The organism is Marinomonas communis (assembly GCF_004363305.1).
GTDB classification, from domain to species: Bacteria; Pseudomonadota; Gammaproteobacteria; order Pseudomonadales; family Marinomonadaceae; genus Marinomonas; species Marinomonas communis.
In genome coordinates, this window is the sequence record NZ_SNZA01000004.1 from 1 (window position 1) to 230,686 (window position 230,686).

The window sequence follows — 230,686 nt, forward strand, 5'->3', positions numbered from 1 at the left end:
AGCCTGCCGCCAGCGTTCAATCTGAGCCATGATCAAACTCTTCAGTTTAAAAAAGCTTGCTCAAACTCATGAATCACGTCTGACTTTAACTATATCCTTCAATCCGAAGACTAAAGAACGTAAAGCGAATTGACATGGTCACTCATTCAAGACTTCAAAGTTTTTTGAGAAGTCTCCAGCGAGCGCCCACACAAATTATCTGACTATCTATTTTAAAGAGCGTTGACACATCCTCTTAACCATTAGGGTTAATCGCTTACCGTTTCCAGTTCGCTGTGCAGTCCGTGGTGGTCTGCCGTGTCAGTGGGTGCGTATAATACGCATCAGAATTTTCAGCGCAAGCTCTTTTTCAATTAATTTTAAAAAAGTTCTGTTTATGACGAAAAAAGCTCGAATCTGTTTATTTATCAACCAGAAACACGCACCAGTCGATCAATAAACAACCAAACCCTTTGCAATACAAACCGCCACCCAATAAAACCAAGGCACTGAAAGCAAAAAGCCCGCTACTTAGTTAAGTAGCGGGCTTTTGAATACCAATCTATATAGTTCGATTATAGGCCGTAAGACATTAATCGATTGTAACGTCGCTCTAGAAGCTCATCTGTAGAAAGCGCCTCTAAACGATCAAGCACTTCTAACACACCTTCTTTATAGCGTTCAGCCATAAGGTTGTGGTTAGTGTGCGCGCCGCCTAGCGGCTCTTCAAGAATAGTATCTACAAAACCAAGCTCTTTTAGACGATCAGCAGTAATGCCCATCGCTTTTGCTGCATCAGATGCACGCTCAGCACTCTTCCAAAGAATTGACGCACAGCCTTCTGGGGAAATTACTGAGTAAGTGCCGTATTGAAGCATCATCAGCTCATCGCAAACACCAATTGCTAATGCACCACCAGAACCACCTTCACCGATTACAGTTGAGATGATCGGCGTTTTAAGGCGAGACATTACCGCAAGGTTGTAAGCAATCGCTTCACTTTGGCCACGTTCTTCAGCACCAATACCAGGATACGCCCCAGGTGTGTCAATTAAAGTCACAATAGGCATGTTGAAACGTTCAGCAGTTTCCATTAAGCGTAACGCTTTACGATAGCCCTCTGGGCGAGGCATACCGAAGTTACGCAGAACTTTCTCTTTAACTTCACGACCTTTTTGGTGACCAATAACCATCACAGGACGACCATCAAGGCGTGCTACACCACCAACAATGGCACGATCATCCGCATAATGACGATCGCCGTGCATTTCTTCAAAGTCAGTAAATACGTGATTAATGTAATCCAGTGTGTATGGGCGTTTTGGATGACGCGCCAATTGAGAAACTTCCCACGCACCTAAGTTGCTGAATAGGCTTTGCGTCAGAGTAATCTTCTTCTCTTCAAGTCGGCTAATCTCTTCACTGATATTCAGATCATTATCGTTGCCAACAAGACGTAACTCTTCAATTTTTTGTTCGAGCTCAGCAATTGGCTGCTCAAAAGGTAAGTAATCTAGATTCATTTTTTACACGCTGCTATTAAGTTGCCTGATTATTCTACAGAAAGTTCTAGCTTCGAACATCCCATCGCGCCGTTCCATTGACGATACGCGAGTGTAAGAATGATAAAATGGCGCTAAGTATACACTAACTGCACCTTTTGTTTACCGTATTGTTTTTGAAGTTCATGAATTAATTCGTCATCCGGTCGAATTTTCCACTGTGACCCAAGCTTAACATCTCCAGTGGCTTGATTTGTCTCAAATCCAATCACCACATCGCAACCGTCACCTCGATAAGGCGCTATATGGCTAGCCAATGCATCGATGTTTTGTTGGGTGACTTCTTCTTCTAACCAATCAATACGTAGTGCTTCAACATAGCGAATGCGAGCAGTAGCCATATCGAGAACATTACGAGCAGATACTTTTTGTCCGCCACGGAATTCATCAATACTGATTTCCCCCTCGACCACTACTACTTGATCTTTCACCAAGTATTGCTTCACGTTCTCAAATGTATCAGAGAAAACCGCCACTTCGATTCGAGCGGAGCGATCGTCCAAGGTAATAAAAGCAATATTACCGCCACGCTTACTTTTAGTAATCCGCATTTCAACGATCAGGCCAGCCATCACTTGAGTTTCACGCTTAGGCTGTAAATCAACAATCCGCTGACGAGCAAAGCGGCGAATCTCTTTTTCGTAGTCGTCAATTGGGTGACCTGTTACATACAGGCCTAAGGTATCTTTCTCACCATCAAGACGCTTACGACCATGCCACTCAGGTACGATACCAATTTCATCGTATGCATTCTCAGTCGATTCCTCGACCGCAATACCAAACAAGTCCATCATCCCTGCGTCTTCATTCTTAGCATTTTGGTCTGCACGTTTAAGTGCCTCATCAATGCAGGCAAACAAAGTCGCACGATTTGGACCAACCGTATCAAAAGCACCAGAACGAACCAAAGCCTCCATGACACGCTTATTGACCTTACGACCAACACGTTCACAGAAATCAAATATATGCTTAAAGGGTCCTTCTTTACGCGCCTCAACAATGGCTTCAATCGGCCCCTCACCCACGCCTTTAATCGCACCCAGGCCATACACAATGGCGCCTTTTTGGTTAACCGCAAACTTGTAGACTGACTCATTAACATTCGGCAGATCAACGGTGAGGTTCATAGCACGACATTCTTCTACAAAAATAACGATCTTATCGGTATTCTGCATATCGGCTGACAGCACTGCAGCCATAAATGGTGCTGGATAGTGATGCTTCAGCCAAGCCGTTTGATAAGAAACTAAAGCGTACGCGGCAGAGTGGGATTTGTTGAAACCGTAACCCGCAAACTTCTCCATCAGATCGAAGATATTGCCCGATAGATCCTTATCAATATTATTCTTCGCAGCCCCCTCCATGAAAATCAAGCGCTGCTCTTGCATAACCTCAGGCTTTTTCTTACCCATGGCACGACGAAGCAAGTCGGCACCACCGAGAGAAAATTTTGCCAATACCTGAGCGATTTGCATTACCTGCTCTTGGTACAAGATGATACCGTAAGTCGGTTCCAGTACAGGAATAAGGTCTTCGTGTTGGTAATCTGGATGCGGGAAAGCAAGCTCTGCGCGACCGTGCTTACGGTTAATAAAGTCATCCACCATGCCTGAACCTAATGGGCCCGGACGATAAAGTGCAACCAAAGCGATGATATCCTCGAAACGCGACGGCAATAACTTCTTAATCAGCTCTTTCATACCACGGGATTCCAGCTGGAATACCGCTGTCGTCTCTGCTCGCTGAAGCAGGTCGTAGGTCGCTTTGTCTTCCAAATCAATCAGAGCAATATCAAGAGGCTCTTTACCCTCTCGCGCATGAATCTCATTAATGGTTTTTAGCGCCCAATCAACGACTGTGAGAGTTTTCAAACCCAAGAAGTCAAACTTTACTAGGCCAGCTTCCTCTACATCATTTTTATCATATTGCGTGACAAGACCCGTTCCATCTTCTTCACAATATAGCGGGGCAAAGTCCGTTAGCTTTGTTGGCGCTATTACTACACCACCTGCGTGTTTACCGAAGTTACGAACTGTACCTTCTAACGAGAACGCCATGTCCATTACTTCGGCAGCCGCCTCGTCACCTTCAATAAACTCAACCAAAGCAGGCTCAACTTCAAGCGCTTTTTTGAGAGTCATACCGATTTCAAATGGAATCAGTTTCGATAGCTTGTCACCTAAGCTATAGGATTTACCTTGTACTCGTGCCACATCACGCACTACCGCCTTAGCCGCCATCTGACCAAAAGTAATGATCTGAGATACAGCGTTACGACCGTAGCGACGAGCAACATAATCGATCACGCGGTCACGATTATCCATGCAGAAGTCGATATCGAAATCCGGCATGGAAACACGCTCAGGGTTCAAGAAACGTTCGAAAAGGAGGTCGTACTCAAGTGGATCGAGATCTGTGATTTTCAAGGCATAAGCCACTAATGAGCCCGCACCAGACCCCCGCCCAGGGCCCACAGGAATATCATTGTCTTTAGACCATTGAATAAAGTCCATTACGATCAAGAAATAACCTGGAAACCCCATCTGGTTAATAATATCAAGCTCGAAATTTAGACGATCAATGTATTCTTGGCGTCGGGTAAGTATGCGCTCCCCATATTTTTTAACGAGAATTCCAAAACGCTCTTCCAGCCCTTTATGTGATATTTCACGGAAGTATTCTTCCATGGTCATACCTTCAGGAACAGGGAAGTCCGGCAGGAAGTATTTTCCTAACAAGACATCAACGTTACAACGTTTGGCTATTTCAACAGTATTCTCAATCGCTTCCGGCAGATCAGAAAACAACTCTTCCATTTCTTCGGAAGACTTAAAGTACTGCTCTTCTGTGTATTTGTGTTCGCGACGAGGGTCTTCTAGAGTAACGCCATCGTATATGCAAACACGAGCCTCATGGGCCTCAAAATCCGCTCGATTGATAAAACGTACATCATTCGTCGCAACCACAGGACAATCAAATTCTGCTGCAATTGGAACAATTGCATGAATATAGTCCTCTTCGCCCGCTCTAAAGGTTCGAACAACCTCAGCGTAATAACGTCCTGGAAAAGTATCCATCCAACGTTTTAAGTAGTCTCGCGCCTCAGCCTCATGCCCTTTAGCCAATAACACACCCACATCACCATTCACACCACCGGAAAGAGCAATGACGTCTTCATTGTGCTCTGCCACCCACTCTCGTTTGATGATTGGTCGACCTTCTACTTGCCCCAGCTGATAACCCTTAGAGATGACTTCAATGATATTTTTATAGCCTTGGTTCGACATTGCCAAAAGCGTCATACGGGTACGCTGCTCAAGCAAGCCTTCGGCTTCTAAAATTATATCTGCACCACAGATTGGCTTAATGCCCTTGTCCATGGCGCCTTTATAGAAACGTACAAAGCCACACAAGTTATTCTCGTCCGACATTGCGACCGCTGGCATTTGCATCTTCTCAGCCTGAGACACCAAGCCTTTGACCTTTACTAGACCGTCAACTAGAGAGAACTCCGTATGGACCCTCAAGTGGATAAAGGAAGACATGACATTAACCTTCTATAATTCGTTTTACTGGACCGAAGCTTCGACGATGGATATCACACACACCATGCTCTTGGATAGCAGTTAAGTGCACCGCCGTTGGATATCCCTTGTGTTTTGCAAAGCCGTATTCAGGATATTGTTCATCTAAAGCAACGATTTCTCTGTCTCTTGTCACTTTAGCAAGGATTGAGGCTGCTGCGATTGCAGCATGTCGTGCATCACCTTTGACCACCGCTTCCGCTGGACAAGGCAATTCTTTAGGTATCCGGTTACCATCAATAAGTGCATGCTCAGCAGCAATAGGTAATGAATCAATTGCCCGCTTCATCGCCAACATACTAGCATGGAGAATATTAATCTCATCAATTTCAGCAACGGATGCACGAGCAACACTATACGCTAGTGCTTTGTTTTGAATTTCTACAAATAGGGCTTCACGCTTTTTTTCTGATAATTTTTTTGAATCGTTTAGCCCTGCAATAGGATTCTCTGGATCCAATATAACTGCTGCAGCGACGACATCACCTGCCAAAGGCCCTCGCCCAGCTTCGTCAGCACCCGCTACGAGTACACCCTCATATTGTAGGCTTACAAATGGTTCCAATTCAGGCATTCTGGATCTCCTGCGCTATTGCACTGGCCGCGGCTTCACCCGCATTCTTACGCAGCATTTCATGTAGATCCATAAAGGTATTTTCTATCTGCGGCTCTTCTTCAAAACGCTTCCACTCGTGCAATAAGGCCTTCGCTAACTTTTCAGGAGAAGCCTCATCCTGAATCAGCTCAGGCACCAGAGACTTTTTAGCAAGTAGGTTTGGTAAGGAAACATAGGGCACTTTAATCATACGCTTCATGATGGCATAGGTTAATTTTGTAAACCGATAGGCTACGACCATCGGGCGCTTAACCAACATCGCTTCTAAAGCGGCTGTACCAGACGCTAATAGAATGGCCTCACCCGCCGCCATCACATCACGAGACTGACCATCTACAATAGTAGCTTGTACATTTACATCGGCAAGAATCGCTTCAATCTGGGCTCGGCGCTCTGAGTTCGCAGCCGGAATAATAAATTGAGCCGTACTCACCTGCTGCTGTATGACCTTCATTGTTTCAGCAAAAACAGGCATTAATCGACTAACTTCTCCACCTCTAGACCCAGGTAAGACAGCAAACCAGTCGCCTGATATCGCAAGGCCTAATCGCTCACGAGCTTCTTCCTTATTACTATGAAAAGCCACTTCATCAGCCAAGGTATGCCCAACACATACAGCGGGTATGTTGTGTGTTTTATAAATATCTAATTCAAACGGGAAAAGAGTCAACATCAGGTCAACGGACTCTTTGATTTTAAAAATACGCTTTTGGCGCCAAGCCCATACCGAAGGACTAACATAATGAATCGTTTTGATGCCATTCGAACGTAGTTTACGAGCCAGAGGTAAATTAAAGTCAGGCGAGTCAATACCAATAAATGCGGTAACATCACATTCGAGACAGTGATTCAAAATCGTCTTTCGGATACCTAACAGCTCACGCAATCGCCCAAGCACTTCTACAAGTCCCATGACAGAAAGACGCTCCATAGGAAACAGGCTGTTAAATCCTTTTTCAATCATTAACGGCCCGCCAATCCCCTCAAAGACAGCATCAGGAAAGCGTGTTTTCAAATGCTCAATCAAGTTTGAGCCTAGGATATCTCCCGAGGCCTCACCCGCGACAATTACAAATCGGTTTTTCATAATTAATAGTTAACCTTCATAAAAAAACCCCGACAGAATCGGGGTTTCTTCGAAACTCAGCTTATTTGCTAGCGAACAATGCCTCGATTCGACTGGCGTATTGAGCGCACGAAATCAGCAACTTCTTGAACCTTTACAATATCGCTCGACTCAATCTCGCTTAATGCCTGCTCAAGTGGCATACCTTTAATGTAAACCATTTTATAGGCAGAACGCAGTGCTTTGATCACTTCTGCAGGCATACCACGTCGGCGCATTCCTTCGAAATTCATACCATGAGCTTTCGCTGGATCACCGGATACCATTACATAACGCGGTACATCTTTAGTTACCATGGATCCCATGCCACACATACTATACGAGTTCACTTGGCAGAACTGATGAATACCTGTGTAACCACCTAAAATAACAGAATCGCCCACTTTAACGTGGCCAGCCAAAGCAGCGTAATTCGCTAAAATATTGTTATCACCGACAACACAGTCGTGTCCGACATGAGTGCTTGCCATAAACAGATTACCGGAGCCAATTTTAGTGACACCTTGATCCTGAACCGTGCCTCGATGAATCGTGGCATTTTCACGGATCACATTGTCATCGCCAATGATAAGCTGAGTAGGCTCACCTTTATATTTTTTATCTTGGTTTGCTTCGCCAACGGAGGCAAACTGATAAATCTCATTAGCCTTGCCAATGGTTGTATGTCCATTCACAACAACATGAGACTTCAACACTGTACCTGCGCCAATTCGCACGTCTGGACCGACAATACAAAAAGGACCAATTTCAACATCACTGTCTAGTTCAGCTTTTGGATCAACTATCGCAGTTGGATGTATCAACACTTAAAGTTTCCTGTCTGCACAAAGAATTGTAGAAGAACAAACTAGCTCGCCTTCAACCGTTGCTTTTACTTCAAACTTCCAGATACCACGACGCTCGGTCAAAATCTTAGCCTCTAACTGAAGGCGGTCACCAGGCACAACTGGACGTTTAAAACGGGTGTTATCAGCACCAACAAAGTAATAAATAGAGCCATCTTGTGGTGTTTTATCCATGGTTTTAAAACCAAGAATACCGGCTGCTTGAGCCATCGCCTCAATAATTAAAACACCAGGCATTACTGGATGATCTGGGAAGTGCCCGTTAAAAAACGGTTCGTTTACCGTCACATTCTTGTACGCAACAATTGATTCACCACGTGTTAACTCGACAACACGATCCACAAGTAAGAATGGGTAACGGTGAGGTAGGTAACGGCGAATTTCATTCACATCCATCATTTATGCATTAACCTTTTGTTAAAAGCGTATTAACTTGTTTTTCCAATTTAGAAATATGGGCAGCCATACTTTCGATTCGTCGAAGACGAGCAGCAGATTTGCGCCACTTTTGAGTAGAATCAAGAGCTGTCCCAGAAGAGTAAGAGCCTGGGGTGTCAATTGAGCGAGTCACTAAACTCATCGCCGTAATATGCACATTATCAACTAATGTAATATGACCAGCCAAACCAACACCACCAGCGATTGTACAGTTTTTGCCAATCACTGTGCTTCCCGCGATCCCAACACAACCCGCAATCGCGCTATTATCACCGATTACGACGTTATGAGCAATTTGAACGAGATTATCTATTTTAACACCATTACCAATAATAGTGTCATCGATTGCCCCACAATCAATCGTTGTATTCGCACCGATTTCCACATCTTCACCAATACAAACACTTCCTAACTGATGAATCTTCACCCAAACGCCATCATTAGGAGCAAAACCAAAACCATCCGCACCAATAACTGCTCCGCTATGGACAATACATCGAGCTCCTAGACGTACCCCATCATACAAAGTGACGTTTGCAGCTAAACGAGTTTTCTCGCCAATCTGCACCTGTTCACCGATAACAGTCCCTGCACCAATGGTACACCCGTCAGCAATCTCAGCATGTGCCCCGATCGAAACATTCGGTGCGATAGTGACATTCATGCCAACTTTTGCATCACTATGAATAACAGCACTTGGGTGAATAACCTTCCCCCATCCCTGTCCAGGCGAAGCAAAAAGGGCGCTCACTTTAGCGAAGGCTAGATAAGGATTACGAACTACTATGGCGTTTCTAACTTGCTCAGCGTCTTGCACATTACGTATCAACACCGCTCCAGCTTCAGAGCACCCCAGCAAATTAGAAAATTTAGGGTTTGAAAGAAAACTCAACTGCTCCGCTGTGGCATGCTCTAAGCTACCCAATGCAGAAACGGTATACTCAGGATCACCAAATAGTTCGCCGCCTACCGCGGCGGCGATTTCAGAAAGGGTGTAACCCATTCACTACTTCTCTTTATTTAATTTTTCAATCAACTCAGCTGTAATATCAACCGATTCATTTGTGTAGATCGCTGCTTGTCGCGAAATCACAGCGTCCAACTTTTTCTCTTTAATCAACTCTTTCAGTGCTACCTCACCCTGAGGGGTCAATTGTTGAATAAGCTGCTGCTCCATCTGTTGCGCTTGTTGCTGCATTGCAGCCACCATTTGACGCAACTGAGCCTGTTTTTGGTTTACTTCAGCACGACGCTTTTTCAAATCTTCAGCGGAAAGCGTTAACTCATCACGCTTAAGAGATTCCACCATATCCTTTAGTGCTTTATTTTCTTGATCTAAACGTGCCTTCATTTGATCCACTTGCTGGCGTGGACCTTGGGCAGCCTCTTGGCCTGCCTTACTTTGTAGCAACGCCGCTCTGAAATCCAAAACAGCAACTTCAGACGCCATGGCTTGCGCACTAAAAAGGGCAACCAAGAAAAAAGAAATCATTTTATTCATAAAAAGTCCTTAACCATTAGAAGGTTGTACCAAGCTGGAATTGGAACACATCGGTGTCATCACCTTCTTTATCATTTAGTGTTTTAGCGATATTGAATGACAATGGCGCAATTGGTGTAATCCAAGTCCAGTTGAAACCAACACTGTATCGAATCTCACCGGCATCAAAGCCTTCTTCACAGCTGGTACTGCCTGAATAACAGTAGTCTGTAAACACGTTACCAGCATCTAAAAAGATCGATGTACGTACAGAGCTGTGATCCTCAACCATTGGCATTGGGAAAATCACTTCTGCAGTAGCTGCAACCAACATATTACCGCCTATAGAATCGGTTTCAGTGTCGTCACTGTAAGTGTTGCGTGGACCTAATGATGAAGCACTAAATCCTCGAACTGTGTAAACACCACCTGCATAATAGTTTTCAAAGAATGGTAAACGATCTGTATCACCATAACCGAAACCATAACCTGCTCGGCCCTTCAAATGAAATAGCCACAAATTATCGTCACTTAGATTCCAGTATGCTTGAGAAAGTGCACCAATTTTGGCATAGGTTTGATCACCGACTGGCGTAGCAACATCCAGAGTTACCCTATGACTAACCCCGCCCGTTGGCAAAAGACCACCAACGATATCATTATCAGTCCAAACAATATTCGCAATGACATCATCGAAAGAGTCACCATACTCATCTAAATACGCCTGGGTCTCCAAAGACGGGTTGGAGCCAAGGTCCACACCTGTGTTCTTAACAGTAACACCAAAACTTAAGCGCTGTGTATCTGTGATAGGGTAACCAAAGTTTACCGATGCACCAATTCTATCTAGATCGTAGTCTTCAACATCATCATCATCGTGATCACTTACTTGGTAAAACAAGCTATAGCCGCGGCTAACGCCATCAACAGTGAAGTATGGATTATCATAAGAAAGCGTGTAATCTTGAGTTTGGTTTGTTCGGCTCATATTAAACGCGAGCTTATTGCCAGACCCCATGAAATTGCGCTTCGAGACACCAAAGCCTAAAACAGTACCATCTGACTGAGAGTAACCAATACTTGCCTGAATACTTCCAGAAGGTTGCTCTTCCACCGACACATCAAGATCTACCTGATCGACGGTCCCCGGAACAGGGCGAGTTTTTAGATCCACTTTGGAGAAGAAGCCTAAACGTTCAATCGCTCGTTTCGATGATTGTATCTTAGTGTGAGTCGCTAACGTGCCTTCAAACTGAGTCATCTCACGTCGCAACACTTCATCTTTAGTTTCTGAGTTACCGCTAAAGTTGATACGACGCACATACACTTGTGGTCCTGGCGTAATATGGTAAGTCAGGTCCACTTTATGGCCTGGTAGCTTATTCGGAATAATATTTACATTCGTAAACAGGTAACCATCATCACCAAGCTCACTGGATACCGACTCCATGATTTCAGTAGTCTGTTTGCGCGAGAAAACATCACCTGCTTTTTGATCAATATGTTTCCAAATACGATCCTCTGAAATTGGCAATGAACCACTTAGAGAAACATCATTGATTGAGTACGGTAGCCCCTCATTGATATTCACGACCACGTATACTTCGCGCTTATCCGCCGAAACGCTAACTTGGTTTGAGATCAGCTCATAATCTAAGTAACCACGATCGAGATAAAAACTACGTAGCGTTTCCAAGTCACCTTGAATTTTCTGTTTTGAGTACTCATCCGCAGAACTAAATGGGTTAAAGTATCCCGTCTCAGCAGATTGGAACTTATCAGTTAGCTCCTCATCAGAAAAATTCTTATTGCCGACAATATTAATATGGACGATTTTCGCAGTAACACCTTCTTCGATATTAATATTGAGAGCAACACGATTTCGTGGAAGTGCTTCTACATCCATCTTAACCTGAGCACTATAGCGCCCAAGAGCGTAGTACTGACGCTGTAACTCTTGTTGGATTTGGTTTAAGGTTTCTGGCTTGTAAAGCTCACCTTCTTCTAAACCGGATAAGCGAAGACCTCTCTGAAGGTCTTCAGTAGAAATCATGTCGTTACCATCAATCTCTATTCGCCCTATCGTCGGACGCTCTACTACTTTAAAGATAACAACATCATCTTCTTCGAATACTTCAATGTCACTAAAGTACCCCGTCGCAAAAAGACTATTAACTGCCTCATGAACACGAGAAGAGTCGTATCCTTGTCCCTGCTGAAAACCGATGGTTTCGAATGCGCGCGCAGGTGACATTTGCAACAACCCATCAACACGCACATCCGCAACTGTCTTCGCATAACTTTGAGCACTACAAATCGCTAACACTGATGCTACAAAGACTTTCACATATACCTCTCTACAAGCGGGCAATATCATTAAATAGAGCAACGGCCATCATTGCGAACAGCAAAGATGCTCCGAAGCGGTAAGCAAGCCCTTGAATTCTCTCTGAAACAGGCTTGCGGCGCACAGCTTCTATACCAAAAAATAACAAATGCCCACCATCCAGCATTGGAATGGGCAACAAATTTAAGACACCAAGACTCACACTTAAGTAAGCCATAAACTTCAAAAACGACTGCAATCCTGATTCAGCCGAAGCACTAGCAACTTTCGCAATAGTAATAGGACCCGATAAGTTATCGAGAGATATCAAACCTTGCAACATTTTACCGATAGAAGACACGGTTAATGCAGTCATTTGCCAAGTTTGATGCACACCATAACCAAGTGAACCAAATACATCAAACTCCCTTTCTCTAATATCCGCATCACTCAGAACAGGGGGTTCAACGGCAAGCCCCGCCAAGCCGACTGCAACACCAGATACTTCTCTTGCTGCTGGTATTAATGTGAGTGTTTTTAACTCGCCATCGCGCAACACATCTACCATCAGCTTTGCATTTGGGCTTTTCTGAACCCAAACGACAAAACTCTGCCAATCAGAGACCGGCTCACCGTTAATCGTTTGTACCGTATCCCCTTTCAGAAAACCTGCTCTCTCTGCAGCGCCTCCAGCTACAACTTCAGCAATTGTCGGCACCACTTGAGGTCGCCAAGGCACAATACCAATTGCAGAGATCAGATTACTGGGTTCTTCTCCAACCAACCATCGCTCTAGGGTAAATCGGTCTTCTTCTTCGACGGTCGAACCAGGAGGAAGATAACGAACACTATAACTCCCACTTTGACCAATCAAGTCTGCTAACACTAAATTTACATCTTCCCATGAATGAGTCACCTTCCCATTCACTTGGGTGATCTCTGCCCCCACTTCGATATTGGTTTGCGCAATGGGCGAAGACGGTGTCAATACACCTACTTTTGGTGCAATAGTCTGAATCCCCAACCCTGCAACCAAAGCATAAATCGCGATTGCTAGAATGAAATTGGCAATAGGGCCAGCCGCAACGATCGCAATGCGTTGCCATACATTCTTATAATTGAATGCCTGATCTTTTAACGCTTCTGGCACATTACCTTCACGACCATCTAACATGCGCACATATCCACCCAGCGGAATCATCGCTAAAGTGAACTCTGTACCAGATTTTGCTGTGTACTTGTAAAGAGGTTTACCAAAGCCCACAGAGAAGCGTAGCACCTTAACACCACATAGACGTGCCACTATGTAATGACCAAACTCATGAAAAGTAATCAATACACCCAGTGCGACAATAATGGATAAGGCATTTTGAATCATGTTATGAAAACTCCGAAGCGATCAACTGTTGCGCAAGCACTCGAGACTGTTCATCCGCCTCAAACACTACTTCCAGATCATTGACAACTTTAATATCAGAGCGTTCAAGAACCTGCTGATTTAAGCGAGCGATATCAAGAAAAGAGAGCTGCCCTTTTAAGAAAGCTGCAACCGCCTCTTCGTTAGCCGCATTTAAACAGGCCATAGCTGTGCCACCTAAATACCATGCTTCACTAGCCAGCTTTAAATTTGGGAAACGCTCAAGGTCAGGCGCTTCAAAGTTAAGTTGAGATACCTGAAACAAATCAAGTGCCTCAACCCCAGTTTCAATGCGTGCAGGCCAAGTCATTCCATATGCTATCGGTATCTTCATATCTGGATTACCCATTTGAGCAATAACAGAGCCATCTTTGTAGGAAACCATGGAATGAATAATACTTTCAGGGTGAACAACCACTTGAACATCGGCAGGAGTCACATCAAACAACCAACACGCCTCAATAAGCTCCAAGCCTTTATTCATCAAGCTAGCCGAGTCTACTGAGATTTTTTGTCCCATTGACCAATTCGGATGCGCGCATGCCTGCGCAGGGGTTACCGTCTTCATTTGATCGTATGAGTACGTCCGAAACGGACCACCAGAAGCCGTCAGCAATACTTTGTCAACATCACGCTTCGTTACCCCAGAATCCGATTGCGGAAGACACTGATAGATCGCATTATGTTCACTATCAATAGGCATTAGGGTCACCTTGTGCTTGGTAACCTCATCCATAAACAAACGCCCTGCTGTCACCAAACTCTCTTTATTTGCAAGCAATACGCGTTTGCCTGCACGTATTCCCGCCAGAGTAGGACGAAGACCCGCAAAGCCCATGATCGCCGCCATTACCTGATCGCAATCATCGCTGGCAATACTCTCCATGGACTCACTGCCATATTCAAACTGGGTTGGTAAACCAGCACATAGAGATGCCAACTGATCACGTGCTGCCTTAGACCCCATCACCGCTCGCTTTGGCTGAAACTGATGACAAATCTCAGCCATACGCTCAACACTAGCGTTAGCAGCCACACTGACAAGTTCAAACTGATCGGGGTATTGAGCAATAACATCCAAAGTACTTCGACCTATGGAACCCGTTGCCCCAAGCAAACAAATCTTTTGCATTACACCCAACCTACAAAACTAAGCAGCAAAACATAAATTGGCGCTGCAGAAGTAAGACTATCAACGCGATCCATCACGCCACCATGCCCTGGGATCAATTGACTTGAGTCTTTCAAAGACTCATGTCGCTTAAACAAACTCTCTGTTAAGTCACCCAAAACAGAGGTTAAGACAGTTACTACTGCGATAACCGCAAGCAAGAACCATCCCCAAACCGAAAAGCCACTAAAGTAGGCAAAAAAAGCTATACCAACTTGAGTAACTACCAAGCCACCAAGCACGCCCTCCCAAGATTTACCTGGGGATACCTTCGGCGCTAATTTTCTTTTACCAAATGCTTTGCCTGAGAAATACGCACCTGAATCCGCCCCCCAGATCAGCCCCATAAGAACGAACAACCAAATCAAAAACTCGCTGGAATCTCTCAATACGACCATAGCCGACCACGTCGTAACAAGAACAATTAATCCGAAAACAATACGAGCAAAACGTGATTGCCACAGCTTTTCAGCCGGGTAGCGAATCACCCAAGAAAGCGCCATCAACCACAACACTGGCGCCAACCACAATAGCTCTCGCTGCAAATCAAAAATTGCGGCACCAAAACATAATGTTCCAACCAATCCAGCAAAGGCAACCCGGCCCAGCTGACGAGTAATGCCAGACAGGCGCGCCCACTCCCATCCAGCCAGCAACACAACCACACCTATCGCAATCTGAAAGCCTCCTGCTTCCAGCATAAAGACAGCGTAAATAAACAACAACGCCATCACGATGGCGCTAATAATTCGAGGTAAAAGCATAACGGCTATCGTCCACCATATCGACGCTGGCGTTGCTGGTACACCGCCAAGGCCTCTTCAAAATGATCACCAGTAAAGTCTGGCCATAGCACAGGCATAAAGACAAACTCGGCATATGCGAGCTGCCATAATAGAAAATTACTGACGCGCTCTTCGCCAGAAGTACGAATAATCAAATCCAGTTCGGGTAACCCTGCAAGGCACACATGCTGACCAAGAGTCTCTTCAGTCACTTGATCTGGTTCAATTTCACCAGCGGCAACCTGCTCTGCCATTTTTTTTGCTGCCTGAGCAATGTCCCAACGACCACCATAATTAGCAGCAATAGCCAGTACCATACCAGTATTTTGAGCCGTTACTTGCTCAACTCTTTCTATCTGATCCTGAAGCCCTTTGCTGAACCCACTTTTATCGCCAACTACTATCAACCTAATAGAATGCTCATTGAGTCGCTTAGTCTCTTTTTTTAGAGAGCGCATAAACAACCCCATCAAACCATCTACCTCAGCCTGAGGTCGTTTCCAGTTTTCACTGGAAAAAGCAAAAAGGGTGAGCACTTTCACGCCACATTTAGCTGCTGACTCCACGGTTTTACGGACAGCCAAAGCACCAGCTCTATGTCCGGCAATACTGGGTAAAAACTTCTTTTTTGCCCAACGGTTATTGCCATCCATGATAATGGCCACATGGGCAGGAAGGGATCGACCATCATTGGTCAATATTTGATTAGACATAGAACTACCTAGTCAGAAAAAAGGCAGGTGCAAGCACCTGCCTTTTTATTAAATTTCCATCAGATCTTTTTCTTTCGCAGACAAACGCTCTTCAATTTGAGCAATGTATTTATCTGTTACTTTTTGAACTTGATCTTGACCACGACGTTCATCGTCTTCGGAAATTTCTTTTTCTTTAACCAGGTCTTTAAGACTATTGTTTGCATCTCGACGGATATTACGAATTGCAATTCGGCCATTTTCCGCTTCAGACTTCGCTTGCTTAAAGTAGTTTCCGCGAGTCTCTTCGGTAAGCGCAGGGAGAGGGATACGAATCAGATTACCAGTTGTAGAAGGGTTTAAGCCTAGATCAGACTTAAGGATTGCCTTCTCAATCTCTGGCACCATGTTACCTTCCCAAGGAGAAATACCTAATGTGCGAGCATCTTCAACGGTAATGTTAGCCACTTGACTAAGAGGCGTTTCACTGCCGTAGTAGTTCACTTTAATAGGATCTAAAAGACTTGGATGCGCACGACCTGTACGAATTTTCTTAAAGGAGTTATCTACGGCTACAACCGCTTTTCCCATGCGCTCTTCCGCATCTTTTAAAATTTCGTTAATCATTATTTCCTCACTTAATAACGGTACCTTCGTCGCCACCTGTCATGATGTTAATCAGAGCACCTGGCTTGTTCATGTTAAACACTCGAACTGGCATTTGGTGGTCACGAGTTAGACAGATAGCTGTTAAATCCATGACACCTAACTGTTTTTCCAAAACTTCATCGTAGCTTAATGTAACATATTTCACTGCATTTTGATCCTTCATTGGATCAGCAGAATACACGCCATCGACTTTTGTCGCTTTTAAAACCACATCCGCGTCAATCTCAATACCACGCAAACACGCAGCAGAGTCAGTTGTAAAGAACGGATTACCTGTACCAGCAGAAAAAATCACTACATCACCATCTTTAAGATGACGCATCGCACGACGGCGATCGTAAGGCTCAACAATGCCCGTCATAGTGATTGCAGACATAACACGAGTAGAAATATTCGCTTGCTCTAATGCATCACGCATCGCCAATGCATTCATTACGGTCGCCAGCATCCCCATGTGATCACCTGTCACACGATCCATACCAGCTTGACTCAATGCCTGCCCGCGAAATAAATTGCCACCACCAATAACGATACCAACCTCTACACCGATACCGCGCAACTGACCGATCTCCAGTGCAATTCGACTCAACACTTTTGGATCAATACCAAAGGTTTCATCGCCTTGTAGCGCTTCGCCACTTAATTTCAACAAAATGCGTTTGTATTTTGAATTGGTTTCTTTAGGCATTTAAGACCTCCGGTAATGGTGAGAAGTAAATATTGAGGTTTCAAGCCACCCCAATAGGCTATTCATAAAAAGGGGCAGTCAAGCTGCCCCTTATCATACTCAAAACTTAATTTGGCAATTAGCCTTTAAGTTGAGCAGCAACCTCAGCAGCGAAGTCTGTTTCTTCAACTTCGATACCTTCACCAACTTCGATACGAACGAAAGAAGTAACTGTTGCACCAGCTTCTTTAGCTAGCTGACCAACTTTAACTTCTGGGTTCTTAACAAATGGCTGGTCATTTAGGCTGTTTTCAGCCAAGAATTTCTTAATACGACCACCGATCATCTTGTCAACGATCTCAGCAGGCTTACCAGCCATGTCTGGTTGAGCGCGGATGATCTCTTCTTCTTTAGCTAAAACTTCAGCAGGCATGTCTTCGCCACGAACAACACGTGGGTTAACAGCTGTAACGTGCATCGCAACGTCTTTAGCAAGTTCTTCGCTGCCACCTTCTAGTTGAACTAGAGAAGCAATTTGACCGTTGCTGTGTAGGTAACCAGCAACCAAACCACCTTCAACAACTACTGCGCGACGCGGAGTGATGTTTTCGCCAATCTTCTGTACAAGCGCTTCACGAGCTTCTAGCATTTCACCAGAAATCACAGCAGCCATGTCAGTTTCTTTTGAAGCAAAAACAGCATCAGCAACTTTGTTAGCGAAAGCTAGGAAGCCTTCGTCACGTGCTGCAAAGTCAGTTTCAGAGTTAACTTCAACCAATACACCGTAAGAGTTATCATCAGCAACTTTCATGATGATAGTACCTTCGGCAGCAGTACGACCAGCTTTCTTAGCTGCTTTCATACCACTTGATTTACGTAGCTCTTCGATAGCTACTTCGATGTCGCCACCAGCTGCAGTCAGAGCTTTTTTACACTCCATCATGCCTAGGCCAGTACGTTCACGTAGTTCTTTTACCATTGCTGCAGATACTGCGGCCATGTCAATTCCCCTTGTACGATAACAAAATTTAAAAAAAAGGAGAGAGTTCACTCTCTCCCTTTTATAAAAACAAACTCGTTAGAGCCGTCTATTACGCTTCAGTAGCTTCGCTTACTTCAACAAACTCGTCAGCACTACCAGCTGCTGCCGCACGACCTTCTAGAGATGCGTCAGCGAATGCAGAAACGTACAACTGAACTGCACGGATTGCGTCGTCGTTTGCAGGAATTACGTAATCAACACCATCTGGATCACTGTTAGTATCAACGATACCGATAACAGGAATACCTAGTTTGTTAGCTTCTTTAATCGCAATACGCTCGTGATCAACGTCAATTACGAAAAGAACATCAGGAAGACCACCCATGTCCTTGATACCGCCTAGAGAACGCTCTAGCTTTTCAAGTTCACGAGTACGCATTAGCGCTTCTTTCTTAGTTAGCTTTTCGAAAGTACCATCGTTTTGCTGACCTTCAAGATCACGTAGACGCTTGATAGAAGCGCGGATCGTTTTGTAGTTAGTCAACATACCACCTAACCAACGGTGGTTTACGTATGGCATACCAGCGCGAGACGCTTGCTCAGCAACTGTTTTAGATGCAGCGCGTTTAGTACCTACGAACAAAACTTTGTTTTTGTTCTCAGCCATTTTTTTAACTAGCTCAAGAGCTTCGTTAATAGCTGGCACAGTGTGCTCAAGGTTGATGATATGGATCTTGTTACGAGCACCAAAAATGAATGGCTTCATTTTTGGGTTCCAGTAACGAGTTTGGTGACCAAAGTGTGAACCAACCTGAAGTAGGTCGCGCATAGAAACTGTAGGCATTTTACTATCCTTTCTATTTTGGGTTAGATTATCTTGCCAACCATAACCACTCAGCCTTTTGAAATTTAAAGCAATTTCAGGCACCCCAGAGTCATTATTTTCTATCGGCGGCAAGGTCGTTAGATTATTTTCAATTATGCTTACATCTCCAAAGAAGCGTAAGCGGGCGTTTTATACCACAAAACCCGCCCCTGCAAAAGCAGTTAATCCGTTACACAACACCCATTGTTCAAGTTTTTTTCTTAAGTCAGGGCGAATAACCATTACAAAACATGTAGAATGTTGCCAATTTCAGACTAGTAAAGTTTTAAGACAGTTTTATTATGAGCAACGACATTTTACAAAAAGTTAAAGAACTCACTGAGAACGGACGCGTTGACGTCCCTCAATGGACACCTCTTACTGCAGCAACACGTTTCACAGACATAAACGATATTGAAGGGATGCGTGTTGCTGGCAAGTTAGCGGGTGAAGTGCTCACCATGCTTGAAGAATTCGTTGTCCCAGGCGTGACTACTGAAGAGCTTGATATCATCGCCCACAACTACATCGTGAGCGAACAAGGCGCCATCCCAGCCCCATTGAACTACCACGGCTTTCCGAAATCTTGCTGCACATCTGTCAATGATGTCATCTGCCACGGTATCCCAAACGACAAAGCATTAAAGAAAGGTGATGTCGTCAACATTGACATTACCATTATTAAAAACGGCTACTACGGCGACACCAGCAAGATGTTTTTCGTTGGCAATGTAGCGCCACATGCTGAGCGCCTTTGCAAAATCACCCAAGAAAGCCTCTACCTAGCCATCAAAATGGTTAAACCAGGCGCGCGCCTAGGTGACATCGGTGCAGCCATCGCTGACTTTGCCCACAAAAACCATTACTCGGTTGTTGAAGAGTACTGCGGTCATGGCATTGGTACGACATTCCATGGAGAACCTCAAGTCGCCCATTACGGCCGCCCTGGCACAGGCGTTATTCTTGAAGAAGGCATGACCTTTACCATCGAACCAATGATAAACGCAGGCAAAAAACAAGTTAAACACTCAGGTCCTGATAACTGGATTGCTAAAACGAAAGATGGGCGTCTATCTGCTCAATACGAGCACACACTGTTAGTTACCGCTGACGGAGTCGAAATACTTACTTTACGCCCAGACGATACCATCACTCTGTAACGCAAGTTTTCAAACTAAGAGGCCTGATATGGACTTCCCAGCTTTTCCAGATGCTCCACCTTTGTTTAGCGCAGATGAGAAAGAAACACTGGCATCCACACAAACCGATGCCAAACGCTTTCGTGAACTCATCAGCGAAAAGACAAAGGCATACAATGATCTTTTTCATGATCTGTACCCTATCGAAAAGCTAGTTAAGGGCCTATCAGGCCTTTACGACGAAGTCATGCGGGCCGCGTGGATGCGCTCAGGTCTTGATAAAATCCCATCCGTTGCAATGATTGCGGTAGGTGGCTATGGACGTAGTGAGCTCCACCCAAAATCAGATATTGACCTACTTATCTTATTAAAAGATGACTGCGTACCTCCTGCACAGGAAATAGAAGCGTTTATTACATTTCTATGGGACCTAAAACTGGATGTCGGTCATGCAGTTCGCACCATTACTGAGTGCGCAGAATTGGCTGCAAACGATATCACAGTCATCACTAATCTAATTGAATCTCGCACCCTGTTCGGCGACGAAGAGTTACTAGCAAATCTTAAATTAAAGGTTGATGTAAACCACATGTGGGATGGTCAGTCTTTTTATCGAGCGAAACTAGCCGAACAAAAAGAGCGTCACGCAAAGTATCAAAATACGGCATACAACCTAGAGCCTAACTTGAAAGAGTGTCCTGGCGGCCTTCGCGACATGCAAGTGATTGATTGGGTAGCAAAGCGACATCTGCACACCCATCGACTGAGCGCTCTAATTGACAAAAAATTCCTCTCTGAAGATGAGTATACGCAAATAAAAGGCGCTGTTTCCCATCTATGGCGTATACGCTGGGCATTGCATACGATTGTTGGTCGAAAAGAAGATCGCCTGCTTTTTGACCATCAGCGCACACTTGCTAAAGAGTTTGGTTTCGACGATGAAGACTTGAAACGTAATGTCGAACGTTTTATGCAAGGTTATTATCAAAGTGTTGCAGCAATTCAACAACTTAACGATTTACTGCTACAGCATTTCGAGGAATCCTTTCTTAGCCTTGAACCAAACCCGGCCATTGAAGTCATCAACGAGCGCTTTCAAGTAACTAATGGTCAACTTGAAATCCGTTCTGCGGACGTTTTCACGCAAACCCCATCTGCCATGCTAGAGATGTATAAGATCATGGGAGATCGAGGTGAGATTACAGGCATTCGCGCCAACACAATGCGCGCCCTACGCGACAACCTAGATATGGTTGATGAGTCCTATCGAGTTGATCCTGTTAACACCGCACTCTTCCTCGACATCATTGCCAGCCGCTACCGCATGACAACCGTCCTTCGCTCAATGAAGCACATTGGCTTATTAGGGCGATATTTACCTGAGTTTGGTGCAATCATAGGCCAAATGCAGCACGATTTATTCCACATCTACACCGTAGATGCTCACACGCTGCAATTGGTTGAGAATTTACGCCGCTTTCTTCTCCCAGAAAGTCGCTCAAATTTTCCGATCTCTTCTCAGGCAATCCGCCATATCGCCAAGGTAGAGCTACTGTATATTGCCGGACTCTACCACGACATTGCCAAAGGACGCGGTGGCGACCACTCCGAGCTTGGCTGCGTTGATGCCAGAGAGTTCTGTGAGCGCCACGGGTTAACCAAACCAGAAACTGAGCTTATTGAATGGCTGGTACGACACCACTTGTTAATGTCTGTCACCGCACAACGTAAGGACATCTCAGACCCAGAGGTGATCTGGGAGTTTGCCAGCATCGTTAAAAACCAAGAGCGCCTGGACTATCTGTTCCTGCTGACGGTAGCGGACATCAACGCGACCAACCCGACGATGTGGAACAGCTGGAGAGCATCATTAATGCGTCAGCTATACTTGGAGACTAAGCGCGCCTTACGTCGTGGCTTAGACTCTCCAATTGATGCAGATATGCAAAGTGACGAACATAAGCAACGTGCTTTAGAAATCCTAATTGAGCGCAATGCGGACATTATCGAAGCTGAAAAAATTTGGGATGACATCGAAGACGAGTACTTTATTCGTTCAAACGGTGATGAGATTGCCTGGAATACAGAAGCCATTTTACAGCACCGTCCAAGCACCAAACCATTGGTTGCCATTAGCCCCCTGGGTGGACGCAACTTCTCTGGCGCCAGCAAAGTCTTTATTTACACCCCTATTGCGAGCCACTTGTTTGCCGTGACTGCCGCTTTATTTGAGCAAATGGGACTAACCATCCTCGACGCGAAAATCAGCACCACATCAGATAATTACAGCCTTGACACATTTGTTGTCATGGAGAGTGCTGAATGCCATGACATTAATCTGCACCTTGATCATGAGCGTATAGAGCTCATGAAAAAGACACTGATTGAACAGCTGGACTCACCTTCACTATATGAGAGTGTTATCAAGCGTTTTACACCAAGACACTTAAAAATATTTAACGCCCCCTCGACAGTCCAGTTTGTTAGCCAGCCAGAAGAAGTATGGTCTGCATTAGAGGTCACAGCCCCAGACCGCCCTGGCCTGCTGGCACTCATAGGTCAATTCTTTATGGAGCACGATTTAATGCTACATAAAGCTAAAATTGCTACGCTGGGCGAGCGTGTCGAAGATACCTTCTACATCACTGAAGAGAATGGCGACTTGATCGCAGACAGCACACGAATGACACACATTTGTGATGCCCTAAAAAACAGTATTGACCGTTTTTCTCAAGCTACGGAACACTAAACTACATGAACCCCCTGATTCATTCTTTACATCCATATCCATTTCAGAAGCTTGCAGACCTGCTTGCTTCTGTCACTCCCAATGCTGACCTACCATTAATTAAGTTAACCATTGGTGAACCTCAACACGATGCCCCAAGCATCGTACTGGAAACCCTTAAAAATGCATTGGATGGTGTATCAAAGTACCCGCTGACGAAAGGGGAAAGCAGCCTTCGTGAAGCCATCTCCAATTGGGCCATCAAACGCTTCAACTTGCACGAGCTAAACGCAGATACGCAAGTACTGCCTGTAACCGGCACAAGGGAAGCACTGTTTGCCATTACTCAGGCCCTAGTCGGTGAGAAGCAAAGCCCTCTAGTGGTGAGTCCGAATCCGTTCTACCAAATTTATGAGGGTGCTGGAATTCTTGCTGGCGCTGAGCTGCATTACTTACCATGCGATGCAGAAAACCAATACAAAATCGACTATCAAGCTGTTTCTGACGACGTTTGGGCACGCTGCGAAGTCCTATTCGTATGCTCCCCTAACAACCCAGCAGGCTCAGTCACGACACTAGACGAATACCGCTTCCTACTTGAGAAGGCCAAGCAATTCAATTTTGCCATCATTGCCGATGAGTGTTACTCAGAGATTTATTTTGAAGAGAAACCACTTGGTCTACTGGACGCCTGCGTGCAACTTGGCAATGACGATTACGATAATTGCCTAATCTTCCAGTCCCTATCCAAGCGCTCAAACCTACCAGGACTTCGTTCAGGGTTTGTCGCTGGAGACGCAAAATTGCTTAAGCCATTTTTGCAATATCGTACTTACCATGGCTGCGCGATGCCTCTTCATCATCAAATGGCTTCCATCACAGCATGGAACGATGAGGAGCATGTTGCCAATAACCGCGAAATTTATGGCCGTAAATTTGATCAAGTATTAGAAATTCTCTCACCTGTCATGACGGTCGAGAAGCCAGAAGCTGGTTTTTATCTGTGGCCCAAACTGCCAATGAGCGATGAGGATTTCTGCATCAAACTTTATCAAGAAGAATCTGTTTTAGTTCTTCCTGGTAGTTACCTTGGTCGCGAAGTAAACGGCCAAAACCCTGGGCAAAACCATGTCCGCATGGCACTTGTCGCAGAAGAATCTGAATGCGTTGAAGCTGCTCAGCGCATTGCACGTTTTATGAAAAAACACCAAAACCTTTAATATCTATTTTTTAGGAGCACTTACTCTAATGAGCGACTCTACTTTTGCAATTGGCCTTGGTATTGGCACACAGAACAAAGAAGGTACTTGGTTAGAAGTTTTCTACCCATCGCCACTTGTTTCTCCAGAGCAAAGCATCATTGCTGCAGTGAAAGAAAGCACTAACTACGAAGGTGGCAACGCGACACTGGTACTAGACGAAAGCGATCTAAACCGTCTACACCTTGCTTTGCTTCAAGCTGGCCACATTGAATTAGCAGAACGTGCATCACGCCTTAAGCCTTCTGCACAACCAGTAGTTCTTTGTGTATTAGAAGCAGATGAAGCGCCAGCTAACCCTGCTGAAGTGTACTTGAAACTACAACTAATCTCTCATCGCCAAGTTCAACCGCACAACACAAAACTTGATGGCATGTTTGGCCTACTAGTGAACACTGCATGGACCAGCGAAGGTCCTATCGATGTCCGTGAACTGGCTGATCGTCAGCTAAGCGCTCGCATGGAAGGCCGTACTATCGAGGTATTCAGTGTAGACAAGTTCCCTAAAATGGCGAACTTCGTTGTACCTACAGGTGTTCGTATCGGTGATGCAGCTCGCATTCGCCTTGGTGCTCACCTGGGTGAAGGCACAACAGTTATGCACGAAGGCTTCGTAAACTTCAACGCAGGTACTCTAGGTACTAGCATGGTTGAAGGTCGTATTTCTGCGGGCGTTGTTGTGGGTAACGGATCTGACCTTGGCGGTGGCTGTTCAACAATGGGCACACTTTCTGGTGGCGGCAACATCGTGATCGCTGTGGGTGAAGAATGTCTAATTGGTGCAAACGCTGGTATCGGTATCGGTCTTGGCGATCGCTGTACTGTGGAATCAGGTTTATACATCACAGCAGGCTCTAAAGTTGCTGTCCTAGATGAAAACAATGAAGTAGTTTCTGTTGTCAAAGCTCGTGAGCTTTCTGGTCAGTCGGACCTTCTATTCCGTCGCAACTCAGAAACAGGTGCGATCGAATGTAAGACAAACAAAACAGCAATTGCACTAAACGAAGCTCTGCACGCACACAACTAATACCATTAGTTCATACCAATGCCGAAACCCTAACTAGGGCTTCGGCATTCTTTTGACTAAAGATTAGCGTGGCGAAGAATAGGAGAGGAACATGACCACTATTTACGGCATCAAAAACTGCGACACCATGAAAAAAGCATTTCGCTGGCTCGATGAACACAATATTGAGTACACTTTTCATGATTACCGCAAAGACGGTTTAGATCGTGAACTATTAGCTAGCTGGATCGAACAGCTCGGCTGGGAAGCGGTTGTAAATAAGCGTGGAACCACTTGGCGCAAGCTAACACCGGAAACGCAAGCTGCCATGAACGACCAAACGGCATTAGAAGTGCTACTTGAGCAACCCGCGATGATCAAGCGTCCATTGTTGGATCACGCGCAATCCCTTACACTGGGCTTTAAAGAAGACAGCTACAGCAATATCTTTGCTAAACAGTGATCAATCAGCAATAACGGGGCGGTAGGCTCCTTGAACAGATCCGCTTAATCTATCTGAGCGATATACAGGGTGTACGTTTGGCAAGACATAGGATGGTCGATCTGAGAGGATCATCGGAGCATAATATGTTTGTTGAGGTTGTGACGACGAGCCACTGAGTAATGCACAGCCAGTCATAAAATATGCCAGCAAGCCAACCAAGCTGAATTTCATTACATCATCCTTATCAATCTTTCACTAACTACTGGTAAGGTAACCAAACAGAACACAAAGGTAAAGAATGACGCAACTTTCACCGACACTTGAACTAGCTCTAGACTTAATTTCACGCCCTTCTGTTACACCAGAGGACGCAGGCTGCCAAGATCTAATGATCGAACGCCTAGAAAAAATTGGCTTCTCGGTCGAGCGCATGCCATTTGGCGATGTAAAAAACTTTTATGCCAAACGTGGCTCTGAAGGCCCTAATCTTTGTTTTGCTGGCCACACTGACGTGGTACCAACTGGTCCTGAATCAGAATGGAAAGTATCACCATTTAAACCAGAAATCATTGACGGCATGCTGTATGGTCGCGGCGCTGCTGACATGAAAGGCAGCCTTGCTGCCATGGTTACAGCGGTAGAAAACTTCGTTGCGGAGCACCCTGATCACAATGGCCAAATTTCCTTCCTGATTACCAGCGATGAAGAAGGCCCATTTGTTGATGGCACAACACGTGTTGTAGATGCACTCATGGCACGCGAAGAAAAAGTGGATTGGTGCATTGTTGGCGAACCTTCCAGCACCAAAACCCTTGGTGACATTATTAAAAATGGTCGCCGTGGCTCATTCAGTGGGGATCTAACAGTTTACGGCAAACAAGGCCATGTGGCTTACCCACACCTTGCAAAAAACCCCATACATTTAGCTGCACCAGCCTTAGCCGAGTTTGCCAGCACAAAATGGGATGATGGCAATGATTTCTTCCCACCGACCAGCTTTCAAGTCTCTAACATTCAAGCTGGTACAGGTGCAACCAACGTCGTACCGGGTAAGCTAAACGCTCAGTTCAACTTCCGCTTTTCCTCAGAACTCACCTTCGACGATTTAAAAGAAAGAGTTATAGACATTCTTGAGAAGCATGAGCTTGAATACGATATTGATTGGACTTACAACGGACTACCGTTCTTAACCAAACCAGGTGAGTTAGTGGACGCGATTGTAGACGCCGTTCAAAAAACGGTAGACATCACGCCAGAGCTTTCAACGTCTGGAGGCACATCAGATGGCCGCTTTATCGCAAAAATGGGTACACAAGTTGTAGAATTAGGTCCTATCAATGCAACCATTCACCAAATAAACGAATGTGTTGACGCAGAAAGTTTGAATCAACTTTCCCTAATTTATCAGCGCATTTTAACGAACTTGATGGCAAAATAGGCCCATCGTGAGCAAAGCAACCTCCTTCTTTCACTCTCTAGCTATGAGGCTTGGAAAAAACCCTAAGCTAGCGCTTATTAAGCTGATTCAAGGAGGCTTGTTGTTTGCATTCGGTGTTCTCATGATTTTCGTCGCTAATAATCTCGTAGTGGACTCCATTCAACGTGAAATCATCGCCCTAGTCGGGCTGACATTAGCTGCCGCTGGTGTACTTTGGTCATTGGTTGGCTATCTATCCATGAGTGTTTTACGCATCTATCACATGTTAAATAAGAAGGATTAATCCGATGCAGCCTGATATCGAAATCTATCTGCTGTCCTGCCCAACGGAACAAATCATACGTTGGCTGGAACAAGACTTCTCTGTCAATGAGGTGCGTACTTCTAGTGACGCTTCCATCAAAGTAACACTTACCTTTAATGGAAATACAATTCCGGTCACAATTCTTGAAAAAGCAGCAGGAAAGCGCTTCACCTCAGTATGGTTTGATTCAGATCAGACCCCTTGGGAGAGTGACATGGATTGTGCAAGGCATGCCTTTGAAAAATTGAATTGTGAAGTGCGATGCAACTACCAAGGATGGCAGGAAGATAACCAAGACGATCCAGATCTTTGGTGGCGAATCAACGACAATGGGGAAGGTCCTTACATTTGGCGCTAACCCAGTCTCGTAACACATCCAGAATAAGAGAAGTTATATGCAAATTAATATGCTGAAAGGCAAACTCCACATGGCATCCGTCACTCAAGCCGAACTATGGTACGACGGCTCATGCGCAATCGACAGCGACCTAGTCAAACTGGCTGGTCTGCGCGAATTTGAAAAGATTGACATCTATAATGTTGATAACGGCGAACGCTTTCATACCTACGTCATACTAGCAGAAGCAGGCTCAGGTACAATTTCTATGAATGGTGCTGCTGCTCGTCGAGTACAAGTTGGTGATCGAGTCATTATCGCAGCCTATGCTCAAATGGATGAAGCAGAAGCAAACAACTTTAAACCAAAACTAGTCTACTGCAACAAAGACAATACGGTTGAGCGAACAGCGAATACGATCCCTGTTCAAGTTGACTAATCACCAACTATTTCAGAAACGAAAAAGGTCGCACGAAGCGACCTTTTTTATTGGGTATATAAAGCACTAAGCTTTACTTAGCTGCAGCCAGTGCTGCTTCGTAATCAGGCTCTTGAGCTGTTTCAGGAACTTGCTCTGTGTAAACCACTTCACCTTGCTCATTGATAACAACTACAGAACGAGAAAGCAAACCTGTCAAAGGGCCTGTTGTAAACTCAACACCATAATCTTTACCGAACGTAGAGCGGAAGCTTGAACCCGACTCAACGTTATCTAAGCCCTCTGCACCACAAAAACGCGCAGCAGCGAATGGAAGGTCAGCAGAAACACATAGCACTACCGTGTTCTCCAGACTTGATAGCGCCTCGTTGAACTTACGAACAGACGTTGCACAAACACCGGTATCGACAGATGGAAAAATATTAAGTACAAGTTTCTTGCCTGCGAAATCCGACAATGAAGTAGCGGATAAATCTGTTTTAACTAGCTCAAAAGATGGAGCTTTCGAGCCTACTGCTGGTAGTTCACCAATTGTTTCTAGTGGGTTACCTTGTAAAGTTACCGTTGCCATAATGTCCTCTCATAATAAGATGCGGTTTACTGCATCATGAATTTAGCTTTTAACAATTGAAACGTTTTCTGCTTGTTTGCCTTTTTCGCCTTCAGTAACAGTAAAGCGAACTTTTTGACCTTCAATCAGGAATCGACGTCCGCGTCCACGAATAGCGCGATAATGTACAAACACATCATCACCGTTGTCCATCGTAAGGAAACCAAAACCCTTTGATGAATTAAACCACTTAACCGTACCTAATTCACGATCATCATTTTCTTCCTCACTTTCTACATCATTAGAGGAAGTTTCTTTGACGTTCACATTAGACAAAACAGCGCCTAAGTAGACTGTTACAAAAGTAACTAAGAAATATACTAGGTAATACTCACCTATTTCGGCTTTGACTAAAGGCGCAATAACCAAAGGTGTGACAAGAGCAAAAATAAGACTGACTAATAAAACACGTATTGATAAAAACATGGTAGTTCCTTGAATATGTTTACTGATTTTTTGTTATAAATTCCTAAATGAATACAAGCCTAGTGTAACTGGGTTCCCCTTATCCATTCCAGTGAGAATTCGACCATCAAAGAACGTCGTCAACCATTGAAATCTTAAGGAATCGCCACAATAAACAACATTAACTAAGCGTATTTACGTCAGCAAAAAGCACGCCAAATCACTTAACTCTAATGCCTTATAGCTTAAGCATGGCATAGATATTAAGTACTTAGCACATTAGAAGACTACCATATAGCAGCCACCTATGAATACCTCAGACTTGTTAAACCGGATTGACGAACTTGAAATTAAAAGCCAATTTCAAGAAGAGACCATCGATCAATTGAATCATGCACTCACTCATCAACAACAGGATATTTTACTCCTGAAAGAGCAAGTCAGATTGCTTGCCAAACGCCTAGAAGATCAGCGCCAGAATACTGATTCAGGCATCAGTAACACCATAGAAAAGCCGCCTCACTACTAACAATACTAGTCAGTAACATGATCCAAAGAGCGCTTAACATACACATCAAAGCGACCAGACTTGCCATCAATACGATAAGAAGGCTCTTGGTCGCTCAGGTATGGAGCGCCTTTCGGACGCTTAACCACAACTCGATAGCGTGCCAAATGCATGGCTTGAGGCAATAACGCATCCGCATCCTCATCGTGCCCTACTAGATCCCTAAAGAATGCCATTTCTTTTTTCACTGCCGCTGAAGATTTATCATTGTGAGGGAACATTGGATCTAAATACACTACATCTACGCATTCAGCATCAGAGACATCAAAAATAGTGCCTTTCGCGAGTCGCATTCTTGCCATTATGTCGGCAATATCTGCGACCATATTGGCTCGTTCGATACCGTCATGCAAAAGTGCCCGAACAAACCCAACACGCTCAAATAATGTTACATCACAACCAAGGGAAGCCAACACAAATGCATCCCTACCAAGTCCTGCAGTGGCATCAAAGATACTTAGATTATTTCGCTTTGTGAGCCCACAAGCTTTAGCAATATCCTGACCTTTACCACCACCAAACTTTCGTCGATGGTCTACCGCTCCACTTGCTAATTCCACCGCTACAGGCTTCGGAGCCGCTTTACCCGTTTTAGCAATCGCAAGGGCATCGTCTTGGTGTATTAATAGATAATCGTAACTTGTTATAAACTTGAGTTCACTTGAGATCCGATAAGTTGGTAATTGAAGTTGTTCTGCTAACGCGCGAACATGGGTGTCTGCATTACGGTAGGCTACCGCAAGGGTACTAGGCGTAAACATCGATACCTATTAATTGATGACGTGGGTTGCTGGGAGATAACGCTTCGGTTGATTGATAAGCATTGATGGCTTGCTGTGCAAAAGCGCTCAAGCTATCCACTTTAAAAAAGTTAGCAGATTCTGCTCTGTTGGCACGCTCGAAGCTTTGCATGGTACTTGGCTCGGTTATGGATGATTGGCTACTACTTTCTTGTTCAACGACCGCAGGCACCTTAGAACGAGATGTATAATTTACTCCACTTTGAGGAATAGCTGGAAAGTTGCCGCCAATTTTCATTTGTTAACCCATATTAACCAAGAAAATTAAAAAACCACCTAAAACCAATCGATACAACATGAAAGGTAAAAAACCGACCTTATTCAACCACTTTAAGAATAGATGTATACAGGCAAAAGCGCTAACACCTGATAATACGATACCCCACAACATTGAATGCCAGTCAACGTTTACAAGCTTGTATACTGTAACAAGCTCAAAAATCTTTAAAGAGCCTGCAGCAAGAATGATCGGTATAGAAAGTAGAAATGAAAATCTTGCTGCTGCATCCCGGGTAAATCCCATAAAACGAGCAGCAGTCATCGTCACTCCGGATCGCGATGTGCCAGGTATCAAAGCCATCGCCTGAGCAATACCAATTACAACAACGCTAGGAAGCCTTAATTCATTGAGCTTCTTGGAACTTGAAAAGTACCTATCTGACAACCAAAGTAATACACCAAAAACTATCGTAGTAAAGGCAATTACATTAATAGTACGAAGGTTGTCTTCAATATAATGATTAAAAACTAGCCCGAACAAAACCGCTGGAATAGTCGCAATTATGACCCACCACCCTAGACGGCTGTTATCACTTTTTTCTCCTGTTCTCAATGAGTGGCACCAACCACTGAGAATAGAAAAAATATCACGCCAAAAGTAGCCAATAACTGCCACAAGAGTCCCCACATGTACCGCTACATCAAACGCTAAGCCTTGATCAGGCCACCCCAGAACTTGAGACGGTAGAATCAAATGCGCTGAACTCGACACAGGAAGAAATTCAGTAACCCCTTGAATCAGGGCAAGAAACACAATGTGATACCACAGCAACTTATCGTTTCCCTATGCGTGCTGGTTGTTTTTCCCAAGTAATTTCATCACGTAAGTAAACAGGCAAAGCCTGCTCCGCTGTCACCACTCGTCCTTGCGCGAAATCATAAGCAGCAAGTTCTGCAATGCATGCAGCACGTGGTGCGATGTCAACCAACACTTCCTTTACAGGCGTTGGCAGCACTTCGTTTAGGCGCTCTTGATATAACCAACCAGAACCAACGCCTTGGTATGCCTGCTCAATCGCAGTTAAGTTGTCTGGAGCAATCACACGTTCAGCAAACGTTTCTTGAGCCACCCAAAAGTCATTTTGTTTCTCAATATGATAACCACCAACATAGATTTCGCCCATTCGCGCATCTAATGCTGCTAGCCAGTCATCATGATAAGTGGATTTATGTGCTTCAAGTGCCATCGCAGCCAAAGTAGAAACTGGCACGACAGGCAAATCTGCGCCATAGGCAAGACCCTGTACGACACCAGCACTGATACGCAAACCGGTAAAAGAACCAGGACCACGACCAAATGCAATAGCGTCCAGCTGAGACAGTGTTAAGCCAGCTTGTGACAACAGCTGATCCACCATAGGTAGGATCAAATCATTATGTTGACGTGGAGCCATGCGGAAATCTTCCAGCACAGCACCATTTTGAATCAACGCCACGGAACAAGCTGGCGTTGAAGTATCCAAAGCAAGAATTGCGCTCATTACGAGATTAAGCCTTAAGTGCTGCTAGCAAACCTTGTTTGATTTCGTTTAGATCGCCAACACCGTTCACTTTTACGAACTTAGGTGCTGTTGCGGCATCTTCTTGTTGCCAAGCTTGGTAGTAGCCAATCAAAGGTGCTGTTTGATCGTGGTAGATAGACAAACGCTTACGTACTGTCTCTTCTGTGTCATCAGCACGTTGAATCAGATCTTCACCTGTTTCGTCGTCTTTGCCTTCCACTTTAGGTGGGTTGTAAACCACGTGGTAAGTACGACCTGATGCTTCATGAACACGACGGCCACTCATACGCTGAACGATCTCTTCATCCGCAACATCGATTTCAACAACATAGTCAATCGCAACGCCTGCTTCTTTCAATGCATCTGCTTGAGGAATTGTGCGTGGGAAACCATCAAATAGCGCGCCGTTTTCACAGTCTGCTTCTTGAAGACGCTCTTTCACTAGGCCAATAATGATGTCATCAGATACAAGCTGACCTGCATCCATTACGGCTTTTGCTTTCAAGCCAAGCTCAGTACCTGCTTTTACTGCTGCACGAAGCATGTCGCCAGTTGAAATTTGTGGAATACCAAACTCTTCAGTAATGAACTGAGCCTGAGTGCCCTTACCTGCGCCTGGCGCTCCTAACAAAATAACTCGCATAATATATCTCCAATAGTCTGCGTAAAGTCGGCACGGCGAGTAATAAACCAAGGCTATTTATAGCACTGGCAAGCGTAAAAACAGAAAGCGACCTCTCACGCAATTACCCGCTAATTATAATTTTGAGGTCGCTAGAATACCGAAGCCTACACAAAATTTGCAAACGAACTTGTCGTTTTGTGGTTTTAAGGCAGGCTATATTACGTATTTTTGATATTTTTTCCAGTTAGCCCGTATTTTGCATGCCACTGGCAATGCCTGCCATCGTGATCATCAATGCCTTATTGACCGCTGCATTTTCATCATCGAGTCGACTACGGTGCAATAATTCAGCTTGTAGATAATGTAATGGGTCAATATAAGGGTTGCGAACATCAATGGATTGGCGAATCGTTTTGTTATCTTCGATCAGACGCTCCTGCTGCTTCACTTGCTTGACCAGCTCTCTAACTTGAGAAAGTTTACGACGCAACAAATACCCTAAGCCTCGAAGCTCCTCTGGCACCAACCGTTTCTCGTAGTACTCAGCGATATCTGGTTCCGCTTTAGCTAGCACCATATCTAACATATCCAGATAAGCACCAAAGAATGGCCACTGCTTGTGCATTTCACGCAATCGGTCTAAGTTCCCAGAATCAACACTTTGTTGTAGTGCGCTCTCAGCGCCAAGCCATGCAGGTAGCATCAAGCGGATTTGCATCCAAGCAAATATCCAGGGAATCGCCCTCAAGCTTTCAACGCCACCGTCTGAGCGACGTCGTGCAGGTCGAGAGCCAAGTGGCAACTTCGCTAGCTCTTGCTCTGGAGTAATGGTACGAAAATACGGTACAAAATCCTCATGACCTCGAACGATGGAACGGTATTGATTCATTCCTTCTTCCGCCATTTCATCCATCAAAGCTCGCCACTCTTCCTTCGGTGCTTGCGCTGGAATTAAAGAGGCTTCCATCACAGCGGAACAATAAAGCTCCAGTGAACGCACAGCAATATCCGGAATACCAAATTTAAAGCGGATCATTTCCCCTTGTTCGGTCACTCTAATGGCACCTTGTACAGAACCTGGCGGCTGAGAAAGAATGGCAACATGAGCTGGGCCACCACCTCGTCCCACTGTACCTCCACGGCCATGGAACAACGTTAATCTCACACCGTGTTTTTTACACAGACGCGTCAGTGCTTCTTGTGCGCGATACTGCCCCCAAGTCGCCGCTATCTGACCCGCATCTTTCGCCGAGTCTGAGTAGCCAATCATGACTTCTTGATGACCCGCGATGTAAGACTTATACCACGGCATTGAGAATAGCTGCTCAATGACTGGTTCTGCATTATCTAAGTCTGCCAAGGTTTCAAACAAAGGTACGATGCGCATATTGAAGCGCACTCCAGACTCTTTCAGTAATAAGGCAACAGCGAGAACATCTGAAGGCGCGCTGGCCATGGAAATGACATAAGAGCCAAATGAATTCTGGTAACCACTGGCGATGGTTCGAAATGTTGATAGGACCTCTTCAACCATTGGCTCAGGCGACCACTCATATGGCAACAAAGGACGTTTTGAATTTAATTCCGCCAACAGAAAGGCTTGTCTCGACGCTTCATCCCACTCAGCGTAATCACCTAAGCCGTAAAAACGCGTGATCGCCGATAATGCTTCAATATGTTTCGACGCATCTTGACGAACATCCAAACGAACCAGTGTCATACCAAAGGTGGCAACACGACGAATTAAGTCCAATACCGAACCATTCGCGATCACCTTCATGCCGCAGTCCAATAGCGACTGATAACAGAGCATCAAATCCGCCATCAATTCAGTGTTATCGAGCAGCACACCTTGATCTGAGACGGATTGCCTCTCTAAACGGGCTCGAGCCCATGCTTTTGTGGCTTCCATTTTTCGTTCAAGACTGCGGATCACTTCGCGATAAGGTTGCGTACTATCTCCAACTCGTTCACGTAACGCGGCATTGCATTCTGTCATCGAGAACTCTGCTCGAAGCTCTACTAAGTCCTTCAGATATAAGTCGGCCGCCATCCAACGCGCTAGCAGTACAACTTCTTCTGTGACTTGATGGGTAACGTTCGGGTTGCCGTCGCGATCTCCCCCCATCCACGTGGCAAAACGTATAGGCGCCAAATCCAAAGGCAAACGCTCTTCAGCAGTGTATTGTTTAAATTGCTCGTCTAAGTGACGGAAGAACATCGGCACCGCTTGCCACAAAGATTGCTCTATGACTGCAAATCCCCATTTAGCCTCGTCCACAGGCGTCGGTCGTTGATCACGAATCTCGTCCGTATGCCATGCTTGAGTAATGATTTCATTCAATCGACGCACATGCTTTTCTTGCTCAAGCGGAAGAATATTGTCTTTATCAAGCGCTTCGAGTTCGTTAGAGATGTTGTCGTATTTTCGAATTAAAGAACGACGCACCACTTCAGTGGGATGCGCTGTTAAAACAAGGTCGATTGCTTGATCTCGCAACGCCTCGACCATTTGATCAGCGGTAAAGTTTTGCTCTTTGAGACGTAGTAAAAGATCCCCTACAGGGTTCTTGTATATTCCTTTACTTTCATTAGAGCGACGACGATGGACGCGGTGATACTGCTCTGCAATATTAGATAGGTTTAAAAACTGGTTAAACGCACGGGCGACTGGAACAATGTCACCATCATCAAGCGCTTCTAACGCTTGGATTAAGGCACTGGAATCGCCACTTTGACGACCGTCTTTAGATAGACGGCGAATGGTTTCTACCGTCTCTAAAAAGTCTTCCCCTAAATGATTGCTCATGGTTTCCCCTAAGCAATCCCCTAACAAACGCACGTTTTCTCGTAATGAAGCCTGACGATCAGTCACCATACGTCTCCTTATAATGTGTGCACTCGATGAACGAGCTTGGCGCTATAAACCAGAGGCTTTAGCGTCATCCCATAATTGATCCAACTCTTTTAAAGTACAGTCAGTCAAGCAAACCTCTCGTTCGCGTAACTGGTTTTCGATGTAAGCAAAGCGGCGGCGAAATTTCACATTGGTTTGCATTAAGGCCTGCTCTGGTGCGATAGACAGATGGCGTGCCAGATTTGACACGGCAAACAGCACATCACCAAGCTCAGCCTCGGCTTCAGCCTTAGAAAGATGCTGGATAGCCTCTTCTAATTCATCTAATTCTTCTCGTATTTTATTGAAGACTGGTGCAGTATCAGACCAATCAAAACCCACTGTGGCTGCTTTTTTCTGCAACTTCACTGCTTGGGTCAACACTGGCACACTGTTCGATACGCTGTCCAATAAACCTTGATGATGCTCGCCCTTCGCCTGCTTTTCTTGTGCTTTGATAACTTGCCACTGCGCATTAATTTCCTCTTCGGTTAAGCGATTAGGGCTCGCATAACTGTCGAATGTACCATCAGGAAAGACATGGGGATGTCGTCGAAGCATTTTCTCCACGATCGTTTGAATCACATCAGAGAAGTTAAAGGCATTTTCTTCGCTGGCCATCTGGGCATGAAAAACCACCTGAAACAAAAGATCACCTAATTCATCTTTCAGATCATCCCGATTGCCACGAACAATCGCGTCCATTACCTCATAAGCTTCTTCCAAGGTATACGGCGCAATCGTGGCAAAGCTTTGTTTCTGATCCCAAGGACAACCATATTGCTTGTCACGCAACATGGTCATCAACGCTAATAAGTCGTTTAAGGTGTATTTCAATTATCTCGCTCCCTAAAGACATCTAATACGTTAGGCAACTGGTTAATCCGGTGAAGTAGACGAGACAGAGAACTGATTTCGCTAACCTCAATAGTAAAACGTATTGACGCAGTGTGATCAGCTTTTGCCGAGATTGTATTCATGGACAAAAGGTTTACTTTTTCATTCGCTAACAACGACGTGATGTCGTTTAAAAGGCCGGTACGATCATAAGCCTGAACTCGAATATTAACTGGATACAGGTTGTCGACTTCCTCGCCCCAGCTCACCTGGACCATACGCTCTGGTTCTTCCAGCTGTAATTGCGCCGCGTTAATACAATCTTGGCGGTGGATAGAAACACCACGACCTTGAGTGATATAGCCAATAATGTCGTCACCAGGAATAGGAGAGCAACACTTCGCCATTTGCGTGAGCAATTTGCCTACACCTTGAATCTGTATGTCATTATCCGAGGTTTTATGACGGCTCTTTTTAAGACGAATGGGTCGTGCAACAGGTTCACCGTCTAAGCCATGAATATCATCAATGACTCGTAACACACGGGACAGCTGAATATCACCAGCACCCAGGGACACATATACATCGTCACCATTTGAAAAGTTAAAGCGCTCGGCGATCGTAGAGAAATCTAACTTGTTTTCTTCAATTCCTAAGCGTTTCAGCTGCTTGTCTAATACCGTACGACCCGCCTCTAGGTTCTTCTCACGATCCTCTCTTCTGAACCAACTTTGAATCTTGGCACGAGCACGGTTGGTATTGACGTAGCCTAGGGTCGGGTGCAACCAGTCACGGCTTGGGCCACCGTCTTTGGTGGTGAGGATCTCAACCTTATCGCCAGTTTTAAGGTGCGTCACCAAAGAAATGATCTTGCCATTTACTTTGGCGCCTCGGCAACGATGCCCAATTTCCGTGTGCACTCGGTAAGCAAAATCTACTGGTGTTGCATTGACAGGCAAGTCGACTACATGGCCGTCAGGCGTGAACACATAGATTCGGTCCTGCTCAATGTCATTCATGACCTGCTCACTCAGTGACTCTAAGTCACCTTGCACTTCGTGGAAGTCCAAGATCGTACGCAACCACTGTAACTTCTCTTCGTAACTTGAGCTGTTGGAACTCAGGTCAGTCCCTTTGTACTTCCAGTGAGCACAGACGCCTAACTCAGCATCTTCATGCATTTTATGAGTTCGGATTTGGATCTCTAAGACACGCCCCTGCGGTCCCACTACGGCAGTATGCAAGGACTGATAGCCATTTGATTTAGGGTTACTAATATAATCATCAAATTCTTGTGGGATAGGCTTCCAGAGGTTATGAACAATGCCAAGCACGCCATAACATTGCATTGGTTCGTCAACCAAAATGCGAACCGCTCGAACATCATACACCTCATCAAAAGCAATGTTCTTACGGCGCATTTTACGCCAAATACTGTAAATGTGTTTTGCGCGCCCCATCACATCGGCATGAATATCAATCGCTTCCATACGTTCTTTCAACACAGAAATCACATCATCGATGAACTGTTGACGGTCCAGGCGCTTTTCATCCAATAGCTTGGCAATACGTTTATATTCACTTGGGTACAAATATCGGAAGGAGAGATCTTCAAGCTCCCACTTAATGTGGCCAATTCCTAATCGGTGTGACAGTGGTGCATAAACGCTTTGTACTTCAAGGGCTACCGCCTCTTTACGTTCATCACTTTGATGCTTGGCTTCTTTAATGGCACACGCACGCTCTGCTAGTTTAATCAGCACAACACGCACATCATCAATGATGGAAACCAGCATTTTACGTAAAGACTCTAGCTGATTTTCATGACTTCCTAATACTTCAGCAGTCGAATCTTTGGACAAGTTCTTAGAAACCTCGCCCATACGAATAACGCCTTCGATCAAAGACGCGACTTTACGACCAAACATGTCACTGACTTTTGACAAAACCAATTGGTCTTCACGAACCACGCGATACAAAGCAGCCGCTAATAGAGAGTCTTGATCGGCACGAAATCCCGCTAAGATTTCCACCATTTCGAGGCCTGCCCGAAAAGTACTCGCTTGCGGCCCCCAATAAGAAGGTCTACCCGACGCTGCTTCTGCCTGCCTAGCTAACTCGCAGGCCATCCTTAATGGCACTCGACTTGCTTCATCTATCTTGTCAGCAAACTGAGACATCCAAGCATCAATATCCACCGAGCCGTCAGCTAATACAGGGTGATCCTTTCTTACTGTAACCATCTTAACTACCCTTCTGGTACATCTTACTTCTGCAACAACATCATTGCTTCTACGTGTGAAGTCTGTGGGAACATATCCATCATACAGACATTCATGACACGATATCCATTTTCAACCAAATACTGCGCATCCCTTGCTAACGTAGAAGCATTGCAAGAAACATACAAGATTTGCTTTGGCTTAAGCCTTACCAAGGTCGGTAAGAACTCCAAAGCACCCGCTCGTGGTGGATCTAACAACGCTTTCGTTATTTTGGCTTTTTTTAAGTGATTCGGTGGCGGCAATGTTAAGTCCGCAGCCAGAAAGCTAGTATTACCCAACCCAGCCGCCGCGGCGTTCGCCTGCCCCATTTCCACCATACTCTCAATCGCTTCAACAGCAAGCACTTGTCCCGCTCTTTTGCCTAATGGAAGAGAAAAGTTTCCAGCGCCACAGAATAGGTCAAGCACAACATCATCCTGCGTTACATTGAGCCACGCCATTGCTTGCTCAACCATCGCATCATTGATTTGCGCATTCACTTGGATAAAGTCTTGTGGGTGAAAGTTCACTTTTAACCCATCAACTAAATAATGACGCGGCGCATCCACTTGCACTTTGGATTGGTCTGGCAACTGCCAATACACCTCTATGCCATTGGAGTTTGCCCATTCCACAAGTTGCGCTTTATCTGCTTCAGGAACATCTCGGGTTTGGCGCAGCACACAAGCTACGCCTGCATTATCCAGCAAAAGCTCAACATGACCAAGCTTAGCAACCAGAGAGCCTTGCAATATGTAAGACCTCAGATCCGCATAGGCTTTCTGTAGCGCTGGCACCAAAACCTGGCACTGCTCAATATCAACAATGGCATTAGAGGCCTTGGCTCGAAAGCCCATGCTCACTTGCTGATTTTTGGCAAACACCGAAAGACGAGCCCGACGTCGATAGCCAAACTCTTCGCCTTGTAACCTTGTGATTTGCTCTGGCAGTTCTAATTTGCGGAACTGATTACGTAACCATTCTGTTTTTAAATCACGCTGAGCGTCTATATCCATATGTTGCAGTTGGCAGCCACCGCATTGCTCAAAGTGTTTACAGCTAGGCGTTCTTCTGGAAGGACTGGTATGAATACGTTTCAAGGTGGTTGCTTGATTAAACTGGCGACCTTCTTTGGTAAGTCGTGCTTCCACTTGCTCACCAGTCATCGCACCTTCAACGAAGGTTACTTTACCTTGATCCCTAACCACGCCATGACCTTCATGGGTCATGCTTTCGATGGTAAAGGTTCGAATAGGAGAAGAGATAGGCTTGCCCTGATGCGCTTTAGGGCGGCGATTCGATCGGTTTTTCAAGATAACATCTCTATTCATGGTATAGAGCTCAAATAATACCTTATCTGAGCAATCCGACCTAGGGCAAGCAAACAAATAGAACTAGTTGAACACGCCGGTAGATAAGTATCGATCACCACGATCACAAATGATCACTACAATCGTTGCACCTTCAACCTGTTCCGACAAAGCTAAGGCAGCACTGACAGCACCACCAGAGGAAACCCCACAAAAGACCCCCTCCTCTTTGGCTAGGCGACGCATAACAACTTCCGCATCCTGTTGATCAACATCCATCACTCGATCTACACGAGAAGCATCGAAGATAGTGGGCAAATATTCTTGGGGCCAACGGCGTATACCAGGAATACTGCTCCCTTCAGAAGGTTGTAAACCGATGATTTCGACCCCTGGATTCTGCTCTTTCAAAAAACGAGAAATCCCCATAATAGTCCCCGTCGTCCCCATAGAGCTTACAAAATGAGTCACCTGCCCCTGTGTTTGCTGCCAAATTTCAGGTCCGGTTGATACATAGTGGGCGCTAGGGTTATCTTGGTTACCAAATTGATTGAGCACCTTTCCTTTGCCTGCAGCTTGCATCTCTTGCGCAAGATCGCGAGCGCGCTCCATACCTTCCTCTTTACTTACCAGATGAAGGATGGCGCCATACGCCGTCATCGCTGACTTTCTTTCTTGGCTCATGTTATCAGGCATAATCAGGTGCATTTCGTAACCTTTAATGGCGGCAGCCATTGCTAACGCGATCCCTGTATTACCACTAGTGGCTTCAATTAAACTGTCCCCAGGCTGTATATCGCCACGAGCTTCAGCCTGAGCAATCATGTTCAGAGCCGGACGATCTTTAACGGAGCCAGCTGGATTCTGCCCCTCTAGTTTCAATAATATTGTATTACTAGGGTTAGGATTGATACGCTGCAATTTAACAATCGGCGTATTGCCTATAATAGATTCAATAGTTGGGTATTCGATCATAAAGCTCAGGCACTTGAGATATTATATAAATTAATGGTTTACGCTTTTTTACCAGATCGTATTAGAATGCACATCAGATAGATAATAAAATACAAACTAGTTATAAATTTAAGCCATATTGTTGCACTAGGAGTGACAGACTATGCATAAACCTCTTTTACTTAGCGTAATGCTCGCAGCCGTAACTCTTTCGGGCTGTGACATGTTTGGTGGTCCTGCTGCGGACATCCCTGATGCTGAACTGCGTAAGAAATGGCGCGAGTGTAAAACCATCAGCAACCCATCACGTACTAAGGTTCTAGCATGTGAAAACTATGAGCGCGAATGCGAGCGCCGTAAAGGCAAAGGTAACATAGCTTGCTACTAAAGTTCTTGTAGAGAAATAGGAAATGAAAAATGCTCAATTCCGTTAGCTCACCTCTGCAAGCGTCTTTGTGGAAAGCCATTTTTCTTCCTGTACTGTTTGTTATTGGCATTACTTGCTTACTAATTTATCTAAGTGAAATCATAGATAGAAGGCATCAATTCGAGCATCTTAGCCAGTACCAAACCGAACAAATTGCTGATGCCAGTGAATATGCGCTTTTATTTAACGATCGCAATTTAATTCGCAATAATATACAAAGCCTGCTTCGTCAGACAGATATTGTTGGTGTTACCTACTTCAACAATCAAGGCAATATCATTGATAATGTTGGCCTTCCTCCTGACCTATCGCTGCCATTACCTACACTCGCCTCTCACCATTACACTCAGGCGAGTGACTACTACCTCTCAACAGCGCCGATTTATTATTCGAACACCAATCAGTCCAATAATTTCAATGACACACCTTTCAGCGAACCAAATAGCACCATTTTAGCGGATGCTATTGGCTTATCTACCCCACCTAAAAAAGAGCTACTCGGCTGGATTCAAGTCAGTTCAAGCACCCAACGACTGCAGCTTGAGAACATCAAAATAGCCGTCGCCAGCATTGGCTATTTTACCGTTTTATCGTTGCTTTCTGTTATAGCCTGCTGGTACTACACAAAACGCCTTGCCACTCCTTGGCTAACCATTTCAGAACGACTGCATCTAATTCAAAAAGGCGAGTTTGAAAAGGCTGACAGTCTTGACTTACCAGAGCATATGCAAGCAACAAATAGCGCCCTAGAACATATCACTGAGCGATTAAGAAACTATCGAACAGAACTAGAAAACGAAATCAATCAAATCACAAAAGAAACTCGTGAAAACGCCATTCTGCTTGAGGAAAAAAGCGCTCAACTGCACATAGCTAACCGTGAGGCAATGGAGTCCAATCGCCTAAAGACACAGTTTTTAGCCAATATTTCTCATGAAGTTCGAACACCTCTAAATGCAATCCTAGGTTATACAAACCTACTAAAAAAAGATGAGCTACATCCTCAGCAAAAGGGCTATGTGGAAACCATTGCTCAGTCAACTAATGATTTGCTAACCACCATCGGCAACATACTGGATTTCTCTAAAATCGAAGCTGGAAAAACTGTTGTACTTGAATCTGAGGATTTCAGCCTAAAAGATACTATAGACGATGTCCTACATTCACTGTCGTCTACTCTGACGAGCGACACAAAAGATATCGACCTCATCCCAAACTTCTCTGAAGAACTGCCAGACTGGGTCAAAGGTGATAAGACTCGACTTAGGCAAATCCTGAATAACTTAGTTGGCAATGCTATCAAGTTTACACAACAGGGCACTATCCGGGTAAACGTACAATGCAAAGCAATAACGCAGCATGAACTAGAAATTCATGTAGAAGTCGTTGACACCGGCTGCGGCATTGCCAACGACAAACTAGGACAACTCTTTAAGCCATTTTCCCAAGTAGACTCGAGCCATACACGTAGTTATGCTGGGACAGGTTTAGGTCTAGTGATCACAAAAAAACTCATCGAGCAAATGGGCGGCAGCATTAGCGTAAACAGTGAACTAGGCCGAGGCTCTAATTTTTTCTTCCATATAAAACTAGAACCTTCTTTAAAGAAAACCGAGACTCTCCCCCTTTTGGAAGAGAGATGGCTGGTTCTAGAACCTAATACGCGTTATCGAAGTCACCTCGAAAGCCTGTTCGCTCAGATTGCTCCTCACTCAGCCTTTAGCAGTACTGTGGAACAATTTATGGCGGAGCTACATGATCATGAATCAGAATACTTCGGCGTGATTCTGTCTATTGGAGATGACCAAGAGTCTGCCAAAGATGCAGCGGAATTAGCTAAGTACGTCTCAACACGCTTTGCACTGCCTTACTTCATTTTATGCAAGCCGCTGAGCTATCTTGCCCAATATGCTCAGCGTTTTGATCTAGAAAATGACATCATTCAAAAGCCTGTATCGAAAGCTTCACTGTACACGGCGCTTAGTAACCAAACAGAGCAAACACTACAAACCAAACCTTCTCAGCACCATGAAACGAGCCCTGACTATAATCATCTAAAGGGGTTACATGTGCTTGCCGTAGATGACACCCCAATTAACTTACAACTACTAGGCCATTGGCTAGACCCCCATGCCATACAACTGAGTTTGGCCTACTCAGGTGCCGAAGCTATTAAGATGGCTGAGCAGAACACTTATGATCTGATCCTAATGGACATTCAAATGCCCGAAATGGACGGCATGCAGACCACTCAACAACTTCGCAAACAGGCTGGCTATGAAGAGACTCCGATTATCGCTTTGACAGCACACGCACTTGCTGAAGAACAGCAATCTATTTTAGCCAGCGGCATGAATGCATACCTAACCAAGCCAATCAATGAAGAGACACTACTGAACACCTTAACAAAATGGTGTGCTACAAAGGTTAACTTGAGCCAACAAGTGGATGAGCAGTTAGCGGAAGTATTTGATGTAAACAAAGCATTAAACATGGCAGGAAACCGCCCACAAGCAGCCAAAGACCTCTTTGAAATGCTTATGCAGTCTCTACATGAAGACCAGCGCCTCTTGAACCACCACTTTGCTAATCAAGATTTAGAAAAGCTAATTGCCACAGTGCACCGCATCCATGGTGCAAGTAAGTACTCTGGAACGATTGAGTTAACTAAACACGCCAACTTTCTAGAAACCCACCTAAAAGAATTAGGATTTGATGAGGTAGAAGAGGTGTTTGAGGATTTTATGGCAGCGCTAGAGCGCCTTAAAAACCTACAATCTCTTATTCCTTGGCCTCAAGCGTCACAAACGCCAGAGCAAAATCTCGCTCATCCGACAGACTAAGGTGCCAGTTAGCGTCAAACTCCAGCCTCTGACTGATGGCCGCATCGACTTCTAGAGTCGGCTTTCCACTTGCAAGGTTTACAACTGTGAAATGCTGAAAGCTAACCCCTGAGCCAATCCCTGTTCCCAAGGCTTTTACTGCAGCCTCTTTTGCTGCAAAACGCTTAGCAACAAACGATGCGTGCTTCTCAGGATTGAGCTGATCGAGCTGTTGGCGCTCATGGGGGGTTAAGATACGGTTGATGAAACGCTCTCCCGTGCGCTCAATTGAGTTCGCAATTCTATTGATCTCAACAATATCCGTTCCAATACCTTTAATCATGTAACGTAACTAGACCTTATCCGAAAGTTTGAAAATAGGCACCTGCCATAAACGCTCGCCATCATAGGGACTTGCAGGCAGAAGAGATCGTGATTTTAATGGTTTTTCACCAAGCGCTAAATCCAGCCATGCCCGATGTAGCTCCTTGGCTAGAGTCAGTACGTATTTATTGTTCCAACTCCCGCTGGCATAAGCCATCGCTGCAGCGCCGTCCAGAAACACAATTGGCTTTACCTTAGGCTGTTCACCATAGTAGGGGCGAAGACCAAACTTATGATGCAATTGATAAAGCTGATTTGGCTCCAACACCTCACCTCGACTGGTGGCGGCCATATTCACTTGCACCCCAAGCTCCTCGAACAGTCCAAGCTCAAAGCGCCTTAACAAGGGTGCAATCGGCACATCCCCACCTAAATGGGAAATCAGCCATTGGTATAAAATAAACAGTGGTTCAAACGGCAAATTCACGGGCAACAATCGTTCAATCAACTCATGCACATAGAAAGCACTGTACAAAGCAGTGCCTGTAAGTTGTATCGATGCCCCAAGCGCCTCGGCAGAGCGAATCGTTTTCAATTCCGAACGACCAGATAACTCAAATTCTAGCAACAAAAAAGACCCGGGGGATACCCGAGCCTCTTTCGTTTTTTTACGCCATACCCCTCGTATTAAGCCCGCTTCACGAGTCAAAATGTCCACTAAGACTTTGTCATCTTGAAAGGGACGAGTATGTATTACGTAGCCTTGAACGCGCACGAATTAATCGTCTTGATAACCTAAACTGGCCAACGCTCGCTCATCATCAGACCAGCCAGAACGCACCTTAACCCATAAATTCAACATTACCTTCTGCTGGAACAAGTTCTCCATATCAATGCGAGATTCTTTTCCGATCAGTTTAATCTTGGCACCTTTATCACCAATGATGATGCGTTTTTGGCCGTCACGTTCGACTAAGATCAAAGCACTGATGTGAATAGTGCTACCTTCAAAAACAAACTCTTCGATTTGCACAGCAACTTCATAAGGCACTTCTTGGCCCAGCTGACGCGTAATCTTCTCACGCACAATTTCAGCAGCCAAAAAGCGCGAGCTACGATTGGTGATTTGATCTTCAGGGTAATACTGGACACCTTCAGGGATGTAGCTTTCAACTAGCGCTTCTAAACGGTCTAAGTTCTTATTACGCAACGCAGAGATCGGTACAATCTGTGAGAAATCCATTTTCTCTGAAAGTGACATCATGCGTGGTAGCAACTCATCCTTCTCTTCCAGTTTATCGACCTTATTTACCACCAAAACTACAGGACACTCTGCATGACGAACCTTTGCTAACACATTATCGTCTTCTTCGGTCCAACGCTCCGCATCGATCACAAACAGGACTACATCAACATCTTTTAGCGCTTGGTTAGCCGTTCGGTTCATATAACGGTTGATGGCTTTATCTTGCCCTTTATGCAGCCCAGGTGTGTCCACATAAATGGTTTGCATATGACCTTTGGTTTGCACACCTAAGATTTGATCGCGTGTCGTTTGCGGCTTACGCGATGTAATAGACAGTTTTTGACCAAGAATGTGGTTCATTAACGTTGATTTACCAACGTTAGGTCGACCAACAATGGCAACAAAGCCACAATGGGTAATTTCTTGGTAATCTTCTTCGTGATGCATTTAGTTTTTTTCCAACTGTTTAAGTGCTTTGGCAGCAGCATTTTGCTCGGCAATTCTCCGGCTACTCCCTTTGCCTTCGATTGGCGCATCGAATAATTCAATTTGGCAGTGTACAAAAAATGTCTGAGCATGCGGTTCACCAACGATATCCACCACTTCATATTGGGGAAGCGAATGCTTACGTGCTTGCAGAAACTCTTGCAGTCGCGTCTTAGCGTCTTTCGTTACCACTTTTAGAGACGTCGCATTTAAACGCTCTTTGTACCACTCCAGAATATGCTGTCGGCAAACATCCATACCTGCATCGAGGTAAATCGCTCCGATGATCCCTTCAACAGCATCAGCCAGAATAGAATCACGACGAAACCCACCGCTTTTAAGCTCACCAGCCCCAAGCTTAAGGAAATCCCCCAATTGGAATTCACGAGCTAACTCGGCCAAGGTGTCACCTTTCACAAGGGACGCGCGCAGTCGACTTAACTCGCCTTCTTTCGCTTTAGGAAAACGGTGAAACAAGTCCTCAGCGATCACATAATTTAAGATCGAATCGCCTAAAAACTCCAATCGTTCGTTGTTTTTTCCACCATAACTACGGTGTGTCAACGCTAACTCAAGCAACCCAAGGTCGGCGAAGAAGTACCCTATACGCCGACACAATTTGTCATAAAGAGAGCTCAAAATTTCTCCAAAATATTATTCAATTAAACCGTTATTCTTAAAGCTCGGGAGACTAAAGAACTCATCCCAATGCAGCCATACATAGAATGCTCGGCCTTTTAAGTTTTCTTCCGGAACAAAGCCCCAGACTCGGCTATCCGCACTATTATCGCGGTTATCGCCCATCACAAAATATTGACCTTCAGGTACCACCCAATCCCCTTCAAGAGGGTTACGTCGGTAACTTTTGTAAACTTCATGTGATACACCATCTAACTCTTCTTGAAATACCGCTACTGGTTCACGGCTTGGATTTAGAGAAACAGGTAGCTCAGCCAATAGCGACTCATCCATCAACTCCCCATTAATCATAAGTCGCTTGTTATGGTAGCTAATAACATCACCAGGCAAACCAATCATGCGTTTAATATAGTTCAAACTTGGGTTTTCAGGGTATTTAAAGACAACGACATCCCCACGCTTAGGCTCCGTCGTCGGGATTATGGTCGAGTTCAAAACTGGGAGACGAATGCCATAATCCATTTTATTCACTAAAATGAAGTCACCAATCTCAAGAGTCGGCAACATAGATCCAGATGGAATCTGAAACGGCTCCGCAACAAATGAACGCAAACCAAAGATTACTGCGATGATAACGAAGTAAGATTTGACCTCTAGCAACCATTTCGGCGTATCTGCAAGATTCTGCTTAACGTTTTTATCAAGGGCTGCTACTGCCTCTGGCGCCATTTGCGACAAAATGAATTTACGCTTTGGCGCATAAACCAATCTATCCACTAACCAAGCCGCTAGGGTAATCAAAAAGGCAATCGCTAGGATTAACTCGAAATCAAAATCCATACTTACTCTCCAAGTAAAAGAGCCGCACTGGATGCGGCCCTATCTTTCCGGCTTAGCTATCGACTTTAAGTACAGCTAAGAATGCACTTTGAGGCACTTCGACGTTACCGACTTGCTTCATGCGCTTTTTACCTTCTTTCTGCTTCTGCAGCAGTTTCTTCTTACGACTCACGTCACCACCGTAACATTTCGCTGTTACGTTTTTACGCAATGCTTTTACGGTAGTACGAGCAATCACTTTGGCACCCACGGCACCTTGGATAGCCACATCAAACATCTGACGCGGAATCAGGTCTTTCATCTTCTCACACAATGCACGACCTTTGGTTTGCACGTTGTCACGGTGCATGATCAGAGCCAACGCATCCACTCGCTCACTGTTGATCAAGATATCCAAGCGAACCAATGGCGCGGCTTCAAAGTGATGGAAAGAGTAATCCAACGAAGCAAAACCGCGGCTACAAGACTTAAGACGATCGAAGAAGTCCAATACCACCTCATTCATCGGCAAGTGGTAACGAAGCTGAACTTGGCTACCAACGTATTGCATGTCTTTTTGGATACCACGTTTCTCAACACACAGAGAAATGACGTTACCAAGGTAATCCTGCGGCACAAGAATATTTGCCTCTACGATTGGCTCACGCATTTCACGAACCGTACCTGGGTCTGGCATCTTCGATGGGCTATCAACGTTGATCACATCACCGCTATTTAGTTCCACTTCGTAAACTACCGTTGGCGCTGTGGTAATCAGATCAAGGTCGTATTCACGTTCCAAACGCTCTTGGATGATTTCCATGTGAAGCATCCCTAGGAAACCACAACGGAAACCAAAACCAAGGGCGTCAGATGTTTCTGGCTCGAAGAATAACGAAGCATCGTTAAGCGTTAGTTTATCTAACGCTTCACGGAAATCTTCGTAGTCATCAGAGCTCACTGGGAATAACCCTGCGTAAACCTGTGGTTTTACTTTTTGGAAACCAGATAACTGCGGCACATCAGGGGTTGCGATGTGCGTAATCGTGTCACCCACCGGCGCACCGTGGATATCTTTGATACCCGCAATGACATAACCTACTTCACCCGCCTTTAAGACACCGGTTTCTTTGCGCTTAGGCGTAAAGATACCAATGTTATCTACTGGGTAGGTTTGCTTAGTCGACTTGATGAAAATCTTATCTTTCTTGCGAAGTGTGCCCTGTTTAATACGCACTAGAGAGACAACGCCTAGGTAGTTGTCAAACCAAGAGTCGATGATCAATGCTTGTAAAGGCGCTTCAGTATCGCCCTCTGGTGGTGGGATCGTAGCAACAAGACGCTCTAGCACATCTTCTACACCCAAACCTGTTTTCGCTGAACAAGTCACCGCATCCGTGGCATCAATACCAATGATTTCTTCGATTTCTGCTGCAACACGAGTTGGCTCAGCTTGAGGTAAGTCGATTTTGTTCAAAACCGGCATAACCTCAAGGCCCTGTTCGATCGCTGTATAACAGTTCGCTACGGACTGAGCTTCCACACCCTGCGCGGCGTCAACTACCAACAATGCACCTTCACAAGCCGCAAGAGAACGTGACACTTCGTAAGAGAAGTCTACGTGTCCAGGTGTATCGATGAAGTTAAGTTGGTAGGTATTACCGTCCTCGGAATGGAAATCAAGCGTCACACTTTGTGCTTTGATAGTGATACCGCGCTCACGCTCGATATCCATCGAATCCAACACTTGGTTGGCCATTTCACGCTCAGACAGACCTTCACATTTTTGAATAAAACGGTCCGCCAAGGTCGACTTACCATGGTCAATGTGCGCGATAATACTAAAATTTCGGATGTGCTTAAGATTGTTCGACACTATAAACTCACACTTAAAAAGCGATTTGATATTAAGTAACTGTTGATAAGTCCACTACGGGGCAGGCAGAGCTCAAGTCTGATTCAGCGCTCAAACCAAGTAATAAATGACTTATAAACAGAACCTCAGGGTAAAATATGGCGCGCATTCTACCGAAATTAGGGGATAGACTCCATTTATTTCCGTTGTCGCGCACCATATCCTCGATTTTTACGTTAGGGCAACACAATCCCACGCTGCTTTAGAACACGTTCAACCGTATCGACAGTTGCTTGTGTATGGGCATCAATTTCTAGGTTGACCAAATCACCAGACTGCAGAATACCAAACGTCGTCAAACGCAAGGTTTCAGGAATCAGGGATACTTCGATCCAATCATCACCAATGGCACTGATAGTTAAGCTTGCTCCATTGAGTCCTACGTAGCCTTTATCAAACAAGTAACGTCGAGCGTCAACGTCAGGGTTTTCAAGGTCCACAGCAAAACGAATATGAAAACTTTCATCGATGCGTTCAATATGACGCACTGTCACCGTCGTCATAATGTGACCAGACATAACATGACCACCTACCTCATCGCCCATTCTAGCTGCTCGCTCGAAGTTGACTTTAACGCCCGGCTTTAAGCGACCAATATTGGTCAGATTTAAAGTCGTATCAATGACATCAAACGTTAAGATATCCCCTTCTATTTTCGCAACAGTCAGACATACACCGTTAATCGCAACACTTGCACCCAGTTGCTGCTGCAGCATCATACCTTGAGGAAACTTCACTTCTAGAATGAGGTTTCGACCATTCTCTTGACAGGAAACAACTTCCGCCATACCTTGGACTATGCCAGTAAACATTTTCGGTCCTCTATCTGTTCTTTAATTAGGTTGTAGACATGCTACAACAGCGTTCGGCTTGAGGATTGAAGAATTAATATACTAAACCGCCTCAACGCCTATATATCAAGGCATTGAGAGAGTTATCACACCACCTCTACATGGGTTATCCACAAGCATCGGGGATAAGCCTCTTTTTCATGCGACATATAGTAGACAAGTTTATGCGTCCACAAGCGTTGTTCTTCAAGTTTATATTGGTCTCTGTTTTAGTTGTAGCTAAAGCTCAGGCTACGACCAGTACTTATCAACCTTTCATGTGGCAAGTGCAAAATCAAGGCGCGACAGTTTATTTAGTAGGATCTATTCACGCCCTGACACCCGACTTCTACCCTTTGCCAGCAGCTTACGAAAAAGCCTTCCAAAGCGCCGATCGATTAGCCGTTGAATTAGACCCAGAACAACTGGATCCCAACCAATCTGCCCGCTTAGTTCAATCAAAAATGTGGCTACCAAAAGGTGTCACCATCGACCGCTACCTAGATGACAAAAGACTGACTGCATTACAACAATTCGCGAAAGCCAACCAGTCTGACTACGAACGCATGTTACATATAAGACCTTGGATGCTAGTGGAGCAGTTGACCCAAGTTCAACTGAAAGATTCAGACTATCAAGCCGAGTACGGCATTGATCTACACTTTTTGAAACTAGCAAAGCAGAAGGGACTTCCTGTTTTGGAGATAGAAACCCTTTCTCAACAAATCAGTGCAATTGCAGATACGCCATTTCAAGCACAGCTTACCATGCTAGAAACCAGCCTAGATCAAATGGACGATGAAGATTACATGGCTAAAATGACCGAGTATTGGCGTCAGGCTGATCCAGATGGTCTATATCAATTTGTCTATCAAGACGTACTCGACAACCCAAAACTAAAGCCCATGATGGAAGCCCTGCTTGACCATCGCAATCAACGCATGGCGGATGTTATCAGTATATACCTTGGGCAATCACCTAACCGCTCTCAAACAACCTTTGTTGTAGTCGGTGCTTTACACCTAAGCGGCCCGAAAAGCATCATCAAAGAGCTTGAGCAAAAAGGCTTTTACCCAAGGCCAATGTTTCAAGACAAAAACCTACAAAAACAATAAAAGCCCTATCAAAGAGCTTTTATTAGAAAACGGCTGATATAAAACAATGGATCAAGCGCTAGTAGTGTGCTCCAGCTTGTCAACCATTTCTTGGGTAACCAAAACAATCCCATCATCATTTCGATAGAAACGCTTTGCATCCGCAACAGGATCTTCACCGATAATAGTATTAGGCGGAATTTTCGTATCAGAGTCCACAACAACGTTCGTCAGCTGGCAATGTCTGCCAATATCGCATCGTGGCAAAATGACGCACTTTTTAACATGAGAATACGAGTTCACTCGGACATTATTAAACAAAATAGATTGCTCAACCGTTGAGCCTGAGACAATGCAACCAGCCGACACAACCGAATTTAAAGCCGTACCAATACGCTCTTCATAGTTGTAGTTAAATTTCGCCGCAGGGCGCTGATAATGCGTCGTACGAATAGGCCAAGACTCATCGTATAAGTCTAATTCTGGTACCAGTTTGGTTAAGTCCATATTGGACTCCCAGTACGCAGTCAAAGTCCCCACATCACGCCAATAAGGTTTATCGGGGTAACTATCATTAGGGATACAACTGTTAGCAAAATGGTGGGCTTTTATCTTTGAGCGCCCAACAAACATAGGAATAAGGTCTTTACCAAAGTCATGACTTGAATCACAATCTTGTGCATCGTTCATGAGGTTTTCTCTCAAGAACTTCGTGCTAAAAATGTAGATCCCCATGCTCGCAAGAGAGACGTTTGGATTGCCGGGCATGGTCGGTGGATTGGAAGGCTTTTCTTCGAAGGCAATGATATTATCATTTTCATCGACATGCATTATGCCAAATTGGTCCGCTTCTTTGACCGGTACTTCAATGCAAGCCACCGTCACATCCGCTTGATTTTCAATGTGTTCCTTGAGCATCACACTGTAATCCTGACGGTAAACGTGGTCACCCGCTAAAATTAATATGTACTCGCTGTTTAGCTCATCGATCATTTTAAAATTCTGATAGACAGCATCAGCCGTACCACGATACCAGTCTTCTCCTGTTTGCTGTTGTGCAGGCCATAACTCTATGAATTCATTGAAATCAGAGCGCAAAAAGTTCCAGCCGCGCTGAACATGTTGATTCAAAGTGTGAGATCGGTATTGCGTGAGGACCGCAATTTTTCTCATCCCTGAGTTGATGCAATTGGAAAGCGGAAAATCGATTATTTTATACTTACCAGCAATAGGAACAGCTGGCTTCGAACGGTGGTTAGTGAGATGTTTCAGTCGTGACCCCCGACCTCCCGCTAAAATAAGCGAGAGAGTACTCATACGCGCGGCATTCAAATCCATATATCACCCTTACTTTTTTTATCCAAGCCTCACACTATATTAGGCATTTATTAGGTATACTCTGGTCATATTACTAAATCAATACGAAAACTAAATTATGAAAGTCCTATTTGCTTCATCTGAGATTCACCCTTTAATTAAAACTGGCGGACTTGCAGATGTTGCAGGTGCACTTCCAATTGCTTTAAGAGCAAAAAACATCGATGTTAAGCTGATCATGCCAGCTTACAGTGGCATTTTAGAAAAGTTACCACCTGTACAAAGCCGCCGCAATTTAGGCAACCCATTTTCGGTTGGTGATTTAATTCTTTTAGAAACCCATTTACCAGATAGCGACACTCCTATTTATCTCGTTCAATGCCAAAGCTTATTTGAGCGTGAAGGAGGCCCCTACCTCGACTCTCACGGCAACGATTTTGCTGATAATGACATCCGCTTTGCTGCATTCTCTTGGGTGTGCGCGATGATCACTCAGTATGGACACTTGATCGACTGGCAACCTGACATTCTGCACTTGAACGATTGGCAAACAGGTTTTGCTGCAGCCTACCTTGCTGCTTGGCGCCTAGAACACCCTCCTGTCGTAACCACCGTCCATAACCTTCGCTACAACGGCAGCTTTCCGATTGAACAGTTTGATCGTGTTCGACTGCCACATGATTTATTGAACCTACATGGTATGGAGTTTTATGGGCGCTACTCTGCCTTGAAAGCCGGCCTCGTATATGCCGACGCCATCACAACAGTCAGTCCGACTTATGCCAATGAAATCCTAACTCCTACTTATGGCGATGGCTTAGATGGCACACTTAAAGCAGTTCGACACAAACTCTTCGGCGTGTTAAATGGCGTGGATTATAACGAATGGTCTCCTAGCATTGATCCATACATTCATACTCACTATGACCTTCACAGCATTGACCAAAAGCTTTACAACAAACTAGCGCTGCAACGTGAAAACGGCCTTCCTGAGAGCCCTGAGGCTCCGGTATTTGGCGTGGTAAGCCGTCTAACCGAGCAAAAAGGATTAGACCTCATTCCCGATGCTATTGAGTCTGCTCTAGAAAAGGGTGCAATGTTCATTTTGCTTGGTTCTGGTGACAAAGTACTAGAACAACAGTATTTAGCTTTACAAGAACGATACCCTGATCAAGTCAGCATAAGAATTGGCTACGATGAAGCCTATTCTCATCGACTCCAGGCTGGTATCGACATGCTGTTGATTCCGTCTCGATTTGAACCCTGCGGACTCACCCAGCTGTACGCTTTAAAATATGGAACCCTGCCAATTGTTCGCAGCACCGGCGGACTTGCTGACACTGTATTTGAGGAAGGCCAGCATGCGAATGGGTTTGTATTTCAACATGCCAACACCGAAGATTTGAAATCTGCTATTGAACGCTCACTAGTCGCTTTCAATGACCTTGAAGGATGGCGCATTAAACAGATTCAAGCCATGTCACAAGATCATAGCTGGGATCGCGCCACAGCGACTTGGATTAACCTATACCAATCGCTATTAAACGCCTAAAATGAAAAAGGCCGCTATACGGATAGCGGCCTTAAAACATGATCTAAATAATCGAAAATCACTTAAAGTTTGCTTGGTCCTTCGCGCCACTCCGTTAGTGCATCCATCAGCACATCCTGAGGTACACTTTCATCGACTAACTCACGCAGTGCAATGGCTATCTTGCTCTTCAATTCAGGCGTATTGCATGGAGATTCTTTAGAGATAGTTAAAAATAACCCTTCACTGCTAATGGCTGGCTCAACCGCCGATACAACATTCTCAAGTCCCATTTTTTGAACATAGGCAGCGCCAGGGTTTTTCTCGTACAGCACAAAGTCCGCACGACCTGCTCCTAGCATTGACAAGGCTTGCTCTAGGCTAGCCACGGTTAACAAATTCAAATTCTGCTTGGCATAAGCATCGAACTCTTGACCAAAGCTATTATTAATGACGGTGACTCCCCAGCGCCCCTTTAAATCCGGCCAAGAACTGTAGTGAAATTTTGCCACTGCTGACTGCCACACAACGCTTTTTGTAAACATCATGGCAGGAGAAAAATACTCCATATAATCTGCGCGCTCAGAGGTATAAAAAGCCCCTGCCATCAAATCAACTCGACCACTTCGCACTTCTTGCTGGGAGCGAGACCAAGGCCCAACATAAACCGTCTCAATAGGTATCTGTATTTTCTTACTTAACTCGGACATGAGATTGGCCACAGCGCCATGTAGCAATGAGCTATTCTCCACCTGCCAGAGAAAAGGTGGGTATTCAGGATTACCGGTTGCCCTAAGGGAAGTGCAACTTGCGCTATCTTCCGTTGCGGCGAAAGCATGAGAGCCAAACAGAGCTCCTAACACCAACGCTGGTGCCAAACTTTTTGTTATAGTGCCTTTTATAGTTAAAAATCGAGTCATTGTAAGCACTTCACTACTTCGCTAGTCATTTTAAAGCTACGCCACCACTCTTCTAAAGCGTGGCGCAATGCACACAGAAAACCATATATATCAGCGAATTACAAATCTGAATTCGATCCAAGTGTTCAACTTTAAAATGGCCAGATACATGAAGTGCTCGATCTAGGCTGAGTCCCCTCTATAAATGCCAGCTCAACTTTTTCATCACATCGGTCTGCTGCGATTTCAAACTCATCTTTTGTTACTTGGTAGTAAGCCGCACCAGAAGGCAATGCTTTAGGCAATGACTGCTGCGGAAGGGCTTTAGCGAAATCAATCCAAACCCATTGCGCCCCGGAGCTGCCAGTAATATTCATTGGGGCATTATCGTCTTGCCCAAGCCATACGGTACTTAAATAATCCCCCGTAATAGCGACAAACCAACTATCCCTCTGGTCATTCGTCGTTCCCGTTTTGGCCGCGAATCGAAGCCCCGGAAGCTGAGCTTGAGCGGCCCTCGCTGTGCCAATTTCAGGGGACTTAGTCATCCCAGCTAAAGTGACCGCCAAAGCTTCTTTGGTAAACGGAACAGAGCTGGATTGATCAAAACGCTTCAGCACCTTACCACTTTGGTCCATCACAGATAAAACCACCCCTAACTCCGCGCTTTGGCCTGTTGAGGCTAACGGTTGATACAGTCTTGCCACCTCAAATGGGGATAGCTCTAGTGAACCTAGCGCAACAGACGGATACATGGTAAATGGCCTTTTCACACCTAAGTCTTTAAGTGTTTGCGCCACTCGGTCAAAGCCAAGCTGACTCGCTAGATCAATCGTTGCCAAGTTGTAGGATTTGGCCAACGCTTCATACATAGGCACTTCACCATGACTTGTGCGGCTGTAGTTTTGCGGCTGCCATAAAGTGCTCCCTACCTTGAACTGCTGCGGTGCATCCTCCAATCGATCCCACCATGTGAAGCGACCTGTTGCAATCGCCGTTAAATATATTGAAGGCTTCACCAATGAGCCAATGGGTCGAACCGCTCCCAAAGCGCGATTAAAGCCGCTGTAGAGTTTATCGGAAGACCCTACCACCGCACGAACCTGCCCCGACAAGCGATCCGTCACCACCATTGCCCCTTGTAGGCCACGTAGCTCGGTCTTCTGCTGTTCTAAAGCACTAACGCGTCCTTGCATGGCTGCCAGCGCATTTTTTTGTGCTCGAATATCAAGGCCGGTATAAATTTTTAAATTCTCAGTCGCCAACGCTGAAGCGTCAAAATCTCGCTCTAACTGCATGGACACCAAATCCAAGTAGTCACCAAAGACCGAACGGCGTTTGCCTTCTTTGGTCACTCGCAATGGCAGCTGTTTTAGCGCGTTTGCATTGCCTTGCGTTAATCGTCCTTGTTCATACAACAAATCAAGCACCACATTTCGTCGCTGCTTAGCTCTTTCGGGATGTCGACGTGGATTATAAATCGAAGGACCTTTCACCATTCCCACTAGCAATGCTTGCTCAGCAAGGTTTAGCTCTCCTAGCGGTCGCCCATAAAAATACTCACTGGCTGCGGCAAAGCCGTGCAATGCACTACTGCCCTCTTGAGCCAAATACACCTCATTAATGTAAGCAGTGATGATGTCTTCTTTGCTATAACGGTACTCAAGTAGCAACGCCATAAATACTTCTGTAATTTTTCTGGAATAGGTCCTGTCTGACGTCAGAAACATATTCTTGATCAACTGTTGCGTTAGCGTTGAACCGCCTTGACGCCGACTCCCAGAGCTCAGGTTGACCCAGGCCGCCCGCGCAATACCGGTAAAAGAGATGCCAAAATGAGAAAAAAACTCTCGGTCTTCAGTAATGGTCAAAATATCAATCAGACTTTTCGGGATCTCTTCAAACACCAGTATGTCCCGGTTTTCAGTGTTACCGCCGTACAAGTAACCGACCTTTTGCGGCTCAAGTGTGGCGGTACGATAGCGTTTACCTGAAACATCTTGAATCTGTAGTGTGCCATTAGCAAAGGAGAATATACGCCTTGAGGCTGGGTGATACCCCGTATGGTCCATATAATCACGAAGATGAGCGCTGACCTTGGTTTGACTTCTAGCTGCCCAACCTATTTTCTGGCTGTTCTTTCCGAAGCGATAACCATAATCCATCAATACTTGTTCAAGATCTTGTTTGCGCCACGGGGCTCCGTCTAACAACACCAGCGGAGCACTGTACACTTCAGAAGGTACTTGCCATTTCTGCCCTTCAAAGCGCGCCACAACTTGTTTATCTAACCACCAAATCCAAACGGCGAAAGGGATACTCGCTAATATCACTAGTAGCAATAGCCATTTACTCAACCGCTTTAGAAACGAGGGCTTTTTCCCTTTGTTTTTACGTTGAGTAGAGGCGCTTTTGGAAGTTTTTGAGGAGGCTTTTTTAGTCATAGGGCGGAGTATAAAGAGCATCAACGCTATCAGCAATTCAAGGAGACTAACCTATGACTTTATTTTCAAAATCGATACACTTTAACGTTATAAATATGAAAAAGGGCTACCACTTTGTGGAAATTAAGTCAGTTACAGTCGGATACCATCAATGCGCTTAAAGATCACGAATGCATTGCCATGGAGGTAGCCTCTCAGAAACTGGTTGTATTTAACCTTCATGGCCAACGGTTTGCCTTTCGCAACCGCTGCCCGCATCAAAACAAGAAACTACTCACTGATCAGTCGCATTGTTTTGATGAAACCTTTTCTCTCGTTGAATGTCCATTACATGGCGCACAGTTTTTGCCTTCATCTGGCGCCTGTGTTTCAGGACCATGCTTGGGCCACAAACTCGAACGATACCAATTTATTTGGCAAGACGATGATCTCTTTTTATCAAGGTCAGAGCATTAAGAGTCCTTTAAACGCTCCGATTCAACACACTTAATAGACAAAACAATAAATAGAACCATGGCAAAATTTGAACGCGATATACAAACAGCATTAATTGGTATCATTTCCGGCTTAAAGCATGCGATGAGATATGCGATGAACGACAGCGACATTCCCCTGTCGCCTTTGTATTTTATTATTCTCAAGATGATTCATGATTGCCCTAACTGCACACCCATGCTCATTGCTCATCGCTGTGGACGAGATAAAGGGCAAGTCACTCGTTTGGTCAAAGAGCTAGAGTCGCAGTCCATGGTAGAACGATTCCCAAACCCCGAAGACAAACGCAGCTTTTTCCTTCGTTTAACAGAACAAGGCAAAACCTGCTTTGGAACGTTAGAACGTTATGATATCGATGCATTAGAAGCCATGACTCATGGCTTAACTGACGAGCAACTTCAGCACTTCTTAGACATTGCTAACATTATGAGTGAGAACTTAAGCCTATACCAAAAATCTACTCACTGATCTCAGAGGCCAATTGATCGAGAAAAGTTCGCATAAATTGGGAGCGGCGCTGCGCCTCTTTACGGCCGCTAAAAGTTTGAAACGAACTGTCTAAACTCAAAAGCTTTTTGTAAAAGTGATCGACTGTATAAAGAAGATCATTCGGCTCACGCTCTCGGCAAAATGGATCCAATGCTTCGTAGAGACTACGGTCAAGCCGTCCACCCACCATCATACATCTAGCGATCCCGATCGCACCGAGAGCATCCAAGCGATCAGCATCTTGTACCACCTTTGCTTCAAGCGTTCGAGGGGTAACTTGTGCACTATAGCTGTGGGTAACAATGGCGTGTTGAATGGCACAAATATCAGCGCTATCAAACCCCAGCCTTTTTAGGAACGGCTCTGCTTTTGTTGCTGAGTCAAACGATGCTTGCGCTCTTTTAGGGTCATCCTTTGGATAATTGACCAGGTCGTGTAGCCATGCAGCCGCCGCAACAATGAGAACATCCGCCCCTTCTTGTAACGCAAGCTTTTTGCTCTGATGCACCACTCGCCCCAGATGTTCCAGATCATGAGCGCTATCCTGTTCCATCTCATCAACTAAATAGACTTTGCAGGCCTGTTCTAACGTATCAAGGGTTAACATTATACGGTCTCAGTGTTGGCTTCGATCCATTGATCATACCATTGCGGCACTTGCTCTGCAGGCATTGGTCGAGAAATATAATACCCTTGACCAAGCTCGCAGCCTAAATGAATCAGTTGCTCCATGTGCTCATATGTCTCTACCCCTTCTGCAATCACATCTAAAGAAAAAGCCTCTGCAAAGCCTATTACTCCTTTAATGATGGCTAAATCGCTCTTATCTTCTAGCATATCTCTGACAAAGCCATGATCGATCTTCAGCACATCAACCGGCAACTCTTTCAAATGACTCAAAGTTGAGTACCCCGTACCAAAATCATCCAGCGACACACGAATGCCCAGTATTTTACAAGCCTCAATCACAGCAGACACTTTAGCTAGATCTTCAATGGCACTGGTTTCTAAAATCTCCAGCTCTAGTCGCATCACGGTTTCTTTCGGGAATTGCTTCAACAGTGCGCGCAATTCAGGAATAAAAGACGCCTGCTGTAATTGATAACCCGCAATATTTACACTAACGCATGGGCAAATGTCTAATGAGCCCCAAGCCTGCATCTGTTCTAATGCCGTTTGGATAACCCAGAAACCTACTTTTAATTCGAGCGCCTGATTTGTCATGGCTGGCAGAAACGCAGCGGGAGGCAATACCCCTTGGTCGGGATGTAGCCAACGTATTAATGCTTCATAACCGATCACTTCTCGAGTGCGCATATTCACTTTCGGCTGATAGTACAAACGAAATTGATCTTGGTCGAAAGCAGTTTGCAGTTCATCATAGAAGCGGTGCTGCTCAACTAAAATATCTTCTTGGCTTAAATCGAAAGCTTTAAGTCGATTTCGACCGCTTATTTTCGCCTGGTACATAGCCTGATCTGCCTGTCGAATCAGTTGATCAGCCTCTACTACGCGCTTTTGCGGATAATACGTCACACCAATACTGGCACTTATATGAAGCGTTACACCAGATACTTTAAAAGGTTCTGCTAAAGCGACCAAGAGAGCCTCCAGTCGAGAGTCGACTTCTATTCGCTCACCTGAAATGGGGAGAATTAGGACAAACTCATCACCTCCAAATCTTGCTACAACAGAATCCTCACTTAAGGTTGCCTTCATGCGTTGAGCAACACTGACTAGCAGCAGGTCTCCCGTCTCATGACCAAACGTATCGTTCACTTCCTTAAAGCCATCTAAGTCCAAGAAAGAAAGCGCAAAGTGCGTTCCATAAACTGACGCATTTTGGATTTTAATATCCAATGTATTGGTTAAGTTAGTTCGATTAGGCAACCCAGTTAATGCATCAAAATAAGCAATATGTTCTAACTGCTCTTCATTGCGCTTTTGACGGGTAATGTCTGAAAATAAAGAAATGTAATGACTAACCTCTCCCTCTGAATCATTAACAGCAACGACCGTCAAATTCTGAGCATAGATATTACCGTCTTTTCTTCTATTCCATATCTCCCCTTCCCAAAAACCAGCAGTCAGGATTTGCTCCCACATCTGTTGGTAAAATTCTTTACTCTGTCGACCAGAGTTCAGAATTCGAGGATTTTGGCCCAATATTTCCGCTCGCGAATAACCAGTAATACGAGAAAAAGCTGCATTAACGTCTAAAATGCTGCCATGAGGATTGGTAATCGCAATCCCCTCTCGTGCGTTAGCGAACACACTTGCCCAAAGCTCAAGCTGCTCCTCACTCAAGTGTCGATCTGTTATATCTGAATGCGCGCCCACCAGCAGGGTTACCTCATCGTCTTCATTGCGTATTGCTTGAAGGCGATCTTCAACCCAAACCCAGTGGTCACCGCAAGCAAGTCGATAGGTAAGGACTAAGGTGTCACGATAATGGCTATGCTGCCATTGTTGAAATAACTTAAGAGTTTCCTCCAAGTCTTCTGGGTGAACTGATGACTTCCACCAGTTCGGGGTGTTTTTCACCTCTTCAGCACTTTTATGATAGAGCTGAAAACAATTACTGCTGACAAATGTAGGTCGATAGTGCTCTGGGTCAAGAGAGTAGATCACTGCTGGACTACTTCCCAGCAACTCGTCCAGCTGCTGATGGCTTTTACTAAGTAACGCTTGAGCTTCTTTCTCTTGGCTAACTAAGACAGTTAAGTGCCGATTTTTACGATATGTGTTTAACGACAAATACACTAATGCACAAACAGCAGCGGTTACTAAACCGAAATACCAAATATATTGAGAGAATACTCGCCACCAACTTAATGGCGCTTCATCATAAGGCGGGATATCAAGTGCTTTTAAAACTTCTTCAACGGGCATGTAACTCAATGGAGGAGCAAATCCGTGCACCCCATATTGATAGGAACTTTCGCCACCGACTTTTAATGCCAACAACGCTGATGCAACAGAGCGCGTCACTTCTGAAGAAATCTTTGCGTTTGCAACAAACACCCACTCTGGATAAAGTCGGGTTGAGACCCTAAACGGATAGCCAGCTAGATGCTGCGCATTCAGTATCTGCACATCACCCGCTTGCAACCGATTTTGTTTAACTAACCTTTCGATCACTCCGGTTCGAACAAAGCCAATTTCTTGCTCTCCAGATACAACTGATTCGACAACTGCTTCTGGTGACTCATACACCGATACCTTTTCTGGTGTAGGTTTAAGGTAACCCAATGCTTCAAGCTCAAAGACTTGAGCAATATAGTTCTCTAAATAGTGGGGGGAACTGACAGCAACATTATATTTGTAGATATCTTTCAGTGGGATAGTTGGCAGGCCCTGTTGCATCAGAAGCACTCCTCCCATCAAATTTGTTGTCAAAGAACCGTTCCCGCGGCTTAACGTTCCAAGAGTCCCGCCAACCACGCCAAGGCTACGAAGGGTTAAGAAGCTAACAGGGTCCAGCAAAAAGAAATCAAAGTTTTGATAAGCTCCCTTTTTTGTCAAATTTTCTGAATCAAGTACAGTTAGCTTGAACTCATAATCGTCAAGTTGCTCAGACATTTCATTTAAGATGGATTGATACAATACAACCGTATTCACATCAGGGTTGTACGAAAGTATTGCAAGAGAAAGGCTAGTTTTATCCGCAAAAGAATAGGATGAAAAACAAATACAAATTGCACATACGAATCTAACGAACATTCCTTGGTCACCCAATCATTAGGTTTTGCACTCTTATTTTTGCTCTGACTTAAATATACATCATAAACAATCTTATCATTCACATTTCGAAGATCTAGCCAGCCTCTTGTTGCAGTGTAGCTGCTCATTATTGATAAAACACTGAAGTAAGAAATTATTCTTCTTTCAACAGCATAGCTGCCAAATATGCTATATTTCACTTTGGCTTTATAGAGATGGATCGCAATCGTAAGTTACTTTGAGTACGACCTTAAAGATTATTTTAAGGTATAGAGACTTAAATCAAATATCTACTTAGACTTTTATTTGTCCTCAAATATACAGCTGCCTAAACCATTTTAACTTGATACATTTATGTTAAACCCGTTCTGACAACGAGCACATTTGTCTTTAGTGATGTATGGAGTCTCTTTAAATGCTGGATCTGCGGATTAAAAAACATCGCCCCTTGCTGGTTTCCGTTGGCATTTTTATCACGATATTTTGTGCTTGCCTCTATTTCATTAGCCTCTCCAACACAAACTTTAAGCAAAACCAGCGCTTATTGTTAAGTGGCATGGCACGCTCTCAAGCCGCTGAAATAGAGCGAAATTTAAGCTTATCATTAACGTCTACGCAGATCTTGGCGCATCAAATCAGTATTGATTATGAGAAAGTCAATCATTTCGAAAGTTATGCACAGACCATCATGCAATCCTTTGAAGGTATTAGCAGCATTCAACTGGCACCAGAAGGCATTATTCGTTACATCTACCCTCTTCAAGGCAATGAATCTGCTCTTGGGCTAGATATTCTAAATCATCCTAAATATGGCGAAGCGGCACAACTCGCTATCGCAGAAAGAAGAATGATCGTCATTGGTCCCGTGAAGCTAGTTCAAGGCGATATCGCTGTAATCAGTAGAACCCCCATTTTCACCAAGACATCGAATGGCAATGAGCAATTCTGGGGATTTGCATCCGCATTAATCATGCTAACCCCTCTACTCGAGAAGACTGGCATTCATCAGCTGGAAGAAGAAGGCTATACAATCCAAATTCAGCGCCGTCATACGGACTCAAAACAAACTTTCGACTTTTATCAATCTCCCACTGAACTGGACAAAAATGCTGCAGTCGAAGCAGATATAACCTTGCCTACAGGTGCTTGGACTCTCACTCTCTCTCATAACATCACTAGCGTTCTTCATACAAGAACTCTGAATATGTTATTCGTGGCCTTATTGCTTAGCAGCATATGCTCATTAAGCCTATACAACATCTTAATTCGCCCAATTCGACTCCAGAAAGAGGTCAATGCAAAAACGCTTGAACTAAAAGAGTTAGCTTTCAGAGACCCACTAACAGGCCTCCCGAATCGACGTTTCCTAAACGATCATTTTCCGAACATCATCAAAGAAATTGTGGCCAATAAATCCTTAGGGGCATTTATCTATTTTGACCTAGACAACTTTAAATCCATCAATGACACCATAGGGCACGATGTCGGAGATCAGATGCTAGCCTCCATAGCCGATCGTCTAGAGCGCAATAAAGATCATGATGATATCGTTCTACGTCTTGGTGGCGACGAGTTCGCCATCATCGTTCCAAGTCTTGTCTCTCATGAAGAGCTGAAAAGAAAAGCCGAGGCCATTTTGCATAACACGCAACAGAGCCTTAGCATTCGTCATCGGGATTTTAAACAAAGCACTTCACTGGGTATTACCCTTATTCCTGATCACGGCACCCAAGTACTTGAATTAATGCAATACGCGGATGTGGCGTTATATGAAGCCAAACGTCGAGGAAAGAATCAGTATGTGATTTTCGATGACTCCATGCACAAACAGTCGGTTGACACTCACAATGAAGAAATGGCTTTAGCCAGAGCATTAGAGCGAGATGAGCTCGTTCTCCACTTTCAACCACAGTTTGACCTAAGCCTAAATAAGATAGTGGGTGCAGAGGCACTCGTCCGCTGGAAGCACCCAGATAAAGGTCTCGTATACCCAGATAGTTTTATCCCATTAGCGGAACAATCTGGACAGATTTTGGCACTCGGCAATCGAGTCATTGAAAAGAGTTTCGAATATTTAGCGTATCGGGAAGCTCTTGGACTTTATCCAATCCTACTTCATATTAACCTGTCCTCTCTACAACTAAACGACCCCAATTTAGTGCCCTTTGTTAAAAGCATGGTACAAACGTACAACATACCTGGTCACTACATTGGTTTTGAAATCACTGAGACAACATTACTTACAGATATTAATCACGCCAAAGAGACCCTAGAGGAGTTAAAGTCCCTGGGCATCTGTATTGCTATTGATGATTTTGGAACAGGCTTCTCTTCATTGGGACAACTGAAGAACCTTCCCGTTGATTTGCTAAAAATTGATCGTAGTTTTGTGTGGGATTTAGAACGTGATAAAGATGATCGTATGATTGTTGAAGCTATCATTGCAATGGCTCATAAGCTAGACATCATGGTGATTGCGGAAGGTGTGGAAAGCAATGCTCAACTGAACATGTTAAGGGAGTTTCATTGTGATTTGGGCCAAGGCTATTTTATCAGCCGCCCGATTCCTCAAGAGCAATTTAATGACTTCCCAGAATCCATCACTCTCAATGACTTATTGGACGCCTAACAATACCTTTTTCGGCAGACAAAAAAGCCAGCTTCATGAAGCTGGCTTTTTTAAAGAGCAACCGACAGTTTTTAAGATGCTAAGCAAATAGCTCGACCGTGGTTGTGAGACTCTACAAGCTCTTTGTGCAAGCTTCGAATCGCCACTTCGTAGTCTTCTTCATCGACAACAAACTGCATATCTACTTGGCGCATTGACTGGTGCATAGCAATGACGTTGATATTCTGCTCTGAAATCGCTTTTACCGCACTAGCCAACATACCTGTTGTCTTCATATCAGAGCCAATTGCAGAGACGATGGCAACTTTGCGCTGTGTAATCTCGGCTTCTGGGAACTCTTCGCCTAGCACGCGAATCACACGTTTTAAGGTTTTTAAGTTCGCCGCAAGATAGTGTGTAATGCTGTTAGCGTTAATGTCTTTGGCAATGATATGCGCGCCTAATTGGTTTAGGATCTTCAAAACTCCCATATCAAAGGAGTCAATTTCACCCGCCATCTCTTGGTCGAATAGCTCAACAGCATATACACCACGGCTGCCAGCAATGATTTCAACACATGGTGCATCTGATACATAGTCACCTGTGATGAGCGTGCCGCTGTGCTCGGGTTCAAAAGTATTCTTTACGCGCAACGCAATTCGACTTTGGCGAAGGCCTTTAGCTGCTTTCGGGTGAATCGCTTCCATGCCCAAATTAGCAAGCTGATCGGCAACATCATAATTAGTTCGACCAATTGGTACCGCTTTGTCTTCTCCAACTAAACGAGGATCCGCACTACTTAAGTGGAACTCTTTATGAATGATGGCTTCACGAGACTGAGTTAAAACCGCGATACGACTAAATGTCATCTCAGAATAACCACGATCAAACGTTGTCATTAGACCTGTTTCACTGTGAGCATAGCCTGTTGCTATTGGCAGTTGCGTCGCTAGATCAATATCCTTGAACGATTCCACAATACGTTCATCTAGAGACATATGAGTGCTTGCATTCCAGCCTGTTAAGTCAACAAAAACAGCATTGACGCCGTCACGTTGTAGCAAGCTCGCCATGTTCCATGCACTGTGCGCCTCACCTAAGCTAGCCAACATTTCACGAACTGTTGCAAGGTGTTCGCCGATCGCAAAATGACCATGGGAACAAAGGCGACTGAGGTCTTCGAGGGCTTCTTGAGCCTGGTCAAGACGAGCACTTAAAAATGTATTCGCTTCATCCAGCAGTTCGCTCTCACCAAATAGATCACGGTTGATTCCCAACATGGTTTTGCGAACTTCATCAAAGGCTTCGCGCCAGCCATTTTGATTACGATCTTTGGCAAAGTGAGCATAAATACCCGCATCACCGGTTTTCTTATGTTCAAGCAGCTTATCGGTAATACCACCGTAAGCTGATACCACGAAAATTCGCTGATACAGGTCTTCTGTGCCTGCTGGTTTAAAAATTATATTATCTCTTACCGAACGGTAGTCACTCATGGACGTTCCGCCGATTTTATCAACTGTATGTAGTCCCATTTTCTTTCCGAATTTCTTGTAGGGGTAAGGGAACCTCAACCTATTTGTGAGCGCCGCGCGTAGTGTGTCATAAGGAAGCTCAAATATTAAGCATGAATTACACAAATCTTAATTAAATATGACTGTTTCAAGGGGCTTTATACTATCCCTAGCGGAAATGTATTCTGGTCGAGTTTCTGTACTCGAAAATGGCTCAACAACACGGTTGCTAAGACCATTAAATACGAAAAATAGGTTGGATCTTGGATAAGGCGTAATATTGCCATTGGAACCGTGCATAGTATTGCAATCGAACAGGGTAATTCGACCTAATGGTCCAGTCGCTGTTTCAATGCCGCCTTCCCTTACCATCTGAGTTAATGACTGTTCATCAGGTACTCCGAACTCTTGTTTTTTTAGGGAGAATAGGTAGTGATTTTTAGGTGTTGCGCCAACACATGAAACATATCGCTTATGAGACCCTGGAATTAACATAAGTGGTCCATTTTGAGACTCATTCTTAGTCAATGCGATCGACATACTGAGTGCTCTCATCCGTGGCATCCCATCTTCTGTATGCCATGTCTCAAAGTCAGAGTGCCAATAGAATTCTTTACCACTGAATCCTGGTTTATAATTAAGCCGACTTTGGTGTATGTAGACACGCTCACCTAAAAGGTATTCTGCAATAGCGACAAGACGAGGGTCCTGAGCCAATTTTGCAAACACATCACTTAGTGTATGCAATGAAAAAATTGAACGAACTGCGCCGCTCTCTTGCTCTGTGATACTTTCCTCTCTTTGCTTGATAGACGAATCTTCGCGCATCCGATGCATCTCGGAGATCATTTCATCTAGTTCATACTGAGTAAAAATATCATCAAGAAACAAGAAGCCTTTTTTTTCATACTCTGCAATTTGCGCCGCAGTCAGCGGCGCATGATCAGTTGCCTTAGAGTAAACAACAGGATCCTGGCGAGGAATACTGACAGGCTTTGCATATAAGCGTGAAGGATACATATCTTCAGTGTCATATTGTAAAGTCTGTAACTCTGCCATAACCTTTTATCTCCCTCTTTTTGAATTAATCAACTAGTTCGTAAGCACCTTCTTTATTGTGAACTTCTTGACCTGTTACTGGCGGATTAAAGACACATGCAAGCTTCAATTCTTTAAAGGCTCTCAATGTGTGTCGGTCATGCTCATTTAGGTTGTACAAGGTACCAGGTTTAATTGGGTACACTTTGCCGTCTTCTCGGCTTTCAATTTCCCCTTCACCTTCTATACAGAACACGGACTCAAAGTGGTTCTGATAATGAAATTGACACTCTTCACCAGCAAAGATAGTCGTAATATGGAACGAGTAACCCATATTGTCGCCCTTTAAAAGCATGCGAACGCTTTGCCATTTGCCATCAGGTGATACAACTTTACGTTCCGTTTGTTCACATTCGTGTAAATCTCTAACAATCATTGGAAATCCTATTCAGTTAAACGTGTTAAAAAAGGGCGCACGAGCGCCCAACGAGTAGTCAGATAACTTATACGGCGATGTCGTAGTTTTCGTCGAAGTAGCTTTTCTCTTCAGGCATTTCATCCGTCTTCGCGCAGACTTCTCGGATGGACTGCTCAACAATATCCAAGCCATGCTTAAGCTGCTCATCTGTGATAATCAATGGACATAGGAACTTGACTACTTGATCGTCAGCGCCAGATGTTTCAATCATTAGATTTTGCTTGAAACACGCCTTAGTAATTTTGCTTGCCAGCTCGCCACTCACACAGTTAATGCCACGCATCATGCCACGACCGCGTACCGTGAAATTGCCTTCACCGAGTTCATCAACGATCGCTTGCAAGCGGTCCTCAATATATTGCCCTTTACGTCGCACCTCTTTGGCAAAGGCATCGTCTTTCCAGAAGGTTTCAATGGCTGCTTTTGCAGTAACAAAGGCTAAGTTATTGCCTCGGAAAGTACCGTTATGCTCACCAGGTTTCCATTGATCGAGCTCAGGTTTAAACAGTACGATCGCAAATGGCAAACCATAGCCAGAGATTGATTTAGAAAGTGTCACAATATCCGGCTTTATACCCGCAGGCTCAAAACTAAAGAAAGTGCCTGTTCGACCACAACCAGCCTGGATATCATCCACGATCAGCAATACATCGTGTTTCTTACAAACAGCATCTAAATTCTTGAGCCAATCTAGGCTTGCAGCATTAATACCGCCCTCACCTTGTACTGTCTCAACCAATACCGCCGCTGGATGGTCAATACCACTTGATGAATCAGCCAGAACTTTGTCTAGGTATTCCGTGGTTTCAATACCATCACCAAGGTAGCCATCGTATGGCACTCGACTTACACCACCTAATGACGTGCCCGCTACTCCGCGATGATGCGAGTTACCTGTTGCAGACAATGCACCTAAACTACAGCCATGAAAGCCGTTGGTGAATGTAATAATGTTCTCGCGACCAGTGACGTTACGCGCAAGTTTCATAGCCGCTTCAATAGCGTTGGTGCCTGTAGGCCCTGTAAACTGCATCACATATTCAAGTTCGCGAGGCTCAAGGATGTGCTCTTTGAACGTCTCCATGAACTCCCCCTTCGCTTTAGTGTGAAGGTCAAGTCCATGGGTAATACCATCTTCCATAATGTATTCGACGAGTTTCTTTTTGAGGATTGGATGGTTATGACCGTAATTAAGTGTGCCTGCACCGGCTAAAAAATCTAGGTACTTATTGCCCTCTTCATCGAACAGATAGCAACCTTGAGCTTTGTTAAAAATACGCGGAAATGAGCGGGCATAGGACTGAACTTCAGATTCAATTTCTTCAAAAATTTTCATAAATAATTCCTCTTATCTTTATAAATAATTCTGTGCGGATCGCAGACAACGTCAGTGGCTAGAACGGACCTATTTTGACTAGGTGCTCGGTCTTATGTCGGCCATGGAAATGTTCTGCTTCATCAAAATGAATCGATGATTCAAATGGAGCGCTCAATGCTTTTGCAAGGCTGCGAAACAGCCCCCAAGAGGCTTCATTATCTGGGGTTATTGTTGTTTCAATGTATTGAATACCGCTCAACGATGAACGTTTTAACAGCTCCAACACCATATTTTTGGACAGACCACGCCCTCTTGCTTTTGCATCTACAGCCACCTGCCAAACAAACAGCACATCAGGTTGAGCGGGAACACGATAGCCGGAAACAAAACCAACCAGCTCTCCATCCAACTCAGCTGCAATACCTGTCTCAGCAAAGTGACTACACTGCAGCAAATTGCAGTAAGCAGAGTTTTGGTCTAAAGGTGAACAGCGTTTCACCAAATCAAACAGGGCCACGCCATCCTCTGTCACAGGCTTACGAAGTTTGATGTTACTTTCAACCATAAATTTTACATCTCTAATAACTAAAAATTAAAAAAAAGCAATAAAATCCGTTGCAATGCTCAAATTCACTATAAAAATAATTACATGTCTAAATATTTATATCAACTAAATCACTGGGTTCTTTCTCATTTAATAATCATTCACAAGATTTATACTCACCTCTAAACCTATGTTTTATGGTCTGTTTTTGACCAAATTGGCAGAATTAACTTGAAAAAGATGAACAAAATTTGCAGAATCGCCCGCCAAATCAGAGAACTTTGTGATGTTTTTGAACATTCACAGACAGCGGCCCTCTGTGGGAAGGTCGATCTGTTTAGTTTCTGAAAGCAGTTCTTCCATTAACAAGAAGCAAGAGAGCCGATATAGCAGTACGGACCGTCACCCATCAGTGACCTCTCAAACACGCTCCCAAAAGGTTCGTGTTATTTGCTTAGAAAAAAGAGAATTTTATGCAAGAGAAAAAGTCCATCCACGGCTCTTGGGCGAGCCGCTGGGTATTTATCTTAGCAGCGACAGGATCTGCTGTAGGTCTTGGTAACATCTGGAAATTTCCCTACATTACTGGTGAAAACGGTGGTGGCGCGTTCGTCCTAGTGTATCTTCTATGTATCGCCCTAGTCGGTATTCCGATCATGATTGCTGAAGTATTTGTTGGCCGTCGAGCTCGACAAAGCCCAATCAACGCTTTAGTTGACTTGGCGGAAGAATCTGGCAAAAGCACCAAATGGAGCCTAATCGGTGTAATGGGATTATTAGCAGGTGTGCTAATCTTTTCCTTCTACTCAGTTGTAGCTGGCTGGGTACTTCAATACATTGTTTCTACCGCTAATGGCTCACTAAACGGCGTGACATCTGAACAAGCTGGTGAGATTTTTAGTGGCCTTTTGGCTGATCCTGGTACTCTTCTTCTGTGGCACACTATATTCACTATCATGGTTGTAGGCGTTGTAATCGGCGGTGTTAACGCTGGTTTGGAACGTGCTACTCGCATCATGATGCCTGCTCTATTTGTGCTATTGTTTGTCATGCTAGGTTACGGCATGAGCACAGATAGCTTTGGTGCAGGTTGGAGCTTCATGTTTGACTTCGACTTCAGCAAGCTTTCGTGGGATGCTGTTTTAGTTGCTGTGGGTCACTCATTCTTCACCCTGTCTCTGGGTATGGGTACCATCATGGCATACGGCTCTTACATGCCTAAGCGCGCTTCAATTGGTTCGACTGTCCTTGCCATCGGCTTCCTAGACACTCTTGTTGCTTTGGTTGCAGGTCTTGTTATTTTCCCAATAATCTTTGCGAACGGCATGGATCCAGCGGCTGGCCCAGGACTAATGTTTATTTCATTACCTGTCGCGTTTGGCCAAATGGCTGGTGGTCAATTCTTTGGCACCCTATTCTTCGTATTAATTGGTGTTGCAGCATGGACTTCAGCAATTTCTTTGCTAGAGCCGACCGTTGCTTACCTTGTTGAGCGCGTTGGTATGAAACGTTCAACTGCCACTATTGCACTGGGCGTTGTCGTTTGGGCTGTGGGTATTTTGTGTCTTGGTTCATTCAACTTCATGTCCGATGTGACACTGTTTGGTAAAAATGTATTCGACTTCCTTGATTACATTACTGCTAACATCATGTTGCCACTTGGCGGTATCTTTATCGCGCTATTCGCTGGCTGGGTGGTTAAGAAGAAACACGCTTCTGATGAGATCAACCTTAAATCTGAAGGCTTATTCAACCTGTGGTTGTTTGTCGTGAAGTTTATCGCTCCAGTTGCTGTTGGCGTAGTATTTATCTTAAACCTTTAATTCTTAGATAAGTTACTATGTTTAAAGCCCTGCCTGTGCAGGGCTTTTTCGTTTATGACTTCATCGCATAACTTTCTATGGGACTTTTCAAAACTTCTAAAAGTGCTGAAAATCGATCTGAACTGGCTTTTTGCCAAAGTTTTTCATGGAAGTAGTAAGCAACAGTATTAATCGCAGGCTCAATTGTCGCCACCAAGCCACCCACTAAAAAACTACCTGAAATCAGATAAGCTACTGTAAATGCAACGCTAAAGTGCATCACCGCAAATGTTATTGTCTTAACCATGTAAAGCACCTCTTGTTTCGTTCTGTGGATGCATTTAGATTAAAACAACCTATTGATTATAAAAAATCAATAAACACAATAACTTTAATAGACTAAGCCTAATTCAAATAAGCCGCCAAATCTGAAAAGACCCGCCAGGGCTTATCTAGATCATTCGAAGCCTGACTTGCAAGCCATAGTCCTGTGCCGATAAAACAAACATCGCAAGGAATACTAGACCACTGCTGCAACCACTTCTCAGCCTCAACTTGCGACATATCCTCGGCAACGAAAACAAGGCGCTTAGGAGTAAGTGCATCATAAAGAGTCACAATATCTGCAAAACTTCTAACACCATCCATACAAAAGAACTGCTCTGAACTGCTCGCTTTTAGCCAACACAACAACCTAGACATCAGTGCGCAATTATCGAGATTAATCACCAGAGCATCGCTCTGAAGCAAATTGCCGCCGGACAAATCCGTCATTGAAATCACCACATCTGACAGCGCGCTTTGCAATGCTAAACGGGAAACTAGACGAGAGGATTGGTTTCTCAACTGCTCTAAAACAGGCAGAACACCTCTCATTAAAAGCACACTTGCGGGATACTGTTTGCTGGCCTCACGAAACATCGGCTCCCATTTGCTCTGACGCAGATCGATAACAGCATCCATAAATTGCTGCTGCCAAGCTTGCCAAGCATCTTCGTGCTGCACTTCCAGGTCGGCATCCTGATTGGATTCAAGCAGTGATTTGACCTTTCCAACAGGTACACCAAGATGTACCCAATAAAGTATCTTTTTGACACGGTCAACATCCTGAGGCTGGTACAAACGATGCCCTTTTTCAGTTCTATAAGGCTTGAGCAAACCATAGCGCCGCTCCCATGCCCTAAGCGTGACGGAGTTGACGCCAGTTTGTTCTGAAAGAATTCTAATTGGGAAGTAATCCACTTGATCTAAATCGTTCGTAAGGCTCATTCAAAATACTCAAACTTGTACAATTACAGTTTATGTACAAAAATAATCTTATACAAAGTTATTTTGTGTATAAGAATATAAAAGATCAATCAGCGACGGACATGAACAATGAGTGATATCCCACAAGCACGGTTTGCTGTGATTGGCGCAGGTATAGCTGGATCGACTTTCGCCTATTATGCACAACTAGAAACCCATCCATGTATTGTGCTGGACAAATCCCGAGGCACGGGTGGTCGTGCAGGCAGCAAGCGCCTTCCACATGGCAGCGTAGATCTCGGAGCAAGCTTAATTAGTTTCAGCGATGAGTCTATCAGTGATTTACGCGAGCATTTGCTACAGGAAAACATTATTGCTCGCTGGCAAAGTGCATACGTTGGCGTGCCAAGAATGTCAGCAATCACACGATTCTTATTGCAAGATATTCCACTTTACACTGACACCAAAATTCATCATTTAGAGCGTCGCCAGGATCAGTGGTTGCTTCGAGATGAACGATATCAGGCTGTCTGCTTAGCTGACACACTCATCATTGCGGCACCTGCGACACAAGCCGCTATGCTGTTAGCGACGATCCCTAATGCCAATAGCTTGCTGCAACATGCTAATCAAGCGATCAGCCAAACACGTCCACAGTGGGCACTATGGGTTACCACGAGCAAAACTCAGAGTTCTGCGCTAATGACCTGTAATCATCCTATACTGGAAACCATCATCAAGGATTCTGACAAGCCTGGCCGTCACACAGATGAATTTGACACTTGGGTAATTCAAGCTACCAGTCAATGGAGTCAAGACAACATCGACACACCTAAGGCGGAGGTTCTTGCTCACTTGATTCAGGCTTTTGAACAAGAAGTCGGGATAGCAGTTTTAAACACAGGGGAGCCCCATCGCTGGCTACTAGGACGCCAAGCCATGGCACTCTCATCAAAACCGTATCTCTGGGATGACACACGTAAAATTGGTGTTATTGGTGATTGGCTGTGTCAGGGGGATGCTGAAGGAGCAATGTTGAGTGCGAAACATGCTTTTGAAACCATTAGCAAAGCGTACCCGTTCGATCAGGTTTAGGAGGTTAGTATGACCGTTAATGAATGCCACCCAAATCATATTTCTCACAAAATACCTGTGGGCATCAGTTCATGTTTACTCGGAGAAAACGTCCGTTTCAACGGTGGGCACAGTCGTTCAACCTACTGCCTAGGTCCCTTATCAGAGTATTTTGATTACAAGCAGTTTTGCCCTGAAATGGCCGCAGGTTTTGGCACACCAAGACCGACCATGCGATTAGAGGGTAATCCAGATCAACCAAGATTGGTCTTTTCAAACAAACGTGACGTCGTGATCACTGATCAATTGGTGAACTCAAATGAGCGTTATTTAGATAACTTACCTGAGCTTGACGGCTACATTGTGATGAAAAACTCTCCATCGTGCGGCTTTGAGCGCATCAAGGTTTATCAGGAGAATGGGCATCCGCATATGAAGCGAGTGCGCGGTTTATTCACCCAATCACTTATTGATCGCTTCCCTCAATTGCCCATTGAAGAAGACGGTCGCCTAAACGATCCGTTACTGCGTGAGAACTTCTTATTAAGAGTATTTGCTCATCATGAGTTCCGAAATACCGTTTTAAACGATCTCACCATGAAAAATTTGATCGACTATCACAGCCGCTACAAATATGTGGTTATGGCACACTCACAACCATTCTATAAGTCGCTTGGACGCTTGTTATCTGGACAAGAGAAAAGACCTATAGACTCACTTGCCGAAGAATACTTTACACAATTCATGCAAGCCCTTTCTCGACCAGCAAAACGTAAGAATCACTGTAATGTATTGATGCATCTGGTGGGCTATCTCAAGCGCGAAGTGGATTCATCAGTACGCCAAGATATTCTCGATGTAGTCGAACAATATCGTCGTGGTGAAGTAAACCTCACAACACCGACCACTCTTCTTTACCACTATTTAAAATTGTACGGCAGCGAATACGTAAAAGAACAACGCTACTTTGCCCCGTACCCGCAAGCTCTTGGTATTAGGAATACAGTTTAATTATGGCTATTTCACAGTTGGTTTGGTTACGTAATGACATTCGTCTCAACGATCACCCTGCTATCAACCTTGCACAGCAGGATGATGACATTGCTCTGGTCGTTTGCTTAACACCTGAGCAGTGGCAGGAGCATAATGAATCTCCTGCGAAAAATGCGCTTCGCTTTGAACTCACCACAGAGCTGCAACAACAAGCTCATAAATTAGGCATTCCTTGCCATATACTTGAGCTAAAACGCTTTTCTGATTGCCCTGAAGCCATTGCTGACTTGTGTCTTGAACACCACTATACAACTGTTTGGTGGCAAAATGAGCTACCTGTTCACGAAGCACAACGGGATGAGTGTACTGCAAAGCATCTCGACAAGGTTGGCGTTACAACACGACGATTTGCACCAGACCTTATCGTCTCAGAGCCTGTACTCAATCAGCAGGGGCAGCCATTTAAAGTGTTTACGCCCTTTTATAAACGCTGGTTAAGCACGTTAAGCGCAAACATTACGCCACCTTATGAATGCCCTAACAACCAAGAGCCCCCTACGTCATTACCCAGTGAGTTCAAGTGCTACGACATAGATGACTCTTATCGCCAAGACTTGTGGCCAGCAGACTATCAGATTATTAAAGAAAAGCTCTGGCATTTCTGTCATCACAAAGAAGCCGACTACGATGAACTACGAGACTTTCCTGCAAAACCAAATACCAGCACACTGTCACCCTATTTAGCATTAGGGGCAATCGGTCCAAGAGAATGCTTAGAGGCTATTATCCACACCTCGGGAAACAATGAACGGGATTGGCATGGGAGTGTTTGGTTAAAAGAGCTTGCCTGGCGAGATTTTTATAAACAGCTTATGGGGCACTTTCCTGACTTATCAAAGTCCTTGCCATTTAAGCCTGAAACTCAACACCTAGTCTGGAATCACAACGCCAAGGCTTTTAAAGCTTGGTGTGAAGGTAATACCGGTTTTCCTATTGTAGACGCCGCTATGCGTCAGCTTAATCAGACCGGATGGATGCATAACCGCTTACGTATGATTACCGCAAGCTTTTTGACCAAATTACTGTTTGTTGATTGGCGTGAAGGTGAGCGCTACTTCATGGAACATCTCATTGATGGTGAGTTTGCCGCCAACAATGGTGGCTGGCAATGGAGCGCCTCGACGGGTTGCGACGCTGCCCCCTACTTTCGAGTCTTCAATCCGACAAGGCAATCGGAGCGATTTGACCCAGATGGCGTTTTCATCAAACGATTTGTACCAGAGCTAAAAATACTCTCAGGGAAAAGTATTCACGATCCCAATCAGTCTCAACGAAAACAATGTGGCTATCCAGAACCCATTATTGACTATAAAAAAGCGCGTCAGTATGCCATCGCTGCGTTCGATGATCTAAAAGGACAAACCACTTAAAGGCACTCGTTTGACATTTTAGAGTTATGGCATTATTTTGAAGTCTAAATAATAAATTTTGTGCAGATAGGTAATAGGGGCTTCATCAATATGTGAGTTCTGCCTATAATGCGCGCTCAAAAATGACATTTAGACTTTAGCGATTTCTATGCCAGACCAACAACATTTACACGACGTTCTCGTTCATTTACGCCGCATTATACGAGCTACCGACCTCCAATCAAAACGCATCGTTAAAGCCTGTGGTTTGACTATTCCGCAAATCATGGTTTTGCGTGCAATTGAGGAATTAGGGGATGTCACTGTACGCAAAATTTCAGATAACGTTTCTCTAAGTCAGGCCACTGTAACAACTATTTTGAACCGACTAGAAGAACGTAAACTGGTTGAACGAGTGCGCGCTCAAAAAGATAAACGTATCGTCAATGCGCGTCTTACTGAGGAAGGTAGCAACGTTCTGCTGACTTCTCCGCCGCTTTTACATGAAAAATTCATCTCTGAATTCGGTTCACTTGAAAGCTGGGAACAGACACAAATTTTATCCTCATTACAACGCGTTGCTTTAATGATGGATGCTGAGCACATTGACGCCGCACCACTGCTTGATATTAACTCTCCGGCAGCACATTAATTAGTTTTGAATACAAACCTTATTCAGGACGGGTCACCCAAAAGCAAAAAGGCTGCATGATGCAGCCTTTTTTATGTCTCGAAGATTGGATAATTACCGTGCTACTTAAGGTTCAAAACATCTTGCATATCAAATAGACCAGCTGGCTGGTCTTTCAACCAAGCCGCCGCTCGCACAGCACCTTTGGCAAACGTCATACGGCTACTCGCCTTGTGAACGATCTCGATACGCTCACCTTCAGTCGCAAACCACACACTGTGCTCACCTACCACGTCGCCAGCTCGAATGGTTTCAAAGCCGATTTCTTTTTGCGTACGAGGGCCAATTTGACCTTCACGGCCATATACCGCGCATTCTTTCAAATCACGGCCGAGGGCCTCAGCAACAACTTCCCCCATGCGTAAAGCAGTACCAGAAGGTGAATCAACTTTATGACGGTGATGCGCTTCTACCACTTCAACATCGTATTCATCACCAAGAATCTCCGCAGCTAACGATAGAAGTTTCAGCGTTAGGTTCACACCTACACTCATGTTAGGGGCAAAGACCACCTGAGTTTTCTCAGCGGCAGTCGTCAGTGCTGACTTCTGCTCGTCGTCTAGGCCTGTGGTACCGATTACGATCGCTTTATTATGCTCGGCACAAAAAGCCGCGTTCGCTACTGTTAAAGCAGGTGTCGTAAAATCAATCAGCACATCAAAATCTGCAACACAGTCTGCTAAACTGCTGACTAAACTTACACCTAGCTTTCCAACGCCAGCTATTTCCCCTGCATCGGCGCCTAACAATGAGCTGTTTGGGGAAACAATGGCAGCCCCCAATTCAACACCCTCTGCATCGACTGTCGCTTGAATAAGGTTTTTGCCCATACGACCGGCAGCGCCAATAACCGCTATACGCATCATTTTTTATCCTCAAATTAGTTTGTTGAGAACCATACCAAAATTCCCTCTTTTACGCATTATTAGAACAAAAAAAGCGGCCTTGAGGCCGCTCATTCTGATGTTCTATGAAATAGGCTTAGAAAATTTCATTTGGATTCAGATCAAATCCACCATCACCTTCGGTAAAGAGATCATTCGTCTCAGGGTCGCCATTGATACCTGGTGGGAAGTCTGGCTCGATCACATTCGGACGAGCTAAGTCGTTTTGACGAATCACAATCTCAACACGTCTATTCGTAGCACGGTTCTGAGGCGTATCATTTGGTACCAAAGGTCGAGCATCAGCGAACCCCGTTACAGCAAATCGCCCTTGATCTAATTGTCCAGTAGAGAACAATTCTTCTGCGACAGCAATTGCTCGAGCAGATGAAAGCTGCCAATTCGACCGAAAACGAGCACTATCAATCGGAATATTATCAGTATGGCCCTCAACCGCAATACTACCATCTAATCCAACCAATACATCGCGTACCATGTCAATGACAGGGATAAAGTCGTAGTTAAGCTCCGCAGAACCGGATTGAAATGATCCTCGATCTTTTAGACGTATTGTGATGGTATTCTCTTGAGTCTCTACTTCAACAGTACCTTTGGAAATCTCTTCACGCATTACCGAGGCAACTTGTTGAGCCGTTTCTTCCGTTTGCTGAATCTGCTGCTCACGCTGCATATCCGCTTGAGACATATCAACTGTGGTATTTGGGGATGGCTGTCCAGCTCCATCTTGCTCATTTAATTGAGCCGAATCGGGCTTACACATTACTTCCAATGTATTTTCTGGAGTATCGTCTGCTTTTTGGCGCACCTCATTAATAGGCGTTGGCTCAGGACGACCAGGACTAAACTCTTGGGCAATGATAGAAGTACCCATTGGGATAGACTCAGCTTCTATCTGCTTTTGCACACCAAATGCTTCTCGCATCGATCCCGCCAGCTGCTTAAACTTCAAAACATCCATTTCGGCAAAAGACAGAAGCAATACGAAGAAACACATCAGCAGCGACATCAAGTCGGCAAAGGTACCCATGTAGGCCGGAAGGCCTTCTATACATTCGGGGCAATCGTTTTCGTCTTCTTCAGCACTCATGACATACTATCCAATTACAACTGACAAAAGCGTTATTCACGCTCAGTTCGTTTGCCTTCCGCAATATAGGTTTTCAGAGCCCCATCCAACACTCGTGGGTTCTGCCCGGCTTGAATCGCTAACAATGCATCCAAAATTAGCTGCTGACACAACAGTTCTTCGTTCGCGCGGTTTGAAAGCTTTGCCTGAATCGGTAGACAAACCATGTTCGCTAACATGGCACCATAAAGAGTTGTCAAAAGAGCTACCGCCATCGCAGGGCCGATGGCTTTTGGGTCATCCATGTTTGCCAACATTTGCACCAGACCAACTAGGGTACCGATCATCCCCATTGCGGGGCCCGTGTCACCAAAGGCTTTAAATACTTTTGCTCCGTTATCGTGGCGGGTAAACGCTTGGTTCATATCCTTTGAGAGCTGTGCTCTAACCACAGAACCATCATGGCCATCCACCAGCATTTGAATGCCCTTTGACAAGAAAGGATGACTCACTTCTTTACCTTCTAAGGAAAGCAATCCGCCCTTACGAGCTTCGTCTGCTAATCCATAGATTTCGTCGATCAAAGTGTCTAGCGGGACACTTTTAAACATAAATGCCTTCGCAGCAGATTTGCCGGCCCCAAGGAATTGTCCTAAGGGGTATTGCATCAGAACAACAAAGGTAGAACCAATCAATACAATCAGAACCGAGGCAGGGTCGATAAACATCCCTGCGGAACCGCCCAATAAGATGGCCATCAGAACGATTACGAAGGCTCCAATTAGACCTAATAACGTTGCGATATCCACACACGTCTCCTACGAATAAAGCTATAATGCGACTCAATATTATCCATTTTAAACAAATAGTAGCGGCGCGTCTTATTTCCCCGTTACTATTTTGTAACTTTAGAGTGACATCACTCGTGAATAATGCGGAATTCTGTTACAAATTGTAGGTTATCAAAAGAGAAGTCATTATGTCTCGAAAAACTAGCGTGCGCCACTTCGAAGAAAATCTATCCGAACTGGAGACGATTGTTGCGCAACTTGAATCCAATCAGCTGTCTCTTGAAGACGCCCTTAAAGCCTTTGAAAAAGGTGTCAAACTTAGTCAAGACTGCCAATCTGTACTAACTCAAGCAGAGCAAAAGGTACAAATCCTTCTTGAAAAGCATGACGGAGAACGCCTTGAAACTTTTGACCCGGAATCCGAACAGTGAACCTAGAGCAATTTTCGCAGTATGCTTGTGAGCGCGTAAACCGTTATTTAGACGACGCTTTATCAGAATATGAACCAGCTGACCGATTACAAGAAGCTATGCGCTACAGCCTATTTAATGGCGGTAAGCGCGTGCGTCCAATGCTAACTTACGCTGTCGCACAGCTGTTTTCTGAAGCAAATGAATTGACCGATGCCAGTGCCGCCGCAGTCGAATCGATTCACGCCTATTCATTGATCCACGACGACTTACCCGCCATGGATGACGATGATTTACGCCGCGGCAAACCAACCTGCCACATTCAATATGATGAGGCCACAGCTATTCTTGCGGGAGATGCCTTACAGACATTTGCTTTTGAACTGTTAAGTCGACCGAGTTTTACGCAACCATCAATGCAACTAGCCTTAATCCAAACACTACATACCGCAAGCGGTAGACACGGAATGATCACAGGACAAATGATCGATTTATCCAATGTGGATAAAAGCATGTCCTTAGCAGAATTAGAGTTAATGCACCGCCATAAAACCGGTGCACTGATCCGAGCCGCTGTAAAAATGGGGGCACAAAGTGTCGGTGTAAGTGATACCGAGACCCTAGCTGCTTTAGATGCTTACGCTTCTGCCATTGGCCTAGCATTCCAAGTTCAAGATGACATTATTGACATCACTAGCGATACCGAGACGCTTGGAAAGACTCAATTTTCAGACGCAGATGCCAACAAGCCAACCTATCCAAAGTTATTAGGATTGGAAGGTGCCAAAGCACTGGCTAAACGATTACACGATGAAGCCGTTGCTCAAGTAGAGCCTTTTGGCCCGAAAGCGGAACCATTAGTCGAGCTCGCTAACTATATTATTGCTCGTAATCACTGATATAATGCCCCGCTATTTTAAGACAGAATAAGTGACCATCCGGTGCCCATGTTCGAAACGATTCCAACATCGCGTCCTTTGACGCCATTACTCGACACAATTGACAGCCCAGCCGACCTGCGCCAATTGCCGAAGAAAGAGCTTCCATTACTCGTCAGAGAGTTACGTGAATACATGCTTTATAGTGTGGGGCAAACTGGTGGGCACTTCGGTGCTGGTTTAGGCGTTATAGAGCTTACGGTGGCACTTCATTATGTTTTTAATACTCCCGAAGACCGTCTTGTATGGGATGTAGGCCATCAAGCCTATCCCCACAAAATCTTAACTGGCCGCAGAGACGCTTTACTTAGTATTCGTCAAGAGGGAGGCATTTCAGGCTTTCCAAAGCGCGAAGAAAGCGACTACGACACCTTTGGTGTTGGTCACTCAAGTACATCGATTGGTGCAGCACTTGGTATGGCACTGGCGGCACGACAGCTTGAGAAGTCACGCAAAGCCGTTGCAATCATTGGTGACGGCGCGATGTCCGCCGGCATGGCCTTTGAAGCATTGAACCACGCAGGTGATGTCAAAGCCGATATGCTGGTGATCCTCAATGACAATGAAATGTCTATTTCCAAGCCAGCCGGAGCCCTTTCCAGTTCTTTAGCGCGCATATGGGCAAGCAAAACATACGAAAATATCAGAGAAGGTGGCCGCAAAGTATTCTCCGGTTTGCCGACAGCCCTTGAGCTTGCACGCAAAGCAGAAGAACACATGAAGGGCATGGTTGCTCCGGGCACTATTTTTGAAGAGCTTGGCTTTAACTACATTGGCCCAATTGACGGCCACGATATTGAACTGTTAACGCAAACGCTAAGCAATCTGAAAGATCGTAAAGGCCCTCAGTTTCTTCATGTCATCACCAAAAAAGGCAAAGGCTTTGAACCCGCTGAAGGTGACCCAATTGGTTATCATGCCATCAACAAAGTAGAGCCTGATGACAAGCCGGCTACCGAACCCTCCAAACCGTCATTGCCCAAGTACAGCAATATTTTTGGTCGCTGGGTATGCGATGCCGCGGAGCAGGATCAACGCCTAGTAGCTATTACTCCCGCAATGAAAGAAGGGTCAGATTTAATTGCATTTGCAGAGCAATACCCTGACCGTTATTTCGATGTAGCCATAGCAGAGCAGCATGCTGTGACACTGGCCGCCGGCATGGCTTGTGATGGTTTAAAACCAGTTGTCGCCATTTACTCAACCTTCCTACAGCGAGCTTACGATCAATTAATTCATGACGTAGCACTGCAAAACCTCGACGTTTTATTCGCCATTGACCGAGCCGGCTTAGTCGGAGAAGACGGTCCAACTCATGCCGGAGCATACGATCTAAGCTATCTTCGCTGTGTCCCTAACATGGTTATCATGGCACCAGCTGATGAAGATGAGTGTCGCAAGATGCTACATACAGGGTACGAGTACTCCGGCCCTGCTGCCGTGCGCTACCCTAGAGGCACAGGTCGAGGCATTACGGTAAACGATAAACTAGAGTGCATCAAATTAGGACAATCTCGTACGTTACACGAGGGCCAGTCTGGTGTAGTTATCTGCGGTTTTGGCCGTCCAACTTACGATGCGTTGCTCGCCGCTAAAAAGCTCGATGCGACCTTATTGGACATGCGTTTCGTCAAGCCTTTAGATGAGCAAGCACTGCTCTCTCAAAAGGACGCCAAGCTAATAGTGACAATAGAAGAAAACGCCGTCATGGGAGGTGCTGGCTCGGCAGTAAGCGAATTCCTAAATGACAACAATATTCACGTACCTGTTTTGCACTTAGGGCTGCCAGACCGATACGAAGAGCATGCTAGCCATTCAGCGATGCTAAAGCGTGTTGGCATTGATGAGCAAGGCATACTTGATGCTATTGAGAGCAAACTATTGTCACTTTAAGCTCAGATATAAAAGGCGGTTACATGACCGCCTTTTCTACATACAGAAACCTCTACAAACTCCACTTAAAACAGTTATTCGTTCATATTAACTGCGAAGTTGTAGCATAGGATTAAGTAAATTCTCAATCAAAGGCCTATAACCATGAGTACAATTTTGGTAATCGGCGCAAGCGGTCAAATCGGCCAAAAAGTCTGTCATTCTCTACTACAGAAAGGCTATACCGTACGCGCTCTTGTTCGCGACACTCATCGCACAGAAGAGTTGCGCCACCCAGCACTACAGGTTTTTCAGATCGACCTTGAAGAAGACTTTAGCCAAGCCTTTGAAGGTGTGAAAAAAGTTGTCTTCGTAGCAGGTTCAGGTGGCCATACAGGCTGTGACAAAACTTTATTAGTGGATTTGTGGGCAGCAAAACGTGCCATGGATTTTGCAGAGGAAGAGCCGAGTGTAGAGCACTTTATCCAGTTAAGCTCATACGGCGCCGACGACCCTGAAGAAATTCAGTCGAGCTTAAAGCCCTATATCGTGGCCAAGCACATTACCGATGAATATTTAACCATTACTAGCCTACCCTACACGATTCTTCGGCCTTGTAAGCTCACTAACCATGAGCCAACTGGCGGTTTTAGCAACCAACGACCTGAATCAGCTGAAGAGGCGACGATCTCAAGAGCAGATGTCGCTGAAGCCATCTGCTACTGCGTCGAAAACGATTCAACAAAAATAAAAGTCGTTGAACTATTCCAAGGTAACGCTTCAATTGAAGCTATTTTCAACTAGTGAAAATAGCCGTTCTTGGGCAGAGCGAATTAAACTGTAAAAGTATTCGCTCTGCTACGCTAAACCTCTTCTTTGATCTGCCTTTATAACTTCATCGTTCCGTTCTGCTCTAAGCCAACATGCCAGCTAAATGCTTCTTCCATTAAGTGCGGTGTATGACCACCTCGTACACATGCTCGTTCAAAGTAATCCATCAACTGATGACGATAGTCAGGGTGTGCACAATTCTGAATAACACGCACAGCACGCTCTCGAGGAGCAAGGCCGCGTAAATCCGCTAGACCTTGATCAGTCACCAGAATATCTACATCGTGCTCCGTGTGGTCTACATGGCTCACCATTGGCACAACGCTAGAGATAGCGCCATCTTTGGCAATTGATTTCGTTACAAAGATCGACATATTGGCATTACGGGCAAAATCGCCTGATCCACCGATGCCGTTCATCATTTTAGTGCCGCAGACGTGAGTTGAATTTACATTGCCATATAGGTCAAACTCCAATGCCGTGTTAACGGCAATAATACCTAAACGACGCACAAGCTCTGGATGGTTAGACATCTCTTGTGGACGCAGCACCAACTTGTCTTTGTACGCCTCAATATTATCAAATACCTTTGAATTCATGCGCTCAGACAAGATGACTGAACAACCTGAAGCAAATTTCATTTTACCCGCATCGATCAAATCAAAAGTCGAATCCTGTAGCACTTCTGAGTACATTGTCAGATCTTCAAAGTCTGAATCTAACAAGCCCATCATCACCGCATTGGCAATATTACCGATCCCCGCTTGCAGTGGGCCAAGGTTATTTGGCAAACGACCTTCGGCAACTTCTTCTTTTAAAAAGCTCACGAGATGCCGTGCAATCGACGCAGTCTCTGAATCAGGATCAGACACCGTTGAATAAGAGTCAGGCGTACTAGTGAAGACAATACCGGCAATCTTTTCTGCTGGAATTGGAATCGCAGTACTACCAATGCGATCATCCACTTTAACAAGTGGTAATGGGGTACGCGTAGGACGATAAGTCGGTATATAAATATCATGTAGACCTTCCAGCTTTTCACTGTGTAACGTATTAATTTCTACAATCACTTTATCAGCAAATACAGCGAAACTTGCTGAGTTACCGACAGAAGTCGTTGGCACAATATGGCCTTCTTCCGTAATCGCAACTGCTTCAATAATCGCCACATCAGGTCGTGTTAATTGATGGCTGCGTAGTTGCTCTACCATTTCAGAAAGATGCTGGTCAATAAACATGACCTCACCATTATTAATGGCTTTTCGTAACGTTGTATCCACTTGAAAAGGCATACGGCGCGCAAGACTACCAGAGTCCGTTAAAATCTTATCTAAATCATTACCAAGCGAAGCGCCGGTCATTAGGTTGATTTTAATCGGGTGTTGTTTACAACGTTCCGCTAGTGCCTTTGGTACGGCTTTGGCTTCCCCTGCCCGAGTAAAACCACTCATACCAACTGTCATGCCGTCTTTAATAAATGTACAAGCCTGTTCAGCAGACATGACTTTCTCATGCAAACCACTGTTTCTTATTCTCTCTAAACTCATCTTAGAACCTTTATTTTAATTTTATCTGGCAAACGTCAGCTAAACTCATTTAGAGCAGTTACTAATGTGAACGCACACGAAAAGCTGCATAGGATAAGAGATGCTGACGCCAAAGATTAAAGTGCGCACAGTATAAAAATTACTAAGGGAAGCGTAATCTGGACCAAAGTATTAGATGAATTACGTGTTTTTTATGAGCTTAAAATAAGCTCATAAAAAGAGTAAATACAATGCATTTAAGTGTTTATAATAATAGCCAAAAAGCACAACTATAAATTTAAAATCTAATCCAGTGATATTCTTACAAAGATTGGAAATTTAATGTGATTACGAAGAGAAAATAATCACACTGTGCACGCTATAAAGATGGGAGTCTAGGTAATAAAATCGACAAAAAAGGGGCTGCCGCCCCTTTCTAGGTAGTGAACTTAATAATTAAGCAGACAAAGCTTCAATCAATGCCTGCATTTCAGCATCGGTACCGATTGTAATACGCAGGTACTCTCCAATGCGTGGCTTCTTACCAAAATAGCGTACCAAGATACCTTGTTCTTTTAAGCTCAAATACAAAGTCTCAGCATCTTTCTTAGGGTGCGTAACAAAGACAAAGTTCGTCGCCGATGGCAATACTTCAAAACCTAGTTTCTCAAGCTCTGAAACCGTCCACTCACGTGTAGCGATGGTTTTGTCACAGATTTCTTGCAAGTATTCCGCATCTTCTACCGCCGCCGTTGCACCTGCTAGCGCAATGCGGTCAATTGGGTATGAGTTAAATGAGTTTTTCAAACGCTCAAGACCATCAATCAACTCAGGCTGTGCAATGGCATAGCCCACACGAATACCCGCCAGTGCGCGAGATTTAGAGAAGGTTTGAACGACCATTAGGTTCGGGTATTGATTCACCAATGACACAGCGCTTTGCGCACCGAAATCGACATAGGCCTCATCCACTAATACCACTACATCTGGATTCGCCTTTAACACTTTCTCGATGTCTGACAACGGTAGCGCCTTGCCCGTTGGTGCGTTTGGATTGGTTACCACAACACCTGATACATCTAGGTTTTCGTAATCCACAGGATCGATATCAAAGCTTTCCGTTAACGGAATAATCTTAGGCTCAATACCGTATAAATTTGCGTATACCTTGTAGAAGCTGTAAGTGATGTCAGCAAAAGCTAATGGCTTACCGCCAGCAAAGTAACCCATAAATGCCAGCGCCAACACTTCGTCTGAACCATTGCCAACAAACACTTGGTTCGCATCAACACCATAGCTTTTCGCCAAGGCATTCTTCAAGGTTTGGCAGTTAGGGTCTGGGTACAAACGCAGCTTATCACATACCTGCTCCTGCATTGCTACCAACGCCTTAGGAGATGGGCTGTAAGGGCTCTCGTTGGTGTTAAGCTTAATGTATTGCTTATCTTGCGGTTGTTCCCCTGGCACATATGGGTCAAGAGAAGCGATTTTGTCAGTCCAAAAACGGCTCATATTACTCTCTCTGTTACTAAAGGCTGTTACTCATATAAAGGGGTCAGAGCCCTAGTAACGCCGACATTGGATAAACATTACTTTCTTCCACTCAGGGCTCTGACCCCTTGAGCTTTTCTGTTTTTATATCAAGCAAACGCAAATAAGGCCTCATTAAGAGGCCTTATGCATGATCAAACGTGTAATACGCGATAACGCCTCAATTAGTCTTGTGGACGCATATGAGGGAATAGCAATACATCACGGATCGATGGAGAATCTGTGAACAACATCACTAGACGGTCGATACCGATACCTTGACCCGCAGTAGGTGGAAGGCCGTATTCTAGAGCATTGATGTAATCCGCATCGTAGTGCATCGCTTCATCATCACCCGCGTCTTTCTCTTCAACCTGACGACGGAAACGTGCCGCTTGGTCTTCCGCATCGTTAAGCTCCGAGAAACCGTTAGCGATCTCACGACCACCGACGAAGAATTCGAAACGGTCAGTAATAAACTCGTTGTCATCGTTACGACGCGCTAGTGGCGATACTTCTGCTGGGTATTCAGTGATGAACGTTGGTTGAATCAACTTGCTTTCCGCAGTTTCTTCAAAGATCTCAGTCCAAAGTTTACCTAGGCCCCAAATAGGCTGAACGTCGATGTGAAGTTTCTTAGCAACAGCCGTTGCTTTCTCAACCGTATCTAGGTCTTCAGCCGTTAGCTCAGGATTGTAGTGCAAGATTGCTTCAAGCATGGTCATACGCGCAAACGGTGCGCCGAAGTCAAACTCTTCACCTTGATAAGGTACTTTTGTTGTACCAAGTACTTGCTCAGACACTGTGCGTAGCATCTCTTCGGTAAGATCCATAAGATCTTTGTAGTCCGCGTACGCTTGGTAGAATTCGATCATCGTGAATTCTGGGTTGTGACGCGTTGATACACCTTCGTTACGGAAGTTACGGTTGATCTCGAAAACTCGTTCAAAACCACCTACTACCAAACGCTTCAAGTAAAGCTCAGGTGCGATACGTAGGAACATGTCCATATCCATCGCATTGTGATGCGTTACGAAAGGACGCGCAGATGCACCACCAGGAATGGTTTGCAGCATTGGCGTTTCCACTTCCATAAAACGACGATCTTCAAGGAAACGACGGATCGTAGAAATCACTTTTGAGCGAATTTCGAATGTCTTACGTGATTCTTGGTTTACGATTAGGTCAACGTAACGCTGACGGTAACGCATTTCCATGTCAGCCAAGCCGTGGTGCTTATCAGGCAGCGGACGAAGAGACTTCGTTAGTAGCTCAACTGACTGCATGTCCACATAAAGGTCACCTTTACCAGACTTATGCACTGGGCCAGTTACACCAATGATGTCACCTAGGTCCCAAGTTTTGATGTCTTTAAGAAGTTCTGGATCAAGCGCTTTACGGTTAACGTATGCTTGAATTTGACCCGACATGTCTTGCAGCAACATGAAGGCACCGCGGTTACGCACGATACGACCAGCAATGCTAACAACATGGTTTTTCTCTTCTAGCTCAGCTTTTTCAAGCTCGCCAAATTGCTCTTGTAGGTCCGCTGCGTAAGCATCACGGCGGAACGTATTAGGAAACGCAACACCTTGCTCACGAATGGCATCCAACTTAGCGCGGCGCTCTGCAACTAAACGGTTATCGTCAGAATTTACGCTGGTCTCGTTTTGAGTTTCGTTAGACATGATTTTGTAAGTTACTCTTGTCAAAAGGTTTTAGTGCATTAAAGGCCTTGTTTAAGGCTTGCCACAATAAATTGGTCTAGGTTGCCATCAAGCACCGCGCCGGTGTTGGAACTTTCCACACCCGTACGCAAGTCCTTAATACGAGAAGCATCCAATACATAAGAACGGATTTGGCTTCCCCAACCGATATCAGACTTAGTGTCTTCTAAAGCCTGAGCCGCTTCCGTACGCTTTTGCATTTCCATTTCGTATAACTTGGCACGTAACTGTTTCATGGCAAAGTCACGGTTCGCGTGCTGTGAACGCTGACTTTGACACTGAACCACGATACCAGAAGGTACGTGGGTAATACGTACCGCGGAATCGGTGGTGTTTACGTGCTGACCACCGGCACCGGATGAACGGTATGTATCCGTGCGAAGGTCTGCTGGATTGATATCGATTTCAACGTTGTCATCGATTTCAGGAGAAACAAATACTGACGCAAATGACGTATGGCGACGGTTACCCGAATCAAATGGAGATTTACGAACAAGACGGTGAACGCCTGTTTCTGTGCGCAACCAACCGAAAGCGTATTCACCTTCAAAACGCACTGTCGCAGATTTAATACCCGCCACATCACCCGCTGACACTTCGACTAGCTCAACTTTAAAGCCCTTGTCTTCACCCCAGCGTAGGTACATACGCAACAGGATATTGGCCCAATCTTGAGCTTCTGTACCACCTGAACCAGATTGGATATCCAAGAACGCACAATTAGGGTCCATTTCACCCGAGAACATGCGACGAAACTCAAGTTCGCCCAGTTGCTTTTCAAGCTCATCAAGCTCTAACTGAACGGCTTCTACAGAATCTTCATCGTTCTCTTCTACCGCCATATCCAACAGAACCTGAGCGTCTTCTACGCCTGATTCCATGTTATCAATGGTCGATACCACCGCTTCAAGAGAAGAGCGCTCACGTCCTAATTTCTGAGCATAATCAGGGTCGTTCCAAACGTTTGGATCTTCTAGTTCGCGGTTAACTTCTTCTAGCCTTTCACTCTTTGACTCGTAGTCAAAGATACCCCCGAAGCACTTGGGTTCGTTCGGAAAGGTCTTTTATCTTCGAAATGATCGGATTAATTTCCATTTTTACGTCAATTTGCTATAAATTTATGTGGATTTAACGAATCGCCAATTGTAACGAATTTACCTGCGGCATAAAATGTTATTCGTTGCGAAAATAATGGAAATTCACCTTACATAACGCTTATCTAGCTGTCGGAGATACTATGGAAAAGCCAACTGTTGCTGTCGACATTCTGGGCAAGTCTTTCAATATCAACTGCCCGAAAGGTCATGAGGCAGAATTAAAAGAAGCCGCAGAATATCTCAATAATCAAATGCGCGAACTTCGTGCAAGCGGTAAAGCGGTCGGACTTGAAAAAATTGCCATTATTACCGCTTTAAACATTACCCATGATTTGCTATCGAGCCGTCGCTATGCACGCTCAAATGAGCAGCAGCTACGAGAGCTAACCTCTCAGCTAGACTCAGCTCTGGGGCAGCAAAGCAAAGTTGGATAGTCATTGTTTAGATAGACTTCGCGGCGTTTAGCAATAGTTTTAGTCACGAAAATTCTTCAAGTAGCCCGATGCCCCCCAAGATTTCTAGGGTGATTTTTCTCATCTTCTCCCCTATACTGGCGGTGTTTCCTGGGTTGTTCGAAGCGGCTTAACGCCCTTGAGCCTATGAGCAAATACCCGGAAAGATGCTGCAAGTTCGGTGTGCATGTCCGTGCGACGGAAAGCCTAAAGAACTTCAGCTATTTCCACCTTGAACCACTGGGTTCAAGGCCAATAGCCGAAACGGCAACTTGGGAAACACTTTTTATGTCTTTAGATCGTCAAAGCTTGCGCCAATCATTGCGCGCAAAACGCAAACAACTCTCCGATATTGAACAACAAAACGCAGCAATCAAACTGCTAGAGCAATTCCAATCTGCTCTCGCTTCGGCACTTTTACCTGAATCCAATCTCGCCCTTTACCTTACCAATGATGGTGAGATTTCGCCTGACGCCATCTGTGAATGGTGTTGGCAAAATAACATCAATGTCTATTTACCGGTTTTGGACGGCAAAGCACTTGTTTTCGCTCGCTATACACAAAATTGCGAGTGGCAGAAAAACAGCTTTAACATCTTAGAACCTGTTGACCCTGCACCGTTAAAAGGCGCTGATATGGACATGGTGCTGATGCCGTTAGTTGGCTTTGATGACCAAGGCGGACGCCTAGGTATGGGCGGTGGCTTTTACGATCGTACGTTTGAGAACAAATCTGAACGAACACACTTAATTGGCTTAGCGCACGATTGCCAAGAAGTTGACAATTTACCTATTGAGTCATGGGACGTGCCTCTAAGCGGTATGCTGACGCCAAGCCGCTACATTAAGTGTGAGTAAGTTAACACATCCGCTTTAATGAGGGCTGATTTCTTCAGCCCTAGAAGCGATATCAACACTGAGTTTTCTCAGTACAGAAGACATCTTAGATACAGCGTACTCGTAACCCGAATCATCCAAAGACTCCCTTAAAACAAAACGCTGTTTAGACAATCGACCACTTCGTGACTCTTCTAACGTATAACTCCCCGCTAAAATGACAGCGTCCTGGTCGATGATATGAAAATAGTCTATTTGCAAATCCAGTTGGTAGGATTTTTCCGCCTCAACAGCTCTGGGCAAGTCACTTTCTAAAACCTTTGTAATGCCCACTTGAAGCGGCTCTGCCCATAAATTGTTCGATGAGAAAAAGAGCTCATGATCCGATACCTGCAAAACAATGTTCGAACTTTTCAAATAATCCGATAATACGACAGAACGAATATTAATAAGTGTATGGCTCTGCTCAGCCTCAGCTGGCATTACATAGGTAGGTGTTCCATTTAAGACATAGTATTTAGGCGGCTGCAATGTGGAGGAAGAGCAACCAACCATCAACCCCAAAAAAATCAGTAACAACAATCTCATCGGCTTGCTCCACGAGGCTCTATATCTGGGGTAACTTGGCTTTTAAAAATCAAGCTATTAGGTGAGGTATTTATTTTCTGTAGCAGTGGCGTCAACTCTCGCATCGTATTCTGAATCTCAATCATGGTCTGATTAATAGAGGAAACACCGCTATCTTCCGTAGCGAACCTATCCAACAATAGATTTAAATTGCCGAGAGTTTCATTCATCTGGACCATATCAAACTCCGTTAACTTAGAGCTAATAGAAGCGCTTGCTTGGTTGAAAGCATTCGCGCTTTTTGACAAATCCTGCAGCAAATACCTCAAGTCTTGTGCAACACCTTGTAAAGGCAAGTCATTGATCTTGTCTAACGTAGTACTAAGCTGATCCGTAAACTGGACGATTTCATCTGGCATACTCGGAATCACAGGGTAGCCAGCAATGTGCTGGACACTCGAATTATTGTCTTTTGGATCATGCCTTAGATCAACGAAGACCGCCCCCGTTAAAAGACTCCCGGTCTTAAGAGAGGCTTTTAGACCATTTTTTAACCAGAGCTCGAATTGCTGATTGATAAAATCACGCCCCGATTTATCGTCACTCAAATTCGCCCGTCCTGGCTGGACAGATATAAGCACTGGAATTTTATAAGAAGCTTCGTCCACCTCAAGCTTATGCTCCGCTAAACGAACATTGATATTTTCCACCTGACCAATCTGAAGACCACGATATTCAACTGGGGCACCAACCTTCAAACCACGAACCGAACTCTCAATCAGTAAGAGAAAATACACTTTCTCAGTGTAGCGATGGGACATAGCACTTTTAAAAGAGGGATATATCTGGAACACTTTGTCGCGATTAAATGGGTGAGTAGCAGGCATTCCTTCTGGGTCATCAAAGGTGATCCCCCCAGCAATAAGAGACTCTAGATTCGGTGTCGTTACCCCTACCCCATCAGCTCCCAACTCCAGCTCGATACCACTGGAATTCCAAAAACGTGTGTTGGACGTGATTAATCTATCAAAAGGCGCTTCAATAAATGCACTGTAACGAGCCACACGTTTTTCTAAATCATAATTTACCGTTTCAATACGACCTACAGCCAAGCCTCGGTAAATAACTTGATCCCCAACTTGCGCAGTAAAAGATTTCTCACTATTCAAAAACAACCGAATACCTGGGGTCCCAATAGGCGTTACTGGGGGAGCATTCAGTGCAACAAAATACCGGGTTGTCTGCTCACTAATACCTGGAGCCATATCTATATATGAACCAGATAACAATGTTTGTAGCCCAGAGACTCCAGCAAGTGAAACACGAGGGGACACCACCCAAAAGCGGCTATCTGAGCGCAAATACTTCTCCGCTTCTTTATCCAAAACAGCCGTTACTAATACTCCTGTCGAATCATCATTCAACTCAATTTTATCAACATGCCCAATTACTACGTCACGGATCCTTATCTGAGTTTTGCCAGCTTCTAAACCAGAGGCTGTTTCAAACTCAATCTCAATATTGATCCCTCGGCTATTGATTTCCTGAAGCACAAACCATGCACTCACCATTAAGGTAATTAATGGAATAAGCCATATTTTAGAAATACCGCTATTAGATTTAATAACGGCAGGAGCAACAGCTTGTTTTTGTGATTCTCTTGAAGACTCGCTCATGCTATTGCTCACTTTCCCATAACATTCGACTATCGAAAGACATCGCCGCCAACATGGTTAATATCACCACCGCACAGAAAGCGATAATCGCCGCACCTGGAAAAATACTCATCGTACTCCCAAGCTGAACCAAACCTGCTAAAACAGCTACGACAAACACATCAATCATCGACCAGCGCCCCATCATTTCAGTCATTCGATATAGAAAATATCGGTGTCTTATTCCAGCTCGGCTATTACTTTGTACCGAAAAATTTAAATAGCCAATCGCCAGCATTTTGAACATTGGAACCAATATGCTGGCAATAAAGATAACCGATGCAATCAAATATGAACCATGCTCCCAAAGCGTCACGACACCACCCACAATCGTTGAGGGGGTATCAGCTCCCAGAAAGCGTGTAGTCATGATTGGCAAAATATTCGCAGGTATATACAACAAAACCGCGGTGACTAGTAGCGCCCAAGTCCACTGAGTGCGTTTGCGTTGTTTTTCTAAGCTAGTCGACTTACTGCTTTTCTTCGCTATCAACAACTCTAATTGAAACCTGTCTAGGTACATAAGTGTGAGAACATAAAGCACCATAAAGCCCGCATAGAAATAGAAGCCTGGACCGAATGTCACATCAGCCATATCCGTTATCTTAACCATACTTACTAGCACACCCACCATAAATACTTCAGGCATACACCAAACAATAAAATTAAAGCAGATATCGATTTGGGATTTTGTCGCGTGACGACCAATCCCCAGCTTGATGGAAACCATCCAAAGACAAAGCAACAACAGAACGGCTGTAGGTAATAAGATACAGACAAACAGTACAATACCCGCTAAAGCAATATGGTTTTGCTGCACTAGCGTTTCAATTTCTGTTGTTAAACTAATCGAGGCATGTAATCCGTTGGTAGAAAAAGAGAGAAAATTGAAAAACAATGATAAAGCCAGAAGAGCCAAACTAGACAGACCAAGGGCCAAAACCTTATCAACCCAGTTATGTTTAAACGAAGTCAGTTTATGCCCACACCTTGAGCAGCATGCAGATTGATTGGCTTCGAGCTGAGGTATAGCTGTATTAAGCCCGCACCTTTCACAGGAAATTACCCGTTCACTATCAAACTGACTGCGCAAATCTGAATTCATATCCATATCACTCAAAAAAACCACTCGCCATAAAAGTATTCCATTACTAACTCATAAAACCTTACTCATTTAATGGATAAAATCAGTGAGAGTCAAATAAAGGCTTTAGCATTACAAAGGCAGGATACTCTGGCCGACCTGGCCAATGGTAGCCAAAAAGCTGGATAAGTTTAGGCATGATGGTGATTTCTAAATCGAGATTTGGACGGAGCATGGCATCCAACAATGCCCCTTCGGATACTGATATCAGTTCGATGGTAGGCAGATCTTCATATAGTGTCCCCTCTATCCGCCACTGCTGGACATTTGCAACATACTTATTGCTATTGAAGCCATAAGAAAGCTCACCAGACGACCAATCAGCCCGCCCACTAAACTCGGTAAAGCGCTGTTTTGAGAAAGAATATTGACTACTCCAAGACTTAATCTCTATTAAGCTACCAGTGATTTTTTCAGCTCGAGGAAAAAAGAGGCTACGTAAGAGATTTGGGTGAATAGTCATCTCATCCACCCATGTGGATACTGAAAAAACGCTTGGGCGAATACGCCCATGTCCCTTAACTTGGGAATGCTGTACAAACCACTCAACAGGCTGGCAGATTGAAGGCATGGTCCATGAAATCTGTAAGGGCTCAGTTACCCCCTCAGCGTCAATAAGAGCCTGACCAGACCACCAATGGCCAGACACCTCCCGCACTTGAACACCCTTTGGCAAAACAGTCTGAATCTGCTTCGACCATACTTGAAGCGGTAAAAAGACCAAACATAATAGGGTTAGAACGAATATGAGAAATGCGCTTAACCCTATGTATGATTTCCGGCCCATTATAGCCTCTACTGAACCGAGAGCTTCTTCGTCAAAGCTTCAAGGTCTTCTGGCGTATCGACACCGTGTGGTGGTAGCTCTTTGGTTAGCGCCACTTGCACTTTAATGCCTTGGTGAAGGAAGCGCAGTTGCTCCAGTTTTTCCCATTTCTCTAGTGGTGACATGGGCATTTGCGCATAACGTCCCAACAAAGACACACGATAAACATACAAACCAACGTGGCGTAATGCAGGATAATCTTCAGCAATCTGTTTTGCTTCTTGCGCAAAGCCATCACGATCCCATGGCATGGTGGCACGACTAAAGTACAGCGCACGACCTTTAGCGTCACACACTACTTTCACAACACTTGGGTTAAAAATATCTTCTTCACGATGAATCGGACACGCCACGGTCGCCATCTCAGACTCTTTGTCGTCCGCTAAGGCTTGTACAGCGTTATGAATCAAGCCAATGGGTAACAAAGGCTCATCCCCCTGCACATTAACCACGATCTCATCGCCTAACCAACCTTTAATGGTCGCCACTTCTGCTAGACGCTCTGTACCATTTTCATGATCTGTACGAGTCATCACCACATCAGCACCAAACTCTTCTGCGGCTTTGAAAATATCTTCATGATCAGTGGCGATGGTGACTGACTCAGCCCCCGCTTTTAGTGCCAATTCGTAGACCCATTGCACCACCGGCTTGCCAGCGAGATTGGCCAGCATTTTCTGGGGGAAACGCTGGGAAGCAAAGCGCGCCGGAATCACAATATGAAACGCAGGTAAGTTACTCATGATCAATCTTTCTTCTCAAATTCTGGGCGCTTAGCCAATTCATACGCCTTTTCTAACGGCATTCTCGTAGCAAGCACCAAATCAGCCACTTCACGAGCGACACCTTGTCCTGCCGAGCGTTTCAAAGTGATATCACAGTGACGTAGCAACAAAGTATGAGCATCCGCAGGACACAGTGAAATACCGACTTTTGGCATCACTTGTAAATCAATCACATCATCACCGACATAAGCCACTTGCTCGGGCTCTAGGGTTAGGGTTCGCATCAATTCATCAAACGCCGCCGCCTTATCACGACAACCGTAATAGGCATGCTTCACACCAAGGTCTTCCATGCGCTTACGTAGTGGTGCAGAATCTTTCGCGGTGATAACCGCTACATCGACTCCCCATTTTGGTAGAAGCTTCAACGCTACGCCATCTTTGACATTGAAACGTTTCACCGCCTCACCATCCGAACCGTAGTACAGGCCGCCATCGGTGAGTACACCGTCCACATCAAAGATAACCAATTTCAAAAACGGCAATTTCTTCATCAGAAGGTTGCCGTTCACAAGCTCTCGGTAGTGTTCTAAGAAAGCAACGTCCATTAGGCACTCGTATCTAGAGTTTCAAAGGTTTTCACCAGCTCATCCAGCTGCTTAATTTGCTTTAGGAATGGCTCAAGTTTGTTCAAAGGCAAAGCACACGGCCCGTCACATTTTGCATTGTTTGGATCAGGGTGTGTTTCCAAGAACATACTAGAAAGGCCTAAAGACATACCAGCACGAGCAAGCTCTGTAACTTGAGCACGACGACCGTCCGCTGAGTCGGAACGACCACCTGGGCGCTGTAGCGCGTGAGTCACATCAAACATCACTGGGTAGTCGAATTTCTTCATTTCACCAAAACCTAGCATGTCGACCACTAGGTTGTTGTAACCAAACATAGTGCCACGCTCACACAGCATTAAGTTGCTGTTGCCCGCTTCTTCACATTTGGTCAGGATGTGTTTCATTTCATGAGGTGCTAAGAACTGAGCTTTTTTGATGTTGATCACAGCGCCAGTTTTTGCCATTTCTACCACAAGATCCGTTTGACGTGACAAGAACGCAGGCAATTGAATCACATCTGCGACTTCTGCTACCGGTGCACATTGATCATTCTCATGGACATCCGTGATCACAGGAATGTTGAAGGTATCTTTCACTTCCTGAAGGATTTTCAGGCCGCCATCAAGACCTGGGCCACGGAAAGAATTGATTGAAGAGCGGTTGGCTTTATCAAACGAGCCTTTGAAAACGTAAGGAATACCCAGTTTTTCAGTAACCTTCACGTGCTCTTCTGCAACCTTCATTGCAAGGTCTCGTGACTCCAGCACGTTCACACCACTGAACAAGACAAACGGAAGGTGGTTAGCCACCTCAATAGAATTACCAATACGGATGATTTTGCTGGTTTCTGACATAGTCGTGTCTGTCCTATCAATCTTAACGGTCGTAAATTTCAAGCAGGCCGACTACGTTTTTGTTGTCGTCTACTGCTACGAGTAAAGTAATTTTGTCGCGCAGCATACGTTCTTCTGCTTCGACAATCATAGTATCTTGGGAAATCGTTTTCGGGTTGGCAGTCATCAGCTCTGACATGGTTTTACTGAGCATTCCAGCGGCATCTTTAAGCATGGCACGACGTAAGTCACCATCCGTAAAAATACCCGCTAAGCGCTCCCCTTCTTTGATCAACACCACCCCTTTACGGCCTTGAGTCATCACCGCAATGGCATCTTGTAGAGAAGTTTCAGGTGAACAGAACGGCAAGTTGTCCTTGTGCATTAGATCACGTACACGCGTCAGCAACTTACGGCCTAAGCTACCTCCAGGGTGAAAGCGAGCGAAGTCTTGCGGCTGGAAATCACGGCATTGCATTAACGCTACGGCTAAGGCATCCCCCATGGCAATAGTCATGGTTGTAGAAGTCGTTGGTGCTAAATTGTTCGGGCACACTTCACGGTCAATGGCGATATCCAACACACAATCACAATGTTGCGCTAGGGTCGAACTTGGATTGCCGACAATCGCGATCGATTGATTACCAAAGCTTTGCAGTGATGGGAGCAGGCGAATCACTTCTTCTGTCTCACCTGAATAGCTAATCAGAATCAGTAAATCATCTTGCTGAACCATACCAAGATCGCCATGAAAGGCTTCACCTGGGTGCATAAAGAAAGACGGCGTACCAGTCGAAGCTAGCGTCGCAGCAATCTTTTTGCCAACGATGCCAGACTTGCCCATACCACAGATGATCACACGACCTTTAGTGTTTAGCATCATGGTCACGGCTTGGGAGAATTGCGTATCCACTCGATCGGCCAAGCCCATCAGAGCCTGTGCTTGAGTGGTAAGAGTGGTTTTAGCGCTGGTGATCAGTGTTTGTGAATCACAAGACAAAGTAGACTGGGTTTCGCTCATGGGCCAACTCGAATTCGTAAATAGTGGCGCCATTATACAGAGGCAAAAGCAGAACGCCTACCAAAGCAAGGTAGGCGTTCCATTTTGTTTTACTTAAGACAAGTCGCGTATTGACCCGCTAACGCTTCAAGGAAAGCTGGGTAGCTATCATTTGACAGCTTCAATGATACGCCAAGTGGATCAAGAACAGCCGTTTTTACATCTGTTCCATCAATCAAGGTTTCAACGATAGCTGGGCTGAATTGTGGCTCACTGAAGATACAAGCCACATTGTGTTCTTCGATTTCTGTACGGATATTTGCAACAGTCTTTGCCCCCGGCTTGCGTTCTGGGCTGAGTGTCACTGCACCTTTGTTATTCAGACCATAATGACCTTCGAAATAGCCATATGCCTCATGGAACACAAAGTATGGCACATCTTTAATAGGAGCCAATGTAGCTTTCACATTATTGTCCGCAGTTTCTAGAGCCCTAACAAAGGCTTGATAGTTAGCAGCGAACTCTTGTTTATGTTCGGGATCAAGTTTGCTTAACTGCTCCATTACATTGTGCGCTAGAACTTTCGCATTAGCAGGATCTAACCAAACATGTGGGTCAGTGCCCGTGTGATCATGGCCTTCATGCCCATGTTCATCGTGAGCTTCATGCTCATGATCTTTATGGTCATGCTCATCATGATCGTGATCCTCATGCCCTTCATGGTCGTGATCTTCGTGGTCGTGCTCTTCATGCTCACCATGGGACGCTTCGTGATCATGATCTCCATCATCACCATGCTCATCATGATGAGCTTCATGGTCATGTTCTTCGTGGTCATGATCATGACCTTCTTCACCAAATTCACGAAGGTAGGTACCGCTCAAAGCCATCCATTCGATGTCTTTTTTGCTGGAAAGATTTGCTAAAGGTTTTTCAAGGAAGGTTTCAAGTGACTCCCCCACCCAAACAACCAAATCCGCTTGATCCAATTTACGCAGGTCCGATGGACGCATAGCGTAATCATGTGGCGATGCTTGGTTATTCACTAACTGCTCAACCTTGACTTCATCACCACCAATGGCCGTAACGATCATTGAGACAGGCTTAATAGAGGTAACAACTTGAGTTTGAGCAAATGCAGAAACAGACAATAATAAAGAGGCGGGTAAAGCGTACTTCAACATGAGATCGGGTCCAACCATAAAAGATGTTATAACATAACAGTAACAACTTTCTAGATAAGACTCAATCCCATCAACACAAATTCTTCGCAGTCCTATTGAAATTCAGACCAGTCTTTTACCCTAACCACCAATCCCGCACGCTGACCGACTGGCAATTGAGTATTAGGAAAGACAATGGCATCCCCTTCTTGCTCGATCACATATTGCCCTAGACTCGATTCAGCTAAAACAAATCCCGCCTCAAAGCCTGTGAAGTTCTTCAAATCACTTGGGATATTTAACTGATAATCCTCACTGTCTTTCGTTAATACATCAATCACTTCAAATAACTTCATCTCTTCTACTGACTTTTCCGCCAGTTCAGCTTTATTTAATAAAGCCACTAATGAATCACGAATAGCACTCAATCGAGTTAAATCATTTTCCCCGAAAGGCTTAACCTGGCCTAACTCAACCGTCGCTGCATGAGCACCATGGGTTGCATAGGAGTGATAAGAAAATGTCGTTGCAGGCTGATGTGATAACAGTACGGCTTCAATGCCACAAGCCGCATGAAAAGCAAATTGAGCTAGGCTGTAAGATTTGCCATTGGTAAAAGGATGTACCGCAAACTTTTCATATTCTGATCCTCTGATTGCCGTATGAAGATCATAATGAAATTTCTCACCTGCGTGATGGACATCAAAAAAGTTCTTTACTGACGCCTCCAAATGCTTCGCTCGCTCTACTTCCATACCTTCATAACGTTGCCAAGCACCGCAAAATAAACGGTTTAGATTTACATCACAGAAACGGGTACCTTCGATCATGGCTTGGGGATGCCCCAAAATCACCAGCAAGCGAACATTTAGCTCCAGCTCACCCGCTAAAATTTGTTGTACCAGAGCGTTTACCAATTCAATTGGAGCCGTTTCGTTACCGTGGACCCCCGCAGAAAGAACCACACTGTGTTTGGGTGCTTGCTCAGGTTCAAGACGCAAAACTCCTGAACACTCTAAGTAAGCCTTCCCTCCCCTAAATGACCACATCATAGTCTTATCATAAGAAGGATTTGCTAGAGTAAAAGCCAATAAATCATTATTCGGGATCGACATAAAACACTCCAAATCAAAAAACCTTGTTATGCTATCGCAATTCCTATTACTAGATGCGCTTTGCACTGCATAACATTTTCGGGACAAAACTAAATGTCGCGTTGACGAAAGTAACTGAATCCTCTCTTTCATAAGATTAATTCTTTAAAAATATCAGGCAAATCGTTACCCTTCTTTTTTTGTGTAATTTAAGACTACTCCAATGTCCGAATCCGATGAAATCATTACTCTTGTAAATCGTAACAACCAAGTCATCGGTGATGTCCCCCGCCGTCAAATGAATTTCGAAGACGATATTCATAGAGTCACTTTTGTTTTGGTGTTCACAGGGCCAGAGACCTTATTGCTGCAAAAGCGGACCGAGAATAAGGCGTTCTGCCCTGGCTACTACGGTGTAACAACGGGCGGAGTGGTCTCTGCAGGTGAAAGCTATGACCTTTGCGCGCAAAGGGAACTAGAAGAAGAGCTTGGGTTAATCCTGCCCTTGAATATTGAAGGCATGTTTTTCACTGAGGGGGAAGGTTTTAGAATTTGGGGCAAAGTATATAGTTGCCATTACGACAAGCAACTACACGGCCCACTCACACTACAGGCAAAGGAAGTCGCTGAAGTTATCGAAATGGATATCAAAGATATACTCAATAACAAAGAGCAACGATTATTTACACCTGATTCACTTGATGCTCTTCTACACTTTGTAGAAGGTAGGCTTCAGGATTACCCCAATGTTCCTTGAGATTGAATCAGTTTTTATTCGTTTCCTGCGCTTAACTATTTGTCTTAGTTACGCACTGACGGCCACACTAGTTAACGCTAAAGAAACAGATCATTGGCGCGACCGTCAATATATATACGATAGCTTTTTAAAGATCGCTTTACAGCGAGAGTATGAAACGTCTGTAGAGCCAAGGCTGGTTCGCTGGACAAAGCCTATCTTAGTATACTTTGAGAGTGAGCTTGGGGACTCCAAGCTACAAGCTCGGTTATTAAGCGTTCACGCACAACATTTATCGCAAATTACAGGGGTTCCCATCTACTTTAGTTCTACCCCGAGTGACGCGAATATCATTGTATCTTTCACCAGCCGTGAGAACTTAGAAAGTAAAGTTCGCCGCTATATTGGTAACCCTGAAACAATTCGAGCAGCATTAGATGAAGCTATTTGTCTTGGTAATTTCGGCGTAAGCAAACAAGGTGAAATTCAGCGTGGAGTTATCTTAATCCCCGTGAATTATGCGAGACAGAATGCACGACTTTTAGATTGTATTGTTGAAGAAATTACGCAACTTCTCGGGCTACCCAATGACTCAGATGAGGTTTATCCGTCTATCTTTAACGATGTCAGCTCAGACATATACTTATCCCCCTTAGATTACATCCTATTAAAAATGCTTTACTCACCAAGACTTCATGCAGGTATGAGCCTAGCGGAAGTTGAGCAAGCTTTACCTGCAGTTATTGACGACCTTTACTATCTAAAAATCATAGATAACGCCGCGACGGATGTTCAAGAAGGAAGCCTTAAGCGTTTTCTTGGTGATTAAAGGCGCTTTAAAAGCAAATTTACTGTCATTTTATTAACCGGAGTCATAAATTCTGGTTATTACATCTTTTTTTTCTCTCAAGTTAGGTAAAATGCCCAGCAACTTGAACACACACTCGGAGAAATTGAATGTTTCCAGAACTCAAGAACGACCGTTTTCTGCGTGCACTACTGAAACAACCTGTCGACGCCACTCCTGTTTGGATGATGCGCCAAGCTGGCCGCTATCTTCCAGAGTATCGTCAAAGTCGTGCTCACGCTGGCGACTTTTTGAGCCTTTGTAAAAACGATGCGTTTGCTTGTGAAGTAACACTTCAACCTCTAGAGCGTTACGACCTAGACGCCGCCATTCTCTTTTCAGATATCTTGACCGTTCCTGATGCGATGGGGTTAGGGCTCTACTTTGAGACAGGCGAAGGACCAAAGTTCAAGCATGTTATTCGCTCTGCTGCTGACGTTGAAGCCTTGCCCATTGCTAAGGCAGATGATCTTGATTACGTCATGAAAGCTGTCAGCACAATACGTCACGCACTTAACGGGCGCGTACCCTTAATCGGTTTCTCTGGTAGCCCTTGGACTTTAGCGACTTACATGGTCGAAGGCGGCTCTAGCAAAGACTTCCGTCACATCAAAGGGATGATGTATTCAGACCCAGATACATTGCACTCCCTATTAAATAAATTGGCAATCTCGGTCACTGACTATTTAAATGGCCAAATTAAGGCCGGAGCACAAGCCGTGCAGATCTTTGATACTTGGGGCGGTGTACTAAGTGGCCCTATGTACCAGCAGTTCTCATTGATGTACATGCGCCAAATTATGGACGGCCTTATTCGTGAGCACGAAGGCCGTAAAATCCCAGTTATTATGTTCACCAAAAATGGCGGACAATGGCTTGAAAACATGGCGGCAACAGGCCCTGATGCATTAGGCTTAGACTGGACGACTGATATGGCCGAAGCGCGAGCGCGCGTTGGCGATAAAGTAGCACTTCAAGGTAACTTGGATCCTTGTGTGTTGTACGCAGGCAAAGAAGTCATTGAACGAGAAGTGGCCAATGTGCTTGAGGGGTTTGGTCATGGTACTGGTCACGTGTTTAACCTTGGCCATGGTATTCACCAATTTGTCGACCCAGAACGCCCTAAATACTTGATTGATGCTGTTCATGAGTTAAGTAGACCTTATCATGAACCAAAGTTTGATGATCTTGATGCACTAAACGAAGAGCAGTCATAGCGTCTTAACAGGGGGGGCTATTTTCACCGAAGTATTCAAGCAGTTATATCGGTGATCTAAGAGCCCCCCACTTCTGTAAACACACTTCCTCAGGCGTCAGCTTTTCTCGCACCCACAACCCATTCGCCTTACGGCGTACCGCTTCAAATTGACCGTTTAAATAACAGCAAACATGATCTTTTCCACTATCGTCTAACCAAGATAAGCGTGCCAGTAGCATGCTGTCACTGCAGCCAATCACCACTAATCGCAAATAGCACTCTCTTTGGGATTCATCTATTACTTTTAAACTTTGCAAACATTGGGGCATAGATTGAGAAGTGACATGAACACTCTCACTTCGCGTCAAACGCAATTTAAGGTCAGATAGAAACTCATCTAGACCTTTCTCAAAAACCATAATGCCTTGCTGTTCCATGGCTTACTCCAGAACGGATTTTTGAATCTAATTATTTGCCATTAACTATAGAACAAATTTATGCAATTAGTAGCGAGCCGTGCCTTTGAGTGGTAATTTATAGCAAAACAATGCCTTGAATGGAGACACTCTATGAAATTAGTAACAGCCATAGTTAAACCCTTTAAACTTGATGAAGTGCGTGAAGCACTTTCTGAAATCGGTATTAACGGTATTACTGTTACAGAAGTAAAAGGCTTTGGCCGTCAGCGTGGCCATACAGAGTTGTACCGTGGCGCTGAATACGTTGTGGACTTCTTACCTAAAGTAAAACTTGAACTAGCAATTGATGACGATCAAGTAGATGTTGCCATCGAAGCCATCCAGAAAAGCGCAAACACTGGAAAAATTGGTGACGGTAAAATTTTCGTTACCGCATTAGAACAAGTCATTCGTATCCGTACTGGCGAAACAGGTGCAGACGCCATCTAATTCGCACAACTAAATACTAAAAAGGCGCTTCCTCTATGAGGGAGCGCCTTTTTTTTAAGCGTTTGCAGCATTAAAACGAGCAGCTAACCTTTATCAGGAACTTTGATCGATAGCGTTCCCAAATAACGATTCTGACGCTTTTCTACAAGTCTAAAGATATAAATAACCGCGATACTGATGACCAAATAAATCGCACCAGCGGCTAAGAAAATCTCAATAGGCGTATAAGTACGAGCAATGATCGTACGCGCCATCCCAGTCAGGTCTAGCAAAGTGATCGTACTAGCCAGGGCACTTGCTTTAAGCATCAAGATGATCTCATTCCCGTAAGCGGGTAATACGATGCCAAATGCTCGCGGCAACAAAATACGGCGATACATCTGTACCTTGGTCATCCCCATAACCTTACAAGCTTCTACTTCCCCTTCTGGAATCGCCTGAATCGCGCCACGGAAAATTTCAGCGGTATAGGCAGAAGTGTTCAGTGTAAAGGCAATAATCGCACACCAGAAAGGCTCTCTTAGAACTGGCCATATAAAACTCTCGCGCACTACCTCAAACTGAGACGCGCCATAGTAAACCAAGAAGATTTGAACGAGTAACGGCGTACCACGAAAGAAAAAGATGAACGCAAACGGCCCACCACTGATCAATGGGTTCTTTGAAATTCGAGCCAAAGCGATCGGCAAGGCAACAATAGCGCCCAACACAATCGACAAGATCACTAACTTCATCGTCATCCACGTGCCGCTTAGCAAACGTGGAAAGTATTCAATAACAACAGAAAAATCTAATTCCACGTATTTATCCTCGAGTTAGGCCGCGGCTTGCACGCTTTTCTAAGTAATGAACGACAGCCATTGAAACAATAGTCAGCGCCAAATACATAAATGCGGCAACGAGATAAAATAGGAACGGCTCTTTGGTATTACTTACCGCCACATTGGCTTTACGCATAATGTCTTCAAGGCCAACGACCGACACCAATGCAGTATCTTTAAGCAATACCAAAAACAAGTTACCAATACCTGGCAAAGCAACTCGCCATACCTGCGGTAGGATGATGCGGAAGAATTTTCTTCGGGGATGCATGCCTAAAACAATGGCCGCTTCATGCTGACCTTTAGGGATCGCCTGTAACGCACCACGAAACACCTCAGTCGCATACGCACCAAATGTTAAACCTAATGCGGTTACACCAGCGGCAAAAGGTCCGATCTCGATGTACTCGTCATAACCGAACACACTCGCAATCGACATCAAAACAGTCGTCGCACCGAAATAAATAATCAATACGGTTAAAAGTTCTGGGACACCACGAATGATCGTCGTGTAAAAATTTGCGATCCATTGCAACGGTTTAATATTGGATAATTTAGCTGACGCACCCAACAAGCCTAGGATCAAGCCAACGGCTAAAGAAGACAGCGCCAACTGAATGGTGATGCTCGCCCCTTGTAGAAGCTGATCACCAAAACCATGAAGATCTAACATAAAGCTATCTCAGTCTATGTGGTCACAATACACCAGCAAATGCTGGTGTATTGTGGTTTGACATCTTAGTAGATGGAGAATGGGAAGTACTTAGCGTTAATTTTCTGGTAAGTACCATCAGCCATGATCTCATCCAACGCTTTGTTGAATTTGTCTTTCAGATCATCGCCTTTACGCACAGCGATACCGATTTCGTCTTCTTTCTTGAAAGACTTGCCTTTGAACTCAAATTTGCTGCCATCATCAGATGTTTTCAGCCAATCGTAAGTCGGTAGCTCATCAGAAAGCACGATATCCAGACGACCAGCAACAAGGTCTAGGTATACACTGTCTTGTGTGTCGTAGAATTTCAGTGTTGATTTACCTGTGAAGTTATCTTCTAGGTACTGTGCAGCCAACGTCGCACGCTGTGCACCAATCACTTTGCCATCAAGTTTTTCTAGATCGAACTCTTTACCCTTTGGCGCAAGGAAACGAAGACCACCAGAGTAGTATTTGTTAGTGAAGTCGACTTGCTTTAGACGCTCTTCAGTGATCGACATAGATGCAATGATCGCATCAAATTTACGTACTTTTAGACCAGGGATTAGACCATCCCAATCTTGGGTAACGACTTTACAGTCTGCTTCCATTTTTTCACATAGCGCCCAAGCGATGTCCACGTCAAAGCCTTGTGGCTTGCCGTTGTCATCGATGTAGTTAAATGGCGCCCAAGCACCTTCTGTTGCAATACGAACAGTATCGGCAGCATTTACAGAAAGAGACGCAGCCGCAGCTGTGATCATGACAGCAGAACTTAGTGCTAATTTTTTAATACTCATTAGTCGGTCCTTTTGTTGGATTGATAATTTTTTATAGTACGCCTTATCGCATTACACCAGCCAAATGTAGGCCAGTATCACTGTGCTATGCAACAGATTAAAATGCTGTCGATAAGAAAGCTTTACAACGCTCTGAATCCGGTGAGCCAAACACCTTCTCAGGTGTTCCTTTTTCTTCTACTAGGCCTTGGTGAAGGAAGACAACTTCACTAGAAACCTCACGGGCGAAATTCATTTCGTGGGTTACGATCAACATCGTTCTCCCCTCATCCGCCAAACCTCGCATTACACCCAAAACTTCACCAACCAATTCAGGGTCTAACGCTGAGGTTGGCTCATCAAACAACAGAATCTGAGGGTCCATCGCCAACGTACGGGCGATGGCAACACGCTGCTGCTGACCACCCGAAAGCTGGTTTGGGTACATATGCTTTTTATCTGCAATACCTACCTTGTTTAGAAGATACTCAGCATACTCAAGCACTTCTTGCTTAGGTCGCTTCAAAACATGCAGCGGCCCTTCCATGACATTTTGCAAGATAGTCATATGCGGCCATAAGTTAAAGCTCTGGAAAACAAAGCCAATTTTCTGACGCATACGAGTCAATTGCTTCATATCCGCAGCAACAAGGTCCGTCGCACCAGGTTTGAGCTGCAACGCTTCACCATTAAAGCAGATACTGCCTTGGGTTGGATTCTCAAGTAGATTAATGCAACGCAAAAATGTGCTCTTTCCTGAGCCACTCGAACCAAGGATCGAGATCACGTCGCCATCGTGGGCTTCTAATGAAATCCCCTTTAATACTTCATGGTCCCCAAAGGTTTTATGGATATCCTTTAGCTCTAAAGCAGGGTCTTTAGACATTCTGATTACCTTTTTTTATGACTCTGTTTGCGCAAAGGATAAACTTGATAAAGCTCAAATATTACGCATCAATGTTAGGTTCAGGTAGAACGCATCAAAAAACACGCCAACTACATCCCCCTATTCTAAAACTTTTTTCGCCAAAGTTGTCGTGTTTTCTTATCCGCGTGGACAGGATTGTTATGTTTTATCGACAAATTCTTTCGTTCTTCGCGCGGAGACACACCAAAATACCCTTTATAAGTGGTACTGAAGTGTGGTGCTGAGGTAAACCCACACGCATGACCAATCTCTAAAATACTCTTATCTGTTTGCGTTATCAGCTGCTTAGCATGTTTCAGGCGCAACTCTAAATAATAGCGTGATGGCACAGTTTCTAAGTTTTGCTTAAACAAACGCTCTAAGTGCCGACGGGAAACACCGACATGATAGGCGATATCATCAGAAGAAAGAGGTTCTCGAATATTGGCTTCCATCAATTGCACCGCCTCAATCAGTTTTGGCTGCCCAGTTCCGATGCGCGCTTGAAGTGGAATTCTTTGTGGGTCTTGATTAGTGCGTATCCGTTCACACACAAATTGTTCTGAGATATGACTCGCCAATGTCATGCCGTGCTGTTTACCGATCAAAAACAGCATCATATCCATCGCGGCCGTGCCACCACTGCAAGTAAAACGATCGCGATCAACTTCAAACAGATGACTTGAAACAATCACAGCAGGGAATGCTTCTCTTAGGCTGGCCAAATCCCCCCAATGAATCGTAGAGCGATAACCGTCGAGTAGCCCTGCACGCGCTAACACATAGCTGCCAGTGCAAATTCCGCCTAAAGAAATGCCATGTTTTGAGCAACTTAACAACCAAGCGTCTAAACTAACATCATCCTCTTGATTAACGCTGGAAGCGCCACAAACAATAATAGCGTCCAAATCTTTAGGAACGTCGTCGGTTAAATAGTCTGTGGTTGTCGCGACGCCAGAATTCGAAAGTATAACTTTCGTTTTGTGACCGAGCGTACAAAACTGGTATAAGTCTTTACCACTGACCCAGTTCGCCATATGGATCGTTTCCATTGCTGAGGAAAAAGCCAGCATGGAAAAGCTTGGCATCAGCAAAAAGCCGTATTTTTGAACTTTTTTACTGGCTTGCATGATTTCACGTGATGCATATTCGGTGTTGTACAAATTATTATCCTACGATAAGCACATTCAAAAGATTTTTATATCGTTTAGAATGAATAACAGAGGCTTTTAAGATCGACATCAAGCTTTTTTTGACGCCTAGATCGCTTCCCAAGAAGCATACGTCGCATTTTGAAAAGTCACCAGCTATCTTAGCCGCTATTTTTTCTTAATAATTAAATAAGCGGTGAGAAGACAGCGCAATAAAAACTATAAGCAGATCTTCAATAGACACCAACACTCATAAGGATGAGTAACATGACGAATAGTAAAAAGAGTGAACTGATCACTCGTATTGAAGCAGAGATCAAAGATAGCGTAGGCGGCAAAACGGCCGACGACATCATCAAATTGTCCCATATCTACTTCCAAGATCTATTGATCGAAGATATGGAGCAAGAAAGCATCGATAATCTTTACGGCACGAGCATTTGCCTATGGGATTTCATCCAGCAACGTAACGCGAACACACCAAAAGTGCGTGTTTACAACCCTAACTTCGAAGAACACAGCTGGCAATCCACACACACCGTGGTTGAAGTTCTTACGGATGATATGCCATTCATCGTATCGTCTTTCAACATGGCGCTGGTTCGCCTAGGCCACACGATTCACTTCACTGCTCACCCAATCATTGCAATCAAGCGCAATAAGTCTGGTGAACTGAGCAACATTGCAGAACGCGACCCTCAAGGTGCTAACGAAGCATTGATTCGATTTGAAATCGACCGTATCTCAGACTTGAGTAAAATGGACGAGATCAAAAATGCATTGTTAGAAACACTAGAAGACGTGAAGCAATGTGTCAGCGACTGGCCTGCAATGAAAACCAAACTTGCAGAAGTCATCAAAGCATCTGAGCAAGTTGCTCACCTAAAAGACAGTGATGAACACCAAGAGAATTTGGCTTTCCTACGCTGGGTGGAAAACAACCATTTCACTTTCGTTGGCTTCCGCGAATACGACCTTGTCAAAGAAGACGAACAAACGCACCTTAAGTTTGTTGAGAACTCTGCGCTGGGTACGTTCCGCAAAACCAAGAAAGAAAAGTACGACATTATCCTTAATGATCACCTAGCAAAACTGGCTTACGATCGTGACAGTTCTTTGGTGCTAACGAAATCTACCGCCATTTCAACAGTGCACCGCCCTGTTCACTTGGACTACCTAGGCATCAAGCGCTTTGATAAGAAAGGCAATGTCATTGGTGAATGGCGCTTCTTCGGGTTGTACTCTTCTGCAGCCTACGTAGCACGCCTACAAGACGTACCTCTACTGCGTAAGAAGCTAGAAATTCTAGTTGACCGCATGAACGTAGACCCGAACAGCCATAAGGGTAAAACGCTTAAGCACATTTTAAACAGCTACCCTCGTGACGAAATGCTACAAGCGCCTGTTGATGAATTGTTCCACAGCATCGAAGGTATTCTTGCGATCCAAGAGCGACGTCAGTTACGCGTATTCTTGCGTAAAGACATCTATGGCCGTTTCTTAAGCGCTCTAGTTTACGTTCCTCGTGACCGTTACAACACTGAGCTTCGTATCAAGATGCAAGACATTCTGATGCAAGCATGCAACGGTACAAGCTCTGAATTCAACGTTCAGTTCTCTCAGCAAGTATTGGCTCGTGTTAACTTCACGATTCAAATCGCAGACCCAGAAAACAGCCCTCAAATCGACATGGACGACATCCAACGTCGCATGCAAGAGGCGATGTTATCTTGGGACGACAAGCTTCTGACTGCACTTCACACTAGCCAAGGTGAAGAAAACGGCAATAAGCTTTACAACGAATACGCGCCATACCTACCAGCAGCCTACCGCGAAGACTTTTCTGCTAACACAGCCGTGTTGGACATCGAACGTCTTAGCGAGCTAACGAACGATGGTGACATTTCCACGCACCTTTACCGTCAAGTGGGCCAATCGAAAAACCATTACTTCTTCAAAGTATATGGTGCTGGCACAACCTTGGTTCTGTCGGATGTATTGCCGATCCTTGAATGCATGGGCTTACGTGTACTTGAAGCACGTCCATACGAGCTAGACCAAAACGGTGACGGCCAAGCGAACACTTGGGTGGTAGAGTTTGCCATCAGCATCAACCCAAGCGTGAACCTTGATAAGAAAGCCTACCGTGATGACTTCCAAGACGCGTTTAACGCGGTCTTCAAGCGCCGCATCGAGAACGACCGTTTCAACGCATTAGTATTGGATGCTTCTCTAACGTGGCGTCAAGTGACTATGCTACGTGCCATTACTAAGTACTTGGTTCAACTGCAAGTACCGTTCTCATTGCAGTACATGCAGCAAACATTGGAGAAAAACGCTCCGATTGCTCGTCTGTTGGTGCAATTGTTCGAACAGCGTTTTGATCCAGCTCTTGAAGCAAAACGCGAAGATAAAGTGGCGAAGCTACTTGAGAAAATCGAAGCAGCACTGGATCAAGTGGCTAACTTGGACGAAGACCGAATCTTGAAACACTACCTATCTGTGATTCAAGCTATGCTTCGTACCAACTTCTACCAACCTTCTCCAGAAGGCGAAATCAAAGATTACGTATCGTTCAAGCTTGATCCAAGCCTGATTCCAGCGGTACCACTACCACGTCCGAAATTCGAGATTTTCGTTTACGCACCATGGGTAGAAGGTGTCCACATGCGCGGCGGTAAAGTTGCTCGTGGTGGTCTACGCTGGTCTGACCGTATGGAGGACTTCCGTACTGAAGTACTGGGTCTTGTTAAAGCGCAAATGGTTAAGAACGCCGTCATCGTACCAGCAGGTGCGAAAGGTGGTTTCGTTGCTAAGCAGCTTAAGAAAGCGTCTTCTCGTGAGGAAACTCAAGCAGAAGTGGTTCGTTGTTACACCACTTTCATTTCTGGTTTGTTAGACATTACCGACAACTTGGTGAAACAAGAGCTTGTGCCGCCGACAGCGGTTAAACGTTATGACGAAGACGATCCGTACCTAGTGGTTGCAGCCGATAAAGGTACGGCTACCTTCTCTGACTTAGCCAACAGCATCTCTGAGAAATACGGCTTCTGGCTAGGAGACGCTTTTGCGTCAGGTGGCTCAAACGGTTACGACCATAAGAAAATGGGTATCACAGCACGCGGTGCTTGGGAATCTGTTAAGCGTCAATTCCAAGAAATGGGCATTGATTGCCAATCAACAGACTTCACTGCTGTCGGCATTGGCGACATGGCTGGCGACGTATTTGGTAACGGTATGCTGTTATCAAAACACACTCGCCTAGTGGCTGCGTTTAACCATATGCACATCTTTATCGACCCAACACCGGATGCAGCATCATCGTTTGCAGAGCGCCAACGCTTGTTCAATCTACCACGTTCATCTTGGGAAGATTACAACAAAGAATTGATCTCTAAAGGCGGCGGTATCTTTAGCCGTAGTGCGAAGTCTATTCCAATTAACGCGGATATTCGCAAAGCCCTAGACATCGAAGGCAATGTGAAATCCCTAGCGCCAACAGAGCTGATTTCACACATCTTGAAAGCACCTGTTGACCTACTTTGGAACGGCGGTATCGGTACCTACGTGAAAGCAGAGTCTGAGACGCATGCGGATGTAGGCGATAACGGCAACAATGCACTGCGTATTAATGGTAAAGAGCTTCGTTGTAAGATCATCGGTGAAGGCGGTAACTTGGGCTTTACACAGCGTGGTCGTATTGAGTTCGCTCAAAAAGGCGGCTTGGTGAGCACTGACGCCATCGATAACTCTGCTGGTGTAGACAGCTCTGACCACGAAGTAAACATCAAGATCCTGTTGAACCGTATCGTTGAAAACGGTGACATGACAGAGAAGCAACGTAATAAGCTACTAGCAGAGATGACAGATGAAGTGGCACACCTAGTACTGCGTCACAACGAAGGTCAAAGCCACCTGCTATCGCTAGTGAACTCTCGTGCACCTGAGCGTATTGCTGATCACTGGCGCTTAATGTTGTCATTGGTTCGTGAAGGTCGTTTGAACCGTGAGATCGAGTTCTTGCCAACTGATGCGCAAATGAAAAAACGCATGAGCAAAGGTCAAGGCCTAACGCGTCCAGAAATCTCTGTACTATTGGCGTACTCAAAAATCAAATTTGCTGAGCAGTTAGTCGATGACGGCATTGGTGAAGATCCAGATTTGCGTGCGCAAATCAAAGATTACTTCCCGAAACCGCTGGTACAACGCTTCTCTGAGCACATGATCGAGCACCCATTGGCGCAAGAAATCATTGCTGCACACGTAACGAACAATGTCGGCAACCGCATGGGATCTACCTTCACAACTTACGTGCAGGAAGAAACTAGCGCCTCGGCACTAAACGTTCTTCGTGCCTACATGGCTGCTGAACAGATGTTTGATATCCCAGCACTTTGGGATGCCATCAACGAGTTAGATTTCAAAGTTGAAAACAGTCTGCAGAACCAGCTGTTGATTCAAATCCAAAGCCTGCTTGAAAAAGCAACGCTATGGCTGATTCGCAACACTCGTGAAGCGTTAGCTATCCAAAAACTGACCGATACGTACAAGCCTGGTATCGACATCATCCGCAGCAACCTTGATGCGGTATTGACGAAACCAACCAGTGACTACTTGGCTGAAACTAGCCAACAGTTGCAAGAGCAAAACGTACCGGCTGAAATCGCTGACAAGTTGTGCGCTCTACCATTCCTATTCTATGGATTGGATGTTATTCGCGTAGCAGCTAACACAGAGAAAGAAGTATTGGATACTGCACAAACTTACTTCGCTCTAGAAATGGATCTTGGCCTGTACTGGCTACGTCAAAGCATTCGTAAGCTTCCAGCTGACGATATGTGGGAGCGTCGTGCCAAAGCGGGTCTTGGCGATGAAGTCGACAACGCATTGCGCACCATTACTCAAGAAGTGATTCAATCCAGTATTGAGATTAACGATTTGGAAAAACGTCTTGCTCATTGGCAAGAACTCAACCAAGACAATATCAACCACTACCACAGTACTTTCGGGGAAATTAAAGCCGAAACTGAGCTATCCCTATCTATGGTAAGTGTTGCTATTCGAGAGTTGAGAAATCTGATATAAAACCCCGAGCGGCCCAACTCGGGCCGCTCCATTTTAAGAGGTATTAGTAAAGTGACTGAACAAGTAACGAGAGCAACATTTGACGAAGTAATGTTTCCAAACTACGCACCAGCGGCAATCATCCCTGTGCGCGGTGAGGGCTCTCGCTTGTGGGATCAGGAAGGTAAAGAGTACATCGACTTTGCAGGCGGTATTGCCGTAACTGCATTGGGGCACTCCCACCCAGTTTTGGTTGACACAATGCGTGAGCAAGCAGGCAAACTATGGCATCTATCCAATGTCATGACGAATGAGCCTGCACTTCGATTGGCACAAAAACTGACACAAAAAACATTCGCTGATCGTGTGTTTTTTGCTAACAGTGGTGCTGAAGCCAACGAAGCGGCATTCAAATTGGCTCGCCGTTACGCGTTTGATCACTTTGGTCCAGAAAAGAATGAAATCATTTCTTTCTACCAGTCGTTCCACGGCCGTACTTTGTTCACCGTATCCGTTGGTGGACAGGCGAAGTACAAAGAAGGTTTTGAGCCAACTCCTGGTGGCATCAAGCACTGTGCTTACAATGACATCGAAGCATTAAAAGCGCTTATTTCTGATAAGACATGTGCCGTTGTTATGGAGCCAATCCAAGGTGAAGGCGGTATCATTCCAGCAGACAAAGTGTTTGCTAAAGCGGTACGCGAACTGTGTGATGAGCATAAAGCACTGCTTGTATTTGATGAAGTGCAGTCTGGTGTCGGCCGTACTGGAACGCTTTACGCTTACGAGCAAACTGGCGTAACACCAGATATCCTAACCACTGCGAAAGCATTAGGTAATGGTTTCCCTGTTGGCGCAATGATTGCAACCGAAGAAGTAGCGAAAAGCCTAGCTTTTGGTACACACGGTAGCACTTATGGCGGTAACCCAATGGCGGCTGCCATTGCTGAAGCGGTTATCGATATCGTTGACACACCTGAAGTGCTAGAAGGTGTTAACAAGCGCCACCAGCTATTTGTTGATGCCCTAACAGCCATCAATGAAAAGTACGATGTGTTCAAAGACATTCGTGGCATGGGCTTACTAGTGGGTGCAGAAGTGAAAGATGAATTGGCTGGCCATGCCAAAGACTTCTTAGCAAATGCCGCTCAAGAAGGCTTATTGGTTCTGGTTGCAGGACCTAATGTTATCCGTTTCACGCCATCACTAATCGTTCCAGAAGCCGATATCAAAGAAGGTTTCGAGCGCTTTGAGCGAGCGGTAGCGAAAACTGCAGCAGATCTGAAAAAGTAGAACGTTCGTTCTTACAAAGAAACCGCGCAACACGCGCGGTTTTTTTTTGCTCATCTATTTACATTTTTTGATCCCAATATTTTGTCAATTCTTGGTAAAGCTCTTAAGATAAAGGCTCTAACTAAATTGGCGGGATCTGCATTGCACTCTTCCATTATTATCCGCGTTATAACACTCCTTCTGGCGCTCATACTCAGTGCCTGCAGCAGCGTGCCGAAACAAACTGTCCAACTTTCACCCAGTGCGCTAGCGAGTGAAAGCACATCCGATATTGCTCAACGACTTTATGATCAACACAACATGTGGCGCGGCACCCCTTACGCTTGGGGAGGCATGAGCCGTAAAGGTGTCGACTGCTCGGGTTTTGTAATGATCACACTTAGAGACCAATTTGACGCTTACCTTCCTAGAACAACGCTAAAGCAGTCGGAAACAGGCTATGCGATCGAACCCTCTGAACTTCAAGCTGGCGACTTAGTGTTTTTCAAAACCGGCTCCAAAGTACGTCATGTGGGTATTTATATTGAGGATGGACGTTTCCTACACGCCTCAACATCAAAAGGCGTTATTATCTCCAGGCTCGATAATGTTTACTGGAAAAAGCATTACTGGCATGCCCGTCGCCTTTATTGAACGGCGTATTCATTACTTAATAACAAATCCATTGCAATATTACGGTTGTCTATTTATTTGCAAGATCCTTTAGACAAGCGCGTTGTCGAAGCACCCTTGCTAGTTTAAGCTCTAAAAAGTTTTGCTAATTTTTCATTCAGATCAATGTCCTGCTGCGATCTACTCAACATCTGACAGAGAGAGATAAACTGTGTTTTTATCCTTTTTCCCGAAACCCAAACTGTTCTTTTTGACCTTTGCCCTCTGGGCACTTGCTTGTGTGATTAGCTGGTACACCTTTGGTCAGGATCTGGGCTCAAGCCTCAGTCTAGGCCAATTCTTTGGCGTCGATTTCCCTACTCCATTGGCAGAAGGGGCTGAGCAAGCAGCACAAATGGCTTATCAAGAGTCCTACGAGTTTGCCAGTGACGTTTGGCTCTACCAATACATGTTCGTGTGCTATGCACTGTTCGTCGGCGCTTGGATGGTGTACGGCGGACAAAAGTGGGCAAAATGGTCTGTAATGGGATCGGCGCTGATTGTGTTCATTACCTGGTTCCAAGTACAAGTCAGTGTCATGATCAACGAATGGTACGGTAGCTTTTATGACTTGATTCAAAAGGCCCTCACCGCTCCCAACACCATCACTCTTGGCGAGTTCTACGGCCAGCTTGTTACCTTTGCCACCATAGCGCTGGTTGCCATCACCGTGGCAGTGTTTAACAACTTCTTTGTCAGTCACTACGTTTTCCGCTGGCGTACCGCCATGAATAACTACTACACGTCGATCTGGCCTAAGGTACGTCATATCGAAGGCGCATCACAGCGTATTCAAGAAGATACCATGCGCTTTGCCAGCATTGTCGAAAGCCTTGGTGTGCGCTTCTTAGATTCGATCATGACCTTGCTAGCATTCTTGCCGGTATTGTGGGGACTGTCTGGCTATGTCACTGAGCTACCATTAATTGGTGAAGTACCTCAGGCACTAGTATTTGTTGCCATTCTTTGGTCGATTATAGGTACCGTTTTGCTTGCAACCGCAGGGATTAAACTGCCTGGTCTTGAGTTCAAAAACCAAAAAGTCGAAGCAGCTTACCGAAAAGAGCTTGTTTACGGGGAAGACTACGCTGATCGTGCCGAACCAGTAAAACTGGCAGAACTGTTTGATAACGTCCGAAAAAACTACTTCCGCCTATACTTCCATTACCTATATTTTAACGTGGTACGCTACGGTTACCTGCAGGCGGGTGTGCTGGTGCCGCTGATTGCACTTGGCCCATCGATTGTTGCAGGGGCATTTACACTGGGCGTGATGCAACGTATCTCCAATGCCTTTAATCAGGTTGAAAGCTCTTTCCAGTTCCTAGTGAACTCCTGGACCACCATTGTTGAACTGCTTTCCATCTACAAACGTCTTAAAGCGTTTGAGTCCGCCATTGCTGAAGTGCCGGACGATGTATTAGAAGACAAGATTTCTTCTTGATCCTCATCTCTTCTTGATTTTCAAATAGGGCGCCCACTTAAATATTTCCTTTTCTAAGTGGACGCCTTATTTTTTCTCGCATTTGCCAGTGCTATGATTGTCCGAACTATGAATGAACGGCTGCTCCCCCTATCACGTTGAGCCGTTGCTTGGAGACACGAATGAAAAAAGTATTTATCGACGGTGAAACAGGTACCACAGGCCTACAGGTACGCGAACGTCTAGTAAACCATCCTGACATTGAAGTCATCAGCATTGATGAAGCCAAAAAGCGCGATGTGGAAGAAAAGCGCCGTCTGATGAAAGAAGCAGATGTGACGGTTCTTTGTTTACCTGATGAAGCCGCTAAAGACACGGTAGCCTTGGCGAAAGAAGAAGGTTGCCGCGTTCTGGATGCGAGCTCTGTTCACCGTGTGGCAGAAGGCTGGGTATACGGTCTTGCTGAACTCGATGCAAGCCAACGTGAGCAAATCCAAGAAGCACAATTTGTTTCTAACCCGGGCTGCTACCCAACGGGCATTATCTTGCTACTCAAGCCACTGGTTGAACAAGGTTTGCTAGCAAAAGATGGCCACTACACCGTGAATGCGATCTCTGGTTACACAGGTGGTGGTAAGCAACTGATCGAAAAGTACGAAGGTAACCCAGATGCTGCGACTTACGGCACTTACGGCCTAAACTTCAAGCACAAGCATCTTCCTGAGATCCAAAAATGGTCACAACTAGATAACACACCAATCTTTATCCCAAGTGTTGGTAATTTCGCTCAAGGCATGTTGATTAGCATTCCTGTGACCTTATCAGGCGCTATGACTGGTGAGAAACTTCACGCGGCCCTCGCTTCAACTTACGAAGAAGAAGACTTTGTGACGGTTCACCCATTCAATGAAGTGAAAGACAGTCATGCACCTTTCCTAACACCTCATGGCTTGGAAAACACGAACCAAGTAGAGCTCGCTGTGTTCGCTTCAGAAGACGGCCAATCTGTTGTGCTATCTGCGAAGCTTGATAACCTTGGCAAAGGCGCTTCTGGTGCAGCCGTTCAGAACCTGAACCTGATGCTTGGTTGCGCAGAAGATACGGCGGTCGTTCTATAACGTTCAACCGCTCTATACAGACTCGAAAGCCCATGACATCATGGGCTTTTTTATAGGCAACGAAATATGCCAAAGAGTTAATTTCTGGCAATCGCCATACGACGAGCCGATACCACGCCTTTTCGCACACCGACTTCTGGTGCAATGGTAAACAGATCACCGTTTAACCCTGTTAGCTGTCTCGGCACATGAGCCTCTTTAGCAATCTGGGCATTAGCGGCCATATGCTCGGGCTCACCATGGGTTGGGATAGCCACTTGTGGCCGCACCCAGTCGTACATTGCAGTCAGCTCATCCGCGTAAGGGTGGCCACTTACATGAATGGGCTGATCAATATCGTGACTTTGTAACGTTCGAATCCCTTGAGCTTTAAAAGCACTCACCAACCGCTCAATGGCCATCTCATTGCCAGGAATAATCATGGCACTAAACAACACCAAGTCGCCTTTTTCGAGGGTTAAATCAAAGCAATCATCACGAGCCAAACGGTTTAACATAGCTCTCGGCTCGCCTTGACTGCCTGTGGCAACTGCCAACACTTCATTTGCAGGCAGGTAGCCCAAGTGACTCGAGTCAATTAATGGCGCATCTTCAGGCCAATAACCGGCCACACGCGCAGCGCTGACCATATTTTGTAAAGAGCGTCCGATCAGAGCTAGGTAACGTCCAGTTTCTTTAGCGATGTTGGCAAGCGATACTAGGCGGGCAATATTACTGCTAAAGCAGCCTACGACCACTCGCCCTGATTCGTCTTTAATCACCTCTAATAAGGCTTTATAACAGTCATACTCCGACACCGAATGACCAAACTTCAACGCATTCGTCGAGTCACAAACCAATGCTTGGACATTACGTTGTCGTAATGTGGTTAACACCGCTGGGGAGAAACGTTCACCAATCACTGGGCTGTGATCAATTTTCCAATCACCTGTATGAAATACATTGCCAGCTGGAGTTTCAATCATCAATCCACTTGGCTCAGGGATGGAGTGAGTCAGTGTTACCCACTGTAAATCAAAACACCCCACTCGAAACTGACTGCCCATACTAAGTTCATGAATTTCCACCTCCCCTAATAAGCCGACTTGCGCTAGTTTTCGACGCAAGATTTCAGCGGTAAAAGGAGTCGTATACACCGGTGCTTGGAAGCGACGCCAAAGGAAAGGTAATGCACCAATGTGGTCTTCATGGGCATGCGTAATAACTATGCCGGCTAAACGGTGGCGCTGCTGTGCGATAAAGCTGGGATCGGCGCATACTAACTCATGAGTGCGGGCGCTATTTTCATCAATTGGCTCATTAAACGAGACTCCGCAATCGACCATCAGCCACTGCCCATCATGACCGTATAAATTCAGATTCATCCCTATCTCGCCTGTGCCCCCTAAGGGTAAAAACCACAGGTCATTTCGCGTTGGCACCAACAACTCCACACATCTCTCCTTTTCGTCTAACCCTGCCTATTTTACGCGATTCAAATTGAACTTAGTTCATGAGATCACTATATTAATGCAATAAATGTTCAAGTTGCTCGACTACTATGTTGGCGAAGCGGAGATGTCCCATAGCCTCGTTACATATTACGAAAGCTAGATAAGGGATTTAGCATGCTTAATATAACGGTTTGGGGACTGTCGCTCGGACAAGCATTACTGATCACAGGCAATATTCTATTGGTTTCTGTGACAGCATTAATTGGACAAAGTTTAGCGCCGAGCTTCAGCTTGGCCACGCTTCCAGTTGCCTTACAATTTATTGGTCTTATGGGAGTCACCCTACCAGCTGCTCTACTAATGGGCTGGTTTGGTCGTAAAAAAGGCTTCTTAATTGGCAACCTTATTGGCGTATTTGGAGCTTTTCTTGCTTACTATGGTGTGAAACATGGCATGTTTCCGCTCTTTTGCTGCGCTACGTTTTTGTTAGGTATGGCTATCGGTATCGGCCAACAGTACCGATTTGCGGCGACCGAAAACGTTGCCAAAGAAAAAGCACCTCAAGCCATCAGTATGATCATGGGCGCTGGTGTGATCGCTGCCGTCTTAGGCCCAAACATGGCAATATGGTTTGAACATTGGGCACCTGACACTCAATACCTTGGAGCCTTTGTGGCATTGATTGCCCTGTATGTTGCAAATACCGTTTTGATTGCACTACTTCCGCTAAAACCGCCTAGCGAAGAAGAGCGCCAAGGCACTCCTAGGCCTTATCGAGCATTGTTACAGCAGCCTGATCTGATGGGTGCCGTCATTGCCGGCTCTATTGGTTATGCCGTGATGGTTCTTATTATGACGGCCACACCTCTTGCTATGCAGGCCTGTGGCTTTAACTTTGGTAGCACTGCCTCTGTCATCCAATGGCATGTATTAGGCATGTTCTTACCCTCTTTCTTCACCGGTCGCTTGATCATGAAATTCGGTACTTACCGAATTATTCAACTGGGCTGCCTCATGTTGCTTGGCTGTATTTTCTTGAATCAATTTGGTGTGTCTTACTGGCACTTCTTTAGTGCTTTAGTCTTGTTAGGTATTGGCTGGAACTTTACCTTTATCGGAGCCACAGCACTTTTGACCAAAACTTACGAACCAGTAGACAAAGCGCGTGTTCAGGGGCTCAATGATTTGGTCGTTTTCACCAGCGCTGCAGCAGCCAGCCTGCTTTCAGGCTACTGGCACTCTATTTTTGGTTGGGAAATTTTAAACTTACTGATGATTCCAGCAGTCATGCTGGCCATGTTTACATTGATGTCGAGTCAAAAACGCGCGGTGATCATTGCCAATCGTGCGGCTTTGTAAGCAAAATTTGACTCAGCGCTAAAATCCATGACAATGAAGGTTATTCATTCTTAGCAAGGACTTTTATTGTCATGGGTATTTTCTCAAGCATCGCCAATCTATTTTCTGGTTCAGGCACTGATAATAGTGTACCAGCAGCCGATCCAGTCGAGCACAATGGCTTCACCATTACCCCTACGCCACAGTCTGATCAAGGCCAATATCGTGTCTGCGCCATCATCACAAAAGGCGAAGGCGAAACACAAAAGCAGCACAATTTTATTCGTTCAGATCTTGTTGCCAGCCGTGATGAGTGCATTGAATTAACCGTTCGCAAAGCCAAAATGACCATTGATCAAATGGGCGATCAGATCTTCTAGGAGCGATGTGTGCTTACTTGGCAACATTTACACAGTAAAGAAGATTTACTTGGTTCGCCTTTCATTGCGCACACGTTTGCTTTTCAAGGTGTGGCGACTCAAGTCGTCACAACATTGGTCGAATATGAGACTCGCACACCGAAAAAGCGCGCTATTTTATATCTGCACGGTTATACCGATTACTTCTTTCAAGCCGATCTAGCACAACACTTCACCGAACAAGAATGGCAATTTTACGCACTCGATCTGCAGGGCTATGGTCGCTCTATTCGCCCCAATAGTCGCCCTAATTGGTGTGAGAACATGGCGCAATATCATGATGACTTGCGCATCGCGCTTTGTGAATTAAAACAGAGAGGAATCGAAGAAGTGGTGCTGTTGGCGCATTCCACAGGTGGATTGATCGCCTCGCATTTCCTAGCCCATCTTGCCAGAAATAGCACAGCCGACTCAGCACTTGATATGACAAAGGTAACAGGGCTTATTTTGAACAGTCCTTTTCTAGCCTTACCCTTTTCCCCAGAAGTGACCAAACGTGTCAGTTGGCCCATTTGGCTCACCGTGTCATTACTGCCGTTTCATTCCATTAGAGAAAAAGACATCAGCTTGTACGCAAGAACATTGCACAAGCACTTCTGTGGTGAATGGGAATATCGTCTAGACTGGAAGCCAGCCAAAGGCTTTCCATTGTCCTTTAATTGGCTCAAACAAATTCTATTGGCACAAAAGCAAGTAAAACAACTGGGACTCGCATTACCCACATTGATGTGCTGCTCAAGCGCCACTACTCGTCACGAGCGTGACCCAGAGCGCATAAAGCAAGGAGATGGTGTACTGGATGTGGAAAGCATGACTCTAGCGGCGCAGCAGACCTTTAAAGATTTGCAAATCGAACGTATTGAGGGAGGATTCCATGACCTATACTTATCCCCCCTTCCATCACGTCAACACTATCTGGCCGCCATAGATCAATGGCTAGCGTCACGCCTCTAACAGCCATTTTTCATACTAATTGCCACGTGAAATCATTATTCGATCAAGCAAACAGGTTGGCAGTAAACGACGCATCCAGCCAGCCGCATAAGTAGGCCAAGTTACATAGTAACGTGGCTTTGGTCGGGTTGAAGACAATGCATGCAGTAGCTTATCAATCACCGCAGAGGCTGGGAGTGTACCACTGGAAGCAGGGCCAACGCTTTCCAGCCGAGCAACCGCTTCTTGATAGCCTTTCTGGTGGCGGCTCGACTCTATATCAATATGAGCTTTTAAAGCGGTTAAGGCATTGGCACGGAAACGGCTTTCAATAGGCCCCGGTTCAATCGTACTGATCTTGATTGGTGTATCACTCAACTCCATTCGCATGGTATCCGTTAGACCTTCTAAGGCGAACTTGCTGGCGTTGTATGCGCCTCTGAAAGGTGCCGCAACCAGACCTAATACCGAGCTATTTTGCACAATACGACCATACCCCTGCGCCAGCATCAGCTTAATCACTCGCGTGGTCAAATCGTGTGTACCAAACACGTTGCTTTCGAACTGTTTGCGTAACACATCGACAGGTAAGTCCTCTACTGCACCAGGCTGTCCGTAAGCACCATTGTTAAACAAAGCAAACAAACTGCCTCCCGTTATTTCCAAGGTTTGCGCCAAACCTCGCTCAATCGATTCAGGATCTGCTAAGTCCAACTGCACGACATGCTTAACACCTAACTCTCGCAAGCGTTCAACATCTTCTGGTTTACGACAACTAGCCACCACTTGAAAGTTCTTTGTTTGCAGAGTTAGCGCAGCAGCTAGGCCAATGCCACTGCTACATCCGGTGATCAGAACTGAATAACGCATAGGGTTTCCCATTCAAAACAGTAAAAAGATGAGTTCTTAAAATCTCATCCCAATCTGAGGCTAAAGTATTACCTCATTATGGCTGAAAATTGACCTGAATCAGCTCCGAGGCAGCCACTAACATTCATAATCCCTGCTTATTAAAATTCAAGGAGGAATCCAATGAAGTTAACCAATGTAAAAGTCAGTCGCAAGCTTTGGGGCTTGATTGCGATTCTTGTCAGTTTGCTTGTCATTTTTGAGTTTGACGCTTACTACAAACAATACAACGAATCATTGGAGGCACGAAAACAACAAGTCAAAGAGCAGGTCGAGAATGCCTACTCTCTTATTCAGTACTACCACGACCAAGCCTCGATCATTGGCGAAGAAGCGGCTAAAGAACAAGCCCTAAAAGCCGTCGCAGCACTCCGCTATGGGTCTGGTGGCTATTTCTGGATCAATGATTACCAGCACACTCTTTTGATGCACCCACTAAAGCCTCAGCTTAATGGATCAGATGTTACGAACAAAACCGACGCTAGCGGCAATCACCACTGGCAAGCAATGGTTACAACCGTTAAACAGCAAGGCGAAGGCTTTGTGGAATACACATACAAAGGCCCACAAGTCGACAAACCAGAAGAAAAAGTCTCTTACGTTAAAGGCCTAAAAGACTGGAACTGGATCGTTGGTTCAGGTGTGTTTTACACCGATGTAAAGGCCGCGTTTTGGTCAAATGTAAAAGTATCACTTATCATCGAAACACTATTGGTTTTAGCAGCCCTCACCGTAAGCTGCTTTGTGGTGCGCAGTATCGTTAGGCCTTTAAAAGCCGTCACTGCTCACCTGCAAACCGTCGCCAGTGGTGACATGACGCAGCATTTAGAGCTCAATCGCAAAGATGAATTGGGCATCCTCGCAGATTCTGCTAACCAGATGTCACTAGCACTGGGGAACACCTTGGGTAGCGTGTCAAATGCTATTCAGGAATTGCAGGCCGTGTCACTGCAGATGCGTACCAATACTGCGAATACCAAAGGCGGTATGGATGCTCAATTTAACGAAGTGGAAAAACTTGCGACTGCCATGAATGAGATGTCTTACTCTATTCGCGATGTAGCGAATAATGCCAAAGACACAGCCAACGCAACGCAAGTAGTACAAGAAACGACTCGATCTTCTAGCAAAGATCTCAGCGAGACTAATCAGAACATTCAAACGCTGACTCATCATGTTGAAGGTGCCAACACCGTTATCATTGAGTTGTTGAGCCAGACCCAAGAAATTGAGTCAGTATTAGGTGTTATCGGTGATATTTCAGAGCAAACCAACTTGCTTGCACTAAACGCTGCGATCGAAGCCGCACGTGCTGGGGAGCAGGGCCGAGGGTTTGCCGTGGTGGCTGATGAGGTTCGTACCCTTGCTAGCCGCACGCAAAGCTCAACCGTTGAAATTCGTAACATCATTGAGAAACTTCAACAGCAATCTTCTAATGCATCACAATCTATGGCGACCAGCACGGAACAAGCTGAGAAAGGTGCGGAGCGCATGCGCAATGCAGCCAACAACTTAGCCAAAATGCTTCAGCAAGTGGATGAAGTGTCAGACAGTAGCGTGCAAATCGCCTCTGCCGCAGAACAACAAGGCCAAGTCGCCGAAGAGATCAACAGCAACTTGATGGGCATTCGTGAAGTATCTGAACGCGTGTTACAAGAAGCGGACGAAGTCTCACAAGGCTCTGAAATGATCGCTAAAATGGCTGATGCCCTGCGTGTACAAATCAACCAATTCCGTTTTAACTAATTTTGCTTTTAACCCAAGCCATTAGCTAAAGCGATCACAACAAAAAAGGCGAGTCACCTAAACGGTCACTCGCCTTTTTAACACCCAACATTTGCAATGCGCGCTAGATTATAGACCTAGGGCGTTGGCGTGATGCGCTAGATGATCATCAATAAAACTAGAGATAAAGAAGTAACTGTGATCGTAGCCAGACTGACGACGTAGCGTCAGTTCATGACCTGCTTTTTCACAGGCTTGCTCAAGCGCTTCAGGTTTAAGCTGTTCTTCTAGGAAGTTATCCGCTTCACCTTGGTCAACCAATAGCGGTAGACGCTCTTCCGCTGTCGCGATCAACTCACAAGTATCCCACGCTTTCCATGCTTCACGATCATCACCTAAGTAACCTGTGAATGCCTTCTCGCCCCAAGGACATTGCATTGGGTTCGTGATCGGTGCAAACGCTGATACTGATTGGTAACGGCCAGGGTTCTTCAGCACACAAATTAGCGCGCCGTGACCGCCCATAGAGTGGCCTGAGATAGAACGCTTGTCTGTGACTGGGAAGTGTTCTTCCACCAGCGTTGGCAGCTCTTTAACCACGTAGTCATACATGTGGTAAGTGTTTGAGTAAGGCGCCACCGTTGCGTTCACATAGAAACCTGCACCAGAACCAAAGTCGTAGCTTTCATGCTCTGCTGGGTAATCGGTACCACGTGGGCTCGTGTCAGGCATAACGATCGCAAGACCTAGCTCCGCCGCTTTTTTAAAAGCACCAGCTTTCTGTGAAAAGTTCTCGTCTGTACAAGTCAAACCTGACAACCAGTACAACACAGGTACATTTGCGCTTTCAGCTTGTGCTGGCAAAAAGATGGCAAATACCATGTCACCTTTTACAGACAAACTTTCGTGACGGTAGCGTTTCAACCAACCGCCGCTTACTTTCGTGCTCGATAAAAGTTCCATAATTCCCTCTTCGTATCTGTAAAAAAAGCCCATCCTAGAGATGGGCTTTTTAAGATGATTAACGCTTATTTTGCGTCGAACTCGATAACCGTACGGATACTTTCACCTTCGTGCATTAGGTGGAAAGCTTCGTTGATGTCTTCAAGCTTCATTTTGTGTGTCACGAATGGATCGATTTCGATCTTACCGCTCATGTAATCTTCTACGTAACCTGGAAGTTCAGTACGGCCTTTCACGCCACCGAACGCAGAACCACGCCATACGCGGCCCGTTACTAGCTGGAATGGACGAGTAGAGATTTCTTGACCTGCACCCGCTACACCGATGATGATCGACTCACCCCAACCTTTGTGACAGCACTCAAGCGCTGCACGCATCACGTTAACGTTACCGATACACTCGAAAGAGTAATCCACACCGCCGTCCGTCATCTCAACGATCACTTCTTGGATTGGCTTGTCGAATTTAGATGGGTTGATGAAGTCCGTCGCACCGAACTGCTCCGCCATTTCGAATTTAGATTCGTTTAGGTCGATCGCGATGATACGACCAGCACCCGCTAGACGAGCACCTTGGATACAAGAAAGACCGATACCACCTAGACCGAAGACAGCAACCGTCGCGCCCGCTTCCACTTTTGCCGTGTTAAGCACCGCACCGATACCCGTCGTTACGCCACAGCCAAGTAGACAGATTTTGTCCATAGCGGCTTCTTCATTGACTTTCGCCAAAGAGATTTCTGGAACAACACTGTACTCAGAGAAAGTAGAACAACCCATGTAATGGAAAATAGGCTCGCCGTTGATGCTAAAACGACTCGTGCCATCTGGCATAAGACCTTTACCTTGCGTCGCGCGAACGGCCTGACATAGGTTCGTTTTGCCAGATTTACAGAATTTACACTCGCCACATTCTGCCGTGTAAAGAGGGATAACGTGATCACCAGGCTTAAGTGTTGTGACACCTTCACCAACGGCTTCAACGATACCAGCACCTTCGTGACCAAGGATCGCAGGGAAAATACCTTCTGGGTCTTCACCAGAAAGTGTAAAAGCATCCGTGTGACATACACCTGTTGCAACCATACGCACAAGCACTTCACCTGCCTGCGGATCTTGTACTTCAACTTCTTCAATTTTAAGAGGCTGACCTGGTCCCCAAGCGACCGCTGCTTTACATTTCAACATTGTGAACTCCGTTCTAACATAACCGTTAATGAAACAAGTAGGCTAAGTGTAGACGCAAAAAACTATTGCGATAATAGTCATTTTGACAAATCATTATTGTCATACAGCAACAATAGCGAGTAATAACGTCATGAAACACTGGGAAGCCATGGAAGCCTTTGTCGAAGTCGTGCATCAAGGGAGCTTTTCCAAAGCCGCAAGCAGGTTAAATGTTTCAGCTTCACACATCAGTCGCTTGATTACCCATTTAGAAGAGCGTTTAAACACCACGCTGTTATTTCGCACCACGCGCAGCATTCGACTCAGTGAAGCAGGCGAGAAGTTTTACCAACATTGTCGTGAGCTGCCGAATGCTCTCGCCAGCGCGGAAGAAGCCGTCAGCGCCCTCACCCAAGCCCCCATGGGCACATTGCGCATCACCTGCGCCACCACCTTTGGCGAGCGTTACCTCGCGCCCTTGCTCAATGATTTTTTAATGCAAAACCCACAAGTCGATTTAGACTTTCATCTAACCAACCGCGAGGTGGACTTAGTGGAAGAAGGCTATGACCTCGCCATCCGCATGGGAGCACTACGTGACTCCAGCCTGTTATCAAGACGACTGTGTGACCGCGCTGAATATCTGTGTGCTTCTCGGGAATACGTTGACCAGCATGGCGTGCCACACACTCTCGCTGAACTGAGCAAACACAAATGCTTAATGGGCTCTAAAACTCACTGGGTATTCAGTCAGAACGGCCAGCGCAAAGAAGTTAAAGTCTCCAGCCATTGGCGCAGTAACTCAGGTCCAGCCCTACTCGACGCCATCCGCCGTGGCCTCGGTATTGCGCAATTGCCTGATTACTATGTAAAAGAAGACTTGACGTCAGGGCGGCTGATTTCATTGCTCCCACAATATCAGTACCCCTATACCGGTGTTTGGCTGGTTTATCCCCGCGCCCAACAGCCGTCACCGAAACTCAAAGCCGTGTGCGATTACTTGATTGAGCGCTTTGAAAAAGAAGATATCTTCGCCAGTTGGAGTAAACGGCTTTGATACTAAGCGAACCAGAGCTAACAAGCCTTGTTAGCTCTCTCTAAACTCCAATAGCTCTCTGAGTGGCAAAGGATATGTGTGGAGTTGAATATCGGAGTGCTCTGCGACTGATGCGACAAGAACTCATATAATGCTTCAGACTGCTCAGCGGAAATAATCCCCTCGTTTGCAGCGGCTTTCAATTGTCTCTTTTTTACATCCATTTAAGGCCTCAAAATCCAAGGAAAGTCGAAGTGAAGCAGTGTAGTCCAATAAGCTTTAATGCTTTTTAAACTTTACATTGCCGCTTTTGATGGCATCTAGTAAATCTTCAATGTGCTCATTATTGGGCGTTAGGCCTTTGTAGATTTCAAGATTCTTTACAGCCAACTCCGTATTTTGCTGTGATAAATAGGCCATACCTAGCGAATAGTAAGCTTGTTTCACCCCTGCTTTTGCTGATTTTTCTAGATACGGCAATGCTTTGCTGCCTTGATTGCTATCAGCGAGGAAGACACCGTACCTATAATTTGCAAAGGTATCATCTGGCATCTGATTAAGTAGGTTTCTAAAATCTCGATCCGCCTTATCCGCTGAACCAGGGATATCTAGCATGAATCCAATACTGTTTATAAGACTGCTGCGTTTTAAAAGGTCAGTAGATGCTGTCGGCGTATCCACAAGAATATCCAACACTCCTGAAAGCGACCGTGCGTCAGCTTTAGCACGTTGCAAATCCGCAGCGTTGTCAAACCTAGGAGGATAAACACTCGCATGTTTCCCAAGGTCATTAATGATTGAATCTAAATATCGTAAATCAACGCCTTTCTTTTGACCGCTTTCAGTTTCCGTAACGATTAAAATCTTCTTCACATCGTAATTACCGTACACCTCAGCGTAAGAAGCATTAGCAATCAGCTGAAGAAAGCAAAATAAGGCAATGATTTTAGGCTTCAAATGCCCCAATGAAGGCTTAAATGACAAAACTTGGCGAACGGCACACACGCCACTTCGATTTTTCATGATTAGACATCCTTGTTAAATGGATCGGAGAGACCCTAGTAAAGATCAGCTTATTCTCTTTTGAATCGGCATCAACGGCCCTTACAAATGAGAACGAGTTTTATTCTAAACAAAATACCTTTTAGATAACAAGTGAGCCTAACAGCCGTCACCGAAACTCAAAGCTGTTTGCGATTACTTGATTGAGCGCTTTGAAAAAGAAGATATTTTTGCCAGTTGGAGTAAAACATCGTAACCCACCGAAATTTGCAAGCTTTTGGGAACTTTCACTTCCAAAATCTCACCCAATGCAAAACCGACACAAAGATCAAATCACATGAATAGTCGCACACCCCTTGTGATCACGGCCATTGCTCCCCCTATCAGCAAAATCTAGAGCGGCTAAGCAAAACTTTTATTCCATTTAGATATAACAAACAATTTTTATATATCTTATCCACACGGTCAGCTTTTTGTTAGGATAGCGCCGCTTCAAACGATGCTCCGTTTCTCTAAGTACCAATATCCCGGTGTCGTTATACATTTAATATATAAGGTAGTTTTATGTTTTACCCCATTATGAATTTAGCGATCTTCGCAGTACTCTTGGCACTGTTAGTAGGCCAACACAGAGCTCAGAAATCGTTATCAGTACGAGTTTTTACTGGTTTAGGTCTTGGCGTATTGTTCGGTGCCACTCTGCAACTCCTATATGGCGTAGGAAGCACCACTGTGGCCAGCACATTAGAATACGTCAATATTGTTGGTTCGGGTTACGTTAGCCTGTTGAAAATGATCATAATGCCTCTGATTTTGGTATCCATCATCGGGGCCATAGTAAAAGTCAAAGACACCAGTTCACTGGGCAAGATGTCTGGGTCGGTCATTGGCATTTTACTAGCAACCACTGCGGTCTCCGCATTGATTGGTGTCTTTGTCAGCAACCTATTTGGTTTGTCAGCAGATGGTATTGTTCAAGGTGCCAGAGAAATGGCTCGAGCTGAAGACTTACAAGTTCGATTGGACGGTCTTGAGAATGTTTCCTTTGCCGATATGATTCGCTCTTTCTTCCCTGGCAACCCGTTTGCAGACTTAGCAGGTAGCCGCCCTACTTCTACTATCGCCGTAGTTATTTTTGCCAGCTTTATCGGTATAGCGGGGGTTACCGTGGCGAGAACTCAGCCTGAAATGGGTGCCAGTTTCGAACGTTTCGTCGATGTCTCTCAGTCGATTGTTCGCACTTTAGTACGCATGGTACTTAGCCTGACCCCTTACGGCATTTTAGCCCTGATGACAAAAGTTGTCGCAGGCTCAAATGTATCTGATATTTTAACTTTGCTTAATTTCGTTGTTGCTTCCTACGTGGGTCTAGCGCTGATTTTAGTCCTGCACTTAGTATTACTGGCTGTTAACGGTATTTCTCCATTACGTTACTTGAAAAAAGTATCTCCTGTACTGCTGTTCGCTTTCACCTCTCGCTCAAGCGCAGGTACGATTCCATTGAACATCGAGACACAAACCAAAAGCCTTGGTAATGGTGATGGCGAAGCCAACTTCTCAGCCTCATTTGGAGCGACCATGGGACAAAATGGTTGTGCAGGCTTGTATCCAGCAATGTTAGCCGTGATGATCGCACCAACAATCGGCATTAACCCACTGGACCCATCGTTTATTATCTCTCTTGTGGCGATTGTCACCATCAGCTCGTTCGGCATTGCTGGTATTGGTGGCGGTGCGACCTTCGCAGCCCTGATTGTATTGTCTGCATTAGACATGCCAGTGGCGCTAGCTGGTTTGCTGATTTCGATCGAGCCATTGATCGATATGGGCCGTACCGCTATCAACGTCAACGGCTCCATGACATCTGGCACCATCACTTCGAAATGGCTAGGACACACAGATAGCGAGCTGTTTGATAGTGATCGCGATATCAGTGAAACCGTAAAGCAGAGTTAATCTAGTTTGCTACTATTTTAGAAAAGACGTATTAGGACGCGTTATTAACGCGCCCTAATAGCTACCTGTTGCCAATTTGTGATCATTATCTTTTATGCAGGACTATAAATTGATTAACGTCTTAGCACACAAGGCGAGTAATGCGATGTTTGATAATAATCCCATTAGGAAGAAGTAGCTTCGTGGGCTTGGGTTTTCGTTAGTCGCCACTGCGTAATAAAGCAGCATGTGAATAATACGCGCTACAGCGAAGCTCCAAATACAGATCATTAACCAAAAGGCATCGGCACCAATCAAGATAGCCAGCAAAATCATACCAAGCATGATTGGTACATTTTCTATCGAGTTCATAAACGTTCGATGTGCCCTGAATGTGAACGATTCATGCCCAAGTGACTCGTCCACTTTACCTGGAACTGCTCCCTCCTTACGTGCTTTAGAAATTGCTGCGACAAACCACTGCGCCATCCAAGTCACAAGAATCACAAACATGCCCCAAAATGCAGTGCCGTATATCGTCGTTAATTCCATTACATATTCTCCTTTATCATTAAAGTGATATAAATAACGTCGCACAGCAAAGCGCTACATGCACTCTGCTAAAAGACATCTGCAAAGGATTAACGCAGGCTTTGCATGGTTATTGAACAAAGCTGGGATAGGTTTAAAGAGACGTGACAAAACAACACGGCCTGAGCTTGTAATTGCCTTCACGCTCAAGCTCCTGCCCAACAACTAATTAACGCTACTGATGCGTCTCAAAGTAGCGCTTTTCCTGCTCTAAAATGCGCTCGCTATTTAATGAAGCAAGGCTGATATCAGGTGAGTTAGGCAACATACCGATGGTTTGTAAATGCAGATAACGCATGGCACAAACGCGCAAGAAAGAGGTGAAATTTTCCAAATCATGACCCGCTGACAATGCTTCATGGTTAAGCTTCACAATCATCTGCGCCAGCGATAGCTTATCTCGCTGAGCGATTTCCTCTAAGGTAAACCAGAAGATATTTTCCAATCGAATGCTGGTGACCATGCCATCAATACGCACGGAGCGCGTGACATTTTGCCATAGGCTGGGGTCTGAGTTCACAAACAGCTTGCACATAAAATCATCCTGTTAAAATCCCTTAACAACGCAAAAGAACAAACGCAGACAAAATAGGTTAGCTGAATTTTTCGGAAAGTCAGAGGAATGGCGCACTAATTTACGCAATAGTGACTATCCACTCCCCCGACATCGCAGAGTAAAGATCAGATTAACGGTTTAACAAAACATAGAACTGCGCTAACCACGCAGGATGGGCTGGCCACGCAGGCGCTGTGACTAAGTTACCATCGGTCACCGCCTGATCCACTGGGATATCAGCGTAGACACCATTCGCGAGTTCCACTTCTGGCTGGCAAGCTGGGTACGCGGAACATTGCTTACCTTCCAACACACCTGCTGCCGCCAACAACTGAGCACCGTGACAAATCGCCGCAACTGGCTTATCCGCTTTAAAGAAATGCTGCACCATGGCAATCACGTCTTTATTTAAACGCAAATACTCCGGTGCACGACCGCCAGGAATCACCAAAGCATCATAGTCTTCCGCCTTGATATCACTAAAGGTCGCATTTAACGTGAAACGATGACCAGGCTTTTCGGTGTAAGTCTGATCCCCTTCAAAGTCGTGAATCGCCGTTGCAACAGAATCACCAACTTTCTTATCAGGACACACCGCATCCACCTGATGGCCGACACTTAACAACGCCTGAAACGGCACCATAGTTTCGTAATCTTCCGTGAAATCACCCGTGATCATTAAGATTTTTTTATTAGACATAATGCTTCCTCTTATTGTGTTTCCAACAGAGATAAGTTGTAACAGTTAGAGTGGCGCGGGAGGTATTAACGGGTTGTTACATGAGGGCGGGGTTGTGATTATTCCAATATTTCATAGTGACGCTCAACGTTTACCGTCACCTTTCCCCAATGTGATGCTTTGACTCGTTTTTGATGTAGTTCAAAAGACTCTTTATCCGCGAACTCTTCGTAAACGTCAAAGCGAAGAGGATTGTCTGGGTTTTGAGTAACACTAAAGGTGATGCAGCCGGCTTCTTCGAGTGTGAAGCGTGTGTGGTTTACCAATTCAGCTTGTACTAATTCAAGCTCCGATTCAGGGACTAGAATAAAGCCTTTTAGAGTTACTTTTGGCATGGGGTTCCTTGTGGTGCATAACGCCCGCATTTGTGGCTGGTTTGTAGCGCAGCGGAAAACCAGTCCGACAACATGCGCTTGTTAGGCATATTTAAAAGGGTAATATTTTGTCGGTTATTTGATCTGACAGACACAATTCAGACTCCATATTTAGGACTTCTGATTTAAATGGGCTTCTCTCAAACTCTTTCGATATATATTTGCTAACTTCTCTTTGAAAGTTATTACTTTTAATAAATTTATCTATAACAATAGCAAAGTCACCATCCAGCTCTTGATAGTTCACGTAATCTCTTTCATCACAGTATGACAGGAAATCGGCAATATCTTTTTTCTTGCTGACCAGGTAGCGACCAATTGCTTTCTTTGCAAACTCAGAATAACGGACATACAAAACCGAAGACGAGGTGTCACCCCAGTAAAACTCTTTTAGATCACCTGTTTCATCGACCCTTACTCTAGAATCGCTGCCAATCAACGTCATTAACGATTGATAATTTATATTTATGTTAGAGTTATAATCTAAGCATAATACTTCCTTCTTGTATGGCACTAAGAAGTACTTTATATAATTTCTTTCATCTATGGTCTCTAGGAACGCTAAGGTATTTTGCCATTTTCTAAACTCATCAAACTCATTGATAACCATGCCATAAAAGCCCTGCTTTCTATCTTCGCTTAGCCTTGAGATAAAAATTGCTGCAAAATATTCTTGAATACTTTTATGCGTAAATGAATATTCGTTAAACCCATCACGAACAATCAATGCGGTTATAGTAGTTATATCATCTATTAAAAGGTCTTCAATATTGTCAGGCAACCTTTCAAGCTTTGCTGCATTGTTTAAATAGTTTTGAAACAAGTATGTTGGAAAACGTGTATTATTTTCATTTAGTGATAAAAAACTTAATGAATCAAACAATCTTTGCATTTGGTAATCAGTTAGGCCGGCTTTCCTTTCTCTCTCAAAGCCTATTTTCATCCTGTCATGCCTGTAAAGCATAGTAGGAAAGATCAAACTATAAAATTCAGATAGGCTGTCGGGCTTAAATTGCCTTGCATTATAAGTGATAGTAAAGAGAGTCAATAGCAAAGGGGTTGTAGTAACATCGGAAATAAAGTGGCTATTAGTTAGAATATCTATTATGTTTTTTGATTGATCTACAGATTTATATAAGTGATTTACAAACTTCACCTGCGTATCAATGTGCATCGGACTTATTTTTCTTTTTGTAAAGTAGAATGAAGATCCCATTCCTGAATCTGGCCTAGAAGAAACAACAATTCTTAAATCAGGATAAGTTCTAACAATTGTTTCCAGTTCTCTCGCTGCATTGTATCTTTCATTATTTGGTATTTCATCAAAGCCATCTAAGAATAAAACTATTTTTCCAGACTCAGCCAAGAATTCAAAAAGCGCATTATCTAGTTTTACACCTAAATCACAAATTGCATCCATTAGCTCGTCTTTGAGCTTTTTCTCATACTTTAAGTTTCTAAATTCGATAAAAATTGGGATGAAAGCACTACCTGAACCTTCTCGGATACATAATTTTCTGAGATACAGGGACTTACCTTGGCCTGGGCCTCCTTCCACTAAAATATGCTTACCACCAAGCTGACCAAAGGAGTCTATCTTTTCCCCATTAAAGAGCACAGCCTCTTCAAAAAATATTTCATTCAAGTCGACGATTGAATCAGGGTTCAATATCGTCTTAACCTGCCCAATTCTACTAACGTTATTCTTAAAGAATTCGAGCTTTTGGATAGCAAAGGCTTCAGATACTTTCTCTTTTATTTTTCCTTTTGCAGCTTTGACAAGCTCGTCAACTATCCCGTCTAGGCCTCCTGTTGCTTTCTTAATTATATCTTCAATCATAACGACTCCATGTTAGTTAAGAATTATACAGCCTAACGTCCGCTTAAGGGGCGGGCAACGCATTACAACTTAACTCAAACACAACAAACGCAACTACTGAGGCTTAATGGGACTGGAAACGCCACGCATTGACAGTCCCTCTTGAAGCGTTTGTTAGGCATTTACTCAAAAGCTATCTCATTTTGGGTTTTGATAATAATTGAGAAATGACGTCTGAACTTAAGTCGGGGTTTTCACTATTTAATACAGAGCTATTGATTGCATTAAAACCACCACAGCTCAAACGACAATTTTTTGCTATTTGATAAGGATTATCACCCAAGCTATCGAATAAGCGTAATGCTATTTGATACGAAGTACCATCTGGCAGGTCAGTGATATCAAAGCCATACATACGCATCATATCCAATGAGAACCTCACTGCGGCGCCCTCCTCTAGCAAAACAGTTTGTTGCCCACCATGCTGATCAAGCAAATGCACAGTTTCATGAGCTAGATGGTAAACAGCCAATCTCCAATTACTTTTTGCGTTATCCCCTAACTCCGCAAAAGCACCATCTTTAGTTGGTGTATATCTGATATGTGGTCCTTCAGGGTCCCAAGATGGTTGATAGATCTTTTTTGACTGGTCGCGCTTACCAAATAGATTTTCCGCTTTAGCAAGTAACTCTAGTTGTAACTGCCAAAGAGCACTTGCATCCGTTGGTTTTACATTAATAAAATCCACTTATTAATCCGTAACAATTTTATTGGTATGCCTAACATTTTAATAGTGCGCATGCTCGTTTACGCAGTACCAGAGAACCTAAATAATTCCCTCTAACAATCTGTTTTAACAACACTTTTTAAATTTATCCAATAACAACTCAAGACACAAAATCGAGCATGCGCGTTATATCATTTGTCCACAGCACGTTATTCTAGCTGTCGTATTGCTTAATTATTGATCTTAATACACTTTTGTAGGCGCTTCTATGACAATGCAAGAAACTGAATAGCATTAAAATCATAAAAACACGCACCGTCTTGAACAAACCAAAAATCAACTGGATATTTGATCAGCTGTTAACGCGGTTGGTAAGTACCGAAGCTGATGAATAGCATCCTAGAGATTGCCTAGTTTGTAGACTGATCCCTCGCACAGCGAGGTCGTACAACTTTGGGATTTCGATTTATCGTAGCACTGCGAGTTTGGTCGCGGGTGCAACCCGCTCATACAAAAGCCAGAGCTGCTCGTTGATGTCCTAGAAAGATTGCCTAGTTTGCAGGCTGATCCCTCGCGCAGCGAGGTCCTACGAGGCGGTTGTGTGGTAGTATGCGGGGCTTGTTTTGGGAGGTAGTTGGTTATGATTGAGAAGCAGGATTTGCTGGATATTGCGCGTCAGAAGATGCCGTTTGGTAAGTATGAGGGTCGGTTGATTGTGGATCTGCCGGAGGAGTATTTGCTGTGGTTTAATCATAAAGGCTGGCCGGAGGGTAAGTTAGGTCGTTGGTTGCAGTTGGCGTTGGAGGTTAAGGTGAATGGTTTAGAGAAGATCGTTGAGCCGTTGAAACTGCCCGAGACACCGAAGCCGAAGCAGCCTAAGGTTCAAATTCGCTTTGATGAGATGGACTGATGGCTGCTGATTTGAAGCAAGTGCCTTTCAGTTATTGCTTGCTCATTTAGAGCAGCTTTCGTAAAGTTGCGCCACTTTTAATAAACTCGATTCGTATTGACTGTGAAACGCCGTTCTCATTTCTTTTTGATTTTATGCTGGCTAGCGTACTTTGCTGTACCGCTGGTGAATGGCATTGGTCAAACGGGTGCGCAGCGGATCGAGATCTGTACCACGCTTGGCGTTGAGTCCTATTACGTCTACAGCAGTGACTCTTCAGATAACGACAAAGCGAGCCAGCACAGCAGTTCGCATTCTTGTCCTTGTACCCATTTCTTTATGGACATCGCCACCACTACGTTGGCGTTCCATGCTCCCTCAAAGGCGTTTGATTACAGTTTCGCGCCGACTATAGAAGTGCTGGCGGCTACCCCACGTACCGTTCAAGCTCGCGCCCCACCATTTAATCCTGCGTTCAGTGAAGATCAAAAACTAGCATGATGCCCTGACGACTGTTGGGGCATCTTATTTTTATGCCCGATTAGTTGCAGGATTTCTAATGTTTGGCACGAAGGACTTTTACCGTTCCGTTTGGCGCTGGCACTTTTTTGCTGGCTTGTATGTTGTTCCATTTTTAATGATGTTGGCCATTACTGGCCTGGTGATGATTTTTGACCCGATCATCGAGCGAGTGTTGCACGATGATTTGTACAAAGTCTCGCAAGTCACTGACTCCCCTATTTCCTTTGAAGAGCGTTACCAGCTGGTCGCTGACCAATACCCCGATAGTACTATTAAGCGATTATACGTCTCAGATGATGCAACCGATGCGACACGCTTTCAGGTAGCGGTCGGTGATGACACTCGCTCCGTGTTTGTTGACCAATACGCAGGACAAATCAGCGGCGATATCAGTATTACTGACTCTTGGTATGTTTGGGCGGATGATACGCACGGTACCTTTATGGTGGGATTAACCGGTGACTGGCTAATCGAGATCGCGACAAGTTTTACCATTTTGTTAATACTGACTGGTGTATATATGTGGTGGCCTCAATCTGGCCAATCTCTATGGAAAGCTGCTACGCGTATTAATGGTAAAGGCCGTAGTTTATGGCGCGATCTGCACAGTGTTGTGGGGATTTGGGTCGCGGTTATTTTGCTGTTTTTCTGCATCTCAGGACTGGCTTGGGCAAGTGTATGGGGTGGTAAGATGGTACAAGCTTGGAGCACTTTTCCTGTTGAGCAAAGCGCTAAGAATGTCTCGTCAACGTTGACCCACGAGGATCTAAACGTAAAAGGCTTAAAGCAGGTGCCTTGGAATCTTGAGCAAGCTCCTTTACCGGAGTCGGGGGCGCCAGTCTTTGGCCAAGATACGATTACACTAGATCGAGTAGTCGCAGACGCTAAAGCAATGGGCTTTACTCGTTTTCAAGTGCATTTTCCGAAAGGCGAGACGGGGGTTTTCACCGCAACGGCAAGCACTATGGGACGTGATATCAATAATGCTTTAGACGACCGTACCGTTCATTATGATCGTTATTCTGGTTCAGTGATCGCTGATGTTGGCTTTATGGATTACAACTGGTTTGCCAAGTCGATGGCGTTCGGCATTGCCTTACATATGGGGCAGTTTGGTGTCTGGAACTTGGTCGCTTGTACACTATTTTGTTTGGCTGTGATGCTGCTGTGTGTGTCTGGTGTTGTGATGTGGTGGAAACGCCGCCCAGCAAAAGCCTTGGCAGCACCGCCGTTACCGAAAGACCTAAAGCGCTGGAAGCATGCGGTATGGATGTTATTACCCATCTCACTGCTCTTCCCTATGGCAACTATCGGTATGGTGGTGATTTTACTGTTGGATTTACTCGTGTTGGCTTCGATGCCTAGACTTCGTAAGGTTTGGGCGTAGTTTCAATTCCAATGCAAGGTGGCTGGAGGGGCTTGCGTCCTCCAGCCAGTCCCATCTTCCTTGATGGGACTTACTTACTCACTGCACTGCTTTTATAAGCCACCTTTGGTCAGCTTGGCTGGATCCAGCAAGGTTTCTAGCTCTTCACGCGTTAAGTCGGTTTCTTCTGCCGCCACATCAATCACTGGGCGTTTTTCCTTGTACGCCTTTTTCGCGATCTCTGAGGCTTTTAGATAACCAATAATCGGGTTCAATGCTGTCACTAGAATTGGGTTTTTCGCCAATGCTTCGTTCAGCTTGTCTTCATTAACCGTTAACGTGGCAATGGCTTTGTCCGCCAACAGATGACCGCTGTTGCTCAGTAGTTGAATGCTATTCAGCAAGTTACTAGCGATCACAGGAAGCATTACGTTTAACTCAAAGTTTCCGGATTGACCACCAATGGTAATGGCTGCATCGTTGCCAATCACTTGTGCCGCAACCATCGCTGTAGCTTCTGGAATCACTGGGTTAACTTTACCTGGCATGATCGAAGAGCCTGGCTGAAGAGCCTCTAGAGTGATCTCACCTAGACCCGCCAATGGTCCTGAGTTCATCCAACGTAGGTCGTTAGCGATCTTCATGTAAGTCACTGCCGTTGCTTTAAGGATCCCAGATAACGCGACAGCTGTATCTTGGGAACCGATCAGCGCAAAGAAGTCGTCACCAGGCGCAAAGGTAACGTTCGTCAGGGCTGATAGCTCTTGGCAGATCTTGCCTGAAAATTCAGGGTGAGCATTGATACCCGTTCCTACCGCCGTGCCACCTTGAGCAAGTTTGGTCACTTTAGGCAGGATGGCTTTCAAGTTATCGATATTGTCTTGCAGTTGCGCCGCCCAACCATTGAAGGTTTGATCCAAACGCACGGGCATGGCATCCATCAAGTGAGTGCGTCCCGTTTTGGTATAGCCTTGTAGTGACTGTCCTTTCTCGCGCACGGTTTGCGTCAGGTGCTCAAGAGCAGGGATCAACCGCTTAGTCACTTCAATGGCTGCGCTGACATGGATCGCACTTGGGATAATATCGTTGCTGCTTTGGCCAAAGTTGACATGGTCGTTCGCGCCAACCTTATCATTTAATTTCGCCGTCGCTAATGTGGCAATGACCTCATTGGCATTCATATTTGAGCTGGTGCCTGATCCTGTCTGAAATACATCGACAGGAAAATGCGTCATCAAATCCGATGATTCAAGTAACTCTGAACAAGCGCCATCAATGGCTGATGCCATGTCTGAACTAATACATTCCAATGATTGATTGGCTCTCGCTGCGGCTTGTTTCAATTGAATCAAGGCACGAATAAAAGACTCAGGCAGAGGCTGGCCACTGATAGGGAAATTGTTGATCGCGCGCTGTGTCTGCGCACCGTATAAAGCGTCTTCTGGTACCTCTAGTTGGCCCATGCTGTCCGCTTCAATTCGAGTTTTCATTGCTTCACTCCAAACGGCATCCCCGCCATGAAATAATGGCTCAATGCTCGCAATTCATGTTCTAACCGAAAGTATTCAACGGCGTCTTGGTCGGTAATCACAAAACGCTTCAACTGCAACAAAGGGCGATTGATCGCATTTAAACAAAGCTCACGCCAGTGCATTGGTACTGCCGCATCGCACACTGTCTCAAGCAGAACTTGATAGACGCGTTTGTATAGATTGTAAGATTCAGAGATCCCCAGCTGCTCAGCATAAGCCTCACTGGTGTCTAAATAGTGATACAAAACATTTGGTGAATCTGACGCCACACCACGTTTTATAGTCTGCTCAATTACCGAAAACGGAACAATGTGATTCGTCATAGCTCAAGCCTCTTGATGCAAATGATAACAGTTATCAATTAAACACCAGATGTTAGTATTGTCAAGTAATGATTCTCATTTAATTTCAAGTCTTGATCGTCGGCAATACTGAAACACTGTACAGGCACGCGATAGCGAAGTGGATAAAGCTTTAGTAAAGATGAAGTAGCTTTTGTTGGGAATAAAAGAACAGACTAAATCTGGGAAAACAAAGAGAAATAAGAGAGCGGAAAGGGACAGCTGCCGTCTAGCAACGGCAGCTGGGAAAATCTTAGTGGTGATGACCACCAACACCGTGGGCATGGCCGTGTGCGATTTCTTCTTCTGTTGCGTCACGCGTCTCAAGAATTTGTACTGAGAAGGTTAGCTCTTTGCCAGCAAGAGGATGGTTTAAGTCCACTGTAGCATGCTTCAAGCCTGCTTTTACGATCGTTACTTGGCGTAGGCCTTGATCGGTGCGAACCGTTGCAACCATGCCAGGCTTCCACTTTTTAGCACCTTGCAAATGTTTTACTGGGATCTGCTGAGTTTTGTCGTCTTGACGCTCACCGTAGCCTTCTGAACAAGGTACCGTTACATCAAACTCATCACCAGCCGCTTTGCCAACCATCGCCTTTTCCAAACCTGGGATAATGTTGCCGTGGCCGTGTAAATAAGCCAAAGGCTCACTTCCTGCAGACGTTTCGATTAACGTGTCGCCTTCACGTAAAGTGTAGTGAAACTGCACAACTGTGTTGTCTGAAATAGACATAGGTTTTCCTCATTAATAAAGCTGCCGCTCAGTTGAATCATTAGCGGCAAGATAAATTTAAAAAATCATGAATTCAATGGTATCGTCGGTGATCACGATGTTTTTCACCATCTTAGCAGCCGCTTTTTCCACCGCTGAGTGGTTCAGAACATAGACCGGATGCGTATCGAAATAACGTGCCAAGGCACTTTCGAACTCATCATGCAGTGATCCCAGTGTATTACGCAACATTTGATCGCTGATGCTGGAGCCCTGAACGGTTACCTGAGTCAATTTCGCGCCGACTAAGTAAATACGATCTTCTTCAATACGTAGCCCTGACTCAAATGATGGATCAAGCTCGGCTTTCATGGTCATCTCCTGACCAAAGACATTCAGCACACCGCGTATATCGGTTTTCATGTCCACCATCACTAACCCGCCATCCCGCTCAGTCAGGTCGATATCGGCTTGCTTAATCAGCAGATCCAGATTGAGCGTCGACTCTTCTAGGGTCAATTTAATGACATCAGGTTGAGTGGTCTTTAATCTTTGCGCAACTTCCTGATTTAACTCTTGCTCTGTCACGCTCATGTCAGCACAACCGGTTAACAATACCGTTGATGCAATCGTCACCCAACCTAATAACTTACGCTTTAACATTTTCTGCGCCTCCTACTGCTGACGCTTTTTCTCATACCAAATTCGCATAAAGTCTTCCGTAACCTTTTGCTCGATCTCTGCCGCTTCATCGGTCGGACAAAATAGCGATACCGTAAACACATTGTAGCCTTCCACCGTAGTCTTCACTCTAACAGAGGGCTCCGGACCTGCGATTTTGATATCGAGTCGTTTCTCTATCAGACTGTTATAACGAATGGCAACTTCGTGAAAGTGCTCACTGTACTCACGTATTTTAGCCAGAATTGGCTCTTTGATTTCAAACAGGTTTACGTCATCAGTCAGTCTAGAAATCGAAAAACTGTGTTCAACATAACGACGCATGTAGTTTAAGTTCTGCACTGAGTTAGTCAGTAACACACTGTTCGGTACCACAGTGGTTCGCCCTGTATAGGCATAACTCCCACCTTTAAAGTCGACTTCAAACAGCGTTGTTGACAGCCAGTCACTGTCCGTCACTTCACCTTCAAAATGCCCGATCTTCACCCAATCTCCAACCTGATAAGGACGGGTGCTGGCTTTATAAAAGGCCCCCACAATACATGAAATAAACTCTTTCGTGGCGATGACCAACGCCACCATAAATGCGGCAATGGAGATCGCAATGTTCTGCAACTCCGTTGACCAAATCAAAATCAGACCTACAAACGAGACCAGATTGAACACATTATCCACCGTGTTCAAACGGCGACGTTTACGGTCCACGTCCAGCTTTTCATTTGCTCTTAAAGCACGCTTAACATAATGACGTACAACAAAAATACTCAACAACCATAGCAAGGTAGCAAAGTACTCAATATTCTCCGTAATAAATGCCGTATCGACATCTGGCCATTCAAAATCAGACATAACTCTTAACCTTATTTTAGTGGCGCAACTTTACCAATCCCCGTGGCGTTAGCCAAATAAAATGCTGGACAAGACAAAAATAAATACTGTATTTTTATACAGTATTTTAAATGAGGTGCGATTTATGCCTGTCGTAATTAAGTATGTTGTTGAACGAAACGGTGTTGAAAAGATGACCTTCTCCTCTAAAGCAGAAGCAGACCATTATGACAAACTGCTGGAGACGGCTGAAAACCTAGAGGATCTACTGCAAGAAAGCGGTACCCTATCCGACGCTAATGACATCAGCCAACTAGCCATGTTCTTAGCGGAAAACAAAGAAGACGTATTGGAAGCATTGGGAAACAAGCGCAAAAAAACGGCTAAGAAACCCACATCAAAAGCTACGCCTCCTTCTAAAAACGAGTCACAAGCATCCAGTGAAGTGGAAGCGTCATCAGTAGAAGAGTTGGTCATAGAGCCAGATGAAAACTCTTACATCGATGACAGTGAAGAATATCGTGCCAACGATGATGTCGATTACAACAAGGACGATATCTACAACGAAAGTGATGCCGCTTAACGGCATCGCTTTCGCTACAGTTCGTTATACTTTAAACAGGGATGCTCCAAAGCCAGCCTAGCCAAGCTAAAGCAAAAATCATAGATACGATGACACCGATCCGTGGCGTTTTAACTGTCAACGCAGCACTTGGCTCATGGGTGGCTTTCTTACCATGTAGCATCGCAGCAACAAGGCGCTCTTTAAAGCGAATCTCGTGATACAGCACAGCGAGGATATGAGTCGCCACTAGGATCAGTAAAATATCAGGAAGACTATGATGGATCGCACCAAGTTGCTCAGTCCAATCATCGGAGATAACGCCATAAAAAGGCCCAAATAGGAAAATTTCATCACTGATAAATAGGCCGCTTCCCCATTGTAATGTCAGTGCTAACAACAAAGCCACGACCATCAGCCCCCCTACGGGATTGTGTCCCAAATAATGTTTAGCATTACCGACTAATAATCCCTTTGCATAGCGTAAGACCGTTTGTGGCTGATATAAAAACTGTTTAAAGCGCGCATATTCAGATCCCAACACACCATACAGCACTCTTGCAATGATCACCGCTGACAATCCATAGCCCATATAGAAATGCCAGTCCATGTAGTCCCCATCACCTTTGCCTGTGACGATTAACCCTGTAAATAATAAAACCATCAACCAGTGGAGTAGCCTAACTGGCCAGTCCCAAATCATGATGTTTGCCATTTCCCTCTCCTTTTATGACGCGCCATCTTTGATGTAAACCACAATCTGTCACTATACTGACCATAAGGTTCGTCTTTTTATCCATGACAGTGATGTTAAAAAGGCTTTCACTTCTGTCCGTCGTTATGACAGTAAGGAGCATAAACCATGATCATCGGGCTAATGATTTGTCTTGCCCTGCTAATCGTAACTGTAGGGTACCTGCTGTTTACGCAGAAATACGTTTACGTACAGCATTCTCTTTTGCTTTCTGATTCTCCTGAAGCCCTTATTGATAAGGTTAAAGAGATTGAGTTCTGGTCCAGTTGGCTACCTTGGAGTCTTTACGATGATGAAACGACTGTCCAAGTCTCACCAGCTCAAGGCAATGAGACTATCGGAGCCAGTATCCGCCTTAAAGGACCTAATTTAAAAACCATATCATGCCATGTTACTGGTTTAGACCTGAAGGATGGCCTGTCTTTTTCAATCGTCAGCGATTATTTTTATCCAGCTCCGATTCAGGTCAAGATAACTTGGACTTCAACGGAAGAAGAGCAAGGCATGATGCAACTTCATGCCAGCAGCCAATTGAACATGTGGCAGCGTATCGTCCACGGCCGCTTTCAAAAATCACTTCATGCTGATATGCGTTTGTTGCTACTGAGGCTGAAAGCCCAACTGGTTCCAGAGAGCGATGCTAACGTACAGCTAACACAAAACGGTTGTCATAAATTACCGAATGTTGATGCCGTGACTCGCCCTTTTATTGTTAGTGATCACCCTATGTCGGTACAAATGGAGCAAGGTTTTAGGGATCTGATTATTAGCCTCGGACCTGAAAATCGTCCCGCAGGTCCCAGTTTTGCCCTTTATGAAGACGCCGATATCCGCCAACACTATTTCACAGGAAAACTTGGTATTCCGATTCAATGCTTGAGTGCCTGCGAAGCTCAGCCTGAGCGACTCACTTTTGTCGGCAAATACATGAGCTTAAAATACCAAGGTAGCTATCAACACCTCTGGTTGGCTTGGCATACATTGCATACCTATTGCCGTATTCATGGTCTGCGCCCAGCTAACCGACGTACTAGCCTTGAGGTTTACGAGGTATCCCCAAGGGAAACCAGCAATACATTGCAATTTGTTACGGTTTTATACCTACCAATCCTGTAAATTAAGTTTTAAGCATCAACGTTAAGGAAGTGGATCATGATCAAACCAAACTTACACCCATGGGACCGTGCATTGAGAGGCATTATTGGTGTTGTGGTAATAGCCTTTGCCTTGTTTAATGGTGATTTCCTTGAAGAGCCGGTGATCGAAATCTTGCTGTTTATCTTTGGTGCACTCAATCTGGTGTCGTTAGCCACTGGGTGGTGTCCAGTTTATTCAATTGCCAATATAGACACACGAAGCAAATAAGTTTTCATTTCAAACCGATGACGACACTTTTTGAACTGCAACTCGATAAACACCTAAGACGTAAGCTGATCCTTATTTGCTTAATCGTCGCCTTTGTCGTGTCGGTTATTTATGGTGTCGTCGCCTATCGTCTGAGTAATGACTTGGGTGTTGATACTGAGATTCGCTACCTTGAAAAAAGAGCACTGTTTTTATTAGCGGAAGTGGAAGAAGAAGGTGACGAAGCGCAAGAACGCGTAAACGAGCTGATTTCTCTAATGCAATCGAGCGAACTCAAGCCTGAAGCCCTATTTCTAAATGTGCGCGATGCCTCAGGTGCTTGGGAATTGAATCAATTCATGCCTCAAGCAACGCTCATGCAAGTATTGAGCGAAGTTGAAGCTCTACCAACAAGCGCTTTACGCTCAGGCTTCCTCAGCATTGATGGCAACTACTTCCTTTGGACCAAACAGGCCAATGATGACATCAGCTTAATTCTTATTACGTCTTCTCATAGCATTGATCAAGCACGAGCGCACATCATTAAGCGCTTATCCATCAGCTCTCTTATCGTGTTTTGGATTGCTGTGTGGTTGGCGTTAACGCTTTCCTCTTGGATAGCAAAACGCGTAGAAGATAAAAATGAAGCGCTTAGGAAGTTGGCTACCCATGATAATTTAACAGGGCTCCCTAACCGCCTTTATCTAGTCGATCTAATCGAACGAGACCAAAAGAATACCGAGCAGCCTCTGGTGGGTGCATTACTGCTTATCAATATCGATAAATTTAAAGAGGTCAACGAAACTCTAGGTCATCGTAATGGCGATAAACTGCTGGTGGTATTCTCCCACCGTCTTCACCAAGCATTAGCGCCTGAACAACAGCTTATCCGCTCTAACGGCGACGAGTTTTTAATTTGGGCACCTCACTACGATGAGATTCAAGCGACTGAGCTAGTGGGAACTCTTACAGCAACACTTAACGAACCGTTTTTAATCGATCAGCTACCCATACATCTTAGTATTACAATAGGCGTTGCTTTAGCCCCAATACATGATAACGATATTGAATCACTGATTATTCAAACGGACATCGCACTTAATGAAGCACGTAAACACAGAAGTGAGTGGTCAATATTCGATCCGTCTAAGCAATTGGAGCAAGATGGCCAGCAGACTTTACGCTACCGCAGTGAGCTCGCTGACGCCTTACGGGAGCAGCAATTTAAACTTTACTATCAACCTAAGGTAGACCTAAATACAGGTCAAATCCTCTCTGCTGAAGCCTTAGCTCGTTGGCACCATCCACAAGACGGTGTCGTCCCTCCACTCATGTTCATATCTCTTATTGAGCAAAGCGGAAAAGTGAGAGAGTTCGGTCGTTATGTAATTCGCACCGCTATTCGACAGATTGATCAGTGGCAAACCAAAGGGATTGCCGTTCCAGTTGCGGTGAACCTCTCTCCTTATAACTTACTGGATCCTGATATCGTTTCGTTTACTGAGTCATTGCTACAGAACTTTAACATTGCTCCGGAAATGCTGGAAATCGAGCTGACAGAAACCGCCACAAGCTTACATCTGCAAACCATTTCGAAGAGTCTTAATGGCTTTAAAGAAATCGGTGTGAAGTTATCCATTGACGACTTTGGTACAGGAATGAGCTCTCTGGCGTATATTAGTAGCTTAAACGTTGATACCATCAAAATAGATCGCGCTTTTGTGTGCGATATGGATAAGAACGACAGTCACCTATCCATTGTCCAAACAGCATTAAATCTTGCCAAAGCCTTTGGTTGTACAGTCGTTGCAGAAGGCGTTGAAAATACGGCTCAGGCTAAGCTGCTGGACTCTTTAGGCTGTCATTATGGGCAGGGATACTATTACTCACCGCCAATACCAGAAGATAAGTTTACGGCAATGTTGAAATTTACCCGATCACTTCCTGCCGTCTAAACCAATAACGATGCTCAAAAAGCCAAACCTTTTGAATGAGTGGAGAGACCATGGAAAACGCTTTATACGCACGTCATTTAGAAACTCTACTACGCCGCTATCGAGTGGCCCTCGACGAATTTAAACTTGATGCGATCGTCATCGCAGCAGGAACACTTAGCTATTACTTTAAAGACGATAATAGCCACCCATTTAAAGCATTCTCCTTTGCTCAGCAGTGGTTTCCTTTTGATTTACCTGCGGGCAGCTATGTCGTCATCAAACGTGACAAACCGGAACTGATCTGGCCAGCTAAACAAGACTTCTGGCATATGCTCAACGCTATTCCTGAAGGTGAATGGCAACATCATTGGCTGATTACCCCAGCTGACAGCAATGCTTGGACCAGTAGCCTGCCTAATAAGGTGGCATACCTCGGACCAGCCTCGTTACCCGAATACACTCAACATGAATCGCTCTACACTTGGTTAGCATTCGATAGAGCGATTAAAACGCCCTACGAAATTGCCTGCCTCGAAGAAGCCACGCGTATTGCCACACTTGGACATCATGCGGCACAACAAGCTTTCAGCCAGGGAGCCAGTGAGTTTGAAGTACATTTAGCCTACTTGGCTGCTACACAACAAGACGCATCGGAAACGCCTTACCCTAATATTGTTGGAATTAATGAACACGCGGCAGTTCTGCATTACGAACAAAAGTCACGCCAAAGACCATTTCGCCCATTAACATTATTAGTCGATGCAGGTGCTAGTCATCATGGTTATGCCAGTGATATCACTCGAACAACAACTTTATTAAATGATGACTTTGCAGCCTTGGTCGAAGGCATGGATACGTTGGAGCAACATATTGTCAGTCAGGCGGTGACTGGGACTTCATTTGTCGAGTTGCATTATCAAACACTGGCAGGGGTCGCTCGTCTCCTTAATCAACATGGTATTTGCCGCCTAAGCGTGGAAGAGCAGTTGATTAAACATATCCCGCAGTACTTCTTCCCTCATGGCTTAGGGCACTTATTGGGATTACAGGTACACGATGTGGGCGGTAAGCAACACTCAGCAAAAGGCGATATTGTCGACTCCCCTAAGGAAAGCCCTTTCCTTCGACTAACACGCCCATTGCAAGAAAATATGGTCATTACCATCGAGCCTGGGCTGTATTTTATTCCCATGCTGTTGGACAAAATGCGTGCCGAACAACCTCAGCACGGATGCGACATGGAGAAAATTGAGTCTCTACTTCCCTACGGTGGTATTCGTATAGAAGACAATATTGTCATCCACACAGAGACACCCAGGAACCTAACCCGTGAAGCATTTTCGAAACTCAATTAATACCATTTTCGATATATGACACTTCATCGATAGTTATATAAGCCCTTGAAATCGCATTTTTATGATTAAAAAGGGCTTATTTCTATATTTTTTATAGCTTTCCTAAAAAAAACATATCAAAAGTCGTATATTTTACTTTTCAATACTCTCAAACAGCGCTGTAATACACACCATCAAAATAACTGGGTTATGGAGAAATCAACTATGATGGAAAACCGTATAAAATATCGCCATCTAGAATGTTTTTTAGAAGTCATCCGTCAAGGCAGCGTTGTCCGAGCGGCCGACGTCCTCTCTTTAACTCAGCCCGCTGTCTCTAAAAAACTCAAAGAGCTTGAAGAGATTCTCGGAGTACGATTACTTGAGCGTAGCAAGAAAGGCATTGAACTAACTCATTACGGCAATTTATTTTTAGAGCATGCCAGCACCAGTGTAGCGGCATTGCGAGAAGGTGCCGAGCGGGTCAATCAAGCTCTAGTAACGGGTCAACAAAAGCTGAGCATTGGCGTATTGCCTACCGTCGCTACCAGTGTCCTTCCAGAAGCGGTGAAGCGTTTTCGCGCCAATAATGTGGACGTTCGATTACACCTTGTCTCTGGGCCAAACTCCCTTCTCATGAGCCAACTACGTGTGGGCGAACTAGATCTAGTTGTCGGGCGTATGGGGGTTCCAGAAGCTATGGCAGGCATCTCATTTCAACATCTTTATTCTGAGCAAGTCGTATTTGCTGTTCGCCCAGGTCATCCCCTGCTGGATAAAGAAGACTTCCAGCTCAATGAAATCACAGGCTTTACCGTGCTTTATCCGCCTGAAGAATCCATCACTGGCCCAACGGTTGATCGTTTTCTACTAGCTGAAGGTGTGAGCAATATTCGCGATCGTATTGATACAGTGTCTGACTCGTTTGGAAAGGAGTTTATCCGTCATACGGATGCTATATGGATTATTTCCCGTGGTGTTGTTGCCCGAGAGATCGCAGACGGAGAATTAGCAGAACTCCCTGTCAATACAAAAGAAACGCTCAGTGCCGTCGGTTTAAGTGTTAGAGCAGACACCAATGCCTCCATGGCACTGCAACTATTTAGCAAAGCGGTAACAGAAACCGCTGCTAAGCTAGATAGCTACTACAACCCAGCTCACTAAGTCAGAGCAGCGAATATGTTACAGATGCTGCTCACTACCGCCCCCATCTTTATCTTGATGGGGTTGGGCTATACCGCTGTTCGAACACAGCTGGTAAGCGATGAAAGCATTGCGGGCATGGCTAAATTGGTCATGTACTTTACACTCCCCGCTCTAATTTTCAGTACGCTTGCTAAGATGGACCCAAGTGACGTCTTCATTCCTGAATACTTGATCGCCTTTAGCTTGGCATCATTGATGTCGTTAACCATTGGCTTGTTGTTCGCGCTGTACGTACTTAAGAACTCATCTCTTGCCGCTTCCCTGAAAGGAGCGGGCATGGCCTGTTCCAACTCAGGATTCTTTGGCTATCCGGTCATGCTGTTGGTTTTTGATGATCCACCAACCACTGCATTTGCCATGACCCTTATTGGGGAAAACGCCGTTGTCCTCCCTGTTGTCTTCGCTCTACTAAGCTACTTTTCCGCTAAAGACCAGGGAATGAGTTTAGGGAGAACCTTATTAGACACACTGAAACGACTGGCTAAGAACCCTCTAGTTATCGCTGTTATCGGCGGCATGTTCTTCTCACAATTTCATCTAGCCTTACCCGCTGTTGCTGATCGCGTCCTGGTAATGCTGTCTGGAGCTTCTGCCACACTCGCTCTAATGGTACTGGGTGGTTCACTGGTAGGCACCAATATTAAAGGAAATGTTGCTGATATCAGTGCCATCGCTCTGGGTAAGCTTTTAATTCACCCTCTTTGTATGGCGATTTTCATGTGGCTAATACCAGGAATTGATCCGCACCTGCAAATGGGCGCAATCATCCTAGCTGCAGTCCCTATGATGAGCATCTATCCGATTATAGGCAGCCAATATGGCTATCGATCATTTTGTGCCAGCACGCTCTTGATCACCACTCTGCTATCGTTTGTCACACTGTCTTTATTACTAACCTTGGTCACCTCTAATTAGCGAGTCATCACATAGCGCTACAACTTGGTACATAAAACAGCCACATTTGAAACAATTCATTACTATCACCTCGCTCGCCAAGGAGTAGTCTAATATTAGACATAACCAAACGCTTGAGGAGATCTGAAATGTTCGGATTTAGCCCTTCTAAAAAGGAAACCACCACAAGCTTTGTACAGGATGACAATGCCGATTTAATCAATTCGCTAAAGGAATTTTGCGCCACCATAACCTTTTCTCCAGATGGGGTTATCATGGATGCGAACGATCTTTTTTTGAATGCTGTTGGTTACTCTCTTGACGAAATCAAAGGACAACACCACCGTATGTTTTGTCATCAACAAGAAGTTGATTCCATTGAATACGCGTCCTTCTGGAATAAGCTTGCCCAAGGCGAAAGTCACAAAGGTCAGTTTTTAAGACAAAGAAAAGATGGCAGCAATTTGTGGCTAGAAGCCACCTATTTCCCAGTGAAACAAAATGGTCAAGTTGTTAAAGTCTTTAAGATTGCCACAGACATAACCGCTGAGAAAATTCGTACTCAAGCTCAAGACGCCTTACTCAACGCTATCGATCGTTCTAATGCGACCATTGAGTTTCAACCGGATGGGACCATCATCACGGCTAATAAAAACTTTATCGATACCCTTGGCTATAACTCTGTTCGAGACATACAAGGTAAGCACCATCGTATGTTTTGCCATGATGAGTTTTATCAAGAGCACCCTCATTTTTGGCAGGAGCTTGCTTCTGGACAAACAAAATCAGGGCTATTTCTTCGCAAAGATCGAGACGGCAATAATGTATGGATCGAAGCGACCTATAACCCGGTTTACGATTTACAAGGCAATGTTATCCGTATTGTGAAAGTTGCATCGAATGTCACTGAAAGAATGGAATGCCAGCTTTCTGTGCAAAATGCCGCTGGACTTGCTCATCAGTCAACGGAAAAAACCGCTGAAAACTCAGCCCACGGCTCTAAGTTACTCCGCCAGTCCGTTGAAAGCTCTAATGTTATTATTGAGCAAGTTAATCGCTCTGAAAGCTTGGTGGAAGACCTTAATCACCAGTCAGAAGAGATCAGCAAGATTGTTACAACCATTGGTGCCATTGCGGAACAAACTAATTTACTTGCCTTGAACGCAGCCATTGAGGCGGCCCGAGCGGGTGAAAATGGTCGAGGGTTCGCTGTGGTAGCAGATGAGGTTCGCACATTGGCGGCTCGAACCAGTTCATCAACAGATGAAATCAGCACCATGGTAAATAAAAATAATCAGTTAGTTGGTGAAGTGCGCAACAGCATGGGACAAGTGACTGAGCAGGTCGCGAAAAATGAGCAACTCATTAATGAAGCGTCAACGATCATCGACGACATTTTACAAGGTGCTAATGAAGCCTATAAAAGCATTGGCGAATTGGTCGCACGCGCTGAGAAACATTAAAGCCTAAAGCTCTGCAGCGTTAGAAGTCACTAACGCTGCAGAGACATGTTTTAAGAAAGCTTTTTAATCAGGCCTTGCATGCCCAAAACATAACCCTGAACACCCATGCCGATGACAATTCCAACCGCACAAGGCGAAATGTATGAGTGATGGCGGAATGCTTCTCGTGCATGAACATTAGAAATATGCACTTCTACCACAGGAACTTCGGCGCCTTTAATCGCATCATGCAAGGCAATCGACGTGTGAGTGTATGCACCAGGGTTAAACACAACACCTAACATTTTACCCGCTTTGATCAATTGACCAGCTTCATGGATAGCATCTACCAGCGCACCTTCATGATTTGACTGGCGAAAGTCCACTTTAAAACCGTGCTTAGCCGCTTCTTCCTGACACATTGCCTCAACATCAGCTAACGTCTCATGTCCGTAGGTTTGTGGCTCTCGCTGCCCTAGCAAGTTAAGGTTTGGCCCGTTTAGTACCATGATGGTAGACATACTTACTCCCAAATAACATTGCACTATGACGCAGTGCATCGATTGTAAAATAGGCGGTAAATATATCACTTACCTGAACGATGCCGTTCATTTTTCATATGATTTTTTTTACTTAAAAATTGGCTCAATAATTAAGTATCAAGCCAATGACGTCTCCGAGCGCAAGCGCGCAACAGGTCGCTCATCGATGAATAAATGAATGATGGCTGTCACCATGGCGATGGCAGAAGCGGCCCACCAGACAACATCATAGGAGCCGGTTGTATCGTACAGGTAGCCACCTAACCACACGCCACAGAAGGATCCCACTTGGTGACTTAAGAAGACGATGCCATACAGCATACCCATATGCTTAAGGCCAAACATTTGCCCCACAAGGCCAGACGTTGGCGGCACTGTCGCCAACCACAGTAGACCAGTCGCGATAGCAAACACATAAACACTGCCAGCTGTCATCGGGTAAAGCATAAAAACGGCGATCACAATGGCTCGTATGCCATAGATATAGGCTAATAATGTTTTTTTAGAGTACTTACCCGACCAAGAGCCAGAGATCAAACAACCGAAGATATTAAACAAACCAATGAGTGCCAAGCTCATCACCGCAACATCTGGCTCGAAGCCTTTATCCGATAAAAACGCTGGCATGTGTACGGTAATAAACGCCAATTGGAAGCCACAGACAAAAAAGCCTGCCACCAACAGCCAATAATGAGAGTAAGCGCCCGCTTCTTGTAACGCTTGTTTAGCGGTTTGCCCAGAATTGCTTTCAGTGTTATTGCTAGTCGCCCCATCACGCGCTAAAGGTAAAGCACACACAACCATTAACAGGGCACAGGCCGCCAGTAATAATAACGCCGAACTCCAGCCATATGCTGATAAGAATGACTGAGCAACTGGCACAACCAACAACTGTCCTGCCGAGCCCGCCGCACTACCTAACCCTAAAGCAAACGCTCGCTTTTCTGGAGCGACCATACGTGCCATCGCAGGTAACACAACGCCAAAACCTGTCGCAGCAATCCCCATTCCCATCAGGAAACCAGAACCTATATGCAGTTCAGCCGCCCCACTGGCATTCGCTGTGACATACAATCCAAGAGCATACAGCACCGTGCCGGCCAAAACTGTTTTTAAGGTACCAAATCGGTCCGAGATTGCCCCTGCAATCGGCTGTGTTAGCCCCCACCATAAATTCTGTAGAGCCAAAGACATGGCAAACACTTCTCGACCATAGCCAAATTCATCAGAGATCGGGGCCATAAAAAAGCCCATTGATGAACGTAAACCAAAGTTGAGCGCCAGTAGGACGCAGGCAAATGCGACGGCAATGCTGAGAAGTTTAACAGGCTGTGACACGGTCAATCCTTGTGCGAAATAAGCAAAATCTGACGTTACGCCAATTCTTGTTCCATCACAATAGCCGCGTAGCAGAAGCGCAATTTTGTTCTAAAACGCTTTAAACTCTCCTACTCGCTCCACCGCGTGTTGGTAATCCGAATCTTTACGAATCGTCTGAAGCCAGCGCTCAATACTTGGATATTGATCCATTGCCGAAACGGATCGCATCGCTAATAAGGGGAAACTCATTTGCATGTCAGCAGCACTCCTAGCCTCGCCAGCAAACCATTCATTTGCCTGAAGGTGCTTTTCTACCAATGCGAGCACATCTTCTAAACGCGGCATGATGAAGCTATCAATTACTTTATTACAAAGGGATTTTGCTATTGGCTTCACAAAGAAAGGCATCGGCTGAGTTGGAATCTTGCGAAACACGAGCATCATGACTAGCAGCGGCATAAAAGAGCCTTCGGCAAAGTGAAGCCAGTAGCGATATTTCCTTAGGGCGATTTTATCTACTGGCCTTAACTGATTGCTCGTATCGTACTCATCCGCCAAAAACTCCAGAATGGCGCCAGACTCGGCAATCGTCAGCTCTTCATCTTGTAAAACGGGTGCATGACCAAGTGGGTGTACACGCTTGAGAGATTCTGGTGCGGTATTTCCAGAGGTTCTTTGATAAACCTTAACTTCGTATTCGAGTTTTAGCACTTCAAGGGCCCACGCAATTCGCTGTGACCTCGAGTTTTCCAAATGGTGTAGTAGCAACATTGATCTTCTCCTTGTACTTCTCAGTGAATACGATGAGTGAAGATGAACGGATTGTATTAGACATTAAAAAAGCGCTCCCTTCATGTTAGGCAGCGCTTTTAAAATAGTACATTCTGATCCCAGAATTAAGCTTCAATGTGCTCTTCTTGCCACTGTTCTCGCCAAGTTAAAAACGCTTCAATTGGCATCGGCTTACCTATGAAGTAACCCTGTGCTTCTTCACAGCCAAGCTCTCCTAATACTTGATACATTTCTGCGGTTTCTACACCTTCTGCGACCACATCCAGTCCCAAGTTATGGGCCAGATCAATGGTAGATTGCACAATGGTTCGATCATTAGCATCATCCATCATGCCGAATACGAAAGACTGGTCCACTTTTAATTCATTGACTGGAAGCCGTTTCAGATAGCCTAACGAAGAGTAGCCAGTTCCAAAGTCATCGATCGACAGACGAAAACCCATATTCGAAAGCTTGGCTAAGGTTTGTTCCGCAAAAGCCGGATCATCCATGATGGCGCTCTCTGTGATTTCTAAGCACACGCCCGACGTTGGCACATCAAAAGTATCCAGCGTTTGTCGAACATAATCAGGGAAAGACGGCGATAACAAGTCACGCGTCGACAAATTCACAGAGACTCTAAATAGCCGATTTTCTTGCTGTAAAGCCTGCCATTGCTCCGCCAGCGCACTAATCATCCATTTGGTAATTTCACGTATAAACCCTGTTTGCTCTGCAAAGGGCACAAATTTATAAGGTGGTACTAAACCTTTTTCAGGATGCTGCCAACGTACTAAGGCTTCAGCAGCCACTACCTTATGATTGGCTGTAGACACCTTCGGCTGAAGGTAAACTCGAAGCTCATTGTTTGTTACCGCTCGGCGCAATTCTGATAATAAGCTCAAGCTCTCTGGTGTCGACGTCACAAAGTCGCTCTTATAGACAACAATGTCTTCACTGCGTCGTTTCGCTGTATACATCGCAACCTGAGATGCATTGATCAAATCATCACACCCAGAAGCATCCAATGGCCATGTAGCAATACCGATGCTGGCACTGAGGTCGATTAGGTTATTATCAATTTCTAATGGTTGATTCAGTCGAGCTAATAAAGAGCTAGCCACATGGCTTGCGGAGTCTTCATTTGGCAACACCAGCACCGAGAATTCGTCACCACTGACACGTGCTAGCTTCTCATGCCCTGAACAACTTTCCCCCAACAGTCGAGTTGCCGTGGCCTTAAGAATTTCATCCCCCATTTCATAACCTAGAACATCATTGATCTGCTTGAAGCGATCTAAGTTAATGGTGATCACACTCAAGGCATCATATTCACCAGACTGAATCATTTGTGCCACTTTGCTGCGAAAGCTCAGACGGTTCGGCAACCCTGTTAAGGCATCGTTGTATGCCAGTTTGGTGATGGTTTCTTGTTGCTGCTTAATACTACTGCGCATGCCATCAAAGCTCCGCGCCAACTCGCCAACCTCATCGGTTCGACGAACACCGCTAACTTCGACATCATAATTCCCTTGTTCTAGTGCACCAGTGGCATCTGTCAAACGCTCCAAGGGACGAGCCACGCGGCGGGACAGCCAAGTAACAGCAACAGCAAAAACAACCAAACCAATCAGAGTAATGACTAGGTATTGATGAAACAGTTCATCAAACTGAGTGCCCGCTTCTTCTAGAGATTTCATAAACGCCAAGCTTAAAAAGCCACCAATGACTTGCTGACCGTGAATGACGCTGACATAGGTATCTTCTGCCACACGCATATCAAGCGCTAAATTTTCTAAGAAGAACTGACCTGGAATGTCTTGTAAAAAGTGCTGTTCTAATCGCTCTGAGCTGGCTAAGACGTTTACATCTGACTCTTTGTTGTTCGACATCAAAACCACATCGATACCTGACAAATCACGCGCCTCAGCCACCATGTCACGCTCAATGGCGAACCCCATGATGACATAGCCTAGCAGCCTCGGAGCCCGAACTGGCACGACAACAAATTGTGTCGGCACACCACTATAGAGAGCCGTAATATAAGCCTCTTCGCCTTTCTCTTGACGAGCTTTTGCCAAGTCATCAATCAAAGCAGCTAATTTGTTCGATTGCATCATGTCATCTTTCGAGGAGGCTTTCAGATGCCATTGCTGATCTACCAAAATCGCGACCGATGCCCCAATTCGATGAGAACTGTTCACCAGAGCGGAAGCAATGGTATTTTCATCTTGGGAAGCGACAGCAGAGCGGAAACCAAAATCGGACGCCAACAATTCGGCGCCCTCTTCTAACTGCTGATGATTTTGAATGATTAATTTATTCCAGACCCGTTCCGAGACAGAAATGGAATGTTGAATGTCTTCTCTGACATAGCGCTCGACTGCTCCTTGTACAATCCAAAAGCCAACGGTCTGAATCAATACCAACAGCAGTAATGTCATCAAAATAAAGCGAACAGACAACCGAACATGCATCCAGCGCGGTAGGGACGACATTAAAAAGACACTCCTTTGGTCTTAAGTTGTAATGTGTGCGTCGACTTCAGTTCCTCTGCTGTCACTGTGAACGCCTCATAAGGTGCACCATATGGGAAGTTCTTGTGCCACACTTCAAGTGTATAAGCACTAGGCATTAGATCGTTAAATACAACCGCCCCTGTATCATTTGTCTTAGCAAAAACAGGCGTATCGTTGACTAACACCCAAGCCAACATGCTGTCATGAATATTACAACCTAACTCAACTATGCCCACTTCATCAAACACCACTGGTGTATCAGGTGTACCAGTATAGAGCTCTAGTTCGAAGACTTTTGCAGGGGAGAAAGAATATACATGATGGCGAACATCATCTTGGTTAGGAAAAGTCATTGAAGTGTTTAAGGTAACGACTTGAACGCCGGGGATAAACTGACGATCAGCCTGAGCCATCTCTACATTAGCCAACGGCTGAGACTTGGCCTGAAGCGCAGGAGACTTAACAAACACCACCGCTTCATTTAACGGCTGCCCCTGTTCATCGACCACTTTGAAATCAATCTGCGCAAACGATACACAAGGCCAAGCCAACGCAAAGCTAACGGCCAAATACGATGAGCACTTCAACATGATGTTTGATCCCCGGACTGAAAGTAAGGTCATTTTACCCATTGAATGAATTCTTTTTAAGCCAAAAAGAGAGCCTACTACTAATTAAATCTCAAACAGACATAAGAATTCTCGCAATCCATAGCATCCTCCTTGAGTCAGAGCTGACAACCACTTATAATGCGCCGCCTACATGATGCGCCCGTAGCTCAGCTGGATAGAGCGTCGCCCTCCGGAGGCGAAGGACTGCATTTAAAAAAATCCGGAGAGAACAAGACAATTTTTAGCAATGCACCCGTAGCTCAGCTGGATAGAGCGCACCCCTCCGGAGGGTGAGGTCGAAGGTTCAAATCCTTTCGGGTGTACCATTTCCCAATAAAATCAATGAGATAAAGAACTCTTTAGATTCATTGATTGTCATTTTTCTCTGTAATCAACATTTGACGGACCAAATCCAAACCTATTACAGAGGCCTTTGCTTTTTTTAGTCACTCTTGCCCTATCTTTCACTTGTGACCAAAAAGTGACTATTTGGTGTCTATACACCTAAAACTAAGTATCTGGCCTCTAAACATCTGTACCCTTGCCTTTCAAGAAGAGTGGGGGTATTGATCCTAGTAAAATACTAACAAAATCAGTCATGCTATATGCTTAACTAGGCTTTAAGCCATCAAGGATTAAAATTAGTATTTAGAATACACTCGACTAATATGTTATATTTTAAAAGCATATGAAAGAGCTGATAGCAGCCATACGTACTGTTCAATACAAGCATTTAAATTTAAACTTTTAGAAAGGATTATTCTATATGCCAAAGGACTGCAAAGTTAATAGCATGAAGACTATTACGTATATTTGTATCCTTACAGCAACAGTATTTTGTATACTGATAATCGCTCTGTTAGTTTACCTCCCATCTCCATCTCTTCTTAGCTACCTAGGCTATGCAGACGCGGTAACACTAAAAAATGCAGATAACCTTAACAACTCACGTACAATGTATATGATTGGCAGGCTTGTAAAGGATGGAACCCTAGTAAGTTTAGAAGATATTTGGTCTTTCCAAACTTCATTTTATCAGACATTAATTACGTTTCTCATAGCAATAAATGCACTGATAGCCGCAATATCTGTAATATATATTAAAAGCACATCAGAAGAGAAAGCAGAAGAAACAACAAAAAAATTCATGGAAAGTAGTACATTCAACAACATGCTCCAACTTAAAGTCCATGAAGAAGCTAAACTAATGTTAGAAGAAGCCCAAAATGATTTCAACTCTGCAGTAGGGAGATTGCAAAACATTGAAGATGTTCTTAATCAAGTATCAATTCTGGATAAAAGAAATATCGAACTACGTCAACAGATTAGAGTCATTTCTGAGTATTTATCAAATCTTGACTCTTCAGAATCTGAAGGTAGCGATTTAAATATTCAAAAGAAAGGGAATAATAATGGCGTTCGTTAGAAAATCAGAGAAACGAGTTCAAGTATCAAGCGACTTTGAGGAATTATCTACGCCAGAGGATTTGATCGCATTTGCATCAAAAAAAGGGCTTGAGACGAATCCAATTAATATTTCTGAGTTAGCAATTCTTCTAGGTATACAAGTTCGCTACCAACCAATGCAAGGTGAAGAGTCCGGTAGTTTAAAGAAAGATAAAAAAACAGGGGATTGGATCATGACAGTTAACTCTCTGCATCATCCCCATCGCCAACGCTTCACAATTGCTCATGAAATTGCTCATAGAGTGAGACATGCAGCCAACAGCGATACATTTGAGGATGCAACATTTTTTAGAAACGGTGATTCAAATTGGATGGAAGCAGAAGCAAACTCATTTGCAGCTACACTATTAATGCCTTCCGAAGATTTTGAATATTATATTGAAAATGTATCTTCAACTGTTGAAAGTATTGCCATGCACTTCAAAGTATCCTCACACGCTGTCCGCATTCGAGCTAAATCCTTAGGCTATGAAGGACATAATCTATGAGTGATTTCGTTTACTTCCCGCTCATAAAAACCAGAGATGCCGAGTTGAGATGTTTTGATAATATACATCCAGAGGACTTTGATAATATTCTTCCAATATATGAACTGACAAAATCAAGGGTAACTTCTAAAGCCCCTGATGGGGATATATACAGACGTATGGAGAGAATAAAAAACATCCAAAAAGATAGGCCCTTCATTCTAGATCTGAGTACAGATGAAAGGTATATGAATCCTCAAATTCAGCAACTGCTGTCTGAGTCTCATGGCTTTAGAGAATGGCAATACTTTATCCTAGATTTACACTCTTCTCTAAACATTATACCTGTGATCCATATCCACGAGGATAACGAGGGGTTTTCTGACGTCGAAGAGTTTGTAAAAATTGCTTCAAGCAAGAAAGAGTATCTTGCTGTTCGACTTCCTTATGATTTAAGTGAAGATATCGATTACTACTTGTCCCCAATAATGAAAAACCTGCAAGATGGCTGTAAGCTTTATGTTCTTCTTGATGCAGGATATATACGAAATATAGATAAGGCAAAAGTATCTGAGCAGTTTCTAGAGACTTGTGAATCTATTAATAATGCAGCTAAGATCAAAGAAGTTGTTATGTTATGCACAAGCTTCCCATCTAGTGTTGCTCAAGAGGGTGGGCATGACAGCGATGGTTCTTTTGATATTTATGAAGAAGAAATTTTTAATGATGTAAGAAGAAAGTTTCCTATAAAATATGGAGACTATGTATCTATAAACACCGAGCAAATCGAAATGAAAGGCGGAACATTTGTCCCTCGTATAGATGTTGCTTCACTGGATGGCAATACATTTACATACAAACGATTTAGAAGAGATCATGGCGGTTACGTAAAATGTGCCAAACAAACTATTTTAGATACTTCTTCATATACCCCGCTAAATACATGGGCAGATAAAGAGATAGAATTAGCTTCTCAGAATGACCCAACAGGTATTAGCCCTGCTTTTTGGATCTCCGTCAGGATGAACTATTACCTAAAAACAAGGTTAAACCTACGACTAAAACCGACGCTTTAGATGTGTAGAGGCAAGTTTTGTGATAGTTAAAATATCTTCTGAATGAAGTTCATTACTTGCCTCTTTCTTCATCAAAATTGATGCACTCTTATAACGTTTTAAAAAACTTTCCCTTGAGGCTAGTTTTAACTCCTCCAATGAACATTGCTTTGATGCTTGTTGACATAAATCGAATTTCGACTTTGATCGAATTTTCACCTTAATCAGTGATTTAAGCATTTGTATACTCAATACGCTTGCAAGTGATAACTTATCTAACCTCTTAAAAAGATTTGACTTTCTAATGTACTTTATTCCACTTTCAGTAACCAGCACAATTCCTACACTGCGTGGCACACTAACTCGAACAGCGGCTAAATTACTTGGCTCACAAACAATATAGCAATAGTCAAAAAACTTCACGTAGCTTTCGACTTGATAATTCAAACGCGCCATGCTGTCACCAGCACCTTTAATTTCATACGCAGTCAGGGTTTCATGTTCATATAAAACGACATCAGCTCTTCGAGCACCAAATTGAAAGGTCACTTCAGCGCCAAATATACTTTCGGGTGAATTTTCAATAAAGCTTCTAATCAGCTTCTTCTTGATTTCAAGTTCATTCATTCTTAGTACTTATTAAATAATTTACCAGCTATCTATTAATCAACATCTAACTCAAGCAATTCTCCTATTTCACATCCTAAATAGACGCAAAGCTGCTCTAACACATCAAACTCAACTCGAACAGCAGTCTCATGATACAGGCGAGTAATAGTCCCTCTATTGATTCCCGTGTCTTTTGCAACATCTGAAATCTTCAGTTTTTTCTCACCCATGAGCTTTGATAAGTGACACTTAATCATCTTTAAAACCTCAAAATGACCTCCTGTAGACCAAAAAGACTTGCAAAAGATTATTTTGAGGTCATAATGATCTACAGAAGATCAAATATATCTTCTGAAATACTTTTTAACTTATAGGAGAAGTATTATGTCACAAACATACCTCACAACCGAAGAGCTTTCTGGTCGCATAAAGTATGACGCTAAGACTATTCGCCGCAAGCTGAAGGACACAGTTCTCATTGAAGGCATTCATTATTTTCGTCCTTTTGGCGGAAGAAAGATCCTTTATATTTGGGAGCAAATTGAAGAAGACATGTTCAAGGCTCCTGCCATTCAAACTCTTATGACTGGCCTTCAATAAGGAGAAGAATATGGGAACGATCAACGTCAGAGCAGGCAAACTGCAAATGGATTTTCGCTACAACGGCGAACGGTATCGAGAGCAAACGAAACTTCCTGATACACCTGCTAACCGAAAACGTGTTAAACAAATCCTCGACCGGATTGAGGCTGAAATCACTCTAGGTACATTCAAGTACTGGGAGTATTTCCCCAAAAGCAAAAAGGGAGAAATGCTTAAGGCCAATACGGATCTTGCTATCCAGCATCATGCAAAAGCAAATCAAACAACACCGACTTTTGCAGAGTTCGCTGAGCTATGGTTTTCAGAGAAGACTATCGAGTGGCGCTCTTCATACACAAAAACTGTCCGAGCCGTTATGACAGCGTATCTACTAGACCATTTTGGGAATGAAGAGATCAGCAGCATCACTAAAGCTGACGTATTGAATTTTCGCTCAACTCTCGCCAAAGATCCGAAGCGAAAAAACAGCCCTCTTAAACCAGCATCGGTTAATAAAATTATGACGCCTTTAAGAATGATCTTGAATGAAGCCGCTGATCGATACGAGTTTACATCGCCGTGGAAAGGAATCAAATCCTTGAAAGTTAACAAGTCAGATATTGAGCCTTTTTCTCTTGAAGAAGTTAATCTCATCATCAGCAATGTGAGACAAGATTTCAGACCTTATTTTGTCACACGTTTTTTTACAGGGATGCGAACAGGCGAAATAGATGGCTTGAAATGGCAATACGTAGACTTCGAAAAACGCCTTATTCTCGTCCGTGAGACTTGGGTAAACAACGAGTTTACTTACACCAAGACCGATGGCTCACAGCGAGATATACAAATGTCACAGCCGGTATTCGATGCCCTTCAAGCCCAGTACAAAATAACAGGATCTAAAGAACTTGTTTTCTATAGTGCAGACGGTTTACCACTAAGGCACGATACGGTTACAAAACGCGTTTGGCATCCGCTGCTCAGACTCCTTGGTCTCAAGTCTCGACGTCCTTATCAAACGCGACATACCGCTGCGACGTTATGGTTAGCTTCTGGTGAAAACCCTGAATGGATTGCTCGTCAAATGGGTCATACAACGACAGAGATGCTATTTCGTGTTTACTCACGCTACGTGCCGAACCTCACTCGACGAGATGGCTCAGCCTTCGAACGCCTTTTGAAATCTGAATACACAGCTGCTATGGATGACGAACAGGCAGGAGGCATTAAGAATGACTGATTCATCAAATATCTGGGTGACACCCAAAGTTAAAATTGTGGCGAAAATGCTAATAAACGATCTTCATATTCGTGATGGAGATGGACTCGCCTCATTGCTTAACATATCCCCAACCTTTTCAAACTTCGAATCTGTAGAACTGTGGGTACAACAGCGATTCTCAACTAATTATGATCATTTTTCGGACTATGAGGCTTTAAGGCGCACTTTCGTCGGAAATATTCCAGGTTTCCTGCAGGGAGAAGACTGGAGCTAACCCTACATTATAAAGATGCTCATCAAAGAAGGCATCTCTGACTTTTATCCAAAAAACTGATGGTTCAAAGAAGCCATCAGTAATTAACCCAATTAACCCAATTAACCCAATTAACCCAATTAACTCAATTAACTCAATTAACTCAATTAACTCAATTAACCCAATTAACTCAATTAACTCAATTAACTCAATTAACTCAATTAACTCAATTAACTCAATTAACTCAATTAACTCAATTAACTCAATTAACTCAATTAACTCAATTAACTCAATTAACTCAATTAACTCAATTAACTCAATTAACTCAATTAACTCAATTAACTCAATTAACTCAATTAACTCAATTAACTCAATTAACTCAATTAACTCAATTAACTCAATTAACTCAATTAACTCAATTAACTCAATTAACTCAATTAACTCAATTAACTCAATTAACTCAATTAACTCAATTAACTCAATTAACTCAATTAACTCAATTAACTCAATTAACTCAATTAACTCAATTAACTCAATTAACTCAATTAACTCAATTAACTCAATTAACTCAATTAAGGCAAAAAATAAAAAGTTTGAAAACCAAAAACAATAATGTTTTATTAATACGACACCACTTCAACATTACCATTTATTTATAAGGGTAGTTATATGATTGAAATTAAAGTCGAGGTAGGTAAAAACTTCATCAATATACCATCTGGTATTTCTGGATATAGCGTATATATCAGTCAACTGGAGGCTTTTGGTAAAATACTCTTTAATTCGGGCTCTATCATTGAGCTTGACTTAGTAAGTTCTAAGTTAAAAAGCAGCGATGGTAAAGTAGTTGTTGATATCCCAACAGGAGTCCAACTCAATCAGTTTCTTGGGGAGGGAGCAGCCTCCCCAACGCCAAACCACCTAGATACACCTATTCATGATTGCTCGAAATGTAACGTCAAGCCTTTACCTGATGAACTAGCGCTTTCAGAGATAACAGGTCTACATACAAAAGTTCGGCAGGCCATGAGAAAAACCTCGGGCTTAAGCCGAGATTTAATTCCATTATCCAGTGATGAAGTGATGGACTTCTTAAGAGTGCTCCCTATTACACTAGTTCAAGAGAAAAACAAGAATGTATGCGTTTCAGGGATCCACTCTTATCTCCTAGCATCAAGCCATATTAAAAGCAGTAAGAAAGTGCCTGTGCGATGGTACACAGGCAAAATGGGCATGCCTCTTGAGCGACTCATCATGGTTGAGCTTTTGACGCTCCCCTTTGCTCTTGGTCTGAACAAAAGGCAATACCAGCCATTTTTAAGTTGCGCAAAATCCGCTTTCAATTATCTATACAAGAATTCGTTTTATAACAGCCATCACTCAGAAAAACAGATTGCCGCGCATTTAGGCATTGATGAACGCACCTTAAAAAAGGACTCATACGATGCCTAGAGAAAAAGCGCCATTAATTGAATTCTATAACTCTCCCCTGCATCGCTTCTTACAAGGAATGAAGATTCGCAATTTAACCATCGATAGCATGAGCGCCAAACGGTCCCGCCAGTTCATACTATCATTCTGCCACAAATTGCTTATCCCTCCTCACCTCAGAGCAATCGATCTTGCGATGGAAAACATGCTCAATAGCTGCGAAAACCTGATGGCAGATTGCGATGACATCTCTTTATTAGAAGCCGAACTAGGTACCGATCTTAGAGATGTAAGGCTGTTTGCAGAATTTATGCTAGACAACATTGATCTGGCTAGAATGTCCGGTGCATATATTTGGTTTGACGTTGTATTTAAAAGTAACGAAAAACCACACCCAATGGCACAACAATGGGGAACCTACCCTATTTACTCTATGCTCGTGACCTCATCTGAGGATGAAAGCTATGAGCTGGCTTTAAGTGCGTTACAGCTCATCGCTATCTCAGCATATGTATCTGTTTGCAATACTCATCAACATCTTTTTGACTATGTGAATGATCAAGCGAAATGTATCACACACCTAAATAGCTCTGCCTCAAGTGCCAGCTGTTACATTAGACAGTTTTCTGATAACACCATTGATGGTGAAGAGCTAGACTACTTCAGTGGTGAAATAGTGATTTATCATTGGTGCCTTGAAATCACATCATCGAGAAATGACTCAGTTACTGAAGAGCGTCCTGAATATCGAAAACAGTTAAGTCCATTAATCTCGAAATGGACCTCTTTCCAGCTACTACGCAAAAGCAGCAAACATTCAGGCTCTAGAAACAAAGCCAAACCCTATAATCGAAAAGCATCTGGCTGGCACGGAGGCTATTATCGTTATCACTCGGGTATTATTAGCGAAGATATGCTGATTGATGACAATGAGAGTAGCTATTTTTCAGACAAGAATAAAAGAACCTCAACGTCAATTACCACATTCAAGTTGAAAAAACTCAACTCTCTTATGCCGTTTGAGGAGTTGAAATACGCAGACTTAGAAGACGATGAGCAAGGTGATTATGATGAACTGATCAGTGTTGATGACCCTACTCCGACTAACAGTAACATTCTCAGTAAACGTCAGTTATCTCAGATAATTCGAAGCAATCAACACTTATCATTCCAATACTCAACAGCAACAAATACAGAAATAGCTCAGCTAGTTGCTTTATGCATGGATATTATCCGAAGCCCAATAAGCCATGACGACGACAGGGTAACCTATGCAGCCCCCATTGCACTGCTAATGCTATACAGTGGCTGCTCTTTGAGTGATGTAGTGCTCCGTACAAGATGGACAAACGACAACGTGTCAACCAAAGCCAAATTAACCTCCATATTAGAAGACAACCAACGGAAGTGGCTTCTCAAGATATCTACGGTTGAGCGCAAAAAAACGCTAACGGATTCCATTCTTGAACAATGCCGGCAAGTCCAACCTTACTTCAAAATACCTGATGAATTTGGAATTGCTGAGTGCTTAGAAAAGCAACATTCAGAACAGCTGAAGAGTGCAGAAAAAGGAAGAATATTTAAGAAGCGACTAAAAGATTATCGCCCAATGCTAAACAGTCTTCTAAAAAAACTTCCCAGTGGGAACAGACTAAACGAGCATAAAATTGCCAATTTTCTTCCCATACACATTACTCATCAAACAGGCGATGTTGCCTTATCTATACTAACAACCGGGCAGTATGTGCCACTTGGTAAAACACTTTTACATTACAGCGCACCATCTCCATCGTTATTAGAGCATGTTCGTCAAAAAGTCTGGCAAGACCTTTGTAAGGCAATTCCGTTACCAAGCACCATTCAAGACGCTCCAGAAAATGACGCTAATGATACGACGCATGCTGTATCCCCACTCTGCCCTTCCTACGATTCTGTATTAAAAATGGTGAGATGTACTAAAGGTGAGATTAGCCGCTATCGAGCATCTGCTAAAGTTCATGAGTTACATAATTTGATCACATATTACACTGCACAAATGTTTGCATACGGAACAGGAGTAAGAGCAATTTGCTCACCGATGATTAGCCTTGATACATTTGATTCGCGCTCTGGAACCGTAGTCATTTCAGATAAAGACGGTGAAGACTTTTATAACTCCAGACTTTGTATTCTACCGAGACGAGTAAGCGCTCAGTTAGATCTCTATAAAAGGCATGTGGAACAACTCAAAACCAACTCCTACTTTCAAGCAATGAACTTGAATTATGATGCTCAAGTTCCTGAGTTTTTCTATCTAGATGATCATGGGCACCCAACAGAAATCAAGCCCAGTATCAGCTTTGCTCTACAAGAAAAGTTTTTCCAGCTTCCACTAAATAGTAATCGTCGCCTGATCAGAACGTATCTAATGGAGCAAAAAGTGAGTGGCGAGCTTATCAACGCCTTTATGGGCCATTGGGGAATGGGACAAGAGCCTTGGGGCAAGTTTTCTTCATGCTCGCCATTTGAACTGATTGAAGCTGTGTCGCCTTATATAGATCAGCTTTTACAAGTGCTTGGGTTCGAAGTAGTTGAGGGATTGAACTATGTCCGATATATCGATCCATGATCAATATTCAAAGGCTTTATCTAATCTTTCGCCTAAAAGATTAGGCATATTTCAAGATTTTGAAACCACCTTAGATGAAACTCAGCACATATATTTCATGCACCTTATGATCTGGTTGTCTTCTGATGAAAGTCGCGAATCGAAGCTTATCAAAGACGGTTACCCGAAGGTCAAGCGACAACCTAGGCAGCATAGACAACCTAAGTTTAATTCATCAAACTTGCTGATCAGATTTATAAATGCGCATGAAGCTTTGATTGACGACAAAGTCGAAGTTTCAAAAATGCTACGCGGACTGGTTATCCATTTAAAGAATATTGAAGAAATGACGCCAGAAACGCCACTTCCAGCCTTGGTGCAAAAGCTTGATCGTGAGCCAGGCCGTTTAACTCCCAACGTATTTAAACATTACATTTCGAAATATTCTCAACTAGAAGCTGCACTAACAGAATCACTGAAATCAGGAAACTGCTCTGAAGAAGTCGTCAGAGGCCAAGTTGTGCTGTCAGCAGCTCTCTATGGAGGATTAATATCCATTGAGGGGTTATATGCACTCATTTTAAATGCTCCAAAGGGGCCGATTAGCATAAGGAACCAGTCTGCTTGGTCTCTAGATCTAACCTTAAGTGGCTACTATTACGCAGAACCAAGGGTTTGGTACCCCGATCTTTTGACGGAAACACTTCTATTGAATAAAAAGCTTGGGGTATTAGACGAGAGTACTGGGAACAAAAGAGATATGGCTCAAAAAGTTTCATCTTTCGTTCAAGCGCTCTTGTCTGATCTACCAAAGGATGTTCGCAAATCACTGTCTCTAAAGAGACAGCAGTTTGAAAAGTGCCTCGATATGATTGCTGTTGGCTACGATATTTATATTCCTCCTTTCATCACCAGATATGCACAAGGCGGATTAGTCAGCCATTCACTGAAATCATCAGCACTGAGCCGAATAGCGGGGCACCAGATTAGGCTAGACCTTGAATCAACTTTTGATAGCAACTGGGCTCCAACAGATCAAGATTTGAATTACACAACTAAAGAGACGTGTTCTAACACATACTCTGAAATCAGTGAGGAGTCACAAGCTCTAAATTGGTCATGGATCAAAGGAGAGATTATTCATGACCATTCCACTGATCAGTTAGCAGAGAGCCTAGAGTCCCTGATGAGTAGCAGAGACTCACAGATGTCTCACATCCAAAAGCTCGTGATCATGTGGGGGATAACGCTATCAAAAAATGGAAGTTCAAGTTTCGTAAACCTGCGGCCAGGCCGGATAAAAACCATGATTTCTTCCATTGGTTCTCGCCTTTGCCCTCTTATTCAAGAGAGGGATGTCACTTTATACAATGCAGAAGAACTGGAGGACTTATATGAGGACTTATTAGGAACCGTTAGCTCTCAAAGTTTAAAGCGAAAACTAGCAAATATCCTAGCTCGATTTCAGTCATACCTAGAGCGTGAGCACTACGTTGATGAAATTGATTCTAGAGAAGTATTCGGTGTACAGAACTCACCAATCCCCGTTGATGCCAACATTATCCTTATTGATGAGTACCATCACATCCTAACCACGCTTGAAGGTATTTCTGAACTTGAGTTAGCGCCGGATCTCAACATAATAGTTCGTTTAATTTTCATTCTCGGATATCGATGTGGTCTAAGGAGAAGTGAGGGCCTCAAGTTAAGGTTGGACGATATTCAAGGAGATGACGACCTTTACTTACTCATCAGACCACACATAGATCGGACTTTGAAAACAAACAACGCAAAGAGAATTTTCAAACTCGATCAGTTCTTAGGTGAAAATGAGCTCGTATTTTTGAAGTCTTGGCTGCAAAAGAGAAGAGATGCCTATCATCATAAAGAATCAAACTCACCATTCCTCTTTTATTTAACTGGCAACAATACTCCATGTATTGATGGCGATTCAGTATTTCCAATCATCCATAGCGTCATGCGAGCTGTTTGTAGAGATAACTCCCTCCGTTATCACCATCTACGACATTCATTTGCGACTCTACTATTGCTGAAGCTAATGCTGAATGACAAATCCTCTTTAAGCATTTTTGAGGCGTATCCACAAACACGGGAATGGATTAGAAACAGCGAAGGGCTCAAGAAACATCTATTTGGGACTTTAACCACCACTAAAAAGAGTCTGTATGCACTGTCAATGCTTATGGGGCATGCCTCCCCTGAAACAACACTAGAACACTATAGCCATCTGCTAGATTACATGGCCCGTGAATTGATTGAAGAAAGGCTGAAGCCAACCAGCGAACAACTCGCGCTAGCATCTGACCAATCAATTTGCACCATCTATCGCTGGTTAGAGTCTGGAAAAAATAAGTACAGAGAAAATCTTCGTAAAAAGTATCTTAATGGCGGCCTAAAAACAGCATCAATACCACCCGTAAAGGCAATCAGAAACTTTAGTCTTGAACTTACTAATAGTAATCTTGAGAAAGAATTTGACCAGTGCCGTAAGGTTCTTTTCAAGCTAATACAGAGTCCCAATAAAGAAGACAAGCTGACGCAGCTATCAAATAGTACAGGGGTAGCTAAGCCCGATATTGAGACGTGGCGGAACAACCTATATTCTCTTTTAGGTACAGATCCTCATAAGTTCGGTATGTCGAGCGCTAAAAAGATCAATTTGGAAATTTACAACGGCGAAACACTTCCTCTACCAGCACAGCCCAGAAAAACAGTTCAAGATCGCGCAGCATACCTTAGCCTGCTTACATCGCTTGATGAGATGAGTAAACATCAGCCTGAGAAGCTACAAATACTTTTAAACGGGTTCCAGCAATATACTCAAAAGCGAAATTACTTAATGAGATTCACAAGTATTGAAGATGCAAAACCTATAATCGAAGTACTCTCCTTACTCAAAACTGATAATGTCGCCCTGAAATTCACTCTACTACATGGAAAAGGCCAGAGTCATAGCAACATCATAAGAGAATGCATCCCAAACTGGAGAATGGGGTTAGGAATATCAAAAAAAGAGTCATTTGAGACCACCATAGCAAGCAATGATACTAAGGCTGGTGAGCATGGATGGCTAGGAATAAATTTAGTCAATCGACGAACGGGAAAAGCTATTGAGGGAGCTAGGTACGCATTGGCTATGAACTATATACTATTTCATAGCCAATGAGAAATAAAAGAGTGGCTCCTCTAGATGCTCCAGGGAGGTTTGAAGTACACCCAATATGGCTTATTTCAATTCTCCATCTAATGACTGAAGCGAATTTACATATTGGATCGCCGTGGGCTGAGGCTCAACAAGTTGGTCTTAGTAACAAACTTGGTTTACAAACTGATCAATTACTGCACTGCCCATCAATCTAACTTAATGCTCCCCAAAAAGTTAGATTAAACATTTTTAATCTAACTTTCCTGTGTCTAGGCAATTACTATCATTATGCGCCCGCACAGTACAGCTGAAAAATAGACACCGTTTTGAAATTTACCTTAGGAGCTGAGGTATCCACACAAATTTAAGCATAAAATTGCCTCCTTTGCTTCAGTTTCTGAACGAGTTGTTTGACACCGTCTCGCCAGTCATTTTTTGATACATGGAAGCAAATCATCACGGCCCTCTTTCCAACGTAGACAAGCTTGTTCAACTCACTTCAATAAAGCCTAAACTCCATTCTCATTTGATTCACTAATCAATGTTTAAGAGTTTATATTATGTCATATGTTGTCAGACAACATATGACATGATATAAAACAAATAAGTTAGATCGAACTGACTGAAAATCGGCCCATACCGAGTTTATGGCTTTAACAATATTCACAGGAACTTGGATTCAAAAATGACAAAAGATGCGACACAAAACCCCGTTCGAGTGGGTGTTGATATTGGAGGTACATTCACCGATATCGCACTAGAGCTAGGTGATTCAATCGTTTCGACGAAGGTGCTGACAAACTACTCGGCGCCAGAACAAGCGATCCTAGATGGTATTCATGAAGTGGTTCAGAAAGCGGGGATCTCTGTTTCTGATATCGACATGGTCATTCACGGCACCACTTTGGCGACCAATGCTCTAATTGAACGCCGTGGTGCCAGTACCGCATTTATTACCACAGAGGGCTTTCGCGACGTACTAGAAATGCGTACGGAGAATCGTTTTGAGCAATATGACCTCAATATCGTTCTACCGAAGCCACTCATTCCTCGCCCAGATCGGTTTACGATCAATGAGCGCATCAGTGCCAAAGGCGAAGTTCTTAAGCCTCTTGATGAAAAGCAAGTTGAAGCACTTGCTGACGTGATCGCCGAACGCGGCTTTGAAAGTATCGCTATTGGTTTCATGCACAGTTATTTAAACGGTAGCCACGAAGCGCGTGTTCGCGACATTCTGCAAGCTCGCTTACCGGAAGTATCTATCAGCATCTCATCTGAAGTGTCACCACAAATGCGTGAATATGAACGCTTCAACACCGTGTGTGCGAATGCATATGTTCGCCCCGTTATTGAATCTTATCTAAGCCGCTTGGTTGTTCGCCTTAAAGAAGAAGGCATTGACTGTCCCGTGTTCATGATTCATTCAGGTGGCGGCATCATTAGCGTGCAAAATGCGGCGGAGTTCCCAGTTCGATTGATGGAGTCTGGCCCTGCGGGTGGCGCCATGTTTGCCGCTGACATCGCTGAGCGTTTCAGCTTAGATAATGTGGTTTCATTTGATATGGGCGGTACCACGGCCAAAATCTGTCTCATCGAAGATGGCCGCCCGAAAACGGCAAAAACATTTGAAGTGGATCGTAGTTACCGCTTCAAAAAAGGCAGTGGTATGCCAATTTCAATTCCCGTAATTGAGATGGTAGAGATCGGTGCTGGTGGTGGCTCTTTAGCGGGTATCGATTCAATGAATCAAATCCGCGTAGGGCCTGAAAGTGCCGCATCAGAGCCAGGTCCAGCCTGTTACCAGCGTGGTGGCCTGCGCCCAGCGGTAACGGACGCCGATTTGGTGTTAGGTCGCCTTGACGCGGACAACTTCGCCGGTGGTGCCATCCAACTTAGCACTGATGCATCCTCAACAGCGTTGGTAAAAGAAGTCGGTCAACACTTGTCATTAGATGCCGTTTCTTCAGCTTACGGAGTGAGTGAAGTCGTTGATGAAAATATGGCTAATGCCGCTCGCGCCCACGCTGTTGAAAATGGTAAGGCGCTAGAAACCTTTACCATGATTGCCTTTGGTGGTGCCGCGCCCGTTCATGCTGCACGTCTGTGTGAAAAGCTTGGCGTTGAACGTCTTATGATCCCTAAGAGTGCGGGGGTTGGCTCTGCAGTTGGCTTCTTAAAAGCACCTTTCGGCTATGAAGTGGTTAAGTCAGCTTTCATGCGACTAGAAAACACCAGTGCAGCTCAGATCAACGAAACCCTAGACGAACTCTCTAGCGCTGCGGCGGCAGTGATCAACGAAGGGGCTGGAGATATCTCACCTGTTTGGGAACGACGTGCCTTCATGCGTTACGCAGGTCAAGGTTGGGAAATCCCAGTTGATTTACAAGATGGCGCCTATTCAGAGCAAGATAAAGCTCAGTTGGCTGAACAGTTTGCAGCCACCTACACACGCTTTTTCGGCCGCCCAATCGAAGGCTTACCGATTGAAATCGTCAGCTGGACTGTGAAAGCAAGCTCCCCTATGCCAGAAGTTGAAAAAGTTCCTTCTTTAGCGGATAGCAAAGTCGTCACGTCCCCTATTGCTCGCCAAGTATTTGACTCAGCACTGGCCAAATTTGTTGATGCACAAATCGTTGAGCGCGACACCTTATCTGCGGGCGCTCGCGTAATTGGCCCAGCTGTCGTCGTAGAACGCGAAACATCCACCATCGTGCCGACAAGCTTTGATGTGTTTGTGCAAAACGATGGCAGCCTGTTGCTGCAAAGCAAAAACCTAACCGCTTAAGAATTCAGGAATCAGACAATGTCGACTCAAACTCTTGCTAATGTTTATAAACAAGTTATGTGGAACCGCCTGATTTCCGTTGTGGAAGAGCAGGCAAGCACACTGATCCGTACCGCTTTCTGTCCAAGTGTTCGTGAAGCGGGCGACTTATCAGCCGGGGTCTTTGATTTGGAAGGCCGTATGATGGCGCAAGCTGTCACGGGTACACCAGGACACGTCAATACCATGGCGGAGTCGGTCTTTCACTTCATCCGTGAAATCGGCTACGACAATATGTTTGAAGGCGATGTGTACCTCACTAATGATCCTTGGAAAGGTACCGGTCACCTACATGATATTACCGTGGTAAGCCCTTCCTTCCGTGGCGGAAAACTTATTGGCTTCTTCGCCTGCACGGCACACGTAGTCGATATCGGCGGTCGTGGTTTCGGCCCTGATGCACGCGAGCTTTACGAAGAAGGCTTGTTTTTACCGATCACTAAATTGTTCGAGCGCGGTGAAGCCAATCAGACTCTCGTCAGTATTATTCGTAACAACGTACGTGAATCCGATCAGGTAGTTGGTGATATTTATTCTCTGGCTGCGTGTAATGAAGTCGGTAACCGTCGACTGCTAGACATGATGGATGAATTTGAACTGGATCATCTGCAAGACCTCGCCGAATTCATCTTTGAAAACAGCGCGAAAGCCACGGCAGAAGCATTGCAAAACTTGCCTCAAGGCAAAACGTCTTACAACGAGATGATGCTCGATGGTTATGATCAGCCGGTAAAACTGGCTGTGACATTAAGTGTTGCAGACGGCGCTATCGTTGCAGACTTTGACGGCACTTCGCCAGTGAGCCCATTCGGTATCAACGTGCCATTGATCTACGCCAAGGCGTACGCTTGTTACGGCCTAAAATGTTCTTTGGCACCTGAGATTCCGAACAACCACGCCTCCCTTGCGCCTTTCAAGGTTGTCGCACCTGACAATTGTATTCTGAATGCTAAGCGCCCTGCTCCAGTATCGGTGCGTCATGTACTGGGTCAATTTACACCTGACTTGGTATTGGGTGCGCTACAGAAGCTAACAGGTATGAACGTACCGGCTGAAGGCTCCGGCTGCCTATGGAACCTACATGTGAGTGTCCGTTCAACTGCTCCCGATGCCGACGACAGTAGTAATGCTGAAATCCTAATGTTTAACAGTGGCGGTACTGGTGCACGTGCAGAGTTTGATGGACTCAGTTCAACCGCCTTCCCAAGCGGTGTGCATACCATGCCGGTCGAAGCTTCTGAGCACGTTGGTCCGATCACTATCTGGCGTAAAGAGTTACGTCCAAGTTCTGGTGGTGCCGGTAAGCAACGTGGTGGTTTAGGTCAAGTCATCGAAATTTCGCCAAATGACGGATTTGAATTCCGCTTTAACGCCATGTTCGACCGTGTAAACCATGCCCCACAAGGCCGCTCAGGTGGTTTGGCAGGTGCCGCTGGACGCGTGTCTTTAACGGATGGAACCACCTTGAAATCAAAGGGAACACAAGCCGTCCCATCTGGAAAGACACTGTTATTGGAACTGCCTGGTGGCGGTGGTCACGGAGCTCCAGCAGAACGTAATCGTGAGCTGATCGCACAAGATGTGGCATTTGGTTACATCACCCGTGATGAAGCGAAATCCCTGTATAACTTCGACGCTGAATAAGCCTGCGGCAACGCTAACTAGAGAACACTATGAATTATCAATCGACACGATTAGAACAGGTGAAGTCCTCACCTAGCATGGCCGTTTCCCAAGCAGCGAAACAAATGGTTCGCGATGGTATGGCGGTGGTAGACCTTAGTCTTGGTGAACCTGATTTCAATACCCCAGAAGATATTATTCAGGCAGCCATTGTTGCCATGTACAAGGGACAAACACGCTACACCGCGCCAGATGGTACGCCTGAGTTAAAAGACGCCATTATCCAGAAGTTTAAGAGCGATAATGCCTTGGATTTTAATCGCAATGAGATCAGTGTTGGCAATGGTGCCAAACAGGTCATTTTCAATGCTTTAATGGCAACGTTAGAGGAAGGTGATGAAGTCGTAATTCTCGCACCTTATTTTGTTTCCTACCCAGATATGGTGAAACTTCATGGCGGTATTCCGAAAGTGGTTGCTTGTACTGCAGAGAACAATTTCTGTCCAACGAAAGAAGCATTGCAAGAAGCCATCACCGAAAAAACCCGATGGATCATCATCAACACCCCCTCCAATCCCTCCGGTGCCATTTTAACAAAAGAAAATCTGGCAATGATTGGCAATGTGGTTAACCAATATCCTCGCTGCTTGATTATGTCAGATGAAATTTACGAGAAAATCTGCTTTGACGAAGGGCAATTCACCTCATTTGGTAAAGCCTGTCCTGAGCTAAAAGACCGTACATTAATCATTAATGGTGTGTCTAAAAGCTATGCCATGACGGGGTGGCGTATTGGTTATGGCGCTGGCCCAGAAGGCTTGATCAAAGCCATGAACAAGCTTCAATCTCAAAGCACAACGAATCCATCATCCATCTCACAAGCCGCTAGCGTGAAAGCTCTGACGGGGGATCAATCCTTTGTCGAGTTTTGCCGCCTTAAATATCAGTCTCGTCGCGATTTGATGATTAGAGGGTTAGCTGATGTACCGGAACTTAAAGCATTCGTTCCTGCTGGTGCGTTTTACATCTTCGCTGACTGTGAAGCCTTGATTGGTAAAACCACTAAAAACGGTCAAGTTTTGAACAACGATACCGAGGTCGCCACCTTCCTATTGAGAGAAGCTCTGGTGGCCTGTGTTCCGGGAGCTGCGTACGGGCTGGAACCTTTCGTTCGCTTTTCTTTTGCCACCTCAGAAGAGCAACTTGAACAAGCCTTAACCAATATAAAAGCGGCAATCGCCACATTGAAATAAACAATCATGCTCAAGCTTTTAGTTTGAGTAGGTTAACCAAGGAGCTGACATGGCTAAATTTAATCGAATTCTAATCACAGGTGCGGCAGGTGCATTAGGCACAGTTTTACGTGAAAACGCTCAACATCTTGCCGACACTCTACGTCTTACCGATATCGCAGATATGGGCGAAGCCAAAGCCAACGAAGAGATTGTTCAAGCAGATCTAGGCGACTTTAATACCGTTCTAGAGATGACCAAAAACGTCGACGCTGTCATTCATTTGGGTGGGATGGCTCTAGAAAATACATTCGAAACCATTCTGAATGCCAATATCCGCGGCTTCTACAACCTGTATGAGGCTTGTCGTCAAAATGGTGTGAAACGCATCGTGTTTGGCTCTTCCAATCATGCGATCGGTTTTTACGAGCGTGAAGCCATGATTGATTCATTTGTCCCCCATCGTCCTGACAGTCTGTACGGTGTCAGTAAGGCGTTTGGTGAAGATCTAGCTCGTTACTACTGGGATAAGTTCGGTATTGAAACACTCTCTATTCGTATTGGCTCTTGCTTTCCAGAACCACTTGACCGTCGCATGCTGGCAACGTGGCTAAGCTACAGGGATTTCATTCAACTATGTGATCGAGGCTTAAACACGACTCGCGTAGGCTTTACGGTTGTTTATGGTGTTTCCGCCAATAGAGAGAACTTCTGGAACAATCAACAGGCCGCGTTCATCGGCTATCAGCCTCAAGATAGCGCAGAAATCTATCGAGAAAAGGTAGAAGCAAACTCTTCACAACCGAACCCAAATGATACAGCTGTGGTGTATTGCGGTGGTAGTTTCCCCGCTGCCGGCCATTTTGAAGACAAGTAAACACAGTAAATTTTTTAGAGAGAGATGTCTGATGTCTGTTAATAAAAAGTATGATGTAGTGATTATCGGCGGTGCCGTGATGGGCAGTTCGACGGCTTATTTCTTGGCTTCAAATCCGGACTTTAACGGCTCGGTTTTGGTCATCGAAAAAGATACCAGCTATGCCAAATCTTCTACCGCACTATCGTCCAGCTCTATACGCCACCAGTTTTCTAACGAGGTGAATATCAAGATTTCTCAGTACGGCACTGAGTTTATCAAGAGCTTCTCTGACTATTGTGCTGTAGATGGTGATGTGCCAGAACTTGGCTTCCAAGAAAACGGCTACCTCTATCTAGTTGGTGAAAACGAAAAGCCTATTTTGACTGAAAACTACAACACACAAGTTCGCCTTGGTTCTGACATGGCACTTTTGACGCCTGATGATATTAAAGCTCGCTTTCCATGGCTCGAAACCCAAGGGGTTGCAGTTGGATGCCTTGGCCTTAAAGGCGAAGGTTGGTTTGATAGTTTTGGTTTCATGCAAGGCTTTAAGAAAAAAGCACGCTCTTTAGGTGTTGAATACATCACAGATGAAGTGGTGGACTTAGTACGTAATGGCGATGCAATTGAATCCGTTAAGCTTAAATCCGGTGAAACCATCGACTGTGGCTATGTGCTTAATGCTGCAGGGCCTCGCGCCAACCAAATCTGTGAAATGGCGGGCCTTGGTATTCCAGTCGTACCTCGTAAGCGTTGTATTTTTGTCTTCGATTGTCGTGAAAAAGTCGCAGATAAAATGCCCGCGATTATTGACCCGACAGGCATCTTCTGTCGCCCCGAAGGCCAATATTTCTTATCAACACTAGAGCCAAATCCTGACCCTACGGTGGATTACGATGACTTTGATGTTATCCATTCGGAGTTTGAAGAACGTATCTGGCTACCACTTGCTGAGCGCGTGCCAGCATTTGAAGCAATCAAAGTTGTGAACTCTTGGGCGGGGCACTATGCCTTCAACACCCTTGATCACAATGCGATCCTTGGCCCACACACACAAGTGAAAAACTTCCTATTTGCCAACGGCTTTAGTGGACACGGTTTGCAACAGGCACCAGCGGTAGGTCGAGGTATCTCAGAAATCATCACTTATGGCGAGTACCGCACATTAGATCTGTCTCCACTTGGATACGAACGTATTGAAAAGCAGATCCCATTCCTAGAATCCCTAGTCATCTAATTGGATAAAAACATGACAACAACAAATTCAAACGTCAAATCCATGCGCAATGGCGGCCGTGTTTTAATCGACGCCATTCGTAACAACGGTACTGACCGCGTATTCTGCGTACCGGGTGAAAGTTACTTAGCAGCTCTTGATGCCATGTACGACACCCCAGAAATTGAGGTAAACGTCTGTCGTAACGAAGGCGGCGCGTCATACATGGCAGATGCTTATGGTAAGTTAACAGGTCGCCCTGGTGTTTGTTTCGTTACCCGTGGCCCTGGAGCGACGAACGCCAGCTGTGGTCTACACGTGGCTTACCAAGACTCAACACCGATGATTCTTTTCATTGGTCAGGTAGCACGAGCAGACTTTGATCGCGAAGCGTTCCAAGAAATCGACTATCGCCGTATGTTTGGCCAAGTCTCGAAGTGGGTTGCTCAAATTGAAGATGCAAGTCGTATCCCAGAGTACGTCAATCGTGCCTACGCTACAGCAACTTCAGGTCGTCCTGGTCCAGTTGTACTAGTCCTTCCAGAAGACATGCTTGTAGATGAGACTGACATTAAAGACCTTCCAGCATGGAAACAGATCGAAACATCACCAAGCTTAGCTGATATCGAATCCGTAAAAGCTGCGCTTGAGACCGCAGAGCGTCCATTGGCTATTATTGGTGGTTCAGGCTGGGGCGAAGAAGCCCGTCAAACACTTGAATCCATTGCAGAGACTTGGCAGCTCCCCGTTGCAAACTCGTTCCGTTGCCAAGATTACATCAACAATGAGCACCCTAACTATGTTGGAGACTTGGGCATTGGTATCAGCCCAGCTCTAACTGAACGTATGAAAACTGCGGACTTACTATTGGTGATTGGTTCACGTCTGGGAGAGATGACCACTCGTGGTTATAAGACGATCGATATCCCAATGCCGCAACAACGCATCATTCACATTCATGCTAGTGCAGAAGAGCTAGGGAAGGTCTACTACCCAGAGGTAGCCATCAATGCCACACCTTCGGCATTTGTCAAAGCGTTCGCAGAAGCGAAGCCTTCTAAAGCGCCTGTATGGGCAGCGGAAACAAAGCAAGCCCGTGCAGAATTTGAAGACTGGAATGCGCCAATTAAGGTCTCTGGTGATATGCAAATGGCAGAAATCATGGACTGGCTGAACAGCGAGCTACCTGAAGATTCTGTTATTTGTAACGGAGCAGGCAACTACACAACATGGATTCACCGCTTCTACCGTTTCCACCGTCACCGCACGCAACTCGCGCCAACCAACGGTGCTATGGGATATGGCACACCAGCGGCCGTTGCTGCGAAACTGGTTCACCCTGAGCGTACCTGTATCGCCATGGCTGGTGATGGCTGTTTCATGATGAACGGTCAAGAACTTGCCACTGCCGCTCAATATGGCGCAAACGTTATTACCATCGTGGTAAACAACAGCATGTTCGGCACCATTCGTATGCACCAGGAGCGCGAATACCCAACACGCGTGGTAGCAACAGAGCTTGAAAACCCGGACTTTGTGCAATTAGGTAAGGCCTACGGTTGCCACACCGAATTAGTGGAGAGTACCGAGCAATTTGCTGAAGCGTTTAAACGTGCGCAAAGCTCAAACAAACCTGCGTTAATCGAGATTCGCATCTCGAAAGAAGTGATCTCCCCCAACATTACCCTTTCACAGCTCCGCGGCACCAAAGTATAGCAGCCTCCAACTCTATACTCTTTTAGCAGATGCGTTTCCTCGCGAACGTATCTGCTTTTTTTATCAATAAAATAAAAAACCGCACCTTAAAAAGGTACGGTTTTTAAACATCTTCAAGTTATCAAAACTCTACTTATCTCACTTATTCAGTATAGGTACTGCTGCCACCCATTACTTGCATTTGAGGCATCACCTCATAGTGGGCAATGTCCACATGAGCTGGAGCAGACACAATATGTTTAACCGCTTCAGCAATGTCAGCTGGTTGGAGCGATTTGATCCCTTTGTAGAGCTTTTCTTGCGCGCCCTCTTCTCCTAAGAACTGATGATACAAGTTCGTCTGCACGCGACCAGGGACTATCTCCGTTATCCGAACATTCGTCCCTAATAAGTCACAACGTAGCGCTCGACAGAACTGATGTATTGCTGCTTTTGTTGCACCATATGCCGCAACACCCGGCGCAGGACAAAGGGCCGCAGAAGAGCCTATGATCACAATATGACCACGGTTGCGCTCGATCATCCCAGGCAGAGCCAAACGCACTGTTCTCATGGTGGCCATTAGATTGGTCGTAATCATCGCCTCGATCTCATCCCATGGCATTTGCTGATACGGTGCGACAGAAGGCAGTACACCAGCGTTAGCCACGATCACATCTGGGGCTGATACTTCCAGTACCCCTGCTAAGGCTTGTGCATCGTTGATGTCCAAGGCATAAGTCTGACATTCAATCTCGCTGTTTAAACTCTCTAAGCTGCTTTCACTGCGTGCCACGGCATGTACAGTTAATCCCATACTGGCAAGAGTGATGGACACATCACGACCAATGCCCTTGGATGCGCCGGTGACTAAAGCCGATTGATAATTTGGTATTAAACCCATAACCTTTCTCCTTAAGCGTAAATGTAGCCACCGCTTACAATCGTGGTTTCCCCAGTCATATAACGGTTCTTATCACCGGCTAAGAAGATAATGACATCGGTAATATCCTGTGGCTCTGCAGCACGACCTAATGGGCTGGCAGCGGTCAGTTCTGGTAAAAAGCCTAGCTCTTTGGCACGATCTGTTGCGATACCAGCGGGTGCCACACCATTAATTAGAATTTGAGACGAAGCAAACTCCGCAGCAAAGGATTTGGTTAAACTCACGACGGCCGCTTTCGTCGCCGCATAGTGTGCATTTTGAGGGTGGGCTTTGAAGGCATCCACTGAAGCAACATTGACGATTCGGCCGTTAACGTCTGCGCCCGTTGACGTAGCTAGGAAATGTTTCACCACGACTGCCATCATGTTGTAAGTGCCGCGAATATTCACCGCACACTCTAATTCCCAGTCTGCATCTTCAATCTCAAGAATAGGCTTACGCGGATAAACGCCAGCACAGTTAACCAGCACGGACACATCACCAAATTTTTCAATAATACCGTTCAATAGCTCCAACGAAGCAGATTTGCTGGTAATGTCACCGATAAAGAAAGCCGCTTTACCACCTTCACGCTCAATTTCTTCTACGGTTTGCTGACTCAATTGCGGGTTGATATCCACAATCGCTACCGTATCTCCCTGCGCGGCAAATGTTTTCGCACAGCACTTACCCAAGCCGCTTGCTCCACCTGTAATCACAATCACGCGTTCACTCATTCACTCTACTCCTAACTATTGGGCAATTCCCATCTGTTTAAAAATCCTGAAAAGGCATGAAACTCACCTCGACATCACCAAGATAATAAAAGTAGACTTTATGAGTAAAACGCTATTTCATTCATAGAAAATGAACTAAAAGTTAAGGATAGAAAGTGCCATGCCGATTAAAAATTCCGACATTCCTTCCCATAGTAGTCTGATTATTTTTGAAGCGGCAGCACGGCTAGGATCACTCACAAGCGCAGCGAATGAACTGTGTGTCACCCCTACAGCCGTCAGTAAACAGGTCAAACAGTTAGAAGCGTTTTTGAATACGACATTATTCCTACGTAAGAAGAACGGCTTAGAACTCACCACCAAAGGGCAGTCCTATCTGACGACGGTTAACCAAGTACTACACTTACTTTCCGAAGAGTCGAAGAAACTAAACGATGACCTCAATCCTTCCTCCATTAATATTGAGGTGGGTGCCTGCTTCTCTCATTTCTGGCTGATCCCAAGACTCGATGATTTTCGTAGCAAATACCCTGATATTCATTTGAATATCAGCATCAACAGTGAACGTAATATTCAGCCAACACTGAGTAAACAGCACGATGTCGCTTTTTACTACAGCGCCAAAGATACCCCAACCCCGCGAGGTATTAAGTTGTTCAATGATCGATTGCTATTGGTGTGTAGCCCCAACTTTTTACGAAAAAACCCGCAATGTGAGAACCTTGATCAGATCTGGCAACAGCCTCTTTTGGCCCTGCAAAACGCACCTAAGTTTTGGGAAAACTGGCAAACCTGGGCAAAACACCATGGCATTGCTTATCAACGACCAATCAATGAAATGCGTTTAGAGGATCAGATCAGCATTATCTATGCTGCCATCAACGGTGTAGGTATTGCCTTAGTTTGGGACTGGCATGTGGAATCATTGATCGAAGCAGGACAGCTCGTCGCCTTAAGTGAGGTGGTTGAAGGGGATAAAAATGCTTTCTTTCTTACCCTCTCTGAGAAAGAAGATAACTTTGCCGCGAAATCATTTATGAATTGGGTCACTGAAACCGCTAAAAACGTTAACAACCATCAACGAGTTGCTGTCTCGAACATGCACCGAACATCTTGGACGAACTAAACGTTTAATTTTTCAGATATAAAAAAGCCACTTACATAATAAGTGGCTTTTAAATTTTACTTTTGTATCAGCAGCATCGTCCAAGCCCTAAAGAGGAGAATGTCTCTGCCTGTCGCTAAGGTCAAGTGATACGCCCTTCCAAAGCCAATAACGCAATACTAATACGGTTTAGCTAGTCGGTCAAGGTGCCAGGATCGCCCTGAATGTAGCTTATAACTTCATCTAAAGTATCACCAGCGCCTAAATCGCCTCCAAATTTAAGCAACATGTTCTCTAGAAATGAAATTTTCTCATTTGCAGAAGATACATCGCACTTCAGTCTTTCCATATTACTCAGCAGCTTAGACTTTTCCTGAGCTAATTGCTTAGCCCTGTTCTCAATAGTATTTTTCTCAGTTAGTAGCCAATCCGTATATTGAGCACCAAGTGAGTCTTTTAACCTCTGCTTGTCTTCTGCATTCAGCTTATACAGGTGATATTTATGCTCAAACTTTAAATTTGCTGCGCGAGGTGGATGCACTCGATGAGCAGATACGGTTTGGATCATATTCAGTAGAGCGTACGATTTCTTAGAGCTGTATCGTGTAGCAAGTTTACTAAAGCTCTCTGCACTAATAGGTATGCTAAGACGATCACCAGAGCTTGGCACTCTTGTAGAGAGAGGGATAACTTGGACTCTTCCCCCTTTTGCTTTGAGTGTTATACATGGACGTCTCTTATGCATCTCTCCAGGCATTAAAGCATTATTAAAAAAGCTATTTTTTTCTGAGCTCCCATCTGACCGGTGTAACTTAGAATGGAATCCGAAATCTACTTCAACAATCTGAAACTCTTTTAAATAAAACTCCACCGATTTTGATTGCGACGATGCAAAGTCTGCAACAGAAGCGCAAGCGTCATTACTTTCCTCTAGATCAACATATATCACAGCATCATCCACCAAATTGACGCTACGGACTCGCCACAATACAGTTTCTTTAGAAGATGAGAATGATTGTTTTAGATAAACATCATGACCATCTTGGGAGCTTGATGGAACTAGAATCCTTTCAATGTTGTCATGCTGTAATGAGCCTAACGTTTCATTATCAACATTTGAGTTACGGTAAATGAGCTTCACTAAAAAGTACCTAACAGTATCCCTTATTTAACGCTGCATCATAGCATATGTAGTTTCATTCAAAGCATGATCTCTGAAAGCAACCACAAGGATTTACCTCTAACTACACCCGATGGGAAAGACGCTTGTTTTACTTTCATCATTCGCCACCAAGTTCTCTAGTCAATTAACATAAACTTCACAGACAAATCGCTCAATTTCATCATACAACTTTAAGATTCATCCTGCGTTCTTGCACGTTAGTTGCGGTAACAAAAATACCTCTAATGTATCGCTACAAAAGAGGTATTAAAATTTGCTCTTGAGTATGGTTTTAACGCAGTACGGTTACTGAGCATTTAGCATGACGCACCACTTTCGTAGCGGTATTACCAAGTAGATAATCACGCATCACCTGACGGTAGGCTCCGACTAAAATCATGTCGACACCCGATTTTTCCGCCAACTCAAGAATTTCATCATACGCTTTCCCATTTAATACTGAGATTGAGTATTGCACGTCAGAGGGGACACATTGTTTCACTAGACGCATTATGCGCTTTCGAGTCGAATCAACATATTCACGCTTCACATCATAGAAGCGATCGATCATGCTGCTATTCAGGTTTAGGTCCAATACATTGACGATTGTTAACTCGCCTTCTGGATGCAGAACTTGTGTTGCGTACTCCAATAACTTTTGAGCGGTCTTTTCTTCGTAAATATCAATCGCGACAAGTACTTTATTATTCATATTCTGTCACCTTAATGTGAAAAGCAGCTAAACCGATGAAGTCTGGATATCGTTGCGATATTCGGACCCAGTCATTAACTCATCACCAACCAGCACATCGGCCTCTTGCTCGGCCCAAAGATCAATATCGTCTTCTGTTGCTTTCGGTACAAACCAGCCCGTTACCGCCCACACCACGTCAATCAATAGAGAGGCCCAACAAGCGATGGCCCAAGGCAGATAAGAAAGCGTGGCAACACCAAGGGTTGCGGCAACAAATACAGCACCAGAGCTCCATGGAATAAGGGGGGCTGACAAGGTACCAGCATCTTCCATCGTGCGAGATAGATTACTCACATGCAGACCTCTACCGCGGTAAGCTGGCGCAAACATACGACCAGGCAAAGATTGGGCAAGGTAGTTCTCTCCCGTTGCAATGTGTACGCCTAGAGCCGAAGCCAAAGACGATAAAAGCAATCGAGTATTTGAGGTTGCAAACTTGAGGATGGTTTCTAAGATGGTTTCAAGACATCGAGTCTTTTCCAGCACGCCCCCAAATGCCAACGCCGCGATAATCAGAGTGACCGACCAATTCATAGACATTAACCCGCCTTTAGATAGCAGGCTGTCTACTGCTGCCACACCAGTATCACTGCGATAGCCATTGAGCATGGTATTAAATACGTCATGCAGAGAGTCCCCTTGAAAAAGCATCGCAGCGATGCCTCCTAAAACCGCACCGGCAAATAGCCCTGGTAAAGCAGGCTTCTTACTCAACGCTAAATACATCACTGCAACTGCTGGAATCAGCAACCAAACGCCAAGAGAGAACTCTTGCTGTAACGTGACCACAATAACATTTAGAGCCTCTTGGTTAATCTCACCACCGGCAAAATCAAAGCCTACGTATGTATATGCCACCAATGCGATCAACATCGCTGGCACCGTCACTGGCATCATATTTTTGATGTGTGTATAGAGGTCGGTTCCAACCACCGCTGGCGCAAAGTTTGTCGTATCTGAGAGAGGTGACATCTTATCGCCAAAAAAAGCTCCGGATACCACAGCGCCCGCTGTCATATGTGCTGGAACACCTAACCCTTCGCCAATCCCCATTAAAGCCAGCCCCATGGTGCCAGTCGTGCCCCATGAGGTTCCCGTACAAAGAGATACAACAGAGCAAATGATACAAGCAGCGGCCAAAAAATAGCCAGGAGACAGTACTTGCAAGCCGTAGTACACCATATAAGGAACAGTACCTGCTGCAATCCAAGTACCAATGATCATGCCGATTACATACAAAATAAAAATGGCTGGGAGTGCTGTATGGATCACATTGAGCATACCCTCTTGCATATCTTTCCAAGCGTAACCACGAAAATAGCCAAATACTGAGGTGATTAATGCTCCTATTGCGAGAGGGATATGTGGAGAGCCATCTTGGTATACAAATAACTGGATCATGACTAATACAATCGTTAATAGGATTGGTAAAACAGCCATTAACAATGAGGGTTTATGAAACTCGGTCTTTGATTGTTGATGCATTTTTATTCCTTTTGAAACAACGAATTTATCGCATAAATTATTTTTATTAATTGCTAATAGATGGCATTACATATTCGGATAGTTGGGGCCACCGCCGCCCTCTGGCGTTACCCAGGTGATATTTTGCGCGGGGTCTTTGATATCGCAGGTTTTACAATGTAGGCAGTTTTGTGAGTTGATTTTGAACTCCTTGCCTTGTTGTGGACTCTCGACCACTTCATATACACCAGCAGGGCAATAGCGTTGTGCTGGTTCATCATATAAAGGCAAATTGCCAGACAGCGGAATGTCAGGCTCTTTTAAAACTAGATGGCAAGGTTGGTTGTCTTCATGATTGGTATTCGAGATAAACACTGAGGAAAGTTTATCGAAGCTGAGCACACCATCGGGTTTTGGATATTCAATCTTTTTACTTTTGCTGGCAGGCTGCAAACGGGTGTAGTCTTCCGTCAGATCTCTAAGTGTTAAAGGCAATTGACCTTGGCAAAGGTTTTGATCGACAAAATTAAACGCACCGCCCCAAAAGGTGCCAAATTTATGCATCGCCGGACCAAAGTTGCGGGAGCGATACAATTCTTCATACGCCCAAGAGTGCTTGAACGCTAGAGCGAATTCTTCTAAATCCTGATGATGACGCTCCTCTGCCAGTGCTGAAAACAGCACTTCAGCCGCGACCATGCCGCTCTTCATCGCTGTATGGGTGCCTTTAATCTTGGCAAAGTTTAAGGTCCCAGCGTCACAACCAACGATTAAGCCCCCTGGGAAATGCATTTTAGGTAACGCATTTAAGCCCCCTTTGGTGATCGCTCGTGCGCCATAAGAAAGACGCTTACCGCCCTCAAGGTACTTTTTAAAGACAGCTTGATGCTTCAAACGCTGTAGCTCATCGAAGGGGCTTAAGTATGGATTTGAGTAACTCAGATCAATAATAATGCCTAACGCGACCTGATTGTTCTCACCATGGTATAGGAAACTGCCACCACTAGTTTCATTATCCAAAGGCCAACCCGCTCCGTGAATCACTAATCCAGGTTGATGCAAGGCAGGATCGATTTCCCACAACTCTTTGAGACCAATGGCGTAATGTTGAGGGTCTGCATCATTTGCTAAGCCAAACTTAGCCATCACTTGCTTGCCAAGATGGCCACGACACCCTTCGGCAAATACGGTGTACTTCGCACGGATTTCCATGCCCGGCATAAAGGTGTCTTTTTCTGAGCCGTCTGCTGCAACGCCCATATCACCTGTTATCACACCTACCACAGCATCGTTTTCGTCAAACAGTAATTCTGAAGCGGTAAAGCCAGGGAAAATATCGGCTCCCATATCTTCCACCTGACTTGCTAGCCAACGGCAAAAATTCCCCAAACTGATGACGTATTTGCCATCATTATGCATCGTCTTAGGTATCAAACTGTTCGGTAATTTGCGTGCCGTTTGCTCTGTCTGGAATAAGTAAACGTCATCTTGTATCACTGGCACGTTCAGTGGAGCGTCAAGTGCCTGCCAATTGGGGATTAACTCAGATAGTGCTCTTGCATCCAACACAGCACCAGAAAGTATGTGACCACCGACTTCAGCCGCTTTCTCAACAACACAAACGCTATATTCTTTGTTTTGCTCCTTCGCCAACTTCATAAACTGATACGCCGTTGATAGGCCAGCAGGCCCAGCACCAATAATCAGCAGATCAAACTCCATCGCCTCTCGTTCCACTAAACACCCCTATAAATTCATTGAATTTATGACACTCATGAAAGAAAAATAATTTGTCATGTCATCAGACAACATATAAATTATCACTAACAACGCAATTCTCGCAATACCTAAAAAGCTCGTCACAGCTTTTACCAATCATGTATCAATGTTCTAAGAGGCCATCGAATGAAATGCAGTACCAAACCATTACCGCCTTTGAATTCATTAAAGGCTTTTCTTGTAGTCATGAGGCAAGGAAGCTTTAGAGCGGCGGCAGATGTTCTTTTAGTTAGCCCTCAAGCTGTCAGCCAACAAATCAAATTGCTGGAAGATATTTTGAAAATCACACTATTTGAGCGCCGTAGTCGAACGATTGTCCCGACTAAGCAAGCCGATGAGCTATACATGTTTGTTAATGCAGGATTTGAGGAAATTAGCGAAGGTGTAAGGCGAGTCAGTAATACCGATCTAAGAGAAAGAATCAGCCTAAATGTAAGCCCTTACTTCGCTTCTAACTATTTGATTAACAATCTCGATAAACTTCGATCTGTCATGCCCGATGCAGATTTGCGAATTACCTCGATGATAGATTTACCGGATTTTGCAACGGATAATGTAGATGTCTCCATACAGTGGGGATTCGGGAAATGGAAAGGCCTTGATACCTCCCTATTAGTCAGAGACCCAAAAGTCATTTGTTGTACTCCTGAGCTTGCCAAGCGCATCCAAACACCTAATGACCTGAAGCAAGTGACTTTGCTCTACCCCCTTTTAGCTCATTCATTTTGGCTAGATATTCTTAATTTTCTTGGTATCGATGTACCGAACTTCCAAGGGGATATCGAGTTTCAAGATGCATCTTCTATGAGGCGAGCTACATTATCCGGTCTAGGTGTTGGACTCATCTCACGTGATGACGCTATAAAAGATATCGAGCGAGGCCGCTTGGTAGCCCCTCTAGGAGTTGATCTACTAAACAAAATGCCTCTCGATCAAATCCCAGGGTTCTACCTTGTTCTGCCTAAGAGTCATATGCGCGTGAAAATCATTGCTGAATTTTGCCAATGGATGACCCATCAAAATTGGCTTTCTTTGTATGATCAGACCTAGCGTTTAGGTCTGATCATATACACTGGCTAATCACTTAATATTTGAGATAAAAAGGCAGCGGTTCGTTCGTTCTGTGGATTGGTAAAGAAGCTTTCCGGATCCCCCTCCTCAACCACTTCACCAGCATCCATAAAGATCACCCGGTCCGCCACTTTGCGAGCAAAGCCCATTTCATGGGTCACACAGATCATCGTCATACCTTCTGATGCGAGGCTAGTCATGACATCGAGCACTTCGGCTATCATCTCTGGGTCGAGTGCCGACGTTGGCTCATCAAATAACAATACTTCAGGCTGCATGCATAACGCACGAGCGATAGCGACTCGTTGTTGCTGACCACCTGACAGTTGTCCCGGAAATTTATCGGCTTGATGCGGAATACGAACCTTTTCGAGAAACTTCATGGCTAGGGCTTCAGCCTCTGCCAAGGGCATTTTTCTGACCAGCATGGGCGCTAAGGTGCAATTTTCCAAAACCGTCATGTGCGGAAATAAGTTGAAATGCTGAAACACCATGCCAACTTCTCTGCGAATCTCATCAATATTACTGATATCGTCACTCAGTTCCGTTCCCAGTACATTGATTGAGCCATCGTTATGTTCTTCCAGACGATTGATGCAACGAATCATGGTGGATTTACCTGATCCCGAAGGCCCGCAAACAACGACTTTCTCGCCCTTCTTAACACTCAAATTGATGTTGCGCAGTGCGTGATATTGACCATAGAACTTCTGTAGATTGCGAATTTCTACAGCATTAGTGGATGCATACATAAAAATACCTCAGCTTTAATTCGCCATGCGGCGCTCAAGAAACGCACCGTAGCGCGACAAAGCAAAAACAAACGCGAAATAAATCGCTGCAACAAAGAAATACACTTCGACAAACGCAAAATTCCATTCGCCTGTCCCATATGCGGCATTGGCCGATGCCAGTAATTCAAAGAAACCAACGATGGTGACAAGTGAGGTTTCCATGAATGTCGTGACAAATTGGTTGATCATGGCTGGCAACGCATTTTTGAATGCTTGCGGCAGAATGATCCGGGTTATACGTTGGTAGTAACCCAACCCTAATGCTTGCGCAGCCTCCTCTTGCCCCTTTGGCACACCTTGCATGCCGCCGCGAATGATTTCTGCTTGGTATGCAGCAAAGAACAACGCTGAGGCAGCAATCACACGATACAGTTTTTCCCCGACCAGCATGTCAGGCAGCATGAACGGCAAAACCAGTGCGAAGGTAAATAAGATAGAGATCAAAGGTAAAGAGCGGACAGTATCAATGATGACCCCCGTTACTTTTGATATGACGGGTAATTTAGAATTACGCAGTAACGCCAACATGATGGCTAATGGCATACCGATTAGCACAGTACCGACGAAAATAAACAAAGTAAGCGCTAATCCACCCCACTGTTCTTCACTTACTAAAGAAAGACCAAACACACCGCCTTTCATAATGACGAAGAATGAAGCAGCCCCCACCAACCAGATCAGGCTTAGTCTGCGCACCGTCCAGAATACCGGGAAACAGCTGAACGCAATGGTCGCTACGACAATGAAACAAGCCGTAATAGAGCGCCATTGCTCATCATAGGGGTAGAGTCCGAATAAAATAACTCGCCAGCGATTGGCGATAATAGACCAACACGCTCCACCGTTGGCGTAGCACTCCGTGTGTCGAGCGGTACTAGAAAAAGTGGCATTAAGGATGCCCCAATCAACAATACTCCAAACGATCCCTCCTAACACAGCGAAGCACATCATACTTAACAGAGCTGAGCGCCAATTCTTGAAGTAATTTTTCTGAACCTTCATCCAAACGGTTGGTTTATATTGAGCACTGATTAACGTTGTCATAATTTACATCCGTAGCTGGTGGCCTTTCAGTGCCACAGCTTTATTGATCTTGTTCATAACGCTTGAAATGGTGAAGTTGATAACAAGGAATCCGCCCATCAAAATGCCGATGAACTCTAGAGTCTGGCCTGAGTGTGTTATCGAGCTTGCGATCACCATAAAGAAGTCGGAGAAGCCCGCTACAATCCCTAGTGTGGTTGCTTTAACCAACCAGACATATTGGTTTGTCAGGATAGGTAACATAGCTCGCAGCGCCAACGGTAGACGGATACGACTGAACTCTTGCCAAGTGCTTAATCCCAGTGCGCGAGCAGCTTCATGTTGACCTCTGCCTACGGCATTAAATCCACCTCGAACGATTTCCCCAATGTAAGCACCACCATAAATGGCAATGGCGAAAGCTAAGGTGTAGACCTCTGTCTGAATACGATAGCCACCTTGAACATTGAGTCCCTTTAACTCGGGGTAAGTAATTAAAACTTCGCCGACAGGTTTACCGATATACAAAAGCATCGTTTCAATCGCTAGTGCACAGATTGACAATCCCCATACCACCTTACGTCGCTTAGCCGGATCAACGCGTCGGAATCGACGAGCAGAAACAAACCAAATTAGACCGATAAAGTAAGCACATAGAACAAAGTAAAAGAGTGCGATGTACAGTCCTTCTACATTCATCCCCGGCATGTAAATGCCTCGATTTGATATTAGAGCGCCACCAAACTCGATTGCTCGACGAGGGCTAGGAAGATGGTTGGCTAAGGCGTACCAAAAAAAGATTTGAACAATGACAGGAATATTTCTGAAAAGCTCGACATACACAGTGCCCAGTAGGCGTGCGCCATGATTGGAAGAGATTCGGGCAAAGCCGACAACGCCTCCCACTAAAGTCGCCCCCGCTAAACCGATAATACCGAGAAATAAAGTATTCACTACGCCAGATACAAGATACCACCAATACGGATCAGAACTGCTTGTCGGCAAAAGAGAGAATGTCATATCCCAGCCGGTGGCTTTCCACAAAAATGAAAAACTCAACTCTAAGCCTTGAGCCGCCATATTGGCCTGAGCTGAAAAGACTCCTGTTATTAGAATGGCTAATAGCACGAGCACATACACAGCTTGCAGGACTACTTTGCGAGTGTGTTGGTTACGCAACATGATCATGATAAGACCTCAACAGCAGATGCCCACAGACCCGTGGGCATCAATTAAAATATGGAATTAGTCAATTACAAACGGATAAAGCACTCCGCCTTGATTCCATAATGCTGTTAAGCCACGATCCATTTTGTAAGGTGACTCTTTACCTAAACTACGACTGAAGATTTCGGAGTAGTTACCTACTTTTTTAATGACGTTGTAAGCCCAATCATCCGATAACCCTAAAGGCTTACCCATACCAGCCGTCACACCCAGCATTTTGCCAACTTCAACACTTGGTGGATTGTCACGCATTGCGTCGACGTTTTTGGAGTTAATGCCTTCTTGCTCAGCAAAAAGCATCACGGACAGTGTCCAGTTGATAATATCCAACCACTGCTCATCCCCTTGGCGAACAATCATTACTTCGGGTTCAACCGCTAGCACATCTGGCAAAATAACATGAGCATCCGGGTTCTTTGATACTGATCGAGAAATCGCAAGAACTGGCCCCCATTGGGCATACAAGTCACAACGACCAGAGTAATAAGCCGATTCAAGCTCTTCTGTGTTCTCAATTGCGACGGTTTCTAGTGAGATATCTATGCGGTCAGCGTAGGAAGACACTTGGCGCTCCTGACTCGCACCGGCAGGAATACAAATGGTACCGCCATCAGCGTCTTTGACACCAGAAAGTTCCAACTCTTTGTGAGCCATAATTTTGGTGGTACCAAGGTAGTATGAGTTAGAAAACTGGAAGCCAAGTTCGGTATCACGGGAAAGCGTTCCACCTGAGGCTTTAATCACCACATCAATGTCGCCTGATTGAAGCGATGGCCAACGTTGAGCCCAAGAAATCGGGACAATTTTGGTTTTCTCAGGACCACCCAAAACAGCGGTTGCCACCGCACGACATAACTCAATATCAATACCTTTCCAGTTTCCCTTATCATCCACTTCAGCAAAGCCTAGATAAGAACCTGGGTGACCAGGACAGTTAAGTACACCACGATCTTGAACCGTTTTTAACGTTTCACCAAACTCCGCCTGAGCAGCACCTGACGCTAATGCCACACCAAAAGAACATGCCAAACTTTTCATTAACATCTTCAAAATGTTTCTCCTTTTGCTTTTTTAATTCTATTTGTCACTCGTTGAGTACCCTTCAAGACTGACGCATACAAATGCAAAGGAAAAACAAGTAAAACCTTCAATAGACAAGAATTTCTTGTCAGTTAAACAAGAATCATTTCTATGGATTTGTTATGAATATGCAATATTTTATAAGGAGATCGCGTTTTTTAGAGACAATAAGAAATTGTTCAAGAAATAGTTGAGGAAAACTATAAGAAGATAAGCGATGAGATATTCATTCGCTTATCAAATGTTGATGGTGGCGTGTATCGAAAGAGGTTTATGGTTGAGAATGCTTTTTCTCGAAGTAGGCCTTAGCATTGATTAAGTGCTGTCGCATTAGCTCTCTCGCCACATCCGATTGACGAGATCGTATTGCAGCCAATAACTTCTCATGTTCCATTAACGCAGACTCTCGATATTTTCTTTGATCCTCAGGTGCCATGACCGGATCGGTATACTTATCACGCAACGCATTGGTCACTTGGTCACGGATATAAATCAACAAAGAGACAAAGTAATGGCAGTTAGAAGCTTCGGCAATCGCGATATGAAATGCAAAATCCTGAAGCCCCACATCAAGCTTTTCCGACAGGTAAGCATTTTTTAAATTTTCAAAAGCTGCTTCAACTTGAAACAACTGGTCTGCATTATGGCGCTCAGCAGCTAAGCCTGCCGCTTCGATCTCAATGGCTTTGCGCAAGTCAAGCGCGGCCCCCATGTTATCTGGCAATACCAATTCCTGAGGTGTTATTTCAAACGGTTGCGTCGGCAACGGGTCTGATACGAAAACGCCTACCCCTTGCTTCGCCTGTAGGAAACCTTCTGAGCGCAGTGACGCAATTGCTTCACGAACCACGCTGCGGCTCACGCCATAAGATTCGATGAATTTCTTTTCCGTCGGAATTTTAGTACCCGGTGCATAATAACCGCTGCGGATATCGATTTCGATTCGTTGCTTCAATTGCTCTGTAAGACTTTCTTTTCTGCCTAAAAATTCAGTGCTTTCTACCAATGTATTAACCTCGAACCAAATGACCTATTAAACTCAAACAATGAGTTATAAAACGAACATAAGTGTAACAAACAAGCTTCCTGCGACAAAGAAACAACCACGCATCATTTCTCACTCGCTTGCTTCAATAGCACCTGAAATGGGTGGGGTATCGTGGTGTTATCAAAGCGTTTTACTTGGCTTCGGCAAGAGTAACCAGTCGCCATGAACACAGTTTGATGGCTTTTCTCATCGAGGATATTAGCCCAGCTCTGAGCATAGATTTGTCTCGACGTTTCGACATTCGCCACTTCGTGACCAAAAGTTCCAGACATACCACAACACCCTGATTGTTCTAACCTAAATTGAAAACCGAAATGCTCGAAGATTCGCTGCCAGTCTTTCATCGAATCTGGAGCTGTAGTTTTCTCTGTACAATGCGCTAATAAACTTACCTTTTGATCATTTCCGGTTACTAGCGCTTTAGGGATCAGACTAACATTTTTGCTTAACCACTCTTGTAGCAACATCACGTGTGGGGCTGAAACACCGTCACATTTTAGATATTCCTGTCGATACGTCAGTGTCATGGAAGGATCAACTCCTACTAAAGCAACACCTAGGTCCGCTATCTCATTGAGCATCTCTGAATTGCTTTTGGCGGCCTTGTTAAATTGCCCCAACATACCGTGAACATGCAGAGGCTTGCCATTGGGCCGAAACGGCGCAAGCCACACGGTAAAACCCAACTTCTGCAACAGTTGAATCGCATCCGACACGACAGGCGCTTCAAAAAAGCTGGTGAAGGCATCTTGCACAAGCACAACACTACGCTGTTTCTCTACCTCTGTTAATTTAGCGAGTGATTTAGGATACGCAAAGCGAATATCTAGATGTGTCATCTGCTTACGCAAAGAATGCTCACTAAGCAAGGGGCTGTCTACCATTCCAGCAAAATGCTCTAAACCCTTCTTAACCGAGGCATTGTTCATGAGCCCGTTATACAGACCAGGAAACTTAGATACGGTAGGAATGATGAATTCAAGCGTGCCGATAAAGTAATCCTTTAACGGCCGCGAATATTTCGTGTAGTAGTGAGCCAAAAACTTAGAACGAAACTCAGGAACGTTCACTTTGATTGGACATTGGCCAACGCAGGATTTACACGCTAAACATTGGCTCATGGAGCCAAAAATCTGAACATTAAAGTCTTTTGATGATGGATCTTCAATAGCCGCCTGCTTTCTAGTGTTTGACCAACGCTTTAGCCAGCTTTCTTTGACTTCCAGTGCATCGCTGGAAAGATCAACTCCCTGCTTTTCTTGCAGCCTTAGCCATTCACGTATGAGTGAAGCACGTCCCTTAGGGGAGTGGGTTCGCTTTCTTGTTCCTTTCCAAGACGGGCACATGGCATCATTGGGATCAAAATTAAAACAGGCGCCATTACCATTGCAGTTCATCGCACTGTCGTATTCATCTCTGGTCGGAGCCGACACTTGTCTGTCAAATTGACCACGGGTGCTGACTTGATCAATTTTGAGTAGCTGTGCTCCTGAGTGAGCAGGTGTGGCAATTTTGCCAGGGTTTAATTGATTATGAGGGTCAAAGACTCCCTTAATTTCCTGAATATAAGAGTACAGGTTGCCAAAGAACTCTGGTGCGTATTCTGAACGCACCCCCTTGCCATGCTCTCCCCACAATAAGCCTTTATACTTGCGAGTTAAAACGACAAGCTGATCCGTAATAGAGCGAATGAGTGTTTCATCCACTTCATCTTTCATGTTAACGGCTGGACGAACATGTAGAACCCCCGCATCCACATGACCAAACATGCCATAGGCAAGTCCATAAGAATCTAGCAAGGCCCTAAATTCGACAATGAAATCGGCCAAATTTTCTGGAGGTACGGCGGCGTCCTCGACAAAAGGAATCGGTCGTCTGTCTCCTTTCGTGTTCCCGAGTAAGCCCACAGATTTTTTGCGCATTGCCCAAATCCGCTTTACTTCAGTATCGCCACTGGCGATGGTATAAGCAAAGCTTCTTCCAGATTGGGTCACGTATAGCGCGTCAAGGTGATCAGTTAAGTTGCGGAGTTTTACGTCTAGCTCTTGCTGTGAATCTGCAACAAATTCAACAAAGTTAATCGCTGCAACACTGTACTGTTCATGCTCTGGAAAAAAGTCGCCAACGGCGTGCCATACGATGTCTTCTTTCGCTAAATCGAGCACATTAGAGTCCACCGTCTCTATTGAGCTGGGGGCCCATTCCATGAGTTCTGTCGCATCACGAAGTGCTTGATCAAAACTGGTGTACTGTATATTCACCAACGATGAGAACTTAGGAATAGGCACCAGATTCACTTTCGCCTCAGCCACAAAGGCTAAGCTTCCCTCCGCTCCGACAAGCACAGAGTTTAAATTAAACAGCCCGTCTTCCTCTCTAATATGCGCTAAGTCATAGCCTGTTAGGCAACGATTTAACTTAGGAAACGTCTGCTCTATTTGCTCCTGTTGCTCGGTAAATATTTGATCAACCACTCGGTGCACTTCCCCGACCCGATCAGAGCGTTGTTTAATATGATCAAGCTCTTGATCATCGATTGGGCCTGACTCCCAAACGGTTCCATCGAGTAACACTGACTTGAGTGCTAAGACATGATCGCGAGTTTTGCCATACATAACAGAGCCTTGACCACTCGCGTCTGTATTGACCATACCACCTATCGTCGCACGGTTGCTGGTTGATAGCTCTGGCGCAAAAAACAGACCATATTGAGCAACCGCTTGGTTCAAATGATCTTTCACCACTCCGGCTTGAACTCGCGCCCAGCGCTCTTCCACATTGATTTCGATTATCTGGTTCATGTGTTTGGAAACATCAACCACCACGCCATCTGTCAGTGACTGGCCATTTGTTCCGGTCCCGCCACCTCTAGGACTCAAGACAATCGAGGAATACTGAGATTGGTTACTTAATGTAGCGAGCTTAATTAAGTCACTGATCTCTTTCGGGTAGACCACCGCTTGCGGTAGCACCTGATAGATCGAATTGTCCGTCGCTAAAACAACCCTGTTTGCATAATCAGACTGAATATCGCCAGCAAACTTTAATTCTTTCAACTCTTCTAAGAAATTTAAGTATTCAGAGGACAGTGTCCCATAGGTGGACAGAATATCTTTGGACAGTTCAGCAATCATGACTACATCTGCGCTACTAAGTAATGTTTCTTTGGAAACAAAGCGATTAAATCGATAAAAAGCATAGCCAAGGGCCTAGAACGAAACGCTCTCGGCACCTTGGACTTACTTTTTAGGTGAGTTCACGGTTTGATAAGCAAACTAAACAGCCGCTTCTAGTTCCGGAATGGCCTCAAACAAGTCCGCAACCAAACCAAAATCCGCGACTTGGAAAATAGGGGCTTCGGGATCATTGTTAATCGCTACAATGTATTTTGAATCCTTCATACCGGCTAAGTGCTGAATCGCCCCTGAAATACCTGCTGCGATGTATAGATCTGGCGCGACAATTTTACCTGTCTGACCGACCTGCATATCATTCGGTACAAAACCCGAATCGACTGCGGCACGAGAGGCACCGACAGCAGCACCCATTTTATCGGCTAGGGATTCTAAGATGGAAAAGTTTTCACCACTGCCCATACCGCGGCCACCTGAGACAACAATGTTTGCTGAACCTAATTCTGGACGCTCAGACTCTACCAGTTGATCACTTACGAATGCAGATAGCCCACAGTCGATATCATTAAAGACCTTGATAATCTGCGCAGCACCCGTTGTACTCACAGCATCAAAAGCCGTGGTACGAACGGTAATAACATTAACGGGCTCTGCACTTTGCACAGTGGCAATCGCGTTACCTGCATAGATAGGGCGTTTGAATGTGTCTGGGCTTTCCACACTGATGATGTCAGAGATTTGAGCGACGTCTAAAGCCGCAGCAACACGAGGCAATAGGTTTTTACCCATTGTCGATGAAGCGGCCAGAATATGGCTATAGTCTTTCGCGACCTCTAAAAGCAGTGCGCTAATGTTCTCTGCCAATTGATGCTCGTAAGCTTTGGATTCAGCGAGAATGATATTACGAACACCCGTGAGTTTCGCAGCCGCCTCAGCCACATCAGAACAAGAAAAGCCAGCCACCAGTACATCTACTTCCGCGCCAATGGCTTGCGCTGCCGCTACCACATTGCGCGTTGCATCTTTTAGTTCCACATTATTATGTTCCGCAATGACTAAAATACTCATTAGATTACCCCTGCTTCTGCTTTCAACTTTCCAACTAATTCCGCCACACTATTAACCTGAACTCCCGCTTTACGGGCTTCAGGCGCTTCTACCTTCAAGACTTTCACTCGGGGTTTTACATCTACACCTAGCGACTCAGGTGTTTTTGTCTCAAGTGGTTTTTTCTTCGCCTTCATAATATTTGGCAAAGACGCATAACGAGGTTCGTTCAAGCGAAGATCGGTGGTGACAATGGCAGGCAGTTTTAGTGACACAGTTTGCAAGCCGCCATCGATTTCACGTGTCACCGCAACCGACTCACCATCGACTAGAACTTCTGATGCAAACGTACCTTGTCCCATTCCAGTTAGAGCAGCCAACATTTGCCCTGTCTGATTATTATCCGAGTCAATGGCTTGCTTACCTAATATCACCAAACCAGGCTGCTCCTCCTGAACAACTTTTTGCAGTACTTTCGCAACGCCTAATGATTCAACCTGTTCTTCAGTTTCTACTAAAATGCCGCGATCAGCACCTAATGCGAGCGCAGTACGCAATGTGTCCTGTGCTGCTTTTGGCCCAACCGATACCACCACGACCTCATTTGCAATGCCCTTTTCTTTGAGGCGAATGGCTTCTTCTACCGCGATTTCACAAAAAGGGTTCATAGACATTTTCGCGTTGCTTAAATCAACACCGGAGTTATCGGCATTAACGCGAACTTTCACGTTGTAATCCACAACGCGTTTAACACTGACTAGTACTTTCATATTGCAATTACCTATCTTGATTCCAGCTAACTAAGGCAGGACGTATGTGGTTTTTACCGTGGTGTAGAACTCAATAGCGTAGCTACCTTGTTCACGGGGGCCAAAGCTCGACGCTTTGCGACCGCCAAATGGCACATGAGGATCTACACCAGCAGTTGGCAAGTTCACCATCACCATGCCGGCTTGTGCGTGTCTCTTGAAATGAGAAGCATGCTTTAATGACGTTGTACAAATACCAGCAGAAAGCCCAAATACGGTGTCATTAGCAACGGATAATGCTTCGTCATAATCTTGTACTTTGATCACCGCCGCCACAGGCCCAAAGACCTCTTCACGGTTAATGCGCATGTCATTATTTGTGTCGATGAACAATGTCGGCTCAAGGAAGTACCCAGGAAGATCGTTGGCAATGCGTTTGCCACCGAACGCTAACGTCGCCCCTTCTGCTTGAGCAATTTCGATATAGCTCATGTCTGTTTGTAATTGACGCTCATCGACAACAGGGCCGATGGTGGTCTTTGCATCCAGTGGATCGCCCACTTTCATATCACCGAGTCGCTTTACTAGCTTTTCAACAAAAGCATCATGAATACCAGCTTGAACAATCAGTCGAGAAGACGCGGTACAACGCTGTCCCGTTGAGTAAAATGCGCCATTCAACGCCACTTCCACAGCCACATCGATATCCGCATCATCCAAAACAACTAATGGGTTTTTACCTCCCATTTCTAACTGGCAACGAATCATTCGCTTGGCTGCTATGTCCGCAATTTGTGAACCGACGCCTTGAGAACCAGTAAAGCTGATCGCATCAATCTCTTGTGATTCCAGAATTGCCTGACCTACAACCGAACCTTTACCCATAACAAGATTAAAGACCCCTGCTGGAAGACCCGCTCGCTGCAGAATATCTGCTAAGGCATGAGCACTGGCTGGAACTAAGTCCGCTGGTTTTAATACAACGCAGTTACCAAATGCCAAAGCAGGCGCTACTTTCCATGAAGGAATCGCAATCGGGAAGTTCCATGGTGTGATCATTCCGATTACCCCTACTGCTTCACGGGTAATCTCCACATCAACACCTGGACGAGTGGAATCCATCTTTTGGCCAGGCATGCGCAGCACTTCGCCAGCCATAAACTTAAACACATCACCCGCTCGCACGACTTCGCCGATAGCCTCAGCCAGTGCCTTACCTTCCTCACGTGCTAACAAACGCCCTAGCTCTTCTTTACGTTCAAGGATCTCCGTACCCGCTTTATCCAAAATCGTACTGCGCTGCTGAATCGGAGATGTGGACCATGCAGGAAATGCTGCGTTGGCGGCAGCAATCGCTTGCTCAACATGCTCGCTCGTAGATATCGGTGAATATCCAATAATGTCATTGGTATTGGCTGGATTCACATTAGGGCGGTTTTCTTGCGTGGTTACCCACTCCCCATTGATCAAGTTTGCTAACACTGTCATCGAATGAACCTTCAAGAAGTCACGTTATAAGATGTCTGATAACTTACAACAAATAAAGATCACTCGCAATATTAAATAATTTTCTATAAAGCAATCTGATTTCAATTGAAAAGATGAGGCATAGGAAAATAGTCAGAGTCTTTTTCTCAATAAGTCAGATACTCTGCTTTTCTTCAAATAGCTAACACTTATTTCTATACGAGGTTCAGCAAAAGCAATGACTTACAAGCAACCGCTTCTGGAAACTTCCTAACTCAGGAGTAGAAATCCGCGATTTTAGTTCTTTAAGTCCACTTTGGTGGTATCGAATAATTACTTCTGATGGGGTTAAACGGCCAAATGGTTCTAATGGCTCGGCGGTATGCCAAGCCCATGTAGCTTTTTCAGAATCAAACCAAGGCCGAACAAGCCTCTAGATTTAATGGATATACCTAACCAGTGTAGAACATTATTTTTCCCAATAGGCCACTCTGATCAGGTGACCTCAACGGCAAACCAGTGAATCTCTCAATGTGATCAACAGTAGTAGAAAATACATGAGCCCAAGCACTTGCCTACTTGAATCGGCCAGACTTTACTGGACCATCTCTTACTTATAATGGAGTTGACCTTGTTCAGTCGGAATCCCCTGGTGGCATCTGGCAGAGTAACGATAAAAAGCTTTTAAGATAAAGTTTTGATTGCTATAAAACCTGCAGAGATTATCCGTAAAATTCATCATCAAGCTGACATCTGAGATCAAAATGTCACAGGTAGCACTCCTGAAATCCACACAAAATTGCAAAGTCACTATTCTCATTAAGTGACCATAAACGGCACTTAAATGTGTTTCAATACGCACAATCTAAAAATCTTATTTAACACAAGGTCATTGATTTATATGCATTTAAGTGACTTAATACGCATACACATATTCTTGTGCAGTTGTAGACCTAAAATCAGGCTTGGATATTTAGCCTCAACTTTCGTGAATTTAGAGCGACCGCTCAACTGCTCTGATGAGTTTTTGGATTTCTTTGTTACTGTTGAATCGCTCTAAATAACATAGAAAGTACTTCTGCCCACTTGGTACAACAGAACGATACGGCATCACCAATCGACCAGACTCCAGCCTTTCTTTCGCCATAGTAGGATCTCCAATAACTACCCCCAATGACGACTCCGCAGCTGACATCGCAACATCCAAAGTATCAAAATAAATTGCTTGAGTTCCGTCTACTTTCCTTGATCTATTTTGGTCTAGCCATGCATGCCACTCCTCTCCTACAGGAGAAGCATGAAGAAGGTTTTGCCCTTCGAGAGACCACTCTTTTTCTCGTATTAGGTCAAGGATATATGGCGAGCACATAGGAGTCAGCAATTCTGGTAGAAGCTCCATTGATACAACATTACTGGCAGATGGCTCCCCTCGAACCACAGCTAAACTCGGTGTGTTCTCATCGAAGTTGGTCACATCTGAATGAGTACTTCTAACGTGAACTTTGATTTCTGGCACGGCTTTCTTAATTCGCTCTATTCTCGGTAACAGCCAACGCAATGCAAATGTTGAAGGCGAATATATTGTGAGCTCTGTCAATTGTTCATTTGAAGACTCAAACTTACCAACAACTTCGAGTAACTCATAAGCAACCCCTAAGAAACGTCTACCCTCAACCGTTAGCTCTAGGCCGGAAGTTAAGCGTTCAAACAGCACAACACCATAGAATTCCTCTAGCTGCTGTATTTGCTTACTCACTGCTCCCTGAGATCGATTCAACATCAATGAAGCCTTATTGATGCTTTTTAGTTCGGAACAAACAACGAATGCTTGTATCGTCACTAAGCTTGGGAGTGACCTATAAATTTTTGATCGCATTCTACGTATTCCAAATTGGCATACCCCATATCAAATCTATTAGTTTGAAAGGCTATCAATTCCATTTATATCATGAACTATACATTAAAGATGGAGTACGAAATGATAACCCAAGATATAGTAGTAAACGAATTAGGCCAACACATGAAAGACCACATCATGAACTACCTCAAAGTGTTAGAGAAATGTGATGTGGATGGCATTTGTAAGCTATTCGATGAAAACGCAGACATCTACTCGCCATTCCTAGGATGGATGAAGCCAAAACCATTTTTTGAAAAGTTAAAAGAGTCTTCAGGTCCAAGCATCATCACACCATTGGACATATTTTTGAGTTCCAATGCCAATCTGAGAGCCACAGCTTACTTTCGCTACGACTGGACGCTATCTGATGGCTCTAGCGCTCCATTCGACTGCATCGATATTTTCGATTTCAATAAAGAAGGACTGATAGAGAAAATGACTATTGTGTATGACACACATCCAATCAGAGAAACTGTTGGTGATAAGTACTCTCACTAGTCCTCTTGAAGTCACTCCTGTTTGCTTTTCTGAACATACGGGCTCAAAACTGGATAAGCCGCTTATCCAGTATCTTCAAATAGCGACTTTTGAGAAGCAATGGAGTGAATCAGCCAGACTTTACTAGACCATTTATTACTTATAATGGAGTGGACCTCGTTCACTCGACATCCTATGCCTGATTATCTATCCATGCCTTAAAAACAATAAGCGAACAGGCTAAAGAAACCTGAATCTCTACAACTTCAGATCATTTCATTAGAGTGAAGTAAAAAAGCCTTCACAGATCATCAATAAGAATTTCAACCTCTTCCGAGTCTCTGCGAAATTGAACGATATTCTCAAGCATTAAGTCATCCAGTTGATCCATTAGAAAATCGTAATTTGCTGTTGGCACGGTGAATACTGCAGAGGACTGTTCCGCATCATTTTTAACAAGTACACCACCGGCATTCTTAATCAAATCTCTCGCTCTAATCATGAGTTCTGCGCGGCGTTTAAGATTCTCAGTCGTTTCTGAATTTTCGCCGAGGGCGTCAAAAATACATTTTAATCTCACAGATTGCATGTTCGTTCTCCCTTTGTCATATACCTCATGAGTTCCGACTGAAGTTAAGCATAGTTAAAGTGATACTTCATAAAAAAATCCAGATGGCAGCCTCGCCCTAATGCTAGCTCTTCAATTTGCTTCCATAACATCGGCAAATAGACCTTAAGCACTTCTGCATCCGACTGGAGATATTCATTTGTGCATTCTCCTTCAGCCGCTTTTAGCCAATCAGTAGGCGTTAAAAGGGTCAGTCCTTGAAGATAAAATTCAGGAATAGCTTCTCGAATTGATTCTTCACTTCCGCTGGCGACATAAATTGTTACACCTTCACCTGTCGCGAAATAACGACAAACACCGACATAATACATATTCACTCCTTACACCATATCTTGACTAAAGAGCTTCCATTGGTAGCAACTCTCTCAGGTTACAACATTTTTATAAAAAGGGCTCGGGGAGTGACATTTTGATGAAAATGTCACTCATACTTCATAGGTACTATGATTGGCTAAAATACAACAATTAATCCTAGAAGCCACATTAAAGAATAACGTGGTGGGCGGCATCTGGCCGAGTGATGATAAAAAGCTTTGGGGGCAATATTGTGATTGTCGACTCCCTGCAAAAGTTATCCGTGAACTTCCTCATCAAGCTGACATCTGAGGTCAAAATGTCACATGAAGCACTCCTGAAATCCACACAAAATTGCAAGGTCACCATTCTCATAATGTGACCATAAATAGCACTTAGATGTGTTTTAATACGCACAATATAAAAATCTCATTTAACTCAAGATCATTGATTTATATGCATTTAAGTGTCTTAATACGCATATACATATTCTTGTGCAGTTCTCTCCGGAGGCGAAGGTCGAAGGTTCAAATCCTTTCGGGCGTACCATTTTCTCCTTTCATGCATCCTTAGACGTTTCCCTGCCCTCGTTGTTACATTCATATTCCTGCTTTTATGTTCTGTGACGGTTATTCTGCCCCTAGTTTATGTTTAAGATAAGAAGAGATGGCATAAGCTTGCGGGGAGCTCAGTTGCGGGAAAGTAGGCATTTTTTCTAAGTTCGGATGGCCTGAGCGGATAAGGTGGGCAATTTCGTTGATGCTCATCTGAGTATCTTTGTTTCGAGGAATCCCAAGTAGAAACTGGCCTCGTCCAGAGTCTTTGTGACAACTAGCACAGTACTGGCCATAGAGTGCTTTACCACTTTGTAAATCAGATTTCTCTGTATTTTGATCCGAACACCCTGTCAATAAAGCTATCCCTAGCAACATGAAGATACTTTTCATGCGGCCACCTTATGCTGTTTTTAGTGAATCCTATTCCGGAGAAATTATATATTATTAGCGAAACCTAATACTCAATAGTTCCGTTATCCGCCTGTAATAAACATGATTAGTTTTGTAGAAATTGGTTACAACTGGATCTGAAAAATCCCCAGAACAAGCTAATCTTTAATCAATTAATCATTATGGCTAGGAATTAAAATGCCACATCCAAAGCGTCAAGCATTAATAGATAAGTATGGGCTAAACCAATCCACAGATGAAACACTCAACAACTTAATTTCCAGCATCGCCCAATTATTTGATGTACCTGTTGCAATGACAGCTATTGCGCAAAAAGGTCACTTTGTTTTTCAGTCTCGCTATGGTTTAGACATTGACACCTCCCCACTCGAAGATGCCTTGTGTGTATTAGTGCTAAATGAAGAGAAACAAGTCGTTATCCCTGACTTACTAGAAGACGAGCGTTACACAGAAAGCCATTTTGCTGAGAAACGCCCAGGCCTGCGCTTTTATGCTGGCACACCACTAGTTATTGAGGATGTTGTCATTGGCAGCGTCTGTTTGATCGATACAAAACCTCGCCAGTTAACAGAGCAACAGTGCGCTACACTGCATCAGTTTAGTTCCTTTATCAGTGATCACATCGCTCTAAAACGTGAGCACTATCAGCTGCAAAACGAACACAGTTTGCTGGATAATTCTCCGGCGGTAATGCTCTGCTGGCGCTATGAAAACGGCTTAATACTTCAAAGTGTCACTCGAAATTCTGAAGATGTTTTAGGACTGAGTCATGAGTACATTACAACACATCAGCAAAGTTTTGAGTCTTTTTTAACGCAAGCCAGCCAAGAAGAATTCCACTTTATGATTCAGAATCATCTAAGTGGGGTCGAAACGACTGAGATCCATTTAGAACTATCCAACACAACACGAAGAGTATGGATACGTTTACTTTCAAAAGCTTTTTTTGATGAGGAAGGTCGACTATTAACTATTCAAGCCATTGCGACGGATAATACTGAACAACGTCATTTCGAAAAGCGTTTAAACGACGCTAACCGACAAATGCGTTTATTGCTTGAAGCTTCGGAATTGGGCACCTGGGACTACAATACCGAAACTGATCACACACAAGTTAATAAGCGTTGGTGTGACATCATTGGTGTCGATTACGAGTTCTATGATGGTAGTAGCCGTTTCTGGAGGCAGCGTATTCATCCTGCAGACCTGCAGTATGTGAATAAGAAAATCGAAGCACATCTAAAAGGTGAAAGTAAAGTCTACTCAGAAGTGTATCGAATGCGCCATGAAAATGGCAGTTGGGTGTGGATTGAAACCTATGGCCGAGTAGTTGAAAGAGACGAAACTGGTAGAGCTCTACGTCTTGCGGGTACTCACAGAGACATTACCGAACGCAAACTGGCTGAGATTCACCAAATGAAGCAAAGCCAACTTCTGGGGTTCATAAACAAAGCCCGTGCGGCTTATCTAGAGAACCACGATTTATCCAACGCCTGCCAAAAGATCCTCCCAGAGTTGATTGATATTGCAGATAGCCAGTTTGCTTTTATTGGTCAGATTGTATTTGAAAACAATAAACGTAGGCTTTTCATACATGCCATCTCTGAGCTCAGCTGGAACAGTGCCAGTGAGGCTCTGGTTGAACTGTACAAAGGGCGAAAGCTGTATTTCGATTCGTTTGATAATTTGTTTGGCGAAACGATTAAGACTGAGCAGACGGTAATTAGTAACCAACTAGGCTCTCACCCTGCATCAGTCGGCACACCAAAAGGTCATCCACCTATCTACCGTTTTATGGGTCTTCCTATCCAATTACAGGGGGAAATTACTGGCATGATAGGTTTGGCCAATAAGTTTTCCAACTACACCGAACAGGATGCTGAGTTTTTAAAGCCATTGCGTGACGCTTTAGCTGGTCTGTTTTACGCGGTGGAGCTTGAGACAGCTCGATTAGAAGCAGAAAACCAATTACTTCGCATGGCAATGACTGACCCCCTTTCTGGACTGAATAATCGTCGGGCATTTTTAGAATACCTCGGATCACTCTCACAAGATGAAATCAGTTATTTCGTGATGCTCGACATCGATTACTTCAAGAGTATTAATGATCGATTTGGGCACGATGTAGGGGACAGCGTTATCAAGCAATTAGGCTCTGTTTTAAAGGAGTCGATCCCTGCACCGCATTTCACGGCACGTGTGGGTGGTGAAGAGTTCGCCATCGTATTGCACGAGCAATCAACAGAGTCAGTCACAACAAGGCTAACAAAGCTTATGGAGACTATTCGCCATACAGAGTTTGCTTTGCCTAATAAAAGCTCTGTCACGGTTAGCATGGGCGTTGCGGCATACACTTGCGATAATACTAGTACAGCATTAACTCAAGCAGACAAAGCCCTCTATAAGGCAAAAGAGAACGGTCGTGATCAGATTGCTTGGTTCGAGAACGATTAATTATTGTATAAAAAGGCAGATACCAAAAATTGGGGTATGAGGACCTACCGGCTTAACTGAATCTGCTCTGCGAATTTGTTTTTAATATCCAAGATCTTAGGAAGCTCTTGAACAAACAAAGTGACCAATTCAGGGTCAAAATGCTTACCTGACTCATCTTGTAGCAACTGAACGGCATCCTCAACCGACCATGCTTTTTTGTATGGACGCTCACTGGTTAATGCATCAAACACATCCGCAATGGCCGCGATACGCCCCTCTAATGGGATTTCTTTTTCCTTGAGCCCTTTTGGATAGCCCGAGCCATCCCATTTTTCATGGTGTGTTATCGCGATCGAGCGTGCTAATGCCACCAATTGAGATTGAGGATTGGACAAGATATCTGCGCCAATTTGAGCATGGGCTTTCATCTGCTTAAATTCCCCTTCATCCAAACGGCCAGGCTTCAGCAAAATATTATCAGGGATCGCAATCTTACCCAGATCATGCATTTGCGCCGCCAGCAGTAGTTCATTTGCCGTTTGCTCGTCAATGCCAGCCGCGACCGCAAGCACATAAGAATAGCGACTCATTCGCTGAACGTGCATCCCTGTTTCATTATCCTTGTACTCGGCTGCTCGGCCTAAGCGCTGAATCAAATCGATTTGGGTTTCTTTTAAGGCATCGGCCTGGACCAAAGACAAGTGCGTTTTCACTCGGGCACGAACGATGGCTGGCACGATAGGCTTGGTGATGTAGTCCACTGCCCCCAGCTTAAAACCGGTTTCTTCATCAATGGTGTCTTTTAACGCCGTTACAAAAATGATCGGTATGCGGGCTGTATCTGAATTCCCTTTTACTTTTTCACAGACTTCAAAGCCAGTCATATCTGGCATCATGATATCCAAGAGAATGAGATCGATATCTTCCTTATCCAATAACTCCAGTGCCGCTTCACCAGAACGGGCAAACGACAAACGGTAGCTGTCTTGTAAAACTTGTCTTAGCACTTTTAGGTTAGCAGGCTCATCATCAACAATGAGAATTCTTGGCTGAGCTTTTTCTAATAGGGACATACAAACTCCTTTACTGACGAAGCAAGGTTCGCGCTTGATAAATATGCTTCACAGCTTCTTTAAACTCAAATTCATCAATTGCATGGGCTGCTTGACGCACCAAAGGCTCAATATCAGAGCGCACGCCTTGTAAAAGGGATTCACTCAATTCATCGTCAATCTCGCCAGATTCAGTAATGTAAAGCCACTCTGTTAACTGCTCAATTTGTTCTTGAACACTCATACTCCCTTCCGTATCGGAAGCCTGAGATACAGGTTCAAGGCTGGCTTCAAGACGTTCAATATCTTCGGCAAAGTCACTCCAAATGGCGGCGATATGCCCCATTGCCGCAGACATTTCTCCCAGACAGTGTCCATCTGCAGCTTTTTCTAACGCACTAAAATATTGATACAACGGCAGCAATGCTAAGTTGCCAGTGAGCCCTTTTAGGGCATGAGAGCGATCTGCCAATTTAGCCCATTCCTCTAACTCAATGTAGCCTTGCAAGACCTCTAGTAAGCCTTGGTGTTTATGATAAAACTTAACCACCTCAGCAACATAAACGCTGTACTCGCCCCATAATTCCATTCCTTTGCCTAAATGAACCACATGAAACTTTGGTGCGCCAATCACGGCACTCGATGCCATGACTGAGGCGAGCTCGTTCGCTTCTAGTTGCAGCACTTTGGCAATTTCCTGCATAAGTTGCGCTAAATCGACAGGCTTATTCGCAAAACCACTCATCCCGGCTTCTTGGGCCTGAACACGATCCTCAAGCAATACACTGGCCGTCAGAGCAATCACAGGTGTGCAATCTAAACCAGCACTCGCTTCAAACGCCCGAATCGTATGAGTGGCTTCTAAGCCATCCATATTTGGCATTTGAATATCCATTAAAACCACTTGTGGACGCACGTCTTTAAAGACTTCGACGGCTTCGACACCATCATTAGCCATATAGACAGTATGACCTTGCTTGGTCAGCATAATATTCAATAACGTTAAGTTTTCTTCGATATCATCCGCGACCAGTATACGAAGAGGAGGTAACTTAAGTAGCTGATTTGTCTCAGCAAGGTCTTGTTGCTCAGCTTTATGGAGTGGAATATCAAAATAGAAACAACTGCCATCACCAAGGCGACTTTCAAGGTGAATGGTGCCTCCCATCAATTCCACTAACTGTTTTGAAATGGTCGTGCCTAGGCCAGTTCCCCCAAAACGGCGGCTCATGGACGCATCCGCTTGGGTAAAAGCTTCAAAGATTTGATTCACACGCTCTTGTGGAATACCAATACCAGTGTCATGCACCGCAAATCGCACCCAATCTTTACGACCTGCAACAGGGGTTACTCTTAATGAAACCGAACCTGACTCCGTAAATTTGATGCCATTCCCCACTAGGTTGATCAATACCTGTCGGATACGATCCTCAGCCCCTTCGACCACTTGCGGCAATTCAGGGCTGACTTCTAAATTCAGCGCTAAGCCTTTATTTTTAGCCTGCAACCAAAGCGTAGAAATCACTGTGTCAACGCAGCTTGATAAACGAAACGGCTGCATATCCAGCTCCAATTTGTTTTTATCGAGTTTGGCGCTGTCTAAAATGTCGTTCAGTAGATGCAACAGTGACTGTGCAGACTGACTGATTGTCTGCAAATGCTTACGCGTTTCAGTCGGCAAAGAAGAGTCGAGCAAAATGCTACTAAAACCAATGATAGCATTCATCGGTGTGCGTATTTCATGGCTCATATTCGCTAGGAATGAGGCTTTGGCTTCCGCTGCTTCTTCGGCTCTGGACTTCGCTTCTCGTAGCTCTTGTTCCATCGCTTTTCGAGAAGTGATGTCCAACATAACACCATCGATCCATTTCGCATTGTGGTTGTTATCGTAAACAATAGTGCCGCTCTCAAGCACCCACAAAATGCGACCGTCCTGATGGGTCACGCGATACTCAACCTCATAACGATCTTGCTTGCCTACCGCTTCTTCAAAAAACGCCACAACGCGATCTTGATCTTCAGGGTGAAGCCAAGAGCCAAAGCTCAGCGTTCCTTCTAAATACTCCTGAGCACTATGACCATTTAAGTCATAGATGGCTTCTGACAGAAATAATGGCGTCCAGTTTTCATCCAGTAAGCAACGGAACGATACCCCTGGAATGTTTCGGATCAGAGAACTTAAACGCTCCTCACTTTTGTAGATGCGTTCTTCCATCTCTCTTCGCTGAGAGATATCCGAAGCGAAGCCAACGTATAGAAGCTCTCCATTAGGTAGGTTAATTCGACCGATACCCAATTGTATTGGAAATAAACGCCCAGCTTTGTTCCGGGCCATGAGCTCACGGTTGGTTCCCACTACGCTGGTATTGGCAAGGGCAAAATACTCCACCAAAAAGCCATCGTATTGCGCATCACCTTTATCTGGAAACAGCAGATCAACCGACTGTCCAGTGGCTTCACATTCCGTCCAGCCAAACATGGCCTGCGCAGCCGTATTAAATTCTTGAATGATACCTTTGGCATTGATGGTGATGACCGCATCGGTTGCAGTATCTAAAATCGCCTGAGTGCGTGCTTCACTGGCACTTTGTTCTATCAACAACTGACGGTAACGTAGTTGCGAGCTCACGTTCATCGCAAGAATGAAAATCAAGAAAGAGAAAATCGAAACGGCATAGCCCATTTCGCTGTTATCACCAGGAGGAAGCGCAAGGAAACTAGAAGAAGAGCCTTTAATAAAGTAAGCAGCCGCCATGCCGGTATAATGCATTCCGGAAATAGCGCAGCCCATAATGGCGGCAATAATAAACTTAATTCGAATGGTGGGCATATCTGGAAACGTGAGTTTCATCGCCCTTCTGGCAAGCAAGGCAACGCAGGCCAGCACCACAGCAACCACAACAGATAATGCAAACAAATAGGGGTTATATTTCACGGTAAGGTGCATATCCATAGCAGCCATACCTACGTAGTGCATGGTGCCGATCCCAGCGCCGACAATGACACCATTACGCAGCGTTAGTCTAAGAGAAAGCGCATCTTTCTCCTGAACGTAAATCAAAGACTTGAGTACTATCAGACTGGCAACAAAAGCTGGGATAAGTGATAAGACCGTGAGAAACCAATCATAATCCATATGATGAGGGAGCTTAAATGCGAGCATGCCAACGAAATGCATACTCCAAATACCGCCCGCTAAAATCAGCGCGCCAGTTGCCGTAGCAATATGCCGATATCGAGCCAATACGATATGACGAGCGGTTTCCGCTAACCTCAGTGCAAAAAATGATGCACTGGAAGCAAGTAGTATGGACAAAATCACCAGTGGAGAGTCATACTGCCCTTGAACAAGAAGGGCTGAGTCGACACTCGTAGTAAACATTTGGGTTAGCCAATTCATTAAGGCGAAGATCTCAAATCAATCGGTGCGTCCAGCTTATCTCATCGCACACAGTCTAACTGTAGCAGTCTCGAAACACTATTTGACAGTTTATACTGTCAAATTCCATAGTAGTTCCTTACAACAAAAATACACAATCTATTTAAGGAAGTATAACCATGGCAATGGATTATTCCTCTCACGACTTTTTACTTTCCCATACAAAAGACATCTTGGCGTTCTACGAACCTGTCGTGAAAGACCCTGCGGGTGGCTTCTTTCAGAATTTTCTCGATGATGGTCAGGTATTTGACTCTAAAACCCGCCACTTGGTGTCGTCCACACGCTTTGTATTCAATTATTCTGAAGCCTACCGTCGTGGTTATGGAGACCATTACGCTGATTGGGCTCGAGATGGTTTAGCCTTTATAGAGCAAGAGCATTATCTAGCGAATTCAAATCACTATGCTTGGATGCTAGGCGATACCATCGACAAAACCGCTATGGCCTATGGTCATGCATTTGTGGTGTTGGCTTATGCGCATGCCCATATGGCTGATATCGTCGATGCAAAAGATAAGCTTTCAGACCTGTATTCATGGTTAGATGATAACTTCTATCAACCTGATCACAACGCCTACGCAGACGAGCGCTCGGGGGAGCTTTCGACTCTTGACCCATACCGCGGTCAGAATGCCAATATGCATATGTGCGAAGCTTTTATCGCGGCCTATAAAGCCATTGGCGATCAACGTTTCTTAGAACGCGCTAAACGCCTTGCGCAAAAGTTTGCTGGAGAATTATGTGACCTAGCTGGCGGCATGATTTGGGAACACTACCATCAAGATTGGCAACCGGACTGGCAATATAACATTGATAAGCCGGACGACTTGTTTAAGCCATGGGGGTTTCAACCTGGCCATCAAGTGGAGTGGACCAAACTGCTACTGCAATTACACCAATTGAGCCCTGAGTCATGGTATGTGGAACGCGCTAAAAGTCTGTTTGATCAAGCGGTTAAATACGGTTGGGATAAAGAGCACGGAGGTTTAGTCTATGGCTTTGCTCCGAAAACTTACGAATTTGCCGATGCTCAGAAATACTTCTGGGTCCAAGCTGAGGCGATTGCAGCGGCTTATCGTTTATACAAAGTGACTGATGAGCAAACCTATCTCGACTGGTATCAAACACTTTGGCAATACAGCTGGGACCATTTGATCGATCATACTCACGGTGCTTGGTTCCGCATTGTGGCACGTAATGGCGATAAAATTACCACCGAGAAATCGCCAATGGGGAAAGTGGACTACCACACGCTAGGAGCTTGTTGGGATGTTATGGACAATATGACAGCAGCGCCTAACTGAGTATAAAAAAAAGCCAGCGAAAGCTGGCTGTATAAAGCGGGATCACACTACTCTTACGAGAATTCACTACATATTTGGGTAATTAGGTCCCCCTGTTCCTTCAGGTGTTACCCAAGTTATATTCTGCGCCGGGTCTTTAATGTCACAGGTCTTACAATGCAGACAGTTTTGCGCATTGATTTGTAATGATGGACCTGTTTCTTTCTCTACGATCTCGTATACGCCAGCAGGACAATAACGTTGTGCTGGCTCAGCAAACTGACTTAGGTTACTGCCTGTTGGGATGCTGTCGTCTGCAAGCGTTAAATGACAAGGCTGATCTTCTTCATGGTTGGTATTAGATAAAAATACCGATGAAAGACGATCAAAGCTTAGTTTGCCATCAGGTTTTGGATAATCGATCTTTTTAGCACTGGCGATATTTTGCAATTGCGCATGATCAAGAGACGTATCATGAAGCGTGATCGGCATATTACCGCCCAATAAATTCTGATCAACGAAGTTAAATGCTCCACCCCAGAAAGTACCGAACTTATGCATAGCTGGCGCAAAATTGCGCGTTCTGTATAGCTCTTGCTTTAACCATGAATCGTCAAACAGAGCGTTAAATGTGTCGCCAATCGATAAGCTAGTGTCTGCTAACACCTTATTAATCGCTTCCGCGGCAATCATGCCTGACTTCATGGCGGTATGTGTGCCTTTGATTTTGGCCACATTTAAGGTACCAGCATCACAACCCACCAACAAAGCCCCCGGCATAGTCATGGTTGGCAAGGCATTCCAACCACCTTTGGCAATCGCACGAGCACCATAAGACACTCGCTCTCCACCTTCTAGATACTGCTTAAGCACTGGATGATGTTTTAAACGCTGGAATTCTTCATAAGGGCTCATCCAAGGGTTGCTGTAATTCAGATCAACAATCAACCCTACCACCACCTGATAATTATCCGTGTGGTATAAGAAGAAACCACCACTGGCTTCCTCAAGAGGCCAGCCCGCGCCATGCAGCACAAGTCCAGGTTGATGTTTAGCAGGATCAATTTGCCACAGCTCTTTGATGCCTAGAGCATAGTGCTGTGGGTCGGCCGCGGTATCAAGGTTAAATTTGCTGATTAACTGCTTGCCTAAGTGTCCTCGACAGCCTTCCGAAAAGACCGTGTACTGGGCATGCAACTCCATGCCTTCCATATAGGTTGCGAGTTGCTCACCGGAAGCAGATACCCCCATATCACCTGTGGCAACGCCTTTCACGCGACCATCCTCATGATACAAAATCTCTGCTGCAGCAAAGCCTGGAAATATTTCCACGCCCAAACCTTCGGCCTGCTCTGCTAACCAACGACATAAGTTGCCAACACTAACAATGTAGTTGCCATCATTCTTCATGGTGTTGGGAACCAATGCATGTGGCAACTCTTTACTCAGTTCACCATCTTTTAATAGGTAAACTTCGTCTTTAGTCACAGGGGTGTTAAGAGGAGCACCCAACTCCTGCCAGTTGTCGAATAGCTCGTTCAAGGCACGAGGCTCTAGCACGGCACCGGATAATATGTGCGCACCGACCTCTGAACCTTTTTCAAGCACACATACGTTTAGGTCTGCATTAAGTTGCTTCAAACGAATGGCGGTCGACAGACCAGAAGGACCTGCGCCCACGATGACAACATCAAACTCCATCGATTCACGCATAATTGCACTCCTCTTATTCTTTTTATTTAGCGCTTAAGTTTCTAATAACAAGTGGCTTACAGTTTTTCGGTTAGCTCAGGCAACACATCAAATAGGTCACCCACTAAGCCATAATCAGCCACTTGGAAAATCGGCGCTTCTTCATCTTTGTTGACAGCTACGATGACTTTAGAGTCTTTCATACCGGCCAAATGCTGGATTGCACCAGAAATACCGAAGGCCATGTAAAGGCTTGGTGCGACGATCTTACCAGTTTGTCCCACCTGCATATCGTTTGGTACAAAGCCAGAATCCACTGCCGCACGGGAAGCCCCCACTGCTGCACCTAACTTATCTGCCAAGGCTTCAAGCAGTGCAAAGTTCTCACCACTTCCCACACCTCGACCACCGGATACAATACGCTCTGCAGCGGTCAATTCAGGACGTTCAGATTGCGTTAGTTCGTCGTTTACCCAGCTTGATAGTCCGCTGTCAGCAGGCGCAGCCAATGTTTCCACTGCAGCCGAACCGCCTGTTGCCGCAGCTTTATCAAATGCTGCCGCACGTACTGTGATGACTTTCACGGCATCATTAGAAGTAACCGTGGCAATGGCATTACCGGCATAGATTGGGCGCTGAAATTGTACGTCGCTCAATACCGCAGTGATGTCCGACAGCTGCCCAACATCTAACAAGGCTGCAACGCGTGGCATCGCATCTTTGCTAACAGAGTTAGACGGCGCCATGATATGCGAGTAATCGCCTGCCACAGATAGAATCAATTCGCTTAAGTTCTCAGCTAAATCGTAAGCAAGGCTGTCACCTTCAGCGAGCAGTACTTTGCCCACACCCGAACACTGAGCTGCGGCATCCGCAACCGCTTTAACATTCGCGCCAGCCACTAATACTGTGATGTCCGAACCAACCTGCTGCGCAGCCGTCAAAGCACTAAGCGTTGCAGGAGCCAATTCTGTACCGTTGTGTTCTGCAATAAGTAAAGTAGCCATTAGATCACCTTCGCTTCGTCTTTCAATTTCTGAATAAGCTCGTCTACGGACCCCACTTTCACGCCACCTTGGCGCGCAGCAGGTGCTTCCACCTTATCGAGCTGAATGTGTTGTTTTACTTCCACACCCAGATCCGCAAACGTTTTTGTCTCAAGCGGCTTGCGCTTTGCCTTCATAATGTCTGGCAACTTGGCAAAACGAGGTTCATTCAGACGTAAATCGGTCGTCACGATGGCTGGTAGCGCTAACTTAACCGTACGCAGTCCCCCATCAATTTCTCGAGTGACTGCCACGTGTCCAGATTCAACCGATACGTTTGAAGCAAACGTACCCTGTGGGCGTTTTGTCAGTGCTGCTAACATTTGACCGACTTGGTTGTTGTCTGAATCAATAGACTGTTTGCCTAAAATGACCAATTCAGCCCCTTCGTCAGCCATCAATTTGGCAAAAGTTTTAGCAACCGTTAGTGGCTCTGCTGTGTCTTCTGTTTCGACTAAAATAGCGCGATCCGCACCTAATGCCATGGCAGTACGCAACTGCTCTTGACTCGCACTGGAGCCCACACTAACCGCGATGACTTCGGTTGCAATGCCCGCCTCTTTTAAACGGATGGCTTCTTCTACTGCGATCTCACAAAATGGATTGATCGCCATTTTGGTATTACTTAAATCCACGTCTGTGTTATCTGATTTGACGCGCACTTTCACGTTGTAATCAATGACGCGTTTGACACCGACTAATACTTTCATAATTGTCACCTAGATATACTTTTTCTTATAACAATAAACGCCAACTACCGTTTAAGAGTCGCTTCTATACTGGCATTCTTCAATAACATTAAACGCTAATTACACTGACAGAATGAGGCTCTTGATAAAGTTCGGCCACTTGGTCCGCACGATGTTCCTGAACATTTCTTTGATTTAACGAGCCTTTATCTGTTACCTCATGTGCATCCAAACAAGGCGCTTCATGCTGCAAAAGAATTCGTGCTACTACCGTTGAACTGCCCGTTCCCTGAGCAGCAAATGCTCTCAGCTTCTCTAGAAATATAGTTCGAACTTTCGCATGGTGAACGACTTTTTCATCAGATAAGTGCGCGGCTTCCTCACCAATCAGGGCACGGCACTGGGCCAAGTCTGGAAACACTAAACCAGTTATGTCAGCGCGATTAGTTCCGCACAAAACAATGTCCTGAACCCATGGCGCAAAGGCACTGATAAACTTGGCACGAAGCGTTCCAGCACTGACCCAAGTGCCACTGTCTAATTTGAAGTCTTCTGATACGCGTCCATCGAATCTGAAACCACGATTAGGATTATTTTCATCCAAGTAAGCAAAAGCATCGCCCAGACAATAAAAGCCTTCTTCATCAAACGATTTGGCGGTTAATTCAGGTTGGCGCCAATAGCCAGGCATCACGGTTACGGCTTTTACACGAGCTTCTAACTTGCCTTCATTGGGTACTAATTTCAGGGTAACGCCAGGTGCTGGTTTTCCAATCACGCCTGATGCACTTTCTTCAATGGAGGCAAAAGTCACCGATGGCGCTGTCTCAGTCGCACCAAGCCCTGTCAGCATTGGGATTTTCTTGCCAGTGTACTGAATGGCTAACGCATCAATATCGTCCCAAATATGCTGCGCCATACCCGCGGCGGCAAAAAACATAAACTGAAGTCGTGAAAAGAATTTACGTGCCAGATCATCGTCTTGTTTAAGTTTCTTAACCAGCAGCTCAAAGCCTTTGGGCACGTTGAAATACACTGTCGGAGCAATCTCAGCGAGATTGTTCAATGTTTTATGAAAGTGCGCTTCGGTAGGCTTACCATCATCAAGATAAAAAGAACCGCCATTGTATAAAGCAATACTGACGTTATGGTTACCACCGAAGGTATGGTTCCAAGGTAGCCAATCCACCATCACAGGCGGTTCTTCCGCAAGGAAAGCCATGGTGTCACGGATCATCACCGCATTCGCACATAGCATCCGGTGGGTATTCATTACGCCTTTTGGCATACCGGTCGTACCAGAGGTAAACAGTATTTTGGCGACGGTATCTCCTGTGACTTCCGCATTGCGCTGCTCAATCTCAGGGGCGATTTCATGTTCCCAGAACGATGCAAAGGAAACAGTAGGATTTTCAATCTGCTCTGCATTCTTATCACCATACATCACCGCCACAGGGATATCGGTGCCCGCGACGGCTTTAATCGCCTTTTCATAAGGCGCCAGTTTATCTACTACTATCAGGCCAGGTGTCAGCAGCTCGACAACGTGCTTTAACTTGGCGTAGTCAGTAGCAACCAACGAGTAGGCCGGTGAGATCGGGGCATGAGGCACGCCAATGTAGTACCCTGCCATGGCTAACATCAAATGCTCTAAACTGTTACCGGATAAAAAGGCGATAGGACGCTCTGGGGATACCGGCTGCTCTAATAACCAGGATGCAAGTTGGCGAACTTTAGTCAGCGCTTCAGCGTAGGTATAACGTTCCCATTCTCCAGTGTTGTCTCGTTGTGCTATGAACACGGTATTAGGCGTTTCCTCTGCCCAATGAACAAGACGATCCGTCAAACAACGAGCATATTCTGCAAGGGGTGTTTGGCATTGAACAATCTGCTCTCCATTATCCCGTTTCTCGATCGCAACAGAGTGACTCACCACCTTAATTGGATGGAATTCGCTGGTCATTTTATTCTCCTGAAACTTGTTATTTTTATTCGTTCAAAGAAGGTTATGTCCCTATTTCCTAGGAACTAGAATTCATAGTTTCCGACGCCATTTTGCTCTTCTATTACAGTCGTCAAAGCCGCTTGAGCCTGAGGCAGCTTATAAGCGCTGTAAAACTCCGCCAGCGCTACGACATTGCCAAAGAAGACCTCATCTTGAGCTTTGCTTACTTGTGCCTGCTGCGCCAATTCAGCCAATTGCCAAGCACAGCATATCCCCCCTAAAGCATTTAAAAATGGCACCGCTACAGCATCCAATTGAGCTAATTCAGCACTTGGATTGAGTATCGTGCTATCCAAGACATGAGCCAGTTGATTCAATACTTGCCCTAAGCGCTGGTTAACAACACTATCTGGACTTTTTTCAACAACGTCTCGAATGTCTGCCATCAGCTCACTAATACAACGACCTTGGTCCATACGAATCTTGCGGTGTAATAAATCTTTCGCTTGGATCCCTGTCGTACCTTCGTAGATGGTTGTAATGCGTACATCACGCATCACTTGTGCGATACCCGTTTCTTCAACAAAGCCCATCCCGCCATAAACTTGAATGGCGTCGCCCACTAATTCATTCGCTTGTTCCGTAGCAAACCCTTTAAAGATAGGCGTTAGTAAGGCAATACGTTTTTCCGCTGCCTGTGCAGTTTCAGCATCCTTAGACTGCTCGGCGACATCAATCAAAGCAGCGATTTGATAACCTAATGAGCGCAGTGCAAAGCTTTCCGAGCGAAGGTTAAGGAGCATGCGCTTCACATCAGGGTGTTCAATAATCGCTACACGTTGCCCATCGGCACCGGCGCCCTGCACGCGTTCTTTTGAGTATTGCTGTGCTTTTTGGAACGCCAGTTCACTTAGCCCCACACCTTGCATACCACAGCTTAAGCGAGCTTCGTTCATCAACACGAACATCGCCATCAGACCTTGGTTTAGGTTGCCGATTAATTCACCGACACAAGCATCGTTATCGCCGTAACTGATCGAACACGTTGGGCTACCGTGAAGGCCTGTTTTATGCTCAATCCCCGTACAGCGGATATCGTTAAATTCACCGCAGGAACCGTCTTCATTAACGCGGTATTTAGGTACAGCAAATAAAGAAAGGCCTCGGCTCCCTGCAGGGGCATCCGGTGTGCGAGCTAATACTAAATGGACAATGTTCTCAGCCATATCGTGCTCACCATAGGTGATGTAGATTTTTTGACCTTTGATCTGGTAAGTGCCGTCCGTTTGAGGGATCGCTTTGGTTGTCAGCGCGCCCAGGTCAGAACCTGCATTGGGTTCAGTTAAGGCCATTGCCACCGTCCATTCACCCGTGACAATTTGCGTTAAATAACGGGCTTTTAGCTCATCAGATCCGAACTTCAATAGAATCTCTGAGCCACCCTGCGCCAATGCCGCAAACATGACAAATGCTAGGTTGCTCGACAACCACATTTCGTTCACTGGCTGAGCAATGTACTTCGGTAAGCCTTGACCACCGTATTCTTCGGGTAGTGCTAACCCGATCCAACCAGAATCACGAAATTGCGCGTACGCATCTTTCCAACCCGTTGGCGTGGTTACTTGACCATCAGAGAATGTACAGCCTTCAACATCACCGACCATATTTAGGGGAGCGAGTACACCACTCGCAAACTTGTTTGCCTCATCCATGATGGCATTTGCAAGATCCAGGTCGAAGTCTTGTAAGGATTCAAGGTTACCAAGTTGTTGAGTTTGATAGGCTTGCTCAACTAACCATTGCATGTCTTTGTATGGGGCTTGGTAGCTCATCATCGATCTCCTATTTTGCCGCCATACGGATTGCGCCATCCAGACGAATGACTTCACCGTTCAACATACAGTTCTCGATAATTTGTTGCGCCAGCATGGCGAACTCATCAGGGTCGCCCAAACGTGGTGGAAATGGCACCGCTGCACCTAATGACTGCTGCACTTCCTCAGGAAGAACATCCATCATTGGTGTTTTGAAGATACCTGGAGCAATGGTCATCACACGAATACCAAAGCGCGCTAGCTCACGAGCGATCGGTAGTGTCATCGCCGTCACGCCGCCTTTCGATGCGGAATAAGCCGCTTGACCAATCTGACCGTCAAAGGCTGCCACCGAAGCCGTATTAATAATCACACCGCGCTCTGAAGTCGATTGCGGCTCGTTGTGCTGCATTTTGTCGGCTGTTAAACGAATCATGTTAAACGTACCAAGTAAGTTCACTCGTAGCGCACGCTCAAACCCCGCTAGCGAATGAGGACCTTCTCGACCGACAACACGCTCAGCACCAGGAATACCCGCGCAGTTCACCAAACCATTGATTTCACCAAACGTGGCAACCGCTTGATCCAAAGACGCTTGCACCGATGCTTCATCAGAAATATCAGTCACCGTGAACTGTACCCGTTCACCTAAGCTTTCAGCGACGCGCTTTAGACCCTCTTCGTTTAGGTCTGCTAACGAAACGCTTGCCCCTAAACCATGTAGACGACGTGCAACGGCTTCCCCAATACCGGAAGCTGAACCTGTAACAACAAAGTGACGACCTTGAACTTGCATGATTAAACTCCTGTACTGACTTATTTCTTCTTACGGTTTAGGAAGGACTCGATACGTGCTTTCACTTCGTCACTGGTTTGCGTGATGCCGCAAATAAGCGATTCCGTGTACAAACCATCATCAGCGGCCATGTTGCTGATGTGTGCTAGCCCCGTGGTCATTGCCCAGTTTGAGTATTTAGAGTTTTTCGCGATGCTCGCCGCAAGTTCCATGGCTTTATCCAATGATGCACCGTTTTCCACTACGTAATGCCCTAAGCCAATGCGGTAACCTTCTTCGGCATCTACGTCACGGCCCGTCAACATCATCTCAGTCATACGGCTAGTACCGATAACACGAGCCACGTTTACCGATGCGCCACCACCAACGAAGATGCCATGACGGCCTTCTGGTAGACGGTAAAAAGTCCCCTTTTCAGTCACACGAATGTGTGCACAGATCGCCAGCTCCAAACCACCGCCGATGACCGCACCTTGCATGGCCGCAATCACCGGGATGCCAGAGTTTTGAATATGACCAAACACGCGATGCCACATATTGGAATGCTTAACGACTTCGAATGGTTCGCGAGCTTTATGTTCAGCAAGGTCTAGCCCAGCGCAGAACTCAGGGCCAGCGCCAGAGAAGACGATAACGTTGACGTCATCAGGAAGGTTAATAAACGCATGCTCAATTTCTAGACACAGAGAGTCATTGATCGCGTTCTTTTTTTCAGGTCGATTCAATCGAAGATGACCGATGCCATGCTCCACTGAGAATTCGATAAATTGATAAGTTGTCATTCGCTTACCTCTTGTTTTTATGCTTATGGCTGAGGTGCCTTATGTAGCGTGAATTACTTGTTAAATTCATAATAGTTGTATTACTAAACAAATGTCAAACACAACTATTTATATTTTTCTCAAAAAAAAGCCACACACGTGTGTGGCTAAATATGGAGCGTACTAAGTACTATCGATCCGTTACTCGGATCACGGTTGCCATACCTGTATCACCCGCTGCACAGCCGGTAAACAAGCCATAACCACCGCCTCGCAGGGCAAGCTCTTCAATCATTTCTATCATGGCACGTAAGCCTGTTGGCCCTTGTGGATGCCCCCAAATTAGTGAGCAACCAAAATTGTTCATTTGCATCACATCGATATTCAAAGCTTTCGCTAACGCCACATCATTCACGGCAAAGGGGTTATGGGTTTTAATGGCATCAACTTGCTCAATACTGATACCCGCCATGTGTAAAGCACGCTTAGCCGCTTCAATCGGTGCTGCTGGCATATAGGCCAAATCGTCTCGCGCTTGCCCAAAACCCAATACCTCTACTTTGATAGAGCTATTCGCAGATAACGCTTGCGCCTTGTCACTGTGACAAACAATGATGGCCGCATTACCGTCGGCTGGGTGTGTCTGATTACCAAAGGTAATCACTCCCCCTTCCATTACTGGTTTTAGCTTTGCCAAGCCTTCCGCTGTGGTTGGGAATACTCCCTCGTCCCCGGTTACCACACACGCTTCTTTTTTGAAATTAGGCGTTGGCACAGACAGAGGTAGTGTCATGTAACGTTTTTGAAAGGCTTGCTCGTCTTTTAGAGCTTCTTGATACTGTTCGTAACGACGCAAAGTAACAGCGTCCAATTCTTCACGGGTGATATCAAAACGTTTGGCCACGTTCTCACCGGTTTGCATCATAGAATGTCCACCCATTGGATCATTCATCATGTTGTAAAACACTTGATCCTCTGACTGCCCCGCCCCGCCAATACCTTGCGGATTCGGATAGAAAATGTGCGGACCATTGGAACAACGATCAGCCGCCATCAATAGCGATACACTGGCCATACCACACATCACTTCAGATGCCGCCGCAAATAGACCACGAGCACTGGTGGCACACACTTGGTTTACCACATGCCCTGGCGTATGCACGGCACCAATATCAAATAGCGGCCAAGGTGCACCATTGAATGATTGATACTGGTTGATGGTCATGCCCAGTACGCCGGAGTCGAACACTGTCGGGTCTATTGAGCGTTTAGCCAATTCTTGCTTTGCAACGTGAGCCGCGAATTTCATTGAATGCAGGTACTGCAAGGAACCCTGCCACTTTGTAAACGGTGTACTCCAATACGCACCGTATGGAATCTCTACATTTTGCATTGTCATTTAGGTCACCCTGATTGTTGTTATTTTGCAGAACCTGCCATGAATTCACCTAAACCTCCCCATGACTCTTGGAAGATCTGCTCTGGCATCGCTTTTAAATCGTCGGCAATGATGGGCTTGAAATCCATCATGCTTAACACGTCTTTCTCAAGATCAAGACCAGGCGCAATCTCCGTCAGCACCATGCCTTCTTGGCGTAGCTCTAACACACAGCGCTCCGTAATAAAGAACACTGGTTTATTATTCGCTTGAGCAAACTCACCACTAAAGGTCACATGATCCACCTGCTCAACAAACTTACGGGTTCGGCCTTCTTCTAAGACGGACACTTTGCCACCCTCAAACGACAACTTAGCGCCGTTCACCAAGGTGCCACAGAACACGACTTTCTTGGCGGTTTGCGAGATATTAATAAAGCCACCAGGACCGACGACTTTGGGGCCAAACTTACTAACATTCAGGTTGCCGTTCTGATCCGCCTGCGCCAAACCTAAGAAGGCAATGTCCAAACCTCCGCCGTCGTAGAAATCAAATTGCGCTTCATGCTCAATAATCGCTTCTGCATTCCACGCCGCACCAAAGTCACCACCCGACGCTGGAATACCACCGTAAGTCCCCAACTCAGTCGTCAACATAAAGCGGCTTGCCACGTTTTCTTCCGCTGCCACCGAGGCCACACCGTCTGGCATGCCAATTCCAAGGTTTACAATGGCATTGTCATAAAGCTCCATCGCCGCACGACGAGCAATGATCTTACGCTCGCCAAATGGCACAGGAGGAATAGCGTTTAGAGGAATACGGGCATTACCGGCTAGGCTAGGATTGTACTCAGTAGTGATGGTTTGCATGTGCTGCTCGGCTGGCGCCACGGTCACGTAGTCAACTAGCACGCCCGGCACTTTGACATCTTTTGGTTTGATGGTTTTTGCTTCGACAAGGTATTTCACTTGCGCAATAACAATACCACCGCTATTACGCGCAGCCTGCGCCATCGGCAAGATTTCCGCTAACTGAGCTTCTTCCTCTACAGAAAGGTTGCCATGCTCATCTGCAGTCGTAGCACGAATGACAACCACATTAAGCGGGAATTTCTTATAAAGTAGCCAGTCTTCACCTTCAATATCAATGCGTTTCACCAAGTCATCGGTCGCTTTAGAGGTAACCTTGCCGCCACTTAGTAATGGATCCACGTAGGTTCCCATACCGACCTTAGTGATGACACCGGGCTTGTTACCCGCTATTTGACGCCACATGGTGGTGAGCACACCTTGTGGTAATAAGTAGCCTTCAATTTTATCCTCAACAATCATGCCTGCCATTTTCGGAGCTTGACCGGTATGACCAGATATCAAACGTTTCACTAGCCCTTCATGAGCAAGGTGGGACATTCCTGCATCTCTGCCGTCACCGCAACCACAATCGTGAATCAAAGTAAGGTCCTTTGGTTGACCCGTTTTAAGAAAACGTTGCTCCAAATGACTGGCCACTGCCTCTGCAAAATAAGACATACCAATGGTTGACCAAGCGACCGAGTCACCATCTTTAATTAGGCCTGCAGCCTGCTCTAGAGAGATCACCTTACTCATAATTCACCTTCTATTTTTAGCGTTGTTACGGTGGACCGATGTTGAAATATTTGTTTGAACTTATTTTTGTTGTACTACACAACAATTATTTTTACAAATAGTTTTGATTTGCATTGTTAAATATTCTAAAAATAAAAGAGGCGTTATCTTTTTTTCCGATGGGCGTAAGGAAAATTTGATGAAGAACATTGTTGAAAAGCTAAACAGTTTATGTAAACAATGTATGAATCGACTACGAGGAAGTAATCAGGTCGACTCAAAAACCATAAAAACACGTATAAAAAAAACAATGTGAGGTGGAAAATGAAGTATCTTGGACGCAAAGGGCTAGCGTTGGTTGCGGGTGCAGTGTTATCTGTCAATGCCATGGCAGAAGCAGAGTTTACCTTGAAACTGCACCATATGCTGCCGCCTATGTCGATGGCACATTCCAAATTTCTAGAGCCTTGGGCTGAGAAAGTGGAAGCGGAATCAAACGGGCGCATTGATATCGAGCTGTACCCCGCTATGCAACTTGGCGGTAAGCCACCTCAGTTATTCGATCAAGTCCGTAAAGGCATTTCAGACATTACATGGACGGTTGGTGGATACACTCCGGGGCGATTCCCTAAAGCAACCGTATTTGAACTTCCTTTCATGCCAAGTACCGCCAAAGCAACTTCCATGGCTTTACAAGAATATGCCGAAACCGAGATGCAAGATGAAATGAAAGACGTGCATCTACTTGCCATGCATACTCATGCACCCGGTTCATTCCACTCTCGTGAAAAAGCCATTAAAACTGGGGCTGACCTTGATGGCTTAAAAGTACGTGCGCCAAATAAAATCATGTCCGAAGGTTTTAAAGAATTCGGAGCCAACACCATCTTTATGCCTGTAACAGAAATGGCCAGCGCTATTTCAAAAGGTGTACTTGATGTCGCCGTACTTCCATACGAAGTAGTCTTACCCACTAAGATCTATGAATTGGTGAAACACCATACTGAAATTAAAGGCGATCGTGGTCTTTATACTCAGTTCTTTATTTTTGCTATGAATAAAGACGTGTATGCCGATCTGCCTGCAGATCTACAAAAAGTCATCGACGATAACTCTGGTGTCGCTCTAGCCGGTCACATCGGCACCCTGTTTGACAACTATGAGCAGCATGCTCGTTCCTACGCAGTGAAACAAGGCAACAGCTTTGATTACATTGAAGGAGCAGAATATGACGCGTGGAAAGCGAAGCTAGAACCCGTTCGTGAAGAATGGCTTGAAGACATGAATGACGACGATTATGAAGCGGAACGTTTACTTGAAAAAGCGGAAAGCTTGATTAAGAAATACGAGTCAATGTAACCATTGTCGGTGATTTAGCATGAAACTATCCATTATGAATGTTGTTGAAGTGGGGTTAAAGCGTGTCTCGATGAGCTTCGCCCTACTTGGGGGTCTTATCATGCTGTGCTTGGCGATCATTACGGTCGCCAGCATCATCGGCAGGACTTTTTTTGGCCAATCAGTAGAAGGTGACTACGAGCTAACTGAAGTGGGGCTCGCTATGGCCGTGTTCCTTTTCTTACCTGAATGTTATTTGCGTAAGGGCCATATCATCGTAGATTTGTTCACGGCACACTGCCGCCCGAAAACACTACACCTATTAGATCAATTAGGTCATCTCATTTTTACGTTCGTAAGCGCAGCTTTTGCCTACCGCATGGTATTAAGCGGCCTTGAATCCAGAGACTACTATGAGCAAACCATGATCCTAGAACTCCCAATGTGGTGGGTCTATGTGGTCGGAGTGATCTGTTTTAGTGTCTGCACCTTATGTGGTCTCCAGCGACTTATGTGCAGCCCTGTAGGAGAACAGAATGAGTAATGTACAGCTCGCGTTTCTAATGATGGGGATTCTATTAATCCTGATGAGCATTCGAATTCCCATCGCTCTTGCTATGATGGTGTGTGGCTCCATCGGTTATGTCGTCATTGGTGGGTTGCCAGCTTTGCTGGAATACCTCGGCACCGCTCCCGTCGCCAAGTTCTCGACTTATGATTTATCCGTTGTGCCACTTTTTCTATTAATGGGGGAGCTAGCCACTCGATCCGGTATTACCACCGAGTTGTTCCGCACCTGTAACACTTGGGTGGGTCGCCAAAAAGGTGGTATTGCTATGGCTGCTGTCGCTGGCTGTGCCGCGTTTGGCGCTATTTGTGGGTCTTCTCTTGCGACGGCTTCCACCATGGGCAAAGTGGCGTTACCTGAGATGCGCCGCCTTAATTACTCAGGCAGTCTGGCTGCTGGGGCGCTGGCGGCCGGGGGAACCTTAGGGATCTTGATCCCGCCTTCGATGGTTCTCATCATTTTTGCCGTACTCACAGAGCAAAACATTTCAAAAATGTTTATTGCAGCGTTTATTCCAGGCTTTCTGGCTGCAGCTGGCTACATGATCACCATTGCCATTTATGTTCGCCTTTACCCGAACTCAGGCCCTCGTGGAGAGGCAACAACTTGGCTACAAAAGCTTAAATCAACCCGTGATGTATGGCACATTACTTTGATCTTCTTAATCGTATTAGGGGGAATTTACTTCGGTATCTTCACGCCTACCGAAGCTGCCTCTGTCGGTGTTGTACTAACAGCCATCTTAGCCATTACTCATGGCAAAATGAGAATGGAAGGGTTACTGGCCAGCTTGATTCGTACTGCCGTATCCTCTGCAATGATTTTCTTCATTGTCTTAGGAGCCGACTTATTCAGCGTGTTTATCGCCCTTTCCAAGCTGCCAGAAATCGGTGTCGAAGTACTGACCAACTCTGGTCTTTCAGCCTATACCATTTTGGTGATCATGCTGATTACTTATCTCATTATGGGGTGTTTTTTGGACAGTCTGGCCATGATCCTGCTGACCATTCCAATCTACTTCCCTATCATCATGGCAATGGATTTTGGCATTCCGACAGCGGACTTGGGGATTTGGTTCGGAATCATTGCTCTAGTCGTCGTGGAAGTCGGTCTGATTACACCCCCAGTGGGCATGAACATTTTCATTATCAAGTCCTTTGACCAGTCACTACCGCTAAAAGAGTGTTTCAAAGGGGTCGTGCCATTTTTACTATCGGACTTCGTACGTGTGGCTTTGTTAGTTATGTTCCCTGGCATCACATTATGGCTCGTCCATGCCATCGGCTAATCATAATGAAAATCTAAGAATCGTTGTAACGCGTTTATTAAGGGGTCTATTAGGCCCCAATTTTTCAAAACTTGATAAGGTCAACAATTGTTATAAGTTTCACCAACCTGAGAGATTGATATACAATACTGCGCTTAAATTTTTTCATGCTAGGAAATCAACACATGCAAGACGACCGCTCCAAAAAGTCCGAACAAGAAATCGATTTTGGTGTACTAGGCGAATTTCTAGGTTACCGTTTGCGCCGTGCCCAAATGAACTTTTTCGCTAAATTTGGTGAGGTTTGTGAGGATCTGGGCATTAGTCCTGGATTGTTTGCGGTACTCGCGATTGTGGATCGCAACCCTGGTTTGACGCAAACAGCCGTGGCGCAAGCATTAGGTAATGACCGCTCAGCTATGGTTGCTGCTGTAGATAAGCTAGAAGGTAAAAATCTGCTAGAGCGCCGACCTGCAGTGAATGACCGTCGCTCCTACGCGCTATTTATGACCGAAGAAGGCAACCGTTTTTTTGCTAACGCTGTTGAGCGCGTGAGTCGTTACGAAAATGAAATGGCCAAGTGTCTAAAAGACGATTCTGAGAAAGAATGGTTACTGGACGCACTTGAGCGTTTGGCAAATAAGTCTTTGTAACGCCAACCTATTTATACTGACGCCCAATCAGAAAAGCCTTGTAGCACACCGTGCTACAAGGCTTTTTAATCCCTGTCAGAGGATTAGCACTCGATGGCGTTTACCGCCAAACCTCCACGGGAGGTTTCTTTATACTTATCTTGCATATCTTTGCCCGTATCACGCATGGTACGAATCACTTTATCTAGGGAAATAAAATGCTCGCCATCACCACGCAACGCCATCTGTGTGGCATTGATTGCTTTCATCGCAGCAATCGCATTACGCTCGATACAAGGCACTTGAACTAAGCCACCAACTGGATCACAGGTTAATCCAAGGTTATGCTCAAGGCCGATTTCAGCAGCATTCTCAACCTGTTGCGGTGTGCCGCCCATGACTTCGCAAAGCCCGGCCGCCGCCATAGAGCAAGCGGAGCCCACTTCCCCTTGGCAACCCACTTCTGCCCCTGAGATGGAGGCATTTTTCTTACAAAGCACACCAATCGCAGCTGCAGCCAGTAAGAAGTCAACCACATTCTCTTCCGTTGGATTTGGTACAAACTCCATGTAGTACATGAGTACCGCAGGGATGATACCCGCCGCCCCGTTAGTTGGCGCTGTAACCATTCGACCACCACCGGCATTCTCTTCGTTCACAGCTAGGGCGTATAAGTTGACCCAGTCCATAGCACTTAAGGTAGAGCTGATAATATTGGGGCGTGTGGCACGGATCAGAGACTTATGCAGGCTCATGGCTCGACGGCGGACATTCAAGCCACCAGGCAATATGCCTTCTTTATGCAGGCCATTCGCGATGCAGTCTTTCATCGCCCCCCAAATATCCATCAGGCCGTCACGCACTTCTTGCTCAGAACGAAATACCTTTTCGTTCTCCATCATCAGCTCACTGATTCGAAGCTTGTTGTCTCGACACATTTGCAGCAATTCAACGGCTGTGTTGAAGTCATAAGGCACATCGACCTGTGGCACCAAGGTCGCATCGGCGGTAGCTTCTGACTCGTCAATGACAAAACCACCACCAATCGAGTAGTAGGTATTTTGATAGAGACTTGTTCCTGCACTATCAAACGCCGTTAGACGCATGGCATTTGGATGGTACGGTAGTGACTCTTCTAAAAGGAGCATGTCACGCTCCCAAATGAACTCAATATTATGTTCAGGAGCCAACACTAAACGCTGGCTACTCATTAATGCTTCTATGCGCGCCGTTACACAGTCAGGGTTAATGC

At 44.8% G+C, this 230,686-nt stretch carries 206 protein-coding genes, 1 tRNA gene and 1 other RNA gene (1 of these 208 cut by a window edge); 81 read left to right on the forward strand and 127 right to left on the reverse strand.

Translation table 11 applies throughout. The features are described from left to right. Positions 1-554: 554 nt before the first annotated feature. The 17 genes from accA to rpsB form a co-directional block, all read right to left on the reverse strand. Entirely contained in the window at positions 555-1,502 is a 948-nt protein-coding gene (accA, locus tag C8D85_RS11660; protein WP_133562906.1) for an acetyl-CoA carboxylase carboxyl transferase subunit alpha, read from the reverse strand. Positions 1,503-1,615: 113 nt separating this feature from the next. Continuing rightward, positions 1,616-5,086 carry a DNA polymerase III subunit alpha gene (gene dnaE, locus C8D85_RS11665; protein WP_133562908.1) on the reverse strand — a complete coding sequence of 1,157 codons (3,471 nt, stop codon included), beginning with the start codon at positions 5,084-5,086 and terminating at the stop codon, positions 1,616-1,618. Between the two features lie 4 nt (positions 5,087-5,090). Then, complete coding sequence (gene rnhB / locus C8D85_RS11670; RefSeq protein WP_133562910.1) at positions 5,091-5,699, reverse strand: ribonuclease HII; 609 nt, start codon at positions 5,697-5,699, stop codon at positions 5,091-5,093. Further along, positions 5,692-6,828: a lipid-A-disaccharide synthase gene (lpxB, locus tag C8D85_RS11675; protein WP_133562912.1), complete on the reverse strand. Its 1,137-nt coding sequence runs from the start codon at positions 6,826-6,828 to the stop codon at positions 5,692-5,694. Before lpxB ends, rnhB begins: the two co-directional genes overlap by 8 nt. Positions 6,829-6,896: 68 nt before the next feature. Next, positions 6,897-7,673 (reverse strand): acyl-ACP--UDP-N-acetylglucosamine O-acyltransferase, encoded by a 777-nt coding sequence (gene lpxA / locus C8D85_RS11680; RefSeq protein WP_211342185.1) that lies wholly within the window; start codon positions 7,671-7,673, stop codon positions 6,897-6,899. Next, positions 7,674-8,111 carry a 3-hydroxyacyl-ACP dehydratase FabZ gene (fabZ, locus tag C8D85_RS11685; protein ID WP_133562914.1) on the reverse strand — a complete coding sequence of 146 codons (438 nt, stop codon included), beginning with the start codon at positions 8,109-8,111 and terminating at the stop codon, positions 7,674-7,676. It lies immediately after the preceding gene. Positions 8,112-8,118: 7 nt separating this feature from the next. Then, entirely contained in the window at positions 8,119-9,153 is a 1,035-nt protein-coding gene (lpxD, locus tag C8D85_RS11690; RefSeq protein ID WP_133562916.1) for a UDP-3-O-(3-hydroxymyristoyl)glucosamine N-acyltransferase, read from the reverse strand. A gap of 3 nt (positions 9,154-9,156) precedes the next feature. Then, the gene (locus tag C8D85_RS11695; protein ID WP_133562918.1) at positions 9,157-9,651 is read right to left on the reverse strand and encodes an OmpH/Skp family outer membrane protein; all 495 of its coding nucleotides are present in this window, start codon (positions 9,649-9,651) and stop codon (positions 9,157-9,159) included. A 16-nt stretch (positions 9,652-9,667) separates the two neighbouring features. Continuing rightward, complete coding sequence (gene bamA / locus C8D85_RS11700) at positions 9,668-11,977, reverse strand: outer membrane protein assembly factor BamA (RefSeq protein ID WP_133562920.1); 2,310 nt, start codon at positions 11,975-11,977, stop codon at positions 9,668-9,670. A 10-nt stretch (positions 11,978-11,987) separates the two neighbouring features. Then, the gene (gene rseP, locus C8D85_RS11705; RefSeq protein ID WP_133562922.1) at positions 11,988-13,334 is read right to left on the reverse strand and encodes an RIP metalloprotease RseP; all 1,347 of its coding nucleotides are present in this window, start codon (positions 13,332-13,334) and stop codon (positions 11,988-11,990) included. A gap of 1 nt (position 13,335) precedes the next feature. Continuing rightward, positions 13,336-14,505, reverse strand: coding sequence for a 1-deoxy-D-xylulose-5-phosphate reductoisomerase (ispC, locus tag C8D85_RS11710; protein WP_133562924.1), 1,170 nt, complete (start codon positions 14,503-14,505; stop codon positions 13,336-13,338). Then, complete coding sequence (locus C8D85_RS11715) at positions 14,505-15,308, reverse strand: phosphatidate cytidylyltransferase (RefSeq protein WP_133562926.1); 804 nt, start codon at positions 15,306-15,308, stop codon at positions 14,505-14,507. Before C8D85_RS11715 ends, ispC begins: the two co-directional genes overlap by 1 nt. Positions 15,309-15,313: 5 nt before the next feature. Continuing rightward, positions 15,314-16,042: a polyprenyl diphosphate synthase gene (gene uppS / locus C8D85_RS11720; RefSeq protein ID WP_133562928.1), complete on the reverse strand. Its 729-nt coding sequence runs from the start codon at positions 16,040-16,042 to the stop codon at positions 15,314-15,316. Positions 16,043-16,090: 48 nt separating this feature from the next. Continuing rightward, a complete protein-coding gene (gene frr, locus C8D85_RS11725; RefSeq protein WP_133562930.1) occupies positions 16,091-16,648 on the reverse strand; it encodes a ribosome recycling factor in 558 nt (185 codons plus the stop codon). A 7-nt stretch (positions 16,649-16,655) separates the two neighbouring features. After that, entirely contained in the window at positions 16,656-17,378 is a 723-nt protein-coding gene (gene pyrH / locus C8D85_RS11730) for a UMP kinase (protein WP_133562932.1), read from the reverse strand. Between the two features lie 118 nt (positions 17,379-17,496). Continuing rightward, positions 17,497-18,357, reverse strand: a complete 861-nt coding sequence (gene tsf / locus C8D85_RS11735; protein WP_133562934.1) for a translation elongation factor Ts — start codon at positions 18,355-18,357, stop codon at positions 17,497-17,499. A gap of 91 nt (positions 18,358-18,448) precedes the next feature. Further along, positions 18,449-19,183 (reverse strand): 30S ribosomal protein S2, encoded by a 735-nt coding sequence (rpsB, locus tag C8D85_RS11740; protein ID WP_133562936.1) that lies wholly within the window; start codon positions 19,181-19,183, stop codon positions 18,449-18,451. A gap of 323 nt (positions 19,184-19,506) precedes the next feature. Between rpsB and map the strand changes: the two genes are divergently transcribed. The 5 genes from map to C8D85_RS11765 all read left to right on the forward strand — a co-directional run bounded on the left by map (position 19,507) and on the right by C8D85_RS11765 (position 25,799). Next, entirely contained in the window at positions 19,507-20,364 is an 858-nt protein-coding gene (map, locus tag C8D85_RS11745; protein ID WP_133562938.1) for a type I methionyl aminopeptidase, read from the forward strand. Between the two features lie 28 nt (positions 20,365-20,392). After that, positions 20,393-23,092, forward strand: coding sequence for a [protein-PII] uridylyltransferase (gene glnD, locus C8D85_RS11750; protein WP_133562940.1), 2,700 nt, complete (start codon positions 20,393-20,395; stop codon positions 23,090-23,092). A gap of 5 nt (positions 23,093-23,097) precedes the next feature. Continuing rightward, complete coding sequence (gene dapC / locus C8D85_RS11755; RefSeq protein WP_133562942.1) at positions 23,098-24,291, forward strand: succinyldiaminopimelate transaminase; 1,194 nt, start codon at positions 23,098-23,100, stop codon at positions 24,289-24,291. 28 nt (positions 24,292-24,319) lie between these two features. After that, entirely contained in the window at positions 24,320-25,357 is a 1,038-nt protein-coding gene (dapD, locus tag C8D85_RS11760; protein ID WP_133562944.1) for a 2,3,4,5-tetrahydropyridine-2,6-dicarboxylate N-succinyltransferase, read from the forward strand. Between the two features lie 91 nt (positions 25,358-25,448). Next, a complete protein-coding gene (locus C8D85_RS11765) occupies positions 25,449-25,799 on the forward strand; it encodes an ArsC family reductase (RefSeq protein ID WP_133562947.1) in 351 nt (116 codons plus the stop codon). Here the strand turns inward: C8D85_RS11765 and C8D85_RS11770 are convergent, their stop codons facing one another. After that, the gene (locus C8D85_RS11770; protein ID WP_133562949.1) at positions 25,800-26,012 is read right to left on the reverse strand and encodes a hypothetical protein; all 213 of its coding nucleotides are present in this window, start codon (positions 26,010-26,012) and stop codon (positions 25,800-25,802) included. Positions 26,013-26,079: 67 nt separating this feature from the next. Here C8D85_RS11770 and dapE point away from each other — a divergent pair, with 67 nt between their 5' ends. The 4 genes from dapE to panD are packed head-to-tail and all read left to right on the forward strand — an operon-like array spanning position 26,080 to position 28,299. Then, a complete protein-coding gene (gene dapE / locus C8D85_RS11775; protein ID WP_133562951.1) occupies positions 26,080-27,219 on the forward strand; it encodes a succinyl-diaminopimelate desuccinylase in 1,140 nt (379 codons plus the stop codon). Between the two features lie 7 nt (positions 27,220-27,226). Then, the gene (locus tag C8D85_RS11780) at positions 27,227-27,502 is read left to right on the forward strand and encodes a hypothetical protein (RefSeq protein ID WP_228189977.1); all 276 of its coding nucleotides are present in this window, start codon (positions 27,227-27,229) and stop codon (positions 27,500-27,502) included. Positions 27,503-27,506: 4 nt separating this feature from the next. Then, the gene (locus tag C8D85_RS11785) at positions 27,507-27,881 is read left to right on the forward strand and encodes a hypothetical protein (RefSeq protein ID WP_133562953.1); all 375 of its coding nucleotides are present in this window, start codon (positions 27,507-27,509) and stop codon (positions 27,879-27,881) included. Positions 27,882-27,918: 37 nt separating this feature from the next. Beyond that, entirely contained in the window at positions 27,919-28,299 is a 381-nt protein-coding gene (panD, locus tag C8D85_RS11790) for an aspartate 1-decarboxylase (RefSeq protein ID WP_133562955.1), read from the forward strand. Between the two features lie 73 nt (positions 28,300-28,372). Here panD and tpx read toward each other — a convergent pair whose 3' ends face one another. Both tpx and C8D85_RS18205 read right to left on the reverse strand, forming a co-directional pair. Next, the gene (gene tpx, locus C8D85_RS11795) at positions 28,373-28,870 is read right to left on the reverse strand and encodes a thiol peroxidase (protein WP_133562957.1); all 498 of its coding nucleotides are present in this window, start codon (positions 28,868-28,870) and stop codon (positions 28,373-28,375) included. 42 nt (positions 28,871-28,912) lie between these two features. Beyond that, complete coding sequence (locus C8D85_RS18205) at positions 28,913-29,335, reverse strand: cold-shock protein (RefSeq protein WP_133562959.1); 423 nt, start codon at positions 29,333-29,335, stop codon at positions 28,913-28,915. 286 nt (positions 29,336-29,621) lie between these two features. Here C8D85_RS18205 and C8D85_RS11805 point away from each other — a divergent pair, with 286 nt between their 5' ends. Further along, the gene (locus C8D85_RS11805) at positions 29,622-29,843 is read left to right on the forward strand and encodes a SlyX family protein (RefSeq protein WP_133562961.1); all 222 of its coding nucleotides are present in this window, start codon (positions 29,622-29,624) and stop codon (positions 29,841-29,843) included. Positions 29,844-29,848: 5 nt separating this feature from the next. Here the strand turns inward: C8D85_RS11805 and C8D85_RS11810 are convergent, their stop codons facing one another. The 10 genes from C8D85_RS11810 to cysM form a co-directional block, all read right to left on the reverse strand. Continuing rightward, positions 29,849-30,643 carry a class I SAM-dependent methyltransferase gene (locus tag C8D85_RS11810; protein ID WP_133562963.1) on the reverse strand — a complete coding sequence of 265 codons (795 nt, stop codon included), beginning with the start codon at positions 30,641-30,643 and terminating at the stop codon, positions 29,849-29,851. Further along, positions 30,630-30,920, reverse strand: coding sequence for a hypothetical protein (locus tag C8D85_RS11815; RefSeq protein WP_133562965.1), 291 nt, complete (start codon positions 30,918-30,920; stop codon positions 30,630-30,632). Before C8D85_RS11815 ends, C8D85_RS11810 begins: the two co-directional genes overlap by 14 nt. Before the next feature lie 3 nt (positions 30,921-30,923). Continuing rightward, on the reverse strand, positions 30,924-31,733 hold the full coding sequence (locus tag C8D85_RS11820) for an undecaprenyl-diphosphate phosphatase (RefSeq protein ID WP_133562967.1): 810 nt from the start codon (positions 31,731-31,733) through the stop codon (positions 30,924-30,926). A gap of 1 nt (position 31,734) precedes the next feature. After that, positions 31,735-32,442, reverse strand: a complete 708-nt coding sequence (gene tsaB / locus C8D85_RS11825; protein WP_133562969.1) for a tRNA (adenosine(37)-N6)-threonylcarbamoyltransferase complex dimerization subunit type 1 TsaB — start codon at positions 32,440-32,442, stop codon at positions 31,735-31,737. Between the two features lie 7 nt (positions 32,443-32,449). Then, positions 32,450-33,106: an adenylate kinase gene (gene adk / locus C8D85_RS11830; protein ID WP_133562971.1), complete on the reverse strand. Its 657-nt coding sequence runs from the start codon at positions 33,104-33,106 to the stop codon at positions 32,450-32,452. A gap of 226 nt (positions 33,107-33,332) precedes the next feature. After that, positions 33,333-35,966, reverse strand: coding sequence for a phosphoenolpyruvate carboxylase (gene ppc, locus C8D85_RS11835; RefSeq protein ID WP_211342186.1), 2,634 nt, complete (start codon positions 35,964-35,966; stop codon positions 33,333-33,335). A gap of 42 nt (positions 35,967-36,008) precedes the next feature. Continuing rightward, a complete protein-coding gene (gene mazG, locus C8D85_RS11840; RefSeq protein WP_133562973.1) occupies positions 36,009-36,821 on the reverse strand; it encodes a nucleoside triphosphate pyrophosphohydrolase in 813 nt (270 codons plus the stop codon). Then, positions 36,818-39,064, reverse strand: coding sequence for a GTP diphosphokinase (gene relA, locus C8D85_RS11845; RefSeq protein WP_133562975.1), 2,247 nt, complete (start codon positions 39,062-39,064; stop codon positions 36,818-36,820). Before relA ends, mazG begins: the two co-directional genes overlap by 4 nt. A gap of 23 nt (positions 39,065-39,087) precedes the next feature. Continuing rightward, positions 39,088-40,398, reverse strand: a complete 1,311-nt coding sequence (rlmD, locus tag C8D85_RS11850) for a 23S rRNA (uracil(1939)-C(5))-methyltransferase RlmD (RefSeq protein ID WP_244937009.1) — start codon at positions 40,396-40,398, stop codon at positions 39,088-39,090. Positions 40,399-40,479: 81 nt separating this feature from the next. After that, positions 40,480-41,370 (reverse strand): cysteine synthase CysM, encoded by an 891-nt coding sequence (cysM, locus tag C8D85_RS11855; protein WP_133562980.1) that lies wholly within the window; start codon positions 41,368-41,370, stop codon positions 40,480-40,482. Positions 41,371-41,512: 142 nt separating this feature from the next. Between cysM and C8D85_RS11860 the strand changes: the two genes are divergently transcribed. Together C8D85_RS11860 and C8D85_RS11865 are read left to right on the forward strand one after the other, a co-directional pair. Continuing rightward, positions 41,513-41,737 carry a hypothetical protein gene (locus C8D85_RS11860; protein WP_133562983.1) on the forward strand — a complete coding sequence of 75 codons (225 nt, stop codon included), beginning with the start codon at positions 41,513-41,515 and terminating at the stop codon, positions 41,735-41,737. A gap of 29 nt (positions 41,738-41,766) precedes the next feature. Continuing rightward, positions 41,767-44,619, forward strand: a complete 2,853-nt coding sequence (locus C8D85_RS11865; protein WP_133562984.1) for an ATP-binding protein — start codon at positions 41,767-41,769, stop codon at positions 44,617-44,619. Here C8D85_RS11865 and acpS read toward each other — a convergent pair. From acpS to C8D85_RS11900, 7 genes are all read right to left on the reverse strand, one after another. After that, a complete protein-coding gene (gene acpS, locus C8D85_RS11870; RefSeq protein ID WP_133562986.1) occupies positions 44,558-44,941 on the reverse strand; it encodes a holo-ACP synthase in 384 nt (127 codons plus the stop codon). The genes C8D85_RS11865 and acpS overlap by 62 nt on opposite strands. A gap of 9 nt (positions 44,942-44,950) precedes the next feature. Beyond that, positions 44,951-45,697, reverse strand: a complete 747-nt coding sequence (gene recO / locus C8D85_RS11875; protein ID WP_133562989.1) for a DNA repair protein RecO — start codon at positions 45,695-45,697, stop codon at positions 44,951-44,953. A gap of 3 nt (positions 45,698-45,700) precedes the next feature. After that, positions 45,701-46,615 (reverse strand): GTPase Era, encoded by a 915-nt coding sequence (gene era / locus C8D85_RS11880; RefSeq protein WP_133562991.1) that lies wholly within the window; start codon positions 46,613-46,615, stop codon positions 45,701-45,703. Beyond that, positions 46,616-47,293, reverse strand: a complete 678-nt coding sequence (gene rnc, locus C8D85_RS11885) for a ribonuclease III (protein WP_133562993.1) — start codon at positions 47,291-47,293, stop codon at positions 46,616-46,618. 15 nt (positions 47,294-47,308) lie between these two features. Further along, a complete protein-coding gene (gene lepB / locus C8D85_RS11890) occupies positions 47,309-48,133 on the reverse strand; it encodes a signal peptidase I (RefSeq protein WP_133562995.1) in 825 nt (274 codons plus the stop codon). Between the two features lie 52 nt (positions 48,134-48,185). After that, positions 48,186-49,991 (reverse strand): translation elongation factor 4, encoded by a 1,806-nt coding sequence (gene lepA / locus C8D85_RS11895; protein ID WP_133562997.1) that lies wholly within the window; start codon positions 49,989-49,991, stop codon positions 48,186-48,188. Positions 49,992-50,203: 212 nt separating this feature from the next. Further along, a complete protein-coding gene (locus C8D85_RS11900; protein ID WP_133562999.1) occupies positions 50,204-50,839 on the reverse strand; it encodes a riboflavin synthase subunit alpha in 636 nt (211 codons plus the stop codon). A gap of 179 nt (positions 50,840-51,018) precedes the next feature. On the opposite strand from C8D85_RS11900, the gene C8D85_RS11905 reads away from it, so the two are divergent. Continuing rightward, positions 51,019-51,972, forward strand: coding sequence for a TraB/GumN family protein (locus C8D85_RS11905; RefSeq protein WP_162847581.1), 954 nt, complete (start codon positions 51,019-51,021; stop codon positions 51,970-51,972). 51 nt (positions 51,973-52,023) lie between these two features. Here C8D85_RS11905 and glgC read toward each other — a convergent pair whose 3' ends face one another. Continuing rightward, the gene (glgC, locus tag C8D85_RS11910) at positions 52,024-53,289 is read right to left on the reverse strand and encodes a glucose-1-phosphate adenylyltransferase (RefSeq protein ID WP_133563003.1); all 1,266 of its coding nucleotides are present in this window, start codon (positions 53,287-53,289) and stop codon (positions 52,024-52,026) included. Between the two features lie 97 nt (positions 53,290-53,386). Between glgC and glgA the strand changes: the two genes are divergently transcribed. Further along, positions 53,387-54,820: a glycogen synthase GlgA gene (gene glgA, locus C8D85_RS11915; protein WP_133563005.1), complete on the forward strand. Its 1,434-nt coding sequence runs from the start codon at positions 53,387-53,389 to the stop codon at positions 54,818-54,820. A 62-nt stretch (positions 54,821-54,882) separates the two neighbouring features. On the opposite strand, the gene C8D85_RS11920 is transcribed toward glgA, so the two are convergent. Next, positions 54,883-55,719, reverse strand: coding sequence for a substrate-binding periplasmic protein (locus C8D85_RS11920; protein WP_133563007.1), 837 nt, complete (start codon positions 55,717-55,719; stop codon positions 54,883-54,885). A 131-nt stretch (positions 55,720-55,850) separates the two neighbouring features. Continuing rightward, a complete protein-coding gene (gene mrcB / locus C8D85_RS11925; RefSeq protein WP_244937010.1) occupies positions 55,851-58,055 on the reverse strand; it encodes a penicillin-binding protein 1B in 2,205 nt (734 codons plus the stop codon). Positions 58,056-58,256: 201 nt separating this feature from the next. On the opposite strand from mrcB, the gene C8D85_RS11930 reads away from it, so the two are divergent. Both C8D85_RS11930 and C8D85_RS11935 read left to right on the forward strand, forming a co-directional pair. Next, positions 58,257-58,598, forward strand: a complete 342-nt coding sequence (locus C8D85_RS11930; RefSeq protein ID WP_133563012.1) for a Rieske (2Fe-2S) protein — start codon at positions 58,257-58,259, stop codon at positions 58,596-58,598. Positions 58,599-58,655: 57 nt separating this feature from the next. Then, complete coding sequence (locus C8D85_RS11935; RefSeq protein WP_133563013.1) at positions 58,656-59,105, forward strand: MarR family winged helix-turn-helix transcriptional regulator; 450 nt, start codon at positions 58,656-58,658, stop codon at positions 59,103-59,105. Here the strand turns inward: C8D85_RS11935 and C8D85_RS11940 are convergent. Further along, positions 59,095-59,733, reverse strand: a complete 639-nt coding sequence (locus tag C8D85_RS11940; protein WP_133563016.1) for an HD domain-containing protein — start codon at positions 59,731-59,733, stop codon at positions 59,095-59,097. The two genes, C8D85_RS11935 and C8D85_RS11940, sit on opposite strands and share 11 nt — an antisense overlap. Further along, positions 59,733-62,849 (reverse strand): EAL domain-containing protein, encoded by a 3,117-nt coding sequence (locus tag C8D85_RS11945; protein ID WP_133563018.1) that lies wholly within the window; start codon positions 62,847-62,849, stop codon positions 59,733-59,735. Before C8D85_RS11945 ends, C8D85_RS11940 begins: the two co-directional genes overlap by 1 nt. Positions 62,850-63,264: 415 nt before the next feature. Here C8D85_RS11945 and C8D85_RS11950 point away from each other — a divergent pair, with 415 nt between their 5' ends. Then, a complete protein-coding gene (locus C8D85_RS11950) occupies positions 63,265-65,478 on the forward strand; it encodes a bifunctional diguanylate cyclase/phosphodiesterase (RefSeq protein ID WP_133563020.1) in 2,214 nt (737 codons plus the stop codon). A 71-nt stretch (positions 65,479-65,549) separates the two neighbouring features. On the opposite strand, the gene C8D85_RS11955 is transcribed toward C8D85_RS11950, so the two are convergent. The 5 genes from C8D85_RS11955 to ectA form a co-directional block, all read right to left on the reverse strand. Further along, entirely contained in the window at positions 65,550-66,992 is a 1,443-nt protein-coding gene (locus tag C8D85_RS11955; RefSeq protein ID WP_133563022.1) for an aspartate kinase, read from the reverse strand. 108 nt (positions 66,993-67,100) lie between these two features. Further along, positions 67,101-68,030 (reverse strand): ectoine hydroxylase, encoded by a 930-nt coding sequence (thpD, locus tag C8D85_RS11960; RefSeq protein WP_133563024.1) that lies wholly within the window; start codon positions 68,028-68,030, stop codon positions 67,101-67,103. 25 nt (positions 68,031-68,055) lie between these two features. Next, a complete protein-coding gene (locus tag C8D85_RS11965; protein ID WP_133563026.1) occupies positions 68,056-68,445 on the reverse strand; it encodes an ectoine synthase in 390 nt (129 codons plus the stop codon). 67 nt (positions 68,446-68,512) lie between these two features. Then, entirely contained in the window at positions 68,513-69,823 is a 1,311-nt protein-coding gene (gene ectB, locus C8D85_RS11970) for a diaminobutyrate--2-oxoglutarate transaminase (protein WP_133563028.1), read from the reverse strand. Positions 69,824-69,881: 58 nt separating this feature from the next. Then, complete coding sequence (gene ectA, locus C8D85_RS11975; protein ID WP_133563030.1) at positions 69,882-70,370, reverse strand: diaminobutyrate acetyltransferase; 489 nt, start codon at positions 70,368-70,370, stop codon at positions 69,882-69,884. Between the two features lie 452 nt (positions 70,371-70,822). Between ectA and C8D85_RS11980 the strand changes: the two genes are divergently transcribed. Then, positions 70,823-72,172: a sodium-dependent transporter gene (locus C8D85_RS11980; RefSeq protein ID WP_133563032.1), complete on the forward strand. Its 1,350-nt coding sequence runs from the start codon at positions 70,823-70,825 to the stop codon at positions 72,170-72,172. Positions 72,173-72,224: 52 nt separating this feature from the next. Here C8D85_RS11980 and C8D85_RS11985 read toward each other — a convergent pair whose 3' ends face one another. Further along, positions 72,225-72,458, reverse strand: coding sequence for a DUF2061 domain-containing protein (locus tag C8D85_RS11985; RefSeq protein ID WP_133563034.1), 234 nt, complete (start codon positions 72,456-72,458; stop codon positions 72,225-72,227). Between the two features lie 98 nt (positions 72,459-72,556). Continuing rightward, a complete protein-coding gene (locus tag C8D85_RS11990; RefSeq protein WP_133563036.1) occupies positions 72,557-73,420 on the reverse strand; it encodes a MerR family transcriptional regulator in 864 nt (287 codons plus the stop codon). 108 nt (positions 73,421-73,528) lie between these two features. On the opposite strand from C8D85_RS11990, the gene C8D85_RS11995 reads away from it, so the two are divergent. The 4 genes from C8D85_RS11995 to C8D85_RS12010 all read left to right on the forward strand — a co-directional run bounded on the left by C8D85_RS11995 (position 73,529) and on the right by C8D85_RS12010 (position 77,527). Beyond that, the gene (locus C8D85_RS11995) at positions 73,529-74,494 is read left to right on the forward strand and encodes an NAD(P)/FAD-dependent oxidoreductase (RefSeq protein WP_133563038.1); all 966 of its coding nucleotides are present in this window, start codon (positions 73,529-73,531) and stop codon (positions 74,492-74,494) included. A 9-nt stretch (positions 74,495-74,503) separates the two neighbouring features. Next, entirely contained in the window at positions 74,504-75,484 is a 981-nt protein-coding gene (locus tag C8D85_RS12000) for a YbgA family protein (protein WP_133563040.1), read from the forward strand. A 2-nt stretch (positions 75,485-75,486) separates the two neighbouring features. Further along, positions 75,487-76,896, forward strand: coding sequence for a cryptochrome/photolyase family protein (locus C8D85_RS12005; protein WP_133563042.1), 1,410 nt, complete (start codon positions 75,487-75,489; stop codon positions 76,894-76,896). Between the two features lie 148 nt (positions 76,897-77,044). Beyond that, positions 77,045-77,527, forward strand: a complete 483-nt coding sequence (locus C8D85_RS12010; RefSeq protein WP_133563044.1) for a MarR family winged helix-turn-helix transcriptional regulator — start codon at positions 77,045-77,047, stop codon at positions 77,525-77,527. A gap of 101 nt (positions 77,528-77,628) precedes the next feature. Here C8D85_RS12010 and dapB read toward each other — a convergent pair whose 3' ends face one another. The 3 genes from dapB to pomA form a co-directional block, all read right to left on the reverse strand. Continuing rightward, complete coding sequence (dapB, locus tag C8D85_RS12015) at positions 77,629-78,432, reverse strand: 4-hydroxy-tetrahydrodipicolinate reductase (protein WP_211342187.1); 804 nt, start codon at positions 78,430-78,432, stop codon at positions 77,629-77,631. Positions 78,433-78,547: 115 nt separating this feature from the next. Then, positions 78,548-79,558, reverse strand: coding sequence for a flagellar motor protein MotB (locus C8D85_RS12020; protein ID WP_133563046.1), 1,011 nt, complete (start codon positions 79,556-79,558; stop codon positions 78,548-78,550). Positions 79,559-79,590: 32 nt separating this feature from the next. Then, positions 79,591-80,346, reverse strand: coding sequence for a flagellar motor protein PomA (gene pomA, locus C8D85_RS12025; protein ID WP_133563048.1), 756 nt, complete (start codon positions 80,344-80,346; stop codon positions 79,591-79,593). Between the two features lie 170 nt (positions 80,347-80,516). Between pomA and C8D85_RS12030 the strand changes: the two genes are divergently transcribed. The 4 genes from C8D85_RS12030 to C8D85_RS12045 all read left to right on the forward strand — a co-directional run bounded on the left by C8D85_RS12030 (position 80,517) and on the right by C8D85_RS12045 (position 84,352). After that, positions 80,517-80,759 carry an exodeoxyribonuclease VII small subunit gene (locus C8D85_RS12030; protein ID WP_133563050.1) on the forward strand — a complete coding sequence of 81 codons (243 nt, stop codon included), beginning with the start codon at positions 80,517-80,519 and terminating at the stop codon, positions 80,757-80,759. Then, positions 80,756-81,637, forward strand: a complete 882-nt coding sequence (ispA, locus tag C8D85_RS12035; protein WP_133563052.1) for a (2E,6E)-farnesyl diphosphate synthase — start codon at positions 80,756-80,758, stop codon at positions 81,635-81,637. The genes C8D85_RS12030 and ispA overlap by 4 nt, the downstream gene beginning before the upstream one ends. A 48-nt stretch (positions 81,638-81,685) precedes the next feature. Continuing rightward, positions 81,686-83,569 carry a 1-deoxy-D-xylulose-5-phosphate synthase gene (gene dxs / locus C8D85_RS12040; protein WP_133563054.1) on the forward strand — a complete coding sequence of 628 codons (1,884 nt, stop codon included), beginning with the start codon at positions 81,686-81,688 and terminating at the stop codon, positions 83,567-83,569. 144 nt (positions 83,570-83,713) lie between these two features. Then, positions 83,714-84,352 (forward strand): SDR family oxidoreductase, encoded by a 639-nt coding sequence (locus C8D85_RS12045; RefSeq protein WP_133563056.1) that lies wholly within the window; start codon positions 83,714-83,716, stop codon positions 84,350-84,352. Between the two features lie 83 nt (positions 84,353-84,435). Here C8D85_RS12045 and C8D85_RS12050 read toward each other — a convergent pair whose 3' ends face one another. The 4 genes from C8D85_RS12050 to prfB form a co-directional block, all read right to left on the reverse strand. Next, positions 84,436-85,926, reverse strand: a complete 1,491-nt coding sequence (locus C8D85_RS12050) for a succinyl-CoA:acetate CoA-transferase ScpC (protein WP_133563059.1) — start codon at positions 85,924-85,926, stop codon at positions 84,436-84,438. A gap of 435 nt (positions 85,927-86,361) precedes the next feature. Further along, on the reverse strand, positions 86,362-87,417 hold the full coding sequence (hisC, locus tag C8D85_RS12055) for a histidinol-phosphate transaminase (RefSeq protein WP_133563061.1): 1,056 nt from the start codon (positions 87,415-87,417) through the stop codon (positions 86,362-86,364). Between the two features lie 203 nt (positions 87,418-87,620). Further along, complete coding sequence (gene lysS, locus C8D85_RS12060; protein WP_133563063.1) at positions 87,621-89,123, reverse strand: lysine--tRNA ligase; 1,503 nt, start codon at positions 89,121-89,123, stop codon at positions 87,621-87,623. A gap of 38 nt (positions 89,124-89,161) precedes the next feature. Further along, a protein-coding gene (gene prfB, locus C8D85_RS12065) for a peptide chain release factor 2 (protein WP_133563065.1) occupies positions 89,162-90,257 on the reverse strand; the annotation gives its coding sequence in 2 pieces (ribosomal slippage) (positions 89,162-90,184 and positions 90,186-90,257; 1,095 coding nt in all). A gap of 142 nt (positions 90,258-90,399) precedes the next feature. Here prfB and C8D85_RS12070 point away from each other — a divergent pair. From C8D85_RS12070 to C8D85_RS12080, 3 genes are all read left to right on the forward strand, one after another. Next, positions 90,400-90,693: a cell division protein ZapA gene (locus C8D85_RS12070; RefSeq protein ID WP_133563067.1), complete on the forward strand. Its 294-nt coding sequence runs from the start codon at positions 90,400-90,402 to the stop codon at positions 90,691-90,693. A 123-nt stretch (positions 90,694-90,816) separates the two neighbouring features. After that, positions 90,817-90,994: non-coding RNA, 6S RNA (gene ssrS, locus C8D85_RS12075), on the forward strand. Between the two features lie 5 nt (positions 90,995-90,999). Further along, on the forward strand, positions 91,000-91,569 hold the full coding sequence (locus tag C8D85_RS12080) for a 5-formyltetrahydrofolate cyclo-ligase (RefSeq protein WP_133563069.1): 570 nt from the start codon (positions 91,000-91,002) through the stop codon (positions 91,567-91,569). Positions 91,570-91,584: 15 nt separating this feature from the next. Here the strand turns inward: C8D85_RS12080 and C8D85_RS12085 are convergent, their stop codons facing one another. The 10 genes from C8D85_RS12085 to astE all read right to left on the reverse strand — a co-directional run bounded on the left by C8D85_RS12085 (position 91,585) and on the right by astE (position 101,247). Next, complete coding sequence (locus C8D85_RS12085) at positions 91,585-92,136, reverse strand: PqiC family protein (protein WP_133563071.1); 552 nt, start codon at positions 92,134-92,136, stop codon at positions 91,585-91,587. Next, a complete protein-coding gene (gene pqiB / locus C8D85_RS12090; RefSeq protein ID WP_133563073.1) occupies positions 92,133-93,791 on the reverse strand; it encodes an intermembrane transport protein PqiB in 1,659 nt (552 codons plus the stop codon). The genes C8D85_RS12085 and pqiB overlap by 4 nt, the downstream gene beginning before the upstream one ends. Position 93,792: 1 nt before the next feature. Next, on the reverse strand, positions 93,793-94,941 hold the full coding sequence (locus C8D85_RS12095) for a paraquat-inducible protein A (protein WP_133563075.1): 1,149 nt from the start codon (positions 94,939-94,941) through the stop codon (positions 93,793-93,795). A 76-nt stretch (positions 94,942-95,017) separates the two neighbouring features. After that, positions 95,018-95,761, reverse strand: coding sequence for a hypothetical protein (locus C8D85_RS12100; protein ID WP_133563077.1), 744 nt, complete (start codon positions 95,759-95,761; stop codon positions 95,018-95,020). Between the two features lie 8 nt (positions 95,762-95,769). Next, the gene (gene kdsB / locus C8D85_RS12105) at positions 95,770-96,543 is read right to left on the reverse strand and encodes a 3-deoxy-manno-octulosonate cytidylyltransferase (RefSeq protein ID WP_133563079.1); all 774 of its coding nucleotides are present in this window, start codon (positions 96,541-96,543) and stop codon (positions 95,770-95,772) included. 2 nt (positions 96,544-96,545) lie between these two features. Then, entirely contained in the window at positions 96,546-97,133 is a 588-nt protein-coding gene (locus tag C8D85_RS12110; protein ID WP_133563081.1) for a KdsC family phosphatase, read from the reverse strand. Further along, positions 97,133-97,990, reverse strand: a complete 858-nt coding sequence (gene kdsA, locus C8D85_RS12115; protein ID WP_133563083.1) for a 3-deoxy-8-phosphooctulonate synthase — start codon at positions 97,988-97,990, stop codon at positions 97,133-97,135. Before kdsA ends, C8D85_RS12110 begins: the two co-directional genes overlap by 1 nt. Positions 97,991-98,012: 22 nt before the next feature. After that, positions 98,013-98,990, reverse strand: coding sequence for a KpsF/GutQ family sugar-phosphate isomerase (locus tag C8D85_RS12120; protein WP_133563085.1), 978 nt, complete (start codon positions 98,988-98,990; stop codon positions 98,013-98,015). A gap of 89 nt (positions 98,991-99,079) precedes the next feature. Beyond that, a complete protein-coding gene (locus C8D85_RS12125; protein ID WP_133563087.1) occupies positions 99,080-100,153 on the reverse strand; it encodes a zinc ABC transporter substrate-binding protein in 1,074 nt (357 codons plus the stop codon). Positions 100,154-100,245: 92 nt separating this feature from the next. Then, positions 100,246-101,247: a succinylglutamate desuccinylase gene (gene astE / locus C8D85_RS12130; RefSeq protein WP_133563089.1), complete on the reverse strand. Its 1,002-nt coding sequence runs from the start codon at positions 101,245-101,247 to the stop codon at positions 100,246-100,248. 202 nt (positions 101,248-101,449) lie between these two features. Between astE and C8D85_RS12135 the strand changes: the two genes are divergently transcribed. The 3 genes from C8D85_RS12135 to hemE all read left to right on the forward strand — a co-directional run bounded on the left by C8D85_RS12135 (position 101,450) and on the right by hemE (position 104,026). Next, positions 101,450-101,983 carry an NUDIX hydrolase gene (locus C8D85_RS12135; protein WP_133563090.1) on the forward strand — a complete coding sequence of 178 codons (534 nt, stop codon included), beginning with the start codon at positions 101,450-101,452 and terminating at the stop codon, positions 101,981-101,983. Further along, entirely contained in the window at positions 101,973-102,791 is an 819-nt protein-coding gene (locus C8D85_RS12140; RefSeq protein WP_133563093.1) for a DUF2927 domain-containing protein, read from the forward strand. The genes C8D85_RS12135 and C8D85_RS12140 overlap by 11 nt, the downstream gene beginning before the upstream one ends. A gap of 128 nt (positions 102,792-102,919) precedes the next feature. After that, positions 102,920-104,026, forward strand: coding sequence for a uroporphyrinogen decarboxylase (gene hemE / locus C8D85_RS12145; RefSeq protein WP_133563095.1), 1,107 nt, complete (start codon positions 102,920-102,922; stop codon positions 104,024-104,026). Between the two features lie 43 nt (positions 104,027-104,069). Here the strand turns inward: hemE and C8D85_RS12150 are convergent, their stop codons facing one another. Further along, positions 104,070-104,444 carry a hypothetical protein gene (locus C8D85_RS12150; protein ID WP_133563096.1) on the reverse strand — a complete coding sequence of 125 codons (375 nt, stop codon included), beginning with the start codon at positions 104,442-104,444 and terminating at the stop codon, positions 104,070-104,072. Between the two features lie 132 nt (positions 104,445-104,576). Between C8D85_RS12150 and glnK the strand changes: the two genes are divergently transcribed. After that, positions 104,577-104,915, forward strand: a complete 339-nt coding sequence (gene glnK / locus C8D85_RS12155) for a P-II family nitrogen regulator (protein ID WP_055463653.1) — start codon at positions 104,577-104,579, stop codon at positions 104,913-104,915. 83 nt (positions 104,916-104,998) lie between these two features. Here glnK and C8D85_RS12160 read toward each other — a convergent pair whose 3' ends face one another. From C8D85_RS12160 to C8D85_RS12180, 5 genes are all read right to left on the reverse strand, one after another. Beyond that, positions 104,999-105,715, reverse strand: coding sequence for an ABC transporter permease (locus C8D85_RS12160; RefSeq protein WP_133563098.1), 717 nt, complete (start codon positions 105,713-105,715; stop codon positions 104,999-105,001). Positions 105,716-105,719: 4 nt separating this feature from the next. Then, positions 105,720-106,409: an ABC transporter permease gene (locus C8D85_RS12165; protein ID WP_133563100.1), complete on the reverse strand. Its 690-nt coding sequence runs from the start codon at positions 106,407-106,409 to the stop codon at positions 105,720-105,722. A 65-nt stretch (positions 106,410-106,474) separates the two neighbouring features. Continuing rightward, complete coding sequence (locus C8D85_RS12170) at positions 106,475-107,230, reverse strand: transporter substrate-binding domain-containing protein (protein ID WP_133563102.1); 756 nt, start codon at positions 107,228-107,230, stop codon at positions 106,475-106,477. A gap of 97 nt (positions 107,231-107,327) precedes the next feature. Beyond that, complete coding sequence (locus tag C8D85_RS12175) at positions 107,328-108,095, reverse strand: ABC transporter ATP-binding protein (protein ID WP_133563104.1); 768 nt, start codon at positions 108,093-108,095, stop codon at positions 107,328-107,330. Positions 108,096-108,220: 125 nt separating this feature from the next. Next, positions 108,221-109,246 (reverse strand): GlxA family transcriptional regulator, encoded by a 1,026-nt coding sequence (locus C8D85_RS12180; protein WP_133563661.1) that lies wholly within the window; start codon positions 109,244-109,246, stop codon positions 108,221-108,223. 288 nt (positions 109,247-109,534) lie between these two features. Here C8D85_RS12180 and C8D85_RS12185 point away from each other — a divergent pair, with 288 nt between their 5' ends. The 5 genes from C8D85_RS12185 (at position 109,535) to argC (ending at position 118,816) form a co-directional block, all read left to right on the forward strand. Beyond that, complete coding sequence (locus C8D85_RS12185) at positions 109,535-114,352, forward strand: NAD-glutamate dehydrogenase (protein WP_133563106.1); 4,818 nt, start codon at positions 109,535-109,537, stop codon at positions 114,350-114,352. 51 nt (positions 114,353-114,403) lie between these two features. After that, the gene (locus C8D85_RS12190; RefSeq protein WP_133563108.1) at positions 114,404-115,624 is read left to right on the forward strand and encodes an aspartate aminotransferase family protein; all 1,221 of its coding nucleotides are present in this window, start codon (positions 114,404-114,406) and stop codon (positions 115,622-115,624) included. Between the two features lie 210 nt (positions 115,625-115,834). Further along, complete coding sequence (locus C8D85_RS12195; RefSeq protein WP_228189919.1) at positions 115,835-116,257, forward strand: NlpC/P60 family protein; 423 nt, start codon at positions 115,835-115,837, stop codon at positions 116,255-116,257. Between the two features lie 190 nt (positions 116,258-116,447). Then, the gene (gene sbmA, locus C8D85_RS12200; protein WP_133563110.1) at positions 116,448-117,719 is read left to right on the forward strand and encodes a peptide antibiotic transporter SbmA; all 1,272 of its coding nucleotides are present in this window, start codon (positions 116,448-116,450) and stop codon (positions 117,717-117,719) included. A gap of 161 nt (positions 117,720-117,880) precedes the next feature. Continuing rightward, entirely contained in the window at positions 117,881-118,816 is a 936-nt protein-coding gene (gene argC / locus C8D85_RS12205) for an N-acetyl-gamma-glutamyl-phosphate reductase (RefSeq protein ID WP_133563112.1), read from the forward strand. A 77-nt stretch (positions 118,817-118,893) separates the two neighbouring features. Here argC and C8D85_RS12210 read toward each other — a convergent pair whose 3' ends face one another. After that, positions 118,894-120,249: a ribonuclease J gene (locus C8D85_RS12210; protein ID WP_211342188.1), complete on the reverse strand. Its 1,356-nt coding sequence runs from the start codon at positions 120,247-120,249 to the stop codon at positions 118,894-118,896. A gap of 174 nt (positions 120,250-120,423) precedes the next feature. On the opposite strand from C8D85_RS12210, the gene C8D85_RS12215 reads away from it, so the two are divergent. The 3 genes from C8D85_RS12215 to C8D85_RS12225 all read left to right on the forward strand — a co-directional run bounded on the left by C8D85_RS12215 (position 120,424) and on the right by C8D85_RS12225 (position 122,960). Then, complete coding sequence (locus tag C8D85_RS12215) at positions 120,424-121,608, forward strand: MFS transporter (protein ID WP_133563114.1); 1,185 nt, start codon at positions 120,424-120,426, stop codon at positions 121,606-121,608. Between the two features lie 71 nt (positions 121,609-121,679). Next, on the forward strand, positions 121,680-121,967 hold the full coding sequence (locus tag C8D85_RS12220; RefSeq protein WP_133563116.1) for an HlyU family transcriptional regulator: 288 nt from the start codon (positions 121,680-121,682) through the stop codon (positions 121,965-121,967). 9 nt (positions 121,968-121,976) lie between these two features. Further along, entirely contained in the window at positions 121,977-122,960 is a 984-nt protein-coding gene (locus C8D85_RS12225; protein ID WP_133563118.1) for an alpha/beta hydrolase, read from the forward strand. A gap of 15 nt (positions 122,961-122,975) precedes the next feature. Here C8D85_RS12225 and C8D85_RS12230 read toward each other — a convergent pair whose 3' ends face one another. Continuing rightward, positions 122,976-123,809 carry an SDR family NAD(P)-dependent oxidoreductase gene (locus tag C8D85_RS12230; protein WP_133563120.1) on the reverse strand — a complete coding sequence of 278 codons (834 nt, stop codon included), beginning with the start codon at positions 123,807-123,809 and terminating at the stop codon, positions 122,976-122,978. Positions 123,810-123,971: 162 nt separating this feature from the next. Here C8D85_RS12230 and C8D85_RS12235 point away from each other — a divergent pair, with 162 nt between their 5' ends. Further along, positions 123,972-125,594, forward strand: coding sequence for a methyl-accepting chemotaxis protein (locus tag C8D85_RS12235; protein ID WP_133563122.1), 1,623 nt, complete (start codon positions 123,972-123,974; stop codon positions 125,592-125,594). Between the two features lie 108 nt (positions 125,595-125,702). Here C8D85_RS12235 and fghA read toward each other — a convergent pair whose 3' ends face one another. Both fghA and C8D85_RS12245 read right to left on the reverse strand, forming a co-directional pair. After that, positions 125,703-126,536, reverse strand: a complete 834-nt coding sequence (gene fghA, locus C8D85_RS12240) for an S-formylglutathione hydrolase (RefSeq protein ID WP_133563124.1) — start codon at positions 126,534-126,536, stop codon at positions 125,703-125,705. Positions 126,537-126,601: 65 nt separating this feature from the next. Continuing rightward, positions 126,602-127,720 (reverse strand): S-(hydroxymethyl)glutathione dehydrogenase/class III alcohol dehydrogenase, encoded by a 1,119-nt coding sequence (locus tag C8D85_RS12245; RefSeq protein WP_162847591.1) that lies wholly within the window; start codon positions 127,718-127,720, stop codon positions 126,602-126,604. 133 nt (positions 127,721-127,853) lie between these two features. Between C8D85_RS12245 and C8D85_RS12250 the strand changes: the two genes are divergently transcribed. Further along, positions 127,854-128,759: a LysR family transcriptional regulator gene (locus C8D85_RS12250; protein WP_133563129.1), complete on the forward strand. Its 906-nt coding sequence runs from the start codon at positions 127,854-127,856 to the stop codon at positions 128,757-128,759. 258 nt (positions 128,760-129,017) lie between these two features. On the opposite strand, the gene C8D85_RS12255 is transcribed toward C8D85_RS12250, so the two are convergent. Next, the gene (locus C8D85_RS12255) at positions 129,018-129,761 is read right to left on the reverse strand and encodes a tetratricopeptide repeat protein (RefSeq protein ID WP_133563131.1); all 744 of its coding nucleotides are present in this window, start codon (positions 129,759-129,761) and stop codon (positions 129,018-129,020) included. A 543-nt stretch (positions 129,762-130,304) separates the two neighbouring features. On the opposite strand from C8D85_RS12255, the gene C8D85_RS12260 reads away from it, so the two are divergent. Continuing rightward, complete coding sequence (locus C8D85_RS12260) at positions 130,305-131,696, forward strand: L-cystine transporter (protein ID WP_133563133.1); 1,392 nt, start codon at positions 130,305-130,307, stop codon at positions 131,694-131,696. A 102-nt stretch (positions 131,697-131,798) separates the two neighbouring features. Here the strand turns inward: C8D85_RS12260 and C8D85_RS12265 are convergent, their stop codons facing one another. The 6 genes from C8D85_RS12265 to C8D85_RS12290 form a co-directional block, all read right to left on the reverse strand. Next, complete coding sequence (locus tag C8D85_RS12265; protein ID WP_133563136.1) at positions 131,799-132,227, reverse strand: MAPEG family protein; 429 nt, start codon at positions 132,225-132,227, stop codon at positions 131,799-131,801. 214 nt (positions 132,228-132,441) lie between these two features. Next, entirely contained in the window at positions 132,442-132,801 is a 360-nt protein-coding gene (locus C8D85_RS12270) for a ribbon-helix-helix domain-containing protein (protein WP_133563138.1), read from the reverse strand. Between the two features lie 151 nt (positions 132,802-132,952). Next, positions 132,953-133,522, reverse strand: coding sequence for a DJ-1/PfpI family protein (locus C8D85_RS12275; protein ID WP_133563140.1), 570 nt, complete (start codon positions 133,520-133,522; stop codon positions 132,953-132,955). 98 nt (positions 133,523-133,620) lie between these two features. Then, positions 133,621-133,896, reverse strand: coding sequence for a putative quinol monooxygenase (locus C8D85_RS12280; RefSeq protein ID WP_133563142.1), 276 nt, complete (start codon positions 133,894-133,896; stop codon positions 133,621-133,623). A 91-nt stretch (positions 133,897-133,987) separates the two neighbouring features. Next, the gene (locus C8D85_RS12285) at positions 133,988-135,775 is read right to left on the reverse strand and encodes an NACHT domain-containing protein (protein WP_133563144.1); all 1,788 of its coding nucleotides are present in this window, start codon (positions 135,773-135,775) and stop codon (positions 133,988-133,990) included. 172 nt (positions 135,776-135,947) lie between these two features. Then, positions 135,948-136,502 carry a hypothetical protein gene (locus tag C8D85_RS12290; protein WP_133563146.1) on the reverse strand — a complete coding sequence of 185 codons (555 nt, stop codon included), beginning with the start codon at positions 136,500-136,502 and terminating at the stop codon, positions 135,948-135,950. A gap of 619 nt (positions 136,503-137,121) precedes the next feature. On the opposite strand from C8D85_RS12290, the gene C8D85_RS12295 reads away from it, so the two are divergent. The 3 genes from C8D85_RS12295 to C8D85_RS12305 all read left to right on the forward strand — a co-directional run bounded on the left by C8D85_RS12295 (position 137,122) and on the right by C8D85_RS12305 (position 139,279). Further along, on the forward strand, positions 137,122-137,391 hold the full coding sequence (locus C8D85_RS12295; protein ID WP_133563148.1) for a DUF3820 family protein: 270 nt from the start codon (positions 137,122-137,124) through the stop codon (positions 137,389-137,391). A 102-nt stretch (positions 137,392-137,493) separates the two neighbouring features. Continuing rightward, positions 137,494-137,871 (forward strand): DUF2946 family protein, encoded by a 378-nt coding sequence (locus tag C8D85_RS12300; RefSeq protein WP_133563150.1) that lies wholly within the window; start codon positions 137,494-137,496, stop codon positions 137,869-137,871. A gap of 58 nt (positions 137,872-137,929) precedes the next feature. Further along, positions 137,930-139,279 (forward strand): PepSY-associated TM helix domain-containing protein, encoded by a 1,350-nt coding sequence (locus C8D85_RS12305; protein ID WP_133563152.1) that lies wholly within the window; start codon positions 137,930-137,932, stop codon positions 139,277-139,279. A 92-nt stretch (positions 139,280-139,371) separates the two neighbouring features. Here C8D85_RS12305 and C8D85_RS12310 read toward each other — a convergent pair whose 3' ends face one another. The 5 genes from C8D85_RS12310 to C8D85_RS12330 all read right to left on the reverse strand — a co-directional run bounded on the left by C8D85_RS12310 (position 139,372) and on the right by C8D85_RS12330 (position 143,373). Continuing rightward, positions 139,372-140,748 (reverse strand): class II fumarate hydratase, encoded by a 1,377-nt coding sequence (locus C8D85_RS12310; RefSeq protein ID WP_133563154.1) that lies wholly within the window; start codon positions 140,746-140,748, stop codon positions 139,372-139,374. Further along, positions 140,745-141,113 (reverse strand): hypothetical protein, encoded by a 369-nt coding sequence (locus C8D85_RS12315; RefSeq protein ID WP_133563156.1) that lies wholly within the window; start codon positions 141,111-141,113, stop codon positions 140,745-140,747. The genes C8D85_RS12310 and C8D85_RS12315 overlap by 4 nt, the downstream gene beginning before the upstream one ends. A gap of 271 nt (positions 141,114-141,384) precedes the next feature. Next, positions 141,385-141,864 carry an FKBP-type peptidyl-prolyl cis-trans isomerase gene (locus C8D85_RS12320; RefSeq protein ID WP_133563159.1) on the reverse strand — a complete coding sequence of 160 codons (480 nt, stop codon included), beginning with the start codon at positions 141,862-141,864 and terminating at the stop codon, positions 141,385-141,387. A gap of 57 nt (positions 141,865-141,921) precedes the next feature. Further along, positions 141,922-142,506 (reverse strand): DUF1439 domain-containing protein, encoded by a 585-nt coding sequence (locus C8D85_RS12325; protein WP_133563161.1) that lies wholly within the window; start codon positions 142,504-142,506, stop codon positions 141,922-141,924. 12 nt (positions 142,507-142,518) lie between these two features. Beyond that, positions 142,519-143,373 carry a mechanosensitive ion channel family protein gene (locus tag C8D85_RS12330; RefSeq protein WP_133563162.1) on the reverse strand — a complete coding sequence of 285 codons (855 nt, stop codon included), beginning with the start codon at positions 143,371-143,373 and terminating at the stop codon, positions 142,519-142,521. Positions 143,374-143,497: 124 nt separating this feature from the next. Between C8D85_RS12330 and C8D85_RS18290 the strand changes: the two genes are divergently transcribed. Continuing rightward, positions 143,498-143,935 carry a YebG family protein gene (locus C8D85_RS18290; protein ID WP_133563164.1) on the forward strand — a complete coding sequence of 146 codons (438 nt, stop codon included), beginning with the start codon at positions 143,498-143,500 and terminating at the stop codon, positions 143,933-143,935. Between the two features lie 31 nt (positions 143,936-143,966). Here C8D85_RS18290 and C8D85_RS12340 read toward each other — a convergent pair whose 3' ends face one another. After that, the gene (locus tag C8D85_RS12340) at positions 143,967-144,629 is read right to left on the reverse strand and encodes a cytochrome b/b6 domain-containing protein (RefSeq protein WP_133563166.1); all 663 of its coding nucleotides are present in this window, start codon (positions 144,627-144,629) and stop codon (positions 143,967-143,969) included. A 147-nt stretch (positions 144,630-144,776) separates the two neighbouring features. Between C8D85_RS12340 and C8D85_RS12345 the strand changes: the two genes are divergently transcribed. The 7 genes from C8D85_RS12345 to C8D85_RS12375 all read left to right on the forward strand — a co-directional run bounded on the left by C8D85_RS12345 (position 144,777) and on the right by C8D85_RS12375 (position 152,846). Next, complete coding sequence (locus C8D85_RS12345; RefSeq protein WP_133563168.1) at positions 144,777-145,784, forward strand: GyrI-like domain-containing protein; 1,008 nt, start codon at positions 144,777-144,779, stop codon at positions 145,782-145,784. Between the two features lie 36 nt (positions 145,785-145,820). Next, positions 145,821-146,033 carry a YgaP family membrane protein gene (locus C8D85_RS12350; RefSeq protein WP_133563170.1) on the forward strand — a complete coding sequence of 71 codons (213 nt, stop codon included), beginning with the start codon at positions 145,821-145,823 and terminating at the stop codon, positions 146,031-146,033. A 17-nt stretch (positions 146,034-146,050) separates the two neighbouring features. Then, a complete protein-coding gene (locus tag C8D85_RS12355; RefSeq protein ID WP_133563172.1) occupies positions 146,051-147,967 on the forward strand; it encodes a putative bifunctional diguanylate cyclase/phosphodiesterase in 1,917 nt (638 codons plus the stop codon). 50 nt (positions 147,968-148,017) lie between these two features. Then, positions 148,018-149,304: a Xaa-Pro dipeptidase gene (pepQ, locus tag C8D85_RS12360; RefSeq protein WP_133563174.1), complete on the forward strand. Its 1,287-nt coding sequence runs from the start codon at positions 148,018-148,020 to the stop codon at positions 149,302-149,304. A gap of 204 nt (positions 149,305-149,508) precedes the next feature. After that, positions 149,509-150,447, forward strand: a complete 939-nt coding sequence (gene pcaQ / locus C8D85_RS12365; RefSeq protein WP_133563176.1) for a pca operon transcription factor PcaQ — start codon at positions 149,509-149,511, stop codon at positions 150,445-150,447. A 15-nt stretch (positions 150,448-150,462) separates the two neighbouring features. Further along, positions 150,463-151,404, forward strand: a complete 942-nt coding sequence (locus C8D85_RS12370) for an AEC family transporter (RefSeq protein ID WP_133563178.1) — start codon at positions 150,463-150,465, stop codon at positions 151,402-151,404. A 128-nt stretch (positions 151,405-151,532) separates the two neighbouring features. After that, the gene (locus C8D85_RS12375) at positions 151,533-152,846 is read left to right on the forward strand and encodes a methyl-accepting chemotaxis protein (protein WP_133563180.1); all 1,314 of its coding nucleotides are present in this window, start codon (positions 151,533-151,535) and stop codon (positions 152,844-152,846) included. Between the two features lie 50 nt (positions 152,847-152,896). Here the strand turns inward: C8D85_RS12375 and aroQ are convergent, their stop codons facing one another. The 5 genes from aroQ to C8D85_RS12400 form a co-directional block, all read right to left on the reverse strand. Next, the gene (gene aroQ / locus C8D85_RS12380) at positions 152,897-153,346 is read right to left on the reverse strand and encodes a type II 3-dehydroquinate dehydratase (protein ID WP_133563182.1); all 450 of its coding nucleotides are present in this window, start codon (positions 153,344-153,346) and stop codon (positions 152,897-152,899) included. Positions 153,347-153,484: 138 nt separating this feature from the next. Beyond that, positions 153,485-154,705 (reverse strand): MFS transporter, encoded by a 1,221-nt coding sequence (locus C8D85_RS12385; protein WP_133563184.1) that lies wholly within the window; start codon positions 154,703-154,705, stop codon positions 153,485-153,487. 90 nt (positions 154,706-154,795) lie between these two features. After that, on the reverse strand, positions 154,796-155,458 hold the full coding sequence (locus tag C8D85_RS12390; protein ID WP_133563186.1) for a glutathione S-transferase family protein: 663 nt from the start codon (positions 155,456-155,458) through the stop codon (positions 154,796-154,798). Positions 155,459-155,583: 125 nt separating this feature from the next. Then, positions 155,584-157,956, reverse strand: coding sequence for a bifunctional diguanylate cyclase/phosphodiesterase (locus C8D85_RS12395; protein WP_133563188.1), 2,373 nt, complete (start codon positions 157,954-157,956; stop codon positions 155,584-155,586). Then, a complete protein-coding gene (locus C8D85_RS12400) occupies positions 157,956-158,567 on the reverse strand; it encodes a methylamine utilization protein (protein ID WP_133563190.1) in 612 nt (203 codons plus the stop codon). Before C8D85_RS12400 ends, C8D85_RS12395 begins: the two co-directional genes overlap by 1 nt. Before the next feature lie 270 nt (positions 158,568-158,837). On the opposite strand from C8D85_RS12400, the gene C8D85_RS12405 reads away from it, so the two are divergent. The 4 genes from C8D85_RS12405 to C8D85_RS12420 all read left to right on the forward strand — a co-directional run bounded on the left by C8D85_RS12405 (position 158,838) and on the right by C8D85_RS12420 (position 161,598). Further along, positions 158,838-158,914 (forward strand) — tRNA-Arg (locus C8D85_RS12405). 467 nt (positions 158,915-159,381) lie between these two features. Next, positions 159,382-160,014 (forward strand): hypothetical protein, encoded by a 633-nt coding sequence (locus C8D85_RS12410; protein WP_211342189.1) that lies wholly within the window; start codon positions 159,382-159,384, stop codon positions 160,012-160,014. After that, the gene (locus C8D85_RS12415; protein WP_133563194.1) at positions 160,001-160,543 is read left to right on the forward strand and encodes an ImmA/IrrE family metallo-endopeptidase; all 543 of its coding nucleotides are present in this window, start codon (positions 160,001-160,003) and stop codon (positions 160,541-160,543) included. Before C8D85_RS12410 ends, C8D85_RS12415 begins: the two co-directional genes overlap by 14 nt. Beyond that, positions 160,540-161,598, forward strand: a complete 1,059-nt coding sequence (locus C8D85_RS12420; protein ID WP_133563196.1) for a beta family protein — start codon at positions 160,540-160,542, stop codon at positions 161,596-161,598. The genes C8D85_RS12415 and C8D85_RS12420 overlap by 4 nt, the downstream gene beginning before the upstream one ends. On the opposite strand, the gene C8D85_RS12425 is transcribed toward C8D85_RS12420, so the two are convergent. Together C8D85_RS12425 and C8D85_RS12430 are read right to left on the reverse strand one after the other, a co-directional pair. Next, positions 161,581-162,204 (reverse strand): sce7726 family protein, encoded by a 624-nt coding sequence (locus tag C8D85_RS12425; RefSeq protein WP_133563198.1) that lies wholly within the window; start codon positions 162,202-162,204, stop codon positions 161,581-161,583. The genes C8D85_RS12420 and C8D85_RS12425 overlap by 18 nt on opposite strands. 35 nt (positions 162,205-162,239) lie before the next feature. Next, positions 162,240-162,443, reverse strand: coding sequence for a helix-turn-helix domain-containing protein (locus C8D85_RS12430; protein WP_133563200.1), 204 nt, complete (start codon positions 162,441-162,443; stop codon positions 162,240-162,242). A 127-nt stretch (positions 162,444-162,570) separates the two neighbouring features. Here C8D85_RS12430 and C8D85_RS12435 point away from each other — a divergent pair, with 127 nt between their 5' ends. The 12 genes from C8D85_RS12435 (at position 162,571) to C8D85_RS12495 (ending at position 180,897) form a co-directional block, all read left to right on the forward strand. Further along, positions 162,571-162,786, forward strand: coding sequence for a hypothetical protein (locus C8D85_RS12435; RefSeq protein WP_133563202.1), 216 nt, complete (start codon positions 162,571-162,573; stop codon positions 162,784-162,786). A 10-nt stretch (positions 162,787-162,796) separates the two neighbouring features. Then, the gene (locus C8D85_RS12440; protein ID WP_133563204.1) at positions 162,797-164,008 is read left to right on the forward strand and encodes a site-specific integrase; all 1,212 of its coding nucleotides are present in this window, start codon (positions 162,797-162,799) and stop codon (positions 164,006-164,008) included. Then, a complete protein-coding gene (locus C8D85_RS12445; protein ID WP_133563206.1) occupies positions 164,001-164,264 on the forward strand; it encodes a hypothetical protein in 264 nt (87 codons plus the stop codon). Before C8D85_RS12440 ends, C8D85_RS12445 begins: the two co-directional genes overlap by 8 nt. Before the next feature lie 648 nt (positions 164,265-164,912). After that, positions 164,913-165,695 (forward strand): hypothetical protein, encoded by a 783-nt coding sequence (locus tag C8D85_RS12455; protein ID WP_133563208.1) that lies wholly within the window; start codon positions 164,913-164,915, stop codon positions 165,693-165,695. Continuing rightward, positions 165,688-168,282 carry a hypothetical protein gene (locus C8D85_RS12460; RefSeq protein ID WP_133563210.1) on the forward strand — a complete coding sequence of 865 codons (2,595 nt, stop codon included), beginning with the start codon at positions 165,688-165,690 and terminating at the stop codon, positions 168,280-168,282. Before C8D85_RS12455 ends, C8D85_RS12460 begins: the two co-directional genes overlap by 8 nt. Next, positions 168,260-171,448, forward strand: coding sequence for a tyrosine-type recombinase/integrase (locus C8D85_RS12465; RefSeq protein WP_133563212.1), 3,189 nt, complete (start codon positions 168,260-168,262; stop codon positions 171,446-171,448). The genes C8D85_RS12460 and C8D85_RS12465 overlap by 23 nt, the downstream gene beginning before the upstream one ends. Positions 171,449-172,112: 664 nt before the next feature. Further along, positions 172,113-174,212: a hydantoinase/oxoprolinase family protein gene (locus C8D85_RS12470; protein WP_133563214.1), complete on the forward strand. Its 2,100-nt coding sequence runs from the start codon at positions 172,113-172,115 to the stop codon at positions 174,210-174,212. 18 nt (positions 174,213-174,230) lie between these two features. Next, the gene (locus C8D85_RS12475; protein ID WP_133563216.1) at positions 174,231-175,895 is read left to right on the forward strand and encodes a hydantoinase B/oxoprolinase family protein; all 1,665 of its coding nucleotides are present in this window, start codon (positions 174,231-174,233) and stop codon (positions 175,893-175,895) included. A gap of 29 nt (positions 175,896-175,924) precedes the next feature. Further along, a complete protein-coding gene (locus C8D85_RS12480) occupies positions 175,925-177,127 on the forward strand; it encodes a pyridoxal phosphate-dependent aminotransferase (protein ID WP_162847583.1) in 1,203 nt (400 codons plus the stop codon). A gap of 49 nt (positions 177,128-177,176) precedes the next feature. After that, positions 177,177-177,983 (forward strand): NAD-dependent epimerase/dehydratase family protein, encoded by an 807-nt coding sequence (locus C8D85_RS12485; RefSeq protein ID WP_133563218.1) that lies wholly within the window; start codon positions 177,177-177,179, stop codon positions 177,981-177,983. A gap of 31 nt (positions 177,984-178,014) precedes the next feature. Continuing rightward, positions 178,015-179,202, forward strand: a complete 1,188-nt coding sequence (locus C8D85_RS12490; protein ID WP_133563220.1) for an NAD(P)/FAD-dependent oxidoreductase — start codon at positions 178,015-178,017, stop codon at positions 179,200-179,202. A gap of 12 nt (positions 179,203-179,214) precedes the next feature. Next, positions 179,215-180,897, forward strand: a complete 1,683-nt coding sequence (locus C8D85_RS12495) for a thiamine pyrophosphate-binding protein (protein WP_133563222.1) — start codon at positions 179,215-179,217, stop codon at positions 180,895-180,897. Between the two features lie 142 nt (positions 180,898-181,039). Here C8D85_RS12495 and C8D85_RS12500 read toward each other — a convergent pair whose 3' ends face one another. Together C8D85_RS12500 and C8D85_RS12505 are read right to left on the reverse strand one after the other, a co-directional pair. Continuing rightward, on the reverse strand, positions 181,040-181,780 hold the full coding sequence (locus tag C8D85_RS12500) for an SDR family oxidoreductase (protein WP_133563224.1): 741 nt from the start codon (positions 181,778-181,780) through the stop codon (positions 181,040-181,042). 11 nt (positions 181,781-181,791) lie between these two features. Then, on the reverse strand, positions 181,792-182,538 hold the full coding sequence (locus C8D85_RS12505; RefSeq protein WP_133563226.1) for an SDR family NAD(P)-dependent oxidoreductase: 747 nt from the start codon (positions 182,536-182,538) through the stop codon (positions 181,792-181,794). Between the two features lie 160 nt (positions 182,539-182,698). Between C8D85_RS12505 and C8D85_RS12510 the strand changes: the two genes are divergently transcribed. Continuing rightward, a complete protein-coding gene (locus C8D85_RS12510; RefSeq protein ID WP_133563228.1) occupies positions 182,699-183,664 on the forward strand; it encodes a LysR substrate-binding domain-containing protein in 966 nt (321 codons plus the stop codon). Positions 183,665-183,836: 172 nt separating this feature from the next. On the opposite strand, the gene C8D85_RS12515 is transcribed toward C8D85_RS12510, so the two are convergent. The 4 genes from C8D85_RS12515 to C8D85_RS12530 form a co-directional block, all read right to left on the reverse strand. Then, positions 183,837-184,784, reverse strand: a complete 948-nt coding sequence (locus C8D85_RS12515; RefSeq protein ID WP_133563230.1) for a type II toxin-antitoxin system PemK/MazF family toxin — start codon at positions 184,782-184,784, stop codon at positions 183,837-183,839. A 313-nt stretch (positions 184,785-185,097) separates the two neighbouring features. Next, positions 185,098-185,517 (reverse strand): universal stress protein, encoded by a 420-nt coding sequence (locus C8D85_RS12520; protein ID WP_133563232.1) that lies wholly within the window; start codon positions 185,515-185,517, stop codon positions 185,098-185,100. Between the two features lie 27 nt (positions 185,518-185,544). Further along, the gene (nhaC, locus tag C8D85_RS12525) at positions 185,545-187,044 is read right to left on the reverse strand and encodes a Na+/H+ antiporter NhaC (RefSeq protein WP_133563234.1); all 1,500 of its coding nucleotides are present in this window, start codon (positions 187,042-187,044) and stop codon (positions 185,545-185,547) included. A gap of 66 nt (positions 187,045-187,110) precedes the next feature. Further along, positions 187,111-188,760: an electron transfer flavoprotein-ubiquinone oxidoreductase gene (locus tag C8D85_RS12530; RefSeq protein ID WP_211342190.1), complete on the reverse strand. Its 1,650-nt coding sequence runs from the start codon at positions 188,758-188,760 to the stop codon at positions 187,111-187,113. Positions 188,761-188,928: 168 nt separating this feature from the next. On the opposite strand from C8D85_RS12530, the gene C8D85_RS12535 reads away from it, so the two are divergent. Beyond that, entirely contained in the window at positions 188,929-189,852 is a 924-nt protein-coding gene (locus tag C8D85_RS12535; protein ID WP_133563236.1) for a LysR substrate-binding domain-containing protein, read from the forward strand. 26 nt (positions 189,853-189,878) lie between these two features. Here the strand turns inward: C8D85_RS12535 and C8D85_RS12540 are convergent, their stop codons facing one another. The 10 genes from C8D85_RS12540 to C8D85_RS12585 form a co-directional block, all read right to left on the reverse strand. Continuing rightward, entirely contained in the window at positions 189,879-190,625 is a 747-nt protein-coding gene (locus C8D85_RS12540) for an amino acid ABC transporter ATP-binding protein (RefSeq protein WP_133563238.1), read from the reverse strand. Positions 190,626-190,640: 15 nt separating this feature from the next. Then, positions 190,641-191,711 (reverse strand): amino acid ABC transporter permease, encoded by a 1,071-nt coding sequence (locus tag C8D85_RS12545; protein WP_133563240.1) that lies wholly within the window; start codon positions 191,709-191,711, stop codon positions 190,641-190,643. A gap of 3 nt (positions 191,712-191,714) precedes the next feature. Further along, positions 191,715-192,878 (reverse strand): ABC transporter permease subunit, encoded by a 1,164-nt coding sequence (locus C8D85_RS12550; protein ID WP_211342191.1) that lies wholly within the window; start codon positions 192,876-192,878, stop codon positions 191,715-191,717. A gap of 57 nt (positions 192,879-192,935) precedes the next feature. Then, complete coding sequence (locus tag C8D85_RS12555; protein WP_211342192.1) at positions 192,936-193,955, reverse strand: amino acid ABC transporter substrate-binding protein; 1,020 nt, start codon at positions 193,953-193,955, stop codon at positions 192,936-192,938. Between the two features lie 313 nt (positions 193,956-194,268). Then, a complete protein-coding gene (locus C8D85_RS12560; RefSeq protein WP_133563244.1) occupies positions 194,269-195,003 on the reverse strand; it encodes a FadR/GntR family transcriptional regulator in 735 nt (244 codons plus the stop codon). 104 nt (positions 195,004-195,107) lie between these two features. After that, the gene (gene ydiJ / locus C8D85_RS12565; RefSeq protein ID WP_133563246.1) at positions 195,108-198,179 is read right to left on the reverse strand and encodes a D-2-hydroxyglutarate dehydrogenase YdiJ; all 3,072 of its coding nucleotides are present in this window, start codon (positions 198,177-198,179) and stop codon (positions 195,108-195,110) included. A gap of 141 nt (positions 198,180-198,320) precedes the next feature. Further along, complete coding sequence (locus C8D85_RS12570) at positions 198,321-199,247, reverse strand: electron transfer flavoprotein subunit alpha/FixB family protein (RefSeq protein ID WP_133563248.1); 927 nt, start codon at positions 199,245-199,247, stop codon at positions 198,321-198,323. After that, a complete protein-coding gene (locus C8D85_RS12575; RefSeq protein WP_133563250.1) occupies positions 199,247-199,996 on the reverse strand; it encodes an electron transfer flavoprotein subunit beta/FixA family protein in 750 nt (249 codons plus the stop codon). Before C8D85_RS12575 ends, C8D85_RS12570 begins: the two co-directional genes overlap by 1 nt. A gap of 30 nt (positions 199,997-200,026) precedes the next feature. After that, a complete protein-coding gene (locus C8D85_RS12580; RefSeq protein ID WP_133563252.1) occupies positions 200,027-201,463 on the reverse strand; it encodes an aldehyde dehydrogenase family protein in 1,437 nt (478 codons plus the stop codon). A 973-nt stretch (positions 201,464-202,436) separates the two neighbouring features. Further along, a complete protein-coding gene (locus C8D85_RS12585; RefSeq protein WP_133563254.1) occupies positions 202,437-203,318 on the reverse strand; it encodes a LysR substrate-binding domain-containing protein in 882 nt (293 codons plus the stop codon). Between the two features lie 102 nt (positions 203,319-203,420). On the opposite strand from C8D85_RS12585, the gene C8D85_RS12590 reads away from it, so the two are divergent. Next, positions 203,421-203,840 carry a nuclear transport factor 2 family protein gene (locus C8D85_RS12590; protein ID WP_211342193.1) on the forward strand — a complete coding sequence of 140 codons (420 nt, stop codon included), beginning with the start codon at positions 203,421-203,423 and terminating at the stop codon, positions 203,838-203,840. A 280-nt stretch (positions 203,841-204,120) separates the two neighbouring features. On the opposite strand, the gene C8D85_RS12595 is transcribed toward C8D85_RS12590, so the two are convergent. Further along, entirely contained in the window at positions 204,121-204,408 is a 288-nt protein-coding gene (locus C8D85_RS12595; RefSeq protein ID WP_133563256.1) for a hypothetical protein, read from the reverse strand. 44 nt (positions 204,409-204,452) lie between these two features. Beyond that, positions 204,453-204,758 carry a hypothetical protein gene (locus C8D85_RS12600; RefSeq protein WP_133563258.1) on the reverse strand — a complete coding sequence of 102 codons (306 nt, stop codon included), beginning with the start codon at positions 204,756-204,758 and terminating at the stop codon, positions 204,453-204,455. Positions 204,759-204,894: 136 nt separating this feature from the next. Between C8D85_RS12600 and C8D85_RS18080 the strand changes: the two genes are divergently transcribed. Then, entirely contained in the window at positions 204,895-205,053 is a 159-nt protein-coding gene (locus C8D85_RS18080; protein ID WP_162847584.1) for a hypothetical protein, read from the forward strand. Positions 205,054-205,370: 317 nt separating this feature from the next. Here the strand turns inward: C8D85_RS18080 and C8D85_RS12605 are convergent, their stop codons facing one another. Further along, on the reverse strand, positions 205,371-205,688 hold the full coding sequence (locus C8D85_RS12605) for a c-type cytochrome (RefSeq protein WP_133563260.1): 318 nt from the start codon (positions 205,686-205,688) through the stop codon (positions 205,371-205,373). A gap of 198 nt (positions 205,689-205,886) precedes the next feature. Here C8D85_RS12605 and C8D85_RS12610 point away from each other — a divergent pair, with 198 nt between their 5' ends. Continuing rightward, positions 205,887-208,163 (forward strand): sensor domain-containing diguanylate cyclase, encoded by a 2,277-nt coding sequence (locus tag C8D85_RS12610; RefSeq protein WP_133563262.1) that lies wholly within the window; start codon positions 205,887-205,889, stop codon positions 208,161-208,163. Positions 208,164-208,207: 44 nt separating this feature from the next. On the opposite strand, the gene C8D85_RS12615 is transcribed toward C8D85_RS12610, so the two are convergent. Both C8D85_RS12615 and C8D85_RS12620 read right to left on the reverse strand, forming a co-directional pair. Next, complete coding sequence (locus tag C8D85_RS12615; RefSeq protein WP_133563264.1) at positions 208,208-209,218, reverse strand: HD domain-containing phosphohydrolase; 1,011 nt, start codon at positions 209,216-209,218, stop codon at positions 208,208-208,210. A gap of 10 nt (positions 209,219-209,228) precedes the next feature. Beyond that, on the reverse strand, positions 209,229-212,579 hold the full coding sequence (locus C8D85_RS12620; protein WP_162847585.1) for an MHYT domain-containing protein: 3,351 nt from the start codon (positions 212,577-212,579) through the stop codon (positions 209,229-209,231). A gap of 176 nt (positions 212,580-212,755) precedes the next feature. Here C8D85_RS12620 and C8D85_RS12625 point away from each other — a divergent pair, with 176 nt between their 5' ends. Further along, positions 212,756-213,943: an AGE family epimerase/isomerase gene (locus C8D85_RS12625; RefSeq protein WP_211342194.1), complete on the forward strand. Its 1,188-nt coding sequence runs from the start codon at positions 212,756-212,758 to the stop codon at positions 213,941-213,943. A gap of 66 nt (positions 213,944-214,009) precedes the next feature. Here the strand turns inward: C8D85_RS12625 and C8D85_RS12630 are convergent, their stop codons facing one another. The 9 genes from C8D85_RS12630 to C8D85_RS12670 form a co-directional block, all read right to left on the reverse strand. Further along, positions 214,010-215,635 (reverse strand): electron transfer flavoprotein-ubiquinone oxidoreductase, encoded by a 1,626-nt coding sequence (locus tag C8D85_RS12630; RefSeq protein ID WP_244937013.1) that lies wholly within the window; start codon positions 215,633-215,635, stop codon positions 214,010-214,012. 56 nt (positions 215,636-215,691) lie between these two features. Continuing rightward, positions 215,692-216,621, reverse strand: a complete 930-nt coding sequence (locus C8D85_RS12635; RefSeq protein WP_133563270.1) for an FAD-binding protein — start codon at positions 216,619-216,621, stop codon at positions 215,692-215,694. Then, on the reverse strand, positions 216,621-217,370 hold the full coding sequence (locus C8D85_RS12640; protein ID WP_133563272.1) for an electron transfer flavoprotein subunit beta/FixA family protein: 750 nt from the start codon (positions 217,368-217,370) through the stop codon (positions 216,621-216,623). The genes C8D85_RS12635 and C8D85_RS12640 overlap by 1 nt, the downstream gene beginning before the upstream one ends. Positions 217,371-217,458: 88 nt before the next feature. Then, entirely contained in the window at positions 217,459-219,312 is a 1,854-nt protein-coding gene (locus C8D85_RS12645) for a feruloyl-CoA synthase (RefSeq protein WP_133563274.1), read from the reverse strand. 65 nt (positions 219,313-219,377) lie between these two features. After that, positions 219,378-221,129: an acyl-CoA dehydrogenase family protein gene (locus C8D85_RS12650; protein ID WP_162847586.1), complete on the reverse strand. Its 1,752-nt coding sequence runs from the start codon at positions 221,127-221,129 to the stop codon at positions 219,378-219,380. Between the two features lie 7 nt (positions 221,130-221,136). Beyond that, positions 221,137-221,904 carry a 3-hydroxyacyl-CoA dehydrogenase gene (locus tag C8D85_RS12655; RefSeq protein ID WP_133563277.1) on the reverse strand — a complete coding sequence of 256 codons (768 nt, stop codon included), beginning with the start codon at positions 221,902-221,904 and terminating at the stop codon, positions 221,137-221,139. Positions 221,905-221,924: 20 nt separating this feature from the next. Then, positions 221,925-222,686, reverse strand: coding sequence for a crotonase/enoyl-CoA hydratase family protein (locus tag C8D85_RS12660; protein WP_133563278.1), 762 nt, complete (start codon positions 222,684-222,686; stop codon positions 221,925-221,927). Positions 222,687-222,855: 169 nt separating this feature from the next. After that, entirely contained in the window at positions 222,856-224,064 is a 1,209-nt protein-coding gene (locus C8D85_RS12665; RefSeq protein WP_133563279.1) for a thiolase family protein, read from the reverse strand. A gap of 20 nt (positions 224,065-224,084) precedes the next feature. Continuing rightward, on the reverse strand, positions 224,085-225,650 hold the full coding sequence (locus tag C8D85_RS12670) for an acyl CoA:acetate/3-ketoacid CoA transferase (protein WP_133563280.1): 1,566 nt from the start codon (positions 225,648-225,650) through the stop codon (positions 224,085-224,087). Between the two features lie 303 nt (positions 225,651-225,953). On the opposite strand from C8D85_RS12670, the gene C8D85_RS12675 reads away from it, so the two are divergent. The 4 genes from C8D85_RS12675 to C8D85_RS12690 all read left to right on the forward strand — a co-directional run bounded on the left by C8D85_RS12675 (position 225,954) and on the right by C8D85_RS12690 (position 229,455). Beyond that, the gene (locus C8D85_RS12675) at positions 225,954-226,988 is read left to right on the forward strand and encodes a TRAP transporter substrate-binding protein (protein ID WP_133563281.1); all 1,035 of its coding nucleotides are present in this window, start codon (positions 225,954-225,956) and stop codon (positions 226,986-226,988) included. Between the two features lie 19 nt (positions 226,989-227,007). Further along, entirely contained in the window at positions 227,008-227,511 is a 504-nt protein-coding gene (locus C8D85_RS12680; protein ID WP_133563282.1) for a TRAP transporter small permease, read from the forward strand. Beyond that, entirely contained in the window at positions 227,504-228,823 is a 1,320-nt protein-coding gene (locus C8D85_RS12685; RefSeq protein ID WP_133563283.1) for a TRAP transporter large permease, read from the forward strand. The genes C8D85_RS12680 and C8D85_RS12685 overlap by 8 nt, the downstream gene beginning before the upstream one ends. Positions 228,824-228,987: 164 nt before the next feature. Continuing rightward, entirely contained in the window at positions 228,988-229,455 is a 468-nt protein-coding gene (locus C8D85_RS12690; RefSeq protein ID WP_133563285.1) for a MarR family winged helix-turn-helix transcriptional regulator, read from the forward strand. 83 nt (positions 229,456-229,538) lie between these two features. Here C8D85_RS12690 and C8D85_RS12695 read toward each other — a convergent pair whose 3' ends face one another. After that, positions 229,539-230,686 carry the 3' portion of an L-serine ammonia-lyase gene (locus C8D85_RS12695; RefSeq protein WP_133563286.1) on the reverse strand. 232 nt of this gene lie beyond the right edge of the window, so only the last 1,148 of its 1,380 coding nucleotides appear in the window; its start codon lies beyond the right edge, outside the window; the stop codon is at positions 229,539-229,541.

Bases quoted from the DNA above. Each gene is read 5' to 3' on its own strand.
- accA (WP_133562906.1), bottom strand. From the start codon at position 1,502: ATGAATCTAGATTACTTACCTTTTGAGCAGCCAATTGCTGAGCTCGAA.
- dnaE (WP_133562908.1), bottom strand. From the start codon at position 5,086: ATGTCTTCCTTTATCCACTTGAGGGTCCATACGGAGTTCTCTCTAGTT.
- rnhB (WP_133562910.1), bottom strand. From the start codon at position 5,699: ATGCCTGAATTGGAACCATTTGTAAGCCTACAATATGAGGGTGTACTC.
- lpxB (WP_133562912.1), bottom strand. From the start codon at position 6,828: ATGAAAAACCGATTTGTAATTGTCGCGGGTGAGGCCTCGGGAGATATC.
- fabZ (WP_133562914.1), bottom strand. From the start codon at position 8,111: ATGATGGATGTGAATGAAATTCGCCGTTACCTACCTCACCGTTACCCA.
- lpxD (WP_133562916.1), bottom strand. From the start codon at position 9,153: ATGGGTTACACCCTTTCTGAAATCGCCGCCGCGGTAGGCGGCGAACTA.
- C8D85_RS11695 (WP_133562918.1), bottom strand. From the start codon at position 9,651: ATGAATAAAATGATTTCTTTTTTCTTGGTTGCCCTTTTTAGTGCGCAA.
- rseP (WP_133562922.1), bottom strand. From the start codon at position 13,334: ATGATTCAAAATGCCTTATCCATTATTGTCGCACTGGGTGTATTGATT.
- ispC (WP_133562924.1), bottom strand. From the start codon at position 14,505: ATGCAAAAGATTTGTTTGCTTGGGGCAACGGGTTCCATAGGTCGAAGT.
- C8D85_RS11715 (WP_133562926.1), bottom strand. From the start codon at position 15,308: ATGCTTTTACCTCGAATTATTAGCGCCATCGTGATGGCGTTGTTGTTT.
- uppS (WP_133562928.1), bottom strand. From the start codon at position 16,042: ATGTCTAATCAAATATTGACCAATGATGGTCGATCCCTTCCTGCCCAT.
- frr (WP_133562930.1), bottom strand. From the start codon at position 16,648: ATGATTAACGAAATTTTAAAAGATGCGGAAGAGCGCATGGGAAAAGCG.
- pyrH (WP_133562932.1), bottom strand. From the start codon at position 17,378: ATGCCTAAAGAAACCAATTCAAAATACAAACGCATTTTGTTGAAATTA.
- tsf (WP_133562934.1), bottom strand. From the start codon at position 18,357: ATGGCCGCAGTATCTGCAGCAATGGTAAAAGAACTACGTGAACGTACT.
- rpsB (WP_133562936.1), bottom strand. From the start codon at position 19,183: ATGCCTACAGTTTCTATGCGCGACCTACTTCAGGTTGGTTCACACTTT.
- map (WP_133562938.1), top strand. From the start codon at position 19,507: ATGAGCAACGACATTTTACAAAAAGTTAAAGAACTCACTGAGAACGGA.
- glnD (WP_133562940.1), top strand. From the start codon at position 20,393: ATGGACTTCCCAGCTTTTCCAGATGCTCCACCTTTGTTTAGCGCAGAT.
- dapC (WP_133562942.1), top strand. From the start codon at position 23,098: ATGAACCCCCTGATTCATTCTTTACATCCATATCCATTTCAGAAGCTT.
- dapD (WP_133562944.1), top strand. From the start codon at position 24,320: ATGAGCGACTCTACTTTTGCAATTGGCCTTGGTATTGGCACACAGAAC.
- C8D85_RS11765 (WP_133562947.1), top strand. From the start codon at position 25,449: ATGACCACTATTTACGGCATCAAAAACTGCGACACCATGAAAAAAGCA.
- C8D85_RS11770 (WP_133562949.1), bottom strand. From the start codon at position 26,012: ATGAAATTCAGCTTGGTTGGCTTGCTGGCATATTTTATGACTGGCTGT.
- dapE (WP_133562951.1), top strand. From the start codon at position 26,080: ATGACGCAACTTTCACCGACACTTGAACTAGCTCTAGACTTAATTTCA.
- C8D85_RS11785 (WP_133562953.1), top strand. From the start codon at position 27,507: ATGCAGCCTGATATCGAAATCTATCTGCTGTCCTGCCCAACGGAACAA.
- panD (WP_133562955.1), top strand. From the start codon at position 27,919: ATGCAAATTAATATGCTGAAAGGCAAACTCCACATGGCATCCGTCACT.
- tpx (WP_133562957.1), bottom strand. From the start codon at position 28,870: ATGGCAACGGTAACTTTACAAGGTAACCCACTAGAAACAATTGGTGAA.
- C8D85_RS18205 (WP_133562959.1), bottom strand. From the start codon at position 29,335: ATGTTTTTATCAATACGTGTTTTATTAGTCAGTCTTATTTTTGCTCTT.
- C8D85_RS11805 (WP_133562961.1), top strand. From the start codon at position 29,622: ATGAATACCTCAGACTTGTTAAACCGGATTGACGAACTTGAAATTAAA.
- C8D85_RS11810 (WP_133562963.1), bottom strand. From the start codon at position 30,643: ATGTTTACGCCTAGTACCCTTGCGGTAGCCTACCGTAATGCAGACACC.
- C8D85_RS11815 (WP_133562965.1), bottom strand. From the start codon at position 30,920: ATGAAAATTGGCGGCAACTTTCCAGCTATTCCTCAAAGTGGAGTAAAT.
- tsaB (WP_133562969.1), bottom strand. From the start codon at position 32,442: ATGAGCGCAATTCTTGCTTTGGATACTTCAACGCCAGCTTGTTCCGTG.
- adk (WP_133562971.1), bottom strand. From the start codon at position 33,106: ATGCGAGTTATTTTGTTAGGAGCGCCAGGCGCAGGTAAGGGCACTCAG.
- ppc (WP_211342186.1), bottom strand. From the start codon at position 35,966: ATGGTGACTGATCGTCAGGCTTCATTACGAGAAAACGTGCGTTTGTTA.
- relA (WP_133562975.1), bottom strand. From the start codon at position 39,064: ATGGTTACAGTAAGAAAGGATCACCCTGTATTAGCTGACGGCTCGGTG.
- cysM (WP_133562980.1), bottom strand. From the start codon at position 41,370: ATGATCGAATACCCAACTATTGAATCTATTATAGGCAATACGCCGATT.
- C8D85_RS11860 (WP_133562983.1), top strand. From the start codon at position 41,513: ATGCATAAACCTCTTTTACTTAGCGTAATGCTCGCAGCCGTAACTCTT.
- C8D85_RS11865 (WP_133562984.1), top strand. From the start codon at position 41,767: ATGCTCAATTCCGTTAGCTCACCTCTGCAAGCGTCTTTGTGGAAAGCC.
- acpS (WP_133562986.1), bottom strand. From the start codon at position 44,941: ATGATTAAAGGTATTGGAACGGATATTGTTGAGATCAATAGAATTGCG.
- era (WP_133562991.1), bottom strand. From the start codon at position 46,615: ATGCATCACGAAGAAGATTACCAAGAAATTACCCATTGTGGCTTTGTT.
- lepB (WP_133562995.1), bottom strand. From the start codon at position 48,133: ATGGATTTTGATTTCGAGTTAATCCTAGCGATTGCCTTTTTGATTACC.
- C8D85_RS11900 (WP_133562999.1), bottom strand. From the start codon at position 50,839: ATGTTTACTGGCATAGTCCAAGGTATGGCGGAAGTTGTTTCCTGTCAA.
- C8D85_RS11905 (WP_162847581.1), top strand. From the start codon at position 51,019: ATGCGACATATAGTAGACAAGTTTATGCGTCCACAAGCGTTGTTCTTC.
- glgC (WP_133563003.1), bottom strand. From the start codon at position 53,289: ATGGATTTGAATGCCGCGCGTATGAGTACTCTCTCGCTTATTTTAGCG.
- glgA (WP_133563005.1), top strand. From the start codon at position 53,387: ATGAAAGTCCTATTTGCTTCATCTGAGATTCACCCTTTAATTAAAACT.
- C8D85_RS11920 (WP_133563007.1), bottom strand. From the start codon at position 55,719: ATGACTCGATTTTTAACTATAAAAGGCACTATAACAAAAAGTTTGGCA.
- C8D85_RS11935 (WP_133563013.1), top strand. From the start codon at position 58,656: ATGGCAAAATTTGAACGCGATATACAAACAGCATTAATTGGTATCATT.
- C8D85_RS11940 (WP_133563016.1), bottom strand. From the start codon at position 59,733: ATGTTAACCCTTGATACGTTAGAACAGGCCTGCAAAGTCTATTTAGTT.
- C8D85_RS11945 (WP_133563018.1), bottom strand. From the start codon at position 62,849: ATGTTCGTTAGATTCGTATGTGCAATTTGTATTTGTTTTTCATCCTAT.
- C8D85_RS11950 (WP_133563020.1), top strand. From the start codon at position 63,265: ATGCTGGATCTGCGGATTAAAAAACATCGCCCCTTGCTGGTTTCCGTT.
- C8D85_RS11955 (WP_133563022.1), bottom strand. From the start codon at position 66,992: ATGGGACTACATACAGTTGATAAAATCGGCGGAACGTCCATGAGTGAC.
- thpD (WP_133563024.1), bottom strand. From the start codon at position 68,030: ATGGCAGAGTTACAGACTTTACAATATGACACTGAAGATATGTATCCT.
- C8D85_RS11965 (WP_133563026.1), bottom strand. From the start codon at position 68,445: ATGATTGTTAGAGATTTACACGAATGTGAACAAACGGAACGTAAAGTT.
- ectB (WP_133563028.1), bottom strand. From the start codon at position 69,823: ATGAAAATTTTTGAAGAAATTGAATCTGAAGTTCAGTCCTATGCCCGC.
- ectA (WP_133563030.1), bottom strand. From the start codon at position 70,370: ATGGTTGAAAGTAACATCAAACTTCGTAAGCCTGTGACAGAGGATGGC.
- C8D85_RS11980 (WP_133563032.1), top strand. From the start codon at position 70,823: ATGCAAGAGAAAAAGTCCATCCACGGCTCTTGGGCGAGCCGCTGGGTA.
- C8D85_RS11985 (WP_133563034.1), bottom strand. From the start codon at position 72,458: ATGGTTAAGACAATAACATTTGCGGTGATGCACTTTAGCGTTGCATTT.
- C8D85_RS11990 (WP_133563036.1), bottom strand. From the start codon at position 73,420: ATGAGCCTTACGAACGATTTAGATCAAGTGGATTACTTCCCAATTAGA.
- C8D85_RS11995 (WP_133563038.1), top strand. From the start codon at position 73,529: ATGAGTGATATCCCACAAGCACGGTTTGCTGTGATTGGCGCAGGTATA.
- C8D85_RS12000 (WP_133563040.1), top strand. From the start codon at position 74,504: ATGACCGTTAATGAATGCCACCCAAATCATATTTCTCACAAAATACCT.
- C8D85_RS12005 (WP_133563042.1), top strand. From the start codon at position 75,487: ATGGCTATTTCACAGTTGGTTTGGTTACGTAATGACATTCGTCTCAAC.
- C8D85_RS12010 (WP_133563044.1), top strand. From the start codon at position 77,045: ATGCCAGACCAACAACATTTACACGACGTTCTCGTTCATTTACGCCGC.
- dapB (WP_211342187.1), bottom strand. From the start codon at position 78,432: ATGATGCGTATAGCGGTTATTGGCGCTGCCGGTCGTATGGGCAAAAAC.
- C8D85_RS12020 (WP_133563046.1), bottom strand. From the start codon at position 79,558: ATGAGTGCTGAAGAAGACGAAAACGATTGCCCCGAATGTATAGAAGGC.
- C8D85_RS12030 (WP_133563050.1), top strand. From the start codon at position 80,517: ATGTCTCGAAAAACTAGCGTGCGCCACTTCGAAGAAAATCTATCCGAA.
- dxs (WP_133563054.1), top strand. From the start codon at position 81,686: ATGTTCGAAACGATTCCAACATCGCGTCCTTTGACGCCATTACTCGAC.
- C8D85_RS12045 (WP_133563056.1), top strand. From the start codon at position 83,714: ATGAGTACAATTTTGGTAATCGGCGCAAGCGGTCAAATCGGCCAAAAA.
- C8D85_RS12050 (WP_133563059.1), bottom strand. From the start codon at position 85,926: ATGAGTTTAGAGAGAATAAGAAACAGTGGTTTGCATGAGAAAGTCATG.
- hisC (WP_133563061.1), bottom strand. From the start codon at position 87,417: ATGAGCCGTTTTTGGACTGACAAAATCGCTTCTCTTGACCCATATGTG.
- lysS (WP_133563063.1), bottom strand. From the start codon at position 89,123: ATGTCTAACGAAACTCAAAACGAGACCAGCGTAAATTCTGACGATAAC.
- C8D85_RS12070 (WP_133563067.1), top strand. From the start codon at position 90,400: ATGGAAAAGCCAACTGTTGCTGTCGACATTCTGGGCAAGTCTTTCAAT.
- C8D85_RS12080 (WP_133563069.1), top strand. From the start codon at position 91,000: ATGTCTTTAGATCGTCAAAGCTTGCGCCAATCATTGCGCGCAAAACGC.
- C8D85_RS12085 (WP_133563071.1), bottom strand. From the start codon at position 92,136: ATGAGATTGTTGTTACTGATTTTTTTGGGGTTGATGGTTGGTTGCTCT.
- pqiB (WP_133563073.1), bottom strand. From the start codon at position 93,791: ATGAGCGAGTCTTCAAGAGAATCACAAAAACAAGCTGTTGCTCCTGCC.
- C8D85_RS12095 (WP_133563075.1), bottom strand. From the start codon at position 94,941: ATGGATATGAATTCAGATTTGCGCAGTCAGTTTGATAGTGAACGGGTA.
- C8D85_RS12100 (WP_133563077.1), bottom strand. From the start codon at position 95,761: ATGGGCCGGAAATCATACATAGGGTTAAGCGCATTTCTCATATTCGTT.
- kdsB (WP_133563079.1), bottom strand. From the start codon at position 96,543: ATGAGTAACTTACCTGCGTTTCATATTGTGATTCCGGCGCGCTTTGCT.
- C8D85_RS12110 (WP_133563081.1), bottom strand. From the start codon at position 97,133: ATGGACGTTGCTTTCTTAGAACACTACCGAGAGCTTGTGAACGGCAAC.
- kdsA (WP_133563083.1), bottom strand. From the start codon at position 97,990: ATGTCAGAAACCAGCAAAATCATCCGTATTGGTAATTCTATTGAGGTG.
- C8D85_RS12120 (WP_133563085.1), bottom strand. From the start codon at position 98,990: ATGAGCGAAACCCAGTCTACTTTGTCTTGTGATTCACAAACACTGATC.
- C8D85_RS12125 (WP_133563087.1), bottom strand. From the start codon at position 100,153: ATGTTGAAGTACGCTTTACCCGCCTCTTTATTATTGTCTGTTTCTGCA.
- astE (WP_133563089.1), bottom strand. From the start codon at position 101,247: ATGTCGATCCCGAATAATGATTTATTGGCTTTTACTCTAGCAAATCCT.
- C8D85_RS12135 (WP_133563090.1), top strand. From the start codon at position 101,450: ATGTCCGAATCCGATGAAATCATTACTCTTGTAAATCGTAACAACCAA.
- C8D85_RS12140 (WP_133563093.1), top strand. From the start codon at position 101,973: ATGTTCCTTGAGATTGAATCAGTTTTTATTCGTTTCCTGCGCTTAACT.
- hemE (WP_133563095.1), top strand. From the start codon at position 102,920: ATGTTTCCAGAACTCAAGAACGACCGTTTTCTGCGTGCACTACTGAAA.
- C8D85_RS12150 (WP_133563096.1), bottom strand. From the start codon at position 104,444: ATGGAACAGCAAGGCATTATGGTTTTTGAGAAAGGTCTAGATGAGTTT.
- glnK (WP_055463653.1), top strand. From the start codon at position 104,577: ATGAAATTAGTAACAGCCATAGTTAAACCCTTTAAACTTGATGAAGTG.
- C8D85_RS12165 (WP_133563100.1), bottom strand. From the start codon at position 106,409: ATGTTAGATCTTCATGGTTTTGGTGATCAGCTTCTACAAGGGGCGAGC.
- C8D85_RS12170 (WP_133563102.1), bottom strand. From the start codon at position 107,230: ATGAGTATTAAAAAATTAGCACTAAGTTCTGCTGTCATGATCACAGCT.
- C8D85_RS12175 (WP_133563104.1), bottom strand. From the start codon at position 108,095: ATGTCTAAAGACCCTGCTTTAGAGCTAAAGGATATCCATAAAACCTTT.
- C8D85_RS12180 (WP_133563661.1), bottom strand. From the start codon at position 109,246: ATGCAAGCCAGTAAAAAAGTTCAAAAATACGGCTTTTTGCTGATGCCA.
- C8D85_RS12185 (WP_133563106.1), top strand. From the start codon at position 109,535: ATGACGAATAGTAAAAAGAGTGAACTGATCACTCGTATTGAAGCAGAG.
- argC (WP_133563112.1), top strand. From the start codon at position 117,881: ATGAAAAAAGTATTTATCGACGGTGAAACAGGTACCACAGGCCTACAG.
- C8D85_RS12215 (WP_133563114.1), top strand. From the start codon at position 120,424: ATGCTTAATATAACGGTTTGGGGACTGTCGCTCGGACAAGCATTACTG.
- C8D85_RS12220 (WP_133563116.1), top strand. From the start codon at position 121,680: ATGGGTATTTTCTCAAGCATCGCCAATCTATTTTCTGGTTCAGGCACT.
- C8D85_RS12230 (WP_133563120.1), bottom strand. From the start codon at position 123,809: ATGCGTTATTCAGTTCTGATCACCGGATGTAGCAGTGGCATTGGCCTA.
- C8D85_RS12235 (WP_133563122.1), top strand. From the start codon at position 123,972: ATGAAGTTAACCAATGTAAAAGTCAGTCGCAAGCTTTGGGGCTTGATT.
- fghA (WP_133563124.1), bottom strand. From the start codon at position 126,536: ATGGAACTTTTATCGAGCACGAAAGTAAGCGGCGGTTGGTTGAAACGC.
- C8D85_RS12250 (WP_133563129.1), top strand. From the start codon at position 127,854: ATGAAACACTGGGAAGCCATGGAAGCCTTTGTCGAAGTCGTGCATCAA.
- C8D85_RS12255 (WP_133563131.1), bottom strand. From the start codon at position 129,761: ATGAAAAATCGAAGTGGCGTGTGTGCCGTTCGCCAAGTTTTGTCATTT.
- C8D85_RS12260 (WP_133563133.1), top strand. From the start codon at position 130,305: ATGTTTTACCCCATTATGAATTTAGCGATCTTCGCAGTACTCTTGGCA.
- C8D85_RS12265 (WP_133563136.1), bottom strand. From the start codon at position 132,227: ATGGAATTAACGACGATATACGGCACTGCATTTTGGGGCATGTTTGTG.
- C8D85_RS12270 (WP_133563138.1), bottom strand. From the start codon at position 132,801: ATGTGCAAGCTGTTTGTGAACTCAGACCCCAGCCTATGGCAAAATGTC.
- C8D85_RS12275 (WP_133563140.1), bottom strand. From the start codon at position 133,522: ATGTCTAATAAAAAAATCTTAATGATCACGGGTGATTTCACGGAAGAT.
- C8D85_RS12280 (WP_133563142.1), bottom strand. From the start codon at position 133,896: ATGCCAAAAGTAACTCTAAAAGGCTTTATTCTAGTCCCTGAATCGGAG.
- C8D85_RS12285 (WP_133563144.1), bottom strand. From the start codon at position 135,775: ATGATTGAAGATATAATTAAGAAAGCAACAGGAGGCCTAGACGGGATA.
- C8D85_RS12295 (WP_133563148.1), top strand. From the start codon at position 137,122: ATGATTGAGAAGCAGGATTTGCTGGATATTGCGCGTCAGAAGATGCCG.
- C8D85_RS12305 (WP_133563152.1), top strand. From the start codon at position 137,930: ATGTTTGGCACGAAGGACTTTTACCGTTCCGTTTGGCGCTGGCACTTT.
- C8D85_RS12310 (WP_133563154.1), bottom strand. From the start codon at position 140,748: ATGAAAACTCGAATTGAAGCGGACAGCATGGGCCAACTAGAGGTACCA.
- C8D85_RS12315 (WP_133563156.1), bottom strand. From the start codon at position 141,113: ATGACGAATCACATTGTTCCGTTTTCGGTAATTGAGCAGACTATAAAA.
- C8D85_RS12320 (WP_133563159.1), bottom strand. From the start codon at position 141,864: ATGTCTATTTCAGACAACACAGTTGTGCAGTTTCACTACACTTTACGT.
- C8D85_RS12325 (WP_133563161.1), bottom strand. From the start codon at position 142,506: ATGTTAAAGCGTAAGTTATTAGGTTGGGTGACGATTGCATCAACGGTA.
- C8D85_RS12330 (WP_133563162.1), bottom strand. From the start codon at position 143,373: ATGTCTGATTTTGAATGGCCAGATGTCGATACGGCATTTATTACGGAG.
- C8D85_RS18290 (WP_133563164.1), top strand. From the start codon at position 143,498: ATGCCTGTCGTAATTAAGTATGTTGTTGAACGAAACGGTGTTGAAAAG.
- C8D85_RS12340 (WP_133563166.1), bottom strand. From the start codon at position 144,629: ATGGCAAACATCATGATTTGGGACTGGCCAGTTAGGCTACTCCACTGG.
- C8D85_RS12345 (WP_133563168.1), top strand. From the start codon at position 144,777: ATGATCATCGGGCTAATGATTTGTCTTGCCCTGCTAATCGTAACTGTA.
- C8D85_RS12350 (WP_133563170.1), top strand. From the start codon at position 145,821: ATGATCAAACCAAACTTACACCCATGGGACCGTGCATTGAGAGGCATT.
- C8D85_RS12355 (WP_133563172.1), top strand. From the start codon at position 146,051: ATGACGACACTTTTTGAACTGCAACTCGATAAACACCTAAGACGTAAG.
- pepQ (WP_133563174.1), top strand. From the start codon at position 148,018: ATGGAAAACGCTTTATACGCACGTCATTTAGAAACTCTACTACGCCGC.
- pcaQ (WP_133563176.1), top strand. From the start codon at position 149,509: ATGATGGAAAACCGTATAAAATATCGCCATCTAGAATGTTTTTTAGAA.
- C8D85_RS12370 (WP_133563178.1), top strand. From the start codon at position 150,463: ATGTTACAGATGCTGCTCACTACCGCCCCCATCTTTATCTTGATGGGG.
- C8D85_RS12375 (WP_133563180.1), top strand. From the start codon at position 151,533: ATGTTCGGATTTAGCCCTTCTAAAAAGGAAACCACCACAAGCTTTGTA.
- aroQ (WP_133563182.1), bottom strand. From the start codon at position 153,346: ATGTCTACCATCATGGTACTAAACGGGCCAAACCTTAACTTGCTAGGG.
- C8D85_RS12390 (WP_133563186.1), bottom strand. From the start codon at position 155,458: ATGTTGCTACTACACCATTTGGAAAACTCGAGGTCACAGCGAATTGCG.
- C8D85_RS12395 (WP_133563188.1), bottom strand. From the start codon at position 157,956: ATGTCGTCCCTACCGCGCTGGATGCATGTTCGGTTGTCTGTTCGCTTT.
- C8D85_RS12400 (WP_133563190.1), bottom strand. From the start codon at position 158,567: ATGTTGAAGTGCTCATCGTATTTGGCCGTTAGCTTTGCGTTGGCTTGG.
- C8D85_RS12410 (WP_211342189.1), top strand. From the start codon at position 159,382: ATGAAGACTATTACGTATATTTGTATCCTTACAGCAACAGTATTTTGT.
- C8D85_RS12415 (WP_133563194.1), top strand. From the start codon at position 160,001: ATGGCGTTCGTTAGAAAATCAGAGAAACGAGTTCAAGTATCAAGCGAC.
- C8D85_RS12420 (WP_133563196.1), top strand. From the start codon at position 160,540: ATGAGTGATTTCGTTTACTTCCCGCTCATAAAAACCAGAGATGCCGAG.
- C8D85_RS12425 (WP_133563198.1), bottom strand. From the start codon at position 162,204: ATGAATGAACTTGAAATCAAGAAGAAGCTGATTAGAAGCTTTATTGAA.
- C8D85_RS12430 (WP_133563200.1), bottom strand. From the start codon at position 162,443: ATGATTAAGTGTCACTTATCAAAGCTCATGGGTGAGAAAAAACTGAAG.
- C8D85_RS12435 (WP_133563202.1), top strand. From the start codon at position 162,571: ATGTCACAAACATACCTCACAACCGAAGAGCTTTCTGGTCGCATAAAG.
- C8D85_RS12440 (WP_133563204.1), top strand. From the start codon at position 162,797: ATGGGAACGATCAACGTCAGAGCAGGCAAACTGCAAATGGATTTTCGC.
- C8D85_RS12445 (WP_133563206.1), top strand. From the start codon at position 164,001: ATGACTGATTCATCAAATATCTGGGTGACACCCAAAGTTAAAATTGTG.
- C8D85_RS12455 (WP_133563208.1), top strand. From the start codon at position 164,913: ATGATTGAAATTAAAGTCGAGGTAGGTAAAAACTTCATCAATATACCA.
- C8D85_RS12460 (WP_133563210.1), top strand. From the start codon at position 165,688: ATGCCTAGAGAAAAAGCGCCATTAATTGAATTCTATAACTCTCCCCTG.
- C8D85_RS12465 (WP_133563212.1), top strand. From the start codon at position 168,260: ATGTCCGATATATCGATCCATGATCAATATTCAAAGGCTTTATCTAAT.
- C8D85_RS12470 (WP_133563214.1), top strand. From the start codon at position 172,113: ATGACAAAAGATGCGACACAAAACCCCGTTCGAGTGGGTGTTGATATT.
- C8D85_RS12475 (WP_133563216.1), top strand. From the start codon at position 174,231: ATGTCGACTCAAACTCTTGCTAATGTTTATAAACAAGTTATGTGGAAC.
- C8D85_RS12480 (WP_162847583.1), top strand. From the start codon at position 175,925: ATGAATTATCAATCGACACGATTAGAACAGGTGAAGTCCTCACCTAGC.
- C8D85_RS12485 (WP_133563218.1), top strand. From the start codon at position 177,177: ATGGCTAAATTTAATCGAATTCTAATCACAGGTGCGGCAGGTGCATTA.
- C8D85_RS12490 (WP_133563220.1), top strand. From the start codon at position 178,015: ATGTCTGTTAATAAAAAGTATGATGTAGTGATTATCGGCGGTGCCGTG.
- C8D85_RS12495 (WP_133563222.1), top strand. From the start codon at position 179,215: ATGACAACAACAAATTCAAACGTCAAATCCATGCGCAATGGCGGCCGT.
- C8D85_RS12500 (WP_133563224.1), bottom strand. From the start codon at position 181,780: ATGGGTTTAATACCAAATTATCAATCGGCTTTAGTCACCGGCGCATCC.
- C8D85_RS12505 (WP_133563226.1), bottom strand. From the start codon at position 182,538: ATGAGTGAACGCGTGATTGTGATTACAGGTGGAGCAAGCGGCTTGGGT.
- C8D85_RS12510 (WP_133563228.1), top strand. From the start codon at position 182,699: ATGCCGATTAAAAATTCCGACATTCCTTCCCATAGTAGTCTGATTATT.
- C8D85_RS12520 (WP_133563232.1), bottom strand. From the start codon at position 185,517: ATGAATAATAAAGTACTTGTCGCGATTGATATTTACGAAGAAAAGACC.
- nhaC (WP_133563234.1), bottom strand. From the start codon at position 187,044: ATGCATCAACAATCAAAGACCGAGTTTCATAAACCCTCATTGTTAATG.
- C8D85_RS12535 (WP_133563236.1), top strand. From the start codon at position 188,929: ATGAAATGCAGTACCAAACCATTACCGCCTTTGAATTCATTAAAGGCT.
- C8D85_RS12540 (WP_133563238.1), bottom strand. From the start codon at position 190,625: ATGTATGCATCCACTAATGCTGTAGAAATTCGCAATCTACAGAAGTTC.
- C8D85_RS12545 (WP_133563240.1), bottom strand. From the start codon at position 191,711: ATGACAACGTTAATCAGTGCTCAATATAAACCAACCGTTTGGATGAAG.
- C8D85_RS12550 (WP_211342191.1), bottom strand. From the start codon at position 192,878: ATGATCATGTTGCGTAACCAACACACTCGCAAAGTAGTCCTGCAAGCT.
- C8D85_RS12555 (WP_211342192.1), bottom strand. From the start codon at position 193,955: ATGAAAAGTTTGGCATGTTCTTTTGGTGTGGCATTAGCGTCAGGTGCT.
- ydiJ (WP_133563246.1), bottom strand. From the start codon at position 198,179: ATGATTGCTGAACTGTCCAAAGATATTCTGTCCACCTATGGGACACTG.
- C8D85_RS12570 (WP_133563248.1), bottom strand. From the start codon at position 199,247: ATGAGTATTTTAGTCATTGCGGAACATAATAATGTGGAACTAAAAGAT.
- C8D85_RS12575 (WP_133563250.1), bottom strand. From the start codon at position 199,996: ATGAAAGTACTAGTCAGTGTTAAACGCGTTGTGGATTACAACGTGAAA.
- C8D85_RS12580 (WP_133563252.1), bottom strand. From the start codon at position 201,463: ATGACAGTGTTAGCAAACTTGATCAATGGGGAGTGGGTAACCACGCAA.
- C8D85_RS12585 (WP_133563254.1), bottom strand. From the start codon at position 203,318: ATGCGATCAAAAATTTATAGGTCACTCCCAAGCTTAGTGACGATACAA.
- C8D85_RS12590 (WP_211342193.1), top strand. From the start codon at position 203,421: ATGATAACCCAAGATATAGTAGTAAACGAATTAGGCCAACACATGAAA.
- C8D85_RS12595 (WP_133563256.1), bottom strand. From the start codon at position 204,408: ATGCAATCTGTGAGATTAAAATGTATTTTTGACGCCCTCGGCGAAAAT.
- C8D85_RS12600 (WP_133563258.1), bottom strand. From the start codon at position 204,758: ATGTATTATGTCGGTGTTTGTCGTTATTTCGCGACAGGTGAAGGTGTA.
- C8D85_RS12605 (WP_133563260.1), bottom strand. From the start codon at position 205,688: ATGAAAAGTATCTTCATGTTGCTAGGGATAGCTTTATTGACAGGGTGT.
- C8D85_RS12610 (WP_133563262.1), top strand. From the start codon at position 205,887: ATGCCACATCCAAAGCGTCAAGCATTAATAGATAAGTATGGGCTAAAC.
- C8D85_RS12615 (WP_133563264.1), bottom strand. From the start codon at position 209,218: ATGTCCCTATTAGAAAAAGCTCAGCCAAGAATTCTCATTGTTGATGAT.
- C8D85_RS12620 (WP_162847585.1), bottom strand. From the start codon at position 212,579: ATGTTTACTACGAGTGTCGACTCAGCCCTTCTTGTTCAAGGGCAGTAT.
- C8D85_RS12625 (WP_211342194.1), top strand. From the start codon at position 212,756: ATGGCAATGGATTATTCCTCTCACGACTTTTTACTTTCCCATACAAAA.
- C8D85_RS12630 (WP_244937013.1), bottom strand. From the start codon at position 215,635: ATGCGTGAATCGATGGAGTTTGATGTTGTCATCGTGGGCGCAGGTCCT.
- C8D85_RS12635 (WP_133563270.1), bottom strand. From the start codon at position 216,621: ATGGCTACTTTACTTATTGCAGAACACAACGGTACAGAATTGGCTCCT.
- C8D85_RS12640 (WP_133563272.1), bottom strand. From the start codon at position 217,370: ATGAAAGTATTAGTCGGTGTCAAACGCGTCATTGATTACAACGTGAAA.
- C8D85_RS12645 (WP_133563274.1), bottom strand. From the start codon at position 219,312: ATGACCAGCGAATTCCATCCAATTAAGGTGGTGAGTCACTCTGTTGCG.
- C8D85_RS12650 (WP_162847586.1), bottom strand. From the start codon at position 221,129: ATGATGAGCTACCAAGCCCCATACAAAGACATGCAATGGTTAGTTGAG.
- C8D85_RS12655 (WP_133563277.1), bottom strand. From the start codon at position 221,904: ATGCAAGTTCAAGGTCGTCACTTTGTTGTTACAGGTTCAGCTTCCGGT.
- C8D85_RS12660 (WP_133563278.1), bottom strand. From the start codon at position 222,686: ATGACAACTTATCAATTTATCGAATTCTCAGTGGAGCATGGCATCGGT.
- C8D85_RS12665 (WP_133563279.1), bottom strand. From the start codon at position 224,064: ATGACAATGCAAAATGTAGAGATTCCATACGGTGCGTATTGGAGTACA.
- C8D85_RS12670 (WP_133563280.1), bottom strand. From the start codon at position 225,650: ATGAGTAAGGTGATCTCTCTAGAGCAGGCTGCAGGCCTAATTAAAGAT.
- C8D85_RS12675 (WP_133563281.1), top strand. From the start codon at position 225,954: ATGAAGTATCTTGGACGCAAAGGGCTAGCGTTGGTTGCGGGTGCAGTG.
- C8D85_RS12680 (WP_133563282.1), top strand. From the start codon at position 227,008: ATGAAACTATCCATTATGAATGTTGTTGAAGTGGGGTTAAAGCGTGTC.
- C8D85_RS12685 (WP_133563283.1), top strand. From the start codon at position 227,504: ATGAGTAATGTACAGCTCGCGTTTCTAATGATGGGGATTCTATTAATC.
- C8D85_RS12690 (WP_133563285.1), top strand. From the start codon at position 228,988: ATGCAAGACGACCGCTCCAAAAAGTCCGAACAAGAAATCGATTTTGGT.